Origin of the sequence: Paenarthrobacter sp. NEAU-H11 (assembly GCF_050573415.1) — a bacterium.
Taxonomy (GTDB): Bacteria; Actinomycetota; Actinomycetes; order Actinomycetales; family Micrococcaceae; genus Arthrobacter.
The window spans coordinates 1-228,049 of sequence record NZ_JBNZGA010000006.1; the positions used below are offsets into that span (position 1 = coordinate 1).

The following is a 228,049-nucleotide window of genomic DNA, read 5'->3' on the forward strand; positions in this document are numbered from 1 at the left end:
CGGCGGACCGGACTTTTCACGCGTGCTGGCTCGTTCCTCGCCTCTGACGCACGCTTCCGAAAAGCCCGGCTCCGCCGGCGCTCGTGCCCACGTCGCCTTGGTGACGCTCCACCCACCTATTACACGTCTCGTTAGGAATCCCACCATGGCCGTTGGCGTCTTTGATCTGTTTTCGATTGGGATCGGACCTTCGAGTTCTCATACTGTGGGGCCGATGCGGGCTGCTGCTGTTTTTGCTGAGGAGCTCAAGGGCTCGGGGGTGCTGGCGGGGGTGGCGTCGTTGCGGGTGGATTTGTATGGGTCGTTGGCGGCGACGGGCCACGGGCATGGGACGATGACGGCCATTTTGCTGGGTTTGGAGGGGTTCCATCCGGAGCTGATTTTGCCGGAGGAGGTGGAGGAGCGGCTGGCGGCGATCGCGGAGACGGGGTTGCTGCAGCTGGCCGGTGCGGTGGCGTTGCCGTACGGGGTGAAGGATATGGTGCTGCGGCCGTTGACTGTCCTGCCGCGGCACACGAACGGGATGACGTTCACGGTCTCCGACGCGTCGGGCGAGGTTCTGCATGCGGCGACGTTCTTTTCGGTGGGCGGCGGGTTCATTGTCCGTGAGGGTGAGGAGGACGCGGCCCAGCTGGAGCTGGAGGAGTCCAAGAAGGAGCTGCCGTTGCCGTTCCGGACCGCGGCGGAGTTGCTGGAGCATTGCCGGGAAACGGGGCTGGGCATCAGTGATGTGATGCGGGTGAACGAGGAGGACAGCCGCACCCCGGGGGAGATCCGGGCGGGCCTGCTGCACATCTATTCGGTGATGGAGGGGTGTGTGGCCGCGTCGCTGAAGCGTGAGGGGGTGCTGCCGGGCGGGTTGAAGGTCCGCCGCCGGGCCCCGGACTGGTATGACCGGCTGCGGAAGGAAAGCGCCCGGCCGGCCGGGTCCGAGGACGAAGGCGACGGGGCCGAGTTCCATGATCCGAAGTATTGGCAGGAGTGGGTTAATTTGATCGCCCTGGCGGTCAATGAGGAGAACGCCTCGGGCGGGCGGGTGGTCACGGCGCCGACGAACGGGGCGGCGGGGATCATCCCGGCGGTGCTGTATTACGCGCTGCATTTCGCGCCGGGGATGGAGAACGCGTCCCGGGCGGACCGGGAGGATGTGGTGGTGAAGTTCCTGCTCGCCGCGGGCGCGGTGGGGGTCCTGTACAAGGAGCAGGCGTCGATTTCGGGGGCTGAGGTGGGCTGCCAGGGCGAGGTGGGCTCGGCGTCGTCGATGGCCGCCGCAGGGCTGGCGGAGGTGATGGGCGGGACTCCGGCGCAGGTGGAGAACGCCGCGGAGATCGCGATGGAGCACAACCTGGGCCTGACCTGTGATCCGATCGGGGGCCTGGTGCAGGTGCCCTGCATTGAACGGAACGCGATCGCGGCGGCGAAGGCGATCAACGCGGCGAAGATGGCGCTCTGGGGCGACGGCTCGCACCGGGTTTCGCTGGACGAGGTCATCGTGACCATGCGCGAGACCGGCAAGGACATGAGCTCCAAATACAAGGAAACGGCCATGGGCGGCCTCGCCGTCAACGTCGTCGAATGCTGACAGCGTTGAACCTTCAGTTGTGGGCCGCAGCCCACCAGTTCAAGGTGGACGCAAAGACCAGCCAGGCAATGTAGGGGAGCAGCAGCAGTCCCGCGGTCCGGCTGATGGGGCCGAAGTAGAGGACAGTCACCGTGACCGCGGCGATCAGGGCCACGATAATGGCCAGCGCCAGCCACAGGGCAGCCGTACCCATAGCGGGATAGAGACCGAAGAACACCGGAGTCCAGGCAAGGTTCAGGCCCAACTGGACCGCGTAGGCCGTTAACGCCGGCCTGGTCTTGGGAGCCCTCTTCCGCCACACCAGCCAGGCAGCCGCCGCCATGGCTGTGTAGAGCAGGGTCCATACCGGGCCGAACAGCCAGTTGGGCGGGGACCAGGGCGCCTTGTCAGCCGTGGCGTACCATCCGTTCACGTTGTCAATGGTGGAGAATCCGCCGAGCCCAGCCACCAGGAAGGATGCCGCCAGGAATCCGGCCAGCACCGCTGCCTGGACCCGCGCGCTGTACGGCTGGTCGCTTGCATCCGGCGGGGATGACGACTCTTCACGGTTCGGCTGCATGCCTCCACCCTTGCCAACCGGTCCACCCGAGTCAAGGGCACGGGCCACGGCAGGCACGGGCCGGCTGCTGAAAAGCCGGGACGGCATCAGGCTTTAGACTTGAGGCTGCATGTCCGCACGCAGACACGAGTACCGAACCGCGCACGAAACCGATTGGACACGGCCCCCTTGCGAGAATTCACCGCACGATTCGCCACCGCCGAGGAAATTGAAAACTGGGACAAGCACGTCACGGCCAATCCCAACGGCGGCAACATGCTGCAGTCCGCCGCATATGCCTCAGTCAAGAACGCCAGCGGCTGGAAAGTCCGGTTCCTAGTGCTGGAGAACGCGGCAACCGCCAGCTACAACCTGTTACTCGAAAAGAGTTTCCCGCTGCTCGGCCGGCTTTGGTACCTCATCAAGGGCCCGGACCTGGCAGCAGCTGATGACCTGAAAGCAGCGCTGGAAGCCTGTGCGGCTTTCGTCCGTAGCCGGAAGCTCAACGTCTTCACCATCAAGATCGAGCCGGACGTCGTCGACTCCGACGAGGCCCAGGCCCACCTGCAAGACGCAGGCCTGGTCAAGGCACCCAACATCCAGTCCAACGACTCCACGGCCCTGCTGGACATCTCCGGACCGGAAGAGGCAGTGTTCAAGGCCATCTCCTCCCGCGCCCGCAACGCCATCCGCCGCGCTGAGCGGGAAGGCTGCGAAGTGGTCCGCGAAGAACACGGCCCGGAAACCTACCGGGCCCTTTATGACCTCATGGCCGACACCGTCAAGGCCAAGGGCTCCATGCCCCTGCGCAGCTACGAGTACTACGCAGCCTTCTGGGACGAATTCTGCAACCGGGGCCAGGGCAGTTTCTTCTTCACCTACGAGGACGGAAAGCCCAGCGTGGGAGCCTTCGTCATCAATTACGGGGCCAAAGCCACCTATAAGGACGGCGGCTCGACCCAAAACCGCAAGCAATACGGTGATTCCCACCTGGTGCAGTGGGCCGCCATCCGCCGCATGCAGGAGCTGGGCTGCACGGAATACGACTTCTGCGGGACCCCGCCGGCTTCCCGGATCAAGGACAAGACCCACAACCTGTACGGCATGGGCATGTTCAAGACCAGCTTCACCAAGACGGTCACCGACTTCGTGGGATGCCACGACTACGTTCTCTCGCCCTTGAGACACCGGCTCTGGGTCAACGGAGCAGAGAAGGTCTTCCGCCGGATCGAAACCGCCCGCACCGGCCAGCAGTTCTACTGACCGCGAGCAGGAGCGTCCCCGCCGGCTGCCCTGCCCATCCCGACCGACCTCGCCCGCCGCCCGCCATTTGCCAAGCCTCTTATCCGTGAAGAAGGTAACTCCTTGAATGCAGTCCCCGCCGCCGATCTCGAGTTCGCCGTGCTCAGCGATGCCGAATTCGAGCAGTTCGCGCTGAAGCACCCGCAGAACAGCTTTCTCCAGTCCGTTGACTTTGCCCGGTTCCAGCGCGCCAGAGGACAGCAGGTGGAGCTTTTCGGGGTCCGGCAGCACGGCGAACTGGTTGCAGCAGGGAAACTGAACTACACCACCACCCGGCTGGGGTACACAGTCTGCGAATGCGCCAAGGGACCCCTGATGGACTACACGGACCCTGACCTGGTGCGTGCCGTCGTCGGACTCCTCCGCAAACGCGCGGCGGAGCGCAAGGCCGCCGAACTGCGGATCTCCCCGAACCTCAGGTACATTGCGCGTGACGCCGATGGTGCCGAGCATCCCGAGATCGAGGACAACAGGCCGCTGGTGGCACAGCTCGGCGGGCTAGGCTTCCGGCACCAGGGCCTGGACATGAACTTCGTGAACGTGAACTGGATGTTCATCAAGAACCTGGAAGGCATCCAGGACGCGGAAGAACTGATCATGGGCACCAGCTACCGGACCCGGAAGGCCATTCGGAAGGCCGAAAAGAACGGCGTCTTCCTGGAACAGGCCACCCTGGACACCCTGGACGAGTTCTACGGCGCCCTGAGCCGGGCCGGTGACGAAAAGGGCTTTATTTACCGGGAACGCGCCTACTACGAGCAGCTGCTCAGCACCACGTCGCCTGAGTTCACCAAGCTCATGATGGCCAAGATCGACATCCCCGCCTACCGGAAGTCCATCACGGAGCGGCTTGCCGCGGAATCAGCCACCGCTGATGAACTGCGCGAGGAGGTGGCGGAGACAGGCAGCAAAAAGAAGAACAACCGCCTCAAAGTGGTCCAGGACCTGGTGGACAGCTACGAGCGAAGCCTGAAGGACATCGAACGCTTTCCCGACTCGGTGGGCGTGGCCACGGTGGCCGCCATCCACTTCGTCTGCTACGGCGACGAGGTGGTCTGCGTCATCGGCGGCACGGTGCAGGACTACATCTACTTCAACGGCGCTACCTCGCTGTACTGGGGAATGATGCTCCACGCCCTCGAAAAGGGGTACCCGAGGTACAACTTCTACGGGACGTTCGGCATCTCCGGCCAGGACGAGGAAGGCCACGGGGGCTACGCCTTCAAGAAGGGCTTCGGCGGGGAAGTGGTGCAGCTCCTGGGCGACTTCGTGCTGCCCGTCCGGCCCGCCGTGTTCCACGCCAACAAGCTGGCCCGGATGGCAGCAGGCGCCGCACGCGTCGTGCTGGGCAAGCTGCCGCTGAAGCGCTCCGCCTGACGCCGCCTGCACACCACCACAACGGGAGGAGGGACAATGACTGAGCGACCCGAGCGCCCCGGCGCCGGATCCCCGAAGGCCAGGCCGAACACGGACGGCCTGCCCAAGACCGAGCCGCTGACTCCCTCCCAGCTGCGGCAAAACGCTGCGGCCAGGAGAATGCTGCGTCGCCTGGTCCAGGGTGAAAACCCGCCCACGGCTCCCCTGAGCATCGTGGACAGGCTCACCGGCAGCCCCTACGCGAATCCCACGATCCAGGTGGGAGGGGTGGACACCTCCGCCCGCAAGACCCTGGACTTCGCCCTGCACCTGGCAGAAACCATGTTCCGCTATGGTGCGGGTGCCCTGGAAGTGGAGACCAGCATCATTGCCGTCACCGCCGCCCTGGGGCTGAAGAACATCGAGGTGGACATCACCAACCAGTCCGTTGGCATCAACTACGCCCCTAAGGACCAGACACCCATCGCACTGCTGCGTGTGGTCCGCTCCTGGACCAACAACTACGCCGGCCTGGCCAAGGTCCACCAGCTGGTGACCGACATCGTCGCCGGGGGAGTGGGCCGGGACGAGGCAATCCGACGCCTGGACGAGGCCATCACCAGCCCCAAGCCGTTCCCGCGCTGGATGGTGACGGCGGCGTTCGGCGTTTTCGCAGCGGCATTCGTTGCCGTGCTGGGCGGCGGACCGGTGTCCTCTGCCATAGCGTTCGCAGCCAACATCGGAGTGAGCCTGCTGGCCCGCCAGCTCGGCCGGTGGCGGGTTCCCGACTTCTTCATAACGGCCAGCTGCTCTTTTGTGGTGACGCAATTGGCGCTGGTCCTCTGGCAGTTCGGCCTGACAACATCGCCGGCCATCGTGGTGGTGGGAGGCATCCTCCTGCTCCTGCCCACGGGACGCCTCGTGTCCTCAGTGCAGGACGCCATCAACGGCTTCCCTGTTACGGCCGCGGGACGGTTCCTGTCCACGCTGCTCACCTTTGGAGCCATCGTGGCAGGCATCGCCGTCGCCTTCGTGGTCGGGGAACTGACCGGCATGCAGCGCATTGACGTGACGCAGACCTTTCCGCCGGCCTACGACCTGTGGGTGCTGGTCATCCTTGTTGCCGTGGCGGTGATGGCCATCGGGGTCACGGAACAAACCAGCTGGCGGCTCCTGCTCCCCACCGCGGCGGTGGGGGTGGCCGGCTACTTCGTGCTGCTGGGCGGCGGACTGCTGGGCATCGGGGACCGGTTCTCTCCCGCCCTGGCCGCAGTGGCCATCGGCCTGCTGGCCCGCGTCGTTGCCCTGAGGATGGGTGCCCCCCAGCTGGTGGTTGCCGTGCCCGCAGCGCTGATCCTGCTTCCGGGCCTCACCATCTTCCGGTCCATGTACGTGCTCACCATCGAGGAAGCCGAGATCCTGCTGGGCGCCGGCGGGATGCTCAACGCCGGAGCCATTGTCCTGGGAACGGCCGGCGGGATCGTCCTTGGCGACACGCTGGCGCGGCCGCTGACCCGCAGCCTTGCCAGCAACGAGCGGCGCCGCGCCCGCCGCCGCTGACCGGCTGCAGGATCTGCCTGGCTGGATCTTCCTGTTCAGATCTGCCCTACGGGCAATTTCTTCTCCGCCTGGAAATCGTCCTCAACACGGCCTTTCGCCCAGTAACCGGACAGGGACACCTGCTTGCGTTCAAGGCCGCGCTGTACAAAGAGCACATCACGCAGCGCCTTCATGTAGCCGCGCTCGCCGTGGGCAAAAACGTCCACCCGGCCAGCGGGCCAGTCCGCCCCTGCCACCGCCTGCACCAGCAGGCCGCTTTCGCCCGCAGGGACGCCTCGACGGAACAGCCAGTGGAGCTTCACTCCTGCGGGGGCGGCAATCTGCTGCATGTCGGCGTCGGAATCGACCTCAAGGAAGGCGAGGCCGGCGGCTTCAGCCGGCAACGACTCTATGCACGCCGCAATGGCGGGCAACGCCGCCTCGTCCCCGGCGAACAGGTACCAGTCAGCGTCCGGGGCAGGGTTGTACGCCCCTCCCGGACCGGTGAAGGTCAGAATGTCGCCCGGCCGGGCCTTCGCCGCCCACGGTCCTGCCAGCCCTTCGTCGCCGTGGACCACAAAATCGATGGCGAGCTCCCTGGCCAGGGGATCCACCCAGCGGAGCGTGTACGTGCGCGTGAAAGGCCATTGTTCCCGCGGCATGCTCTCGCGGATGCTCCACAGATCCAGCGGGGAGGGGTAGGCGACGCCCGGTTGCGGGAAGACAATTTTTACGTACCGGTCAACGAAGCCGTTGTTGACGAAGTCCGCAAAACCGTCCCCGCCGGCAACAATCCGCACCATGTGGGGCGAGAGCTGTTCCCGGCGCAGAACTGCGAGGTTGACCTGCGGGCGGCTCTTCTTGGTGGCGCTGGTGGCGGCGGGAACAATGCTCATAAGGCAAGCCTAAGCTAGGCTACCGGCGGAAGCTCCCAGGTTACGCCCGGGGCACCCTGCTCCCGCAGCAGCTCGTTGACGCGGCTGAACGGCCGCGAACCGAAGAAGCCGCGAGACGCGGACAGGGGGCTGGGATGCGCGCTGGACACGGCCGGAACCCCCGGCAACAGCGGACGCACGCTCTCCGCGTCCTTTCCCCACAGCACGGCAACCAGCGGCAGGCGTGACCCGTCCGGAGCCCGCCGCCCGGCCACGGCCTGGACGGCCGCCGTCGTAATCTCCTCCCAACCTTTCCTGCGGTGCGACCCTGCGGCTCCGGCCCTTACAGTCATCACGCGGTTCAGCAGCAGCACACCCTGCCCGGTCCAGGCGGAAAGGTCGCCGTGGACCCTCGCGGGAATTCCCAGATCCGCCTCCAGCTCCCGGTAGATGTTCGCCAGGCTCCGCGGGATGGGCCGGACGTGCGGATCAACGGAGAAGGCCAGGCCGACGGCATGCCCCGGCGTGGGGTACGGATCCTGCCCCACCATCAGGACTTTCACCGACGCGAGGGGCTGGCGGAAGGCCCGCAGGACGTTCGACGGCGCCGGCAGCACCGTGTGCCCGGCCGCCTCTTCGTCGGCAAGGAAAGTGAGCACGCCGCGGAGTCCGCTTTCCACGCCCGCCAAGGCGTCTGCCCAGTCAGGCGCCATCAGCTCCTTCAGCGGCAGCTGCGCCAGTTCGGCGAAACCCTGCCCGCGCGCCGGATCCTGCGCCAGTTCGAAAAGGGCATCTGATTCAAACACCGTCCCATTCTCGCAGGGCGGCCTCCGGCCCCGGTTCGGCAGGCCGCCCGGCACAAATGACAACAGTGTTATTCGTCCGTAGCATGGGGGTCAGACATTTTTCGTAACCAGCAAGGGAGAGTGCGCCGTGGCGGAACCAGCTCGGGAGCACCTGCCGGAGCAGGAACAGCGGAACGCCCTCCTGCCGGATTTCACGCTGCGGGATTCCCCCCTGAGCGAGCGTGACCAGCAGATGCTCGCCCTCGAACGGCAGTGGTGGAAGTACGCCGGTGCCAAGGAACAGGCCATCAGGGAACTCTTCGATCTCTCCGCGACACACTACTACCAGCTCCTTAACGCCCTGATCGATACCGAGGATGCGCTGGCGCATGACCCCATGCTGGTCAAGAGATTGCGTAGACTACGTACGTCGCGTCACCGTGCACGCACTGCACGGCGCCTGGGGTCCGACGCATAAGACGCTCACGCTGGTTCCTCAGCAGCAACACACAAGGATGTCTCTTTCCCATGACCAAATATGCCCGCGATGAATTCGACAAGGTCCCGGAGACCGCGTCGCGACAAGGTGTCCATCGCACAGCCTCTGCTCCGTCACGGGTCCGGCTGTGGCCCGTCCTGGCGGTGGGATGCGTTGCCCTGGCCATCGGGCTGGTTTCCTTCCTGATCCTGCCCAAGCTGGGGTTTGCCGGTCCGGCAAGCCAGGCCTCGTCGAGCCTCGAAGCAATGCCGCTGGCCGGAACGGGGTCGACGCCCTCCGCCGCGCCGGACGCGTCCGTCACTCCCTCCGCTGAGCCCTCCGCCGCGCCTGAAACCGCCGGATCCGAAACGGTCCCCGCTGCCGGGACAGGGTCCAGTAGCCGCCCCACGGCGCAGGCTGCGTCCGTAGACAAAACCCAGCCTGTGGCGGTCTACAACGCCGCCGGGACCGCCGGGCTGGCAAGCCGTGTAGGCGGAACCGTGCAGGCGGACGGCTGGCCCCTGGGACAGGTAGGGAACTGGGCGGGAGCGCCGCAGCAGGGCTCCATCATTTTCTACTCCGGCCCAGTCCAACGGGCCAACGCGGAAGCCCTCGCGGAACTCCTGGGCGTCCCCACCGTGGTGAGCAGCACCGACTTCCAGGTTCCCCTGGTGGTTGTGCTGGGCCCGGGGTACCGGTAAGCCGGGTTCTTCCATCAGCCGCGCTGCCTTGGGCCACACCCGGTCCGGGGCCCGGCGTTACGCCTGAATAACGTTTGCCGACGGCACCGCCGGGGGCCTGCGGCACCGACCCGCATTGGCTAGAGTAAATCCCGGGCTACGGCCCGGCGCCGGGGCACCCCCGCAGCATCCCGGACCTTACGGAAAGAGTGGTCACCATGGCACGAGGAACCGTCAAGTGGTTCAACGCGGAAAAGGGCTACGGCTTCATCACCGTTGACGGCTCCAGCGACGACGTCTTTGTCCACTGGTCTGCTATCGAAGGCGAAGGTTACCGGGCACTGGACGAGGGACAGCGCGTGGAACTTGAAGTCGGCGAAGGCGAGAAGGGCCCACAGGCGGAAAGCGTCCGGCCGGCGGAGTGAAGCATCTGATTGTCCCCGCCGGGACCCTCCGTCCTGCGTTTGCCGCGGCCCTCTGCTGCACGCTGGCCCTGACCGCCTGTTCCGGGGTAACCGGAAACGCACGCGTGGAAACAACGGAAGCCTCCGGTGACGGGACGCTGCGGGTAGGCCTCATCCTGGACAATGCGGGGGAGGGCAGCTTCCTGAACGCGCCCCAGGCGGCCGCCGCCAAGCTCGCAGTCAAAGAGATCAACGCTGCCGGTGGGCACAAAGGCCGGCCCGTGGAGCTGCTGCCCTTTGAAGCCGGCCAGGATGCAGCGTCGCAGGCCCAGGCCTTGGTCCAGGCCAAGGCGGACGTGGTGATCGGCCCCACCGACTCCAGCCACGCCAAGGCCGTCGTGGACATCCTCTCCCGGGCCAGGACGCCGCTGATCTCGCCGGCCAACACCGCGGCCGGGCTCAGCACCATCCCCAGCGGCGGATACTACTTCCGGACGGCGGCCGCCGACGTCGCGCAGGGACCCGTGCTGGCCAAGCTCGCCAAGGACGCGGGCGCCGCCACCATCTCCCTGATGTTCCAGGAAGGCGCCTACGGCAGCGACGTCTCCGCCGCCGTCGCCGATTCCGCAGAACAGGCCGGACTGGAAGTGGTTGCCACAGCCGGGTTCAAGCCGGGTGAAGCGGGAAGCGCCGCTGCCGCCGCCCGCGGGGCGGAACCCGACGCCGTCATCCTGGTGGCCCGCGACGGCGCGCAGGGCGCCCTGGCTGAACTCAACAACGCCGCCCTGGCCGGCTCGAAGATCATCCTCAGCGACGGCGCGTTCGGCCGGTATGCGTCCAAGCTGGGAACCAAAGCCCTGGAGGGTGCCCGCGCCGTCGTTCCCGGCGAGCTGCCATCCGCCGCCTTCCAGGAAAGGCTCCTGGGCATCGATCCCGGCCTGAAGGACGTGTCCTTCGCCGCGGAAACGTACGACGCCGTGACCCTCGCAGCCCTCGCGGCAGCCAAAGCAGAGGACGACTCGGGCCGCTCAATTGCAGCGAACCTCATCGCCGTGTCAGGCGGGACTGCCGCCGGCAAGGATGGCGGGACTGCAACGGTGCCCGGCACGCCCTGCCCCAGCTACAAGGAGTGCCTGGCGGCGAAGGCCTCCGGTACCGGCATTAATTACGACGGCGAATCCGGCCCGGTTGCCTTCGACGCCAACGGTGACATCACCTCGGCGACGTTTACGGTGTTTACCTACGGGACAGACAACAGTCCAACGCCCACCGGCCGTGAAACTGCAGGCCGCGCCGGCTGATCGCTCTCGGCGTAGAGATGCCTGCCAAGGCGCTTTCCGCGCGTCATTCGCTTGCACTCTCCCGTGGGGAGTGCTAATTATTGAGTTAGCACTCTGACGTACCGACTGCTAAAGCAAAGCTGGTTCCGGCCGGCGGAGCGCGGCACCGGGCGAGGAGCGAAGAAACACCTCACTGGAGTGAGGCCCGCACCCGGGGGCATACAGAGGCCGCCGGCAAAGGGTCGTCCGTCGCGGGCACTGCAGCGAAGGTTCATTCTTAACGACTGTCCCGAAAGGACTACTGCCGTTATGGCCAAGATCATTGCATTTGATGAAGAGGCACGCCGCGGCCTTGAGCGGGGCCTGAACATCCTCGCCGACGCCGTTAAGGTCACCCTCGGCCCGCGTGGACGCAACGTCGTCCTCGAAAAGAAGTGGGGCGCCCCCACGATCACCAACGATGGTGTTTCCATCGCCAAGGAGATCGAGCTGGACGATCCCTACGAGAAGATCGGCGCCGAGCTGGTCAAGGAAGTTGCCAAGAAGACTGACGACGTCGCCGGCGACGGAACCACCACCGCCACCGTTCTGGCCCAGGCCCTGGTCAAGGAAGGCCTGCGCAACGTTGCCGCCGGTGCCGACCCGCTGTCCCTCAAGCGCGGCATCGAAAAGGCTGTCGAAGCCGTCACCCGCGAGCTCCTGGCTTCCGCCAAGGAAATCGAAACCAAGGAAGAGATTGCCGCTACGGCATCCATCTCCGCAGGGGACGAGGAAATCGGTGCGCTGATCGCCGAAGCCCTGGACAAGGTGGGCAAGGAAGGCGTCATCACGGTCGAGGAATCCAACACCTTCGGCCTGGAACTCGAGCTCACCGAAGGCATGCGCTTCGACAAGGGCTACATCTCCGCCTACTTCGTCACCGACGCGGAGCGCCAGGAAACGGTCCTCGAAGACCCGTACATCCTGATCGTCAACTCCAAGATCTCCAACGTCAAGGAACTGGTTGCTGTCCTCGAAAAGGTCATGCAGTCCAACAAGCCGCTGCTGATCATCGCCGAGGACATCGAGGGCGAGGCCCTGGCCACCCTGATCGTCAACAAGATCCGCGGCACCTTCAAGTCCGTTGCCGTCAAGGCTCCGGGCTTCGGTGACCGCCGCAAGGCACAGCTCGCCGACATTGCCGTCCTCACCGGCGGCCAGGTCATCTCCGAGGAAGTCGGACTCAAGCTGGAAAACGCCGGCCTGGAACTCCTGGGCAAGGCACGCAAGGTTGTGGTCACCAAGGACGAGACCACCATCGTTGAAGGTGCCGGCGACGCCGACCAGATCGCCGGCCGCGTGTCCCAGATCCGCGCCGAGATCGAGAACTCCGATTCGGACTACGACCGCGAGAAGCTGCAGGAACGCCTGGCCAAGCTGGCCGGCGGCGTTGCAGTGATCAAGGCCGGTGCCGCAACCGAGGTTGAGCTCAAGGAGCGCAAGCACCGCATCGAAGACGCAGTGCGCAACGCCAAGGCCGCTGTTGAAGAAGGCATCGTTGCCGGTGGCGGCGTGGCCCTCATCCAGGCCGGTGCCAAGGCATTCGCCAACCTGCAGCTGTCCGGCGACGAGGCCACCGGTGCCAACATTGTCCGCGTTGCCATCGATGCTCCGCTGAAGCAGATCGCCTTCAACGCCGGCCTGGAGCCGGGCGTTGTGGTTGACAAGGTTCGCGGCCTGCCCGCAGGACACGGCCTGAACGCCGCAACCGGTGAGTACGTCGACCTGCTGGCTGCCGGCGTGAACGACCCCGTCAAGGTAACCCGCTCTGCCCTGCAGAACGCGGCTTCCATTGCCGGCCTGTTCCTCACTACCGAAGCTGTTGTTGCCGACAAGCCGGAGAAGAACCCGGCCCCCATGGGCGGCGGCGACGACATGGGCGGCATGGGCGGCTTCTAAGCCCTCCTGCCGGGCTTTGTCCCGCTGGAAACGAATGCGGCCCCCTCTCTTGAGGGGGCCGCATTTGTGTTCCTGGAGAGTGCCTGGCTTTTACTTCCGGGCGCTGGACAGCATTCCCTCGACTTCCCTCTTGAAGGCCTCTGCCGCTGCCTGGGGAGTCAGGCGGTCGTAGAGAACCTCATCGGTGTACCGCTTGATGACGTTCTGTACGCTGCCCGCGCCCACCGGAGGAACGGGCGGCGCGTCCTTCATATCCGGAGCAATGTCCTTCAGGAAGCCCACCACGGTGGTGTCTGCCGGTTTCAGGGACGGTGTGATGCCCTTTACGATCTCCGTGTTGGTGGGCACGCCGCGGTCCGTCATCAGGATTGCGCCGGCTTCCGGGCTGTTCGCCAGGTAGTTGATGAAGGTTGAGGCGGCTTCGGTGTGCTTTGACCGTGAGGAAGCGGACCAGAACATGGTGGGCTTGTAGTACATGCCGTTCTCAGCGGCAACACCGTCGAGGCTAGGCGCACGGAGCATCTTGATGCTGCTGCCGGTAGTGGACCCGAGCGATCCGAGCTGGTTGGTCCACCACCATGCCATCCCCACCCTGTTGGTGCCGAAGAGGCTTTCTTCCAGGCCCGCGCCGGAGTCCTCGGTAGCCACCGTGGCCGGCGGGCTTGCCTTGGAGTCGCGCTGTTCCTTGAGCCGCTCCCAGAAGGAAGCGGCCGTTGCAGTGTCGAAATCGAGCTTGCCGTCCTCGGAGTAGAGATTCTCCCCATGCTGGCGAAGCCAGATGATCAGGTCTGCCTCGTTGCTGCCATATGCTGCGCCGTAGTTCTTGCCGTCTCCGGCGGCGCTGATCTTCGTTGCAGTCTCAATGAAGTCGTCCCACGTCCATGAGGTGTCATCCGGAAGCGGAACGTTTGCTGCCTCGAAAACCTTCGTGTTGGCCATGATGACGTAGGCGTTCCGGCCGGTGCTCAGGCCGTATTGGGCGCCGTCGTACTGGCCCGAGGCCAGGGCTTCCCTGTCGAGTTTGGAGGTATCAATGCCGCTTTGCTTGGACAGATCCAGGAGCGCCCCGCGGCCGCCGTATTCGGCAATGTACTTCTGGTCCATCTGGATCACGTCCGGCGCGTCGTTGGCCGCGGTCTTGGTGGCCAGCTTGTCCCAGTAGCTGCCCCATTCGCCCGGCTCGGACTCAATCCTGATGTTCGGGTGTTCCGCTTCAAAGGCATCGATGACCTTTTCGGTCTGGGCGTTGAGGTATTCGTTCCCCCACCAGGCGAAGCGCAGGGTTACTTGCTCATTGCCCTCGGAGCCGGAAGAGGAACCGCAGCCTGTGGCAAGGAGGGAAAGGGCGACGGCTGCTGCGCCGAGCTGGAACCTTCTCCGGCGGAGGGTTGGAATCGTCATTGATATGCCTTCCTAATGGCGGGGCGCTTCTCTTGGGTGGACGCTGGCGTCGGGTTGTCGGCAGTGCCGGCCGCTGAGAAAACGCTTTCTCATGTCAGTAGTGCGATTCTGCCTGCCTGCCATTGCCCGCGTCAAGCATTTTCGGTAAACGCTTTCCGTCAGGTCAAGGCCTGATCCGCCTGGCGGCCCGGGTAGGGCGCGTGTGCGGCGGAGGTACGGTACGGCATCGTACGGTGGCAAAGGCCCGGTTTGTCCTGCCGGTCTGGGAGGATGGACCGGTGACAATTACTGCAGCGGCCGACGGTTCGGCCTTGGGAAACCCCGGTCCGGCCGGCTGGGCCTGGTACGTGAACGACGATTGCTGGCGCGCCGGAGGATGGCCCCACGGGACGAACAACCAAGGCGAGCTGATGGCGGTCCTGGATCTGTTGCGGGCCACGGCCCACCTTCCCCAGGAGGACCTGCACATCCTCTGCGACAGCCAGTACGTCATCAATTCGATCACCAAGTGGATGCCGGGATGGAAACGCAAAGGCTGGCGCAAGGCCGACGGCAAGCCGGTCCTCAACGTGGATTTGCTCAAGGAGCTGGACCGGGAGCTCGCCGGCCGGAAGTACACCTTCGAATGGGTCAAGGGGCATGCCGGGCATGACTTGAACGAAGCCGCGGACGAGCGCGCCAGGGCGGCCGCGACCGCCTACCAGCAGGGGGTGGCTGCCCGGTCCGGGCCCGGTTTCCCTGGCGCCCACCACGCCCACCATCCGCCGGCGGCCAAGGATACGCCGGAGGCCGCCCCCCGTGCACCCCGGGAAGCCGCGACCTTGCCAGGAGCCTACGAGGAGCCGGACCTGTTCAGCCAGCTGGACAACGGCGCTTTCGGCGGACCGGACGCCGCTGCCCAGCCAGGTGCCGCCGTGCCGGAGGCCTTGGTGGAGGAACTGGAGCGCGAGCTGCTGGGCCCCCTGGTGCGGGGGGACATCGGCCGGACGGCTGTCCTGCTGCACCCCGATTTCATGGAGATCGGAAGCTCGGGCAGGGTGTGGACCCGGGACGCCATGATGATGGCGCTCGAGGAGGACCCGGGCGAGCGGACAGACATTGAGATACTTGGCGCGGACCGTATTGGCGCTGACGCGGTCCTGCTGACGTACCGCAGCTACGCGCGCTCCGGCACCACGCTCAGAAGCTCACTGTGGGTGCTGGACGGCGGCCGCTGGCGGCTGCGGTTCCACCAAGGTACTCCCGAGGCTTAGCCGGCTCCTGGGTATCTACCCGGTCAGCTGAACCGCTGCGTGTTGCCCTGTTCCGCCTGTGCGTAGGTGGCAGCCGCGGAGGCAAGCGCCGTGTTGATGGACGCCAACGAGGCCTCCACGCGTCCCTGCGTGATGGTCCACTCCGTGATGAGCGCCTGGAAATTCGTGGCGGCGGTGCCCCGCCATGACCCCTGGAGCTCGTCCAGCCCGCGTTTCATTGCCTGGACGTCTGCGCTGATCCTGTCCACTGTCGCCTGGACACTGGCGGACTTCAGCTGAAGGAGTTCGGTGTCGACGGAAATGATGCTCATGGCCGTGCCTTTCGCTGTGGGGGCAGCTTTCGCCTGCGGGGCCCGGCTGGTCCGGACCGCTGATAACGAGCGTAGGGAGCAGGCCCCTGGAGCCGCTACGGTCCGGCGCTATATGTGGACAACCCCGCTGTCGCTGCCTGTTCCGCCTCGGCAGCTGCCCCAGTATTCAGCGCGTCATCACGGTGCGGAAGGCTGACCACCAAGGTCGCGCCGCCGCCATCGGTATTTTCCACCCGGACGGAACCGCCGTGGGACCCTACAATTGCGGCCACAATGGCCAGGCCGAGTCCGCTTCCGCCCGTTTCCCTGGTCCGTGAGGTGTCCGCCCGGTAGAAGCGCTCAAAGACCTTGGAGGCGTCCTCTTCGGAGATGCCGGGTCCATGGTCGCGCACTTCAATGACCGAGCGCAGCTGTCCGTCCTCCTTGGCGCGCACCCCCACCGCCAGTTCGATCGGGCTGCCCTCCGGCGTGTAACGCAGGGCATTGCCCACGAGGTTCCCCACCACCTGTCGGAGTTTGGCTTCGTCCCCCAGCACCGGGGCAGCCGCGGCAGGTCCGCCGTCGAGCCCGGTCAGCGAAATCGCCCGCGAGCGGTCGCTGGCCTGCGTGTCCACCACGGCGTCATGGGCGAGCAGCTGAAGGTCCACGGGCTTCTGCTGCAGCGGCCGCTGCTCGTCGAGGCGGGCCAGCAGGAGAAGGTCTTCCACCATTGAGCCCATGCGCTTGGCTTCGCTTTCAATCCTTCCCATGGCTGTGGCCACGTCTTCCTCGGTGGTCAGTGCGCCGTGCCGGTACAGCTCAGAGAAGCCACGGATGGTGACAAGCGGGGTCCGCAGTTCGTGGGAGGCGTCAGCGGCGAACCGCCGCATCCTCGCCTCCGAGGCCGTGCGTGCCGCGAAGGCCGTCTCAATGTGGGCCAGCATGGCATTAAGCGACCTGCTGAGGCGTCCCAATTCAGTGCCGGGATTTTCGACGTCGACACGGCGGGAAAGGTCACCGGCGGCAATGGCGGCCGCCGTTTTTTCCACCCGGGCCAGCGGGCGGAAGGAGCGGGACACGGTCCAGCTCGCGATGAGGGAGGCGAGCAGCAGGGTCAGCAGCCCTACGCCGGTCACCACCAGGGAGGCATGTTTGAGGACATCGTCCACGCTCTGCAGGGGCAGCCCGATGACCACCACAGCGGTGGTCTGGTTGTTCTGCACCGGCACGGCCACCACCCGCCAGTTCTGCCCGTCCGTACCGCGCACCTGATAGGGAACGGCGCCGCGTTCCTGCGCCTGCTGCACCGTGACGGAGCTGATGTCCGGACGGCTCTCAGGGTCGCCGCCGAACGGATACGGCTCCTCGCCTGGCGCGAAGAGAATAAGTGAGTAGTCAGTGGGAACCATCGGGTTGGGCGCCTGAAGCGGGGTGAAGGACCGCTGCTGCCGGGCCAGGTCTACCGCCGCGGTGAGTTTGTCATCCACCTGTGCCTGCAGGTAGCTGTGGAGCAGGGCCAGCGTTCCCGCTCCGGTCACCGTCAGGGCAACTATCAGCAGCGCCATGATCATGGCCACCAGTTGCGTCCTCAGCGAGGCCGACTTCCATCGCTGCAGCAAGGTCAGCGCTTTTCAGCCGTCCGAAGCACGTAGCCCACACCGCGCTTGGTCTGGATCAGGGCGGGAGCGTCGGGATCGATGTCCACCTTCCGGCGCAGGTAGGAGATGTACGACTCCACGATGGAGGCATCACCGTTGAAGTTGTATTCCCATACGTGGTCCAGGATCTGGGACTTGGAGAGCACCCGGTTGGGGTTGAGCATGAGGTACCGGAGCAGCTTGAACTCGGTGGGGGAGAGCTCGATCACCGTGCCGCCGCGGCGCACTTCGTGCGCGTCGTCGTCGAGCTCCAGGTCGTCGACGCGGATGACGGCGTCGTCATCCAGCAGCGGCTGCGTCCGGCGCAGGACGGCGCGGATCCGGGCCACCACCTCGTCAAGGCTGAACGGCTTGGTGACGTAGTCATCCCCGCCGACGGTGAGGCCTGTGACCTTGTCCTCGGTATCGTCCTTCGCGGTCAGGAACAGTACCGGGAAGTGCTTGCCCGAGGCCCGGAGGCGGCGGGTGACGGTGAAGCCGTCCATGTCCGGAAGCATGACATCCAGCACGGCCAGGTCTGGGGCATGGGTTTCGGCAGCCGCCAGGGCGTCCCGGCCGTTCGCGGCCGAGACAACCTCGAAGCCGGCAAACCTTAGCGAGGTGGACAGCAGCTCGCGGATGTTGGGTTCATCGTCAACAACAAGGAGCTTTGCCTCGGGACCGTTCTTGTTCATGCTCCCATTCTGCTCCCAGAGTCTGTGAGTTTTCTGGATGCATGGTGAATGTTGCATGGGCGTCCGCGGCGCGCAGCAAAGGGTCCCCGGCCGACACTGCCCGGGGACCCTTACTTTCTCTACTTGCCGTGCTTGTGGCTAGGGCACGCTGTTATCGATGGTGAACTGTTCAACGCCACAGGCGGAAGAGGCCGGGTTGTTGTACGCGTCACCGCTGTAGCTCGATGCCCAACGCCAGGTTCCTTCGGTGGTGGCATGGAACGTGGTGTTTGTGGTGGCTGCAGCGCCGTTGGTGAGTGTCACTGTTTGCGTATACGCCGGGGTACCAGCGCAGGTTGCGTCGGTCGGAGCGTAAAGGTTGAACGTGACGGTCCCCGTCGGTGTGCCCAGTCCGCCGGACAGGGTGAGGTTGTCGTTCGGGATCAGGTCCTGGGCAGTCGCAACAGATGGCTGTCCCTTCGTGAACGTGTTCGTGTAGGTGCACGTCACGTTTTGACCGTTGCCCAGTGCAATTGATACCTCTTGGCCTGTAATTGTCACCCCTGTCGTCGTGTCACAGGTCAGGGAAACGAAGCTCCAGGGTGCGGTCTGAGCACTTTCGGTCACGGTGTAAGTACCCGCGCCCAGTTTGTCGAAGTTCTTCGATTCAGCGTTCTTCAATGAGAACCCAGTCAGGTTGGACGAGGTTGTGTAATCGAAGGACTCCGTCCCTGGTACGGGCTCGTTCTGAGTGACCTTATTGATGGTGATGCTTCCGCAGTTTGTGATATTGACAGGAACAGGGGCGATGAAGTCCTTTAGTTCCGCCGTGAACGAAGAGGAGGAACGGCTCTTGACGAAGGCACTGCCGAAGGCTTCGCATACGCCCGGCTCGAAGACGCCTGCGTCGGTCAGGTTAATGGAGGCCTCACCGAAAAGACCGGTGGACGGGTCGACTGCGCCCTCTGCCACCGTGCTGCCGAGCGTCACATGCTTGCCCCAACATGGCAGGGTGTTGGCCGAGTAGCACTGGCCCGCGGTGTTGCCATTAGCGGCCGTGAGCCAGAAATTAAGGCCCAGCGTGGGTGTTCCGCTTCCGCTGAAATCGTAATTGATCAGCAGATCGCCGGCAGTGCGTTGCAGGGTCAGAGGCCCAACGGATGACGTAGTGAAGCCTGGCCCCGGGGAGGGTGCCGCCTGGTTGACTTGGTTGATCTCGAAGTCCAGGTTGGCGTTGCCAATGTTTACCAGGCGTTCCCATCCCAGGTACAGGAAGATGTCGCCGCCTGTTACTTGTTCCGAAGCCTCATAGAACTTGGTGAGGTCGTTCTTATTGGGCGGGATGGAACCGTTCACGATGGTCACGGCGGGGGCGTCTTCCTTGGTGCCCTGTCCGAACGAATTGTCCGTCCTCCCCGAAGGCTTGTCGATGCCGGTGTGGAGGCCGGCAACGTTGTCCCAGTCAGTGCCGGTTCCCGTATGCACCGTGTTTCCGTCATTTCCTTCGAATGTGGTGCCGGTCAGCGTGGCCTGAGCCGACGTGACTCCGGTAAGGATCAAAGCCAGACAAGCCATGCCTGCGCCCCAGCGGGCGCGCGTTATATTCTCCATTGAATTACTCACTTCTGGGAGTGGCGGATGGTGTGACGGTCGGCGCGGACCTGTGGTCCGGCACCGGGAGGTCCCCCAGCATCCCTCTCCAAGAATCTGATCGGATGGCGCCCGCGCGTCGGGTGCCCGCCGGCTACTCCGGTGGTCGCGTCTTTGCGGCACGGAGCGGGCAGGCAGCACGGAGCCAAGTGTTATAGCTTGGGGGTGCGCGGGTGGATCGGCTGGGGCGACTGCGCATGCACGCGTCCTCATACACGGGGAAAGCCATGAGGCTTCGCCCATCCTGATCTGAGTTCAGGACCTTTTACCAATGTGTAACCCAGCGCTCTGAGCGTAGCCCGGGGATAACGGGATGACAACGTCCGGAAGAGATATTGACCAAATATTGCCCGAGGGTTCATCAAAGCTGACATGCGGCTCCACGCTGCGATCCCGTCCATGGAGGCGGGCACCTACCTGTGCGAGCCGTTGCGGACCGCGAGGTTCTCGGTCTAGCCGGTGAACACGTCCGTGGCGGTCAGGGTCCTGGGCGAACTCCCCCGCGGGCACGCCTTCCATTACCGCTACGCCCTCGCCGCCGCGAAAACTCGGGCATATTGGAAGCAGAAACCACGGGCATCGGAAGCATCAGCCACGCGAGCCGGTGCGGCACGGACAACACGTTTGCGGGCATCCCGTTACATACCCGGTAGGTGGCGATTAGGTGCCAGTGGGTTTCTGTTCCACATCCTTGGCATCCATGATCCGGTAGGCATAGCCCTGTTCCGCCAGGAACCGCTGGCGCTTCGCCGCGAATTCCTGGTCCAGGGTGTCCCGGGCAACGAGCGAATAGAAACGCGCCGCCCTGCCGTCCTTCTTGGGCCGCAGGAGCCGGCCCAGGCGCTGCGCCTCCTCCTGCCGCGAGCCGAACGAACCCGATACCTGGATGGCCACCGATGCTTCCGGAAGGTCGATGGAGAAGTTGGCCACCTTGGAAACCACGAGCGTCTGGATGTCCCCGGCACGGAAGTCGTCAAAAAGCTTCTGGCGTACCTTCACGGAGGTGTCGCCCTTGATCACCGGCGCCTGCAGGCGCTCGCCGAGGTCATCGAGCTGGTCGATGTACTGGCCGATGACCAGCAGCTGTTCCCCGGCATGCCGGGCCACCAGCTGTTCCACTACGTGCGTCTTGGACTCGGAGGTGGCGCAAAGCCGGTACTTGTCCGCATCATCGGCCATGGCATAGGCAACCCGTTCGTCCTTGGGCAGGTCGACCCGGACCTCCACGCAGTCTGCCGGCGCGATGTAGCCCTGGGACTCAATGTCCTTCCAGGGGGCGTCGTACCGCTTGGGCCCGATAAGGCTGAACACCTCGCCCTCGCGGCCGTCCTCGCGCACCAGGGTTGCGGTAAGGCCCAGCCGGCGCCGTGCCTGGAGGTCGGCGGTCATCCGGAAAATCGGTGCCGGCAGCAGGTGCACCTCGTCGTAAATGATCAGTCCCCAGTCGTGGCCGTCCACAAGCTCCAGGTGCGGGTACAGGCCGCCGCGTTTGGTGGTCAGCACCTGGTACGTGGCGATGGTCACCGGCCGGACTTCCTTGACCGCTCCTGAGTATTCGCCGATCTCGTCCGCGGTGAGGGACGTGCGCTTGAGCAGCTCGTCCTTCCATTGCCTGGCGGCTACCGTGTTCGTGACCAGGATCAGGGTTGTGGTGGAGCCGGTAGCCATTGCCGCGGCGCCCACCAGGGTCTTCCCGGCTCCGCAGGGAAGCACCACCACGCCGCTTCCCCCCGACCAGAAGTTGTCGCTCGCCATCTGCTGGTACGGCCGCAGCTTCCAGCCATCCTCGTTGAGCGCGATCAGGTGCGGGGTACCGTCCACATACCCGGCCAGGTCCTCCGCCGGCCAGCCGATCTTCAGCAGGAGCTGCTTGAGCTGCCCCCGCTGGGAGGCGTGCACCACAACGGTCTCACCGTCGATCCGGGGCCCCAGCAGGGGCTGGATCTTCTTGGCCCGGATCACTTCCTCCAGGACGGGGTAGTCGTCCGTCCGCATGACCAGGCCGTGCTGCGGGTCCTTCTCCAGGCGCAACCGCCCGTACCTGGACATGGTTTCTTCAACGTCGATCAGCAGCGAATGCGGAACCGGGAAGCGCGAGTACTTCAGCAGCGTGTCCAGCACCTTTTCCGCATCCAGCCCGGCGGCGCGGGCGTTCCAGAGCCCCAGCGGTGTCAGCCGGTAGCTGTGCATGTGCTCCGGTGCCCGTTCCAGCTCGGCGAAGGGCGCGATGGCATGACGGGCTTCAGTTGCCAGTTCATGGTCCACCTCAAGCAGGATGGTCTTGTCACTCTGGACGATCAGGGGTCCGTCGTTCACTCGGGGAAGTCCTTCACTGGCGCAGTTCCTCTGCAGCCTCAATGTCGATGATGCGGTGGATGGACAGCACGCGTTCTGTTTCCTTTGCAGGATCAAACACCCGGACGCGTCCGCCGCTTACTGATAGCGGAACAACTACTTCCAGGCTGGCATTCCCCAGCCCGTCCACCACGTTCATGCTGATCCGCTGCTTGAGCCTGATGGCCCGCTGCAGGGCCTCAAGCCCCAGCTGGGTTCCGGCCTCGCCGTCCCGGTGTCCGGACCCGCCGCGGTGTCCGACGGCGGCACCCACCTGGCGCAGGACCGCGAGTTGTGCGTCCACCTCCTCAGCCCCCGGCGCCGTCCGCGGGGCGGTATAGACAGGGCGCAGGTGGTCCTGCGGGGTCGGGGCTGCCCGGAGCCGGACCACCGGTTCGTCCGCGCCGTCCACGGAGGGGGAGAGCCCCAGGGTGCGAAGAACCTGGGCGGTTTCCCGCGGTGGCGCCGAGGAAACCAGGACGGTGGGAGCAATCTTCACCAGGTTCAGGCCGGACGCCTTCGGCCCGGAGAGAAGCTCCAGGAGCGCGGCTTCGTCTTCGCTCTGGATAAAGCTGGCAGCCGCCCCCACCCGCAATCTTCCGTGCCGTGAGGCCGTGTCCTCCACAAGGTATTCGAGTGGCTGGGGCACGGCGGTGGCAGAGTGCTCACGGAGGAACTCCAGGATGCCGGCGGCGTCCTGTCCGCTGTCCAGGGCCCGCTTGATGGAGCCGGCGGAAAAGCGGTAGGTGGTGGCCGGACCTTGGCCTTCCGCGTCAGCCATCAGCAGCAGCTTCCCGGTTAGTTCGGGGGCCAGGTACCCCGGGGCGACGGCAGTGAGGTCGGCCTGCAGTAAAACGTGGGTGACAGCTGCCGGCAGGTGCTCGCCCAGGATGGCAAGTGCGGCTTCAGGGTTGTCTTCCGCCAGCGCGCTTCCAAGCTGGCTCAGGGCTCCGGATCCCACCAGTCCAAGGAGCTCGGCTTCGGCGAGCACGCCGCGGATCATCGAGCTGAAGCGCCTGGCCATCCTGGGCTGTGCCCACTCTGCGCGCTGGAGAACGGCCGCGGCATCAAGTACTGGTGCGGTCCCGTCCGGGGCGCCTGCCTCGGCAGTCAGCTCCTCCAGGATCTCCAGGATGCGTTTGCGGACCACAGGGGCATCAGGCCGCTGCGCTTCGGCTGACAGCGCGATGACGGTGCTGCCGGAGGCGGAACGGTGTGCCGCCGGCACGCTGCGCGTTCCATTGACGGGCTGGCCCACCAGGGACGGCACGCGCTGGCTGGACAGCCAGGCGTTCACCAGCCAGAGCCACTGTTCCTGCCGCGGCAGGACGAGCCATTCCAGCTGCGGAGGCTGGATCCAGGACGAGGAATCGACATCCAGGCGGATGAGTCCGGCCAGTGCGGTCAGCTCCAGCAGGATTCCCGCGTGCTGCAGGTCGATCCGCAGAAGTTCGGCAAGGCGCCTCATCTCGCGCACTCCCACACCGCCGCTGCGCAGCGTGACCAGCGGTTGCTCCCCTACGGCGTGGAGCAAATCGCTTACCAGGCGCAGCGTCTCCGAGATGGCGCTGAGTGCTGCGTTCCGGCGCAGCGCCGCTGAGGTCCGGCCGAGTTGGGGGACCGGGGGCGACAACGTGAAATCGTCGATCACCGCACCGCCGCGCAGCGAGATCCCCACGCTGTGCGGCAGCTCGACGTGCGCCGCGTCCAGCGGCACCAGCAGGCCCCGCGCCAGGAGCCAGTCCACGGGCCCGACGTCGGATCCTTCCGTGGCGATTGAGGCCTTCCGTTGGGCCTGGGGGACGGCACCCATGGCCCAGTTCCGGAACCTGGCGAGCAGCGCCGTCGTCCGCTCCGGGGCAGTGGACAGTATGCTCTGGAGAGCCTCGGGGGAGGAGGTCCAGTGCTGCAGCGCCAGCGCCGCCTCCATGGGGGTGGTGGCATCGTGGATGGCAACACCGCTGCGGTGCAGTTCGGACACCAGTTGCACGGCCCGCTGCGCGAAGGCCGGCTGAAGGCGGACCAGCTCGGTGTAGCTCCTGCCCAGCCCGGCGGGATAGATGCCCACCACGTCCTTCAGCGAACCCACCGGGAGGTAGTAGTGGTGTTTCGCCGCGGATGCCGGGGTGCCGTGCGGCGGCTCGGCGCGGTGCACCAGCGCAAGTTCCTGCAGCGAATGCAGGATCCGCTCCACCGAGGCTGCCGAAGACCCGGAAATCATCTTCCGGAGCCCCGCGGCGGACGCGCTGTGGCCGGTGTCCGTATTGGTGCACAGGTGGAGGGTTTCGAGGACCTGCATCTGCGGGCGGTTGAGGCGTTCAAGTGCCCGCTGCACGCTGAGCCGGGCACTTGCCCGCGCGGCAAGGGCAGGGAAGTCCGGAACGGGGGGCGAAATGAGGTCCGGCCGCGCATCGAACAGCGCACGCAGTGAATCGTCGCTGCGTGCCTCCAGCTCCTTGCTCAATGCGCGAATGAGGGACATCAGTCCAACGTTACCGCCGGTCCGGGTTTGCTGCCCGGCGGCGCCCGGCAACGCTGTCCAGAACCAGGAACAGCATCAGGAGGAACGCAAGCGGCAGGCCGTAAAGCGCCGTATAGGTGACCCAGGCCGGAGCCACTGAGCCGGCAAAGGCAAGGGCCATCACGGTGCCCACTGCCACCAGGGAAAGCACGGCCACAGCCGCGGCGATGATCATCAGGGCACGCCGGTAGCGCGAGGGTGTCATGGACGTAACGCTACCCCTCCTGCCGCACCGGGAGTGAATGGTGCTGAAGGAGGCAGCCGGAAGGTTGCACTGGGCCGTTGAAAGCGTCAATAGGGCGGTGGGCAGGATAACCTTGAGGGATAGACCAACACGGTCCGCAGCCGCCATACCTTGAACCCGCATTGCAGTGCGGATGCGGTGACGGCTGGCCGTGTCAGAAGACGTCAGAACGAAGAAGGTTGATTACGTGCCTACCGGCAAGGTCAAGTGGTATGACAAGGACAAGGGCTTCGGGTTCCTCGCAGGCGAAGACGGCCAGGAGGTATTCCTGCCCAAATCGTCGCTGCCCGAAGGCGTAACAGAGCTCAAGGCAGGCACCCGGGTTGAATTCGGGGTAGCCGACGGACGCAAGGGCGCCCAGGCCCTGGGACTGCGCGTCCTGGACAAGACGCCCTCGATCGCCAAAGCCAAACGGCCCAACGCCAAGGAACTCGCCCCGCTGGTCCAGGACTTGGTGACCGTGCTGGACAATCTCTCCGGAACCCTCTCCGCAGGCAAGTATCCGGAAGGCAACAAGGGCAAGGCCATCGCCGCTGCCCTGCGTAAGGTTGCCGACGAGCTGGACGTTTAGGCGCCGATGAACCCGGAAGCTGAACAGCCGGTGGCCGCCGCCCAGGACCAGGACGGTCCGACGGCGGGGGCTGCTGCCGCTGCCAACCCTGCGGCTGCGGGGGCCAAGGCCATGTCCAAGCGCCGCGCGGGAGTTCCGGTGTGGCGGACAGGCAAGCCTGATGCCTTCCTGGCTGCAGCCGTGGACACCGCCCGCACCGCCATCGAGGGCATCACGGCACCGGCTACGATCGGCCAACACCTTGCGGCCAAGAGCGAAGGCGACCGCCTGGTGACCCATCTGTTTGAATCGAAGCTGGCCGGTTACCTGGGCTGGCAGTGGTACGCGGTGCTCACCCGTAACTCCCGCTCCAAGGTCGTCACCGTCAACGAACTCGGCCTGCTGCCGTCGGAGGATTCGATCCTTGCCCCGGAATGGGTGCCGTGGGCGGAACGTGTCAGACCCGAGGACGAGCAGGAGCCGGATCAGGTGCCGGCCCAGGAGCCGGAACAGGGCCCGGAATCCGGGGAGGAAAAGCCCGGGGACGGTGGACAGCCCGGCGACGAAGCAAGGACTTCCTGACCACACACGAACGGCGCCGTCCGGGATGATCCCGGGCGGCGCCGTCGTACGTTAAGGCTGCCGGCCTACTTGCGCAGTTCGCCCACCACGTAGTCGATGCTCGCCAGCAGGGCAGAGACGTCGGACGGCTCGATGGCCACAAACGTGGCGATGCGCAGCTGGTTGCGGCCCAGCTTCCGGTACGGCTCGGTGTCCACGATGCCGTTGGCCCGCAGGACCTTGGCCACCACGGTCGCGTCCACTGAATCGTCGAAGTCAATCGTGGCGATTACGTTGGAGCGCTCGTCCGGGTTGGCGACGAACGGCGTGGCGAATTCGGAGGACTCCGCCCAGCTGTAGATGCGTCCGGCAGAATCTGCAGTCCGCGCCGAAGCGAAGTCAAGCCCGCCGTTCGCGTTCAGCCACTGCACCTGGGCGTCCAGGGTCACCAGGGTGGACAGCGACGGCGTGTTGTAGGTCTGGTTCAGGCGGGAGTTGTCAATGGCCGTCTGGAGGTCCAGGAAGTCCGGGATCCAGCGGCTGGTGGACTTGATCCGGGCCGCGCGCTCCAGTGCAGCCGGCGAGAACAGGCCAAGCCACAGCCCGCCGTCGGAGGCAAAGTTTTTCTGCGGGGCGAAGTAGTAGACGTCGCTCTCCGCCACGTCGACGTCCAGGCCGCCGGCTGCCGACGTCGCGTCAATAAGGACCAGTGAGCCCTCATCCGCGCCTGCCACGCGCTTCACGGGGGCGGACACGCCAGTGGACGTCTCGTTCTGCGGCCAGGCATAGGCATCAACGCCCGCCTCAGCCTGCGCAGCAGGGCGGGTTCCCGGCTCGGATTTGACGATGGAGGAGGCATCCAGGAAAGGAGCCTTGTTGGTGGCTGCCGCGAATTTCGAGCCGAATTCACCGAATGAGAGGTGCTGCGCTTTCTTCTCCACCAGGCCGAAGCTGGCGACGTCCCAGAACGCCGTGGAACCGCCCACGCCCAGCACCACCTCATAGCCTTCCGGGGCACGGAAGAACTGGCTCAGGCCTTCGCGTACGGACCCCACCAGGTTCTTGACCGGTGCCTGCCGGTGGGACGTTCCCAGGATGGTCTTCGATGCGGCGGACAAGGCATCGATCTGCTCCTGCCGGACTTTGGAGGGACCGGCGCCGAACCGCCCGTCCTTGGGCAGGAGGTCGGCGGGAATAGTGATGCTGGTTTCGCTCACAGGTGCTCCAATTTCGGCGTGGACGGGGTGTTGGTCCGGACGGATGTGGGTGCCAGGCAGTCGCGGCGACTGTGACTCGGGCCCTCCCTCATTCTGCCTGAACAGCTGTTTCAGCGGGAACCGGGGCCGTCATAGTCCAGACATTGAGACAGGGCCCCTGCCCGCGCCGTCAACTATTCGGACAAACTCAAAATAGGCTAAGCTTTCCAACGGACCACGCTGCATGTGAAGGCGGTACGGTGGGACAACGCAAGGTACTGCGCTCGAGGAGCTGAGCTGGATGACGGATCTGATCGACACTACGGAGATGTACCTTCGGACCATCTTGGAGCTTGAGGAAGAAAACATCGTTGCCCTCCGGGCCCGGATCGCGGAGCGGCTGCGCCACTCCGGGCCCACTGTGTCGCAGACCATCGGCAGGATGGAACGGGACGGCCTGGTGGTTGTCTCCGGAGATCGGCACCTTGAACTCACGGAGGTGGGCCGGAAGCGCGCCACCGAAGTCATGCGGAAGCACAGGTTGGCGGAGCGGCTCCTGGCCGATGTCATCGGGCTGGACTGGGCCTACGTCCATGACGAAGCCTGCCGCTGGGAGCACGTCATGAGCGAACGGGTGGAACGGCGCATTTACGAAATGCTGAACCATCCCACTGAGTCCCCGTATGGCAATCCCATCCCGGGATTGGCGGCCCTCGGGGGCGAGGCGCAGGCCGCTGCGGACGCGGCGGTCAGCCTGCTTGAGGCCATGAAGACCTACGGCCCGACGTCTGAGGTGACAGTCAGCCGCCTGGCAGAGCCGATCCAGGTGGAACCCGAGTTGTTGGTCCAGCTTGATGAAGGCGGAATCCGGCCCGGTGCCTCGGTCTCGCTGGAGCGGGTGGGGGAGTACATTTCGGTCCGCGTCCCGGGCATCGAAGGGGCCCTGGAGCTGCCGCCGGAAGTCGCGGCGCACGTCTTCGTGGCCGTACGCTAGGGACCGCTGGAGGCCTCCCGGCTACCCCAACGGGTGCCGGTTACGCAAAGATAACGGAATTGTTACTTTGGGACTTTTGCCCCTATAGTTAAACCCAAGCGTTGATACTAAAGCGTTACCTGATCTGGAGCCGAGCTCTGCCAGCGGATCAGGTGCACGAGTCATTACTGGCAGAGGCGGGGGAACCACAAACGGCAGCCGGGGGACTGCCTTGGGGTGAAGTCCGTCAGCAGCAAGCCTCTTCCAGTGAAGGATCCTCCGTGGATACCTCTGTGCCGAAGCTTGCTTACGGCGGACCGGGTCTTTGAACTCTCTGACCCGAATCCGACAGCTAACTTCGCAGGCTTTCCAGAGAGGAACCCTTCTTGTCCATGCAGACCCCCAGGGGACGCCGCCGCGCAGCGGTGCCCGCTTCGACGCCGCGGGTTGTTGAAGTCATCACCACGGAACGCCCCCGCGATCCCCACCGTGATGCGCGCCGCCGTCGTGGTCCCTTCCGCCAAGTCACCGAGTTCGCTGCTGCGAGCGGAATCGGCCAGAAGGCCGGAATCGCACTCGCAGCCACAGGCCTGGTGCTGACCGTGACGGTGCCGGCCACCAGCCCCGTGATGGCCACCGACGCTCCCGGTGTTACTCCGATGGCAGCCTCAGCCGTCACGCCGCAGCCGCAGATCTCAGCCGAGGCCGGTGCCCAGATCGATTTCAGCCGTTCCGCCGTGGTCACCCAGGCGGATCCGGACGGCAAGCTCAAGCAGCTTCTCAGTGCCCAGTCCGCCGGCTCGGTGTCACGTGCTGCCTCGGCAGGAAGCCTCGGCGCTCCACTGGCCACGCTGACCACAGCGTCCCCCTTCGGCTACCGCGTCAGCCCGATCACCGGTGGCTCAGGCGACTTCCACCGCGGCCAGGACTATGTGGCCCAGTGCGGTACGTCGGTCTTCGCTGCCGCCACCGGTACCGTGACCTTCGTGGGCTGGCACCAGTTCGGCGGCGGAAACCGCGTTGTGGTGGACCACGGCAACGGCCTGGAAACCACGTACAACCACCTCTCCTCCTTCAGCGTGAGGGAGGGGCAGACCGTCTCGCGCGGGGACGTAATTGCCCTTAGCGGGACCACGGGCGCCTCCACGGGCTGCCACCTCCACTTCGAGGTGCAGGTCAACGGCGAAGTGGTCGATCCGACTGGCTGGCTGTAGTCAAGTGACGGTGAACTATCAGATGATCGTGACTTGCCGTGACCTGAATGTGACATTCACTCAAAACTGCTGTACCGTCTAACTCGCGTCAACTTTTCCGAAGTTGACGCTCTTGTGCGGATTGCCTAACTCTGCCACCGCTCAAGGTCCGTTCGCATTTCATCGTCTGGCAGGGGCGGGGGAACCAATTTTGGTCTTGGCTTTGGCTAAGACCTTGGGGTTAAGTCGCAAAACTTCCTTGGAAGCAGCGCGGCCGGGTGACTCCCATCCGAATCCGACAGCTCACCTCGCAGGCATTGGGAGAGGCTACCTTCGTGTCTTCACGCAATAATTCTGCGCGCCACCGTGCGCAAACGGTTCGTACCAACCCCTTGGACACTATGTCCAAGGCTGTTAGTGCCAATGCCGGGACAGTAGGTCGCCAGGCTGCCGTTATCGCCGCAGCTTCCGGTCTTATCCTCAGCATGGGCCTGCCCGCCAACGCAGCGGACACCACCGCTGGTGTTTCCGCTTCCACCGAGTCCGGCTCCGCGCAGGCTGCCCTGGCAGTCACCGCAGCCCCCACGGCCACCGTGTCGTTCGAGCGGCCCGTGGTCAAGACCACTGCCGCCCCGAAGCCGGAGCGGGTGCGCCCACAGTCCACCGCCACGGAAACGGGCGCAGCGTCGAGTTCGGAGTCTGCAGCGGACAAGCTGGCCAAGACTGTCTCTTCCGCTTCCACCTCAGGCATTGCTGCCATCGCCTACACGGGCATTGGCAGCCCCTACGTCTGGGGCGGCACCAGCCCGGTCACCGGATGGGACTGCTCCGGCTTCACCCAGTGGGTTTACGCCCAGGCCGGCATCAGCATCCCCCGCGTCAACGCCTGGACTGCCATGACCCCCACCTCCACCCCGCAGCCCGGCGACCTGGTCATGCAGAACGGCGGAGCGCACGTCGGCATCTACGTCGGCAACGGCATGATGGTCAGCGCGCTCAACCCCTCCCAGGGCACGCTGCTCCACGCCGTAGCCGCCACCGGCACCTCTTCGTTCTTCACCATCAGCAAATAGTTCTTGGACCCTCGGGTCCAAGAACTATTTCTTTGCTCCACCACGCTTTCCGCTAACACCACATCCCCGTTCGGGGCGTGCCGGCGTACCCCCAAGATGCCGGCGCGTCCACATCCCTTGGTGCCCACAACGGCCTGAGGAAAACGAAAGAGAGAACTGATGACTACTCGTGCTACCGCACGGCATCGCGCCGAGGTCACCAAAACCAGCTCAATCGCCATCATCGCCAAGGCTGTCGGCGAGAACGCCGGCGGCGTAGGCCGCCAGGCCGCTGTCATCGCCGCCGCTTCCGGCCTGGTACTGACCAGCGGCATCGCGGCGAACGCTGCCGACTCCAACGTCCAGCGCGACTCCGCTCCGGCTTCCACCCTGGAAGTTGAATCCGCCGTCGAAGCCCCCATCTCCGCGGCCTCCACGATCAACATCACCTTCGAAAAGCCCGCCGTCACCACCACGCCGGCCCCGGTTATCGAAGAACCCGCACCTGTCGAGGTCCAGGAGGCCGAGCCGGCCCCCGTCGCCCAGCCTGCTGCTCCCAAGGTCACCGCCAAGGTTTCCACGGCCTCGGCCCCTGCCGCCGCTCCCACTGCTTCCGCCAGCGGCAAGGGTGCAGCCATCCTGTCGGCTGCATACGCCCAGCTGGGTGTTATGCAGGACTGCACCATGCTGGTCACGAACTCCCTGGCAGCAGTGGGGATCAACTTCCACGACTGGCCTGCAGGCTACCTCTCCCTGGGTCGCACCGTCAGCGCTGCCGAGGCGCAGCCCGGCGACCTGATCTACTACGCTGACGGCGGTGCCGGCATGGCACACATCGCTGTCTACGCAGGCAACGGCCAGGCCGTCCACGGTGGCTACAACGGAAACCAGACGGTGGTCTTCAGCGCCAACGTCGGCTCCGGCCCCGTGTTCATCCGAGTGAACTGACCCGCCAGTTCCGGCGGTCCAGCCAGGACTCAAAAGAACCCTTGCCCTCACGGCAAGGGTTCTTTCCTTTTAACTGCGGGTTAACTGCCGGCTGCTCCAGCCGTTCAGTATGCGCCGCCTGACTGGATCGACACGACCGTTCAGGGAAAGGGCGATTAGCCGATCGCGCGCTTCTATGTTTACTCTTGTGGTGTCGATCCATAGCCCGGACATGCCGAGGGCAGCCGGCCCTCGTGCCCCTGGACGGGTGCGGCCGTGAAGAGGTACGTGCATGCGCACTCTCGTTCTGAATGCTGGGTATGAGCCCCTGGCGGTGATCACTTTCCGCCGGGCGCTGGTGCTTGTGCTCACGGGCAAGGCCAGCGTGGTTGCCGAAGGCGATGATCCCGTGGTGGGACCGCAGGAAATCCTGGGCCGTCCCTCGGTGATTCTCCTGAACCGTTACATCCGGCCGAGGTACAACCAGGCCACTGCTGTCAGCCGCCGCGGAGTGCTCAGGCGCGACGGCCACAGATGCGCGTACTGCGGTAAAGCGGCCCACACCATCGACCACGTCCACCCCAAGTCCCGGGGCGGCGAGGACTCCTGGGAGAACCTGGTGGCGGCCTGCCTGCGCTGCAACAACGTCAAGGGCGACCATACGCCGGCGGAAATGGGCTGGAAACTGCGTTTCGTCCCGGAGCCACCGCATGGAACCATCTGGCAGATCAAGGAACTTGAGAAGCCCACTCCAGCCTGGGATCCGTTCCTTCTGCCGGAGCGGGCCGCCTGACCGGAACCTTCGGCACGCCCGCAGCGCCGCCGATGGCTAGGCTGGGGGCATGGAACAGAAGCGGCTGGACTTCAATGCAGTGATCCTGGCCGGCGGCCGGTCTTCCCGGTTGGGCGGGGTGCCGAAACAGGGCTTGGTTTTCCATCATGACACCCTCCTCCAGCGCGCCCTGGCCGCTGCAGCGGATGCTGCGCGGACGGCGGTGGTGGGCCCGGACGCCGGACATTCTGTCCCCGGGGTGCTTTTCTGCCGGGAAGAGCCGGAGTTCGCGGGGCCGGCAGCTGCCATCTCCGCCGGACTTGACGCCTTGGCCCGGGACGGACACGAGGCGGAGTTCACTTTGGTGCTGGCGTGTGACATGCCGCTGGTCCGGGACGCAGTGGAGGCACTGGTGGCGGCCATGGTTTCGACGAACGCAGACGGCGCCATGGCACGCGCGGAAGACGGCCGGCTCCAGCCTCTGGCCGGTTTTTACCGCACGGCTGCGTTAAAAACCTCGGCGGCACAGCTCTCGTCCCGTGGCGCCCTTATTAACGGCTCCGTGCGCTCCCTCCTTGCTAGTCTGGAGGTGCAGCCTGTCACCGTCCCTGCAGGTTCCACGGCAGACGTGGACACCTGGGATGATGCCGCCGCACTAGGGATTGCCGCCGGCAACCAGGACAAAGGCCAGGACCGGCGCAGCCGCAGTTAAATAGGGAGGCACGTTCGTGAAAAGCCAGGATGAAACGCTGGAGGAGTGGTGCAGGTCCCTCCTCCAGGCCTATGAACTGGAGGACGTCCAGGTGGACGTCAACGCCATCCTTGCCTTGGCCGGTGTGGCCGCCCACTCGGTGGTCCGTCCGGCCGCGCCCCTGACGACGTTTATTGCCGGGTATGCCGCCGGCCTGGCGTCCGGCTCGGGCCGGGCACCCAATGCTGCTTCCATGGAGTCCGCCCTGGCCGTGGCCCGTTCCCTGGCTGCCGACTACGATGCTGAAGCCGCCGGGGCTCCCGGCGAATGACGAAGGAGTCCCAGCAAGCAGCGGATGCTCCCGGGGGCGGGCAGCCGAGGCACCTCGACCATACGTGGGAAGAAGCCCGGCGGGCAGCTTTCGACGCCGGCACTCCAATCCCCGCCGGCCCTGTTCCCCTGGAGCTGGCCCTCGGACGCAGGCTGGACCAGGACATTGTGGCCCTGCAGGTGATGCCCCACTATGCGTCATCGGCGATGGACGGCTGGGCCGTTAATGGCACGGGGCCGTGGATCCTGGTGGATGCAGGTTTGCCGCTGGCTCCGCACCAGGCCAGTCCCATTGCCACGGGGGGACTCATACCGCCCGGGGCGAAGGCGGTGCTGCGCAGCGAAAGCGCCCGCCTGGACAAAGACGAAGACGGGCTGCCCGTCCTGGTGACCGGCGGCACTGCCCGCCCTGGCGAGCCCCGTGCAGGCCAGCATGTCAGGAAAGCAGGGGAGGAGGCCTCGGAAGGGGACATCCTGGTCAAGGCCGGCGTGGTGCTGAACCCTGCGCACCTGGCCCTCGCAGCCCTGGCCGGTTATGACGAACTTGTGGTCCAGGGAAAGCCCCTGGTCCGGCTGCTGCTGACCGGTTCTGAAGTGGTTGGGAGCGGCCTGCCGGTTCCGGGGCAGGTGCGTGACACCTTCGGCCCGCAGCTACCGGCCGTGGTGGGCATGCTGGGCGGGCTGCCGGGCGGACAGCAACGGATCGGCGATTCGTACGCTGAATGGCTGGCGGCACTGGAGGACGTGGTCCCCGGGGTGCCGGGCGCGCCGGACCTGCCGGCCGACGTCGTCATCACCACAGGCGGAACCGGAAAGTCCGGCACCGACCACCTTCGCCGGGCCGTGCGGGAGCTGGGCGGGCGGCTGATCATTGACGGCGTGGCCATGCGTCCCGGACACCCAGCCGTCCTGGCCGAACTTCCGGACGGGCGGTTCGTGCTTGGACTGCCGGGTAACCCCCTTGCAGCCATGATGGCACTTTCCACGGTGGGGGCCCCGCTGCTGGCGGCGCTGGGACACCGCACGCTGCCGGCCGTGCAGGAGGTTCCCTGCGGAACCACCCTCGACCCCGAACCCGGGCGCACACGCCTGGTCCCGTTCCGCCTGCTTTACGGCATGGCCTCTCCGGCCCAGCACACCGGCCCGGGCATGATGCGCGGGCTGGCTTCAGCGGACGGCGTTCTGGTTGTGCCTCCCCACGGGGTGCAGCTGGGAGAGCTGGTGCCCGCCTTTGCCCTTCCGTGGGGGCCGCCCATCCCGGCGCCGCCCGAGCCCGCCGCCAAGACGAAGGCGCGCACTGCCGGACGGACGGGCAAGCCGGCCGCCAAACCGGCGCCGGCCGGCCCCGTAGACTGGAGCGCACTCCTTGGCTGAGGCCTGCCAACGTGCTGCAGCCACGCTGGCATCGCCCCAAGGCAGTTGCGATGATGGACATATGGACAGGAACGGTGGGATATGGGACGCGTGACCCAGCGCCGCAAGGTGCACAAGTATGTGCTGGACGGTTCCCCGAACGCCCTCGAGTTTCCGGTCCGGTACCGGGAGGACGTCCTGGCGGTGGAAGAGCCGCTGGAAATCCGGCTGGGAAGCCTGTCCTACTCGGTAACCATGCGCACGCCGGGGGATGACTTCGACCTCGTGGCCGGGTTCCTCGTGTCAGAGGGCGTCATTTGGGAGTCCGGCCAGCTCGTTTCGCTGCGCTTTTGCGCCGGGGAAGACGAAAACGGGGTGCAGACCTTCAACGTGGTGGAGGCCCAGTTGCGGCCCGACGTGGAGCTTCCTTCCATCGGCCGGCACGTCTACACCTCCAGTTCATGCGGCATCTGCGGGACCGACTCCATAGAATCCGTCCGGAAATCCTCACACTTCAACCCCGCCGGGGATCCGCTGAGCGTCTCCGCGGAGGTGCTTGCCTCGCTTCCGGGCATCCTCCGGGAGTCCCAGCGCCTCTTCGATGACACCGGCGGCGTCCATGCTGCCGGGCTCTTCAATATAGGGGACGACGGCGGCCCCCAGCTTCTGTGCCTTCGGGAGGATGTGGGGCGGCACAATGCGGTGGACAAGGTTGTGGGGTGGGCCCTGCGGGAAGGTTTGCTGCCGCTGCGCGGCACCGTGCTCCAAGTCTCCGGCCGGGCATCCTTCGAGCTGGTCCAAAAGGCTGCGCTCGCCGGAATCCCCGTCCTCGCTGCGGTCAGTGCGCCGTCCAGCCTTGCCGTCGAACTCGCCGAGGCCAGCGGAGTGACCCTCGCCGGCTTCAGCAGGGGAACCAGCCTTAACATCTATGCCGGTGACGGAAGGATACGGCGGCCGGTGGCCGCGGCGCCGCCGTCGTAAGCTTGGGCCGCCGTCGTAAGCTTGACTTGCGCGCAGGTCAGCGTCCGGGATGCGTTTTCCGAAAGGGTTGGTTAACGGGCTACCAGCGGGTAGATTTATCCATCGAATGGACAGCATGGTCCAGTCCCAACCGCTGAAGAGGGCCCACATTGCATGACGACCGCCGGATAACGGAAGTCCGCCTCCAAAGGTTCGTGCGTGAACGGATTAGCCCGGCGGTCTACGGCCGGAGCCTTCCCCTTACCCTGAGCAGCTGGGATGCGCCCGATGAGCCAGTCCCCGCGCTGGAGGCAATGCGGCAGGACTTCCAGCCCCAGGAACACGGGGCTCCCTGGGGGAAGCCCTGGGGGACCAAATGGCTCCGGCTCCAGGGCGAAGTCCCCGAATCGTGGGGCACCGGGCCGGACACCACTGTTGAAGTGCTCGTGGACCTCGGGTTCACCACCGAAATTCCCGGCTTCCAGTGCGAAGGCCTGGCCTGGCGTCCGGACGGAACCACCATCAAGGCTGTCTCGCCCAGGAACCAGTACATACCGCTGAAGCTGCTGGGTGGCGGCATGGCGGTGGACTTCTACGTGGAAGCCGCCGCGAACCCGGACGTCGCGCAGGGCTGGACCTTCGCCCCCATGCCGTACGGTGACAAATCCACGGCCGGGACGGCGCCGCAGTACCGGCTGGGGAACATCGCCATTGCGGAACTGAACCAGGCGGTCTGGGAACTCCAGCAGGATATCCGGACCCTTTCCGGCCTGATGGCGGAACTGCCGCTGGAACTGCCGCGGCGGCATGAGATCCTCCGCGCCCTTGAACGCATGATGGACGTCATGGACCCGGACGATGTTCCCGGCACCGCCGCAGCGGGACGTGAAGCACTTGCCGAAGTACTGGCCCGGCCGGCCTATGCCTCAGCCCACCAGCTGGTGGCCACCGGCCACGCGCACATCGACTCCGCCTGGCTCTGGCCGGTGCGAGAGACGGTCCGCAAGTGTGCACGGACCTTCTCCAACGTGGTGTCCCTGATGGATGAAAACCCGGACTTTGTGTTCTCCTGCTCCTCCGCGCAGCAGCTGGCCTGGATCAAGGAGCTCTACCCTGAACTGTTCAGCCGTATCCGCGAGAAGGTCCGCTCTGGCCAGTTTGTCCCCGTGGGCGGAATGTGGGTCGAGTCGGACACCAATATGCCCGGCGGTGAGGCCATGGCACGCCAGTTCGTGGAGGGCAAGGGCTTCTTCATGGCGGAATTCGGCGTTGAGTGCCACGAAGCCTGGCTGCCTGATTCATTTGGCTACTCTGCTGCGCTGCCGCAGATCGTCAAGTCTGCCGGCAGCCGCTGGTTCCTGACCCAAAAGATCTCCTGGAACCAAACCAACAAGTTTCCCCACCACACCTTCAACTGGGAGGGCATTGACGGCACCAGGCTCTTCACCCACTTCCCGCCGGTAGACACCTACAACTCGGAGCTGACCGGCCGCGAACTTGCACACGCGGAACGCAACTACCGGGACCATGGGCGCGGCACCGTGTCCCTGGTGCCGTTCGGCTACGGCGACGGCGGTGGCGGACCAACGCGGGAAATGCTGGCGGCAGCGTCGCGCGCCGCCAACCTGGAAGGCTCGCCCAAGGTCCGGATCGGCTCGGCCGAGAGCTTTTTCACGCAGGCGGAGGAAGACTACCCCGTCCTGCCTGTCTGGGTTGGCGAGATGTACCTCGAACTGCACCGCGGAACCTACACCAGCCAGGCCAGGACAAAGAAGGGCAACAGGCGCAGTGAGCACCTGCTGCGGGAGGCCGAACTGTGGTGCACCACGGCCGCGGTCCGTGCCAGCGGCGGATACGCCTACCCGGCCGCTGAGCTCAAGCGGCTGTGGCAGCTGGTGCTGCTGCAGCAGTTCCATGACATCCTTCCGGGCAGCGCCATTGCCTGGGTGCACCAGGATGCCGAGCGCAACTACCAGGCAATCGGTGAAGCCCTTGAAGCAATCATCAGCCAGGCTGCCGCCGCCACGCTGGGCAACGGCGAGCGGACCTTCCTGCTGAACGCAGCGCCGCATGCCAGGGCCGGCGTTCCCGCCCTGGCTGCGGGCGAACCTGCCGCGCCGGCCGGACAGGTCCATGCCAAGGCCCATGACGGCGGCTACATCATGGACAACGGCGTCATCCGCGCGGTGCTGGACGGTAGCGGGCTTCTCACGTCATTGGTGGATCATGCCACCGGCCGCGAAGCCATTGCGCCGGGCCAGCGCGGCAACCTCCTCGAACTGCACCGGGACACGCCCAACGAATGGGACGCCTGGGACATCGACGGGTTCTACCGGCGCAACGTCACGCCGCTGACCCAGGCGGCATCCGTGCGGTTGAGCCGGGAAGGGGCAGAGGCTGTCGTCACGGTGGAGCGGCTTGCCGGCGCGTCCCCCGTTACGCAGCACATCAGCCTTGCGGCCGGCAGCCCGTCCCTTTCCATCACCACATCCGTGGCCTGGCAGGAACGCGAAAAGCTGCTCAAGCTCGGGTTCGCCCTGGATGTCCGGGCGGAGAGGTCTGCGGCGGAGACGCAGTTCGGCCACGTCTTCCGGCCCACGCACACCAATACGTCCTGGGAAACGGCAAAGTTCGAAATCTGCGCACACCGGTGGATCCACGTGGCCGAGCCGGGGTACGGCGTGGCCATTTCCAACTCCTCCACCTACGGGCACGATGTCACGCGGAGCATCAGGGAGTCCGACGGCGGCACCACCACTACCGTGCGGCTCTCACTGCTGCGCGCCCCGAAGTTCCCGGATCCCGACGCCGACCGCGGGCTTCATGAACTCACCGTCACCATCCGTCCGGGAGCCGGTATTGCCGATGCCGTGGAGGAAGGCTACCGGACCAACCTCGTGCCCCGGCTGGTCCGCGGCGCTTCGCCGGTGGAACCGCTCTTCTCCGTGACGAATCCTGCGCTGGTCATTGAAGCGGTCAAGCTGGCCGAGGACGGGTCCGGCGACGTGGTTGTCCGCCTGTACGAGTCACTGGGCGAGCGCTCTGCGGGGAAGCTCACGGCGAACTTTCCGGTGCGGCGCGTCACTGCCGTCGACTTGCTGGAGCGCCCGGTCCCCGCACCCGGAGTGGAAACGTGCCGGGACGGAGCGGATCTGGTTCTGCGGCCGTTCCAGCTGGTGACCCTCAGGCTTGCCAGGGAGACTCGCCCGGCCCCTAAATGAGCATGAGGGGCGGGGGGGCTTGGCGCCCCGAAAACAGCGTTAAATAGGCTGAGTGGGGGCGGTCCCCAACGTCCCGCCACCACTCATCCCCCCAATGCGTGCGAAGGCCCCCGGAACGCAAGCGTTCAAGAAATATCCCCGTTCGCAAACGCCATGCGCTCCACCTTCACACATTCATGATTGTTTCACATTCTAATGTTTTTGTGAAAGCCCGCTTTGTTACTTTTCGGTATATGTCCTTTTGGTGGACAAAGGCCTGCCGCTGCGCACCCGCGCCGCCCAGATCAGCGCCAGCCCAACCACGTAACACAGCACGGCGGTGTAGTTGACCACGAACATGATGGCGCCCCATCCCGGAGGCACCAGGGGAAACAGCAGGCTGAGGCCAATCGCCACGCCGCCCAGGGCAAGAAGGGCGGCTGCCACCCGCACCAGCGCCGGCAGCCGGCTCCGGACTGCCCGCACCATGGCGGGCAGCAGGACGAGGCCTACATATGCGGGGTAGGCGCGGCCGGCGGCACCGTAGTACTGGGCCAGGATGGCGTTGTGCTGGTTTCTGACCGACGGTGCCGACAGTCCCGCCGATGAACCGGTGGTGTCCATCATGAAGAACACCGCTGTCATCACCAGCGAAACGACCGCCAGCACCATCATGCCGGCCTTTCCCGTGATGAGCCGGTACGCGCCTTCAGCACCGAAGCCGCGCGTGACGCGTATCCCGATGAAATAGATGGCGGCAAAGATGATGAAGCGCAGCAGCAGGTTGGCAAGGTTGATGCCGCCCAACGCCTGGTCGATGGCTACGTACGGCGCCTCGATGCTCAAGAGGATGGCTGCGGTCATCAGGGCGAAGATATAGAAGAGCGACCTGTTCTCGCCGCGCAGGGCGCTGGGGAGGCGGGCAGCCGCAACAAGGCCGCAGATGGCAAGAGTGGACCACTGAAGAATTTCGATCATCCCAGGTTCTCCCAGATCTTTTCGGTCTGCGCCTGGTCTTGCTCCTGGCGCCGCAGTACCTTGCCCAGTGCCTGCAGCCTGTCGCCGGCCAAGGCGGTGAGGTCGCCGTCGGACAGGCTGTCCAAGGCCCGCTGCCGGGCGCCGGCCGGCCAACCGGCCTCTTCCTCCGTGATGAGGCCGGTAGCCACCAGCCCGCCTGTGGGTCCGACGCCCGCGGCGAGGGACGTGGCTATGGCCAGTTCAGGGGACAGCCGGTTCGCGGTCAGCTGGGCAGAGTAGTTCTGGGGCGCAACCCCCGTGGCAGCCGATACGCGGTGCCGCAGTTCGCCGTCGTCGATTGCATCAACCCAGTTCTTGACCGAAGTGGAATGCGGCGCCGCAGAGAGCGGCAGGGGTTCCTTCCCGGGGGCGGCTGCTTCCATCGCCGGCCGCGCCAGCAGTGCCTGCAGGAGGTCGGCCGTGGAAATCTGGCTCACCAGCTCACACCGGGTGGGCGGAGGCAGGGGACCGGCCAGGTCCCGGTAGGCCTCGAAGGTGGCGAGGGCCGCAACAGGATTGACGCCGTAGGCGCGGCTGATGCTCACGACAGTGCCCACGGCGACTTTCCCGCGGACCAGCTGCTGGGCGAGCGTGGTCCGCTTGATCCCGGAGATCCTGCAGACATCTGCCGTGCTGGCGTCCGGCGCAATGCCTTGCAGCCAGCGCTGGAACGCCTTGGCGGGGATGGTCATGGAGGGCTCTCTGCAGAACGGGTGTTTCGTTGATTTTAGCCTGCCCCTTGAGTCCCGGTTTTACCCGCGCAGCCGTTTCGACTATGCTTGATGGTCGAGCCCGTTGGTCCGTACACCCCCCAAGTCCGGACCAGCGGGTTCTTTCATGTCCTGCGGCCCGCGCACCTTCCTCCCGGGCAATCGGCATGGCCCTGCCGGCCGGTTTTAGGCAGAAAAGACGCTGCGCAACAGCGGCGAAAGGATGGATCAATGACTGCAACCCTTGTAGCCAAGGACGTTTCCGGCGGTCATGACCACCGGCAGCTTTTCTCCGGGCTTTCCCTGACCGTCGCGCCCGGGGACGTAGTGGGCGTGGTGGGTGCCAACGGAGCCGGGAAGTCGACGCTGCTCCGGCTTCTGGCGGGCGTGGACGAGCCTCAGGACGGCTCGGTCAGTCTTGCCCCTGCCGACGCTTTCGTGGGGTGGCTTCCCCAGGAGCATGAACGGGTGCCGGGTGAAACCGTTGCGGGGTACATTGCGCGGCGCACGGGTTGTGCACAGGCCACGGCCGACATGGAAGCCACGGCGGAGGCGCTCGGAGCAGGTGCCCCGGGAGCCGATGATGCCTATGCACTGGCTTTCGACCGGTGGATGGCTTCGGGTGCGGCCGACCTGGACGACCGGCTTCCAGCGGTATTGGCGGACCTTGGGCTGGAGACCGGCCCGGATGCGGCCATGACGGCCCTTTCCGGCGGGCAGGCCGCGCGGGTTGCGCTGGCTGCGCTGCTCCTGAGCCGGTTTGACGTGGTGCTGCTGGATGAACCCACCAATGACCTTGACCTGGAGGGCCTCGACAAGCTCGAGGACTTCGTCAAAGGCCTGCGTGGCGGTGCTGTGCTGGTGAGCCACGACCGCGAGTTCCTGGCCCGCTGTGTCACCACGGTGGTGGAACTGGACCTGGCGCAGAATGCCGTGGCCGTTTACGACGGCGGCTATGACGCCTTCCTCGAGGAACGCGCCGTTGCCCGGCGGCACGCCCGCGAAAAGTACGAGGAGTTTGCGGCCACCAAGGCCGACCTGGTGTCCCGGGCCCGGACCCAGCGCGAATGGAGCTCCCAGGGCGTCCGGAATGCCATGAAAAAGAGCCCGGACAATGACAAGATCCGGCGCGCCGCCAGCACCGAGTCTTCAGAGAAGCAGGCCCAGAAAGTGCGGCAGATGGAGTCCCGCATTGCAAGGCTGGATGTGGTGGAAGAACCGCGGAAAGAATGGCAGCTCCAGTTCTCCATCGGCAAGGCACCCCGCTCCAGTTCCGTGGTTGCGACGCTCCGCGATGCCGTGGTCCGGCAGGGCGGCTTCACCCTGGGACCCGTCAACCTCCAGCTCAACGCGGGGGAGCGGATTGGCATTACCGGACCCAACGGTGCCGGGAAGTCCACCCTGCTGCGGCTGCTGCTGGGCGGCATCGAGCCCGATTCCGGCAGTGCCGCCATGGGGGCCTCCGTTGCCATTGGCGAGATTGACCAGGCCCGCGGGCTGCTGGCCGGCAACCTGACCCTGGCTGACGCCGTCGAGGCAGTCCTGGTGGATCTGACCGCGGCCGAGGTCCGCACCCTGCTTGCCAAGTTCGGCCTAAGGGCGGACCACACGTCCCGGACCGTCGACTCCCTGTCGCCGGGCGAGCGGACCCGGGCCGCGCTCGCGCTGCTGCAGGCCCGCGGCGTGAACCTCCTGGTCCTGGACGAGCCCACCAACCACCTTGACCTTCCCGCCATCGAGCAGCTGGAGGAGGCCCTGGAAAGCTACGATGGTGCGCTGCTTTTGGTGACCCACGACCGGCGGCTCCTGGAAAACGTGCGGCTGGATGTACGTTGGAATGTGGATAACGGCGTCATTACGGAAATGCCGGGCGCCAGCGCCCCGAAAGGCACCAGAAAATGAGTATGGACCGGGTGGCCTGGAGCTCCCTCTACAACATCGCCCGCGCTACGAACGGCTCCAAGCCGTTCTCCAAGGAGCTCCTCAAGCGCGTGTTCGGCTTCGCCCGGCCGCATCGCGGAAAGCTCACCGCCTTTGTGCTGCTGTCCATCGTGATGGCGGTCCTTGCGGTGGCCACACCCGTGCTCGCAGGCCAGGTGGTCGACGCGATCATCGCGAAGGCGGACGCCGGAACGGTGATATGGCTGGCGGTGCTGATCGCGGTCGCAGCCGTGGCAGAAGCCGGGCTTGGACTGGTGACGCGCTGGCTGTCCTCTTCGATCGGTGAGGGCGTGATCCTGGACCTGCGCACCAAGGTTTTCGACCACGTGCAGAAGATGCCGATAGCGTTCTTCACGCGCACCCGCACCGGCGCGCTGGTCAGCCGGCTCAACAACGATGTGATCGGCGCGCAGTCGGCTTTCGCCGGCACGCTCTCCGGCGTGGTCAGCAACGTGGTGGCGCTGGCCTTGACGCTGGTGGTGATGCTGAACAAGTCCTGGCTGGTGACTGTGCTGGCCATGATCCTGCTTCCGATCTTCCTGATCCCGGCCCGCCGGATGGGTTCCAGGCTGGCGGAGCTGCGCCGCGAGGCCGCCGAACACAACGCCACCATGGGCACGCAGATGACGGAGCGTTTCTCCGCCCCCGGCGCCACGCTGGTAAAGCTCTTCGGCCGCCCGGACGAAGAATCCCGCGAATTCGCCCTCCGGGCCGGCCGGGTGCGGGACATCGGCGTCCGCACGGCAATGCTCCAGTTCACCTTTGTCACGGCACTGACCCTGGTCTCCGCACTGGCTCTCGCCCTGGTCTACGGCCTGGGCGGATGGCTGGCGCTCGGAGGCCAACTCGCCGCAGGCGACGTTGTTGTGCTGGCTTTGCTGCTTACCCGGCTCTACGCCCCGCTGACCGCACTCTCCAATGCCCGGGTGGAAATCATGAGCGCCCTGGTCAGCTTTGAGCGCGTGTTCGAGATCCTGGACCTCAAGCCGCTCATCCGGGAAAAGCCGGATGCGGTGGAATCGCCGCGCGGCCCGCTCTCGGTGGAGTTCGACAACGTCCGCTTCTCCTACCCCTCTGCGGACAAGGTCTCCCTGGCTTCACTCGAAGACGTCTCCATCCTTGACACCCGCGGCGGGGAGGAAGTCCTGCACGGTATCAGTTTCCGGGTGGAGCCCGGGCAGACCGTGGCGCTGGTGGGCTCCTCCGGCGCCGGCAAGTCGACCATCGCGCAGCTGCTGGCCCGGCTCTACGATGTGGATTCCGGCGCCGTCCGTTTCGGCGGCGTGGAGCGGGGCGCCGGGGTGGATGTCCGCGACCTGACCTTCGACTCCATGCGGCAGACCTTGGGCATGGTCACGCAGGACGGCCACCTCTTCCACGAATCCATCGCCTCCAACCTTCGGCTTGCCAGGCCGGATGCCACGGAAGCGGACATGTGGGAGGCCATCCGGCAGGCCAGACTGGAAACCATGATCCGTTCCCTGCCGGACGGGCTGGACACCGTGGTGGGGGAGCGCGGCTACCGGCTTTCGGGCGGTGAACGGCAGCGCCTCACCATTGCGCGGCTGCTTATCGCCCAGCCGCGGGTGGTCATCCTCGATGAAGCAACGGCTGCCCTTGACTCCACCAACGAAGCGGCCGTACAGGCGGCCCTGGGGGCCGCGCTCGAGGGGCGCACCGCCGTCGTGATTGCGCACCGACTGTCCACGGTCCGGGCCGCGGACGCCATCCTGGTAGTGGAGGACGGCCGGATCGTGGAACGCGGGACCCACACCGAACTGCTTGCTGCCGAAGGGCGGTACGCCGAGCTTTACCGGACGCAGTTCAACGAGGCCACGGCAGTAGCCCAGGAAGCAGTTCCGGAGTTCTAGGCTCCCAAGGGAGCGCTGCCCGGCCTGGCGGCGAGCTCGGGCAGGATGTGGTCCGTCAGGAGCGGTGCCAGGTCTTCGACGGGTTCCGTGCCGCTGCCCAGGGCAGCCAGGTCCAGCCAGCGGATTTCTTCGATCTCCGCCGAGGGGCGGGCCGCCCACGTGCCCGGCGCAGTGAAGACGGTGGCTTCAATATCAGTGGCGGCCTCGTTCGCGGCATCGGCAATCCAGACGCCCATCAGCTGCAGATCACGCGGGTCGAGGACGATGCCAACTTCTTCAGCCAGCTCCCGGGCTGCCGCCTGGACAGCTGTTTCGCCGGCCTCCGGCTTCCCGCCCGGGTGCATGAACATTGCCGTGCCGCGCTTCCTCACCGTGAGGAGCCGGCCGGCGTCGTCGAACACGCAGACGGCGGAGACCACAATGCGGTCCTTCATGCGGCAACGCCCGGGATCCGGACCAGATGCGAGGCCAGCAGCAGGTCCTTCTTTGGGCCCTTCACGTCCCACGTGTAGCTGAAGCTGTTGGCGTCCCCGTAGGTGTAGGCGACGCGGTAGGTGTCGGGATCGCACCAGTGCTGGTCCAGGTTGGCCTCCGGCGTGAAACTCATGGTGTGGAAGGGGCGGCCGTCCGGGAAAAAGACGTCCAGTGCGTCCGGGCGGGCTGTACTTTTCAGCAGGTACTCGCGGGAGGCGGGGCCTGTAAAGGATGGCCAGCGCATGGTGCCTTCCTCGCGAAGGGCCAGGCCGTCGTCGTCCGTGGGAGCAAAATGCACGACGCCGGAAAAGGTGCCGCGCGTGCCCTCCGCGCGGTCCAGCAGGTCCCGCTGGACGGCCCACCGTCCCGCCTCTGCGGCGCGGGCGGGCCCGTTGGTGCCAAGGAGGTAGGCGCGAAGCTGGAACTCCGGGGAAGGATCGTTCAAGTGCCCTCGATTGGAATCGAACCAACGACACCGGCTTTAGGAGAGCCGTGCTCTATCCACTGAGCTACGAGGGCTTGCGTCCGTAGGATCGGCGGGCCAGTCCGGCCGGACACGGATACAAGCATACAAGGTGCGGGGCCGTACTACGCTCAAGGCATGAGTTCAGCGCCGTCCGCCGCCCCAGCCTTCGCCTTCATTCCGGACACCACCTCCACACGGCAGTACATCGGCGCGTGGTCCGTCCTGAGCGTGCTGCAATATTTCGCGGCAGAGGCGGCAGTGATCGGAGCGTGGGCAGGACCCGCCGCCTACGACCTCCGGACCGGCTATATCAGCGACCTCGGGGCACTGAACTGCGGAATTTATGACGGCCGCCAGGTGTGTTCCCCGCTGAACTGGCTGATGAACGCCTCGTTCGTGGTCCAGGGCCTGGGGATGCTGCTGGGTGCTGTTTTGCTGACCTCCGGGCTGCTGTGCGTGGCGGCCCGGGCGGATCTATGGGCACTGCCGCGGCGGCGGCCCTGGATGGCGGCTGTCTGGGTGCGGATCCTGACCGGGGCGGCCGGGGCCGGGACTGTAATCGTGGGACTGGTGCCGGAGGATGCGGGCTCCAGCTGGCACCTCGTGGGCGCTGTGGTGTACTTCCTCACCGGGGCGGCCGCCCTGTTGGTGCTGGGCGTCCTTTGGCTGCGGAAGACCGCTTTCGCCTGGTTCATCCTGGCCTGCGGCGCTGTTTCCTCCGCTGCTTTGGTAACCGGCGGGCTGACGCGCATGGACGTGCCGGAGCCGGGCACGCTGGAGCGGCTGATGGGCTACCCGGTCACGGTGGGCATGGCCACCGCAGGCTTGGTGATTGCGCACCGCGTGCACCGGCACCGCAAGGAGGTCCGGGCCCGGGCTGCGGTCAGCTAGCTGCCTTCGGCTTCCGGGTACCGAGGACGACTGCGGCAGCGCCCGCGAGCAGGTTCAGGACCAGCAGGACCCAGCCGGCAACGGTGAGGCCGGATGCAAGGGCAACCTGGCCGGCGTCGGGTGTTTCTGCTCCCAGCATGCCGTCGATAGCCACGTTTGCCCAGAGCCGCACCACGACGAAGAGCAGCGGGAGAGCCCAAAGCGCCCAGCGCAGCGCCTTCCGGGCAACGTTCGTGCCGATCAGCAGCAGCCACGTGAACCCGAAGATCAGCGGAAACAGGGTGCCCGCCGTCTTGTGCACGTAGTTGAGCTGACCGCGGGCGTCCGCGTCCATGGCGGCCTGCAGCGTGCCGACGTAGGAGGGGTCGAAACCGCCAATGAGGGAGTCCGGCATGGCCAGGCCGCCGGAGAGTTGCCGGAGCTGGTCCAGGGTCAGCAGGTGCAGGTACCAGAAAAGGAACAGGCTGGCCACGACGCCCGCGATGAGGATGAGGTTGCTGTTGCTTTGGGCTTTTTGCGGGGTACGGGCCGTGGTGGGGTTCACCACGGGCGGGAGGTGGTGCTGGGGTACCGCCGCCCTGGAACCGTGCTTCTTGATCCGCTGGGCAGGTGTCTTGGCCATGGCACCATTATCGCGCCCCATAAACTGAAGCCATGACCATTGGCCGGCACAGCGCTGTTGAACTTGACCCTTCACTTGACGACTATCAGCTTGCGGCCGCCTTGGTGCGCGAGGCCGGCCAATTGGCGCTCCTGATGCGGATGGCAGGCCTGCAGTCGCAGCAGAAGACGTCCATCTCGGATGTCGTGACAGCGGCCGACCATGCAGCGGAAGCCTATGTCCTTGAGCAGCTGCAGCGCTGCCGGCCCCAGGACGGCATCCTGGGTGAGGAAGGCGCGTCGGTGCAGGGCAGCAGCGGCCGCACCTGGGTGATTGATCCCGTGGACGGCACCTACAACTTCCTGCACGGCTCCACATACTGGTGCTCGGCCATCGCCCTGAAAGACCAGTCCGACGTGGTGCTGGGCGCCATCTTCCAGCCGGAGGAGGACAAGCTCTGGCTGGGTGGACGGTCGCACCCCGCCACCCTGAACGGCGAACAGCTGACGGTTTTCCACGACAACAGGGGAGAGCGGAACGCGACCGCCGTTGCCGAGCTGGGGGCGGCCACCTATATCCATCCCAGCTGGCTGATGGACCCCCTCTGCGCCATGCCCTGGCATGCGGCGGCAACATCGGCCGCTGCCCTGCGGATGCTCGGCTCCGGCTCCTGCGACCTTGGCAGGGTAGCGGATGGGCAGATCGGCTGCTGGTTCCAGCACAGCTGCCCGGAATGGGACTGGCTGCCCGGCAAGGCGATCGTGCGGGCCGCCGGAGGTGCTGTGGACACCGTGCGCGTGAACGGGCTGGAATGGTTCATGGCAGGAGGCGCGACGGCGGTACGCGAGTTGCGTGCGGCCCTCGCGTCAGGTTCGGTGGCCTAGGGGCATGCCACAGCCCAGGCACGGCACGACCCCTCAGCGCTATGTGGATAAAGCCCCGTAATCCACAGCCTGGAACTGGCTGTCGGCCCCACCGCCTAGACTTGTAGGCACCATGGATATGTTGTTTGACCCGTACTCTGACGGACCGTTCAAGGCCGCTTCCGCAGCGGCTTCCCGCACCAAGTCGCGCCCTGACGGCGCTACGGCGGCTGGTCCTGGCGGTTCTGCGCCCTGGGAGAACCGGCCAGGTGCGGGCCTTGCGGGCAGCAACCACGAGCCTGATGCTCAGCACGGGGAGGGGCATCGCCACGGCAATCGCAGGCCGGACGCAGCCCAGCTCCTGGAGGGGTTGAACCCGCAGCAGGAAGAAGCGGTCAAACACGTCGGGCCCGCCCTGCTGATCGTGGCCGGCGCCGGTTCGGGTAAGACCCGTGTGCTTAGCAACAGGATCGCCTACCTGATCGCCACCGGACGTGCCCACCACGGCGAAATCCTGGCCATCACCTTCACGAACAAGGCCGCGGCGGAAATGCGGGAACGCATCGAAAAGCTCGTGGGCGGACGTGCCAAGATCATGTGGATTTCCACGTTCCATTCATCCTGCGTTCGCATCCTTCGGCAGGAGGCGGCAAATGTTGGCCTGAAGTCGAACTTCTCCATCTACGACTCCGCGGACTCGCTCCGGCTCGTCACTCAAGTATCCAAAGCCCTGGACCTGGATCCCAAGAAGTTCGCGCCCAAGGCCATCCAGCACAAGATTTCCGCCTTGAAGAACGAACTCATCGATGCTGACTCGTACGCCTCTGCCGCGAACTACAACGATCCTTTCGAGCAGGCCGTAGCCGATGTCTTCAAGGGCTATACCCAGCGGCTGCGCCAGGCGAATGCCATGGACTTTGACGACCTCATCGCGGAGACCGTCTACATGTTCCGGGCTTTCCCCGCGCTTGCTGAGTCCTACCGGCGCCGGTTCAGGCATGTGCTTGTGGACGAATACCAGGACACCAACCATGCCCAGTACGCGCTGGTCCGGGAAATCGTGGGGGAAGGTCCGGGTGCGTCAGCGCTGACGGTCGTGGGTGATTCCGATCAGTCCATCTACGCATTCCGCGGCGCCGACATCCGCAACATCGTCGAGTTCGAAAAGGACTATCCCGAAGCCCGGACCATCAAGCTGGAGCAGAATTACCGTTCCACCCAGAACATTCTCAGCGCAGCGAACTCCGTCATCTCAAGGAACCCGAACCGTCCCGAGAAGCGGCTGTGGACGGCGGAGGGGGACGGCCACAAAATCATCGGTTATGTGGGCGAGAACGAGCACGACGAAGCCCAGTTCATTGCCAAGGAGATTGACCGGCTCCAGGACGAAGACAACCTCCGTCCCGGCGATGTCGCCATTTTCTACCGCACCAATGCCCAGTCCCGCTCCATCGAAGACGTCCTGGTCCGCGTGGGCCTGCCCTACAAGGTGGTGGGCGGCACGCGCTTCTACGAGCGCAAGGAGATCAAGGACGCCCTCGCCTACCTGCGCGTCCTGGTCAACCCGGACGACGACGTCAACCTCCGCCGGGTGCTTAACGAACCGAAAAGGGGCATCGGTGACCGGGCCGAAGGCGCCGTAGCGGCACTGGCCCAGCGCGAGCGGACCTCCTTTATGGACGCTGCACGCCGTGCTGACCAGGCTCCGGGAATGGCAACCCGGTCCGTGAACGCCGTCCTCGGTTTTGTGAAGCTGCTGGATGACCTCGCCGAGGTGGCTGCCGGTTCAGGCGCCGCAGCGGCATTGGAGGCAGTCCTGGAGCAGACCGGCTACCTTGCCGCGCTGCGCTCCAGCACTGACCCGCAGGACGAGTCGCGGGTGGAAAACCTGGCGGAACTCGTCGCCGTCGTCCGTGAGTATGAGCAGGAGAACCCGGAAGGGTCGCTGGGCGCCTTCCTGGAACAGGTCTCGCTGGTGGCAGACGCAGACCAGATCCCTGACGCGCCGGGAGCAGACATTGATGCCGCCGTGGCGGAAGCCAAACGGCTGGGCGTAGTCACGCTGATGACACTGCACACCGCGAAGGGCCTCGAGTTCCCGGTGGTGTTCCTGACCGGCATGGAACATGGACTGTTTCCCCATCAGCGCTCAGCCACGGACCCCAAGGAACTGGCCGAGGAACGCCGGCTTGCCTATGTGGGCCTAACCCGCGCGCGGAAACGGCTCTATGTCACCCGCTCCGAGGTCCGCAGCATGTGGGGGCAGAGCCAGTACAACCCGGCCAGCCAGTTCCTCGAGGAGATTCCCGCCGAACTCCTGGAGTGGAAGCGCGAAGGGACCAGCAGGCAGGGCGGCTGGGGGAGCAGCGGTTCCATCGGCTCCAACCGCTACAGCGGGTCCTTCTGGGGCGCGGGAACCGCGCGCGGTGCGTCGGCTGATGCCTCGGCCGGCTTCAATGCGGATGTTCCCGCCGCCATCGCGCGGAACCGCGTTCAGCCGCAAAAGGAAATTGTGGCGGTCAGCGTTGGGGACAAGGTCAACCACACCAGCTTCGGCAACGGAACAGTCCTGGCGCTTGAGGGAGCGGGGGACAAGACAGTGGCCAAGGTGAAGTTCGACGTCGGCGAGAAGCGGCTGCTGCTGCGCTACGCCCCGCTGACAAAGCTCGATGCCTGACAGTCGCATAAGCCGCTCACCCCTTCACGGGCAAGGAACCATACCCCTTGCCGGTGCCGGGGCCCAGGGCTAAGGTTCAGGGACCGTCCCGCAGCAGCCGCAGGACCAGTCGGAGCAGGTCCAATGAAAATCCTTTTCGCCAGCCAGGCAATAGACGGGCATTTCAATCCCATGACGGGTGTTGCCGTATGCCTCAAAGAACGCGGCCATGAAGTCGCGTGGTACACCGGTCCTGTCTTCAGCCAAAAACTCCGGGAACTGGACGTTCCGCTCATGCCTTTCAAGCGGGCCATTGAGCACCGGGCGGACAACCTGTTCGAGCTGTACCCCGAACGCGCCAAGCTCAAAGGCCCGCGGGCTATCGGGTTCGACGGGGAAAAGATCTTCGCCAGTAACGTCAGCAACTTCTTCGAGGACATCCGCGAACTGGAACAGGACTTCTCCTTTGACGTGGCCGTGGTTGACAGCTCCATGTTTGTCCACCGCCTCGTCTCGCACCTGATGGGTAAACCGCTGGTGAACTTCGTTGCCATTCCCAACATGGAAAGCGACCCGCAGGTACCCCCGCTCTTCTTCGGTTTCAAGCCCCCTCGCAACGCGGTGGAGAGATCCGTCCAGGCCGCCGCGGGCGTCCTGTCCGATAAGGTGATTCTCCGGCCCGCCGGCCTCAGCTACCGCCGCCAGCTTGCGGCTTACGGCCAGAACGTCCCGAAGCGCGGTCGGCTGACGGACGAGCCCTACAACACTTCAAAGGCAGTGATCCAGACCGGGCCGGAAGCGCTGGACTTCCCGCGGCGGAACAGGAATCCCGCGGTGCATTATGTGGGGGCACTCCTGCCCTACAGGCTGCCGGGAACTGCAGCGCAGGCATCCGGTGATGAGGCGCAGGTGGCGGAACCGTGGCCGCAGTACCCGCGCACGTTGCTGGTGACCCAGGGAACGGTGGACAACGTGGACCAGGACAAGCTCATTGTTCCGGCGCTGGAGGCGGTAAAGGACATGGACGCTTTGGTGATCGTTGCCACCGGTGGGCGTGGAACAGAAGCCCTCAAGTCCCGCTACCCGCAGCCCAACATTGTTGTCCGCGATTTCGTGGATTTCGCGAATGTCCTGGATTTCACGGACGTCTTCATTACCAACGGCGGCTTTGGCGGAGTGCAGCTCAGCCTGTCCAAGGGAGTGCCCATGGTGGTGTCCGGAATCAACGAGGGCAAGAGCGACGTCAACGCCCGGGTGGAGTATGCGGGCGTTGGTATCAGCCTGAAAACCGAACGGCCCAGACCATCCCGGATCGCCAAAGCAGTGCGCGAAATTCTCTCGGATCCTGCCTGGCGGGCCCGGGCAGGGAACATGCGTGACCAGTTTGCCGCCGGGGATCCCGCCGCTGTTGCTGCCGGCGTCGTAGAAAAGGCGGCCGGCCTGCGGGCAGAATGAAGGCCGCGGTGAAGCATAATGGAGCCCATGCGACGGACTGTTTGGGGGATGCTCGCCGCCCTTTTCCTGCTGGGTGCCACAGGGTGCGCGGTGACGGTGGAAGACCGCGGGTATGTAGCACCGCCGCCGCTGCCACCAATGCAACAGCTGGAGCAGGCAGCGCTGGTTGACCCGGAGGACTACTCCGGCGGAGCTGATGGCGTTGTTTCGTTCATCACGGAAGACCGAACTGTGGCATGCTCCCTCACGGCTGCCCGCGGGCCGCACATCAACCTCCCTTATGAGCAGAACAGCTTCAGCGACAGCGAAAACAACAAGCTGGCCATTGTGCCGGTGGCCCACTGCGAACTGGCCAGGTACCCCAAGCCGCAAACGGAAGACGTGGCAGACGACTGTGCGGCAACGAACCTCGGCTACCTGGGCGGCGTTGCGCTGCTGACGCCTGACGCCGCAACGTATGGCGAGTGCCGTTCCGGCGTCACACAAATGGAGGCAGCGTACGGCCCCCGGGGCAGCAAGGCAGGACCGCTGGCGCAGCTGACTGTCCTGGCGGACGGGAAAATCCTCGAACGCAATGGGCTGCGCTGCTCTGCCTATAACGGCGGCGTAGCGTGCGGAAACGTGTCCGCAGGGGTCGGTTTTTTCGTGTCGCCGGATCATTACGAACTGATCGCAGGACCGGCCGCAAGCCCCCCGGCGGCGACGGCAGGGGCCTCAAAAACCCCGTAATTCCGCGGTTTTTCTACGCTTCATAGAATAGTGTCCTTACTCACATAAGGGGTAGTCTGGGACGGGCCGGTCCTCCCAAAGGACTAGAGTTCCCAGTGGAGCATCACGCCGCGTGGCTCGTTTCCGACAGGCCGCCGGTGCGTGCAATTCCGCAGCCCGGTCATCGTCTTGCGATGGTGTCCGACTGTACAGAAACTACTTCGACGTAGAAGGACACTAAACCGTGGACCTGTTTGAATACCAGGCGCGCGATATGTTCGAGGCGCACGGTGTACCCGTGCTTGCTGGCATCGTGGCGTACACCCCAGAAGAAGCAAAGGCAGCTGCCGAGAAGATCGGCGGCGTTACTGTCGTTAAAGCACAGGTCAAGGCTGGCGGCCGCGGCAAGGCCGGCGGCGTCAAGGTGGCAAAGTCCGCGGATGAGGCACTTGAACACGCCACCAACATCCTGGGCATGGACATCAAGGGCCACACCGTCAAAAAGGTGATGATTGCCCAGGGTGCGGACATTGCCGAGGAGTACTACTTCTCCGTCCTGCTGGACCGGGCCAACCGCAACTACCTGGCCATGTGCTCGGTTGAGGGCGGCATGGAAATCGAACAGCTCGCCGTCGAACGCCCCGAGGCGCTCGCCAAGATCGCCATCGACCCCGCCGTGGGCATCGACCAGGCAAAGGCCGACGAAATCGTCGCAGCCGCAGGCTTCGCTGAGGAACTCCGCGGCAAGGTCGCCGCAGTGATCCTCAAGCTCTGGGACGTCTTCAAGAAGGAAGACGCCACCCTGGTGGAGGTCAACCCGCTGGTCAAGACCGGCGCCGGCGAAATCGTCGCCCTCGACGGCAAGGTCTCGCTCGACGAGAACGCCGAGTTCCGCCACGCAAAGCACGCCCTCCTCGAGGACAAAGACGCTGCTGACCCGCTTGAGGCCAAGGCAAAGGCGCAGGACCTCAACTACGTCAAGCTCGACGGCGAAGTGGGCATTATCGGCAACGGTGCAGGCCTGGTGATGTCCACCCTGGACGTCGTCGCCTACGCCGGGGAGAACCACGGCAACGTGAAGCCCGCCAACTTCCTGGACATCGGTGGCGGAGCATCCGCAGAGGTCATGGCCGCCGGCCTGGACGTCATCCTCGGCGATGAGCAGGTCAAGTCCGTCTTCGTGAACGTCTTCGGCGGCATCACCGCCTGTGACGCGGTAGCCAAGGGCATCGTCGGTGCACTGGCCGAGCTGGGCCACTCCGCGAACAAGCCGCTGGTAGTCCGCCTTGACGGCAACAACGTTGAGGAAGGCCGCCGCATCCTGGTCGAGGCGAACCACCCGCTGGTTACCCTGGCCGCAACCATGGACGAGGGCGCCGACAAGGCAGCCGAGCTCGCCAACGCAGCTAAGTAAAGGGACGCACCATGTCTATCTATCTGAACAAGGACTCCAAGGTCATCGTCCAGGGCATCACCGGCGGCGAAGGCACCAAGCACACCGCCCTGATGCTCAAGGCCGGCACCAACATCGTGGGCGGCGTCAACGCCCGCAAGGCCGGCACCACCGTCCTGCACGGCGACAAGGAAATCACCGTCTTCGGCACCGTCAAGGAAGCCATGGCGGAAACCGGCGCTGACGTCTCCATCGTCTTCGTGCCGCCGGCGTTCACCAAGAGCGCCGTGGTCGAAGCCATCGAGGCCGGCATCGGCCTGGTCGTTGTGATCACCGAAGGCGTGCCGGTCCAGGACTCCGCCGAGTTCTGGGCGCTGGCCCAGTCCAAGGTGGACGCCGACGGCAACCAGGTCACCCGCATCATCGGACCGAACTGCCCCGGCATCATCACCCCCGGCGAGGCGCTGGTCGGCATTACCCCGGCCAACATCACGGGCAAGGGTCCCATCGGCCTGGTTTCCAAGTCCGGAACCCTGACCTACCAGATGATGTACGAACTGCGGGACCTGGGCTTCTCCACCGCCATCGGCATCGGCGGCGACCCCATCATCGGCACCACGCACATTGACGCCCTGGCCGCGTTCGAGGCTGACCCCGAGACCAAGGCGATCGTGATGATCGGCGAAATCGGCGGCGACGCCGAAGAGCGTGCAGCCGACTTCATCAAGGCCAACGTCACCAAGCCGGTCGTCGGCTACGTTGCCGGCTTCACCGCTCCCGAAGGCAAGACCATGGGTCACGCCGGGGCCATCGTTTCCGGTTCCGCCGGAACCGCCCAGGCCAAGAAGGAAGCCCTGGAAGCCGCTGGCGTGAAGGTCGGCAAGACGCCGTCCGAAACCGCCAAGCTGCTGCGCGAAGTCTACGCAGCGCTCTAACTCCCAGTAACAAACAACGCGGGGTCACTCCCGGCCCGATCCATCCCCTGGATTGGGCGCGGAGTGACCCCGCGTTGCTGTTTAACGGACGACTTAACGTACGACGACGGGAGGTCGCCTTTCCCAGCGAAAGGTGACCTCCCGTCGTCGTACTTTTGCCTGTCAGACCTTGGCGCCGCTGAGGAGTTCGTCCAGCCGCTCGTAGCCCTCGCTCATGCCGCCTTCCATTCCGGACTGGGCCATCCCGTCCCGCGCCTCCTGGCTTGGGTAGACGGAGTGGCCCCGCAGGCGGCACCGTCCATTGCCGAGGTCCTCGAAGGTCATGAATTCCAGGCTCACCACGTCCGGGTAGCCGCCGAACTCAAAGGTCTGGATGGCGAATTCGTTCTCGCGGACCGTGTGGAAGATGCCCCTGAACTCGTAGGGCACCCCTTCGGGCCCGGTGTGCAGGTAGCTGTAGCTGCCGCCGGTCCGGAAATCGTAGTGGTCAATTTCCATCTTGTAGCCCCGCGGGCCCAGCCACTGGACGATCAGGTCCGGTTCCTTGTGGGCCCGGAAGACGTCCGCGACGGGGAAATCAAACTCGCGCTCGTAGTCGATGAAGGGGACGCCCTCAGGAACGCTGAGTTTCAGGGAATTACTCATGATGACTCCTTGGAGATGGATCGCTGCTGGCCGCAGCATTTGATCTAAGTACGGCGTCGAGGCTCCGGAACTGCCCTTCGCGGACCAGCCTGTACTGGTCGATCCAGGCTGTCAGCGCCTCAAGCCGCGCAGGGTTCAGGTGGACGGGCCGGCGCTGCGCATCCCTGGTCCGGGTGACCAGTCCCGCCTGCTCGAGTACCTGGATATGTTTTGAGACCGCCTGCTTGGAGATCTCAAACGGTTCCGCCAGTTCGTTCACGGTGGCCTGGCCCCGGCTGAGCCGGGCGATGATGCTCCGCCGCACGGGATCGGCCAAGGCCATGAAGGCCGAGTCCAAGGCTGCGCTTTCGGAGTTCATCAGGTCCCTTCCTTATTCAACCTTTTCCTTTATCAACCTTTAGGTTGTTTAAGTCTATGCCTGTTCCGGCGGCTGTTCAAGATCCCCAGAGGCGCTCTTGCCGCAGCCTGAAGAACTTTGTTAGTATGTCAGTACAAACTTTCAAAGGAGAGACAGTGCCACTCGTTCGTATCGATGTAAATCTGGGCCGCAGCCGGGAGGACCTGCAGCAGTTGAGCCGGGGAATCCACGACGCCATCCTTGCTGAATACGGCATCCCGGAGCGCGACTACTTCCACATCCTCACCGAGCATCCCGCCGGGCAGATCTTTGCCCAGGATGCCGGACTCGGTTTTGAGCGGACAAGTGGTGTGGTGATGATCCAGATCTTTACCCAGGGCGGACGGTCGCAGGAGGCAAAGCAGCGCCTCTTTGCCGCCGTGGCGGACAAGCTCGCTGGGGTGGGGATCGCCGGTGAGGACGTGTTCATTGGCTATGTGGAGAACACCGCCGGCGACTGGTCCTTCGGCTTTGGCCGCGCCCAGTACGTTACCGGCGAGCTGGCTGTACCCCGGAAGTAGGGCGTCGTCTTCTGCTCGCGGGACCCTTCCGGCTCCCCCTGGGGAGTCTAAAACTGCCGCTATGGCAACTTGTAAACATGTCAGTACAAACCTTTGACAGGACATTAATTCTAGGGCAAAGTAGTGGGTGTGACCCCGCTCATGGAGGGGCCAGCCAGGCACCGGAGCTCTAGCTGTTTGAGGTAAGAGTTCAAACTAGAAAGGTCCGCAAATACCGTGACCCACGAACTGCTCACGATCGGGCGCATCAGCGTTGATATCTACCCGAACGACATTGGGGTGGACCTGGAGGACGTGACGTCTTTCGGCAAGTACCTCGGCGGATCGCCGTCGAACGTTGCGGTAGCGGCCGCCCGGCATGGCCGCCGGACCGGGGTGATTACCCGTACCGGTGACGACGCTTTCGGCAAGTACCTCCACAGGGAACTGAAGAAGTTCAACGTTGACGACACCTTCGTCACCCCGGTCAGGGAATGGCCCACCGCGGTGACGTTCTGTGCGATCAAGCCGGCTACGGACGAGTTCCCGCTCTACTTTTACGGGCGTTTCCCTACCGCCCCGGATCTGCAGATCAAGGCCGAAGAGCTTGACCTGGACGCTATCCGCGACGCGCGGATCTTCTGGTCCACCGTGACCGGCCTGTGCCAGGAGCCCAGCCGAAGCGCGCACATTGCCGCTCATGAGGCCCGCCCGCGCGCCGGCCTCAAGGAAGGCCAGTTCACCATCCTGGACCTGGACTATCGGCCCATGTTCTGGGCCTCCGAAGAGGAAGCCCGGGAACAGGTCGGCCGGATCCTGCCGCACGTGACCGTGGCCATTGGTAACGACAAGGAATGCGCCGTGGCGGTAGGGGAGGGAACCCCCGATGAGCAGGCGGACCGGCTGCTGGCCGCCGGAGTCGAGATCGCCGTCGTGAAGCTTGGCGCCGAGGGTGTGATGGCCAAGACCCGCACGGAGCGTGTTGTTTCTGCGCCGGTACCGGTGGAAACCGTCAACGGCCTGGGTGCCGGCGATTCCTTCGGCGGCGCCTTCTGCCACGGCCTGCTCTCGGGCTGGCCGCTTGCCCGGGTCCTGGATTATGCCAACGCCGCAGGCGCGATCGTCGCGTCCCGGCTTTCCTGCGCGGACGCGATGCCGACGCCGGAGGAGGTCACCTCGCTGCTTGCCGAACGCGGCCGCCTGGTTCCTGGTCAGTTTGCCACCGAAGGAGCAGCGCTGTGACCCTCACGCCCCTCGCCTCGAACAATGCCCTGGACGACGACCCCCGCCGTTATGCCCACTTGAGCACCATCCGGCTTGAAGACCCGGACGCCATAGCCCGGGCCGCGAAGGCGCGGCGCCGCCACCCCGGCCTGAAATACGGCAAGCAGAACTTCATTGTGGCTGCGGACCACCCCGCGCGCGGTGCCCTTGCCGTCGGTTCGGATCCCGTGGCCATGGCAGACCGCCGGCAGTTGCTGGACCGGCTGCAGATTGCGCTGGCCAACCCGGCCGTGGACGGTGTGCTTGCCTCGCCGGACATCATGGACGACCTGCTCCTGCTGGGTGCGCTGGACGGAAAACTCGTTTTTGGCTCGATGAACCGCGGCGGGCTCGCGGGCCTGGTCAACGAATTCGATGACCGTTTCACCGGGCACACGGCTGCTGCCTTGGAAGCGCTTGGTGCCGATGGCGGCAAGATGCTGACGCGCATCTGCCTGGGGGACCCGGATACGGTCGTCACCCTCGAGGCAACGGCCAGGGCCATCGATTCGCTTGCCGAGCGTAAGCTGATCGCCATGGTGGAGCCGTTCCTGTCGGTCCGGGAAAACGGCCGCGTCCGGAACGACCTCTCAACGGACGCCGTGATCAAGTCCATCGCCATCGCCGAGGGTCTGGGCTCCACCAGTGCCTACACGTGGATGAAGCTTCCCGTTGTTGCAAACATGGAACGGGTCATGGCAGCTACCACCATGCCCACCGTCCTGCTGGGCGGGGACCCGGACAGCAGCCAGGACGAGGTCTTCGCAAGCTGGCAGGCAGCCCTCGCGCTGCCCGGGGTGCAGGGCCTCACAGTGGGACGGACCCTCCTGTACCCGGCCGACGGCGATGTTGCCGGCGCCGTTGCCACCGCCGCCTCGCTGCTGAACCACACAACCCCAAACCGAACCGAAGAAGTATCGGAGTAGCCTCCCCATGGGAACAACATCAGGAACTGCAACGCGCAGAATGACGGTCGCCCAGGCCGTGGTGGAATACCTTTCCAAGCAGTACACGGTGGACTCCGTTGGCGGCGTTGAGTACCGCGAGCGGCTGATTCCGGGGACCTTTGGCATCTTCGGGCACGGGAACGTGGCCGGTGTGGGCCAGGCGCTGAAGCAGTACCAGCAGCTGGACCCGGCCATCATGCCGTACTACCAGGGCCGGAACGAGCAGGCCCAGGTGCACCAGGCCGTGGGGTATGCCCGGCACACCCGCCGCCGACAGACTTTCGCGGTCAGCACCTCGATCGGTCCGGGTTCCTCGAACCTGCTGACCGGTGCCGCTTTGGCGACCACGAACCGGCTGCCGGTGCTGCTGCTGCCGTCCGACACGTTCGCCACCCGTGCCGCGGATCCGGTGCTGCAGCAGCTGGAGCAGCCTTACGCGTACGACCTGACCGTGAACGATGCGTTCCGGCCGCTGTCCAAGTTCTTTGACCGGGTGACCCGGCCGGAGCAGCTGTTCTCCGCGTTCCACCACGGCCTGCGCGTCCTGACGGACCCGGCAGAGACCGGCGCGGTGACCATTTCGCTGCCGCAGGATGTCCAGGCCGAGGCGTTTGACGTGCCTGCGGAGTTCCTGGCCGAGCGGGAGTGGCGGATCCGCCGCCCGGACGCGGACGACGACGACATCGCCCGCGCCGCGGCGGCGATCCGTGCCGCGAAGCGCCCGCTGATCATCGCCGGCGGCGGCGTCCTGTACGCCTACGCCAACGACGAACTCGCGAAGCTCGTGGAGCTGACGGGCATCCCGGTGGGCAACACGCAGGCGGGCGTCGGCGTCCTGCCCTGGGACCACACGTTCTCCCTGGGGGCGATTGGTTCCACGGGGACGACGGCGGCGAACGCCATCGCTGCCGAGGCGGACCTGATCATCGGCATCGGCACCCGGTACGAGGACTTCACCACCGCGTCCCGCACGGCCTTCCAGAACCCGGACGTACGGTTCATCAACATCAACGTCGCCCCGATCGACGCGTACAAGCACGGCACCACGCTGCCGATCGTGGCCGACGCCCGCAAGGCACTGGTGAAGCTCAACGCAGCTTTGGGCGGGTACCGGGTGGGTGCGGACCTGGAGCAGCAGATCGAGGCCGAGAAGAAGCGCTGGGACGCCACCGTGGACGCGGCGTTCGACACCCGCTTCACCCCGCTGCCGGCGCAGAACGAGATCATCGGCGCCACCTCCCGGGCCATGGACGCGCAGGATGTGGTTATCTGTGCGGCCGGTTCCCTGCCCGGTGACCTGCACAAGATGTGGCGGGTCCGGGACCCGTTCGGCTACCACGTGGAATACGCGTACTCCTGCATGGGCTACGAAATCCCGGGCGGCCTCGGCGTCAAGCGCGCGGCGCTGGCGGAAGCCGCCAAAGGCGGAACCCGGCGCGACGTCGTCGTCATGGTGGGGGACGGCTCCTACCTGATGATGCACACCGAACTGGTCACCGCCGTCGCCGAACGCATCAAACTGATCGTGGTCCTGATCCAGAACCACGGCTACGCCTCCATCGGCTCGCTCTCCGAGATGCTCGGCTCACAGCGTTTCGGCACCCAGTACCGGGCCCTGGACGAAGAACAGCACAGCTTCGACGAAGGCGAAACCCTGCCCGTGGACCTGGCCCTGAACGCCGAGTCCCTGGGCGTGAAGGTCATCCGGATCGAACCGGGGGAGAAGGTCATCGCCGAACTCGAACAGGCCATCCGCGACGCCAAGGCCGCCCCGGAACGCGGCGGCCCCATCCTGATCCACGTCGAATCCGACCCGCTGCTGGACGCCCCGTCCTCCGAGTCCTGGTGGGACGTTCCCGTCTCCCAGGTATCAGAACTGGACTCGACGAAGGCGGCCTACCAGACCTACACCGACCACAAAGCCCGCCAGCGCAAACTGCTCGGCTGACACTCCACCCCCGCACAGCCACAGACCAAGGAAGTCCACACATGTCAACGACGACCACCACTGTCATCAACCACTTCATCAACGGCGCCGAGACCGCCGGCGAGGGCGACCGCACCACCAACGTCTACAACCCGGCCACCGGCCAGGTCAGCGCAGAGCTGCGGCTGGCGAACCGGGCGGACCTAAACGCCACCGTTGCGGCCGCCCGCAAGGCCGCCGATACCTGGGGCGACATCTCCCTGGCCAAGCGCACCGCCGTGCTGTTCAAGTTCCGCGAGCTCGTCGCCTCACACATCGATGAGCTCGCCCAGCTGATCACGGCCGAGCACGGCAAGGTCCTCTCCGACGCCAAGGGCGAGATCGGCCGCGGCCTGGAAGTCATCGAATACGCGTGCGGCATCCCCACCCTGCTCAAGGGCGACTACTCGGACCAGGTCTCCACCGGCATCGACGTCTTCAACTTCCGCGAACCCCTTGGCGTGGTCGCCGGCATCACCCCGTTCAACTTCCCGGTGATGGTCCCGCTGTGGATGGCCCCGATGGCGATCGCCACCGGCAACGCGTTCATCCTCAAGCCCTCCGAACGCGACCCCTCCGCCTCCATGCTCCTGGCCAAGCTCTGGAAGCAGGCCGGCCTGCCCGACGGCGTGTTCCAGGTCCTGCACGGCGACAAGGAAACCGTGGACGGGCTCCTGACCCACCCGGACGTGGACGGCATCTCCTTCGTCGGCTCCACCCCGATCGCCCAGTACGTCCACGAGACTGCCACCAAGCACGGCAAGCGCGTCCAGGCCCTGGGCGGGGCGAAGAACCACGCCATCGTCATGCCCGACGCCGACCTGGACAACGCCGCGGACCACCTGGCCGCCGCCGCGTTCGGCTCCGCCGGCGAACGCTGCATGGCCATCTCGGTCGCCGTCGCCGTCGCGGACGCAGCCGACCTGATCGTCAAGAAGGTCGAAGAACGCGCCCTGGCCGTGAAGGTCAACAACGGCACCGAGCCCGACGCCGAAATGGGCCCGGTGATCACCCCCGCCTCCAAGGAACGCATCGTCCGGATCGTCACCGAAGCCGAACAGGCCGGCGCCGCCATGGTCGTTGACGGCCGCGACCTCGTGGTCCCCGGCCACGAGGACGGCTTCTGGGTAGGCCCCACCGTCATCGACCACGTCAGGACCGAAATGACCGCCTACACCGAGGAAATCTTCGGACCGGTCCTCGTCGTGGTCCGCGTTGACAGCCTCGAGGACGGCATCAACCTCATCAACGCCAACCCGTACGGCAACGGCACCGCCATCTTCACCTCCTCCGGCGCCGCGGCCCGCAAGTTCCAGCGCTCGGTGACCGTCGGCATGATCGGCATCAACGTGCCCCTGCCCGTTCCCGTGGCTTACCACTCCTTCGGCGGCTGGAAGGCATCCCTCTTCGGCGACAAGCACATCTACGGCCCCGAAGGCGTCTCCTTCTACACCCGCGGCAAAGTGGTCACCTCACGCTGGCCCGAAACCCACCACGCCTCCGGCGCCTCCTACAACTTCCCGTCCAACTAGGCCCCACCCCGACAACCACCATCGACTGCTCCGTACCCGCCGTTTTGAGCGTCCAAAACGACACCTGCGGAGCAATCGATGAGGAGGAACGCACAATGACTGAGAACAAACTGATCATCGGCACGGCGCCGGACTCCTGGGGCGTCTGGTTCCCGGACGACCCCAAGCAGACGCCGTGGGAGCGGTTCCTCGACGAGGTTGCCGAATCCGGCTACAAGTGGATCGAACTGGGCCCTTACGGGTACCTTCCCACCGACCCCGCGCGGCTGGCCGAGGAGCTCAAGCAGCGCGACCTCAAGATCTCCGCCGGTACTGTGTTCACCGCTTTCCACCGCGGACTGGACCAGTGGGAAACCGCGTGGGAGCCCGCCCGGAAGGTTGCCGAACTGACTGCAGCCATGGGCGGCGAGCACATCGTGGTCATCCCTGCCATGTGGCGCGATGACGTTACCGGCGAGGCAGTGGAAAGCGGCACCCTGAACGACAAGGCCTGGGGCGACCTCTTCGAGGGCCACAACCGCCTGGGCAAGACGCTTCTGGAGGACTTCGGCCTGAAGCAGCAGTTCCACTCCCATGCGGATTCCCACGTGGGAGCCCAGGAGGACATCGAAACCTTGCTGGCTGCGACTGACCCGAAGTATGTGAACCTTTGCCTGGATACGGGCCATGCCGAGTACTGCGGCGCATCAAGCCTGGAGCTCATCAAGAACTACCCGGATCGGATCGGCTACCTGCACCTGAAGCAGATCAACCCGGAGATCCTCAAGAAGGTCAACGAGGAAAACATGACCTGGGCTGCCGCCAACCTGGCAGGCGTTATGACCGAGCCGCCGAACGGCCTGCCCGACCTCCGCGCCGTTATCGAAGCGGTCGAGGGCCTCAACCGCCCCATCTTCGGCATCGTGGAGCAGGACATGTACCCGGTGGCCTTCGACGTGCCCATGCCGATCGCCAAGCGCACCCGCAACTACCTGCTGTCCTGCGGTTCCCGAACCACCGTCAACTGACAACAAGACAGCCCGCATCCGTTACAGATACAGAAGGACGAAACAATGACTCAAAACCTCCGCGTCGCCGTCATCGGCGCCGGGCGCATGGGCGCCGACCACATCCAGCGGCTCAACACCCGCATCCACGGTGCCGAGGTTGCCGCCGTCGTCGACGTTGACCTGGCCCGTGCCCAGGCGGCCGTTGAAGGCATTCCGGGAGCCGTTGCCCTTGCTAACGCCGAGGAAGCGCTCAACAACGGCGACGTCAATGCAGTACTCATTGCCACCCCTGGTTTCCTGCACGAGGACATCCTGCTCAAGGCCGTTGCCAAGGACATCCCCATCCTTTGCGAGAAGCCGCTGACCCCGGATGCCGAGTCCTCCTGGAAGATCGTCCAGGCCGAGGTTGCACTGGGCCACAAGCGCATCCAGGTCGGCTTCATGCGCCGGTTCGACGCAGAATATGCAGCCCTTGGCCAGATCATCCGGAACCACGAACTGGGTGAACTGCTGATGCTGCACCACCAGCACCGCAACCCCACCACGCCGGCCGGCTTCACCAACGAGATGCTGATCAACGACTCCGTTGTGCACGAGTTCGACGCCATCAGGTACTTCACTGGCGAGGAGATCACCAGCGTCCAGGTCCGCCTGGGCAAGGCGACCAAGAACGCGCCCGCGGGCCAGCACGACCCCCAGCACGTCCTGCTCGAGACCGAGTCAGGTGTCCTGGCCGACGTCGAAATCTACGTGAATGCCAAGTTCGGCTACGAAGTGGCCACCCAGGCTTCCTTCGAAGAGGGCATCGTCAGCATCGGAGGAGACAAGGGTCCGTACACCCGCAGCGCCGGCCGCTGGGGCGGCAACGTCACCCCCGGCTTCGAGGAGCGTTTCGGTGCGGCATACGACGTCGAAATCCAGTCATGGGTGGACGCGGCACTTAAGGGCGAGATCGGCGGTCCCACGGCCTGGGACGGTTACGCCACCGCAGCCTGCTGTGAAGCAGGCGTCGAGGCGCAGAAGAACGGCGAAAAGGTGGCCGTGAAGCTTGCCCCCAAGCCGGACCTCTACAAGTAGGACAGAAAGGGGATGGAGCGATCCGTCCCCTTTCCCGTCTCCAACCCTTTACCGATCCACAACGGAGTGTTTTTTCGTGAAAATCGCACTTGACCCTACGCCCTTCCACCACTCGCACAGCCTGCTCGAGTTCCCAAAGGTGGTTGCGGACCTCGGCTACAAGTACATGCAGATGACCCCGCACGCGGACTTCATCCCCTTCTACAACCATCCCAAGGCCGATGACGAACTTGTGGGTCAGCTCAGCAAGGCCTGCCGGGACGCGGGGATTGAGATTGCGTCCGTGCTGCCGGTCCTCCGATGGTCAGGACCGGACGAGGATGCCCGCGAAGCAGCAGTCCGCTACTGGAAGCGGGTCATCCAGATCACGGTCGACCTCGGCGTCGGCACCATCAACACGGAGTTCAGCGGAAGGCCGGAGAAGGCCGAGGAGTCCGAGCGGGCCTTCTACCGTTCCATGGAGGAACTCCTGCCGATCATTGAACGCGAGGGCCTCGACCTGCTGATCGACCCGCACCCGGACGACTTCGTGGAGGAAGGCCTGGCAGCGATCCGGGTGATCAGGGGGCTGAACTCGAAGAACGTAGGCCTGGTCTACGTCGCCTCGCACAGCTTCCACATGAAGAACGCTCCACTGGACATCATGCGGGCAGCGGGGGACAAGCTGCGGCTGGTCCATGTCGCCGACACCATGAACCACCACGCCTCGCACGGGCTTCGGTACATCACCAACCCGCCGGGCAATCCCGTCCGCGTGCACCAGCACCTGAAGATCGGTGACGGCGATGTGAACTGGGATGAATTCTTCGGCGGACTCAAGGAAATCGGCTTCCTGGACCGGGATGACACGGTGATGGTCTCCAGCGTTTTTGCGGAGGACGAGAACGCTGACGAGGTTTCCCGGTACCAGCTGGAGACGATGAAGGCCTACATCGCCAAGGCGAAGTAGTGGATGTGCGGATGGAACACAGCAAAGGAATCTTAACGGAGCCCGAAGCCCCGGACACGGCTATCGGCGGGGGAGCACCTGCAAAGGCCTATCAATCCGATCCGAAAAAGTTCATGCGGAAGGTGGCGCTGTTCTCCACCTTCGGCGGCCTGCTTTTTGGCTACGACACCGGAGTCATCAACGGCGCCCTCCCATTCATGCAGCGCGACCTTGGCCTTACACCGCTGACCGAAGGACTCGTGACATCGACGCTCCTGTTCGGTGCAGCGTTTGGCGCCATCAGTGCCGGCCGTCTGTCTGACCGTTTCGGCAGACGCAGAACCATCATGGGGCTGGCGCTGATCTTCGTCGTCGCCACCATCTTCTGCACCATCTCGCCCAGCACTGAACTACTGATAGCGGCCAGGACCCTGCTGGGGCTCGCCGTGGGCGGCGCGTCGGTAATCGTGCCCGTGTACCTTGCGGAGATGTCGCCGGCGGCCCAGCGTGGCCGCATCGTCACGCAGAACGAACTGATGATCGTCACAGGCCAGTTCATCGCCTTCACGTTCAATGCCGTCCTGGGCAACGCCTTCCCGGAAGAGGCCAACATTTGGCGGTGGATGCTCGTGATCGCTACGTTGCCGGCTGTGGTGCTGTGGTTTGGGATGCTGGTCCTGCCGGAAAGCCCGCGCTGGCTGGCGTCTGCCGGCCGGTTCGGTGCTGTTCTGGAAGTATTGCGCTCCACCCGCGCTGCCGGGGACGTATCGGCGGAGTTCGACGAAGTGCGGCAGGCGGCCCGCGAGGACTACCAGGCCAGACTCGGAACGGTCAAGGACCTTACCGTTCCCTGGATCCGCAGGATCTTCGTGGTGGGTCTCGGCATGGCGATCATTAACCAGATCAGCGGCGTCAACGCAATCATGTACTACGGAACGTCCATCCTGTCTTCATCAGGATTCGGCGACCAGGGCGCACTGATCGCAAACGTTCTCAACGGCATCACCTCCGTAGTGGCCGTCGTTATAGGCATGTACCTGATGTCGCGTGTGCCTCGCAAACCCATGCTAATTGTGGGACTTTGCGGCACGGCCACATCCCTGCTGGCCATCGCGATGATCTCTCTGGCCCTGCCGGAAAGCACCCTTCGCGGCTACCTGGTATTGCTGTTCATGGTGACGTTCCTGGCCTCTATGCAGGGCTGCATCGGCACCGTGACCTGGCTGACCATGTCCGAGATCTTCCCGATGCATGTCCGCGGCGTCGCCATGGGAATCTGCGTTTTTGTCTTGTGGATGGTCAACTTCCTCATCGGCTTCTTCTTCCCGCAGATGGTTTCGTGGATCGGAGTATCGGCTACCTTCCTCATCTTCGTGGCACTGCAGATCTGCGCGATCGCGTGGGTCAAGCGGGTGGTACCGGAAACGAAGGACAAGTCGCTTGAGGAGCTCGAACACCTCTTCAAAGAGCGTTCCGGCATGAACGCCTAATCCCCCCAACGCAAGGCACACTCCGTGCCAAAAAAAGCGCCCGACGCCGGCTGGCGTCGGGCGCCTTTCCTCTTTGGAAGCGGGCCAAAGCCAGGATATCGGCGACACGCCGCCGCTTATGGCCGACATTCAGGACAACCCCGCCGGGAGAGACAGCAGAAAGACAGCAGGAGGAGCGGCGCGTGTGCGCCACCCCTCCTGCTGTGCGGGTTTGTTGTGCGATCAGGCCGTCAGTTTCAACGAAGCCGAGAGCGCTGCGTCTGCGTCCAGGAGAACCTTGGCCGCAACTTCCAGCCCTTCGATACGGCCCAGTTCGACATCTTCGTGTTCGATGTTGACGAGCATGTTCGGGTCCACTTCGTGGAGGGCGCGGAGGAACTCGGCCCAGTAGGCGGTGTCGTGCCCCTTGCCCAGCGCGACAAAGTCCCAAGCTGCAGGCCTGGGCCATTCGTTAGCCCACTCGTCGCCGCCGAGGTTCGTCCGGTGTTCTTCCGGGGAGAGCCGCCGGAACCGGTTGTCCAAAACACCGTAGAGTGCGGCGGTTTCTTTGTTGATCCGTACATCCTTCGCCGCAGCCTGGAATACCAGCGGCCCCAATTCGCGGACAACGGTTATGGGGTCCATCTGCTGCCAGAACAGGTGGGAGGCGTCCAGTTCCACACCGATGTGTGTCGCTCCGGTCAGCTCCACGAGCTTATGCACGTCGGCCGGGTTGAAAACCAGGTTCTGCGGGTGCAGCTCCAGGGCAACCTTCACACCATCCTCCCGGGCCAGTTGGTCTGTTTCCTTCCAGAATCTGGCAGCCACGCCCCACTGGTAGTCCAGAACGTCCAGGGCGGCTGAGTTCCAGGCGTTGACGATCCAGTTGGTGACGGTGGCGCCGGGCTCTCCGCCGGGCAACCCTGACATTGTGACCACCCGGTTCTGCCCAAGGCGGTGCGCGAGGCGAATGGAACGGCGGATGTCTTCGGCATGCTTCTCGCCGATCTCGCGCTTGGGATGCAGGGGGTTGCCGTTGCAGTTCAGGCCGGCGATTGACACCCCGGTACCCTCGAAGATCGCCAGGAAGTCATCGCGGGCTGCGTCACTTTCCAGGATCTGGTCCATGGCGGGCACGTGGACCGCAGGCAGGAACCCGCCGGTGTTGATTTCGATCCCGGTGAGGCCGAGGTCGGCTATGACCTTCAATGCCTCGGGAAGGGGCCGGTCATGCAGGATCGCGTTATAGACACCCAGTTTCATAGCGAAATCTTCTTTCCGTTGTTGAGGGCGGACTCGGTGACGGCGCCGAGCAGTTCCATGTTGCGGACGCCCTCGTCGAAGGTGGCACACCGGGGGAGGGACTCTGCTTCGCTGATGCCGGCAACCTCTTCGAGGAATGCCCGTGCCTGGTAGCCGAACGCATCGTTTTGACCGAAGCCCACTTCCGGGGCGTCCATGGCGAGGCCGCCGGCGATGTAGGGGTGGCCTGGGCCGAGGATGACCTGCCGGTAGCCGTTTTCGTTGCCGGAGTCGTCGTTGAGGAAGAGCTGGATCTCGGACGGCCGGCGCTGGTCGAACTTGGCGGCGCCGTTTTCGCAAAACACCTCGAACTGCAGGCTGTTGGCGTGGCCGGCGGCAACGCGGGAGACTTCGAAGCTTCCCGCGCCGACGGCAAACTCTGCGTTGAAGGCTGCGTAGTCGTCGTTCTCGACGGCTTCGAAGGTGTCGCTGACGGCCACGTGGTCATGGCCCATCACTGCGGCCAGCGGCAGCGGACGCTTGCCGATGACGGTGCTGAGCTGTCCGCCGGAGATGGATTGAATATCGCCGCAGAGGAACTCAGAGACGTAAGCCAGATGGGACCCGACGTCGGCAAGGGCACCTGAACCTGCGCCACCCTTGTACCGCCAGCTCATGGGGGCGAAGGGGCTGAAGCCATAGTCGGTCCAGTACCGGCCGCTGAAATGCAGGACGTTGCCGAGAACCCCGTTCCGGATGAGGTTGCGAATGTAGGCGATGCCCGGTGTACGGCGGAAGGTGAAGCCAATGCGGGCGATGCTGGACGCATTTCGGGCGGCGTCGGCCATTGCGCGGGCATCGTCCATCGAATCACTCAGGGGCTTTTCGCACAGCACGTGCTTGCCGGCGGCCAGCAAACCCTCAACAACCTCGCGGTGGAGGGAATTGGCGATGACCACGCTGACCACGTCGATGTCATCGGCTTCAGCGATTGCCTGCCATGAGGTGTCGTTACGCTCGTACCCGAATCGGCGGGCGGCTAGGGAGCCGAATTCAGCATTGACGTCGCCGATGGAAACCAGGCGCACCGGAGGAAGCGTCGGGCTGTACAGGGCGGATGCCGTCCGGTACGCGGCAGCGTGCGCCTTGCCTGCCATGCCTGCGCCGATGACTGCTACACCGAGGCTTTCAGCCATTGATTTCTCCTTTGAAATTCAGCCGCAGCGGAATCGCCAGCGGCATTTTGTAGCGCTACAATTTTTACGCTGACCTTGAGCGTATCCATGTCCATATGTCCTGTCAATCGTTCGCCGGGATATTCTCAACCGAGAGAAGAAAGGCATTTCCATGACGCATGATCGCCTCAAAAACCGGCGCCCCACCATCTATGACGTGGCCAAGCATGCAGGAGTCTCGCCATCGCTGGTTTCGCTGGTGCTGCAGAACCCGGTGCGCGTTAGCGAGAAGCGCCGCAATGCAGTGCAGGCGGCGATCTCGGAACTTGGCTACCGTCCCAGCCGGGCAGCCACGACGCTAGCCAGCAGCCGGACAAAGAGCATAGGACTTGTCATAGATGACTACCGGAACCTTTGGTTTGTCGATCTGCTGCGGGGTATGGAATCCGTGCTGACGGAGGGTGGCTACCAGGTGATGCTGGCCGATTCCCGCCCTGGCGCAAACCGTATCAGCGAGGCTGTGGACGGACTGCTGGCCATGCACGTTGATGGCCTGGTCATTGCTGCCGAGCCCACTTTGTCCATGCTGACCGGTGCGGGGGTGCCCACTATCGTGGCAGGCTGGCGAAACGGGGTGCCTGAAGGCATGGACCTGGTAACGAATGATGACGACGCCGGGGGCGCCATGGCCGCCGCCCACCTGTTGGACCTCGGACACACCAGGATCGGACACCTGTCCGGGTCCGGTGGTGCCGCTGCCCACCGAAGGGCCGGCTTTACTGGGCATCTCCGGGAGGCTGGTGTCGAGGTTTGCGTCGTCGGGGAGGCGGGGGGCACGTCTGAAGAGGACGGTTACGAATCGGCACGCTGGCTGCTGGAGCACCATCCGGACACGACTGCCATTTTTGCAGCAAACGACACCATGGCAGTGGGCGCCCTCGGGGCCATCAGGGTCCGCGGACTGTCGGTCCCGCATGAGATTTCCGTCATCGGATACGACAACTCACAACTGGCCAAGTCGCGGTACCTGGACATCACCTCCGTGGATAATCGCAGTGATCTTGTGGGTATTGAGGTCGCGCGCCGTCTGCTGGCCAGGCTTGAGGATCCTGCCGCCGTACCTCAGCGGACCCTGATCGATCCTGCCCTGATGGTCCGCTCGACTACAGCCACTGCGCCGTCCTCAAGCGCCCAACCATCTTCTTTGAAGTAAAAACATACTAATGTCAGGACAAAGTCTTGACATGGGTGATCCCGATCACCCATGATCTCTGTAGAGGGCCTCGAGTTCCTGCAGAGAGGCAGGGCCGCAACCCTTATCAAAGGAGATATATCGTGAAGAAGTTTTCCTGGCGGAAGGCGACCCTCGTGGCGGCCGTCGTTCCGATGCTGGCACTGAGCGCTTGCTCCAGCGGCGGAGGCAAGTCGGCAGACACTGCAAACTCCGGCTCATCGGGGCAGGTGGCAACCACCGCCCGCATCAAGGTGGCCCTGATCACCCATGCAGCAGCAGGCGACACCTTCTGGGACATCGTCCGCAAGGGGGCGGAGGAAGCATCGGCTAAAGACAACGTTGAGCTCCTCTACACCAGCGATCCTGAAGCCGGTCGCCAGGCGCAGCTCGTCCAGCAGGCAATCGACCAGAAGGTCGATGGCATCGCCGTCACCCTCGCCACCCCGGATGCCCTGAAGGACGTCCTGAAGAAGGCCACTGATGCCGGCATCCCGGTGGTGAGCCTCAATGCGGGCGAGAGCATCTCGTCACAGCTCGGCGCATTTACCCACTTCGGGTCCAACGAGAAACTCGCCGGCGAGGCCGTGGGGACCCGGTTGGCCGCCGAGGGCTTCAAGCACCCCGTATGCGTAATTCAGCAGCAGGGCCACGTCGGTCTGGAAGCACGCTGCGCAGGCGTCAAGGCCAAAGTTCCGGGAGCGGAGATACTGTACGTCGACGGCAAAGACATGACCGCAGTCCAGTCCACCGCCACCGCGAAGCTCCAGGCCGCCAAGGACGCCGACGTCATCATTGGCCTGGGCGCACCGATCACCCTGACGCTGCTCAAGTCCGTCGCTGATGCCGGCAGCTCTTCGAAGGTTGCCAGCTTCGACCTGAACGCAGATCTCGCGCAGAAGATCGTGGATGGTGCCGTGATCTTCACCGTGGACCAGCAGCCGTGGCTCCAGGGCTACATGTCGATTGATTCCCTGTGGCAGGCAAAGCGCGGCGGCTTCAAGCTCGGCGGTGGACAGCCTGTCCTGACCGGCCCGACCATTGTCGATAAGTCGAACGCTTCAGACGTCCTCAAATTCGCCCAGCAGGGCGTCCGCTAGATCCAGGACTCAGGCCGTGCGGAGGGTATCCGCCGAACGGCCTGACCAACAAGGAGTTCTTCCAATGGCAAATACAGCAACCCTGCCTCCGGCACCAGCCGCAGCAGCCGGGCCGCGCGGCGATGAGCGAGTCGGACAACGGAACCCGTTCCAGAAGCTCCTGGGCCGCCCTGAAGTTGGCGCTCTCGTAGGAGCAGTGGTCCTGTTCGTTTTCTTCGCGCTGGTTTCTTCGACCTTCACCCAGCCCAACGCCCTGGCAACCATTCTTTACGGCAGCTCCACCATCGGGATCATGGCCGTCGGTGTGTCGCTGCTGATGATAGGCGGCGAATTTGACCTTTCCACCGGCGTGGCCGTGATCTCATCAGCGCTGACCGCATCCCTTTTCAGCTGGAATTTCTCCATGAACGCGTGGGTAGGCGTTGCCTTGGCGCTCGCAGTCTCGCTGGCCATCGGGTTCATCAACGGCTGGATCCTGATCAAGACCAAGCTTCCCAGCTTCATCGTCACCCTCGCGACGTTCCTGATGCTTACCGGCCTGAACCTGGCATTGACCAGGCTTATTGGCGGCAGCGTGTCCTCGCCGTCCATTTCCAAGCTGGACGGCTTCGAATCGGCCCGTGCCGTGTTCGCCTCGTCGATCAGCATCGGTGGCGTTGAAGTCAAAATCACCGTGTTCTTCTGGATCATCCTGGTTGCCATCGCATCCTGGGTACTGCTGCGCACCAAGGTGGGCAACTGGATCTTCGCAGTCGGCGGCAACGCCGACTCCGCACGCGCCGTGGGCGTGCCCGTGACGAAGACCAAGATCGGGCTGTTCATGGCGGTCGGGTTCTGCGGTTGGATCCTCGGCATGCACAACCTGTTCGCCTTCGACGCCGTGCAGTCGGGCGAGGGCGTGGGTAACGAATTCCTCTACATCATCGCCGCCGTGATCGGCGGCTGCCTCCTCACCGGTGGCTACGGTTCAGCCGTGGGAGGTGCGATCGGTGCCTTCATCTTTGGCATGGCCAACAAAGGCATTGTCTACGCGCAGTGGAACCCGGACTGGTTCAAGTTCTTCCTCGGCCTGATGCTTCTGCTGGCTACCATCGTCAACCTCATCGTCAAGCGCCGCGCGGAACTGAAGTAAGGGGCGAAGAAAATGAACGCCAAAGCAATCGACCAGCAGACCCTGCTCAAGAACGAAAAGGATCCGCTGACGCACACCCCGGTTCATTTGCTCTCCCTGGAAGGTGTAGGCAAGCACTACGGCAACATCATTGCCCTTCGTGACGTCACCATGGCCGTGGACAACGGCCGCGTCACGTGCGTTCTGGGAGACAACGGCGCCGGTAAGTCCACGCTGATCAAGATCATCGCGGGCCTGCACCAGCACGACGAAGGCTCACTGTACGTCATGGGTGACGAACGGAAATTCAGTTCCCCCCGCGATGCCCTCGATGTCGGAATCGCGACGGTCTACCAGGACCTCGCGGTGGTTTCCCTGATGCCCATCTGGCGGAACTTCTTCCTCGGCTCGGAGCTCACCACCGGGTTCGGCCCGTTCAAGAGCCTCGATGTCCAGAAGATGAAGGACATCACCAAGAAAGAGCTCGCCGACATGGGCATCGACCTGCGCGATGTGGAGCAGCCCATCGGCCAGCTTTCGGGCGGCGAGCGCCAGTGTGTGGCCATTGCCCGGGCAGTGTACTTCGGAGCCAAGGTCCTGATCCTGGACGAGCCGACGGCGGCCCTGGGCGTCAAGCAGTCGGGCGTAGTTTTGCGCTATATCCTCCAGGCGAGGGACCGGGGCCTCGGGGTCATCTTCATCACCCACAACCCGCACCACGCCTTCCCCGTGGGCGACCGGTTCCTCCTGCTCAAGCGGGGCAAATCCATCGGCTACTACGACAAAAAGGACATCACCCTGGACGAGCTCACCGCCCAAATGGCCGGCGGCGCGGAACTTGCCGAACTTGCCCACGAGCTCGAACAGCTCGGCGGCCACGGCGACATCGTCAAGGAAGTCCAGGCCGAGGTTGCCGACGTCGCTGAAATCGCGGAATCTGCCAAGGAAAGCAGCCCGCGGCACGTGTAGCACCCCGCCGGGGGCCCGACGGCAAATGCCCGATGGGCCCCCTCGCTCTGCCATTCGTGTGCGCACTGAACATTAGACAGGAAAGAGCATGCCGATCCGGGTGGGCGTCATTGGCGCCGGCGTTATGGGCGCAGACCATATCAGGAACCTTTCCGCCACCGTCAACGGTGCGGAAGTCACCTTCGTGGCAGACCTCGACGCCGGACGCGCAGCTGCTGCTGCGCCGCCGTCGGCCCGGACCACGACGGACCCCTCGGAGCTGATCAACTCCAGCGAGGTGGACGCCGTCGTTGTCGCTTCGCACGACTCCACCCACGCCGGACTGGTGCTGGAATGCTTCGAAGCGATGACGCCCGTGCTTTGTGAAAAGCCGCTGGCCCCGACGCTCCTGGAGAGCCTTGACGTTGTGGAAGCTGAGGCGGACATCGTCGCGGCGACCGGTGCCAGGCTGCTGTCCATGGGCTTTATGAGGCGCTTCGATCCCGGCTACGCCGCCCTCCGCGAATCCACGCGGCTTCGGAGCCACGGCGAACCCCTGATTGTCCACTGCACCAGCCGCACGGTAGCCTCGGGCCCCGGCACCAGCTCGGAAACGGCCATCACCAATTCGGCCATCCACGAGTTCGATATCATCCCCTGGCTGCTGGACTCGCCCATCACCGAAGTTGCATGGCAGGCGGGGCGCAGCTCACGGCACAGTCCCGGAGAACTGCAGGACCCTGCCGTGATGCTCCTCCGGACGGCCGACGGAACCCTGGCGACCCTGGAGCTGTTCCTGAACGCGCAGTACGGCTATACCACCAGGTGCGAAGTTGTTTCCGAGGGCGGCACCGCTGCCCTGCCCGAACCCGCAGCCCTGGTGGTCCAGCGCGAGGGCCACCGCACGGCTGAGATCCCTGCTGACTGGCGCCCGCGTTTCGCCGACGCCTACCGGCTGCAGCTCCAGTCGTGGATTTCCGCCCTCGAAAGGGGCGAGCCCGCACCGCTCGCCACCGGAGAAGACGGCCTGCGGGCATCGCAGGTTGCCCAGGCCATGATCCGGTCGCTGCACAGTGACGGAGCCTTCACGAAAGTAATCTACTGATGGCCGTTCCCGTCATGCCGGCATCACGCGTCCCGGATTCGAAGGACGCACCCTCCCTGCGGTGGGGAATCATGGGGCCCGGTTGGATTGCAGAGCGGTTCACGGAGTCAGTGCAGGCGCATTCCCGCCAGGTGATTGCCGCCGTCGGCTCCCGCTCCGTGGCCCGCTCCAAAGAGTTTGCCGGGAAGTTTGGCGTGCCGGCCGCGTACGGAAGTTACGAGGAGCTCGCAGCGGCTCCCGATATCGACATTGTTTATGTCGCCACACCGCACAATTTCCACCACAGCGCAGCCCTGCTCGCGCTCGAAGCAGGCAAACACGTCCTGATCGAAAAACCCCTAGGGCTCAATGCGGACCAGGTACGGGACATCGCCGCGCGGGCCGGGTCCGCCGGCGTCTTCGCCGCCGAGGCGCTGTGGAGTTTCTTCCTGCCAAAATTCGACGTCATCCGGCAGATCCTCGAAGCCGGGACGCTGGGGACCGTGACCACTGTGCTGGCGGAATACGGCGAGTACTTCGACCGCAGCCACCGCATCTTTGATCCAGCGCTGGCCGGGGGTCCGCTGCTGGACCTCGGGACCTATCCCTTGGCGCTTATCACCGAAATCCTGGGCTCCCCGGAGCAGATGCATGTCATTGGCCAGCAGCACGAGTCCGGGGTTAACGCGCAGGTTTCGGCGATCATGCACTTCCCGGGCGGCAGCCAGGCAGTCATGAACACGCAGCTGCATAATTTCACCCCCACGGCTGCCACCATTGTCGGCTCCCAGGCAACACTGACCATGGACGGACCATTCAACATGCCCGGCGGTTTCGAGCTGCGTTTCCCCGACGGGACACGGCGGCGCTACAGCGAGCCGGCGGGCGGGCACTTCGAGGGCCTGCATTTCGAAGCCGCAGCAGTGGCCCGTTGCATCGCGGCCGGACAGGCAGAAAGCCCCCAGCGTCCACTCGCAGCCTCCATCCGGACCATGGAAGCCGCCGACCAAATCCGGCGCCAGCTCGGCATTAGCTTTCCAGGCGAATGACCCCCCGCTTAACCGTCTCTTCACACACCCGAAAGGATGAGCCCTTGGCTTACATCACCCAGAACCCCACGGCAGTCCCGGTACCGGTACGGATAGGGCTCATCGGCTCCGGCTGGATGGGCGCATTCCATGCCGACAGCGTTGCCCGCCGCGTCCCCGGCGCGGTCCTGGCGGCCATTGCCGACCCCAACATCGAGTCCGCCCGGAGCCTTGCCCTGGAACTGGGCACCACCAAGGTCACGGCCAGCGCCGACGACATCTTCGCGGATCCGGAGGTTGACGCCGTAATCATCGCCAGCCCGGCACGGTTCCACTCGGCACTTATCACCCAGGCGGCCGCCGCCGGGAAGCACGTTTTCTGCGAGAAGCCGGGCGGCCAGGGGCTGGCGGAACTCGACGCCGCCTTGACAGCCGTGGACGCTGCCGGCGTGCACTTCCAGATCGGATTCAACCGCCGTTACGCCGAAGATTTCCAGGCAGCAAAGAAGGACCTCGCCGCGGGCATCGCCGGGACCCCGCAACTCCTGCGCTCGCTGACCCGTGATCCGGGGAACGGAAGCATCCCCCATGCCGCCAGGGTCCCGGCCTGGACCATCTTCCTCGAAACCCTCATCCACGACTTCGACACCCTCAACTGGTTCAACGAAGGGGCCGAACCCGTGGAGGTTTACGCGGTGGCCGATGCGCTCGTGGAGCCCTCGCTCCGTGACCAGGGGTTCCTGGATACAGCGGTGGTGACGATCAGGTACAGCAACGGTGCGTTGGCGGTGGCCGAGGCGAACTTCAGTGCGCTGTACGGGTACGACATCCGCGGCGAAGTCTTCGGCTCCAAGGGCATGGTCCAGGCCGGCCGGGCCACGGAGACGGCCGCCCGCCGCTACACCGCAGAGGGGCTGTCCGCGGACACCCCGCGGCTCAACGTCGAACTCTTCCGCCAGGCCTACACGGACGAACTGGCGGACTTCGCCGGGGCGGTCCGTGCCCGGCGCGGCGGCGGCGTGCCATCGCCGTCGTCCGGTTTCACCCTGACGCCGGGCGCTGCCGACGCCCGCCGCGCCCTGGCAATGGCGCTGGCCTGCATCGAGTCCGTCAAAAGCGGCGCCCCTGTTGCCGTCGCCGGGAAGGCAGCCGTCTGATGCGCCTGGCAGTATGCGCCGAGATGGTCTTCCTGGACCTGCCGTTTGTGGAACGGGTGCGCAGGATCCACGAGGCGGGATTCGACGTCGAACTCTGGGACTCGCGCGGAAAGGACATCCAGGCGCTGAAGGCCACCGGGGCGGTCTTCTCCTCCATGACGGGCTACGTATCGGGCAGCCTGGTGGACCCGGACACGGCCGATGAGGTGGTGCGGACGGCTGAATCGCTGATCCCCACCGCCCTCGAACTGGGCGTCAGCCGCATGGTGGTGCACCCGGCTGAACTGGTGGAAGGCCGCGCCGCCCGCCCGGTATACCGCTCCACCGGCCGCATGTGGGCCACGGGCGCCAGAACCCTGCAGCGGCTTGGCGCCCTGGGCGAAAAACACGGTGTGACGTTCTGCCTGGAGAACCTGAATACCATCCTTGACCACCCCGGCATCCCGCTGGCGCGGGCCAAGGACACCCTGGCACTGGTGGAGGCGGCCGGGCACCCCAACGCCAAACTGATGCTGGACCTGTACCACGCGCAGCTGGGGGAGGGGAACCTCATCGAACTCGTGAGATCGGCCCTGCCGCACATCGGTGAAGTCCAGGTTGCGGATGTGCCCGGCCGCTGCGAGCCCGGAACCGGAGAAATCAACTACGCAGCCGTTGCCCGGGCCCTCGCCGATGCCGGCTACCACGGCACAGTGGGCATGGAGGCGTGGGCCAGGGACGGCAGTGCCGCAGCCCTCGACGCCTTCCGGACCGCCTTTACCGTCTATGCAGAGGAAAAACAATGAAGGATGTAACCCTTGGCCTGGTAGGCGTGGGCCGGATCGGCGTGATGCACGCCGGCAACATCGCGGGCCTCAACGGGGTGCTGAACCCCAAGGGCATCAACGTCAGGCTCCGGCTAACGGACGTGGCCGAAGAGCACGCGCGGACGGTGGCAGCCGGCCTGGGCGCCGAGTTTCTTCCGTCCGTCGAAGCCCTCCTTGCCTCCGGCATCGATGGCCTGGTGGTGGCCACAGGCACCGCCACCCATCCCGGGCTGATCAAGGCGGGCGTGGACGCGGGCATCCCGGTATTTTGCGAGAAACCGGTGGCAATGAATGTGGCGGATGCCCTGCCCGTGCTGGATTACATCCGCAGCAAGCACGGTGTGGTCCAGATCGGCCACCAGCGCCGCCTTGATGCCGGCTACCTGGAAGCCAGGCGGGCATACCAGGCCGGCGAACTGGGCTGGATCCACTCGCTGCGGGCCGTCACCTGTGACATGGCACCGCCTCCTGTGGAGTTCCTGGCCACCTCAGGCGGCCTGTTCCGCGACTGCTCCGTCCACGATTTTGACATCCTCCGCTGGCTGACGGGCCGGGAGATCGTTGAGGTGTACGCGAAGGGCTCCAACAACGGGGACCCGGCCATCGGCGCTGTGGGGGACGTGGACACAGCGCTCGCGCTCGTGACGTTCGACGACGGCACCGTGGGCACTGTCTCAGCGACGCGTTACAACGGGGCCGGCCACGACGTCCGCCTGGAAATCCAGGGTTCCAAGGGATCGCTGACGGTGGGCCTGGATGAAAAAACCGCCATGGCGTCGGCCGAGCCCGGCGTGGGGTTCCCGTCCGGTGAGCCGCACAGGACCTTCGCCGAGCGCTTTGACCAGGCCTACCGGTCCGAAATGGCCGCGTTCGTTGAGCTTGTCCTTGGCCAGCGTGACAGCCCCTGCACACCGGAGGACGCCGTGGCCGCCTCCCGGGTGGCGGACGCCGCCCAGGAATCGCTGGCCAGCGGTGTCCCGGTGAGGGTGGAACAAGCCACGGCGGGCGTGCGCTGAAACTCCGGGTGCGGGACCTTGCCGTGGGTGGCTAGGGTCCCGCACCGGGATCTGAGGAGCTCCGGACCACCAGGGCCGGTTCGAGCTTGCGCGTGACGGCAGGGCCGGCGGAACCAGCAAGCCGGTCCAGCATGACCTGCGCCGCCACCCGGCCGAGTTCCCCGGCGTGCTGGTCGACGGACGTCAGTCCAATGAGGGGCGAGGCGGCCAGCTCGATGTTGTCGCAGCCCACGATCGCCACATCGTCCGGGACCCTCAGCCCGTGCGTAGCCAGGGCCTCCATGATGCCGATGGCCGTGAGGTCGTTGTGGGCAAAGATCGCGGTGGGCAGCACGGCGCCGGAAGCCAGGAAGCGTTCCATGACGTTGCGCCCGCCGCGCTCGGTCATGTCGCTGTGCACCAGCATCGGCTCAAGGCCGAACTGCTTCATCGCGTGCAGGTAGCCTTTGCGGCGGTCGGTGTACGGCAGCGAGTCGGAGATATCCACGTGGGCGATCCGCCGGTGCCCCAGCCCGTGCAGATGCTCCACGGCGAGCGCTCCGGAGCGGAAGTCATCCGTCAGGACTGAATCGACGCCGTCGACCTTTAATTCCCTGGTGATGACGACGGCGGCCGTCCCGCGCAGGGCGGCCTCCAGTTCACCGGCCGAGCCGGTGTAGCCGGCCAGGATGACCCCGTCCACGCGGAGGTCCACGAAGTTCCTCACGGCTTCCAGTTCGGTGCCGGGATCAGCGGAGCCGACGGCGACCATCACCTGGTTGCCGCTGCCGGCGAGGCCCTCGGCAATGCCGTCGTAAATGTCTGCGAAGACCGAGTTGTGCAGGTCAAGGAAGAGGACGCCCAGGGTGTTGGTGCGGTGGCTCGCGAGACGGCTGGCAAGCCGGTTGGGGGAGTAGCCCAGGGCGGCGGCGCTTTCCAGCACCGCCGTCCGTTTGGCGGCCGAGACTTTGGGGGAATCGCGCATCACCAGGGAGACGAGGGCGCGGCTCACCCCTGCCTCACGTGCCACGTCCTCCATGGTCACGGAGCGGGCGGGGGAAGTCTGCTTCACAAGTCTCCACTATGCCATTGGCAGTCCTGCGCCCCTGCGCACACTACGTTCCGAACGGCAGCCGGGGGTCGATGTCCTGCCCGTCCCACGTCTGGCGCACCCAGCCGTGGTGGGGATCGTCGCTGATAAGCCATTCCCGCACCGGTCCCGGTCCGGCCATCACGTTCAGGTAGTACAGGTCGTAGCCGGGTGCAGCCATCGCCGGACCGTGCCAGCCGTAAGGAACCAGGACAACGTCGCCGGTGCGGACCTCGGCGGACACGTCGATGGGGCGCTCATCGGAGGCGTAGACGCGCTGGTAGCCGATGGCATCGGCGTCGGCCGGGGCAGCCGAGCCGGCGGCCACCCGCGTCTCGAAGTAGTAGATCTCCTCCAGGTGCGTCTCGCCGTCCTTTTCCTCGTCATGCTTGTGAGGCGGGTACGAGGACCAGTTTCCGGCGGGAGTAAGGACCTCGCAGACGATAAACCGGTCAGCTTCCAGCGCGGCGGGCGTGCCGAAGTTGTGGACCTGGCGGGAGCAGTTGCCCGCCCCGCGCAGTTCCACCGGCGTCTCGGCGGCAGTCACCAGGCGGGTGGGGTACGAGTCCTTGGCGGGTGCGGTGGCAACTGCCACCCGGCCGCCGTCGGCCGAGCTGATGGTGACCCCCCGCCCCGTGCCGGAGTAGAGAACGTCGCTGGGGCCGTGGAACACCGAGGCACGGCCTTCCAGCTGGTACTCGATGCCGTCCACCGTGACGGTAAAGGATCCATTAAGGGGCACCACAATGCGCTCCTCAGCGGCGGCGGGAAGGACGACGTCGGCCCCGGCGGCGAGGGTGCCCACCTTCAGTCCGGTGTGTGCCCAGCCGTCCACGGCAAGGGAGGAATCGGAGGTCCCGATCGAGACGTCCCATTTGCCGTCGGCGGCGGTGCCCAGGGGGTAGACCCAGTTGGTCATGGAGTTGGCTCCTTGCGTTAGCGCTGTACGAGTGTCATTTCAAAGCTGTAGGAATCACCCCGGTACACGTGGTGGCCGGTTTCCACGCGCCGGCCGGTGTCATCCGTGGCAGTACGCTCCATGGTGACCAGCGCGGATCCGGGCGCAGTGTCCAGGAGGGAGGCCTGGTAGTCATTGGCCACCACGGCGCCGATGCGCTGGTTGGCGAGGCGGAAGTTCACGCCGCCGCGGCGCAGGATGGCGTACAGGCCTTCCCCGGCCAGCATCGCTTCATCCATGTCGGTGATGTCATCACGGACCCAGTTCTCCATGAGCGCCAGCGGTTTGCCCCCCACCTTGCGCAGCCTGGTGAAGTGGTAGACCTTCGAACCGGCAGGGAGCTGCAGCGTGGCCAAGGTGGCGTCGTCCGCCTCCACATGGGAGAAGCTCAGGACGTCCGTGGTCGGCTTCTTGCCGTTATTGGTGAGGTCGTCGTAGAGGCTGGAGAGCTCGAGCGGACGGCGCACCTGGCTGGAAACCACCTGGGTTCCCACGCCGCGTTTGCGCACCAGCAGGCCGGACCGGACAAGTTCGTCCATGGCCTTGCGCATCGTGGGACGGGAAAGGTTCAGCTGTGCCGCCAGGTCGATCTCGTTGTCGAGCCGGCTGCCGGGTTCCAGGACCCCGCTGAAGATGGCCGCTTCTATGCCCTGCACCACCTGGTGGTAGAGCGGGACGGGGGAGGAGCGGTCGATGCTGAGACCCAGGTTGTTCGCCACGGTACTTCCCTTACGTTCCTGTTGCGGGGCGCCTTCGCCCGGGCGGGGCATGGACGGCCGCTTTGCCACTATATGTTCGCTTGATAGGACATACTTTTTCCTCCTCCGATCCTAGCAGGCGCTGTCCGAGGGTCAAGGGATTGGCCATGCAGTAGCGGGAGCGCGCCAGAAACGAATCATGTACTGACATTAGGACTTTGTGTTGACATGAATCGTTAGAGCGCTCTAACGTAGGTGGGACGCATCACATTCCTGACCGCTACCGCAGTTCCCCGAGAGAATCTGAGAGGCAACAATGCTGTTGCAGAAACAATCGCTGACCGCCCCCGGCGACCGGCGCCGCGGCTATCTCGCCCGGCTCACTGTCATCTCCACCCTGGGCGGCCTGCTCTTCGGCTACGACACCGGCGTCATCTCCGGCGCCCTGCTGTACATGAACGACTCCCTGAACATGACCGCCGTCGAGGAAGCCACGGTGGTCAGCGCCCTGCTGTTCCCCGGCGCCGCGGTGGGTGCGCTCACCGGCGGCCGCATGGCGGACAAGCTTGGCCGCAGGGGTTCCCTGCTGGTCTGCGCCCTGCTGTTCCTGTTCGGCGCCATTGGCTGTGCCATCGCCCCCAACGTGCCGTTCATGATTGCGGCGCGCATCCTGCTGGGCCTGGGGGTCGGCGCGGCGGCCGTCACCTGCCCGCTGTACCTGGCCGAAATGGCACCGGCCCACCTGCGCGGCCGCATGGTCACCATCAACGAACTCATGATCGTCACCGGACAGATGCTGGCGTTCGCCATCAACGCCCTGCTCGATGCCCTGATCCACGACACCGAAGTCTGGCGCACCATGCTGGGCATCGCGTCCCTTCCCGCCCTAGCGCTGCTCGCGGGAATGCTGATGCTGCCCGAGTCGCCCCGCTGGTACGCCATCCGCGGCCGCCTCGAGGACAGCCGCCGCGTCCTCAACCTCAGCCGAAGCCCTGAAGAAGCCGCCAGCGAGTTCCAGGAAATTGCCGAGGCTGCAAAGACGGCCAAGGACGAACGCGGCCACGCCTGGCGGGACCTGCGGGACAACCCCTGGATGCGCCGCCTTCTCTGGATCGGCATTGGCCTCGCCGTGGTGCAGCAGGCCACGGGCATCAACACCGTGAACTACTACGCCCCCACCATCCTCGAAAAGAGCGGGCTCGGCGTCAGCGCATCCCTGGTGGCCACCATCGGCGTCGGCGTAACCTCGGTGCTGATGACCATCCTTGGAATCTGGCTGCTCGGTTTTATTGGCCGGCGGAGAATGCTGATCATCGGCTTCTCCGGGGTGGTGGGCTCCCAGGCCCTGCTCGCTGTGGTTTTCCTCCTGCCCCACTCGGACCTCGCCAGCTACACCATCCTCGCCGCCATGATGCTGTTCGTAGCGTTCGTGCAGTGCTTCATCGGCACCTGCGTGTGGCTTCTCCTCTCGGAGATGTTCCCGCTGGCCATCCGCGGCTTCGCCATGGGAATCGCGGTGTTCGCGCTGTGGACGGTCAACGCCGCCATCTCCTTCCTGTTCCCGATCGTGGTCGAGGCGCTTGGTTCCACCGGAACCTTCGGCCTGTTCGTCCTGGTGAACCTCGCATCCCTGATGTTCGTCAGCAAGTTCGTCCCGGAGACAAAGGGCCATTCGCTCGAGGATCTCGAAGCGCACTTCCGCCACGGCGAACCCGTCCGGGTTCCCGCCTAGCACCTTCACTAACGCGGGGCCGGATACCGCCCGTCCGGAACTCCTGGACGGGCGGTTTCCGGCCCCGCTTTGCTTTAGGTTTAGACCGTGAACCTCTCCGGAAACCTGGGCCCCCACCCGCACAACCTCGAAGTCCAGGACCTGGAAAGCTTCGACCGGCTGGTCAGCGCAGGGGCCCTGGACATGCACGGCTGGCATGCACAGTCCCTGGACCTTCGGGGGAGGACCGCAGCGCTGGAAGGCATGCACGTGGAGGGTGCCATCTTCCTCGGCTGCACGTTCGATGACGGCACGGAGGACCTTCTCCGGCAACGGGGTGCGCTGATCTTTCCACGGCTTGAGGCGGTACCGTTCAACCCCTACCGGGCCACCCTCTATACGCCCCAGGAGCTTTACTCCGGGCTGCCGCACTCCCCGTATGAGCAGCTGCCGGATGCCCGGATCTATCAATGGAGCATCCATGATGGCCACCGGCACCGGCTGGACGCCACCCTTGCTTCGGCGCTTCATGACCATGCCATCGGCGACGCCCTGGACGAGCTGGCCAGGACGGGGCCCTGGCAGGACCGCGCCATGGTTGGCGTGATGGGCGGACACGCCGCGCAGCGTGGCAGCACCGGTTTTGCCCAGGCCGCCCTGCTGGGCCGGCTGCTGGCACAGGACGGTCGCGTCGTTGCCACGGGCGGAGGGCCGGGGGCCATGGAGGCGGCGAACATGGGAGCGTACCTCAGCGAGGCGTCCGACGCCGAGGTGCAGGCGGCGCTGGACACGCTCGCCTCCGTCCCCGGGTTCCGTCCCTCGGTGTCCGCGTGGGCTCGTGCCGCCGCCGCCGTCGTCGAACGCTTTCCCGGCGGGACGCCGTCGCTCGGCATCCCCACGTGGTTCTACGGGCACGAACCGCCCAACTACTTCGCCACGCACATCGCCAAATACTTTGCCAACGCCATCAGGGAAGCCATCCTGCTGGAGCTGTGCAAGGGAGGCATCGTCTTCCTTCCCGGGGCCGCGGGCACGGTGCAGGAAATCTTCCAGGACGCCTGCGAGAACTACTACGGCGCGCGGGAAAAGGTCACGCCCATGGTGCTGGTGGGCAGGCACCACTGGGAGCACCAGTACCCCGCATGGCCCATGCTCCGCAGCCTGGCTGCCGGCCGGGTGATGGAAGACCACATCTTCCTGGTGGACTCGGTGCAGGATGCGGTGGAGGTGCTGCGAAGCCAGCTGGGGCCCGGGCAGGCCGCCTGAGGCCCGGCCGGCATGCGGGTCCGGCTGGTCAGAGGTCCTTGCGGCACTGGGCCTTGCCCAGCTCAAAGAGCCCGTTGAGGTCTCCGGCGGACAACCCCTCGGGTGTGCCGATTTCCGGGTACATCAGTTGCGTGGGGTCCTCCACATGGTCAAGTCCCATGACATGGCTGAGCTCGTGGAGGATCACGGCCCTGGCATAGAGGTGGCCGTCCGGGTTAAGGAGCTCATTGGCGATCTGCGGTGAGTCCAGGTCCAGGCCGCCGGTCACAAAGGCCTTGGGGCCGTCGTCGTAACTGAAGTGGGTGCTGCCTCCGGTGCCGATCACCTTGCCCTTCAGCTGCGGGGCCGCGTCCGGGGTTGTCCAGGCGATGAGCAGCGGTGCCCAGCGCTCGCCGTAGGCCTCCGGCTGGTAGGGCGGCCGTTGCGGGGATGGCTGTTCCCGGGTGGTTCCGTCATAGATGAACTGGATGCCGGTGGCGGCCGAGATGGTGGTGATGGCCTCCATGATGAGCTGCTGGGCGCCGGCCGGTGCCAGCTCGTCATTGACCACATAGTGCAGCGGCCTGCAGGGGGAATACCCCACGGGGCTGCCGTCCCCGTTGACTGCGAGGAAGCGGTAGGAATCGCTGCCCGGCGGTGGCGGGCTGGCGGCGGCCAGCGGGGCGTCCGACTCCTCGAATCCCGGAGGCGGCGTCTTCGTCCGGCCCTCAGCCGGGGGTGCCTGGCCGGCATGTCCCGTGGGGTGGGTGTCCTGCTGGCCGCTGGACTCCCCGGACTGTCCGCCTGGTTGGCCGGTTCCCGGGCCGATGCGGACATCCAGCAGTTCCTTGAAGCGCGGATCGCTGACTGCCAGGGCCGCACCAAAAACTGCCACTGCGGACAGTGCGGCGATGACCAGGAGCCTGGCTATCCCGCGTGCGCCTCGGCGGACCCTGGCCCGCGCATGGCGGGACCCCTCGCGGCGGTCCTCCACTAGGCTGCGCCCATTAGCATGCCATCGCTAACCCACCACGGTGCCGAAGACCAGCCCCAACAGGTAGGTGACTGCCGCGGCGCCCAGCCCAATGGCAAGCTGGCGCAGCCCGCGCGTCAGGGGTGACGTGCCGGACAGCAGCCCAACGGTGGCGCCGGTGACCAGCAGGGCCAGGCCCACCAGGGCGCCCGCAACCACCAGCGCCGGCACACCTGTCAGGCCGACCACAAACGGCAGGATGGGTACGATGGCGCCGGACGCGAAGAAGCAGAAGCTGGACAGGGCCGCGCCCCACGCGGTGCCCACCGCCTCATGCTGGTCATCGACGTCGGGCAGTTCCGGCTGCAGCGACAAGCTGGGATCGCAGTCACAGGGCAGCAGGCCGGTGCGCTCGGCCACCCGGTGTTCCGCGGCTTCCTGGGTCATGCCCCTGGCCAGGTACACCAGGAGCAGTTCGTTGTGCTCAAGGTCCAGTTTGGGAGCGGCTACCAGCGTGACCTGCGTGGGCCGGGTTGCCGCCAGCAGTTCACGCTGGGAACGGACGGAAATGAACTCACCGGCGCCCATGGACATGGCGCCGGCCAGGAGGCCGGCAATGCCGCTCAGCAGCACCACGCTGCTGGCCACGCCGGAAGCGGCCATGCCCATCACCAGGGACAGGTTGCTGACCAGGCCGTCATTGGCGCCGAACACCGCTGCCCGGAAGGTTCCGGCCAGGCGGTTGCGCCCCCGTGTGGCCAGTCCGCGGACCACTTCCTCGTGGATCTGCTCATCGGCCGCCATGGCATCCGTGGCGTTGGGGTCCTTGGCGTACGGGGAGCGGCCTTCGGCCCGCTGGGCCAGCGCCAGCACGAACACAGAGCCGAAGTGCCGGGCCAGGAAACCCAGCAGCCGGCTGCGGAGGGATGCACGCCGGGGCTTGCCCGCGCGGTCCCCGAGCAGGCCCAGCCAGTGTGCTTCATGGCGGCCTTCGGCCTCGGCCAGGGCCAGGAGGATTTCACGTTCCTCACCCTGGCGGCTCTGCGCCAGGTCCCGGTAAACAGCGGCCTCGGCGCGCTCGTCCGCGAGGTATTGCCGCCATCGTTTAATGTCCGACGGCGACGGCCGGGACTGCCGGTTCGGCCCGGATCCTTCCGGTGCGGCCGGGAGGGACGACGGCCGGGGCGCGGCGTTTCGGTTGTTCTGGGCGTGCGGAGACACGGACACTCCTGGGCTGGATGGGGCATGGTTCGGCCCCATTGCAGTGCCAGCTTACTGCGAAAATCCGCGGATTTTTGGCAGGTAATCCTCCCTCGGACATTTCGGTCCGCCTTAAATTCGGCGCCGCTTCCGCGGGTCCCGCCAGCCGGTTTCATGCGCTATTGACCCGTATGCCGGGCGGTGCTGTGATGAAAGTGTGGCGCGGCCCGCGCCCTCACTGAAAGAGCACGTCAGGCGAACAAACGGAGGTTCAATCATGGGCACCACCGGACAGCACCCGGACATGCCGCACCTTGATGCCGTGGAGGCGGATCCCGCCTACGACTACGCCGAGGATGCACCGGTAGATGAGGACGGCTGGGACACCGAGGACGATCTCCTGGACGAGGAGGAACCTGTGGTCCAGGTGCCTCCTGTCGTGATCGACGCAGAGGACCGGGTGGTCCCCCTGGAGGACCCCGACGAGGTCCGCGAAGCCGAGTAGGACTGACGACGGCGGCACCTCCTTCGCTGGAACGCGACAGGAGGTGCCGCCGTCGTCGTTTGCCTGGTGCCGGCGCCCCGGAGCGGGCCTGGCCGCCGGCCCGCCGGACCTAGCGGACGGCGGTGGGAACTTGCGCCTCTTCGCTGTCCTGCCCGGCCACCCGGCGCTGCCAGTTGCGCATGACCTGGGGGTCGGTGGGCCTGGTCAGCAGGGACACCGCAATGTAGACCACCGCTGAGGCCAGGAGGCCGTAGTAGATGGGCTCGTTGGCGTAGATGCCGTCAAGCGGCGCCTTGGCGTTGACTTCAAGGATGATCATGGTGCCCAGGGTCACCACGGACCCTACTGCCATGGAGGCCGCGGCGGCCAGGCCAGTGCCGCGCTTCCAGACCAGGCCGCCCAGGATTGCCACGAGGAGGCCGCCCACCAGGATGTCGTAGGCGATGGTCAGGGCTGCCACCACGTCCTTGGTGATGATGGCGATGACGATGGCCACGATGCCAAGGGCGAGGACCCACGTGCGGTTCGCTTTGACGTCGTGCTCCGGGTTGTCCGTGTCTTCGGTGTTGATGGTCTTGCCGAACCAGCTGGCGACGAAAGGCAGGACATCTGCGCGGGCCACGGTTGCAGCGGCAATGAGGGCGCCGGAAGCCGTTGACATCATTGCGGCCACGGCTGCCGCCAGGACAAGTCCGCCGATGCCTACCGGCAGCAGGGTCTGTGCCACCTCGGCATAGACATCGTCCTTCGCGGCGATCTCAATGTCGGAGAGTGCCACGCTTGCGGCCATGCCGATCAACGCGCCGGCAACACCATAAAGGATGCAGTAGATGCCTGCTGTGGCGCCGCCCCACCGGGCCACCGTGGGGGTCTTCGCCGTGAAGACCCGCTGCCAGATGTCCTGGCCGATCAGCAGGCCCAAAGTGTAGACGACGAAGTAAGTGATGATGGTCTGGACGCCGATGCCGTCAATCTGGAAGAAGCTTTCATCCACGCGGCTGCGGATGCCTTCAAAGCCGCCCGCAGCATTCAGGGTGAACGGCAACATCAGGAAGAAGATGCCTACGGTCTTGATGATGAACTGCACCTGGTCCGCCAGCGTGATGGACCACATGCCGCCGATTGTGGAATAGACCAGCACGATGGCGCCGCCGACGGCGATGGCCATAGCCCGGTCCCAGTCGAAGAGCACCACGAAAATGGTGGCATAGGCGCCGGTGGATGTGGCGCACAGCATCAGCGTGTAAGCGAGCATCACGATGCCCGAGGCTTCGGTGGCTCTGCTGCCGTAGCGCAGGGTGAGCATCTGGGAGACCGTGTAGATCTTCAGCTTCTGGATGGTCCCGGCGAAGAGCAGGCTCAGCAGCAGGACGCCGGCGCCGATAGCCACTACCAGCCACATGCCGGAGATGCCGAACTTGTAGCCGAGGCCTACACCGCCCACCGTTGAGGCCCCGCCCAGGACGACGGCGGCCATGGTGCCTGTATAGAGGAAGGGGCCGAGGCGGCGGCCGGCAACCAGGAAGTCGCTGTTGTTCCTGGTGCGGGACTTGCCCCACCAGCCGAAGGCCAGCATCGCGAGCAGGTACACCACCACGATGGCGATGTTGATGACACTTAGGTCCATGTTGGCTCCTTGGAGCGTGTTGGCAGCGGGGCTGCAGTCCGGGCACCGGGGAGCCGGGCAGCTGCTGCGGAGATGGGGGAGGTTCCGGGCTATTGCCCTATAGGCAACAATGGTTGTCTCAAGTTAGGCTGTGATGGTGGTAACAGTCAAGGGAGGTTTGGCGTCGCCGCGGCGCGCACGCAAGGGGCGCGTCACAGGCAGGGCTGGCCATTAGGATTGCTCCAGAGCGGAGCCGGACGGCCGGCCATGAAAGGTTCGTAGATGAAGGCACTGCCAGTTGAGCCGAGCAACGTTCCGGTAGCCATCGGTTCCAGGATCCGTGCGGCCCGGCAGTCCCAGCGGCTCACCATAGAGCAGGTGGCCGACGCTACGGGCCTGACCAAGGGATTCCTCAGCCGGGTTGAGCGGGACCTGACGTCGCCGTCCGTCGCCTCGCTCGTGACACTTTGCCAGGTGCTGTCGATTTCGATCGGCGACCTGTTCGCGGCCCCGGAAACACACCTGACCAAACGCAACGAAGGGCCAAGGATTTCCCTCGGCGGCGAAGGCATCGTGGAGCGGCTCCTCACCGCCCGCTCGGAGCGGCGCATCCAGATCATCCAGGCCTGCATTGAACCGCACGGGCGCGGTGAGTCCGAGCTCTATGCCGTGGACTGCGACGTTGACGTTCTCCATGTGATCAAGGGGAGGATCCGCCTGATCCTCACCAACGAGGAATACGACCTCGGCCCCGGAGACACGGTCACCTTCCCGGGCCGTGAGCCGCACACCTGGATCAACCCCACGGACAAGCAGGTTGAGGTGCTCTGGGTCCTGGTTCCCGCCGCCAGCCGTTAACCCCACAACTAGGTAGCGCTAAGTGTCGTTTTGAGCGTTCAAAACGACACTTAGCGCTACTCAGACGGGTGAGGCTCTGTAAACATGCGGTGCACATAGGAAAACCCGGGTGTATGATGGCAGTCACAACAGTCCCTCAACTCCTCGAAGGAGAGGCCTCCAGTGGAAGAGCTGCGCATCGAAGCCAACGGCAACCTAGGCCCCATTGATTCATCCCGCATCCCTCGCTACGCGGGTGCTGCCACCTATGCCCGGCTGCCGCGGCTGGACCAGGTGGCCAAGGCCGACGTCACCGTGGTGGGCGTGCCGTTCGATTCGGGCGTGTCCTACCGTCCGGGAGCCCGCTTCGGCGCCAATCACGTCCGGGAAGCCAGCCGCCTGCTCCGCCCGTACAACCCGGCGTGGGACGTGAGCCCCTTCGAGAACATCCAGGTTGCCGACGCCGGGGACATGGCGGTCAACCCGTTCAACATCAACGAAGCCATCGAGACCATCCAGCAGAACGCTTTGGACCTTACGGCCGGAGGCAGCAGGCTGGTGACCCTCGGCGGTGACCATACGATTGCCCTGCCGCTCCTCCGCGCGGCGGCTGAGCGGGCCGGGGGACCGGTGGCGATGCTGCACTTCGACGCGCACCTGGACACCTGGGACACCTACTTCGGCGCCGAATACACCCACGGCACACCGTTCCGCCGGGCCGTCGAGGAGGGCATCCTGGACACGGAAGCCATCAGCCACATCGGCACCCGCGGCCCGCTGTACGGCAAGAAGGATCTCGACGACGACCACCGGTTCGGGTTCGGCATCGTCACCTCCGCCGACGTCTACTACCAGGGCGTCCTGGAAACCGTGGCCAAGGTCCGGGACCGGATCGGCAACCGCCCGTTGTACATCTCGGTGGACATCGACGTCCTGGACCCGGCCCATGCTCCCGGCACCGGCACGCCCGAAGCCGGCGGCATCACCAGCAGGGAGCTGCTGGAAATCATCCGCGGCTTCCGCGGAATGAACCTGGTGGGCGCCGACGTCGTGGAGGTGGCCCCGGCCTACGACCACGCCGAGATCACCGGCGTCGCCGCCAGCCACGTTGCCTACGAGCTTGTCACGCTGATGGCAGACAACGCCGTGGAAGGCGACCGTTTCGGCTCAGCGACGGGCTACGCCGCCCAGGCGCTCGGCCAGGAGGTCCGCCGGCCGGCAGGCTTCGCACCGGCGGGCAAGGAGTAGCGGGGATGGTCGAGCACGATCCGGGCAAGGCGGCGGTGCCGGCAGCGAAGGGTCCGGTTACGGGTGCCCGCAACGGCGGGGACCTCGTCGTCGAGACACTGGAAGCCCTGGGCGCGAAAACGGTGTTTGGCATCCCCGGGCAGCATGCGCTGGGACTGTTTGATGCGATGGGCCGGGGCAACCTGCAGTTCGTTTCCTCTCGGGTGGAGAACAACAGCGCCTTCGCTGCGGACGGGTACTCGCGGGCCACCGGTGAAGTGGGCGTCCTGTTCCTCTCCACCGGCCCGGGCGCGCTGACGTCGCTGGCCGGGCTGCAGGAGGCCTATGCCACAGGGGTGCCGATGGTGGTGGTGGCGAGCCAGATTCCGCTGGAAGGCCTGGGCGCCCGGCGCAAGGGCATGCTGCACCAGCTCGATGACCAGAAGGCGTCGGCCGCGAACGTGACGAAGAGCCAGCGGCTGATCCAGCACGCGTCCGGCATCCCGTCGGCCATCCAGGACGCCTGGACCGAGGCAATTTCCTCGCCCCAGGGGCCGGTGTGGCTCGAGATTCCGCAGAACGTCCTGCTCGATCCGATCATGGTGCCGCCGGTGGAGGACGCGCTCGCCGAAGCGGCGGACAATCCGCCGCGGGTGGAGCTGGTCCGCGAAGCGGTGAAATGGCTGCAGGCCGCCGAGCGCCCGGCCATCATTGCCGGCGGCGGTACCCGCCGGGGCCGGGCTGAGAAGTCGCTGCTCTCCATTGCGGAGAAACTGCGTGCCCCCGTGATCTGCACCCCGGGCGGCAACGGCGCATTCCCCTGGAACCACGAGCTCTCGCTGCAGTCCTGGATCGAGGACCGCTACATGACCGATCTGCTCGAGGACGCCGACGTGCTGGTGGTGATCGGCTCCTCGCTGGGCGAGGTCACGTCCAACTACTTCACTTTCGAGCCGCGCGGCAGGATCATCCAGATCGACGCCGAACCCCGGGTCCTGGAGTCCAACCGGCCCGGGCTGGGCATCCGCGCGGACGCGGGGCAGGCACTGGCTGCCCTGGACGAGGCGCTGGAGGTGGAGCCTGCGCATTCCAGGCCCAACTGGCACGGCACCTCTCCGGAGGACCTGGTCAAGGAATCCCTGGCGAAAGTCCGGGCGCGCCTGGAATCCCAGGACCTTGCCAAGGAGCTGAAGTTCATGGCCGACATCCGGGAAGCGGTCCCGGCGGACATGCAGACCTTCTGGGACATGACCATCGCCGCCTACTGGGGCTGGAGCTGCTGGGACGCCCGGGAGGGCCAGTTCCACTCCGCCCAAGGCGCCGGCGGCCTGGGCTACGGCTTCCCGGCGGCGATCGGCGCCGCCGTGGGGCTGGAAACAGTCGGCAAGCCGGGCCGGGTGCTCGCCGTCTCCGGCGACGGCTCGTCCATGTACTCCATCGCGGAACTGGCCACGGCGAAGCAGCACAACGTGCCGGTCACCTGGCTGATCGTGGACGACGGCGGCTACGGCATCCTGCGCGAATACATGGTGGGCGCCTTCGGCAAGGCAACCGCCACCGAGCTGGCCCGCCCGGACTTCGTCAAACTCGCCGAAGCCTTCGGCGTGCCGGCCACAAAAGTGGCGCCGGAGGACGTGGGGGAGGCGCTCAAGGCGGGCTTCGCCGGTGACGGGCCCAACGTCGTCGTGGTGGAAACGCTCCTGAAGATGTTCGCCCCAACCCATCTCCCCGCATAGGGCCCACTCAACCGAATACGCAGGAAAAGGGTCCCGGCCTCCGCAAGGAGCCGGGGCCCTTCGTTTTCCCACTATCCGCCCTTTAGTTTCCTGAAGCAACCAAATGGGTATATAGTTGCTTCAGGCAAACAAGTAAGGAGTGTCTGTAGCAATGGCAGTTGCACCGGATACGGCGGCCGATCTCGTCTACCAGATCTTCGATCTCCAGCGCGCGGTGCGTTGCATCGCCACTGCCGCAGTCCGCGGGCAGGAGACCGGAGTCGCACTCCAGGGCGTCCTCCGGTTCGTGGGGGAGGGGGAGTCGCGCGCCACGAGCCTGGCCGAGCGGCTGGGAGTCAGCGCGCCGGTCCTCAGCCGCCACATCGCGGACCTGGAGGAGCACGGCCTGGTGGTCCGCAGGCAGGACCCCGACGACGGACGGGCACAGTTGGTTGCCCTCACGCCCCTGGGAGCGGACAGGCTCCGGAGCATCGAGGAGCAGCGGACGGCAGCCCTGCAGGACTACCTGCGGGACTGGAGCGAGGAGGACGCCGGCAACACGGCGAAAACCCTGCACAAACTCACCGAATCACTCAAGAAATCAGCCCGGGCAACGGCGGCCGGCACCATCACCACCCCCTAGGAGCAAAACCTATGGCAACCACAGCCGCCCGGGTCACCATGTTGAGTGCACCCGCCGCACCGCCCGAAATGTCCCACCGCCAGATCATGGAAGCGCTCACCGGCCTCCTGGCCGCCTTCTTCACGGCGATTCTCAGCAGCACGATCGTGGCCAACGCCCTGCCGACCATCATGTCCGACCTGCACGGAACCCAGACCGACTTCGCCTGGGTGATCACCGCAGCGCTGCTGGCCAACGCCGCCACCACGCCCATCTGGGGCAAGCTGGCTGACCTCTTCAACAAGAAGCTCCTGGTCCAGCTCAGCATCATCATCTTCGTTGCAGGTTCCGTCATGGCAGGCCTCTCCGAAACCATCCCGCTGCTGCTGGGTGCGCGGGTCATCCAGGGCGTAGCCATGGGCGGCCTGACGGCATTGGCCCAGGCCATCATCGGCACCATGATCCCGCCGCGGAACCGCGGGAAATACTCCGGTTACATGGGCGCGGTCATGGCAGTGGGCACCGCCGGGGGACCGTTGCTGGGCGGTTTCATCGTGGACAGCCCGCTGGGCTGGCGCTGGACCTTCTTCGTGTGCGTGCCGCTCGCCGTCGTCGCCCTGATCCTCCTGCAGGTCACCCTCAAGATCAGCCATGTCCGCCGGCCCGCCAAGATCGACTGGCTCGGTTCCGTCCTGCTCACCTCCGGGGTAAGCCTGCTGCTGATCTGGGTCTCCTTCGCCGGCAACCCCGCGTACTACGACTGGATCTCCTGGGAGTCCGCCCTCATGGTCGGCGGCGGAATCATCCTGCTGGCGCTGCTGGTCCTGGTGGAATCCAAGGTGGAGCAGCCGATCATCCCGCTCAAGATCATCTCCGAACGCACCACGGCCCTTGCCATCCTCGCCTCCGTAGCCGTGGGTATCGCGATGTTCGGCTCCTCAACCTTCCTGGGGCAGTACTTCCAAGTGGCCCGCGGCGCCACCCCCACGGAGGCCGGACTCCTTACCTTGCCCATGATCGCGGGCAACCTGGCGGGTTCAGTGGCTTCCGGACTCCTGATCAGCCGCACCGGAAAGTGGAAGGGCTACCTGATCGCGGGATCCGTCTTCCTGATCGGCGGGCTGGGACTGGCAGGCACCATGGACCACACCACGGAGCTCTGGCACGCCGGAATCTTCACCGCGGTGCTGGGCCTTGGCCTGGGCATGCTGATGCAAAACCTCGTGCTGGCAGTGCAGAACACGGTCCGCGCTGCGGACATTGGAACGGCCAGCGCCTCCGTGGCGTTCTTCCGGTCCGTGGGCGGTGCCATTGGCGTCTCCGTCCTGGGCGCCATCCTGGCCAACAGGGTCAGCGAACTGGCCACCCGGGGACTGGCGGCGGCCGGCATCCCCGTCCAGGGCGGCGCAGCGGGCTCCAGCATGGACCTGGCGCACATGCCGGAACCCGTCCGTGACATCATGCGGGCCGCCTACGGTGACGCCATTGCGGAAGTGTTCCTGATTTCAGCCGCCGTGGCCGTCGTCGCCCTGGTGTCCGTGCTGTTCATCAAGGAAAAGCCGCTGCGGCGGACCGTGGACATCCAGCCGGCGCCGGAGCCGGCGCGGGAGCAGGAAAGCACGACGGCGGAGCCCGCCCCGGCGGGCAGGTAATGCAGGCAGTACTCCCCACGGATGATCTTTTGCGGGGCCTGTTTCACCGCGGGGAGGAGTTTCGTAGAGTGGGAAAGCCAAGGATGTCAGCCCCGGCTGCTACTACTTAAGCCTCGTGCTTTTCCGAACCCATTCTTCGAACCCATTCTAAGGACCCGTGGGCATGCTCCTGACCCTGATACGACGGTTTTCCAGGCCGTACATGCCGTACATTGTGGCCGTCATTGTGTTTCAGCTGGCGTCCACCATGGCGGCGCTGTACCTGCCCAGCCTGAACGCCCAGATCATTGACGAAGGGGTTTCCCGCGGGGACACGGACTTCATCTGGCGCACCGGCGCCGTGATGCTGCTGGTTGCCTTCGTCCAGGTGGGCACCGCCATCGCCGGTGTCTACTTCGGGTCCAAAATCGCCATGGCCATGGGCCGCGACCTCCGGCGCGGCGTGTTCCGCAAGGTCACCAGTTTCTCGGCCAGGGACGTCAACGCCTTTGGTGCCCCCACGCTCATCACCCGCGGGACCAACGATGTCCAGCAGGTCCAGATGCTCGTCCTGATGGGACTGAACTTCATGGTGGCCACCCCCATCATGTGCGTGGGCGGCATCATCATGGCGCTGCGCGAGGACCTCAACCTGTCCTGGCTCGTGTGGGTTTCGGTGCCCCTCCTGACCGTGGTGGTGGGCTACCTGGTGGTCCGGCTCATTCCGCTGTTCCGGTCCATGCAGAAGAAAATCGACCGCATCAACGCCGTGCTGCGGGAACAGATCATTGGCATCCGGGTTGTCCGGGCCTTTGTGCGCGAACCCTATGAAACCGGGCGCTTCGGCGAGGCCAATAAGGAACTGACGGACGTCTCGCTGAAGATCGGTTCCCTGTTTGTCCTGATGTTCCCCGCCATCAGCATGATCCTGCACCTGTCCACCGCCGCCGTGCTGTGGTTCGGCGGGCAGCGGGTGGACTCCGGCGAGATGCAGGTGGGCGCCCTCACCGCCTTCCTGCAGTACCTGCTCCAGATCCTGATGGCCGTCATGATGGGCACCTTCATGGCGATGATGATTCCGCGCGCCTCCGTATGCGCGGACCGCATCGGTGAAGTGCTCGACGTCGAACCCTCCATCCACGATCCGGAACGTCCGGAGGCGCCCGCCATGCTGAGCGGCGTCGTCGAGTACCGGAACGTCACCTTCGCCTACCCGGGCGCTGAATCGCCCGTGCTGAGCAACATCAGCTTCACGGCGCGTCCCGGGCAGACCCTCGCCATTATCGGTTCCACCGGGGCCGGCAAAACCTCGCTCCTGTCCCTCCTGCCGCGGCTCTACGACCCTGTGGAAGGGGAGGTGCTGCTGGACGGTGTTCCCGTGGACAGAATGGACCGGGCGGAGATCACCAAGCGCGTTGCCCTGGTGCCCCAGCGGCCCTACCTCTTCTCCGGCACCATCGGGCACAACCTGCGGTTCGGAAAGACCGACGCCACGGACCAGGAACTGTGGGAGGCCCTGGGCGTGGCGCAGGGCGATGAGTTTGTCCGCGCCAAGAAGAACGGGCTCGGCTCGCGCATCGCCCAGGGCGGCACCAACGTCTCCGGCGGCCAGCGCCAGCGCCTGTGCATCGCCAGGGCACTCGTCACCAAACCCAGGGTGTACCTCTTCGACGATTCCTTTTCCGCCCTGGATGTTGCCACGGACGCCCGGCTCCGTGCCGCCCTCAAACGCACCACCTCGGATGCCACGGTGATCATCGTGGCCCAGCGGATTTCCACCATTACCGAGGCCGACCAGATCCTGGTGCTGGACAACGGGCGGATCGTTGACCGTGGAACACATGAGGAACTCCTGGAAACCTCGCCCACCTACCAGGAAATCGTTGAATCCCAGCTGAGCGTGGAGGAAATGGCATGAGCGCCCCCAAGAAGGACTCCACGGACAGCCGGGGAACAGCGCCAGCCCAGGACGAGCTCGACGCCGGGCAGGCGGCCGCGCCCGTCGAGGACGACGACTTCGTTGAGGAGGAGTACACTCCTTCCGAATCGGACGGGGACATGTTCGGCGGGATCCCCGCCAAGAAGGCCGAGCACTTCTGGCCGTCCGCCAAGCGGTTGATGGGGCTGCTGAGGCCGGAAGCCCTGGGGATCTACGTGGTGGTGGGCATGGTGGTAATCGCCGTGGTCCTCAACGTCATCGCCCCCAAGATCCTGGGCCAGGCCATGGACGTGATCTTCGCCGGCGTGGTAGGCAAGCAGCTTCCGCCTGGCGTCAGCAAGGAACAGTTTGTGGACGGGCTGCGCCGGCAGGGCCAGGACAACTTCGCGGACATGGTGTCCCGGATGGAACTGGTGCCCGGCGCCGGCATCGACTTCGACAAGCTCACCCTGCTCATCGCGGTGGTCCTGCTGATGTACTTCGTGGCCAACATCTTCCTTTGGCTGCAGGGCTATGTGCTCAACCGCATCGTGATGAAGGTAATCCGGCGGCTCCGCGATGATACGGAGAAGAAGCTGAACCGGCTGCCGCTGAACTACTTCGATACCCGCCAGCGCGGCGACGTGCTCTCCCGGGTGACGAACGACGTCGACAACATCCAGCAGGCGCTCCAGCAGGCCTTCGCCCAGCTGGTCAACTCGCTGCTGACGGTGGCGGGCATCGTGATCATGATGTTCATCGTGTCCTGGCAGTTGGCCGTGATCGCCCTGGTTGCGCTGCCGCTTTCCGGCGTCGCGGCAGGGATGATCGGGGTGCGCAGCCAGAAGCTCTTCGCAGCCCAGTGGAAGAACACAGGAGCCCTCAACGGGCAGATCGAGGAATCATTCTCCGGCCACGACCTGGTGCGGGTCTTCGGCCGGGACGCGGACATGCTGGAACGGTTCGAGGAACGCAACGAGGCCCTGTACAAGGCCAGCTTCGGGGCGCAGTTCGTGTCCGGCATCATCTTCCCCGTGATGCAGTTCGTTTCCTACCTCAGTTATGTGGGCATCGCCGTCGTGGGCGGCCTCCGGGTTGCTTCGGGGTCCATGTCCCTGGGCGATGCCACCGCGTTCATCCAGTACTCGCGGGAGTTCACGCAGCCGCTGGGCCAGATGGCCGGGATGGCCAACATGCTGCAGTCCGGGGTGGCGTCCGCTGAGCGGGCCTTCGAGTTCCTGGATGCCGACGAGCAGGACACGGAAACCGCCACCGAGCACCTGCCCGCCAGGACCGACGGCCACGTGGACTTCAAGAATGTCACCTTCAGCTACACGGAGGACAAGGCGCTCATCGAGAACCTGTCCTTCACCGCCGAACCGGGGAACACCGTGGCCATCGTGGGGCCCACCGGGGCGGGCAAAACAACCCTGGTGAACCTGGTGATGCGGTTCTACGAGCTCAATGCCGGGTCCATCATGCTGGACGGCGTGGACATCACCCACCTCAGCCGCTCCGAGCTCCGGTCCAAGGTGGGCATGGTGCTGCAGGATGCCTGGCTGTTCGGCGGCTCCATCTACGACAACATCCGCTACGGAAACCTTGAGGCCACCGAGGAGCAGGTGATGGCGGCCGCCAAGGCAACCTTCGTGGACCGCTTCGTGCGGGCCCTGCCCGAGGGCTACAACACCGTGATCGACGAGGAAGGCAACAATGTCAGCGCCGGCGAGAAGCAGCTGATCACCATTGCCCGCGCCTTCGTCGCGAACCCCTCACTGCTGATCCTCGACGAAGCCACGAGCTCCGTTGACACCCGCACCGAGCTGCTGGTGCAAAAGGCGATGGCGGCCCTGCGCACGGACCGCACCAGCTTCGTCATTGCGCACCGGCTCTCCACGATCCGCGATGCCGATACCATCCTGGTCATGGAAAACGGCAAGATCGTGGAACAGGGCAACCACAAGGCCCTCCTCGCCGCGCAGGGCGCGTACTACCGCCTGTACAGGTCCCAGTTCGCCGGAGCGGACGCGGAGGAAGTCCCCGTGGACGATTCGACGGCGGTGCACAGTTGAGCACGCAGGAGGCGCCCGCGCAGCAGGACACCCCGGCGCAGCCAGAATCCGCGGGCGGCCGCCGGATCGAGGTGCTGGTGCCCATGCGCTGGGGTGACATGGACGCGTACGGGCACATCAACAACGTCCAGATCGTCCGGATGCTGGAGGAAGCCCGGATCGCGGCCTTCGGCCCGCCCCGGGGCGCGGGGCTGCCCGGCATCGAACCCCACGTCTCATTGTTCAACGATGTCCCGGACGGAACCATGGCCCTGGTGGTGGACCACAAGATCCGGTACGTCAGGACCCTTGAATACCGCAATGTTCCGGCCGTGGTCCTGGTGTGGATCGGGGCCGTCAAGGGGGCCAGCTTCGATATCCATTACCTGGTCCGGGATCCGGTCACCAGGGAGGACTGCGTGAAGGCGAGCAGCCACCTGGCGTTCGTGGACGAGGCCACCGGCCGGGTCCAGCGGCTCACCCCGGAACAGAAGGCACGGCTGGCTCCGTTCACGGCCTGAGCCGGACTGCGGGCGCGCAGGGTACCGCCACCCATTGCGCAGCGGTGGCCCGCACCGGAAACTGAAACCCCAACCAAGGAGCAGAGAACATGGCACAGAAAAAGACCTGGAAGGAAATGCCTCCGTCAGCCAAGGCCGGCACCATTTTGGTGGGCATCGCTCAGGTGTCACTTCTGGTGGCAGCGCAGCGGGACATCTCCAAGCGCCCTGCTGCGCTGATCAACGGTCCCAAGGCGGCGTGGCGGGCGGCGTCCTTCATCAACTTCATCGGTCCCATGGGCTACTTCATTCTCGGCCGGAAGAAGCCCGTCAAGGCCATGTAGGGAGCCAAGCGGGGACGGCCGTTCACAGTCCGTTGAGCGCCCGTCCAGCTTGACCCTGTAAATTTGAATCCATGACCCCCGCCTCCACTGCTGCCATGACCCGCGCCCTCGGCATATCAAAGGAGATTGAGGACGCAGCCTGGTTCGTTTTGGGCCCGGGGCTGCTGGGGAAACCGTCCGCCCTTGATGGCCGCACACTGACCTGGACGGCCGATGCGGCCGCTGAGCTTCTGGAACGGCTGGAACGCGGGACGCCGGACCCCAAGGCCCCCATGATGACCAACCTCCGGCAGAACCTGGAGGGGGCCTCGCGGGAAGCGAAGCAACTGGCCGTCGAACTGTTGTTCCTGCAGTCCCTCCCGCTGGCCCATGAGGTGAAGTCACTGAAGGTCAAGCGCGCCCGCGTGGCCGAGGCCGCCTCCTGGCTGGAGCCCCCGCTGGAGCTTCCGGAGGAGCTTTACGAGGGCATGACGGACCATGGTGTCATCAGGGATCGGACGGCGGAGTTCAACTGGACCATCTGGGACCACCTGAAATGGCTGTGCCGGTTTGTGCAGCACGTGGACCAGCAGCCCACGGCGTCCATCGCGGCAGCCCTGCAGGACCCGCTCGAGTTCCACCGGCTGGCGGCCGCCACACCGGGCGATCAGCCCGCCATCCGCCGCAGCATCGAGTTCCTCACCTGTCCCAGCTACTTCGAGCCCGTGGTAGCGGACGTGGAGCGGCAGGAGATCCGGGACGCCTTCGCCTCGCTGGTGGGCGGCGCGAAGGGGGACGCCGAAGAGGACGTCACCGCTGACATCCACCGCATTCGCCTTCACCTTGACGAGCAGGCCGGCCAGCGCATCGACTGGTACTCCCGCCAGCTCGTCAGCCAGTGGCGCAAGGTGGGCGACCCCGGCCGGCGGGCCTGGCTGCTGCGCACGCACAGCGACAACACCGAGCTCCTCACAGCCTGGCAGGGCGAGGAGAAGGCGACCCTCGACGTCGAACATCTCCGCCTGCTGGACCCCGGCGTTACCGCAGGGCTGGTCCAGCACGCCGTGGACGAGGACTACAAGCACCTCGGCTACGTGGAGCGGGAGGACACCAAGACTGCTGTCTTTGCCTTCCTGACGGTCATGAAGCCGGGGGACCTGGTGCTGTACCAGCACGCCGGCACCGTGAGCCTGGGGGTGGTGCTCGGGGAGCCCGAACACAACGACGACAACCGGCGCCTCCGCCGCAAGGTCCGCTGGTTCGACGAGGGACACACCACCACCAGCCTGCCGCGGCACGTCCAGCGGCAGCTGGCCACCGCCGGAATCGTCGTGGACGTTACCAAGGTGGTGCAGGCGCTGCAGGCGCTCCTGCCGGCCGAAGCGGAAACAGAGCCCGACGGCGATGCTGAAGCGGCCGCCGTCGTGCCTCCCGTCCAGGAGGGCTTCCGCCCGCTGACCCGCGAGTTCGCCGACTCGCTGCACATGGAGCTCGAGCCGCTCCAGGAGATCGCCGAGCTGCTGGAGGAGAACCGCCAGCTGGTCCTGTATGGGCCGCCGGGGACCGGCAAGACCTACCTGGCCAAGCACCTCGCCGCCGAACTGGCGGATGACACCACGGACGAGCGGGTCAAACTGGTCCAGTTCCACCCCTCCTACGCGTATGAGGACTTCTTCGAGGGATACCGCCCGGACAAGACCGACGAAGGCCAGGTCTCCTTCAAGCTGGTGGCAGGGCCGCTGCGCCGGCTCGCGGAGGAAGCGGCGAAGCCCGGCAACGAAAACAAGCCGTACTTCCTGATCATCGACGAGATGAACCGCGCCAACCTGGCCAAGGTGTTCGGCGAACTGTACTTCCTGCTGGAATACCGGGACGACCGGATCTACCTGCAGTACAGCCCCAACGAGCCGTTCACGCTGCCGGACAACCTCTACATCATCGGCACCATGAACACGGCGGACCGTTCCATCGCCATGATGGACGCCGCCATCCGCCGCCGGTTCTCCTTCATCGAGCTGCACCCGCAGACCGAGCCTGTGAAGGGCTCCCTGCTGCGGTTCCTCCAGGCCCGGCAGCTCGACCTCACGCCGGCGCTGCTGCTGGATGCCCTGAACAGTGCGATTGACGAGTGGGACCGGGACCTGATGATTGGCCCGTCCTACTTCATGAAGCCGGCCGCCCAGACCCCCGCCGGGCTCCGCCGGATCTGGAAGTACGAGCTTATGCCGCTGCTGGAGGAGCACTACCACGGCCAGCTGACCCGGGCGCAGCTGGAGGAGCGCTTCGGGCTGGACCAGCTGCTGGGACGCCTTGCGGCCCGCTGACCCCGGCACGTCTGTCCGGCACCTGGTGCTGGATGAACTGTCCCGCGGCATCGTGGAGCGGCTGGACCCGGCCAGCGCGTCCTTCCTGAATTCCAGCGGCCTGGCCAAGGCATCACCCATGGGCCTTGGGCTGTACCGGATCGAGCCGGTGGGCAAGGTGGGTTCGGTGCGCACGGCCACGGTACAGCTCGACGTGCGTCCCAAGGACCGGCTGGGGCTCAGCCGGCTCCTGTTCCTGCTCAGCTACGCCGGCGAGCAGGGCTTCCGCCCCGATTCGGTCTCAGCCGTGGAGGACCGGGAGCTGTGGAGCGCGCTGGCGGAGTCGCTGGCGCAACTGGCCGAACGTGCCCTGGGACGCGGCGTCCTGCAGGGCTATCTCACCGTGGATGAATCGCTCCGGACGGTCAAGGGACGGATCAGGATTTCGGACCAGATTTCCCGGCGGCCCGGCATGCTGGTGCCCCTGGAGGTGTCCTACGACGAGTTCACCGAGGACATTGCCGAGAACCGGATCCTGCGCGCCGCGCTGGAACGGATGGGCCAGGTGCCGCGCGTCCGCCCCGAGGTGCTGAGCCGGCTGCGCCAGCTCAAGGGAAAGCTCGACGCCGTTACGCGCCTCCCGGCAGGAGCACCGCTGCCCCGGTGGAAAGCCACCAGGATGAACGTCCGCTACCACGCGGTCCTGCGCCTGGCGGAGCTGATCCTGCGCAACGCCTCCGCGGAAGCCGGGGAGGGCAAGCAGCAGACGGCCTCGTTCGTGGTGGACATGGCCCAGGTGTTTGAGGATTTTGTGGGCACGGCGCTGCGGGAAGCGATGTCCGCCTACCCGGGCGAGCTCCGGCTCCGCTTCAATGCGCTCCTGAGCGAGGCGGTGCATGACGCTGACCGGCTGTCGGTGCGCCCGGACGCCGTCCACCTGCTCGGCGGCCGGCCGGTGGTGGTGTACAACGCCAAGTACACCGCGGCTTCGGATACCGGTGCTTCCCTGACGGCGGACCACTACCAGATGCTGGCCCACTGCACCGCGCTGGCGGTGCCCACCGCATGGCTGGTGTACGCCGGGGCGGGGGAAATGAAGCTCCGCCGCATCCTCAATACGGACATCGACATCGTGGAATTCCCGCTGGACCTGTCCAGGCCGCCGTCGGAAATCCTCGGGTCCGTCCGGGAACTCGCGCGCCAGTCCTGGGGCGAGGTGGTCCGGGTTTCAACAGGTGCCGAACACGTTACACCGGAACCCGGAACGTAAAGGTGGTCCCCTCGCCGAGGGTGCTGTCCACACCGATGGTTCCGCCATGGGCCTCGATGATCGCCTTGCTGATCGGGAGGCCGAGGCCGACGCCGGGGATGGCCGTCCGGCGGACCGTGCTGGAGCGGAAGAACTTGGCGAAAACCTCGGAGGCGTCCTCGGGGCTCATGCCCATGCCGGTGTCGGTGATCCGGCAGGCCAGATGCCCGTCCTCCTGCTCCAGGGAGACCAGCACGCTGCCGCCGTCCGGGGAGTACTTGATGGCGTTGGACACCAGGTTGTCCAGGACCTGGGAGATCCGGGCGCCGTCCACATGGGCGTCAAGGCGCTCGGGGGTCTGCGCCTGCAGCACCACTCCCGCCGCTGCCGCCCGGGGCGTGGCCGAGGAGACGCTGGACCGCACCAGCTCGGCGACATTCACGGCCTCCGGCGTGACGATCAGCTGCCCGTTGCGGCTGGACAGCAGGTCCGAGACCAGGGTCAGGAGCCGCTCGGAGTTCCGGCGGATGACCTCGAGCATCTCCCGCTGCGCCTTCGCCGGTTCGTCAGCCAGCAGGAGTTCCACGTAGCCCAGGATGGAGGTCAGCGGCGTCCGGAACTCGTGGGAGACGCTGGCGACGAACTCGTCCTTCGCCGTCAGGGCGTTCACCAGGTCCGTCACGTCGCTGAACGCGATCACCGAGCCGGCGAAAGCGCCGTCGTCGTCCTTCATGGCCCGTGCGGTGGTCACGACGGCGCGCTGGTCGCTGCCCGAACCCAGCCACACCAGGTAATCCGTAAAGGTCTCGCCCAGGACGGCGCGGCGCACCGGACGTTCCTCCACGGGAACCAGCGTTTTCCGGTCAGCCCCGAACACCAGCAACTGGGACTCGTTCGGGTCGGCTATGTCCTTGGGCCGGGCCAGTTCGTGGTTTGCCCGCTGCTTCCTGTTCATCAGGACATCGTGCCCGTCCGCATCCACCGCGAGGACGCCCAGGTGGACAGTTTCCAGGACGGCATTCAGCAATGCCTCCTGGCGCTGGCTGGTCCGAAGGTTGGCCTGCAGCTGGGCGTCCTTTTCCTCAAGTTCCTCCTGCTGCCGCATCATGCTGAGGGTCAGGACGCTCACGGACGCGCCGATTCCGAGCGCTATCACAGGAAGCAGCAAAGACCGGGCCAGGTCCTGGGGCGTAAAGTCCCCCTTCAGCAGCAGCGGAACCCAGATGATGGCCAGCGGCCCCAGGAAGGACAGCCACAGCGCGGCCCGGGGATGGTATCCGGACGCGCACAGCCAAATCACCGGGAAAACGGCCAGCAGGCTGATGCCCGCCAGGCTCTCCTGCCCGCCCTGCCGGCCCACCCCGATGGAGACAAAGTCCAGCAGCGGAATGGCCAGGAAGCTCGTGTAGGGCAGCCGCTCCCAGGGAACCACGTAGCAAAGGCCCATGATGGCCAGCTGGGAGATCACGAAGGCGGCAAAGAGCGGATTGTCCATGGTGCCCGGGAAGAAGGCCCACACCAGGAACACCGTCAACAATGTGGTGATGAACAGCGGCATCTGGCTCAGCCCCACCCGCTGGGTCAGGCTGTACTCGTGAAAGGGCCGCCGGAAGAACCTCAACTTACCCGAAGCCCACGCCACCGGGGCGGTCATGGCGTGCACACGTAGGGGAGCGGGGTGAGTGGAGCCATACCAGCAGGATATCGGCAGCCAGCTATACTTCTGACGTTGGCTGCTGAGGGGGCGCTATGAGTGATGCACGAGTGGGACTGGTCATCGAGGATGACCACGACATCCGGGAATTGGTACGCACGGTGCTGTCACAGGCCGGTTTCGAGGTGAGCGTTGCCAGCAGCGGGGCAGAAGGCGTCCTGATCGCCAAGAACCTCAGCCCGGACGTCATCACCCTGGACCTTGGGTTGCCTGACATCGACGGCTTCGAGGTTTCCCGGCAGATCCGGGAATTCTCCGATGCCTACATCGTGATGCTCACGGCCCGCACCGAGGAACTGGACACCCTGATCGGACTGGAGTCCGGGGCCGACGATTACCTCACCAAACCGTTCCGGCCGAGGGAGCTGCGTGCACGCATCGCAGCGATGATGCGCCGTCCCCGTTCCGTCCCGGACCCTGCCGACGCGCTGGCCGGGGACAACCCGGCCGATGCGGGAGCCCATCCCGAGCGCGGCAACTTCAGCCACAACGGGCTGGAGCTCAGCTACTCGTCCCGGACCGTGGTTGTTGACGGCAAGGAAATGAACCTGACCCGCACGGAATTCGAACTCCTGCACGCGCTCCTGGAAGCGGGGCGGACCGTGCGGACCAAATCGGACCTGGTGCGGCGGCTGCGGGACGAGGATTACGACGTCGGCAGTTACATCAGCGAGGCTGACGAACGGTCCGTCGAGGTGCACATGGGGAACCTGCGGAAGAAGCTGGGCGACTCGCCCCAGAAACCGCGGTGGCTGCAAACCGTCCGGGGAGTTGGCTACCGGCTCGCGCCGGAAGCGCACTGAGCCTGAAGGCGGTGCGTCGTCTGCCGGCTGCAATGGTTGATCGGCCTCAGGAAGGTGACGGCCAGCCGGGGCAGGAGGACGGCCACGTCAGCCTTGCTGGCCTCGGTACGGATTTCGCCCTCCAGTTCCATGGCCAGGCAGGCCAGCCGCTCCGCACCCACCATCTGGCTGGCGGTCTTCAGGCTTAGGACCGCGTCCACTGAACCTTCCAAGTCGCCGGTGGTCAGGGCAAGGCGGAGCCGCCCAATGCGTTGCGGCAGGAACTCGATAAAGTTCCCCACAAAGACCCTGCAGTATCCCTCATCCTCTTCGAGTTCTTCGCGGAGCCGGTCGAGAACGGACTGGTCCACCAAGGGCCGGGGGGCATCATCGGCGGCGCTCATGGCGGTCCTTTCGGCGGGTGCGGTCCATTCCTGGAGGTGGCGTCTAAGTGGGGCTCGGATGTCACATCAGGTTAGGTCTGTTGCCTTGGCGGGGCAGGTTTTCCCGAAGAGAATTGTGCGTTTCTTGATGGGACTGCAGTTGTTCCGAAGCGGCCTGGAACACGGACCTGATGTCCTACCTTTCCTGCCCGGCCGGACCGGCTTCAGGGCTGCCCTGCTGGCGCGTCGGAGCTAAGCGCGGAGGGCGCTGGCAACGGTGCCTGGTGAGGGGTCAGTGGCGGGTTTCCAGGAACTGCACCAGCTCCGCCTCGAGGGCCGAACTGTCTTTGAGCTCGCACTCCCACACCGTCAGGACGTCCCAGCCGGCCTCCTCGAGCAGGCGGCGCTGGCTGGCATCCCGGTCGCGGGTCCTGGTGCGTTTGGCGGCCCAGAATTCCGCGTTGGCCTTCGGGGCATGCTGACCGGCCCGGCATTCGTGGAAGTGCCAGAAGCAGCCGTTGATGAAGATGACTTTGCGGCGGCCGGCGAAGACCAGGTCCGGGTTTCCGGGCAGGCGGGTGCTCCCGGACCTGCCGTGCAGCCGGTACCGGTAGCCCTTGGCATGGAGGAGCCTGCGCACCAGCAGCTCGGGCTTGGTGTTCTTGCCCCGGATCCGGGACATGTTCCAGCTGCGTTGCTCAGGGGTGAGCTTGTCCGCCATGCTCAGAATCCAGGAGCTCCTAGATTTCCCGTTCGGGCTGTTCGCCGAACTGGAAGTGGCGGCCGCTGACGGACGTGGGTTCAATTTCCACGTAGAAGTCCTTCAGCGTGGGAACCCAGGTTTTCAGGCCCAGTTCCTCCACCGCCGCCAGTTCCGCGGAGTTGCTCAGCACGCGTGCCTTTCCGCGCAGCACCACGGACCATGCCTCCTCGGAGAGGATGCCGTCCGTTTCGAAGAGGACAGAGGAGTTAATGGTGAGCTGGGCAAGTTTGTTGCCCGGCGCCGTCCTCAGGTAAAGCTTCCGGGCGGAGGTGACGTAGTTGACCGGGAAGATGTCCGGTTCACCGGCAACCGATACCACGAGCCGTCCGTGCTTGGTTCCCTCCAACAGCCGCCAGGACTGCTCGTCGTCGAGTTCCAGCACGGGTTGTCCATCTGCATGTTCAAACATCATGCAGCCATTCTTCTACGTTATGTAGAAATATTCCAGAGGTTTGATGAATTTACTCCTTGTGATGAGGTGGCCGTTCCATGCCGGGAGCAGGTTGCCCGCCAGGCAAGGGGCGAGACCTGAACTTTCAGGCGGCGCCCGCACTCCGGGCAGTAGCGTGGCGGTTCCAGCTGCAGCCGCGCGGCACACACCTGGTGGAGGGCGCGGCCCGGGCGGGCGTCCGACGGCGGGGTGCCGCCGCCGTCGGACGTTGCCTTCCTGCGGAGCCCGCCGCAGAGGGCGCAGAAATTCGCGTCGGCAGGATCGTTCCGGGTGCTCATAGGGTCTTCTGGAGTTCCTTGATGGGCATGTTGAGGTCCACCAGGAGGTTGAGGTCGGCGGCTGCCGGGCGGCCCAGGGTGGTCAGGTAGTTGCCGACGATGACCGCGTTGATACCGCCCAGGAGTCCCTCGCGGGTGCCCAGGTCGCCGAGGGTCAGCTCGCGGCCGCCGGCGTACCGCAGGACCGTGCGGGGCATGGCCAGGCGGAAAGCGGCGATGGCCCGGAGGGCGTCCTTGCCGTCCATGATCTGCTGGTTTTCCAAAGGGGTTCCGGGCCTGGGATTAAGGAAGTTCAGGGGGACCTCATGCGGCTCCAACGCGGCCAGCTGGGCCGCCAGCTCGGCCCGCTGCTCAAGTGTTTCGCCCATGCCGATCAGCGCTCCGCAGCACAGTTCCATTCCGGCGTCCTTGACCATGGCGCACGTCTCCAGCCGCTCCTCGTAGCTGTGGGTGGTGACCACCTGGGGGAAGTAGCTGCGTGCTGTTTCGAGGTTGTGGTTGTAGCGGTGCACGCCCCAGCCGGCGAGCTGGTCCACCTGGCGCTGGGTGAGCATGCCGAGGGAGCAGGCGATGTTGATGTCCACTTCCTCGTTGATGCGGTCGATGGCGAACTTGATCTGGTTCATGAGCTTGATGTCCGGCCCCCGGACAGCTGCCACGATGCAGAACTCGGTGGCCCCGGTGGCCGCGGTTTCCTTGGCGGCCTTGACCAGCTCCGGGATGTCCAGCCAGACGCCGCGGACCGGGCTGTCGAAGAGTCCTGACTGGCTGCAGAAGTGGCAGTCCTCCGGGCAGCCGCCGGTCTTGATCGAGATGATGCCTTCCACCTCCACCGCCTCTCCGCAGTGCCGGAGGCGGACCTGGTGGGCAAGCTCCAGTGCGGCCGGGACTGCGTGGTCGGGAAGCCGGAGAACCTCCACCAGCTGCGCTTCCGAGAGGCCGGTTCCGCCGTCCAGGACCTGCCGCCGGGCGGTCTCGAGAATGGGGTATTCCACGTGGATTGGGTGGGTCATCATTGCAGTCCTTTGTTTTGGGTGGGGCCTCCTAGACGACGGTAATTCGGTGGCTGCTCCCCGTTTTTGTGGCAGGGCAACAATGCGGGGCGGCCGAGGTTGTTAACAGGCACGGTCAAATGCTTAACGCTGCCGAAACAATCCGGTGACCGGCCTGTCGATCTTGCTGGATAGCGTCGCATCAGGCCCTTTAGCAACGAAAGCGAAGCACATCATGAGCAACGACAAAGAAACAACGCAACTGCTGGAACCGCCGGCACCGCCCGGAGCCGCCGTCGTCGGAAGCGCGCCCGCAGCCAGACCGGCGGGCAACGCGGCGGCGCTGAACGCCACCAAGGAAAGCCTCGAGGACTACACGCTCCGGTTCGCGCCGCGCTCCTACCGGAAGTGGAGTGCCGGCGTGGTGGCCACCAGTGCTTTGGGCGGCATTGCCTACCTGGCGGACTTCTCCATCGGCGCGAACATCGGCATCGCGTACGGCACCGTCAACGCCATTTTCGGCATCCTGGTGGCCGCCGTGATCATCTTCGCCACCGGCTTCCCCTTGGCCTATTACGCGGCACGCTACAACATCGACCTGGACCTCATTACCCGCGGTTCGGGCTTCGGCTATTACGGCTCTGTGGTCACCAACGTCATCTTCGCGACGTTCACCTTCATCTTCTTTGCCCTCGAAGGCTCCATCATGGCCCAGGGCCTGGAGGTGGGACTGGGGATTCCCCAGTGGCTGGGGTACGCGGCATCCACCGTGATCATCATTCCGTTGGTGATCTACGGGATGAACACCCTGGCCAAGCTGCAGGTGTGGACCACCCCGCTGTGGCTGCTCCTCATGGTGGTGCCGGTGGGGTACCTGCTGGTCTCGCACCCGGAGAGCATCGACACCTTCTTCGCCTACACAGGGGAATCGGGCGACGGCGGCCCGAACCTTGCGTCCGTCATGCTGGCTGCCGGCGTGTGCCTGTCCCTGATGGCGCAGATTGCCGAGCAGATCGACTACCTGCGCTTCATGCCGCCGCGCACTGAAGCAAACAAGGGGGCGTGGTGGCGCGCCGTTATCCTGGCGGGGCCGGGCTGGGTGATTTTCGGGGCGGTCAAGCAGATTGTTGGCCTGTTCATTGCCATCTACCTCATCGCCACGCTGGATCCCGCAGCCTCTGCGACTGCCAACGAGCCGGTGCACCAGTTCCTGGGCGTCTACCGGGAGATGATGCCGGCCTGGCTGGCCATGACGCTCGCCGTGGTGCTGGTGGTCATCTCCCAGATCAAGATCAACGTCACCAACGCCTATTCGGGCTCCCTGGCGTGGACCAACTCGTTCACGCGAATCACCAAGACGTACCCCGGCCGCATGGTGTTCGTGGTGGTCAACCTGGCCATTGCCCTGGTCCTGATGGAAGCCAACATGTTCGACTTCCTCAACACCATCCTCGGCTTCTACGCCAACTGCGCCATGGCCTGGGTGGTCACGGTGGCGTCCGACATCGCCATCAACAAGTACCTGCTGAAGATTTCCCCCAAGGTCCCCGAATTCCGGCGGGGCATGCTGTACGCCGTGAATCCGGTGGGCTTTGTGTCGATGCTCGCCTCCGCCGGAATTTCGATTGCGGTGTTCTTTGGTGCCTTTGGCGCCGCGATCCAGCCGTTTTCGCCGATCTTTGCGGTAGGCCTTGCCCTGGTCCTTCCGCCGGTGCTGGCGCTGGCCACCCGCGGACGGTACTACCTGCGCCGCGCCGACGACGGCATCGACCTGCCGATGTTCGACGCCGACGGGAACCCGAGCGATGCCAGGCTCCTGTGCCACGTGACCGGCATCGAGTTCGAGCGCCCTGACATGGTCCGTTCCGCGAAAGACGCTGCCGACGGCGGCCCGCAGTATGTTTCTTCGCTCGCGTTGTCCACGGACAAGACAGGGGAGCTGGTGCTGCCGCCACAGAAGTAGCTATTCGCTGCAATAGGGAAAGCCGGTACCTATGTGCCGGCTTTCTTTATGACTTTTCCCCGGGCCGTTGGTGGTGGTAAAACTCGTGGCGGGGCAGCTGTGGATAAGTTTGATCGCTGAATTGTGACCTGGGCTACCCTTAAGTCATTGTCCGGAGCAAGCCGTCTTGAAACTACTGGGGGATTAGCGGCCCATGACATCACAGAACGTCCCTACGTCCTGGCGAGCCCGGTCCAGTGCCGCCGCGTTCATCGTTGCAGCGGGGCTGACACTCGCCGGCTGCGCGGGTGGCGCCCCTGCAGACCCCGGTGCGTTGTCCTCCGCGCCGGCGGGCTCGCCGACGTCCAGCCCTTCGGCCACCCCGGCCCCGACCCCCACCGCCGTGTACAAGCCGGCTGATGCATCCGGGCCGGCCCAAAACGTCCCCGTCCCCGTGCTGCCCGAGGTGGCAAAGACGGAGACGAAGGAGGGCGCTGAGGCGTTTGCGAAGTATTGGTTCAGTGTGCTGAGTTACTCCTATGAAACCGGAGAAATTACTGCATTTGAAAGCGTAGAGCCACAGTCCTGCGCAGCCTGCCAAAAAGTAAAAGAAGTCATTGTGAATTGGCACTCAGAGGGGCGATGGCTGGTAGGGGGCAGGCTCACGACCCCAGTTGCAGACACCACTTTCGTAAAGGACCAAGGGGGGAAGTACAAGGTCGCTGTTCAAGTTCACCAGGAGCCCTTGTCCTATATGCGAGCTGATGGGACCACCGCGCGGACAGATCCACAGGCGCCTGATCAGGGGAATCTGCTCTTATTAGCCTATGAGAACGGCGCCTGGTCAGTGACCGAGCTCGGAAGCATAGTTGGCTAGCCGTGTCTGGTTATCGACTGCTCCGCACTATTCTTGCAGCAGCAGTCTTCCTTCTCCTTCTTTCTCATCCGGCTCTTGCGGAGGAAGCCAGCGATCCGGAGTTCGGTGGGGAATGGAATGCCGGCCTGCAATTTAATGGCTACAAATGGGACTCGGACGCAAAGGATTTTATTCGAGCAGATCCAAATGTCCCGAATACCGACCCCAACGAGTACAAGTACGAACTCCAATGCCACCTCGGTGGGGGAGACTTCGACACGCCCTGCCTCGCGAGGCAGCTTGAGTGCAAGAACGGTCCCGGGGGTAAGGAAGGCATTCCCGTCACCTGGCTCTCCCGGCCCCGAGGTGTACCCGGCGCTGTTTGGGCTCATCACTCCGGCCCTACGTGCCTATTCGACGCCAGACCCGAGGACTTGCTGCCCAGGATCGCTGCCGACATCCAACGGCAGTTCCAAAGCCTTCCGGTCAACGCCGGGACCGTGGTGGCCCAACCGAGTCCCCACACGCTGAGGGGTGCCGAAACCAACTTCTACGCGGAGGCAGCTGAACAGCAATTCGACGTCACCATGTTCGGGCAGGAGGTGCACATTGTCGCCACCCCGGTCCAGTACACCTGGAACTACGGGGACGGCACCGTGTTCGGTCCCCAGCCGTCAATGGGCGGACCATTGCCGCAGGACCGCTGGGGCGAGAAGACCCGGACGAGCCACGCCTACGGAGCCACGGGGGACTTCCAGGTAGTGCTGACCACCACCTTCCAGGGAACGTACTCGGTCAACGCCGGGCCGCCCCTGCCGATTCCCGGCCAGGGCCAGTTCAACGCTCCTGCCCAGACCATCAGCGTGTGGCGCTCGCTCACCCGAAACTACGCCGACGACTGCAACGCCAATCCCCAGGGCCAGGGCTGCCCGGGCGCGCCGCGGTAGGGGGTCAGCAAGGCAAGCGTTGCCCGCGAACCTGCTGTGATTCCCATCGCAACCGGAATAGCCGCAGGTGGTTCCCGGTTGGCAAGGACAGTACGTCTTCAGCCTTCGAAAGGAACTGCGCATGCTGTTTTCCCCTCTCACCCTCGGCGAACTTGAACTCCCCAACCGGCTGGTCATGGCGCCCCTGACGCGGCTCCGCGCAGGTGAGGAAGGCGTCCCCGGCCCGCTCGTCGTCGAGCATTACCGCCAGCGCGCGTCCCTTGGCCTCATCGTCAGCGAAGGAACGTTCCCCACGCCCGCCGGCCGATCCTACGCCGGCCAGCCGGGCATCGTCACCGAAGAACAGGTTGCCGGCTGGAAGAAGGTCACCGACGCCGTTCACGCCGAAGGAGGCCGCATGTTCGCGCAGATCATGCACGGCGGCCGCGTCTCGCACCCGGACATTACCGGCGGACTCGCGCTGGTGGCTCCCAGTGCCGTCGCCATCGAAGGCGAAGTCCGCACGCCCCTTGGCAAGCAGCCCTACCCGGTGCCGCATGCGCTCACCACGGATGAGCTGCCCATGGTGATCCAGGAGTTCGTGAACGCGTCGCTCAACGCCATCGAGGCCGGCTTCGACGGCATCGAACTGCACTCGGCCAACGGCTACCTGCTGCACGAATTCCTGGCGCCCAACTCCAATGTTCGCGACGACAGCTACGGCGGCTCGCCCGAGAACCGTGCCCGGTTCGTCATCGAAACCGTGAACGCCGTGGTGACCGCCGTTGGCGCCAACCGCGTGGGCATCCGCATCTCCCCCGAGCACAACGTGCAGGGCATCGCTGAAACTGATGCCGCCGACGTTCGTGCCACGTATGAGGTGCTCGTGGACAGCATCGCACCGCTCAACCTTGCCTACCTGAGCATCCTGCACCACGAGCCGTCCGGGGAACTGGTCCAGGATCTCCGTGCCCGCTTCGGCGGGACCTTCCTGGTGAACACCGGATTCGGCGTGATCACCACCCGGGATGAGGCCGCGTCCCTGGTGGCAGACGGTCTCGCCGACGCCGTGGTGGTGGGCCGCCCCGCCATCGCCAACCCGGACCTTGCCCGCCGCTGGAAGGAAAGCCTCCCGCTGAACGAGCCGGACCCGTCCACGTTCTACGCCGACGGTGCTCAGGGATACACGGACTACCCCGCCTACCAGAACTAGAACAAGGCTTAACGACGACGGCGGCACCCGGCTTTGGGTGCCGCCGTTGCTGGCTGCGCGGTGTGCTGTCCCGGCAGCTGGCGCCGAAGGCCATCCGACGGCCTCCGGATCACACTGTTAATTTGGCCCGCCGGGCCCTCAGGGATGCCGACGGTGATCAGATGCTACTCCATCGAATGGACTTTTGCTAGGCCTGATTTTTCGGCAAGCGCATGCCGCTAAAGCACGGCCTCCCGGCCGGTTCCTTCCCTCATCACCAGCCGGCCGTCCTCGATCGAAACCAGCACGCTTTTAGGCTTGCCGGTGACCTTTGTGATCGCCTTAAGCCCCCGGTTGGTCACCTCAACGCCCACCTGCGCGCCCTTCGCCGGCAGCTCCACGGACACCTCGTTGGCAATGCCCAGAATCGGGTTGGTGGACACACCGAGGTCCCGCCGAGCTTGTTTGCCGTTGACCGTCACGGTGATGTTGGCCTCCTCGAACCCCTCCTGAAAGACGATAAGCAGTTCCCGCATGGTGGCCTCTTCCTCGAGCATTGGGCGCTTGTGACGGCACCTCCACTACAGCACTTTGCGGGCGGTAGCGGAATACCTTTGCGGGCCGTGCCGGTAAGGCTGCTGCTGAATCGGCAGTGGAGCCGGGCAAGCCCGTAAGGCAAGATGTTCTGGTGACTCAACTGCCGCAGGCCCCGTCCGCTCCCTCCCCGTCCACGAAACCGGACGATGCCATCTACTCGCAGATAGCCGCAGAGCTGGGTGTCAAGGCCTGGCAGGTGAAGGCGGCTGTTGAACTGCTCGACGGCGGATCCACAGTGCCGTTCATCGCCCGCTACCGCAAGGAGGCCACGGGGACGCTCGACGATACCCAGCTCCGCGAGCTCGACGAACGGCTCCGCTACCTCCGCGAACTTGCCGACCGCCGTCGTTCGGTGCTCGACGCGATCGAAGCGCAGGGCCAGCTGACTCCCGAGCTGGCGAAGGCCATCCTCGCCGCGGACACGAAGTCCAGGCTTGAAGACATTTACCTGCCGTTCAAGTCCAAGCGGCGGACGAAGGCACAAATTGCGCGGGAAGCCGGCCTGGAGCCCCTGGCGGATGCCCTGCTCAAGCGGCCGGACCTGGACCCGGAACGCGAGGCCGCCAAGTACCTCAACTCCGGGCACGCCATCGCCGACGCGGCTGCGGCCCTCGCCGGGGCACGCGCGATCCTTGTTGAGAGGGTGGCCCAGGACCCTGACCTCGCGGCCACCCTGCGCGAGCGGCTGTGGACGCAGGGCCGCATGGTGTCCCGCGTGAAGAAGGGGAAGGAAGTCGAGGGCCAGAAGTTCGCCGACTACTTCGAGTTCGCCCAGGCGCCCGCCGGGATGCCTTCCCACCGCGTCCTTGCATTGCTCCGCGGCGAGAAGGACGGCGTCCTTGAGCTGGACCTTGCCGAGGCGGATCCAGCGGACGACGACGGCCTGGCCGCCGCGCGCTCGCGGTACGAGGCCGCGGTGGCCAGGTGCCTCGGGGTCACCGACCGTGGCCGTCCCGCCGACGCGTGGCTGGTCCAGGCTGCGCAGGTGGCGTGGCGGTCCCGGGTGCTGTCCCGGCTGACCGCGGATCTCCGCGGCAAAATGTTCGCTGCCGCCGAGGACGAGGCCGTCCGGGTCTTCGCTGCCAACCTGCGCGACGTGCTGCTGGCCGCCCCGGCGGGGAACCGGGCCACGCTCGGGCTGGACCCGGGACTGCGCACCGGCGTCAAAGTGGCTGTGGTGGACGGCACCGGCAAGGTGGTGGCCACCGACACCGTCTACCCGCATGCGCCCGCCCGGAAGTGGGACGAAGCATTGGCAACCCTGGTGCGGCTGGCGCGGCAGCACGCCGTCGAACTTATCGCCATTGGCAACGGCACGGCGTCGCGGGAGACGGACAAACTCGCGGCGGAGCTGATCAAGCGGCTGCCGGAAGTGGACCGGAAGCCGCAGAAGCTGGTGGTGTCCGAAGCGGGTGCGTCTGTCTATTCGGCCTCGGCCCTGGCCGCTGCTGAGCTGCCGGGGATGGACGTGTCCCTTCGCGGAGCGGTCTCCATTGCCCGCCGTCTCCAGGACCCGCTCGCCGAGCTGGTGAAAATCGACCCGAAGTCCATCGGTGTGGGCCAGTACCAGCATGACGTGACGGCCTCGAAACTGGACCGCAGCCTGGACGCCGTGGTGGAGGACTGCGTGAACGCCGTCGGCGTGGACGTCAACACCGCCTCGCCCGCGCTGCTCAGCCGCGTGGCCGGCGTCGGGCCCTTGCTGAGCGAAAACATTGTGGCCTACCGGAACGAGCACGGCCCCTTCGCCAAGCGCACGGACCTGAAAAAGGTGCCGCGGCTCGGTGCCAAGGCGTTCGAGCAGTGCGCCGGCTTCCTCCGGATCACCGGGGGAGCGGAGCCGCTGGACGCATCCAGTGTGCATCCGGAGTCCTACGCAGTGGCGCGTAAGATCCGGGCTGCCGCCGGTTCCGCGCCGGCCTCCTCCCTGGACCCGCGCGACTTCGTGGACGATACGTTCGGCCTGCCCACGGTGCAGGACATTCTGTCCGAGCTGGACAAGCCCGGCCGGGACCCGCGTCCCGCGTTTGCGGCCGCGACATTCTCCGAGGGAATCGAGAAGATCTCAGACCTCAAGCCCGGAATGGTGCTGGAAGGAACGGTGACCAATGTTGCTGCGTTCGGCGCGTTCGTGGATGTGGGCGTCCACCAGGATGGCCTGGTCCACGTCTCGGCGATGGCCAACCGCTTTGTTTCCGATCCGCGGGAAGTGGTTAAGTCCGGCCAGGTGGTGCGGGTGAAGGTGCTGGAGGCGGATCCTGACCGGAAGCGGATTTCGCTGACCCTGAGGCTCGACGACGAACCCTCCGTTGGAGGGGCGGGCTCGGGGCGCGCCGGCAACAGTTCACGAACCCAGGGACGCGGCAGGGAGAAGGGCGGAAATCCCGCACGGAATGTGCCATCGCCGGCCCGCTCGTCCGCGGCCCCGGCGCCTGTTAGGAAGGATGCCCCTGTCAACACGGCCATGGCTGAGGCGCTGCGGAAGGCCGGCCTGGACAAGTAGCCGCTTCCTTGACGGTCAGGCGAGGGCAGTGGTCGGTTGACGTGGGAAGACACGTCCGGAGCGGCTCGGCCTCGGCCGACTTTCGGCGGCAGGGGGTTTCTGCAAAGGTTGTTTCATGACTTATTTCCTGGAGTACACGATTCCCGCCGCGCCCGACGAAGCCGAGTTTGAGTTTCCCTATGATGAGATCAACCCCGGGACCACTATTCCGTTGTCGGAGACCGATGCGGAGGTGGTGCACGCCCCGGAACTCCCGGCCAGGACCGGCATCGTCGCTGCCACCGTTCCCGAAGCGAAGCTTGAGGCTGAGCAGCTGATCCTGCACAGCCGGGCTTCTGAAGGTTCCCTCTACTTTGACCCGTCCAATTCCCTGCAGGCCGGAGTTGGAACGCTCGTTGCCACGTTCAGCGAAGGCCGGGGCTGGCAGGACGCCTAAGTGCCCGTAGGCTGGCCGGGGCTCCCCACCAGCCTTGGCCGTCCGAACTGGGTCCGCACGCCAGGCGAAAACAGGACAGATTCAGGCGGCCCGCTCACCCTGATACCCGCTGAAGCAATCAGTTCATCCTTCACATGGTGCAGCGTGGCAGAGCACAGCGGCCATGGCTCGTGGGTGTTGGGAATGTAGATGCTCCGTCCCCCGAATACGCCGTGCATGCCAAACCTTGCCGTCAGAAAGACCGATAACGGGTCGTCGACGGCGGCCCCGGGCTGGGGTACGACGGCGAAACTGCTCCGTGCCCCTTGCCCGAAGCGCCTGACAGAAAAGCCGGGGGCGTCATTGCCCGGCGAGTCCGGCTCCGCCTGCGAATACCGGATCCGCGACCACACGTAGGGAATTCCCGCTGCCCGGGCCGCCAAAACCACTGGCAGCCGGTCCGCGTCCAAGCTCAGGAAGACCACGCCCCGAGTTCCGTCGGGTTCCCGCGAGTAGAGGCGCACATTGACTTCATTGAAGCTGCCCAGATACGGGATCCGTGGGCCGCGTCCAAATCCGGCGTTCTTCATGCGGAAACCGATAAGCCCCACCCACGAACTGCCGTCGAAGACGTCCGGCTGCACTCCAGGGGGCATGAATCGGGCAGCTACGTTTTCCGGGAGGCGCCAGTGAAGGAAGATGGCGTCGGCCCACCGCTGGTCCATGATGCGGGGCAGTGGAAGCTCAGGCGGGGTGGGCCAGAGGCCGGCGGCGGTTGGATGGGTGTCCACGTGCGAAGCCTACCGGAGGCGGCCGGCCGTTCACGCTGGCGCTTATTCGGCGGCGGCGCCCGCAGGATCGCGGGCCTCCCGGGACTCCTTCTGCCACGGCCAGCGCCCGGTGATTTCCAGCTCCAGCGAGAAACTGAGGAACGTCCGGATCAGAACGATGACGGCGAGAACGCCGACACTTTCGAAGGTTGGGGTGACGGCGACCGTGCGGATGATGTCGGCGGCCACCAGCAGTTCAAGGCCCAGGAGGATGGACCTGCCCAGCAGCTGCCGGTAAGAGCGGTACAGAGTCAGCTTTTCGGCGCCGGCGGGCAGTCTGCGGGGCTGGTGGCCGCGAAGCGCGAGGGGGATGGAGATGAGCGCCCCGACCACCATCACGGCCACCCCCGCAAAATCGACAAATTCGCCGACCGTTTCAATGATGTGCCGAAAATCCACGGTGTACGCCTTCCTATGTGCCCGAGGCCCAAGCTGCCAGCCTAAGCGCTGGCGCCGGTGTGCGGCCGCAATCTATGGGTGGCGTACCCCGTTGCCGGCGATGATGTCCCGGTAGCCCTCCCGGAAAGAGGGGAACGCGAATTCGAACCCTGTGCTGCGCAGCAGGTCGTTGCGGCAGCGCTTGTTGCCGCCTCGTGCGGGCCCGGCATCACCCACGGGCGGCTCCGCAAGCCCCAGCTCCGCGGCGAGGAAGCGCAGCACCGTCCCCAGATCGGCGGGGTCGTTGTCCACGCCGACGTAGACTGGGGCCGGTTCTGGAGGCACGGTGGCCAGGTGCACGGTGGCGGCAGCGGCGTCGTCGCGATGGATGCGGTTGGTGTACCTGGCATCTTCCGGAACCACGGCGGTGCCGCCCCGGACTTGGTCGATCAGGCGGGTGCGGCCAGGTCCGTAAATGCCGCCCAGCCGGAGGGACGTCGCCGTGGTAGCCGTTCCGCTGAATGCTGCCTGCAGCAGCTGCTCCGCTTCCAGCAGGACGCGGCCGGAAAACCCGCCGGGGCGGGGAGGCGTATTTTCATCCACCCAGCCGCCCCCGGCGTCGCCGTAAACCGCGGTGGAGGAAACGAAGAGCACCCGCTGCGGCCTCACGCCGTCGCGTTCCAGGGCATCAAGCACATGGGTGAGACCGTCCACATAGGCGGCCCGGTAGGCCTCTTCTGTTGGCGAGTCGGCAGCTACCGCTATGACGACGGCGGTGGTGTCCGCCGGGACGCGCGGCAGGCCGGGTGCGCTCAGGTCCGCCGCAACACCTTCGATGGCGGCCGGCAGTTTGGCGGGGGAACGGCGCCAGCCCACAACGCGGTGGCCAAGGGCGTGGAACCGCAGCCCGGCTTCGGTCCCCAGGTCACCGCAGCCGGCTAAAAGGATGGTCATTCTTTACGGCGCCTCAACCGGGAAGAACACGCGCGGGTCCTGGAGAAGGGCCGGGTAGGCAAAGGCGGTGCGGTCAATGATTTCAGTAACGGTGAAATTCCTGCCGAACCGGCCGTCCTCCAGCGTGATGGGCCGGCCCACCACCTGTCCCACCGCGAACTTCGCGCCGTGCTCGAACGGAACGGCCACCGGGGTTTTGCCCGGCAACGTCGAGAACGCTTCCTCCTGTGCGAGGCGCTTGCGGGTTGGCTTCTTGACCAGCTGCCTGGGCGGCGCCTTCCGGGGCTGCCGGGAAGGACGGCGGGATCCGTCGTCCAGGAAGACAGGGGAGTAGTCATCGTCGCCAAGAACCGCCGCCGCTGCGGCCGCGGAGCTCCGGCTCACCGGCGGAAGCGCCACCGTGTTCAGCGTCTGGGGGTCGACGTCGTGGTGCGGTGAACGGAGGATCCACAGAATGTCGCCCTCGGGCTCCTGCGGCAGGAACTCATGCTTGGGCTCCGGCCAGATGTAGTCCATCTCGGGGATGGCATCGGTGAACACTGAGCTGTAGAACTTCGGTTCCTTGCGCACCAGCTTGGAGCGGTGGCTGAGGTGGAAGTCAGCATCCCCAAGCCACGGCGGCATCGGAATCTTCGCCGCATAGTCCGGGTGGGCGGCCTGCGGTGCGAACTCGGTGATGTTCGCCCGGGTGTTGTCGGGGTGGCCGCGCTTGGTCCACTCATCCACCATTGCCAGGCCGTACATGGTGAGGGCCGGCACGTAGCCCATCCACATCCGGATGGCCGGGTGGGTCTGCCAGCCGTATCCCGGAAGCACCAGGGATCGAAGCGTCTGCAGCGCCTCGACGCGCTGCTTGCCCAGCCTGGCGGTGTCCAGGGCGGCGGCGCTCTGCCGGAAATCGGGGTACGGAAGGAAGGTTTGCATCTCTTCAGTCTGACGGCACCTGGCGGATGTGCCAATTGCAGTGCCACGGGCCACATGGGGAGGTCCTGGATGTTCACATCGTGGACGCATGCATACGCCGGGGGTCTCCAGGCACTAAGATCACCGCAACCACCCCAGCGTTTTGGAAGCTCACTCATGACATCAACAGTTGAAAAAACCACCGGAACCACTCCAGCCTTCGTGCCCCGCTACGGTCAGATGCTAAGTCCGGAAGCAAAGGGCATCCTGGTCCTCGACGAGTTCACCATCGATCCTGCCGCAGCGCGCAAAGAGCAGCACCGCTTCCGCGACGGTATGGCTGCGGTCGCCCGGACCATGCGCCGGATTGCCGCCCTCCGCGTGGTGATCGCGATTGTAGCCATCGGGAACCTGCCGCTGTTCCTGCTCTCCAGCGGCTGGTGGATCTACGCCGTGTCGCTCACCCTCGTGGTGGCCGTACACGCGGCTGTTTCGTGGCTGAACCGCCACGAGCCGCGGCTCAAGCAGCGCTCCGCCCTGGAGCTGCACATGCACCGCGAACGCAGCGCCAACTACCGCAAGGTGCGCGACGCCGTGAAATACATGATCGACACCCCTGCGCGCATGAACGAGCACCTCTACCTGGAACTGCTCGCCGCAAAGCGCGTCGCCCTCAACCTGGCCCACGGCACCGTCGCCCTGCTGGACACCAGCGACGACTCCGCCTGGAAGGTACGGATCGTGCGGGAGCTGCCGGCCGCCAGCTGACCTGCCAGGCGGTGCCTGTAAGAATTAAAGAACGACGCCGGCACGTCCCTTATGGGGGCGTGCCGGCGTCGTTTTTTGGTCAACGGAATTTGTCTATCGCCGACCTGTCTGGGGTGCCCCTGGGGGCTGGCGCCTCGCCGTGACTGGCCCCGCGGCGACAAGCCGCAGAGCCCATGCAGCCACTACGCGGGGAGCTGGAGGACCTGCCCCTCGAATACGAGGTTGGGATCAGAAATGGTGTCCGTGTTGGCGTCGGCAAGGTGCTGCCAGCCGCCCTCGACGCCAAGCTTCTGGGCCACGATGCTGAGGGTGTCGCCGGCCTGCAGTGTGTAGGTCTCGCCGCTGAGGGCCACTGTTGTGGCATGCTTTGCCACCGGCGCCTGGGCCACGGGCGCGCTTTGGACCGGAGCGGTTTGCGCGGCCTGGACCGGAGCGCTCTGGACAGGCGTTGCCTGGACTGCCCCGGTGGCGCCGCCGCTCAGGCCCAGCTGTGCGGCGCAGGACGGCCAGGCGCCCCAGCCCTGCGAGGCCTGGACCTGCTCGGCTACGGCGATCTGCTGCTCGCGGCTCGCGTCCGCGGCTGAACCGGTGCCTCCGTAGGCAGCCCAGGTGGTGGGGCTGAACTGCAGGCCGCCGGAGTAGCCGTTTCCGGTGTTGGTGGCCCAGTTGCCGCCGCTCTCACACTGCGCCAAGGCGTCCCAGGTGGAGGTGCTGGTGGTGGCGTTGGCCGCCGTCGCCGAGAGCGCCAGGCCTGCCGCGGAGATGGCGGCTACAGTGGCCCCGCGGCGTGCGGCAGTACGGAATTTGGTGTTTTTCATGATGGTGATGCTCCTGAAGGCCACCTGCGCTGGTTCCGTCCCCGGAGATCATCGCGCCACTGCCCGCCCCTGACGAATAGAGGTCACTTTCGGTGTCTGCCTGCTGGGCAGTTGTGGTGGAGGCAGCACCGGGCATTCCTTGGCCCGCCAGCAGCGGGCATGCTTTTCACGCTAGGACATCACCGGGGCGTTATCAAATCGAGATTTTCCTGGGTGTTGGCTGGTGGTTGCCTGACCGAGCGCGGCGGCCAGGTAGGAAGCGGTGCGGCTGCGGGTGGAACGCGCGACGGCGGCAGGCGTCCCGGCCGCCATGATCTGCCCGCCCTTGTCCCCTCCTGACGGTCCAAGGTCGATCACCCAATCTGCCCCCGCCACCACTGCCATGTCGTGCTCGACCACCACCACCGAGTTTCCGGCATCCACCAGGCCGTGGAGCTGGGTCATCAGCAGCTGCACGTCGGCAGGATGCAGTCCGGTGGTCGGTTCATCGAGGAGGTAGAGGCTGTGGCCGCGCTGTGCCCGTTGCAGTTCGGTAGCGAGCTTGATGCGCTGCGCCTCGCCGCCGGAGAGCTCGGTGGCCGGCTGCCCCAGCCGCAAATAGCCGAGGCCCACGTCCCTCAGGCTTTTGAGGCTCCTCGCGGCAGCAGGGATGCCGGCCAGGAAATCGGAGGCGGCGTCCACCGTCATGGCCAGAACCTCGGCGACGTTCAGGCCGCGGTACAGCACCTCAAGCGTTTCGGGGTTGTAGCGGGACCCCGCGCACTCCGGGCACGGGCCGTAACTGCCGGGCAGGAAGAGCAGTTCGACGGCGACGAACCCCTCGCCCTGGCAGGTTTCGCAGCGCCCGCCAGCCACGTTGAAGGAGAACCTCCCGGCGCCGAAGCCGCGGGCCTTGGCCTGCTCCGTGGCGGCGAATTCCTTGCGGACGGCGTCGAAAAGCCCGGTGTAGGTGGCCAGGTTGGAACGCGGGGTCCGGCCGATGGGCTTCTGGTCCACAGTCACCAGGCGGTCAATGCGGTGGCCGCCCAGGACGCTTCCCAGCTCCAGGGGCTCCGCGGCCCCGCCCTGCTCCACCGGGGTCCTGAGCCCGGAGCCGACAGCCTCGCCCAGGACTTTGCCCACAAGAGTGGACTTGCCGGAGCCGGACACCCCGGTGACTGCCGTCAGCACGCCCAGCGGGAACTCGGCATCCAGCCCGCGCAGGTTGTGCCGGGTGATGTTCTTCAGCTCCAGCCATTCCTCCGGCTCCCTGGCCCCGCCCGAACTGGAACCGCCGTGCGGGACGGAGCCGCCGTCGTCGAACAGGAAAGGCCTGGTCACTGACGCCTCGATTGCGGCGAGGCCGTCAACCGGTCCGCTGTACAGCACCTCGCCGCCGCCTTCGCCGGCTCGCGGGCCCACGTCCACCAGCCAGTCGGCCCTGCGGACCACGTCCATGTTGTGTTCCACCACGAATACCGAGTTGCCGGACGATTTCAGCTGCTCCAGCACTTCCAGCAGCGGCTCCGCGTCGGCCGGATGAAGCCCGGCGGAGGGCTCATCCAGCACGTAGATCACACCGAACAGGCCCGACCGCAGCTGTGTGGCGATCCTGAGCCGCTGCATCTCGCCCGGCGACAGGGTGGGGGTGGCCCGGCCGAGCGCCAGGTAGCCGAGCCCGAGGTCCAGCAGGACCGTGATCCGCTGCAGCAGGTCCCGGGTGATGGCCACCGCTACCTCGTTCGACTCTCCGGAAAGCTGCCTGCGGGAGGCCGTGCCGGCGTCGTCCAGTCCAGCGGTGGGACGGACAACCTCGGCCAGCTCCACCATGGGGAGCCCGTTCAGTTCCGCGATGGTCCTGCCCGCAAACGTGACGGCCAGGGCCTCCGGCACCAGCCCCGTCCCGGAACAGCGGGGGCACGGCCCGGACTCCATGTAGGCCAGCACGCGGTCACGCATGGAGGCGCTTTGCGAATCGGCCAGCGTATGGAGGACATAGCTTCTGGCGCTCCAGAACCGCCCCTTGTAGGGCTTGGCCACGCGGTCCCTCTGCGGAGTCACCTCCACCACGGGCTGTTCCTCGGTGAAGAGGATCCAGTCACGGTGTTTTTTGGGCAGCTTGCGCCACGGCACGTCGACGTCGTAGCCCAGGTGGGTGAGGATGTCCCGCAGGTTCTTCCCCTGCCAGGCGCCCGGCCAGGCGGCGATGGCGCCGTCGCGGATGCTCAGGGACGGATCCGGGACCAGCGAGGACTCTGTCACGGTGTGCGCGACGCCCAGGCCGTGGCATTCCCGGCAGGCGCCGGCAGCGGTGTTGGGGGAGAAGGCATCCGAGTCCAGCTGCGTGCTGCCGGCGGGGTACGTGCCCGCCCGCGAGAACAGCATGCGCAGGGAGTTGGAGAGCGTGGTGACGGTTCCCACGGTGGACCGGCTGCTGGGAGCGCCGCGGCGCTGTTGAAGGGCGACGGCGGGCGGAAGCCCGCTGATCATCTCCACCTTGGGGTTGTGCCCCTGCTGGATCAGGCGGCGGGCGTACGGGGCGACGGACTCGAAGTAGCGCCGCTGGGCCTCGGCGTAGATGGTGCCGAACGCCAGCGAGGACTTGCCGGAGCCTGAGACGCCGGTGAACGCCACGATCGCGTCGCGTGGGACGTCCACGTCAACGTTCCGGAGATTGTTTTCCCGGGCTCCCCGGACCCGGACAAAACCGTCAGCGGAAGGGGAGGGAGCCGGGTACTGCAGGTCATCAGCGTGCTTAGCGTTCTGCATTGGTTCGACTCTAGTGGTGATTCCGGCGCTGGGCATTATCCTGACCCGATGGATAACTTTGCCGGCGGCACTGCCGTGCCCGAAACAGAACTGGACGCAGCAGAGCTTGAAGTCCCCGCCAGGATCCTTCCGGTGGCCGAGCTGCACCTTCACATCGAGGGAACCCTCCAGCCCGAGCTGATCTTCGCGCTCGCAGAGAGAAACGGCATCGCCCTGCCGTACGCAAGCCTGGACGAACTCCGGGAAAGGTACGAGTTCACGGACCTGCAGTCCTTCCTGGACCTGTACTACGCGAACATGGCGGTGCTGCAGACCGAACAGGACTTCGCCGACATGACCCGGGCCTACCTGGAGCGGGCTGCTGCTGCCGGAGTCCGGCACGCCGAAATCATGATGGACCCGCAGGCCCACCTCTCGCGCGGGATTTCCCTGCAGACCTGCGTCAACGGTGTGGCTTCCGTACTGGCAACGTCGCAGGAGGACTTCGGGATTTCCACCCTGCTGATCGCTGCGTTCCTGCGCGATCTGTCCGAGCACTCGGCACTGGAAGTGCTGGACAGCCTGCTGGCCATGAACGCACCCATTGCCGCCGTCGGCCTGGATTCCGCCGAGGTGGGCAATCCGCCGTCGAAATTCGAGCGGCTCTATGACAAGGCACGCGAGGCAGGCCTGCGGCTGACGGCGCACGCCGGCGAGGAGGGACCGCCGTCGTACATCATCGAAGCCCTGGACATCCTGGGCGTGGAACGCATTGACCACGGCATCCGCTGCATGGAGGATCCGGACCTGGTGGAGCGCCTGGTGGATGCGCGGATTCCGCTCACCGTCTGCCCGCTGTCCAACGTCCGGCTCCGGGCCGTGGATACCCTTGCCGAGCACCCGCTGCCCGCAATGCTCGCGGCCGGGCTGAACGTGTCCGTCAACTCGGACGATCCCGCGTACTTTGGCGGCTATGTGGACGACAACTTCGCCCAGCTGGGGGCGGTGTTTGAGCTGTCCGACTTCGACAAGGCCCGGCTGGCAGCGAACTCGATCCATTCGTCCTTCGCCTCCGAGGAACGGAAGGCGGAACTGCTGGAGGAACTGAACAGCGGCGAAGTGGCGGGCGCCTAACGTGTCCCAGGCAACAGCCGCTGGTGAATCCGGCTAATATAGGTGCCGCAGGCGTGTCTGGGAAGTGCAATGTCGCACCCATGTCAGCGCTCAAGGGTTGTGCAGTCAGCCCGTTTCCCGAGACCTCAGCCTCATTTGTTGGGATGTCCGCTTAATAGTCGGTCACGACACGCATTGTTAACCATTTCAAGTCGCGCGATTTAACCGGCAATTGGCAAGATGCCTATGACCGATCGCTTTTATAAAGGGGAACCATGGCCAAGTCCACCGCAGAAAACACCTTCCTTCGCCTCAAGACCGTGCTGGATGTCCTGACCGAAGGCGTGTGGTCAGGCGATGCACTGAACGCGGGGCAAGTCCTCGCGGAGGCTACGGCACGCGTGCCGTTCAACGAGCACGAGGCCGAACTGCTCAGCGGCGGGATTCCCCGCGGCCACAAGACGCTCACCTCGGCCACCGCAAAGCTGGTCAAGGCCGGCTGGCTGGTCAAGGGCCGCTCCGGCTGGACCATCACTGACGAAGGCATGCGCGCAACGGTTGCCTTCCCGGACGCCGTGTCCTTTGCCACCGCGCTCGACGCCGGCACTCCAGTGCCTGCCGATGTCCAGGTTCCCACTGCTCCCGAGGGCTTCGTGCGCAGGACCACCGCGGTCCCCGAAACGGCAGCCCCGGCAGCCGTGGCCGCCGACGCCAAGAAGGCTCCCGCCAAGAAGACCCCGGCAAAGAAGGCCGCCGCCGCCGTGGGCAAGGCAGCCAAGGTGCTCGAGGACGCCGTCGAGCCCGTGGTCAAGGCCGTGCGCACCCGCAAGGCGCCGGCCAAGGCAACTGAAACCGCTGCACCCGTGGCAGCGGAGCCGTTCGAGGACGCGGATGTTGAGACGCACCCGCAGCCCGAAGCGGTGGCTGTAGCCGGCGACTTCAACACCATCCTGGGTGCTCCGGAGAACTGGGCACCGCAGTACGACGAAGCCCAGATGGAGTTCGACTTCCTGGACCAGCTCTGGAAGAAGAGCACCGAACTGCCCGCCGGCTTCTACACCTTCAAGATCGCCCTCAACCGGTCCTGGGATGAGAACTACGGCGCGTTCGGCGTGTTCGACGGCCCCAACCACGAGCTGCACCACGCCGGCGGTCCGGTCACCATCCGCTACAACCACAGCACGCGCGACATCACCATCAACTAACTCCCGTGCCGCCCTCCCAACTAGGTAGCGCCAAGTGTCGTTTTGGACGCTCAAAACGACACTTACTGCTACCTAGTTGGGAGGGGACGGCACTGACGGAGGGGAGGCACCATGGCACGGCACGCAGGTCCGTCATCCGGGGTGCCCGATCCTTCTGAGGGAGCCGCCTCATCCGACGCAGCCGCGTCATTCCACGGAGCCGCGTCATCCGAGGCGGGTTCGGTGCGGCTGACGGCCCGGGTTTTTGGGGTGGTCCAGGGGGTGGGCTTCCGCTACCGGACCATGGGCAAAGCGGAAGAGCTTGGCCTCACCGGCGAGGTGAAGAACCTTGCCGACGGCTCGGTCGGCCTGGTTGCCGAGGGACCCCAGTGGAAAATCAACGAGCTCCGGACCTGGCTGAATTCCGAACGCACCCCGGGGCGTGTGGAGCGCGTGGAGGACTCCATCTCCGCGGCTGAGGGTAACTTCCGCAGCTTCCGGGCGCGCTGAGCCCTACAGCTCCGTGCTCAAGTCCGTGCTCAATCGGCTCAATCCCGCGGGCTGAGGCCGATGAAGGCGCCCAGCTCTTCCAGCGCTGCGGGCTTGTGCGGCATGTAGCTGGTGAGCTCGGGGGAGCGGATGATCACGGCCCGCCATTGCCCGCGTGACACGGCCACATTGATCCGGTTCCTGTTAAGCAGGAACTCAGCTCCCCGCGGCGCCTCGGCCACGGCGGAGCAGGCCATGGATACGAGTACAACGGGCGCTTCCTGGCCCTGGAACTTGTCCACGGTCCCCACCCGGACATCCGGCAGCCCGGCTTCCTCCAGGGCTTTCCGGACCAGGTGGACCTGGGCGTTGTAGGCGGCCACCACCAGCAGGTCCTGCTGGTCGAGGGGCCGTGCCTCGCCCTGCGCCCCCGGCGTCCATTTCAGCCCAAGGTGCCGCCGTGCCTGGCGGACCACCTCCGCCGCCTCTTCCCTGGACGCTGTGGTGTTGCCGGTATGCTCCACGAACACGGTTTCGACGCCGGGTGGCAGCTCCTCGAGTTTCCGCTGCGATGCTGCCGGGGCGGACTGCAGCTTCCCTTCGTAGCTGAGCCCGGAAACTGCGCGGCACAGTTCCGGGTGCATCCGCCAGCTGTCGGCCAGGAAGTAGCCAAGGCTGGCAGGCAGGGTGGCGTGTCCCGCGGCCAGCCAGCCCAGGGCGGACTCGTCCACGGGCTCCGGGTGCGCGCCCTGGGTGACCTGTGGCAGCTGCTGCGGATCGCCGAGCAGGAGCAGCCGCTTGGCGGCCCGGGAAACGGCAAGGGTGTTGGCGAGCGAGAACTGCCCGGCTTCATCGACCACCAGCAGATCCAGGGAACCGGCGGGGACTTCCTTGCCGGTCATGGTCCACGCCGTTCCGCCCACCAGGCAGCCGCCGGAGGACGCAAGCAGTCGGGCGACGTCGCCGTCCCTGCCGGACTTCCAGGGAACATCGTGCGGGGACGCCAGCTTCTTGGCTACCGCCGCCGGGTCAACGCCGCCGGCGGCAATGGCGCAGCAGAGCAGGTTCTCCACCACGTTGTGCGACTGGCCCACCACGCCGATCTTCCAGCCTTCTTTCACCAGCCGGCCGATGACGTGGGCCCCGACGTACGTCTTTCCCGTGCCCGGCGGCCCCTGCACGGCAAGGTAGGAACGGTCAAGGTCCCGGAGGGACGCCGTGATGGCCGCAGCGTAGTCCGCGCTGCCATCGGTGTTGTGGGGTACGTCCACGGGCCCGGCCAGGGTGCTGAACCGCGGGGGCTGCTTGCGCAGGATGTCCAGCCCGGGTTGCGCCGGGAGCGAAGGAACGGACGCTCCGACGGTGGCGGCGATCTCCGCGATCGCAGCTTCGATGCTCGCGGTGGCCACCGGCTGGTCCTCGGTGAGGGCCACGGGCAGGTGCGGGTAGGCGGCAACCTTCCCCGACTCGCGCTCGGCGATGGTGATGATGGTGTGCTCCGGGTCGTCAGGCGCCGGAGCAAGCTCGCTGATCCTCGTCCCGAAGGCGTAGGCGCGTGCGCCGGGAGCAGCGTCCGGGGCGGCCATGCCCTCCGGGGGCGGTGCGTCGTAGAGCCGGCACCAGGTGGAGTCTGCGCGGAAATCGGACCCCTCGGTCATGGTGCCGCGGAGCCGGAGTACCCGTGTCCGCATACGCTCCCGGGGCTTGGCCAGCGCCCAGTCGGAGGTGACCTCGGCCGAGGACACCACGAACACGTTCCGTTGGTCCGCCCAGTTCTCAAGCGGTGCTTCCACGCGGTCGAAGTGCTGCCACCAGAACTGTTTGCGCTCGCGGCGGTGGTAGCCGGTGGCGGCGGCCACCATCGCGATGGCGCGTTCGTCGTCGGTCCAGGGGCGGTTGTCCGGAAGATCTGCCAAGTACTCGCGCAGCCTGGCCTCCGCCGGACTTTCCTCGGGGACAGGCCGCTGTTCCGGCGCTGGCCCTCGTTCGGCTGCGCCCTGCCCTTCGGCTGCGCCCTGCCCTTCGGCTGCGCCCTGGCGTTCCGGGGATGCTGCGGCCGCAGCGGCCTGCGCCCCCACCTCGCGCAGCCAGTCCCGGAGCCGGAGCGTGGACAGGCAGTCGTAACGGTTGTAGTCCGAGATGGACGCCAGGACCTTGTCCGCTTCCGCCATGTTCCCGGCATCGCGGGCCGCGCAATAGGCGGCGTAGGCCACCACCGAGGCACCCGCGTCCTTCACGTCCCCCGAGCGCAGGTTGTTGCCCATATAGAGCGGCTCCAGTTTCTTGATGGAATACGAGGGCTCGGAAATGCGCAGCGAATGCCGGACAGTGGCGTAAAGATCCACCAACAGCCCTTCCCGGAGCCAGCTGTCCACTGTCTCCTCCCCGGCCTGGTGCGCCAGCGAGAGGTTGCGGAGTGCCGTCTTTTCGTACGGTGCGTAGTGGTAGACGTGCATGTCCGGATACCGTGCCCGGCGTTCCTCCACGTAGCCAAGGAAATCCAGGAAGGCGCGGCGCTCCCCGGACCTGGAGTGCGCCCAGAACGGGCGGAACACCGGGTCGCCGTGATGGCCTGGAGCCGGTGCCTCGACCACTCCGAACAGGTACTCGATGCCCCAGGCTCCGGTGGCGGGATCCTGCCAGAGGGGGTCACCCTCGAAGTCGAAGAAGATGTCCCCGGGGCTGGGAGGCGGCAGTGACCCGATGGTGTTCCCGGGCAGGACAGTGAACGCGACTGTGTGCGGCTGGCCGTCCTTGGTGAACGTCCGGGAGCCCGCGACGGCGTCCAGCCCCAGCTGCATTCGGGCCTGCGACCGGAGCCGCGCCACGGAATTCCGGGCGTCCCCGGCAGGCATCGCCGCAAGTTCGTCGATAGTGGTGATGCCGGCGGCGTGCAGTTTCTTTCGCTGCACCACCGACATCCCTGCCACCATCAGGAGGTCCCGGTGCAGTTCCACCTGCTCGGCGCAGTAATCGCACCGGCCGCAGTGGACGATTCCCGGCTGCTGCCACCTCACCGTGGCGCCAGCCTCCCTGTGGTGCGCAACCAGTTCGCGGAAACGGTGCCGCCGTTCGCGGAAAACAGGCAGCAGGTCCGGAAGCGAATGGCTGCTGCGGAGCCAGTCCTCACCTATGCGCGTGCCCAGCACCAGCGTGACCACCGGTGAGGGCTCAATGCCCATCCCCAGCAGCTGGTCCCCGTACGCCGCCAACTGCAGCAGCGCGCCCACCTTGGCGTGCCGGGCGAGTTTGGTGTCCCAGACCTCATAGCGCCCGGGGTTTCCGGTGCCCGCGGCTTCGTTGACCAGGAAGTCCGCGTAGCCCAGGAACTCGCCGTCAAAGAACGTGGCCTGGAAGACCACGTCCGCCCCGGACCGCAGGGCGAGCTCTGTTTCGGCATGCTTGGCCTGCAGCTCCCCGCGGCCGTTCCGGCCACGATCAAGGGAGTACACGCCCGCACCCCGGCCGGCATCCCATTCGCCGTACTTGGCAAGCAGGCTGGCCAGGACGGTTTGCTCGTGCCGGTCGCCCAGTTCGCCGGCGCGGACCTGCATTTCGTCTGCGGGAAAGACCGCCTTGGGGGAGCGGCCCAGTTTCTCGTCCAGGACCCGGAGCGTGCGGTACTCACACTCGCTGGCGGCCACAAGGTCGCTGGCGGAAAACACCAGGTCCGGCGGCGCGCCGGCCGCAGCAGCTTCAAGCAGGAACACGGAGCCTCCCCATCGACAGCCGGGCCGTCATCGGCGGGCCGGAGGAGGATTCCCCTGGCCCTGAATCAAACCTAGCAACAGGCACCGACAAACAGCCGGGCCCCGGAACTAGGTAGCGCCAAGTGTCGTTTTTGTGCCCCCAAAACACAAAATGGGCGTACCACGTGGGGGGGGGGGGAGCCCTCCGCGGCCGCCCGCACCTGGGCTTTGTCATGCTCGGCATGGGCGGAGCGCAGCAGGTCCATGAACTCGGTTTCGTTCCGGATGAGGCGCTTGTACTTCTCCGGGAGCTTGCGGATCTGGTCCTCTTCGCGGCACATTGCGGCGAAGATCTTGTCCCGCTCGTTCATGTCCGTCTCGTAGTTCAGGTCCAGGTATTCAACGGCATGCCGCCTGGCACCGGAAACGGCGTTCTTGGCCTTGCCCTTGGGGCTGAAAATGGATGCCAGGACGGTGACCACCAGGACGCCCAGGATCACGCTCAGGGACACGCCCGTGCTGACCTCCACCACGTTCACGTGCTCGCCGTCGTTGATGAACGGCAGGGTGTTCTCGTGCAGGGCGTGCAGGATGAGCTTCACGCCGATGAACCCCAGGATGACGGCCAGGCCGTAGGAAAGGAAGATCAGGCGGTCCAGCAGCCCGTCGATCAGGAAGAACAGTTGCCGCAGGCCCATCAGGGAGAACGCCGTGGCCGTGAACACGATGAATACGTTCTGCGTCAGGCCGAAAATTGCCGGGATGGAGTCCAGCGCAAACAGGATGTCCGTGCCGCCGATCGCCACCATCACCAGGAGCATCGGGGTGAGGACGCGCTTGCCGTCCTGCACGGTGAAGAGCTTGTCGCCGTCGTAGTGTTCCGACGCCGGCAGGAGCTTCTTGGCCAGCCGGACCACCAAGCCGTCGGAGTCGTCGTCGTGGCTGTCCGGCTTGAGCAGGTTGCCGGCGGTGATGAGCAGGATCAGCCCGAAGATGTAGAACACCCAGGCGAAGCTGTTGATCAGTGCCGCGCCGAGGAAAATGAATGCCGTGCGGGCGATCAGGGAAAAGACGATGCCGAACAGCAGCACCTTCTGCTGGTCCGCGCGGGGCACCCGGAAGCTGGCCATGATGATGAGGAACACGAAGAGGTTGTCCACGGACAGCGCCTTCTCCGTGATGTACCCGGCAAAGTACTCGGTGCCCATGGTGGGTCCGCCGAACAGCAGGACGCCGAGCCCGAAAAGCAGCGCGATGCCCACGTAGAGGGCTGACCAGACGGCCGATTCCTTGAGCGAGGGAGTGTGTGCCTTGCGGACGTGGAAGAAGAAGTCGAAGGCCAGCAGGCCTACGATCCCAATGACGGTCAGGGTCCAGACATAAGAAGGTACTTCCACGCGGCGGGCCTTTCGTTGGGGTCTCTTCCCAGCCTACCTACCTACGCGGGCTTCAGGAGTTCGTGTTCCATCACGGCGGTCCGCGAGAGGGTTTTGTAGCCCTCCTGTTCAAACAGGACCGTCATCACGTCATCCTCGTGCCGCATCACCAGCCCCGGACCCCACTCCTTATGGACCACGGCGGACTGGAGCGGGAACCGCTCCTCCGCCTGATCGCCCGAAGCACTGCCGCCGTCGTCCGCTGAATGAAGGGCCGGCTTCTTCGCGGCAGCATCGGCGCACGCGTCGCAGTTGCCGCACGGCTCCGGCAGGTCCTCGCCAAAGTAGGCCAGCAGGAACTGCCGCCGGCAGCGGTCCGTCTCGGCGTAGCCGCGCATCATGGTGAGCCGGGACTGGTCCACGCGCTGCCGGGCTTCGGCGAGTTCGACGACGCCGCCCACCAGGGCGGGCAGCTTCGCCGTGGAGGCGAGCCGGACGCCGCGCCTGCCGGACGTGACAGCGCCGGTTTCCTCCAGCTGGTTCACCAGCGAGGTGATGCGGCGGGCCGGCAAACCCGTGAGTTCGGCGAGGGAAGACCTGGGGGCAGGCGCGCCCGCTGACTTGAGGACCTTCAGCATGGCCAGGAGCGCCCCGGGATCGGCGGAGTGGGTTGCGAAGAACTTCCGCAGGCCCAGATCCTCTGAGCGGTAGTGGAGCACGGCCGCAGCGGGCTCACCGTCACGCCCGGCCCGGCCTATCTCCTGGTAGTAGGAATCCAGCGACTCGGGAATGTCCGCGTGGACCACGAAGCGCACATTGGGTTTGTCGATTCCCATGCCGAACGCTGTGGTGGCCACCACGACGTCCAGCTGGTCGTCCAGGAACTGTTCGTGGATGCGCTCGCGGTCCGCGGCGGAGCGGCCGGCGTGGTACGCCTCCGCGCGCAGCCCCTCCTTCCCCAGCTTGGCTGCGTACTTTTCGGTGTCTTTGCGGGTGGCGGCGTAGAGGAGGCCCTGCCCGTCCCGTGCCATCGCCGCCACCTGTTGCATCACGGCCTGGCGCTTGCCCTTGTCCTCATGGTGCCGGACGACGTCCAGGCTGATGTTGGGCCGGTCGAAGCCGTGCACCAGGACCAGCGGGTCCTTCATGCGCAGCCGCTCCACGATCTCGTCCCGGACCGGGGGCGAGGCGGTGGCGGTGAGGGCCGCAACGGGGGGATTGCCCAGCCGTTCACGGACGCTGCCCAGGCTGAGGTAGTCGGGGCGGAAATCGTGGCCCCAGGAGGAGACGCAGTGGGCCTCGTCCACGACGAACAGCGTGATGTCCAGGGCGGCGATGCGGTCCACCGTCTTTTGCTTGGCCAGCTGCTCCGGGGCGAGGAACAGGAACGCGGCCTTGCCGGTTTCCACCGCGTGCCACGCGGCCTCCACCTCCGAATCGCTGCGGGACGAATTGACGGCGACGGCGGCGCCCGCCCCCAGGTCCGCGGCCAGTCCGTCGAGCTGGTCCTCCTGCAGTGCGATGAGCGGGGAGACCACGACGGCGGGCCGCCGGGTCTTGTTGTGGAGGAACAGGGCAGCGACCTGGTAGATCGCAGATTTTCCGTAGCCGGTGGGCATCACCGCAAGGACGTCACGGCCGCCGGCCAGCGCGGCCATGCCGGCCAGCTGGCCGTCCCGGAGGTGCGGCAGTGAAAAGGAGGACGCCGCGAGGGCGGACAGGGCAAGTTCGTCGGACATGAAAGGCGCTCCGCAGAGTGGTTCCCGCGGCCGCTTGCTTCAGCCGAGGTGACCAGCCTATCGCGGCCGGGAAGCGCCGTCGTCCGTCCTTCGCGGAGGGTGGTCCCGGACAAGAGGCCGTTTTCCTTGACTTCCCGGTTCCCCTGAACAAGTGTGGAAAGAGCCCGGACCCCCGAACATCCGGAGGGTGGCAGGTACCGGCTTAATGCGAGGAGAACCAGCAGTGACGCGCAAAAACCCCGAAGTCGATGAGGCTGACGAGTCTGAGATTGAAGTCAGCGGCCACCCGAAAACGTGGGCTGCCGGCGTGCCCGGCGTCTACCATTCCATGCAGCCGGCGCTCAAGCACATGGGCCTGGACCGGTCGCGGAAGACCCTGCTGGCGCTGAACCAGAAGGACGGGTTCGACTGCATGAGCTGCGCCTGGCCGGACCCGGGCCACCGCAAAACGTTCGAATTCTGCGAAAACGGCGCCAAGGCAGTGACCTGGGAGGCCACCCCGGTGGTCATCGGGTCCGAATTCTGGGCGGAGCATCCGGTCAGCGAGCTGCGGGAGCGGTCCGAGTACTGGCTGGGCATGCAGGGGCGCCTGACGGAGCCTGTCTACAAGCCTGCAGGCGAAGACCACTACCGGCCCGTGGGCTGGGACGAAGCGTTCGGGATCATTGCGGACAAGCTGAATTCGCTGCCCAGCCCCGACCAGGCAGCCTTCTACACCAGCGGCCGGACCTCGAACGAGGCAGCCTTCCTGTACCAGCTGTTCATCCGCGGATACGGCACCAACAACCTGCCGGACTGCTCCAACATGTGCCATGAGTCCTCGGGCTGGGCCATGGGCCAGACCATCGGCATCGGCAAAGCCACGGTTTCCTATGACGACTTCGCCAAGGCTGAGCTGATCATCATCATGGGCCAGAACCCGGGCACCAACCACCCCCGGATGCTCACCGCCCTCGAAGAAGCGAAGGAGGCCGGTGCCCGGATCGTGGCGGTCAACCCGCTGCCCGAGGCCGGGCTGATGCGCTACAAGAACCCGCAGACGGTGAAGGGGATCATCGGCCGCGGCACCGACCTGGCGGACCAGTTCCTGCAGGTGCGGATCGGCGGCGACATGGCGCTGCTGCAGGCCGTTTCCAAACGCGTCCTCGATGCCGAGGCCGCTCATCCGGGGACGGTGCTTGACCACCAGTTCCTCGAGGAGCACTGCGACGGCCTCGAGGAACTCCGGGCGCACCTTGCTGAACTGGACGAGGCCGCCGTCCTTGAGGCCACGGGCCTGCGGACTGAGGAAATCGACGAGCTCGCGGCCCGGTACCTGGCCGCGGAGAAGGTGATCATCACCTGGGCGATGGGCATCACGCAGCAGAAGAAGGGCGTGGCCACCATCAAGGAAATCATCAACCTGCTGCTGCTGCGCGGCAACATCGGCAAGCCCGGCGCCGGCGCCTCCCCGATCCGGGGGCACAGCAACGTCCAGGGCGACCGGACCATGGGGATCTGGGAACAGATGCCGCCGGCATTCCTGGACGCCCTGGGCAAGGAATTCAGCTTCGAACCGCCGCGGTCGCATGGCGCGGATGCGGTGGAGACCATCCGGCAGATGCGCGACGGCGGGATCAAGGTCTTCATCGCCATGGGCGGCAACTTCGTGGGCGCCATGTCCGACACCCGGGCTGCCGAGGCGGCGATGGAAGGCACCGAACTGTCCGTCCACGTTTCCACCAAGCTCAACCGCTCCCACGCGGTCACGGGCGCCGAGGCCTTGATCCTGCCCACGCTCGGGCGGACCGAGATTGACCGGCAGGAGTCCGGCCCGCAGTTCGTGTCCGTGGAGGACACCGTCTGCGCCGTCCACGCCTCCCACGGCACGGTTGAACCCGTGGCGCCCGGCCTGCTCTCGGAGGTGGCCATCGTCTGCCGGATGGCGCAGCGGGTGCTGGGGGACCGGATCGCGGCGGACTGGGCGGGCTTCCAAAAGAACTACGACCTGATCCGCGAGCACATCTCCCACGTGGTGGTGGGCTGCGAGGACTACAACCGGAAGGTCAGGCAGGACGGCGGCTTCGTCCTGCCGAACGGTCCCCGCGACTCCCGAACGTTCAACACCCCCACCGGCAAGGCCATGCTGACCGTCAACGAGCTCGAGCATGTGGAGCGGCCGGCGGGCACCCTGATCCTGCAGAGCATGCGCTCGCACGACCAGTTCAACACCACCATCTACGGCCACAACGACCGCTACCGCGGCATCAAGAAGGGCCGCGAAGTGGTGTTCGTGAACCCGGCGGACCTTGCCGAACTGGGGCTTGAAGACGGGCAGCACGTGGACGTGCGCGGCGTGTACGGGGACAACGCAGAGCGGGTCCTCCGCAACTACCGGCTGGTGTCCTACCCGTCCGCCCGCGGGTGTGCTGCCGCCTACTATCCGGAAGCCAACGTGCTGGTGCCGCTGGAGAGCGTCGCGGAGGGCAGCCAGACGCCCGTCTCCAAAGCCGTGATCGTCCGTCTTGAGCCCGTTGCCGCCTTCCGTGAGGAGCCAACGGCCGCGGGATAAGCCGCGGTACAAAGCGGCGCGACTACTGCGCGGTGTCCGCCCAGCCTTTGCGGGCGGGCCCGCCGTCGTGCCCGTCCTCGCACAGCTGGAAGGCGGTGTCCGCGGCTTTGGCCACCGCGGCAGCCGCGTTCCCGCGGTTGCCTGCGCTGCCGGTTCCGGCCTGCAGCCCAGCCGCGTAGCCCACCATGAAGGTGGTCACCGGGGCTGCGGCGTGGGTGACAGACCCGGCCGATTTCCGGGCCAGGTCCAGGAGCAGTTCGTGGTCCACTTTCAGGTCCAGGATCTGCAGCGCCTGGGCCAGCCGGTTGCTCCATTGGTCCAGGATCTGCATTTCGTCCTCGTTGGCTGGCATGTCCGCTCCTTGGTTTTTCGGTCGCTTGCGATCGTTGGGTCGTCCTCCGTGCCGAGACTACAAGGCTTCGCCGCGGAAGTCATTGGTTCCAGCCGGCGCAACCCCCAATTCATCAACGGGTAGACAGCCGGGCTTACTACCTCTAGATATGACGGCCCACCCGTGCTTAGACTGGGCGCACCCCACCTCGAGGATGCTCTCCGGCAACTGATTCACGAGCTGCCAGCAGATGCTGGACTGTGCCTGTCCGGCGGGGTGCGCATCACCACTCATGAATCACGGCCGCCCCACCGGGCCATCCGTGGGATAACAGGAGAAAAAGATGACAGGGAACAAAGCCGTTGCCTACAAGGGGCCGGGAAAAGTCGAACTGATTGATATCGACTACCCAACGTTCGAACTCAAGGACGGGCCGGGCGTCAACCCGGCAAACGTCGGGCGCGCCGTCAACCATGGCGTGATCCTCAAAACCGTGGCCACCAATATCTGTGGTTCGGACCAGCACATGGTGCGCGGCCGCACCACGGCACCGCCGGACCTGGTGCTGGGGCATGAGATCACGGGCGAAGTGGTGGAGGTGGGCCGTGACGTCGAATTCATCAAGGTCGGGGACCTCTGCTCGGTGCCATTCAACATTGCCTGCGGCCGGTGCCGGAACTGTAAGGAGCGCAAGACGGGCATTTGCCTGAACGTGAACCCGGACCGCCCGGGCAGCGCCTACGGATACGTGGACATGGGCGGCTGGGTGGGCGGCCAGGCCAACTACGTGCTGGTGCCGTACGCCGACTGGAACCTGCTGAAGTTCCCGGACAAGGACCGGGCCATGGAGAAAATCATGGACCTCGCCATGCTTTCGGATATCTTCCCCACGGGATTCCACGGTGCCGTGAGCGCCGGTGTGGGGGTTGGTTCCACGGTGTACATTGCGGGGGCCGGTCCCGTGGGCCTGGCAGCGGCCACCAGCGCGCACCTGCTGGGCGCCGCCGTCGTGATCGTTGGCGACCTGAACGAGGACAGGCTGGCGCGGGCGCGCAGCTTCGGCTGCGAAACGGTGGACCTCACCAAGGGAGGCCCGGCGGAGCAGATCGAGCAGATCCTCGGGGTGCCCGAAGTGGACTGCGGCGTGGACGCGGTGGGCTTCGAGGCGAGGGGCCACGGACACGGTAAGGACGCCGAGGAGGCTCCGGCCACAGTGTTGAACTCGCTGATGGACATCACGGCTGCCGGCGGTGCGCTGGGCATTCCGGGGTTGTACGTGACGGGCGATCCGGGCGGCATCGACGAGGCAGCCAAGAAGGGTTCCCTCAGCCTGAGCCTGGGTACCGGGTGGGCCAAGTCGCTGAGCTTCACCACGGGCCAGTGCCCGGTGATGAAGTACAACCGGCAGCTGATGATGGCCATCCTGAACGACAAGGTGAACATCGCCAAGAACGTGAACGCCAAGGCGATCACGCTTGAGGAGGCGCCGCAGGGCTACGCGGAGTTCGACGCCGGTGCAGCAACCAAGTACGTCCTCAACCCGAACGGCTACCTGAGTTAACCCCGGACTGGCGGACGGTGGGTCCGGGCAAGGGAAGGGTGCGGGAACAAGTGTCCCTCGGCTGTGGTTAGCTGAAGGACACACCGCACAGAAGGAGATTCCCCTTGAGCGACATCACCGTCCGCCACAACCCCGGCCGCGGGCGCTTCGAAATCCTCGACGCCGGCAACGTGATCGGCAAGGCCGCATACAAGGATTACGACGGCGGCGCCGCGCCGCAGCGGATTTTCTATCACACGGTGATCAACGAGGAGTACGGCGGCCAGGGACTGGCGGGCCAGCTCGCCACCGCCGCGCTGGGTGCCACGGTCAGCGCCGGAATGGGCATCGTCCCGGTGTGCCCCTACATCAAGAAATTCCTCGCCAAGCATCCTGACTACGCGGATCACACAGTGCGTGTTGCTCCCGCGCACCTGGAGTTCCTGGACGCCGCATTGGCTGCCCGCACCCGCTGACGGACATCGCACCTGCGCGGACGCGGGTGCCATGTCCACAAAGGGGTGCGGGACATGGCGCGCCTGCGGCTTATCAGGCCGCTCCCAACCTTCAATGGTCTAATCAACATCGCATCGCGTGCGCTGGGGCCGCGTGATGCAGACCGGGTTGTTGAAGGAGACAGGAGCCCCTATGTCGGTGGACCAGAAGAAGTTTTCGTCCGTTCCGGACTCCCGTCCGAGCCGCCGCGGGGCGGGAAGGCGAAGGCTTGCGGTGCTGTTTTGTGCCGTGGCGCTCGTGATTGCCGCCACCTTTGTCCTGGCCGTCCAGCGTTCGGTGCCGCTTGACGGGTTGGAGGGATCGGTCCCGGCGGCCGCGCCCGCGGAGCCTGTTGCCGCCGCCCCGGATTCCCTGCAGGACCGCATCGACTCACTCCTGACGGAAAAGGCCGGCTACCGGATCGGGGTGGCCCTGGCGGACGTTTCCGGTGGTGCAGCCCTGACCTTCGGGGACCAGGAGGCCTTCAACGCGGCGAGCACGGCGAAGATCATCACGGCAGCGGCCTACTACCGCTTGGTGGAAAAGGGCGAGGCGCGCCTCGACGACCCCCTGGGGGACTACGACGCGGCGTTCCAGCTTGAAGCGATGGTGAACCAAAGCAACAACGATTCCTGGCTGCTCCTGATGAATGCCGTGGGCTACCCGGAGCTGATCGCCTACGCCGCCTCGATCGGGGTTACTTACGATCCCGAGGAAAACCTCCTGACTCCTGCCGCGATGGCCAGTGTCCTCAAACAGCTTTACGCCGGGGACCTGCTGAACGCGGAAAATACGGCGGAACTGCTCGGCTATATGCAGGACACGAACAACGAGGACCTGATCCCCGCCGGCTCCCAGGCCGGAATCGAGGTGTTCCACAAGTACGGGGAGTTCGACCGGCACCTGCACGATGCCGCGGTCCTGGATTACCGCGGCTCATCCTTTGCGCTGGTGATCTACACCGAGAATGCGGAAGGAGGGGAAGCTGCCGGACAGGCCGACACCATCCGCGAACTGACCGGACTGGTTGAGGAAGCTTTGTTCCCCCCGGTGCAGGCCGGGAACCAGGGCGGATAGTCCATCAACTCGCGCCGCCGGCACCATGTGCGCCAGACTGTTTCCGTGAGCAACAAACCCCGGACTGCCCTGGCCGTCGCCGGCCTCAGCCTGGGCACGGCACTGAACCCCCTCAACTCCTCCATGATCGCCGTTGCCCTGGTGGTGCTCCGCGCGGACTTCGGGCTCGACGTCGCCGCCGTCACCTGGGTGGTCACGTCCTTCTACCTCGCGTCCGCGGCAGGCCAGCCCGTGATGGGCAGGCTGGCGGACCGGTTCGGCCCGCGGCGCATGTTCATGCTCGGCATGGCCTTGGTCGCGGTGACGTGTGCGCTGGCGCCGTTTGCCCCGAACTTCGCCCTGCTCTGCGTGGCCCGTGCGGTGATGGCGCTCGGTACGGCCACCGCGTTCCCCAGCGCTGTGGTGATGGTGGGGGCCATTGCGCACCGGGCCAATGTGGAGCCGGCGCGTCCTCTTGGCCGGCTTCAGATGGTGAACACCTCGGCCGCTGCGGTGGGCCCAGTCGTTGGTGGACTGCTGGTCAGCCTCGTTGGCTGGGAAGCCCTGTTCCTGCTCAACGTCCCGCTGGCGCTGGCTGCACTGTTGATCGTCCGCCAGGCAGCACCCAGCGACAAGGCCCGGGAGCGCGGCAGCGTCGCGCAGCTGCTGCGCGACTCGGACATCCCCGGGATCCTGGGATTCGTGGCCGCGCTGCTGCTGGTGATGATGGCGGCACTGAACGTCTTTCCTGCCTACCGCTGGTGGATGCTGGCCGCCGGAACGGTCATCGCCGCACTGTTCGCCTGGCGCGAGCTGCGCTTCGACCGCCCCTTCCTTGACCTGAGGCTGCTGGGACGCAACAAACCCCTGATGCTCATCTACCTGGCCTTCGCGGTGTTCAGCAGCGTGTACTACTTTGTCTTTTTCGGGCTTCCCCAGCTCCTGCAGGAAGCCGGCGGCTACGATCCCGGCGTTGTGGGCCTCCTGATGCTGCCGCTGGCGGGCCTGTCCGTCCTGGCCACGCCCTGGGCGGTCCGGGCGATGGGAAGGTTCGGCGTGCGGCGGGTGCTGATTGCCGGCGTCGTCATCCTCACCGTGGCGGCCGCGCTGATGTGGCTGCTGACCGGCACGCTGGTGATTCCGCTGGTGGTGGTGCTGACTGCCCTGATGGGCGTCCCGTACGGAACGGTGGGCATCGCCACCAACCAGGGCATGTTCGTTTCCATCGGGCCGCAGGAGCGCGGCGTTGCGGCGGGCATCTACCAGACCTGCCGGTATGTGGGCGCCATCACCGCCACGGTGATGATCGGCGTCTTCGCGGGCGGCGGCGTGGATCAGGAAAGCTGGGCCCGGATGGTCCTCGCGATGCTGGTCCTGTGCGCGGTGACGTTCGGCGTGAGCCTGCTGTGGCGGCAGCGCCCCGCACCCCGCACCTAGTTGGGGCGGCCGTCCTAGGTGTACATGAGCGAGCCCGGCGTGGTCAGCTTCTCGCCGGTCTCCAGCCAGGTCTTCAGGCCGGAGAGGATCATCGGCCAGCCGCCGTAGAGCTGCTCGTTGGCGCCTTCGCGGAGGTCGCTGTGGGTGACGGTCAGGCGGCAGGAATCGCCCACCTGCTCGATGTCCCACGTGATCTTCGAGGTTCCCTCGGCCTTGACGTCCTCACCCCAGAGGGCACGCATGGTCTGGACCAGCCGGCGGGGCGGGTCCACCTCCAGGTTCTCGCCCTCACCCAGCGGAGCACCCGCCTTGACGTTGTTCATCGTGAAGCTGCCGCCAGGGGTCCAGTCCGTTTCGATGGTGTTCCCGAACTGGTACTTGCTGCGGATCTCGCTGTTGGTGATGGCTTCCCAGAGCCGTTCCGGCGTGGTCTTGATGTAGATTTCGAAGATTTTTTCCATGGGACTTTCCAATCTGGATTTGAGGTCGCTGAGGCCAGCGGCCCATGGTTCTGCATATTTGCTCACCCAGCGGTCGTGGAGGAGCCGGATGGGCACCGGGTTCAGGAAATGCAGCTTTTCACGCCCCCGACGGCGGGCAACCACCAGTCCGGCTTCCTCCAGGATCCTGAGGTGCTTGGCGATCCCGAACCGGCTCATGTCGAAGCGTCTTTCGAGGGCGCCGAGGGTCTGCCCGTCCTCGCGGAACAGCTCGTCAAGGAGCTCCCGCCGGGTGGGGTCTGCGAGTGCCTTAAACACGGCATCCATGGGAACAATGATATGTGACCATTTGGTCACATATCAAGGGCCTTTCCTAGTTCCGTGCGGCCAGGGTCTGGTCCCGGTCCTGGAAGACATCCTCGCCAGGGCCGGTGAAGGCACGCGAGCGCTGCACGGCCTCGATCGAACCGGTGAACAGCTGTGATTCGTGCGGATCCGCGGCCGTCCGGGCGCCGTCCCGGCTGGACGTACCCAGCCCCCGCAATGGCTGCCGGCGGCGGGCGGAGGTGCCGCCGTCGGACGCTGCCTCGGTCCAGCGCTGCTGGGGGAGCGCTTCCGGATGGCCCTGCTGCAGGAAGGCGACCATGGCCTCGCGGATGAGGCAGCGCAGGTCGAAGAGCGCGGCGCTGTCCGCGGCGCTGACCAGGATGCGCACCCGGACGAACCCGCCGGTGGCGTCGGTGATCTGCAGGATGCCCACGCGCTCGTCCCACAGGTCCGTGCCGGCGAGGACGGACCGCAGCTCGGCGCGCATGTCCTCCACGGGGGCGCGCCAGTCGAGGTCGAACTCCACGGTGCCCATCACCTCGGACTGGCGCCGGGTCCAGTTCTCGAACGGCGTGGTGGTGAAGTAGGTGGACGGGAGGATCAGGCGGCGGTCGTCCCAGATGTGGACCACCACGTAGGTGAGGGTGATTTCCTCGATCCGGCCCCACTCCTTCTGCACCACCACAACGTCGTCCACGCGGATGGCGTCCGTGAAGGCCAGCTGCATGCCGGCGAAGACGTTCACCAGGGAAGTCTGCGCTGCGAGGCCGGCGACGATCGAGATGACCCCGGCGGAGGCCAGCAGCCCGGCGCCGAGGGCCTGGATGGCCGGGAACGTGAGCATCACCGAACCGGCGGCAAGCACCACCACCAGCGCAACACCGATCCGCCGGGCCAGGATCATCTGCGTCCGGAGCCGCCGCGCGCGCGCCGGTTGTCCGCAACGTCCACGCTGTACCGGCCCAGGACCACCGCCTCGATGATCAGCAGTACGGCCACGGCCAGCCAGGCGAGGGAGCCGATGAGGGATATCAGCAGCAGGTGGTCGACGGCGCCGTGCCAGCTTTCGCCGGCTGCCGTGAGTCCCAGCGCGGTGCGGACGCCGATCAGGCACAGTGCCAGGCGCAGCGGCTGGCGGGCAACCCGGGACGTGGCCTGCAGTTCCGGACGCTTGCGGTTGAGGCGCAGGACGAGCTTGCGCAGCAGCCAGGACAGGACCAGGCCTGCGGCCACTGCCAGGGTGACGGCAATGAAGGGCATGGCGGGATTGAGTAGGTCTTGCATCCTTTAACCTCTACCAACGTCGGGCCCGGGGCCGAAATCCGCCTCCGCCCCGGCGTGGTGCAAAGGCACGACGGCGGCTGCCGGACTCCTGTGCGGATGTCCGGCAGCCGCCGTCGGGCATTGTCCGGAAATCAGCCCTGCAGCGAGTAGGCCTTGGGCAGCTTCAGGCCGCGCTCCTCCATGAGGGTGCGCAGGCGGGTGGGGTAGTCGGTGATGATGCCGTCCACACCCTGGTCCATCAGGCGTTCCATGTCCGCGGTAGTGTTCACGGTCCAGGGGATCACGGGCAGGCCCAGCCCGTGGGCTTCGGCGATCATCTCAGGAGTGACGGAGCGGAACGCGGGGGAAATGACGTCATACCCCTGGGCGGCTGCCGCCTTGGCAAGGGAGCCGTCGTAGTCGTCGATGTCGATGCCGCCCAGGTTGGGGCTGGCGCCGGGCTGGCCCACACCCATCCAGGCGTCTCCGCTGGAGAGCGCCACCAGCGTGAGCTCGGGCGCGATTTCCCGGGTGAGGTTGAGGGAAGACCAGTCAAAGGACTGCAGGGTGGTGCGGTCCGCCATGCCGGACGCCTGGATTTCGGCCACCACGGCGCGCGTGAGGGATTCCATGCCGGCGCCGCCGATCTGGCTGCCCTCCACCTTGGTCTCCACGTTCAAGCGGACCTTCTCGGCGCCCGCGTCACGCACCAGCTGGTAGACGTCCTTGAGCTCGGCGATCCGGTTGCCCTCCACCACATCCTGCTCCGGGTAGCCGGCCAGCTGCGCGTAGCCGCAGTTCAGCGTCTTGACCTGGGCCAGGGACAGTTCGGCCACGCGGTCGCCCACGTAGGGGAATTCGGGGTCGCCGGCGGTGGACGGCGCGGTGTCGATGCATTTGGTGGCCTGGATGGTGTCGTCGTGCCAGACGATCACGTTGCCGTCCTCGGTGAGGTGCGTGTCCAGCTCGAGGGTGGTCACGCCCAGCGCCAGGGAATTCGTGAACGCGGCCAGGGACTCCTCGGTCCATTCGCCGCGGCCGCCGCGGTGGGACTGCAGGTCGAAGGAGCCGTTGCGTTCGTTTACCTTCGGGGCCGTTGTTGCCTGCGCCGCTCCGGCAGCGTTCGACGACGGCGTGCCGGCGTCGGTGTCCGGGGCGGCGGCGGCGGGACCTGCCGAAGCGAACGCGGCGGCGATGAGGGCGGCGGCTGCCGCGGACGTCAGGACTTTGCGCATGTGATGGTTCCTCCTGGATGACGGGGCCGGCGTTTTCGCCGGTGACCCGTCAACGCTAGGAGGGGCAGGTTGCGGTTCGGGTGCGGGGAGTTGGAGGGGAGGTTAACGCGGGACGCCGGGCCGGCGCGCTGGGTCCACCCGCCATCGATTGCTCCGCAAATGTCGTTATGAGCGGTGAAAACGGCCGGTACGGAGCAATCGATGGGGGTTAGGGACGGGGGCGCGACGACGGTGCACTGGTTTCCGCCACGGGAACCTCCTCCGAACGGACGGGGCGGGGCTCCAGCCACACCCGCTCCCGCGGTCCGGGCGGATACGCGTGCGTCTTCCCTGCAAGGGCGATGATCCACGCCGCCACCACCGGCAGCGCCGCGGCGACGGGAACCAGCAGCGGTCCGCCCACCACCAGTGCCGCCGAGCCGTACAGGGCGCCCACCGTGATGCCCAGCTGGATGGTCAGCACAGTGAGGCCGTTCGCGGCTTCCTGGAACTCGCCCCCGGCCCGCAGGATGGCGGACTGGTTGTAAATGCCTATCGCGCCGAGTCCCGCACCCCAGACCGTCATGAGGACCAGGGCCACGGGGAAGTTGCCCACCGCGAGAGGGAGGAAGAACATGGAAAGGGCGATCACCGCCGTCGTCATGAGCAGGGAACGCCGGGGCCGGGAATCCACGGTGAGGCCCGCGACCCAGATTCCCAGCAGCCCGGAGCCGCCCAGGACGGTGAGGGAGAGGCTGATGGCGTAATCGGGGAAGCCGGCCTCGCGGATGAACGGTGCGATGTAGGTGAACAGCGCGAAGTGGGCCAGGACCAGCAGCGGCCAGGCGATGGCCACCGGCCTTACTCCGGGCTGGGCGATTGCCTTGCGCAGTGAGGGACGGACGGCGTCGGAAATACGCTGGACCCGCGGCAGCAGGAAGAACGCCAGCACCGTCAGGACCAGCCCGAACCCTGCCAGCACCAGGAACGCCGAGCGCCAGCCGAGGAACCCGCCCAGCGCCGTGCCCACGGGCGCGCCGATGGCCAGGCCCAGGCTGTTGCCGCTGAAGACAATGGCCAGGGCCTTGCCCACCTTGTCCGCCGGAACCACCCTGGTGACGAACGGGGCCATGGTGGTCCAGAGCAGGCCGTGCGCCAGGCCCCCCACCAGCCGGGCGATCATCGCGGCGGTGAAGTCCGGCGCGAGTCCCACCATCGCGTTGCTGAGCGCGAACGTCAGGACAAGCCCCACCAGCAGCGCATGGCGGGGAATCTTCCCCAGCAGCCGGGCAGCCGGGACCACCGTGACCACAATGACGGCGGCATAGGCCGCGGCCAGGTAGCCCGCAACCGGCTCGGACACGTTCAGGCCGCTGCTGATCTGCGGCAGCAGCCCGGACGGCAGGAGCTCGGTGGTGATGGCGGTGAAGGCGATGGTGGCCAAAACCACCATCGCGGCGTACGGGAAACGGGCAGGTTCCGGCGCGGGAATGGCGGAGGACATGGGGAAAGGATCCATTCAAGGGGGAGGGGTGGAACGCGGCTCGCTGGCCGGGCAGTTCCTCCCTTAAATTTACAGGATCGCGGCCCCTGCTCCATGCCGTTTCCGGCGCGTCGGAGCGTGTCCCCGGACGCAATCCGCTTTCCGCCGGAGCCGACTACCGGGTGCCGAAGTCGGTGTCCGTGCGGGACCCCGGCCGGACGGACCTGCCGCCCTGGCAGGTGCAGGGGGCCTGCACCTGCATCCGCAGGAATCAGCGGCCTGCAGGGTCCTTGTCCTGGCTGGTCCCGGTGATGCGTGCGTCCAGCAGGCCCGCCGCAACTGCCGGAGCCAGACCGGGTGCCAGCGGAAGGCGCGGGACCACCAGGCAGTGCCACAGGTGATAGATGTCCGCCTTGCCGGACCATACGGTGGAGGTGACATTGCCGTTCTCGTCGAGCTCCTGCTTCCAGGACCCGTGCTCGTAGTCGATGAACCAGTCGCGGGCGTGGTCCCAGATCCGCTCGTACCAGTCCGCATACTTCTTCTCGCCCGTGGCGATGTAGAGGGCGGCCGCGCCCCCGATTGCCTCTGCCGGCACCCACCGGATGCGGGTGGTGACAACGGGCTTGCCCTCCCAGTCCACGGTGTAAACAAATCCCGGGTGGCCGTCCGGCTCCCATGCGTCACGGATGGCTGCGTCGAACAGGCCCCGGGCGTCTTCCAGGAGCCAGGCCGGAACGTCCAGGCCGCGGGCTTCGAGTCCGGCGCGGAGGTGGAGGAGCAGGCGCGCCCACTCAACCCAGTGGCCCGGCGTTCCGCCGTAGGCGCGGAACTGGCTGGCCCGGTCATCGGTGTTGTACTCCGGCATGGGGTTCCACTCCGGGTCGAAGTGTTCGAACACCCGGTAATTGTTGTTGCGCGCGAACTTGTGGATGAGCACCTCGGCGATGTGCAGGGCCCGCTCAAGCCAGCGGTTCTCCCCGGTCACGTCAGCGACGATCAGGTAGGCCTCGACCGAATGCATGCTGGCGTTTCCGCCCCGGTATGCCTCGGTTTCGGTGAATTCCCGGTTCCACGAGTCGAAGCACATGTTGGCCTGGTGGTCCCAGAATTTCGTGTCGGCGATCCGGAGCGCCTCGTCGAGCAGTTCGCGCGCACCGGGCCGCCCTGCGGCGACGGCACTGGCAGCGGCGAGGAGCACGAACGAATGCTGGTAGCCGGACTTCGTATCGTTTACCGGTCCGTTTTCGTTGACCTCGGCGTACCAGCCGCCGAACTCATCATCGTGCAGGGCCCCGTTGAGTGCCGCGATCCCGTGGTCCACGAGTGTTGCGGCACCCGGCCGTCCCATGAGGGCGGCGACGGAAAAACTGTGGACCATCCGGGCGGTAATCCAGAGGTGGGTCGGCTTGTCGGCGAACACCTTGCCGTAGTTGTCGAGCCAGCCGAATCCTGTCGGGACCTTTGAGGCCGCGGCGAAATTGATCAGCCGGTCGGTTTCCGCCTCGAGCCAGCGTGCGTGGGCGGCACTGTTCAGCCACGTCATGTTGTTTCCTCTCTCTGTTACGGGTGCAAGCGAAGTTGTTGGGGTTACCCGACGGCGTCGAGGACGCCCCGGATGATGGTGGCGGCCGCCCCCAGGTAGGCCAGGATGATCAGGAGTATCTGCGCGGCGCGGGCGGGGACATACTTCGAAGCGATGTCGCCCAGCACCAGCCCACCCAGGCAGGCCACGCCCACGGCCACCCACATGCCCCACGGAAGCACGGGAAATGTGGCCGGCGCGGTCAGTGCCTTGGAGATCAGCGAGAACGTCCCAATGGTGAAGAAGTACGGCTGCATGGTGGCTGCGAAGGACTTGTGCTGCCACCGGGTGGCGATGGAGTACATGCTGACCGCCGGTCCACCCACGCCGGCGGCTGTGTTCATGAACCCGCTCAGGCCGCCGGCCGTGAAGAGGTAGCGCCGCCGTGCCGGAAGGGTGACGGACTTGAGGGCCAGCAGGACAGTCAGTCCGACGGCGAGGATCACCCCAATGCCGATCTCCAGCACCGCCGGTGGAACGAGGCGGATCAGGAAGGCCGCGGGGATGATCCCGAGCAGGGCCGAGGCCGTGAGCAGAACGTACCGTTTCCAGTCAATGTCCCGCACCACGCGGAAGATGATGGCCCCCGCGGTCACGGCACCGCACATGTTCACGAGCACCACGCCTTCCACCGGGCCCAGGAGCAGGACCAGGAAGGGTGCAGCCACCAGGGCGAAGCCCATTCCGGTGATGCGCTGCATCCCGGCTCCCATCACCACGGCGCCCAGCACCAGCCCGGTGGTCAGCACCTAGGGCCTCCAGGCCACGTACTGGACCTCCTCGAATTCCTCCAGGCCCAGGCTTGATCCTTCCCGGCCCAGCCCTGACTGCTTGGCGCCGCCCATGGGCGCGAAGGCCACGGACGGGAGTGGATCGTTCACGCCCACGATGCCCGCCTCGAGCTGCTCCGGAATGTCCCAGCCGCGCCTGGGGCTGCTGCTCCAGACGTAGGCGGCCAGGCCCATTTCCGTGGCGTTGGCTTTCCTGATGGCTTCCTCCTCCGAGGAGAAGGTTACGACGCCGGCTGCCGGGCCGAACACTTCCTCCGTCACCAGGGGTGCGTCGTCCGGGACGTCCGCCAGCAGGGTGGGTGCCAGGAAGGAGCCCTGGCCGGGAACATCGGTGCGTTGGGTGACGCGTCGGGCGCCGCGCTCCAGGGCATCGTCGATCAGGGCCTGGACCGCGGTGACCCGGTCGGCGTCGATCATGGGACCGAGGTCGGGAACCTGGCCGCCGTCGGGAACGCCGTGGCCGATGCTCATCGCGTCAAAGCGCGCGGCCAGCCTGGCGGCGAACTCCTCGGCGATGCTCTCCTGGACAAGGAACCGGTTGGCGGCCACGCAGGACTGCCCGGTGTTGCGGAGCCGGCCCAGGACGGCACCCTCGACGGCGGCATCCAGGTCGGCGTCCTCGAAGACTATGAAGGGCGCGTTGCCGCCCAGCTCCAGCAGCGGCCGGACCACCCGTTCCGATGCGGAGGCCATGATCTGCCGGCCCACGCCCGTGGAGCCGGTGAAGCTGACGGCCCTGACCGCGGGGTGGGACATGAGTGCAGCGGTGACCTCGCGGGAGGGGCCGTGGACCAGGTTGACCACGCCGGCGGGGAACCCGGCGTCGTGCAGGACTTCGAACAGCCCGGTGGCGGCCAGCGGTGCCTTTTCGGACACCCTGCCCACCACGGTGCAGCCGGCAGCCAGCATCGCGGCGAGCTTCCGGGCCTGGATGGAGACCGGGAAGTTCCAGGGCGTGAGGCTGAGGGCCACGCCGATGGGTTTGCGGAGGCTCAGGTGGCGGCGGCCCTGCAGTTCGGGCGGGCTCACGGTGCCGGTGGCGCGGCGCGCTTCCTCGGCGAACCAGCGGAAGTATTCCACGGAGAAGTCCACTTCGCCCTGCGCTTCAGGGAGCCGTTTGCCCGCTTCAAGCGCCAGGGTGTGGGCAAGTTCGTCGCGGCGTTCGGCCAGGAGGTCGGCGGCGTTGCGGAGCAGGTCCGCCCGGTTCCGGACGGTGGTGCGCGACCAGGAACTGAAAGCCTCCGCCGCGGCGTCGGCGGCCTTGGTGGCATCCTTGCCGGTGCCCCAGGCCACCTCGCCCACGGTGCTGCCGTTGCCGGGGTCAGTCACGTCCTTGGCGGTTCCGGCGGTGTGCCAGGTGCCGTTGATGAGGTGTTGGGCTGACTTGAGGTTCACGAATGATGCCTTTCATTGGGCTGGAAGGGGTCTGTCCAGTGCGGCGGGGCGGGTGCGGCTGGCCGCCGTCGTCGTGACGCTCATCCCTTGCTGGCGCCTGCGGTGATGCCGGCCACGAAGTAGCGCTGCAGGAAGACGTAGGCCACCACCACGGGAAGCGAGGCCATGATGACGCCGGCGAACAGCAGCGGGTAGTTGGTCTGGAACTCGCCCTGGAAGCTGAGCAGTGCCAGCGGCAGGGTGCGGTTGCCGGGGGACTGGATGAACAGCAGCGGGTACAGCAGTTCGTTCCAGTGGATCACGAACAGGAAGATGGCGGCCGCGGCGATGGACGGGGCGGACAGCGGCAGGGCGATTGAGACGTAGGTCCGCCAGGGGCCCGTGCCGTCGATCGAGGAAGCCTCATAGAGTTCCTTGGGCAGGGTCCGCATGAACCCGCCCAGGATGAAGACGGCAATGGGCAGGGTGGACACCAGGTTCGCCACCACCAGGCCGGCCAGGCTGTCCAGGAGACCCAGCCGCCCGAACAGCACGTACAGCGGCACCATGTTCGCCTGGGCGGGGATGGCCATGCCCAGGACAAGGAAGCCGAAGATGGCCCAGGACATGAAGCCGCGGAGCCGGGAGACGGCGTAGCCGGCCAGGCTGGCAAGGAACAGGGTGAGCGGAACGGAGATGGCGGTGACAATCACGCTGTTCCAGAACGAAGACCCGAGATCCTGGCCGCCGATCACTTCCGCGTAGTTGGCGGGGGAGAGGGACTGCGGCAGGCTGAACGGCCCGGCGAACAGTTCCTGGGTGGACTTGAAGCTGCCGAACCCCACCACGGTCAGCGGAACGATGATGATGACCGCGTAGATCGCGAGGATTCCGCGGCGGGTTATTGACGCGAGCATGCTGTCATTCCCCCTTCGGGGTGAGGCGGAGCAGGCGGCGCTGCAGCCAGGTGACCAGGGCGATCATCGCCATGAAGATGATCGACTGGGCAGCAGCGTAGCCGAACTCCGAGTTGGCAAAGGTGCTGTAGATGCGCGTGGAGAGGATGTCCAGGGACTGCTTGGGCGGATTGCCCGCGATGCCGAGGATCAGGTCGAAGGCCTTGAACGACTGCACCGTGGTGTAGGCCACCACAATGGATGTTGCCGGTGCCACGAACGGCCAGGTGATGGACTTGAACTGCTGCCACTTGTTGGCACCGTCCATCTCGGCCGCCTCGTAAAGTTCCCGCGGGATGGCCTGCAGGCCGGCGATGTACACCACCATCATCTGCCCGGCGTGGAACCACACCTGCGTCACGGCCACCCAGTACAGGGCCTGGGCGTCGTTGCCGAGGTAGGAGCTCTGGAGTGATTCCAGGCCCACGCCGCCCAGGACCGAGTTGGCCAGGCCGAAGTTGGGGTCGTAGATGAACTTCCAGATGAAGGCCACCGAGACCGAGGACAGGATGGTGGGGAAGAAGAACAGCGCGCGGAGCAGGACGCTTCCCCGGGAGTTCTTCGTCAGCAGCAGCGCCAGGATCAGCGAGAACAGCGTCTGCGCGATCACCACCAGCAGCACGAACTTGAGGTTGTTCGACAGCGCGTTGGTGAACAGCGAGTCCTTGGTGAAAGCCCGGATGAAGTTGTCCAGGCCCACGTAGTTGAACGCTGCCGAGAAGCCGTTCCAGTCCGTGATGGCGTACTGGAAGGCCTGCAGCGTTGGCATCACCAGGAAGAAGGCGATGACGGCCACCGCGGGAAGCGGGAACAGGTACAGTGCCGGATTCACCCGCGTGGGCGAGCGGCGGCGCTTCTTCGAGGCGTCAGTTTCGGTGTGTTTGTCCGGCGCCTTCCGTGTGGGCGCCGTCCCGGGATGGATGCTCATAGCCGTTCATCAACAATCTTCTGGGCGGCCTCCGCTGCCTGCTCCGGGCTGGTGCCGGAGATGACGGCGGTGGCGCTGGCTTCCACGGCGTTGCGGACGTCGAGGTTCTGGAACTGGAAACGCGCCGCCAGCGCCGTCTTCTTGTCCAGCCACGGGCTCAGCCGCTTAAGGTCCGGGTTGGTGTAGTCCACATTGTTCACGGACACGTGCTGGGCGGTCTTGTTGGCGTAGTAGCCGGCGTTCTCCGGCTCGGAGAGGAAATCGATCCACGCGGCCGCCGCGGCCTGGTTCTTGCTCGCAGAGTTCACGCCCAGGATGAACGTGGCGTTGTAGACGCCCTCGTACTTGCTGTTGCCGTCCGAGGTGTTGGGGAACACCAGCTCGATGGGGAACTGGGCGCCCAGGCCGCGGACGGCGGCGATGTGGTAGGAGCCGGTGGCCAGCATGGCGGCCTTCCCCTGCGAGAACAGGTTCTGGGCCGGCTCCACGGCGGTGCCCGTGGCGTTGGGCTGCAGGTAGGGGACCAGGTCCTTGTACTGGTTGAGCATCTTGATGAACCAGTCGTCAGTGACCTTCAGCTTGCCCTGCTCGATCTGGGCGCACATGTCGTCCACGGGGGCGTTGTTGGCGATCATGTTGTTGAACAGCTGGCCGCCGTTTCCAACATCGCCGCCCGGCCAGGAGATGGGAATGACGCCGGCCGCGGCCAGTTTGTCGCACATGGCCAGGAAGGAATCCCAGTCCTTCGGGGCAAGCTCGGCGCCGGCCTTGTCGAACAGGTCAACGTTGGCCATGGGCATGGGGAACACCACCTGGTAGGGCAGGCCCAGCTGGCTCTCCCCGGACTTGCCGGCGGAGAGCAGGCCTTCCTGGTAGTTGGAGACAGCCTTGCTGCCCTTCAGGTCCGTGTAGATGCCGGCGTCGGTGAAGTTCTTGAACTGGGCGCCGCGGAAGGTGGCAAAGGCGTCACCGATGGAGCCGCCGCGGAGTTTCTGCAGGGCCTGGGCGTTGTAGTCGTTGGACGTGGAAATGTCCTGGGCAACCTCTACGCCCTCGTGCATGGCAGCGAAGCGCTTGATCAGTTCGTCGAACACCGCCTTGTCCTCGCCGCGCCAGTGGGCGAAGGACACCTTGCCGGTGACGGCTCCGGTGGAGGGCGCGGCAGGGCCGGTGGCGCCGCCGGGTGCGGTGGAACCGCCGGGCCCGGCACATGCTGCCGCCGTGGCGCCGAAGCCCAGGGCTCCGAGAACAGCGATGGCCTGCCTGCGTGAAATCTGACTCACAATAATCTCCTCGTTGAGTGTTTGCTGTGCCTTGTTTACTTGACTGCGGAAAGGGTTGCCACGGTCACGACGCTTTGGCTCCCCGGGTGCTTAGGCGTTGGCCCTTTGGGCGGTGACCACGTCGTCCACCACGGCGCAGAGGCGCTGCAGCCGCCGGACGGCGTCAGTGGACAGGGATTCGACGACGTCGGGCGCGCCGATGCAGGACGCCCAGACAGCGCGTCCGGAGAGGAAGCCGCTGGCACCTTCCAGGCAGGCCCACCGGACTGCCTCCGGGAAGACGTCCTCGGGGACACCGGAGGAGAGCACCACCCAGGGGCCGTCGATGGCATTGGTCAGCTCGGCGCACGCGGCCCGGACCTCTGCCTCGGAGGCCTGGCCGTGGAACGGGACTTCGGCCTTGTACAGGTCAGCGCCCAGGCTGCCAAGCTCCTTGGCGGCGGCGAGGATGCCGGCGTTCCAGTCAAAGTCTCCGCCGGCCAGCGGCTTGCGGGAGACGGGCTCGATAATGCTGATGAGTCCGGCGGACTGGCACCGTTCCACGAATTCGCGGACCATTTCCACCCGGCCTTCGGCGGGCTCGTCCGGGCGGTAGAGGACCAGGAGCTTGAGGGCCTTCACGCCCAGGGCCTTGTACTTGTGCGGGTCCACCAGGCGGTCAATGGTTACCTCGCCCACCAGTTCGCCGTGTGCGGATTCGAAGTGGTCCGCCGAGGCGATCAGCCCGCAGCCGGGGTCCACCACGTTGTCCTCGATGGCCTGGTCGAGGGCGAACTGCCGGTCGATCAGGACGCCCGAGGCGTAGGGGGTAAGGATTTTGGCGGCCTGGAGCTTGAAGTCCTGGAGGTCCTGGTCCGTGACGGGCTGGTCCGTGTGCTCGGCGAACATGTTGCGCATGGCCTCGCGCTGGTCCACGGCGAGCATCGCGAAGGCGCCTGACGGGCGCTGGAGGGGTGAGAGGTCTGTGGGGCTCATGGGCTGCTTCTTTCAGCTGGGCGTTGGGTTAGGCGGGCAGGTTGGTGGCTAGGACAGGAATGATGGTCTGGTGGGGGATGGCGGAGCGGCCGTCCAGTCCCTGGCAGGACGCGGAGGCGGTGCGGCCGGCAAAGGCTGCGGCCTCCACCAGCGGCAGCCCGGCGGCGACGGCGGCCAGGAGGGCGCCGTGGTAGACGTCGCCGGCGCCCAGGGTGGAGACGATGTTGGCCGGGGTGGCGGGCACGTGGACCGGGTCGCCGTTGCCGTCCTTGACCCAGGCCCCCTCCGAGCCGGCGGTGGCCACGACGGCGGAGGCGCCGTCGTCGACCGCTTTTTGAAGGAGCGCCGGGGCGGAAAGCTGCTCGCCGTACTCTGCGCGGAGCCGTTCGATGGTGGGGACGTACAGTGCGACGCCCTTGGGATTGAAGGACGGGATGGGGTTGCCGGCATCCACGCTGATCCTTAGGGTGCCAAGGTCCCCGCGTGTGGCGGAGGCGACGGCGTTCCAGCCCAGGTGGTCCACGTGGACCCAGGCTGCCGACTGCAGCAGTTCATGGAAGCGGCTGCCGGCCGGAAAGCTGACCGGCGGCACCGGACGGGTGACGATGGCCCGGCTTTCGGAAGCCTTGCTGACCACGATCACGCTGGCCCCTGTTTTGACGTCCGGGTCGCGGATGACGGCGGAGGTGTCAACGCCTTCTGCCTGCAGGCCGGCGATGATGCGGTCGCCTTCCTCGTCGGTGCCGAGGACACCGGCGAAGGCTGTTGCAGCTCCGGCGCGGGCTGCTGCCACGGCTGCGGTGGCGGCCGGACCGCCGCCCGCGGTCGCGAAATCCGCGGCAACGGTGCGGCTGTCCGCAGCAGGGTAGTCCTCCACCAAAGCGATGGAGTCAAGTGTGGCGCACCCTACGAAGAGCAGGGTTCCAGTTGACGGTTGGGGCACGTTCCACCTCGTTGTAGTTCCGGCTGGTACTGAAGAAATATACACACGCTATGTTGGAATAACAACACTTTCTGTATAGTTCTGTTTGGGATGCAACGCCGCGGTCCCCCCAAAAACTCAACGTAGAGAAACGGAGCAGCTCATGTCATTGCCTTCTGCGGAACCGGTCCGGACCATCCGATACGGCCTCATCGGCGCAGGCCACATGGCCCGCGAACACGTCCGGAACCTCGCCCTGATCCCCGGAAGCCGGATCACCGCAGTGTCCGATCCCCAGCAGTCCTCCCTGGAGGAGACTGTTGCGGAGATCGGGTACGGGGTGGAGACGTTTTCCTCCCACCAGGAACTGCTGGCCTCCGGCCTGGTGGATGCACTCGTGATCGCCAGCCCCAACGACACGCACCTGGGCATCCTGAAAGACATCTTCGCCAGCGGAACCAACCTGCCCGTGCTCGTGGAGAAGCCTGTGTGCACCACCGCCGAGCAGGCCGATGAACTCGAGGCGCTGGCCGCCGGCTACCCGGCGCCCGTGTGGGTCGCGATGGAATACCGCTACATGCCGCCGGTACAGGAAGTCATCCAGGCTGCGCACACCGGCAAGCTCGGCAACATCTACATGCTCTCCATCGTGGAGCACCGCTTCCCGTTCCTGCACAAGGTGGATGCCTGGAACCGCTTCGCGGAGCGGACCGGCGGAACCCTGGTGGAGAAGTGCTGCCACTTCTTCGATTTGATGCGGCTGATCCTGCAGGATGAGCCGGTCAGGGTCTACGCCAGCGGCGGCCACGACGTGAACCACATGGACGAGGTCTACGACGGCCGCGTGTCGGACATGATCGACAATGCCTACGTGATCGTGGACTTCAAGGGCGGCCGCCGCGCCATGCTGGAGCTGTCCATGTTCGCCGAGGGGTCCAAGTTCCAGGAACGGATCTCCATCGTGGGGGATGCCGCCAAGATCGAGACGCTCATCCCGGTGGCAGCCAACCACTGGATCCCCGGTGACGAGGCGGAGGCCACCGTGGAGTTCAGCCCGCGCTCGCCGCTGGGCCCTGAAAAGCACGAGGTCCCGGTGGATGAGGCAGTACTGGCCGCGGGCGCCCACCACGGCTCCACGTACTACGAGCACCTTGGGTACCGGAAGGCGATCCTCGGCGAGGGGCCGGTGGAAGTAACGGTTGCAGACGGGCTGCAGTCGGTCCGGATGGGCCTTGCGGCCGAACGTTCAATCGCGGAAGGACGCCCCGTGGAGCTTACGAATGCCGGTGCCGGGGTACGACACTAGGTAAGTTGGTGTTGGAATTGCAACACTCCGCCGAGCCTGGTGTCCGGCGCATGGTCAGAAAGAAGGGGTTATGAGCATTGCACGTGGGGATGCGCCGCTGACGCCCCGCCAGCGCACCATCCTGGACGAGCTGGGCCGGCGGGGGTTCATTTCCACCACCGATCTGGCCGAGACCTTCGCGGTCTCGGACATGACGGTGCGCCGGGACACGCGGGTGTTGTCCAAACTGGGCCTGGTCCGGGTGGTGCACGGCGGTGTGAGCGCCATCCATGGGCAGGGCCAGAACGCGGACTTCGCTGCCCGGGTCCGTGAGGATGCCGAAGCCAAGCTTCGCGTGGCCCGCGCCTGCGTATCCATGATCGGGGAGCGGGACGCGATCATCCTGGACGCCGGCACCACCACGTACCAGATTGCGCAGGAGCTGCCCGCCGCGTTCAAGGGGACAATCATTACCCACTCGGCCCCGGCCATCCAGCGGTGCCTGCAGCTGACCTCGGCACGGACCATCTGCCTCGGCGGGGAACTGCTGCTGGACAGCCAGGCATTCAACGGCCCCATGACCGTCAGCGCTGCGGCCGGGCTGCGCGCCAGGACCGCGTTCATTGGCGTCAGCGGAATCCACGACGAGGCGTTTTACATTGAGCGTGACGTGGAACGCGCCACTAAGATCGCACTCATGAACTCTGCGGAACAGGTGGTAGTGGTGGCAACACACCAGAAGATGCTGCGGTACGCGCTGGCCCGGCTGGCGGCCTTCGACGCCGCGGATGTCCTGGTGACGGACGCGCCCCCGCCGCGGGAAATCGAATCGGCGCTGCGTGCGGCGAACGTCAAGCTCGTGGTGGCGGCATGACCGCGCCGCTGCGGATTGCCCTGCCCGACCAGAAACTGGTGGACGCACTGGAGCCGGCTGCCGGCGTCGAATTCTTCGTATGGGACTTTTCCGGCCCTGCCCCCGCCGGGCGTTTGGACATCGTGGTGCCGCCCTACATGCGCGGGCCGGAGGTGCTGGCTGCGCTGAAGTCCGTGGAGATCGGCCTGGTCCAGAGCCAGTCCATCGGTTACGACGGCGTGGCGGACGTCCTGCCCGCGGGTTGCCTTTTCGCCAACGCGGCAGGCGTCCATGAAACGTCGACGGCGGAACTTGCCCTGGGCATGATGATTGCCAGCCAGCGCGGCATGGCCGACTTTGCACGGAACCAGGCCACCGGGACCTGGGACAACAGGCAGCGGCCCAGCCTGGCTGACCGCCGGGTGCTGCTGGTGGGCTACGGGGGAGTGGGCAAGGCCATCGAGGCCCGGCTCCTGCCCTTCGAAACGCAGGTGACCCGGATGGCGAGCCGTGAACGCGAGGACGCCGGCGGAAAGATCTTCGGGATCGACTCACTGTATGAGCAGCTGCCCCTGCACGACATCGTGGTGGTCAGTGTGCCCCTCAGCGAGCAGACAAAGCAGCTGGTGGACGCAAAGTTCCTGGCAGCAATGCCTGACGGGGCGCTGCTGGTGAACGTGGCCCGCGGACCCGTGGCGGACACGGACGCGCTGCTGGCGGAGACGTCCTCGGGCCGTTTGCGTGCTGCGCTGGACGTGACGGACCCCGAGCCGCTGCCCGCTGACCATCCCCTCTGGACCTCGCCCGGCGTGCTGATTACCCCGCATGTCGGCGGGGCCAGCTCGGCGATGTTCCCGCGGATGGTCCGGCTGATCAAGCAGCAGATCGAGCTGATGCTGGAGGGCAAGGAGCCCGTCAACGTGGTGCTGGGCGGCCCGTCCCGGAGCTAGGTTCTGCGGTATACTGCAACGCGGGGTCACTCCCAGCCGAATAATTGACCGTTATTAGGCCAAAAGTGACCCCGTGTTGCCTGTTGAGGGGCGGCCGCGGGCTTGTTGGTGGGGCTATCTCCGGAATTCGATGCGGACCGAGTTGTCGTCCGGCAGGACGATGACCGTTCCGTCCCGCGGCGCCCAGCCGTCGTGCAGGAAAAAGAAACGTCCGCCGCTCAGCACCAGCAGGCGCAGCCCGTCGTACCGGTAGAGCGGAGCTTCGCCGTTGCCCACCTTCACTTCGGTGACCGCGCCGGAGCCGATGCCCAGCGGCTTGGGCGAATACACCTCCGCCCGGGGCATGAACTGGACGCCCTGCTCGTAGTCCACGGCCAGCCGCCGGCCCAGCGCCTGCGCATAGTCGGCCGTGCCCCAGAAAAGCAGCAGCGTCACGATGCTCAGGATCAGCGTGGTTTCCACCGCCCGCTGCTCGGCGCTCAGGGCCGGCACCTGGGTGTTCCGGCCCAGGCGGCGGAGGTGGACGCACCAGGTGGCCACCAGTACGCCCAGGGCCATCAGATACGGCGAGAAGAGCGCCGTCCGGGTGCGATCAACCACCGCCAGCACCAGGCTGACTCCGACCACAAGCCCACTGACCAGGGCGCCGATGCCTGCGGCCCGGAGGATGACGGCGCGTCCGCGGTCCTCCTCGATCCGGCGGCGCAGCAAGCGGTCAAGCGCCAGCCAGGCAACGCTGGCGGCAAGGATGCAGACCAGCGGCAGGAAGAGCGCGTTGATGCTGATGAGCAGGTAGTCCTGCACTGTGTACCCGAAGAGGCTGACGTTGAGGCCCATGTACGCCGCCTGTGCATCGGCGCGTGCCCAGCCGAAGTAGAACAGCAGCGCCGTGGCAACCGTAACCGGCGGGCCGATGGCGGAAATAACTCCGACGGCGCGGGACCATGCGGAACGCCCGTCTCCGTCGCCCTCCGTCACGGTGCGGCGCCCGGCGCCGGGCACGTACTCTGGTCCGCGGCGTACTCGAAGGAAGCGGATCCCTGGACCTGCCAGTCGGCGTCGGCAATACTCACTTCGGCGGTGGTGGGTTGCCCTTCAGCCAGTGGCGGTGCCAGGAAGTAGAACTCAAACGGGAAGTTGGTGTCCGTGAAGCTCTGGCGCTGGCTGACCAGTGCCGTGGCGGAGCCAACGTTGACTGAACGGACGGTGCCGGCGGGGAGGCCGGTGACGCTTCCGTCCAGGATGAGCACGTCCCCTGCGCAGACCTGGAAGGGCTGGCTGTCGCCCGCATCATCCTGCACGGCTTTGAGTTCCGGAACGCAGGCGGTCCCGGGGCGGGGGGCAAGCTCAATGACGGCATCCGGCTTTTGTGTCCGGACGGCAGCGATATTGCTGAGGATCTGCTGCGCGGCTTCAGACCAGCAGTCAGGCGGGGACGTCGACAGGGCAGGAACGCCCGCCTCCCAGGCAGCCTGGTCACCCTTCAGGCCGAAGCAAAGCGTCCGTGCTGCCTCTTCCACGGTATTGAAGGGTTCGGAGAAGCCGGGAACCGACTCACAATTCAAGTCCTTCAAGCGCACATACCAAATCGGATCCCCCCTGCCGACCGGGCCTATCGGCAGCCAGTCGAGCACCACGGTCTCGGGGGCTGGCGGCTGGGCAGCGGCGGGCGGACCGGGCGGCGGCGCGGGCGGCTGGCCGGGAGCCTGCGGAGCGGGTGCCGGTGCCGGGGGCTGGGCAGGGGCGGGTGGACCGGGTGGCTGCGCCGGACCGGGCCCCTGCGGCTGTCGTGGCACGGGCGGCGGCTGCGGGGCCGGTGCCGGATCCTGGCCTTGCGGCAGGCTTTGCCCGCTGTCAGGACCGGAGCCTGAAGCATCAGAGCTTGAATTATCAGAGCCTGTACCGCCGGATCCGTCCGGTCCCCGGCTGGCGCCGCCGCCGGCCGTTTCTTCAGCGGGCCGATCCGACGGCGATGCATCCTGCCTGCTTTCGCTGGACGAGGCGGCAGGGCTGCTGGCTGCCGGGCCACTCCTGTCCTCTGTCGACATGCAGGCGGACAGAAGCAGCGACAGGACCAGCGCCCAGACAAAGGCGATAGGGTGGCGGCGGCTGTAGGAGTGCATCTCGCACCATCACTGTCTCTGTATGCCGAACTTCCAGCCTTGGGTTGAGTGCCGGGATCTCCGGCAGGGAGGGCCCAACCTCGCAGGGTAGTTGCGTACACCGGCATTAAACGCTCCAGGCGTTACTGTGCCGTTACTGCGTGGCCCGTGTGCGATTTCTATACAGCGTGTTCTATGCAGCGTGCTGGCGCTTCCTCCGGAACACCATCCGCAGGTGGTCGCGCACGCCCAGGCTGCTCCTCCGGCTGGCCACGATCACGCCGGAGGCCGCGGCCAGCAGCACGATGACACCGCCGGCGGCCACGGACCAGCGTGCGCCGAACTCCGTGCCGATCCAGCCCATCAGGGGCGCGCCCACGGCGGTGCCGCCCTGCAGGACCGCCAGGTAGAGTGCCAGCACGCGCCCACGGAAGCGGGGCTCCACGGAGAGCTGGATGCTGGTGTTGCAGCTGTTCAGGAACGTGATGGACGCCAGCCCGATCGGGACCAGGACGGCCGCATACAGCCAGAACGACGGCGACACACTCCCCAGGAGGGTAAACGCGCCGAGCCCCAGCGCACCGCCCAGCAGGAACCGCAGCCGCGGCCCGGCCCGGCGTGCCGCAAGCAGCGCGCCGCCCAGCGTACCCACCGCCATGATCGAACCAAGAAGCCCGAATTCGCCCGGGCCGGCGCCGAACTCAGTGGTGGCCATCAGTGCGTTGATGATGGGAAAGTTCATTCCGAACGCCCCCAGGATGCCCACCAGGACCATGATCAGCACCAGGTCCGGCCGGTTGCGCACGTAGCGGACGCCTTCCGCCACCTGGTGCCTGCTCCGTGTTGCCGGGGCGGCGGGCACGAGTTCTGCGGTCCGGATCCGGAAGAGGGAAACAATGACGGCGGCGAAGCTGGCAGCGTTCAGGAGGAAGACCGGTCCCGTGCCCACCCAGGCAATGAGTACCCCGGCAATGGCAGGGCCGGTCAGCCGGGCTGTGTTGAAGGACGCGGAGTTCAGTGCAACGGCGTTGGAAATGTTGTCCCGCCCCACGAGTTCTGACACGAAGGACTGGCGTGACGGCGCATCGATGGCGCTGGCTATTCCCAGGCACAGGGCGGCCAAATAGGCGTGCCACAGCTCCGCGGTGCCGGTCACCACCAGGAGCCCGAGCACCAGCCCGGTCACGCCCATGGCCACCTGCGTCCACAGCAGGATCACCCTCTTTCGGTAGCGGTCCGCCAGCACTCCGCCGTACGGGCCGAGCAGCAGCATGGGGAGGAACTGCAGGCCGGTGGTGATGCCGACGGCGGCGCCGGAGTAGTCGGTGAGGACGGTCAGGACCAGCCAGTCCTGCGCCACCCGCTGCATCCAGGTCCCGATGTTGGACACCAGCGCGCCGCTCGCCCAGATCCGGTAGTTGCGGTTTTCCAGCGCACGGAACATGGCGCTCATCTGCCGCTCATCTCCTGCATGATGCGTGCGGCCCGGCTCAGGACCAGCCGGTCTTCCTCGCTGAGCCCGGCCACGCGTTGCGCGAGCCACGCGGTCCGCTGGTTCCGGGCCTCTTCAAGGACGGCCCGGCCGGCGTCGGTGATGTCGATGTGGACCTGGCGGCCGTCGTCGGGGTTTGCCGCCCTGGAGACGAAGCCCAGTTCGGCGAGGGCGTTGACGATCCGGGTCATGGACGGGGCCTGCACGTGCTCGCTGGTGGCCAGTTCGCGGAGGGTGCTGGGTCCGCTGCCGTTGAGTAATGCCAGCACCGTGTACTGGCCCGGCGTGATGACGTCGCCGGTTGCCTCGACGCGGAGCCGCCGCGAGGTGCGCATCACGGCGGTCCGGAGGTCAATGGCCAGGGTGTCCGGGCCGGTCTCCCCGGTCATGCTCTCGTTCTTGGCTGTGGTCACGTCCGTGAGCCTCCCCAAAATGCTTAGCAATGCTAATTAGTCCTGCTAATAAGTATGCTCCCATTTGGAAGAGGCGGCAAGCCGTCGCCGGGTATGGCGGCTTCCGCCAGGGCTGGCGTAGGCTCTGGTGGACCATGACAGAACGGCAACCCTACGAGCTGGTCCGGCGCTATCCGCACTTCGAACTGCGCCGCTATCCCGGGTACGTCGTGGCCGAAACCAAGGTGGCCGCCACCTTTGACCGTGCCGGAAACATCGCCTTCCGGCGCTTGTTCAACTACATCAGCGGGAGCAATTCAACCCGCGGGAAGCTGGCCATGACCGCCCCGGTTATCCAGGAGCCCGGATCGCCGCAGAAGCTGGCTATGACCGCCCCGGTGCTTCAGTCCGGTTCCCTGGCAGGAAGGGGTGGACCTGCCGAGTATGTGGTGGCTTTTGTGCTTCCTGCCGGCGTGACAGCTGAAACCGCGCCCGTTCCCGCCGACCCCGCCGTGACGGTGCGGGCCGTGCCCGGTTCCCTTGCCGCAGTGCTGCGCTTCTCCGGCAGCGGGTCAGCGGCCGCGTTCGAACGGCGCAACAGCGGCCTGCAGGCGGCACTGACCCTTGCCGGCCTGACGCCGGTGGGGCCGCCGCGGTTTGCCCGCTTCGATCCGCCGTTCAAGCCGTGGTTCCTGCGGCGGAATGAGGTTGTACAGGACGTTCAGGAGCCGGTGGACGCTGCGGGCTGACCGTCCCCGGCCGCCGCGTTCAGGAAGTTCGATGACGGCATAACAGGTCCACCGAGGCTTGCCCCCTGCCCTACTGGCCTGCCAATGCTTCAAGTGTGGCCCGTGAACCGGCGTTGTGGAGGCTTGTCAGCGCCCGGGTATACGCGGCGATGAATTCCTGGTTGCCGGCCAGGTCGCCAAAGACCTCCCGGTCCGAGATGAAGGCCAGCGGTTCCTGCCGCTGCCGGGCGGCTGAGGCCATCAGCTTGTCCCTGAGGCGGTCGACGACGTCAATCGGGTTGCCCTGCTCGTCGGCGCCTTCGGCATAGCGGGCCCAGCTGGCAACGATGGCGGCGGACCGGCGGATTTCCCCGCCCCGATCAAGGTTGATGCGGATGACCGGCAGCAGCCATTTGGGGATCCGGTCCGAGCTTTCCGCACAGAGGCGGGCAAGGGTGTCCCGGACGTGTTCGTTGGTGAAGCGTTCGATGAGGGTGTGTTTGTAGTGGGCGAGGTCCACGCCGGGCACCGGCTCCAGGGTGGGGGTGGCCTCCTTGTCCATGTAGTCGAGCAGGAACTTTGCGAACAGCGGGTCCTGGGCAGCTTCGTGGGCGTAGCGGTAGCCGGCCAGGTGGCCGAAGTAGCACATGCCCTGGTGGCTGGCGTTGAGGAGGCGGAGTTTCATCAGTTCGTACGGTTCAACATCCGCCACGAGCTGGACCCCGGCGTCCTCAAACGGGGGACGTCCAAGGCTGAACGTGTCCTCGAGGACCCACTGCTCAAACGGCTCGCACACCACGGGCCACGCATCCTCGACGCCGAACTCCGCCGAAACGGCGGCGCGGTCAGCGTCGGCGGTGACGGGCGTGATCCGGTCCACCATGCTGTTGGGGAAGGGAACGTTCGCGGTGATCCAGGCGCCGAGGTCCGGGTCCTTGAGCACGGCGAAGGCAGTGAACATCTTCCGCGCCACGTCGCCGTTGCCCTGGATGTTGTCGCAGGACATCACCGTGAAGGGGACCAGGCCGCGGGCACGACGGCGGGCCAGGGCTTCGGTGATGAGGCCGAAGGTCGTCCGGGGTGCTGACCCCGGCTGGAGGTCGTGGACCACGTCGGGGTTGCCGGCGTCGAACTCGCCGGTGACGTGGTGGAAGTTGTACCCGCCCTCGGTGATTGTGAGTGAAACGATCCGGACGGCGCCGGACGCCATCTTCTCGAGGACGGACTCGGGATCGTCAGGGGCGAACAGGTACTCGATGATCGAGCCGATGACCCGCCCTTCCCGGGTTCCGTCCGGGTTCTTGACCACCAGGGTGTAGAGGCAGTCCTGGCTGTCCATGACCTGTTTCATGCGGGCATCACCGGGCAGGACCCCCACGCCGCAGATGGCCCAGTCGAGGGCCTTGCCCTCGTTCATCAGCCGGTCCAGGTACATGGCCTGGTGGGCGCGGTGGAAGCCGCCCACGCCGAAGTGGACGATTCCCGCCGTCAGAGAGGCCCGGTCGTAGGCGGGGACGGCCAAGGATGCAGGCAGTCCGGTAAGGGTCCGGGTTTGAAGTGCAGTCATGGGGCTAACCTTCCGCAGGGGCGGGCAGGCCGGGCGGTGTTCCGGCCGGCTTTCCGGACAGGGAACCCAGCTCGGCTGACGTGGGCGGGTTGGCCCCCGGCCGGGAACACGTGATGGCGGCGGCCCTGTTCGCGTAGGCCGCCAGGGCATCCAGGTCTTCGGGGGAGAGGCTCCGCAGGCGCGGCCTGTTGGCGGCACCGAGCGCGTCCCGTTGCGCCAGGCCGGCGATCAGGGCGGCCATGAAGGAGTCGCCCGCCCCCACGGTGTCCGCCACGGCGACCGTTTCGCCGGGCATCTCCACGCGCCCCTGCCGGGTCAGGACCACCGGTCCGTCCGCGCCGCGCGTCAGCGCAACCAGTGCCGGTCCCAGCGCCAGCCACGCGGCAAGGGACTCGTCCAGGGTCCTGCCGGGGTAGAGCCAGCGCAGGTCCTCGTCGCTGGCTTTGACGATGTCACTGGCGGCCACAAAGTCCTCGGCTTCACGGCGTGCGGCTTCAACATTCCCGCTGATGGCCGGCCGGCAGTTGGGATCGAAACTCACCGTCGCGTGCGGGCGTGCCGCTTCGGCCAGGCCCCGGACGGCCTTGTTGCCGGGTGCCAGGACCGTGGCGATGGATCCGGTGTGGACATGCAGCGAACCCTGCACCGCGGCAAGGGCCGGGATGGAGGCCCCGTTGACGTCCCAGCTGATGTTGAACGTGTACTCGGCTGCGTCGGTAGCGTCCAGGGACGCCAGCGCGGACGACGTCGGCAGGGAACCTCCCACGATCGGTTCAACATTGTTGGTGCGCAGGTGGTCAGCGATCAGCTTCCCGTGCGCGTCGTCGCCATAGTGCGTGACCAGCCTGGTCCCCAGGCCCAGCCGCGCGCACCCTACCGCAACGTTGAGCGGGCTCCCGCCCGGGTGCACCTGCTGCGCGGAGCCCCGGCCGGGGGCTTCAATGATGTCAACGAGCGACTCGCCGATGACGGTGATCATGGTCAGCGGCCCGGGTAGACAACGGCTTTGAGCTGGCCGGGCTGCTTGCCCGCCTTGAGCGCGTTCTCGGAGTCCGCGAGTGGAAACCTGCCGGTGACCAGGATGTCCAGGTCCACCTTGCCGTCCGCGATCAGCTGGATGGCCAGCGGCCAGGTGTTGGTGTAGCGGAACACGCCGGAGAGCCAGATCTCGCGGTTCTGGATGTAGGAGACGGGGAGTTCGACGTCGTCCGCGCCCAGGCCGACCAGGATGACTCTAGCTGCAGGGGCCACGGCCTTGATCCCGGCGCGGACCGCCTGCGGTGCGCCGGACGCGTCAATGAACGCGTCGACGTCGAGCCCTTCCACGCTGTCCGTCTTTGCGTTGAGCGCGTGCGTGGCGCCGTGTTCGAGGGCGAAGGCGAGCCGGTCCTCGGCGATGTCGGAGATGTAGATCTCGGTGGCGCCGTACGCGCGGGCGGCCTGGGCGGCGATGATGCCGATTGGCCCGGCGCCGGCGATCAGGACCCGGCTGCCGGGCTTGATTTGTGCGCGTTCGCAGGCCCAGAGCCCTACGGAGAGCGGCTCGATGAGGGCGGCAGCCTCGTCGCTGACGCTGTCCGGGATGTCGTAGGCGAAGTCTGACTGGATGGTGACGTATTCGGCGAAGGCGCCGTCAACGGGCGGGGTGGCGTAGAACTCGATGTCCGGGCAGAGGTTGTAGCGGCCGGCCTTGCACTGCTTGCACGTGCGGCAGGGGCGCTGGGGCTCGACGGCGACGCGCTTGCCGATCCGGGCGGGGTCAACGGCGGATCCGACGGCGGCGATCCGGCCGGAGAGTTCGTGGCCGAGGATGAGCGGGTGGTCCACCACGTAGGGGCCGATCCGGCCGTGCTCGTAGTAGTGGACGTCGCTGCCGCAGACGCCGACGGCGGCGACCTGGACCAGGACCTGGTCGGCGTCGAGCTGCGGGAGGGGCAGGGTTTCCATGGCCATCTCGCCCTGGCGCTTGAGGAGGGACGCGCGCATGGTGGCCGGCAGGCCGGAGCCGGTGGCCGGGGACTGGGTGGTTGTTGTGGTCATCGGAGTGATCCTTCTGAGTGTTGGGCGGGCTGGTTTATCTCACGGCCTGTTATTTCACGGCGCCGAGGGAGAGTCCCTGGACGAGCTTGTCCTGGGCGGCGAACCCCGCAAAAAGCACGGGCAGGGAGATGACGACGGCGGCCGCGCACACCTTGGCGAGGAAGAGGCCCTGGCTGGAGACGAAGCCGGTGAGGAAGACCGGGGCTGTTCCGGCCATGACGCCGGTGAGGACCCGGGCGAGGAGCAGTTCGTTCCAGCTGAAGATGAAGCAGATCAGGGCGGTGGCGGCGATCCCCGGCATCGCGACCGGGGCGACGACGGCGCGGAGGGTCAGGAGCAGGCCGGCTCCGTCGATCTGGGAGGCTTCGAGCATTTCCACCGGGACTTCGGCGAGGAAGGACCGCATCATCCAGACAGCGATGGGCAGGTTCATGGAGGTGTACATCAGGACCAGGAACCAGATGTTGTCCAGCCCGCCGATGGTTTTGGCGAACAGGAACAGCGGCAGGACCGCGGCGACGATGGGCAGCATCTTGGTGGAAAGGAAGAAGAACATTACGTCCGTCCACTTCTTGATCGGCCTGATCGAGAGGGCGTACGCGGCCGGGATGGCCAGGACCAGCACCAGCACGGTGGACAGGACGGACGCGGTGGCTGAGTTGATCAGCGGCGGCCAGGGGCTGACCCCGGAGCTGGCGCCGAAGAATTCCGCGTAGGCATCAAGGGTCAGTGGTGCGCCGATGGACGGCGGGTTGGTGGCGGCATCCGTTTCGGAGTGGAAGGAGGTCAGGATCATCCAGAGGACCGGGGCCACGAACAGCAGGGCCAGCAGCCAGGCGGCGATGCCGGCGGCGGTGTTGTTGCGCGTCGGGTCCATCCGAGACTTGCCCCGGCCGGATCTTCCGAATCCGCGGCGGCCGGACCCGGTGTTCGGGTCGGTGGGCGGTGTTGAACGGGCGAGGCCCGGCTTGCGGGGTTCGGCAGGAGTGAGGGTGCTCATCGTGCTGCCTCCTTCTTGAAGAGTGAAAAGACGGTGCGGAGGGCGAAGGTGGCCACGATGATGGTGCCGATGACCACCACGACGCCTGTTGCTGAGGCCAGACCGTATTCATTGGCGAAGTAGAAGGTCTGGTAGATGGAGTACGGCAGGTTGGCCGTGCCCAGGCCGCCCGAGGTGAGCGTGAAGACGGCGTCGAAGTTCTGCACGATGTAGATGGCGCCGAGCAGGCCGCCCAGTTCCAGGTACTGGCGCAGGTGCGGCAGGGTCAGGTGGCGGAAGATTTCCCAGGGGCTGGCCCCGTCCATCTGCGCCGCTTCCACGGTGTCCATGGGCCGGGACTGCAGCCCGGCGAGCAGGATGAGCATCATGAACGGCGTCCACTGCCACACCAGCGAGAGGATGACGGCGGTCAGGGGTGCCTGCGAGAGGAGGTCCGGCTGTGGCGGGGTGCTGCTGCCGAAAAGCGACCAGACCCAGGTCAGGATGCCGTTGATCAGGCCGTACGTCGGGTTCAGCAGGGCGTGCTTCCATACGAGGGCAGCAGCTACGGGAACCACCAGGAACGGTGCGATCAGCAGGGTGCGGGCCAGCCCGCGGCCAATGAACTTCTTGTCCAGGAGCAGGGCCAGGACCAGACCGATGACCAGGCTGGCCAGGACCACCGAGACGGTGAGGACGATGGTGGTGAAGATGGCCTGGCGCAGGTCCGCGTTGGTGAGGACCTCCACGTAGTTGCTGAAACCCGCGAATCCCGTCTGGTCCGGGCGGAGGCTGTTCCAGTTCAGGAAGGAAATGATCAGGGTGGCAGCAAAGGGAAGCTGCGTGACGATAATGAGGAAGACCAGGGCCGGCAGCAGCGGCGCGCGCCGTGCCCACGCCGTGGCGCGTTCACGGGCCCTGGCGTCTTTGGAAGGTTTGGGGGCGCTGTGCCCTGAACGGGCGACGCGCGCTGTTGCGGAAGTCATCATGTTCTCCTGCGGTTCTGTGGCCCGCCCGCAGGGCGGGCCACAGAACCGATTGGTGGGTGGTTACTTCTTGTACTTGTCGCCGATTTTCTGGGCGGCTTCCTGGCCCTTGGCCAGTGCGTCCTCCACGGTGCCCTGTCCGGCTATCGCCGAGCTGACGCCCTGGGAGACTGTGGTGCCAAGGTCGGCGAACTCGGGGATGCCGACGAACTGGATGCCAACCACCGGACGTTCCTGCACACCCGGGTTCTTCGGGTCGGCGTTCTCAATGGCGGAGCGTTCGGCCTTGAAGAACGGTGCGGCCTTCTGGAACTCGGCGTTCTCGTAGGTGGAGATGCGCTTGCCGGATGGAACCTTGGCCCATCCCAGCTTCGAGGCGACCAGTTCTTCATACTTCTTCGAGCTGGCCCAGGCGATGAACTTGCCCGCGGTGTCCTGCTTCTTGGACGCAGCCTGCACACCCCAGGACCAGGTCCACAGCCAGCCCGAGGAGTCGGTCTTCTTGACCGGGGCCTGGGCGTAGCCGATCTTGCCCTTCACCGGCGAACCCTCCGCTTCAAGGGCGCCCGCTGCAGAGGTGGCGTCGTACCACATGGCCACCTTGGACTGGCTCATGTTGTTCAGGCACTCGGTGAACCCGGCCTGGGCCGCGCCGGCTTCACCGTGCTTCTTGACCAGGTCCACGTAGAACTTGGTGGCCTCGGTGAATTCCGGAGCATTGACTTTGGCGTTCCAGTCCTTGTCGAACCAGGTGCCGCCGAAGGTGTTCACCACGGTGGTCAGCGGCGCGAAAACCTGGCCCCAGCCGGGCTGGCCGCGGAGGCAGATGCCCTTCATTCCCGGCGCGGCGCCGTCGGCCTGGGCGGCGAGCTCGGCCACCTGGTCCCAGGTGGGCTTCTCCGGCATCGTCAGGCCCTTGGCCTCAAGGATGTCCTTGCGGTACATCAGGAAGGACGACTCACCGTAGAAGGGTTCGCCGTAGAGCTTGCCGTCCTTGCCCGTCAGGGACGCCGTGTAGGCGGGAAGAATGTCGTCCTGGTTGAATTCGGCGTCCTTGGCCACACTGTCCAGCGGGGCCAGCCACTTGTTGGCGGAGTAGAACGGGATCTCATAGTTGGACAGGGACGCCACATCGTACTGGCCGGCCTGGCTGGAGAACTCCTGGCTGATCTTGGCCCGGACGTCGTTCTCCGGCAGGATCGTGTAGTTGACCTTGATCCCGGTGTCCTTGGTGAAGTTGTCTGCAGTGAGCTTCTGCAGGTCCTCCATCTGGGGATTGTTCACCATCAGGACATTGATGCTGTTCTGGTCACCGGCAGCAGTGCCGCCGCCGGCACCGGAGCAGGCCGATGCGGAGAGTGCGATGCACAAGGCACCGGCAGCCAGCGTGGCAGTGCGCATTTTTGGGCGCATTGAGGACTCCTTTGTTCTTCAGGGGGTGCGCAGTCACCACATCCGACTGCTGCGTCGGGATGCCTGACCGTGGCGCGGCGTGAGATCGGGAAGCCGATGTGCCGCTGATGTTCCTCAAGATTAGGCCGGTGGCGTGGGGCACAACTAGCGCCGTGGTTGCCGATTTCTGATACTAATTTTCCGCAGCAGGTCCCGGCATTAGGCGCTACTCTGGGGAAAGGTCCCTGGATCTTGTCCAGAATTCATAACCACTATGGGCGCGGAGAAACACATGACTGCCACGGACACAGCCGACGGAGCTGCGGCCCGGCTGGCCGAGAGGCTGCTCGGAATGCGGGCCAACCGGGAGATCATCCCGCCCGATCCCAACCACTCCGTCCGGTGGGTGGAACACAGCTACCCCAGCCCGGTGGCGCGGTGGAACTACCACCCCGAGTACGAGATCCACCTCATCCGCAAGGGCACCGGAAAGTTCATCGTGGGCGACCATATCGGCACGTTCGAAGCCGGGCACGTGTCCCTTGTCGGATCGGGGCTGCCGCACGACTGGGTTAGCGACCTTGAACCCGGCGAGGTGCTGGAGAACCGGGATGCCGTGATCCAGTTCGACGGCAAATGGGTTGAGCAGACGGCTTCGCTGGTCCCGGAGATGGCTGAGGTGAAGCCACTGCTGGAGCAGTCCCGGCGGGGGATCGAATTCCTGGGGCCCTCGGCGGAGAACGCGGCAGCCGCCATAGAAGCGATGGGTGCCAGCACGGGGCTGGTGCGGTTGCGCCACCTGCTGGACCTCTTTGTGGTGCTGGCGCGGGCTCCGCAGGAAGAACGGCGATACCTCGCGGACGAATGGTTCCGGCCGCAGCTGGATGGCCAGGCCGCCGCCGTGGTGGACATTGTGCTCGAGTACGTCTTCACCAACCATGCCGGCAGCGTGAAGATGTCCGAGGCCGCCGGGCTGGTGGGCATGTCCGAGCCCACCTTCTCCAAATACTTCAAGCGCGCTACCGGCCAAAACTTCAGTGACCTGGTGCGCAAGCTCCGGCTTGCACATGCCCGCCGGCTGCTGGAGCACAGCGACAAGGCCATCTCGGAGATCTGCTACGAAGTGGGGTTCTCCAACCTTTCCAACTTCAACCGCCACTTCCTGAACGACGCAGGGGAGACGCCGAGGAACTACCGCCAGCGCGTTCAGGGCTGAGGATCTCCTGGCAGCCGGCAGCTGGGCCGGGAACTACTGGCTACCCTTGATTTTCCGCCAGCCGCCCGCGCGGTTGGTTTCGATGATTGCCCGGAACATCTCCAGCAGGGCATCCTCGTTGATTGGATCGTCCGCGTAGTAGGAAATCATCCGGCCCGTCTTGTTGCCGTGGCCGCCCGTGATGATGTTGTGCGGGTCCGGGGTGAGCCCGCCGTCGTACAGGAAAACATTGACGTGGTCTTTGGTGGCGAGGAGGGCGCAAATGTTGCCCTGAAGCACGAAGTACGGCTGGACCGTGCGCTTGATAGTCTCCTCGACGCCAGGGTCGGCAGCATGGACGAGGTCCCGCACCTTCAGGCAGACGGCCTGCTGCCAGGGCGGGAGTGCGCCGATGTACTGGTCAACACGTGGATCCTTCCGGTAGGTCATCCTTGAACTCCTGACAGGACTGTTACTGGCCGGGCAGCGCTCGTAGGGTGGGGCCATGGCTGATACATTTTCGTCCCTGATTGAAGCATTCAAGAACGTTGGCGTCTCCAAGGCCTATGGTGCGCCCGTCCAGCTGGGCGGGGAAGAGGTCATTCCCGTGGCGCTGGTGTCCTTCGGGTTCGGCGGCGGCGGGGAGGCCGGGCAGGACGGCGCCTCCGGTGGCGGGGGTGGCGGGATGGTGCTGCCGCTCGGCGTCTACCGGAACGTCGGCGGGCAGGTGGCTTTCCGGCCGAACACCGTGGTTGCCCTGATGTGCCTCGTCCCGGTCATCAGCGCTGTGGGCGCAGCCGTCCGGAAGGCGATCCTCGCGGCAAAGAAGTAGCGGGGACGCCCGGCGCCACGGGGCTGCGCAACAAGGCCCGGGTTCACTGCGCACGGACTGCTCCTGCGCACCGACGCCGGGCCTCACTGCGCCAGTCCGCGGCGCAGGGAGCTGCCATGGAGCTGGAACTGCCGTCCGCCGTCGTACATCCCTGCGGGGCTAGGATGGCCGCATGGGTGACGTAGACGATTCCCTTGCCGCGTTGGACGAGCCGGAGCGCGGCTGCCTGCAGCGTGTCATTGCGGCGGCGCGGCGCGTGGTCCCGGAGGCCGACGAGGGCCGCAGCTACGGGATGCCGGCACTGAAGGTGGACGGCAAACCGCTGATCGGCGTGGTGGCGGCAGCCAAGCACCTGTCCATCTTTCCGTTCTCGCCCGAGGTGGTGGACGCCGTCGCGCCCAAGCTGGCGGGCTTCTCGCTGTCCAAGGGTACTGTCCGGTTCACGCCGGACCATCCCGTCCCCGAGGAAGTGGTGGAGGAGATGGTCCGGCTGCGGCTGGCGGAGATCCGGAAGTAGCGCCTAGAGCTGCGCGGGGTCCAGGGGCAGGGGAGTGATCGGCTGGTCGTTCGCGGTCAGGTCGATGCCCAGGTCCTTGGCGAACACCAGGCGGGTCTCCTTGTAGATCCCCGCGTGGTTCTCATCCAGCTCGAAGACGCGCGCGCCGCGGAGCCGGTTCCGGTCGGCGCCCGGCAGCCCGTAGGCGCCGAACCCCGTCCCGGGGGCGTAGCCGAGTTCCACGCCGTAGTAGTTGCCCACGTAGGTGTTGACGTGGTCGTGGCCCACGAAGTAGCCGCGGACGTCCCCGCGTTCCAGGAAGGCGTTGAACAGCCCGGAGTTGAAGGGGCCGGGGCACTCGTCCTCGTTCCGCTCGCCCACGATGCCGTGCTTCTTCACCGCCCGCTGGTGGTCCGCGTCCGTCCGGGAGTCGATGCTGGCGAACCACATGCTGCGGTGTTCGTGCAGGGCGATGTGCCCCCACATCAGGGAGGGGATCTTCCTGCCGTACTTCTGCTCGGTGGCCATGGAGAGGTTGCGGTACCAGGCCACCTGGTCCATGCGGACCCAGTCCCAGTCCGGGTAGCCCTCGAAGTCCTGGCCGTTGATGGTGTCCGGGGCGTAGCGGCCGGTGTCGATCAGCCAGAGGCCGAAGGCTGGGTCCTTGGATTTCGAGGACTGCACCAGCAGCAGCGAGTTGGACGTGCCGGTGAGGCCATCGGTGGAGTCGCCGTTGACGTTGAATGCGTAGCTCTGCAGGAACTGCAGCATCCTGGCTTCGGTCATGCCGGTCCTCGCCACCGAGTCCTCGTCGTGGTTGCCGAACGTGACGGCCCACGGGATCTGCCGGCGTTCCATCGGCTGGACCACGTGGTTCAGGGCCTGCTTGACCTCGAGTTCGGTGTCGCAGCCGCCGTTGATCACGTCCCCGTTGATCACCACGAAGTCAGGCTTTTCGGCATCCAGCGTGCGGTCCATGAGCTCGATGGTGCGGCGGTCCGTCTGCTCGTCGTCCTGGGTGTCGTTGAACTGGATCACCTTGAACCGGCCGTCCGGGCGGAACGCGAGGGCGGGCTTTGGGGCCTTCGTTCCCGGTGCTGCGTTGGCTCCGGTTCCGGCCGCCGCGGTCATGCCGAGTGCGCCCAGGGTTCCGGCTGCCGCGAGGGCCGCCCGCCTGCTGAAGTTGGGCTGGTTGAGTTTGATGGTCATCGCTGCCTCTCTGCATTGTTGCGGCCGGGTTCCGGCCGCCGTCACCTGCGAGGGTAGGAAGCCCGGGCATCGGGGTGCCTAACGCATGGTGAACGGCACGTGCGAAGCTAGCGTCTAAGGGACACGTACCGGGAGGGACCTGTGAAAACCAACGAACTGCTGCTGGACGCCTTCGGCCGGATCCGCGAGAACGTGGAGGCCACCCTTGACGGGCTCGACGGCGGGACGCTTGCCTGGCGGCCGGCCGGCACCGGCAACTCGATTGCCTGGCTGATCTGGCACCTCAGCCGCGTGGAGGACGCGCAGGTGGCGGACGTCGCCGGCCGCGAACAGGCCTGGACCGCCCAGGACTTCGTGGGCCGCTTCAACCTTCCGCTGGACCCCCGCGACACCGGCTACGGCCATTCCACGGAGCAGGTGGATTTGGTGCAGGCTGAGCCGGAACTGCTGCTGGAGTACTACGACGCCGTCCACCGGCGGACCGTGGAGTTCCTGCAGGACCTCGGGGACCGGGACCTTGACCGCGTCGTGGATAACCGGTGGGACCCGCCCGTCACCCTTGGCGTGCGGTTGGTGAGCACCCTGGCGGACTGCCTCCAGCACGTGGGACAGGCCGCATACACCAAGGGCCTGAAACAGGTGCGGGGGCAGTAGCAATCCCCTATTTCCGTAGGCACATTTCGGTTCCATAATGGCCACATAGGCTTCGGGGACCCTCGCGCCAATGACGGCTGGCGGGGCACGCAGAGTCCCAGGTGGCCGCCCCGGAAAACAGGCGCGACGGGCGGCCCTGCGTTCCCGGACTTGGTGGTTCGGGTCCGCGCCCGGGGGAGAGCAACCGCCGCCAATACAAGAATGCACAAAGGAAATCACCATGCTCAAAGATTCGGCAATCATGGCTGTCCTTCCCGCAAAGGACATTAACAGGGCCAAGGATTTCTATCGGGACAAGCTGGGGCTGGAGCCTTCCGAGACAGTGGAGGACAACCTGGTGTACCGCTGCGGCAAGGGAACAAGCTTCCTTGTGTACCAGACGGAAAATGCGGGCACGGCCAAGAACACCCAGATGGGGTGGGAGACGGACAACCTCGAGCGCGACATGGAGGAGTTGCGGGGCCGCGGCGTTGTCTTTGAAGACTATGACTTCCCCGGACTGAAGACAGAGAACGGCGTTGCCACTGACTCATTTGGGAAGGGCGCGTGGTTCCTCGACAGCGAGGGGAACATCCTCAATATCGCCCAGCGCGCATAGCAGCAGCCACAAGCCCGCGTGAGCACGGTGCCCGCGCGGGCTGAGCCCTGCCTGTTCACCACCAGGTTGGCCGCACACGCAGCGATTGTTACGCCCCGAATCCTCCGTGCCGCAACAACCATCAAGCCTTGATCAAAGTTAACGCAGGTTCTCCCCAGTTTCGGCGTCCTCTGCGGTTCGGGGAAATAGGTTCTTTCCATAACCAGTTTTGGCTAAGCAAAAGGCCCGGCTTATTGCCGGGCCTTTATTTAATGGGGAAACATTGCCGCCACGCGCCTTCACCTTCACCGTCGCTGGGATCAGCGCCCTGCTGGTCCTTCCGGTCCTCGTCGGCTGCGCGGGCCCTCCCGGCCTGAAGGCCGCCTCGCCGGAAACCACAACTTCGCCAGCCGCCGCTGCGGCGGGCGCAACCGCCAAAGCAACGCCGTCGTCGTCGTCCGTCCAGGAAACGGGCGCACCGCTTGATCCCGAAACCACGAACCTGATGCCGCAGGCCGCGGCCGTGGCGGCTCCAAGGACGCAGCCCGCGTTCGCCACCAGGGCGATCGACCTGTTGGCCACCCTTCCCATCAAGGGCCGGGCGCCCAAAACGGGGTATGACCGGGCGCTGTTCGGGCAGGCGTGGCTGGACGTTGACCGCAACGGCTGCGACACCCGCAATGACATGCTCAAGCGGGACCTCACGGGCATCACCTACACCAACAGCGTGCCTTGCAAGGTGCAGTCGGGGACGCTGGTGGACCCGTACACGGGCGCCACCATCAGTTTCCTGCGGGGGAGCGGGACCAGCAGCAAGGTGCAGATCGACCATGTTGTTGCGCTCAGCGATGCGTGGCAGAAGGGCGCCCAGCAGCTCACCACTGAACAGCGGACGGCGTTCGCCAATGATCCGCTGAACCTCCAGTCCACGGACGGCCCCACCAACATGAAAAAGGGCGACGGCGACGCGGCCACCTGGCTGCCGCCGAACAAGGGCTTCCGCTGCGAATACGTCTCCCGGCAGATTTCAGTGAAGGCTACCTATAGCCTGTGGGTCACCAAGGCCGAGCACGACGCGATGGCCAGGATCCTGGCCGACTGCCCGGGCCAGTTGGCGCCCACAAACCAGGAGGCACCTGCCACTCCGGCGCCCGCACCTGCTGTGGCGCCGGCTCCGGTAGTGGCGCCGCCGGCCCCTATTGCTCCGGCCCCGGTTGCGCCGGCTCCCGCTGCGCCGGCACCTGCTCCGGCCCCGCCTGTGGTGCCCGCCCCTGCCGCTCCGGCGCCCGCGGCCGCTTACTACGCCAACTGTGCCGCGGCCAGGGCTGCCGGTGCAGCACCGCTCTTCGCCGGGCAGGCGGGCTACCGGGCCGGCCTGGACCGTGATTCCGACGGCGTAGCCTGCGAGGGCTGACCCGCCCGCATCCCCGATCTTTCCGCATCACCATCACCAACATTTCCTAGGGGGAAAAATGAAACAGACGCTGACATTAGTTGTGCTGACCGGATTAATGCTGACCGGTTGCGGAGGCAAGCAGGAGGCCGTGCAGCCGGCAAAAACCGCGACGGCTGTTGCGGCGGTTGCAGAGGCAGTCACTGTTCCGAGCGTTATTGGCCTGCCCCTGGATAAGGCCACCGAGCAGCTGGAAGGACTCGGGCTCAAGGTTGAGGCTGTGGACACCATCGACGGCAAGTCGATCATCCTGAAGAAGAACTGGCAGGTGACCTCCCAGGATTCCGCGGACGGTTCAAGTGCGCCCAAGGGCTCCACCGTTAACCTCGGCGTCACGTCCCTTGAAAAGCTGGCGGCGGAGAAGGCAGCAGCTGAGAAGGCTGCGGCTGAGAAAGCCGCTGCTGAAAAGGCGGCTGCAGAGAAGGCCGCGGCCGATAAGGCCGCAGCGGACCAGACCGCCGCACAATTGGCCGCCGAACAGGCCGCGGCACAGAAGGCGGCTGAAGCCGCGGCAGCTGCACAGGCTGCCCAGCAGGCTGCAAAGCCCGCACCGGCTCCGGCACCTGCTGCACCGGCGCCGTCGTCTGTCTACTACCAGAACTGCGATGCCGTTAGGGCGGCGGGCGCAGCGCCCCTCTATGCCAACCAGCCTGGCTTCCGGGCGGCCCTGGACCGCAATTCCAACGGAGTTGCCTGCGAGTAGCCGCTACCGCGCAAGTTCAATGTGCTGAATGCCGTGGATACCTTCGTTCTTGGAGGTATCCACGGCTTTCGTTTGCCATCGTGTCAGTTGACAGCGCTTTCATGGCCATGACCGTAGGCGACTCGCACCAGCCTTTCCGGTCTTGTAGTTGATGAACCTGAAAGAAAGCTGAAAATTCCCTAGACATTGGAATAATTCCAGGTTTAGGCTGAGCGCCATTGGGGGCCAAAGAAAAAATTCAGCTGGAGGCAAGGCATGCCACAACGCAGTAGATTGGTTGTTTTTGCAGCACTAAGTACCCTGGCGCTATCAACGTTCGGTCTCTCGGGCGCCACCGCCCACCCGGACGGCCAGCACGGCATGGACGAAGGGCACCTCGTCGGGACCGGGGAGTTCGGGAAGATTGACCTGGTGGATGTCGTCCCCCTGACGAAGACTCCCGACCTGATCGCAGATGTGAGTGTCTCGCCGGACGGAAACACCGCCTTCCTCGCCAACTGGGGCGAGCCTGACTGTGCGGGGCCGGAAACGGGCGGACAGACCAGCCCGGATGCCGGCGTCTACATCGTGGACATCACGGGCGTAGACCAGGGCACGGCCGGAGCGGCACCGAAACAGGTGGGGTTCATCCCATCCCACCAGGACACCCGCCCCGGCGAAGGCCTGCAGGTCGTCGAAATCAGCACCCCAAGCTTCACCGGTGAAGTCCTTGTGGTGAACAACGAGGCCTGCGGAAAGAACGCCAAAGGCGGCGTTTCGCTCTTTGACGTGACAGACCCGCTCAACCCGAAGAAGTTGTCCGAGAACTTCGGTGACCGCGCGCCGGGCAGCCGTGATTCCAATGAGATCCACAGCGCCTTTGCGTGGGATGCAGGGGACAAGGCCTATGTGGTGATGACCGACAATGAGGAGTTCACGGACGTGGACATCCTTGACATCACCAACCCGCACCGTCCGCGCCTGGTCGCGGAATACGACCTGAATGCCTTTGACGTGAATCAGCCCGACCTGGGGCTGACCGATTCTTTCCTTCATGACATGGTGGTCAAGGAAATCAACGGCCATTTCATCATGCTGCTTTCCTATTGGGACGGCGGCTACGTTCTCCTGAACGTTGATGATCCCGCCAACGCGGTATTCCTTGGGGACTCGGAATTCGCGGCAGTGGACCCCGAGCTCCTTGAATCCCTGGGGGTGTCCCTCACCCCTGAGGGCAACGCGCACCAGGCGGAGTTCACGGCGGACAACCGGTTCATCATCAGTACGGATGAGGACTTCGCCCCCTACCGCACGGACGATTTCAAGATCACCAGCGGAGCCCACCAGGGCACTTACCCCTCGGTGATTGTTTCCGGGGGCCAGGCACCTGCCGTCCTGCCGGACCTCACCCTGAATGGTCCTGTAGTGTATGGCGGCTACGCCTGCCCCGGCTCAGCAGCCGTTCCCACCCCGGAGAGCATCCCGGGATACCTGGAATCGCTGGCACCCGGGGAGGAAACCACCCTGGTGCTCCAACGAGGTCCGGTCGGTGACCCCAGTGCCCCGGAGGGAGCGTGCTTCCCGGGGGAGAAGGCCCATCAAGCAGCCCTTCCGGGCTGGGACGCCGTGCTTTTCGTCAACCACCACACGGGTGAGGCTGCCACAACTGAGCCGTTCTGCGGGTCAGGCGCCTTCGTGGACGAGATCGTTGCCGTCTGCACCACCCACGCGGCATTCCACCGGCTCTTCGAGCTGGCACCGCTGGATGCGCCGTGGACCTACCCCGAAGCCCTTCCCATCGGCACCGTCGGGGCGGACATTGAAGTGGGGTCCGTCTTTGACGGCTGGGGCTATGTCCACCTCCTGGACGCAACCACCCTGCAGGAGCTGGACACGTTCGCCATCCCCGAAGCCCACGATCCCGCTTACGCGCTCAAATACGGGGACCTCAGTGTTCACGAGGTAGCCGTGGACCCGCAGGATCCGTCCCTGGCCTACCTCTCGTACTACTCCGGCGGCCTCCGGGCCATCCAGATCCAGTGCAGCGACCCTGCCGACAACACCACCTGCGAACTGGTGGAAGTCGGCGGCTACCTGGATGAGGCAGGAAACGACTTCTGGGGAGTGGAAACGTTTGTTGGTGAGGACGGCATGACCTACGTCCTGGGCAGCGACCGGGACAGCGGCCTCTGGATCTTCACGGATCCGTAAACCCGGAACAAAACACGGAGGGGGGCGGCTGGGAGCCCCCCTCCGTCTTTTAAGCTCCGTCCTCCTTCACTGCGAGGTGAGCTCGCGCATCAGTCCGAGCTGTCCCAGGAACTCCAGCTGGTCGAAGTAGAAGTGGTGGGAGGTGATTTCCCCGTCCTTGACCGTTGTGACGTCGCAGCTCCTGATCCGGAGCGTCCTGCCCGTGGCCGGCAGGGTTTCGCCGGACGGCATGCGCAGCGGCCCGGTGTTGGTTCCCACGACGACGCCCTCATTGATCGCCACGTCCCCGGCCTCGTACTTGGCCGTGTGCTCGTACCGGACGTCCTCCATGGCCTCCCAGTAGGCGAAGAGGTGGCTGGTGATGGCATCACGTCCGCGGAGTTCCCCCTTGTCCGGGGTGTAGGCCACGGCGTCGGCGGCGTAACAGCGCGCCAGCGCCTCTTTGTCTTTTGATCCCATGGCCGCGGTGAGGCGGTCAGTGACTTCGCGTGCCTGTCCCATGTGTGGACCTCCCAATCAATGTAACTATTTGTTGGCGCCCGAAGGCTGTTGCCGATCGAACGGCTTCAGAACGGCAGCGCAACCAGGGCTATCAGGGCCGGCACGGTGGCGCCGAGGGTTCCCGGGATGCTGTCGCCCTTCTTCGGATAGTGGCCCATCATGTCCGCCAGGAACATGGCCGGAGCGGTCAGCACCATGTTCAGGCAGCAGTAGACCACCAGGGTGTAGCCCACCACCGGGTAGCCCATGTTCACAGCCACCACCCCGGCCAGGACTCCCAGGCCGATCACCAGGTTGCGGAACCCGGTGGGGATGGCCCACATCATCACGGCCGGAACGTTCCGCGGCGGGGTGCTCAGGAACTTTTGTGCCCCCGGCCGGTGCATCAGGAAGCTCTCCAGCGGGAACACCGCGATGTAGATCAGCGCGGCCAGCACCGCGAACAGCTGGGATACGGCGTTCATGAGGAAAAAGTACGACGCCGGCACCACCGGCCGCGATCCCCTCGCCGAGGCTTCAGGGGAGCTTGGGGAACCCCCACTTTGGGGGATTGCGCCGCGACCTGGCGGGCGGATACTTGACCTATGTGGGAGGAGCGTGCCGAGCGTGCCCGGCGGGAGATCGCCGCCCTGGCCGCCGGCGGGATGAGCCTGGCCGACCTTTATGAATCGGCGCTCGCCGTCGTGCAGCGGGCGGTGCCGTTCGAGCAGGGTTGCTGGGCCGGCGTGGACCCCGATTCCCTCGTGATGACCTCTGTTACCAACTGGAAGCCGTGGCCGGTTGGGGTGCGGGAGTACGAGGAGTACTCGGCCCGCTTCGCCGAAAGCGAATACACCGGCACCGAACCGAACAACTTCGCCGAGCTGCTGCGCCGCCCGCGGCCCATCGCCCGGATGTCCGATGCGCCGCACCGCGAGGTGGTCCGGAGTGTCCGGATCAACGACCTGCTCAAGCCCCAGGGCCTGGAGCACGAACTGCGGGCCGCCTTCCGGGTGGACGAGGCGTGCTGGGGAGTCGGCAGCATTTTTCGGGACGGCGGACATGATTTCACCGACCGCGAAGTCGAATTCCTCGGGGCCGTGACCGCCACGCTGGCGGCGGCTACCCGGATCGCCGTGCGAGCGGCGCACCCGTCGGGGCCGGCCGCCGTCGGGCCCGTGATTGTCCTGGCCGGGCTGCACGGCGAGCTGCGCGCGGCCACGTCCGCCGCCGCAGCCTGGCTGGCTGAGGTGGAGGACGCCGCGCCGGGCCGCTTCACGATGACGCTGCATTCAGTGGTGGCCCAGGCCCACGCCTCGAGGTCCGGGACGGCCCGGGCCAGGATGCGGGACGCCGGGAACAGCTGGGTGGTGCTGCAGGCCAGCCGCCTGATCACCGGGGACGACCCCCAGCAGATGGTGGTCACCGTGGAACCAGCCACCACGCACGACGTCGCCACCCTGCTGCTCGCGGCGTACGGCGTCACGGCGCGGGAGCGGGAGGTCTGCCTGGAGGTGCTGTCCGGAAGTCCGACGGCGGACATCGCCCGGCACCTGTTCATCTCCCCGCACACGGTGCATGACCACCTGAAGTCGCTCTACGGGAAAGTGGGCGTGGGCAGCCGCGGCGAACTGGTGGCCAGGCTGGCGGCGTGAGGCCGTGCTGAGGAGAGATGCCTGCGCGGCGAGACTCTACTGCCGGGCCGTGTCCGGAAGATGCCGGGCGGGGTCGAACCGGTCGAAGGACGACGCGCCGATCAGGAAAATGCCGCGCTGGGGGATCAGGAAATCGCCCAGGCGGGTCTGGACGCGCAGGGGTTGCGGGGCGCCGAGGTCTTCCCCGGCAAGTGCGGCAGTGCTCCGGGAGACAAACCACATCCGGCGGGGTTTGGCGCGGAAACCCTGGCGGTTGGGAACGGAGCCGGTCAGGCCGAGCCGCCCCGCCCCCAGCAACGGGCCTGAGGCGGCGCCCATGACCTTCAGGACTGATGTGTTCTCCAGAGCATGGCCCGGCATTGCGGTCAGCGCCGCCGTCATTGCGCGCGTAATGGGACTGGATTCCAGTTCCACGTCCCACGCCAGGCCCACGTCTCCGGCGATGCGCACGCTGAAGGCGGCGTCGCCGGTCCAGGCAACCTCGATGGGGCACTGGACCGCCGATTCCAGTGCAGCACCGAAGTAGCGGGCGCAGGAAACCTGGGGCGGGGCGTCGGCGTAGATGGTCCAGGAACCGGACGGCCGGCGCAGCCAGACTGACCGGTAGCCGGGCCCAACACTGGTGACGGGGAATCGGCGCATGGCCAGGACGTGGCCGGAACTGAACGGCAGCCCCATCACGCCGTAGCCGGAGAACCGTTCGTCCTCCCCGGGTCCAAGTTCGGCATGGTGTTCAACGTCGGAGGCCTGCTCCCGGATGCTCTTCATAGCCTTATGCCTCCGCCTCGAGTGGTGGCGCCAGTCTACGCCCGCAAGCGGGATCGCGGGCGGTCTTCTCCGGGGGGCTGGACGCTTGTATGCTGAGGAACGGAGAGCCGGGAAGCCTGGTCGGCCCGTAGGCAAACGCCTTCGGAACGCCCCGGCGCCGCCTTGGGCGTTCGCGTGACGGACCCGAGGAGCATACGGCTCATGGATACAGCACAACCTGTCATCGAAGCCCGCGGTCTTGCGAAGCACTTTGGCAGGACCAAAGCACTGGACGGCCTCAACCTGAGCGTGGCAGCGGGGGAGGTCCACGGGTTCCTCGGCCCCAACGGGGCTGGCAAATCCACCACGCTGAGGATACTGCTGGGGCTCATCCGTCCCACAGCAGGCTCGGTTCGCGTATTCGGGCTCGATCCCTGGGCCGATCCGGAGGCGGTGCACCGGGACGTCGCCTATGTTCCGGGCGATGTGAGCCTGTGGCCGAACCTTTCGGGCGGGGAAGTCATCGACCTGCTCACCGGACTGCGCGGCGGCGCGGACGAGAATCTGCGCCGCGAGCTCGTTGAGGAGTTTGAGTTCGACCCCCGGAAGAAGGCCCGGGCCTATTCGAGGGGCAACCGGCAGAAGGTCGCCCTGATTGCAGCGTTTGCCCGCCCGGCGCGGTTGTACTTGCTGGACGAGCCGAGCGCCGGCCTGGACCCGGTGATGGATGCCGTGTTTCGCCGCCAGATCGAACGGGTGACAGGGGACGGCGCCACGGTGCTGCTGTCCAGCCACATCCTCAGCGAGGTGGAGCAGCTGTGTGACCGGTTGACCATCATCCGGTCCGGCGTGGCCGTGGAAACGGGCACCCTGGGCGAACTCAGGCACCTGCAGCGTACGCATTTCCGCGTAACGGGACTGTCCGACGGTGTGCGGCTGGCTGCCGTGCCCGGAGCTCACGGGCTGAGCATCACTGACGGCGCAGCGGAGTTCGACGCCGATCCCTCGGATCTGGGCGCCGTGCTGGCGGCCATTGCGGAACCGGGGGTCACCGGCCTCTCCGTGGCGCCGCCGTCCCTGGAATCCCTGTTCCTGCGGCACTACAGCGACGGCGACAGCGGGGGAAACAGCGCCGGCAAGGGCCGCAGCAGCGAGGTGCGGTAATGAACGGCGTGCTGCGGCTGGTCCTGTTCCAGGCCAGGCGGGACAGGGTGGCGTTACCGGTCTGGATCCTGGGCATTTCGCTGCTCGGCGTTGCCACCTCGGCTGCCGTGGCAACGCAGTTCGGCGCTGAGTCATCGCAGGCGGCCATCCTTACTGTGGCGGCATCGAATCCCGCGTTCCTGTTCCTCCGCGGCCTGCCTGACGGGACCGGCACCGGTCCGGTGGTTTTCTTCACGGCCTACGCCTTCACCGCGGTCCTGGCCAGCCTGATGAGCACGTTCCTGGTGGTGCGCCATACCCGTTCGGACGAGGAACTCGGACGGGCTGAACTCTTGGGGTCCGTCCCAGCCCCGCGGGCAGCGTCCCTGATGGCAACGCTTCTGCTGGGCGCCGTTGCGAACCTGGTGCTGGCTGTCTTCGTTGCCGCCGGATTCATCGCTGCCGGACTGCCTGGCGAGGGCGCCGCGGGGGCCGGGGCCGCCGTCGGAACAGTCGGTGCCTGCTTTGTGGGCCTCGCCGCCGTGGCCGCCCAAGTGCTGCCCTCGGGCAGGAGCGCGAACGGTGCCGCCGCGGCCCTCGTGGGTGCGGCGTACCTGCTCCGCGGCCTGGGCGACGCACTGGGGACGCCGGCTGCGGACCTGCTCCACGTGTCAAGTGCCTGGCCGTCGCTGCTGTCGCCCATCGGCTGGGGCCAGCGCTCGCGGCCGTTCACGAGCCCGGATCCGTCCATGTTGCTGGTGCCGCTCGCTGCCGCCGTGGCCCTGGGAACTGTCGCCTTGGTGATTCGGCGACGGCGGGACGTGGGCGCCAGCCTGCTGATCCAGCGCAACGGCAGGGAGCGTGCCGGTGTGGGAGGCGCATCATTTGTCGGCCTGGCCTGGCGCCTGCAGCGGTCTACGCTGGCCGGCTGGTGCGTCGGTGCGGCCGCCCTGGGTGCCGTTGCAGGGGCCCTTGGCCCCCTGGTATCCGAGACCGTGTCCGGCATGGCTCCCATCAAGGAATTCATTGACCGGCTTGTCCCGGGCGGCCGGGCCGGGCTCATCGACGTGTTCGTCACCGCCCTGCTGGGCATCGCCGGAGTGTTCGCAGCGGCTGCAGGCATCCAGGCCGTGCTCAGGATGCGGGCTGAGGAGTCCGAGGGCAGGGCTGAACTGCTGCTGGCCACGCCGGCCTCCCGGACCCGCTGGCTCGGCGCGAACGTGCTCATCGCTGCGGCCTCCGCAACCGGCGTCACCGCCACGGCAGGCGCCGCTGCCGCCGTCGGCCTTGGCATGTCAGGTGCCGCCGGCGGTCCGGCGTGGTCGCTGGTTCCTGCGGCCCTGGCTTACGTTCCCGCGGCTCTGGTGTTCCTGGCAACCGCCGCGGCGGCCGTCGCGTTGGCGCCCCGGCTCAGCATCCTCCTGGGGTGGGGGTGGCTGGCAGCGGGGCTTGTCCTGGGAGAGTTCGGGGAGCTGTTCGGCCTGCCGCTGTGGCTGCAGGATGCCAGCCCGTTCCGGCACTCCTCTGCCATGCCGGTGGAGCCCTTCAACCAGGCCGGGGCGCTGGGCCTGGTTGCCGTTGCCGCGCTTGGGACTGGACTGGCGGCCTTCTCCCTCCGCCGCAGGGACCTTACGGCATGAGGCCGGGCCTTATGCCACCGGGACCAAGCAAAGGAACGCCTGGGTCCCGGTGGTGGCCAGGCTGGCGGCGTGAGGCGGTGCTGCCAATGAAATTACAGTGGATGCGCCGTCCCCAGGCGCGTAGAATTTAGCCGGCTCCGGTGGTTCCGGCCCGGTTCCTACTGTGCCTTTTGAGATGGATTTCATCATGCTTACGAAACTGCTCTGCAAACTGAACTTGGGACATCACTGGTTACTTGAAGAGGAACCCAAGGGGACCTTCCGCCGGCGGTGCACGCGATGCGGAAAGTACGATCACCGGACCCAAACGTGGACCGGGCACCTGGACTCCGGGGACCGACCGCCCCAGCACGACAGCCGGAAATACTACTGACAATGCTTCCGCGCACCGTCCGTGGCGGCGCCAGTCTACGCCCGGCTACCCACCGGCGGGAGTGACGCGGATGCGGGAGATGCGGAGCCGGTCCATCGCCGTCACGGTCAGCACGTGGCCGGCCACCTCCACCTTGTCGCCGACGCGGGGGAGGCGGCCCAGCCGGTCAATGACGAACCCGGCCACCGTCTCGTAGTGCCCTTCCGGCAGTTCGATGCCGGCGGCCGATTCGAACTCCTGCAGGATCAGCCCGCCGTCCACGTCCACCGCCCCGTTGGTCCTGGTGACGCGGTCCTCGGGTTCGGCCCCGGTGTCGTACTCGTCGTAGATCTCGCCCACGAGTTCCTCCACCAGGTCCTCCAGGGTGACGATGCCGTCCGTGCCGCCGTATTCGTCCACCACCAGCGCAATGTGCTGGCCCAGCCTGCGCATCCGCGACAGTGAGGGCAGAACCTTGTTGGTGCCGGGCAGCGGGAGGATCTCCCGCGCGATGTCACGCACCAGCCCGTCGTCGTACTTCCCGTCCCGGGGCATGAGGTCACGGACGTGGATGAAGCCCAGGACGTCGTCGGGCGTTCGGTCGATGACCGGATACCGTGAAAACGGGCCGTCCCGGACCATGCTGCGCACGGCCGCGATGGTGAGGTTGCCGTCGATGAAGGTCACGTCGGTGCGCGGCCGCATCACTTCCTGCAGCGAGCGGTCGCCGGCCCCGAAGACGTCGCTGAGGATGCTCCGGCTGTGTTCCTCCAGTTCCTCGCTCTCGGCCACCATGTCCCAGAGTTCTTCGGAGCTGACGCTCTCCTGCCTGGCGTGCGGATCGCCGCCGAAGAGCCGGACCACGGCGTCGGTGGAGACGGACAGGAGCCAGACGGCGGGGCGCATGATCTCGGAGAGGACCCCCAGCGGCGGGGCAAGGACCTTGGTGAAGCCGACAGCGCTTTGCATCGCCAGGCGCTTGGGCACCAGTTCGCCGAGCACCAGGGACAGGTAGGCCACCAGCAGCGTCATGCCGATGAACGCAGCAGGTTCGGCCGCGGCGCCGAACCCGATTCCCTCGAGGAGGGGCTCGACGTCGGGCGCGATGGTGGACGCGCCGTAGGCGGCCGAGAAGAAGCCGGACAGGGTCACGCCGATCTGCACGGTGGAGAGGAAGCGGTTGGGGTTGCCGGCCAGGGCAGCGATCCGGGCCCCGCGCTTCCCCGATTTTTCCATCCGGCGCACCTGGCTCTCGCGGAGGGACACCAGCGCCATTTCCGTCCCCGCGAACACCCCGCCCAGCAGCACGAAGAAAAGGACCAACAGGAAATTGAGCAGCGTATCCACGTCCATGCTCAGACACTATCGAATGGTGCCGTGCGGGTTACGCTTCCGGCCGTAGCGGCGCAGGGCGTCCTGCCAGCCGGAACCATGGGGAAAGTCCCGCCAGCTGGACTCCTCCCCGAGGGACTTTCGGCCCTTTCCCCGCCCGGGCCGGAGCGGCCATGGTTGGAGACATGCAGGAGCCCAGCCCCGCGCGCCCGGGCGCAGCAATGGATGGCCGGAGGGACCGGAACAATGACGATCCGTTCCGCCGGTACGCCACCCGTTTCGGCCGGCCAGTGAATGAAGTCCCGGACGCCCTCCGGAACTCCGGCAGCACCCCCAGGGACATAGCCCGGACGCTCAACCTGCCTGCGGCAGCGGTCGAGGGGCCCGCATCCTTCTTCGCCGATTTCGCAGCTCCCCGCGGGTCCCGGCATGTGCGGGTCTGCACTGCGGCGGCCTGTTTCGCTGCCACCGGCGGCACGCACGTTTCCGAGGTGGAAGAGGCGCTCGGGGTGCAGAGCGGCACCTGCAGCGGGGATGGATCCGTCTCGCTTCAGGCAGTGCGCTGCCTGGGCTACTGCTTCTCCGGTCCCGCAGCCCTGGATGGCGTGGTCCCGCATGCGGGGCCGGGGCTGGCAGCGCAGTTGCGTGGATCGGTGCCGCCGGAGGCCCCACCCATTCCGGTGGCCAGCGATGCCCGGGTCCCTGTGGTGACCGCGGGACTGCTCGGAGCATCGCCGCCCTGGTCCGTCTGGCCGGGCGTCGCCGCCGCAGCAGCACCCGGCGATGTCCTGGCTGAGGTCGACGCCGCGCAGCTTCGGGGCCGGGGCGGAGCCGGATTCCGCGCCGCCGCGAAATGGCGGGCAGCGCTTGAGCACCCTGCGCCGCGAGTGGTGGTGGCCAACGGGGACGAGGGCGATCCGGGTTCCTACGCCGACCGCCTCCTGATGGAACAGGATCCGCACCGGGTGCTTGAGGGCCTCGCCTTGGCGTGCTTCGCCGTCGGCGCCGCCACGGGAATCGTGTTTGTCCGTTCCGAGTACCCGCACGCTGCCGCCCGGCTGCGGGAGGCAGTGGCTGAAGCGCGCAGCGCAGGACTTCTCGGCCCGGATGCGGCGGGCAGCGGGTCCAGCCTGGAGTTCCACGTGGCTGAAGGCGCCGGGTCCTACGTCTCGGGGGAGGAGACGGCGCTGCTCAACGGGCTCGAAGGCCTGCGCGGGACCGTACGTCCGCGGCCGCCGTTTCCCACCGCGCGCGGACTCGGCGGCCGCCCCACTGTGGTCAACAACGTTGAAACCTTGAGTGCGGTCCCGTGGATCGTGCAGCACGGCGGAGCCGCCTACGCCGCGCTGGGGACTGCGGATGAGTCCGGCACCGTGCTCGCTTGCCTGTCCGAGCGTTTCCTCCGGCCCGGCGCATATGAGGTGGAGATCGGCACGCCGGTGCGGCGGATCGTGGAGGTTCTCGGGGGCGGGCTGCGCGATGGCAGGATACTGCGCGCCCTGCAGATCGGGGGACCGCTGGGAGGCTTCCTTGGCCCAGGGGACCTTGACCTGCCGCTGAGTAACGCGGCCCTGGCCACGCGCGGGGCCGCGCTGGGCCACGCGGGAATCGTCGCCTTTGATGACAGGGTCACCGGCGGGCAGGTGCTGGAGAACCTGTGGCAGTTCGCCGCGGAGGAGAGCTGCGGGCAGTGCTCGCCCTGCCGGGTGGGGGCCTGGCGCGGCCGTGCCCTCGCGGCGCTGCCGGATGGTGCTGCAGTCGAACATGAGCGCCGCGAAGTGCTGGGCACCATGGCGGCGGGCAGCCTGTGCGCCTTCGGCCGCCGCGTGCCGGCCGCGGTACGGAGCCTCGCCCGCGTCTACGGACTCGCCGGGTGGCCGGAGTGAAACTGTTCATTGATGGCACAGCCGTCGAGGTGCCGTCCGGAGCCACCCTGCTTGAGGCGGTGCGTGCGGCGGGCCTCGCCCTCCCCGCTTTGTGCCACGACGACCGGCTCAGCACGGTGGCGTCCTGCCGGACGTGCCTGGTGGACGTCAACGGCAGGGGTCTGGCCGCCGCCTGCAGCACCCCGGCCGAGGACGGCCTGCGCATCGACGTCGAGGCCTCCCGCGAAGTCCGGCGTGCTGCGCTGCAGGCCATCGTCGCCGGGTTGCCTCCCCGGGCGCTGGACATTCCGGCCGACCGCAGCGAACTGGTCCGCCAATGCGCCGAGTACGGGGTGGCTGCTCCGTCCGGAGTTGTCCTGCCGCCGGAGCGGGGCGTCGACCATTCGCACCCCTACGTCAAGCTTGACCGTGATCTCTGCATTGCCTGCGGCCGGTGCGTCCGTGCCTGTGCAGAAATCCAGGGTACGTTCGCCCTGACGCTCGTGGGCCGCGGGGCCGGCACCGTGGTGGCGCCGGGTACAGGCGGTCCCTGGGCGGAATCCGACTGCGTCTCCTGCGGGGCGTGCGTGGACACCTGCCCCACCGGAGCCCTGTCCGAACCGGGGCTGCTCAATCTGTTGCCGCTTGAGCGGCAGACCCTGACCACCTGCGGCTACTGCGGCGTGGGCTGCAGCCTGGAAGTCTCGACGCGCGGCAACACCATCATGACCGTCAAGCCCGCCGGGGACGGCTCGGTCAATCGCGGCCACGCCTGCGTCAAAGGGCGGTTTGCCCACGGCTTCCTCGGTTCCGCAGACCGGCTCACCACCCCGCTGATCCGCCGTAACGGAACGCTGACCCCGGCAACCTGGACAGAGGCAGTCGGGTTCGTGGCGGCACGCCTCGGCAGCATCCGGGACGGACAACCAGACGGGTTTGCCCTGATTTCCTCTGCCCGGGCCACCAACGAGGAGAACTACCTGGCCCAGAAATTCGCCCGGACCGTCATGGGGACCAACAACGTGGACAACTGTTCCCGGCTCTGCCATGCCCCTTCCGCGGCCGGCCTGGCCGCCACGTTCGGGCTGGGCGGCGGGACGAACCCGTTCGACGATTTGGAGCGGTGCGATGCGGTCCTCCTGGTGGGGGCGAACCCGACGGCGGCCCACCCGGTGGTAGGGTCCCGCATCTTCCAGCGCGTCATGGACGGCGCCCGCCTGGTGGTGGTGGATCCCCGGCGTACCTCGCTGGCCCGGTACGCCGACGTCCACCTCAGGCCCAGGCCGGGGACCAATGTGGCCGTGTTCAACGGCCTCGCGCACGTCCTGGTCAGGGAGGGCCTGGTGGACACCGCCTTCCTGGACCTGCACACCACCGGCTACGAGGAACTGTTTGGGCTGTTGGAAGACTACCCGCCGGAGCGGGTGGCCGCGATTTCCGGTGTCCCGGCGGACGACCTCGTGCAGGCGGCCCTTTTGTACGGGCAGGCGCTGGCGCCGGCCATCTTTTACGGCCTGGGCGTGACGGAACACCTCCACGGCACGGACGGTGTCCGGACGCTGTCCAACCTTGCCCTCCTGCGCGGCGCCGTGGGCCCGGGTGCAGGAGGCGGGGTGAACCCGCTGCGCGGCCAGAACAACGTTCAGGGCGCGTCCGACATGGGCGCCCTGCCGGACCTGCTGCCGGGTTACCAGAAGGTCCTGGACCCTGCGGCCAGGGCCCGGTGCGCCGGGACCTGGCGGGTCGATGTGCCGCCCCTGCCAGGGCTCAGGATCCGGCAGATGTTCGATGCCGCCCGGGCAGGGTCGCTGCAGGCGTTGTGGGTCATAGGCGAGGACGTTCTCACCACGGACCCTGACAGCACGGCCGTGCGGGCGGCCCTGGAGGCGTGCCCGCTGGTGATCTGCAACGACCTGTTCCTCTCCGCGACGGCCGCCGCAGCCGACGTCGTCTTCCCCGTGGCCGCCTGGCTGGAAAAGGACGGCACATTCGTCAACTTCGACAGGCGTTTCCAGCGGGTAAGGCAGGCAGTGGAGCCCCCGGCCGGCGTCCGCACCGATTTTGCGGTGCTGCATGCGGTTGCAGGCAGGATGGGCGCGGACCTTGGCTGCGCCACACCGGCTGAAGCCATGGCCGAATGCGCTGCCGTGGCGCCGCTGTTTGGCGGTATCTCGCACCCCCGCCTGGACCGCGAAGGGCCGCTGCACTGGCCGTGCGGGTCCGCCGACTCGGCGGGAACCCCCCGGTTATACCAGGAGAGGTTTGCCACCCCGGACGGGTTGGCCCACCTGGCAGCGAGGAACTACCTGCCCCCGGGCGAACAATGCGACGCCGAGTTTCCGTTCCTGCTGATCACCGGGCGCAGGGGGGAGCACTATAACTCCGGAAGTATGACCCGGCGGACCGGCAACCTGCGCCTGAGCGCAGACGAGACGGTGGACATCGAGCCCGGGGATGCTGCCGCCCTGGGACTGAACGACGGCGATCCGGTCCGGCTGGGCAGCAGGCACGGGTCGGCGGTCCTTCAGGCCAGGATCACCGACGAGGTGGAACCGGGCCAGGTGTTCGCCGGCTTCCATTTCCCCGGCGCATCGGTCAATAGCCTCACTTCCAGGGTGGAGGACGAGGTGACCGGATGTCCCGAATACAAGCTGACGGCAGTCCGCCTGTCCAGGTCCTGATGACAGTTGTGCGGACTGTCGGGGCGTCAGCAGCCTAGGACGCGCGGCCCTTCGCCAGGACCCGGCGCAGGACCGTGGCCGTCAGCCAGGTGACCAGGCTGCAGGCCGCGGCGCCCCAAAGGATGTCCGTTACGGCGACGATTGCGGTGAAGTCCTTGAGCACGGCAAACGCCGTCAGTGCCCAGGTGGCATAGGTGAAGAAGCCGAACAGCGCCGCGCCCGTGACCCGCTGCCGCATCGTTGCGTGTGCGTCGTTTGGCCGGACGCCGTAGTGCACCATCCCTGCTACAAAAATGAGGTAGAAGGCAACGGCGCCGGCAGGGTTGGGCCTGGGGGCAATCAGGTGGCCGATCTGGCTTTGGTAGAGGTTGCTCGCCACGAAGCTGATCCAGACGAGGTCCAGCACAGCGAAGATCACGGCGGTGACCGCGTAGGACAGCAGCCATCTCTTGGTTCGGGTGTTCATGCCTGGCTCCTTGACTCGGCGTAGAGGTTCTCCACGATGTGGCGGGCGTGTTCGGTGAACGCGGTGCGTTTGAGTTTCATGGTGGGCGTGACCATTCCGTTGGCCCCGCTGAGGTCTGCCAGGAGCAGCACGAACTTGCGCACCTGCTCGGAGCGGGCCAGTTTGGCGTTGGCGGCATTGACCGCCTTGCCGATGGTGCTGAGGAGGCGGGCGTCCTCGATCCGGACGGCGCCGCCGTCGTCCGGGATCCGCAGCCCGGCGAGGTCGTTGATGCCCTCGCGCTCGGCCCACGCCGTGACGGACTCGGGGTCCAGGAGCACCAGCCCGCCCAGGTACGGTTTGCCCTCGCCCACCATGACGGCGTGGGCCACCAGCGGATCACCCTCCACATAGCCTTCCCAGATGGCGGGGGTGATGGTCTTCCCGCCGGCGGTGACAATCACGTCCTTGATCCTGCCCTTGAGGGTCAGCCGTCCCAGCTCATCGAGCTCGCCGAGGTCTCCTGTGTGGAAGTACCCGTCCGTGAACGCATCCTGGTTGTCCGCCGGCCTGCGGTAGCCGGTGAACACGCCCACGCCGCGGGCCAGCACCTCGCCGCGGTCCGAGATGCGCACGGTGGTTCCCGGCATCGGGACGCCCACCGTGCCGGCGGCGATGGCGTCCGGCATATTCCCGGTCAGCGGCGCGGTGGTCTCCGTGAGGCCGTAGCCCTCGATGACGGGCAGGCCAAGGCCACGGAAGAACAGGGACAGCTCGGCGTCCAGTGCGGCGGCGCCGGACAGCAGGCAGTCCAAACGGCCACCCATCAAAGCGCGGAGCCGGGCGTAGAACGCGCGGTCGAACACTGCGTGCCGCGCACGCAGGCCGAACGGGGCACGCAAGGACGGGTCGGCGTCGTGCGCTTCAGCGAACCGGCCCCACTCCACAGCGGTCTGCTGCGCCGCAGCCCATACCCGCCCAAGGCGTTTCCGGGCCGCTGCGCCGGCAGCGGACGCCTGGATTTTCTGCAGCACCCGGGGGACCACCACCAGGAAGGTGGGCTTCAGGACCCCGAGGGCGGGCACCACGTCCTTGGGATTAGACAGGTGGGCGATGCGCATGCCGTTGGCCAGGCAGGTCAGCTGCAGGCCGCGGGCCAGCACGTGGGCCATGGGCAGGAAGATGACGGTGTTGCCGCCTTCGCGGACCACGCCCGTATATGCGGCGCCCACGTTGAGCACCTGGCCCACGAAGTTGCCGTGGGTGATCAGGGCGCCCTTGGGCGCGGCGGTGGTGCCGGAGGTGTAGACGATGGTGGCCACCGCGTTCAGGTCCGGCAGCAGGCGCCGCTCCTCAACGGTGCTGTCCGGGATGGCGGCGCCGCGCAGTTTCAGCTCGGCAAGGTCCGCGCCGGGACGTGCGTCCATGGTCCAGACGCCCAGGTTTGTCCGCCCGGCCTGTTCAAAGCCCTGTTCCAACAGGAGGGCGTGCCCGGCGGTGCCGGCGACGGCCAGGCGCACGGCGGCGTCGTCGAGGACCGCGGCCACCTGGGGCAGGGCGGAGGTTTCATAGACGGGGACCACGACGGCGGCGGCGAACCACGCTGCCATGTCCGCCACTGCCCATTCATACCGGGTGGGCGACATGATGGCGAGGGACTCGCCGGGCTGCAGGCCGGCGGCGATGAGGCCCTTGGCCAGGGCGCGCACCTCCTCGACGAACTGCCGCGTGGTCACCTGGCGCCACGGATCCGTGATGGCACCCTCCGGGGCCCGCACCTCGAAGGCAACATGGTCCGGGGACGTCCTGAACCGCTGCATCAGCAGCTCCGTGGCGTTCCGGTGGCTGGACGGTTCAACCAGCAGCGGGGTGGAGAACTCTCTCAAGCGGTGTCCTTTGTCGAAAGGGTATTCAGGTGGTTCTGCATGAGGTGCCGGGCGGTGTGGAGGAACCCGGCCACGGCGTCCTGCTGGGCGGCAGGCAGGGATTCGAGGTGCCGGTTGGTGGCATCCATGAGGGGCCGCATCAGGTTCATGATGTCCCGGGAGGCGGCGGCGGTGGCACTGACGTGGACATGGCGGCGGTCCCCTTCGCCGCGGAGGCGTTCCGCGTAGCCGCGGCTTTGCAGCCGGCTGACGATCGCGGTGGTGGTGGCGGCCGTGGCGCCCAGCTTCAGAGCGAGGTTTCCCACCGTCATGGGTCCGGACTGGGACAGCGTGGAGAGGGCGCGGTAGTCGGTGAGGTTGAGCCCCAACCTGTCCGCCACTTCGCGTTCAGTCTCGTTGGCCAGCGCCAGAACAGCCTGGAGGGCGACGGCGGCCGGATGGTACGACGGTGTGCTCATGGTTCCTCCCATCTTCGCTAGTCTATATAGTAATTAGATAACCTTGTAATCAAATCAGTTTGAAGAAGCGGAGTGCGCCGGGACCGCGTGGCTGCCGTCCCGGCTTGGGAAAGGAATGCCCTGATGAAGGATTCGGACCGTAAGGCGCTCATCATTTTTGTGGTCGCGGTGCTGGTGGGGGCGCTTGTCGCGTTCGCCGGCAGCCAGGGTGGTGCCACCGTGGGCGGGTTCCCCCTCTTTGCGCTGGGGGTGGCGGCCGCGTTCCTTATCCAGTGGCTGGCGTTTGTCCCGGCGTTCAAGGCGCAGACCGAGAAGTACTACGACCTCACCGGCGCCCTGACCTACATCTCCATCACCCTGCTCCTGGTTGTGCTGACCCCGGGTGAGGACGCGCGGGGGCTGCTGCTGGCGGCCATGGTGGTGGCGTGGGCCGTAAGGCTGGGGAGCTTCCTGTTCCGCCGCGTCAGCAAGCACGGCAAGGATGACCGGTTCGATGAGATCAAGCCATCGTTCATCCGGTTCCTGAACACCTGGACAGTGCAGGGGCTGTGGGTGGTCCTCACCGCGGCTGCTGCCTGGATTGCCATTACATCCGTCGCCCGGGTGGCGCTCGACGGGTGGGCGCTGGCGGGCTTCCTGGTGTGGGCTGGTGGCTTCGGCATCGAGGCTGTGGCGGACAACCAGAAGGGCCGGTTCAAGGCTGATCCGGCCAATAAGGGCCGCTTCATCTCCACCGGACTGTGGTCCAAGTCCCGGCACCCCAACTACTTCGGCGAGATTGTGCTCTGGACCGGCGTGCTCCTGATCGCCGTTCCGGTACTGCAGGGCTGGCAATGGCTGGCCCTGCTGTCTCCGCTCTTCGTGGCGCTGCTGCTGATCAAGGGCAGCGGCATCCCGCTGCTGGAGAAGAAGGCCGACCGGAAATGGGGCGGCGAGCCCGAGTACGAGGCCTACAAGAAAAACACCCCGGTCCTCATCCCAAAGCTGTAGGGCAAGTTGGCGGACGAGCTTCTTCAGGCGGAGCTAGGGACGCTGGCCTCTGGCACTGCCGCTCCGCGGTGGGTACGGTGTCCGCATGCAGAAGATATCGATTGATGCCCTGGCCCGCCAGCAGCTCGAGGCAGCGGTGGCGGCTCCCAGCGGGCGGGCGGCGGACACGGCGTTCGGCGGACATGAGAAAAAGCTGCGCCAGACGGTCATGGCCTTCCGTGCCGGCACGCAGCTGAGCGAGCACCAGAATCCCGGCGAGGCCACGGTCTACGTGATCAGGGGATCGGTCTGGCTGAAGTCCGGTGGTGAAGCCTGGCAGGGCAAGGCCGGGGATCTCTTGATTGTCCCGAATGGGCTGCACAGCCTTGAGGCCGAGGAGGACTCGGCGGTGCTGTTCACGGTGGTCAAAACGGACCGGTAGGGGCGGGGCGGCGGCTTCGGTGAAGCTGCTGCCGCCCGGAACCCGCCTCCCGCTGTCCCGGCGCAACCGGCGGGCACAAAGCCGGCCGCCGCTCACCGCGGATTTGCCGCCGCTCGGCGCAAGAATCATACGTTTGCTGACGATTTGCCTCATGATTGCCGGAGGCCACAGCGCCATAAGAGGGACTTTCGCCTCTGGAGGGGTATGCGCTGCGGCCGCGAACAGACATCGACGTCGTCGAACAAGCAAAGGGAACATCTATGGGCTGGCTGGACCGAGAACGAACTGTTGCCCCGCCGGGATTCAACCGCTGGCTGGTGCCCCCCGCCGCGCTCGCGGTCCACCTCTGCATCGGGCAGGCCTACGCCACGAGCGTATACAAGACCGCCCTGGTCAAGCACTTCGGCGCCAGCCTGACCGAGATCGGCGTGATCTTCTCCATCGCCATCGTGATGCTGGGGCTCTCGGCCGCGATCATGGGCACATGGGTGGACAAGAACGGCCCGCGCAAGGCGATGTTCACCTCGGCCATGTTCTGGGCCGGCGGCTTCCTGATCGGCTCGCTCGGCATCTTCACCCACCAGCTGTGGCTCGTGTACCTCGGCTACGGCTTCATCGGCGGCATCGGCCTGGGCATCGGCTACATCTCGCCCGTGTCCACCCTGATCAAGTGGTTCCCGGACCGGCCCGGCCTCGCCACCGGCATGGCCATCATGGGCTTCGGCGGCGGCGCGCTGATCGCCAGTCCCGTCTCCACGGCGCTGCTCAAGATGTACGATCCCAACTCCGGCGCCAAGGACTGGGTGGCCAGCGGCGATGCCGTGGGCAAGCTGTTCCTGACCCTCGCCGTCGTCTACCTTGCGTACATGCTCTTTGGCGCTTTCACCATCAAGGTCCCCGCCGACGGATGGAAGCCGGCAGGGTTCGACCCCGCCAAGGTCAAGGCCGCCAAGCTGGTCACCACGGAGAACGTCTCGGCGAAGAATGCCGTGAAGACACGCCAGTTCTGGCTGCTGTGGATCGCGCTGTTCTGCAACGTCACCGCGGGCATCGGCATCCTGGAGCAGGCCGCGCCCATGATCCAGGACTTCTTCCGCCAGTCCGACGGCGTGTCCCTGGTGAGTGCCGCCGTCGCCGCCGGCTTCGTGGGGCTCCTGTCCATCGGCAACATGGCGGGGCGTTTCGCCTGGTCCGCCACCTCCGACGTCACCGGCCGCAAGCGCATCTACATGGTGTACCTCGGCGTCGGCGCCGTCCTGTACACGGTGCTGGCGCTGGCCGGGTCCAGCACCACGTTCCTCTACGTGGCGCTCGCCTTCGTCATCATTTCGTTCTACGGCGGCGGCTTCGCCACCGTTCCGGCCTACCTGCGGGACCTCTTCGGGACCTTCCAGGTGGGGGCCATCCACGGCCGGCTGCTGACCGCCTGGTCCGCCGCCGGAGTGGCCGGGCCGCTGATCGTCAACGCGTTCCTGGATGCCCAGGGCAAGCCCGGCCAGTTGGACGCCGCGTCCTACCAGCCGGCGCTGCTGACCATGGTGGCGCTGCTGGTGGTCGGCTTCCTGGCCAACCTGATGGTCAAGCCGGTGGACGCACGATTCCACGAACCCCGCCCCGACCGCGGACGGGCACACGAACCTGCCATGGAGGCCTGAGATGAGCACTGCACACACCGCCGGCGCGCAGGCGCCCGCCAAAGTATCGGTCGGCAAACTCGCCATCGCCTGGGCGCTGGTGGGCGTCCCGCTGGCCTACGGGATCTACCAGACCCTGACCCGGGTGGCCGCGCTGTTCGGGTGAGGAATGGCGCCAGCCCCGCGCCGGCCGCGGCGCAGGGTTGGCGCAGGAGTCCTTAAGAATTTCCCCAGTTCCACCAAAACGCACGTTTCCGGTTCACGGCGGGCCATAGGCTCTTCCTCGGCGCAAAACACGGCCATGATGCCTGTGCGCCGGAACCTGTCGTGCACACAACCTTGGGGAACCGCATGTCCATCACCACGTCCTTGCCTGAAACCATGCCTGCGTCCGGCACCCGCACGGCGGCCGCCGTCGTACTTGCCGCCGTCCTTGCCCTGCTCACCGGGGGTGCCCCGGCAGCTGCCGACACCCTGGACAGCACCGCAACACAGGCGGCCGGGCCGTCGGCCGCCGTTGAGGCAGCGGACCTGCTGGCCACCCTCCCCGTGAAGGGCCGCGCGCCCAAGACCGGATACGAGCGGGCACTGTTTGGCCCGACGTGGGCGGACGTGGACCAGAACGGCTGCGATACCCGGAACGACATCCTGCGGCGGGACCTGAGCGAGGTCACCTACACCACCAGCGTCCCCTGCACGGTCAAGACCGGCATCCTGGCGGACCCGTACACGGGCACAACCATCAGCTTCGTCCGCGGCACCACCACCAGCAGTGCCGTGCAGATCGACCACGTGGTGGCGCTCAGCGACGCCTGGCAGAAGGGCGCGCAGCAGCTGACCACGGAGCAGCGGACGGCGTTCGCCAACGATCCGCTGAACCTGCAGGCAACGGACGGCCCCACCAACCAGCAAAAGGGCGACGGTGACGCCGCCACCTGGCTGCCCGCGAACAAGGGCTTCCGGTGCGAGTACGTCGCCCGGCAGGTTTCGGTGAAGGCACGGTACAGCCTGTGGGTGACGCAGGCCGAGCACGACGCAATCGCGGGCATCCTTGCCGGGTGCCCCGGGCAGGTGGCGCCCGCCGCCGTCGAACCCGCTGCTCCTGCCGCGGTCTATTACGCCAACTGCGCCGAGGTGGTGGCTGCCGGAGCGGCCCCTCTGTACGCCGGTTCGCCAGGCTACAGGTCCGGGCTCGACGGGGATTCCGACGGGGTGGCCTGCGAGGGGTAGCTGTTGCCCGGGCCAGTCCCGGGGCTGTCCGGCAGGGCACTGCGGACGACGGCGGCACGGTCAACTTCAGGACGGGGGTATCCACGGATAGGCTGGAGTTGACCGCACCAAGGCAACAAAGGGCACCGGAGGATGGGCACGATGGCTGACGACCGGGCACCGGCCTTTGACCGGGTCGTCCTCATTTTCAATCCGACGAGGGCCGGGATGGCCGCGCGGATCGATTCACTGCAGGAGGAGCTTGCCACGAACCTTCCGGGCCTGCAGGTGGTCCTGCTGCCCACGGAGTTCGCGGGGCACGCCCGGGACCTGGCACGGTCAGCGGCCGGAAGCGGAGAACCGCTCATCGTCTCGGTCAGCGGCGACGGCGGGTACAACGAGGTGGTCAACGGGGTGATGGACGTGCCCGCCAGCAAGGCGGTGTGCACTGTGCTCCCGGCAGGCAACGCCAACGATCACCACAGGAGCATGCAGGTCCGGCCGCTCACCGAGGCCATCCGTGAGGGCAGCGTCCGCCGCATCGACCTGTTGCGCGTGACCTTCCGGGGGATGCACCGGGAGCAGGTCCGGTACGCGCACTCCTATGTGGGGTTCGGGCTCACGCCGCTGATGGCCATCGGGATCGAAAAGGGTGGAAAAGGGAAAGTCCTGGAACTCATCTCCGTTGCCCGGACGCTTTCGGGCCTGAGACCGTTTGAGCTGGTGCGGGCCGACGGCGCCACCGCGAAGTTCGACAGCCTGATCCTGGCCAACGTCTCGCGCATGGCCAAATATGGAACGGTCAGCGAGTCGCACTCCCCGGACGATGGCCGGTTCGAGGTGGTGACGCTGCCCCATGCCGGGCTTATGAGGATGGCGCTCATGACCCTTCGGGCCGTCACGCTGGGGCTTGGGCACCAGCCCAGCGTCAGCAGTTACGCCTTCACGACGCGGGACGCCGTACCCTGCCAGATTGACGGCGAAGTGGTCTATGTCCAGGCGGGGACCCATGTCCTGGTGGAAAGCGCCAAGGGCGCCCTCTCCACCATCTGACGGATCAGGGCGGTTGCCCTAAGCGTGTGCTGGACCGCCGAACGACGGACGCCGGCCGGACCGGTAGGCAGAATCGATGACGGGGCCGAGCTCGTCGAGCACGGTCTTGTTTCCCGGCAGAACCACGTGGGCCAGGAATTCGGATTCAAGGGTGGCAATGCCTGCCGCCGCCGCCGCGAGTTTGGCGTCGATGGCCAGTGCCAGGGCATGCCAGGACTTGCGGTTGGCGCGTTCGAGGACCTTTGCGTTCGCCTCGTGAAGCGGGCCGTCCGCGATGTCCCCGCGGATAACCAGGGGGCCTTCGGACTGCAACAGCGGCAGGACAATCCGGAATTGCCGCCCGCCGCCCTTGAAGGCAATGGCACTATGGTTCCCACGTTGGGTGAAAAGAACGTCCGTTGCCCCGTAGTCTCCGAGCGCCCGCCTGATGTGTTTCCGGGAAGCCTCGCTGGTGAAGGAATCGCCCCGGGTGTAAGGACCTGTCATTCTTCAACTATGCGCCTCCCAGCCACTCTTTACTGCATGGCCGGTACCTGCGCGGAGTGAATCTGCGCCAGACTGGAAGCTGCACCCACCACGAAAGCGGATTCCCTTGATTACTCTCCAGCAGGACGCAGACGGCTTCATCCGGATGAACCGGCACTACCCCAACAGCGTCCGCATCAGGATCGCCTTCACCGACGGCAGCACCGGTGAGTTCTCAGGGCAGACCCTCAACAATGCCTACGACGCAGCCCTTGCGGAATTCCGCGCGAAGAACGGCCTCGACGCGCGGGGATTCTCGAGGACGTCCGCCGGCCGGCAGAACTCCGGCAACAAAGTCGATTTTGTTCCCGTGCATCCCGGCATGGGGGAGTAACCGCTCAGCCCCGGGGAACCCCCGGACCGGCATGGTCCTCGATCGTGACCGTCCCCGCGTCCCCGTCCACGCTGACCCGCGGGCCGCCGGCAAGCCGCTGCGTGGCAACCCCGGTGCCGAGGACGGCAGGGATGCCGTACTCGCGGGCCACGATGGAGCTGTGGCTGAGCGGGCCGCCGACGTCCGTCACCACGCCGGAGGCCATCGCGAACAGCGGCGTCCACGCGGGCGTGGTGATGCGGGCCACCAGCACCTCGCCGGGCTGCATGAGGGCGAAATCCTGCGGACCCCTCAGCACGCGGGCCGGCGCGGTGACCCGGCCGGAGCTCGCCCCGGCACCCTTGATCACATCACCGGGCTGGTGCTGGGAGCCTGCCGGCATCATGGAACCGAAGGCTTTGTCCATCCACCGGCGCTCCGGCAGCATCTGCGGCGCGGCAGCCTTCACCTGGCTCCGCCACAGCATCCTGCGCTCCTCCACGGCAGCGGCGCGCACGGGCCGCCCGGCCCCGGCAATTGCAGCGCCCCCGCGGGCTTCCGGTTCGGCAAGGCCGAACTCGACGGCGCTCCGCAGTTCCTGGAACCGCAGCCAGAACACGTCGTCCGGCGCGGCGATAACACCGGAGTCCACCAGGCGCCGGCCCAGTTCCAGCAGCATCCGCCGCAGCAGCGGCCAGGCGAGTCCGACGTCGGCCAGCGCGTCCTCACGGATGGGCGCGGTCTCCTGCGCCCACCCCAGCAGCCGGCGGAACACGGCCCGGCGGCGCGGTCCCAGCCTGCCTTCCATCTGCTTGGTCAGTTCTTCCCGGCGCTCGGTCAGCAGCTGCTGCCGCTCGTGCGGGTCGGTGCCTTGCCCGCGCAGGTAGAACTTCACGGTCTCCAGCTGGGCGGAGGGATCGTCGGCCGGCACCGGGGTGGCGAAATCCAGGTTGTAGACGGCGTGGCCAAACCGGTCCAGGTGCTCCCTGAACGTGAACCGCCATTCCTGCCACAGGACGTCGTCCACACCCTCGGGCGCGGAGCCGGTGCGCTGGCACTCGGCGAGGACCGCCGTCGGCCGTTCCAGCAGGGCCGCTGCCAGTCCGGGATCGCTGCGGGCCCAGCCGGCCAGGTCGTACAGGGACTTCTCCGCCCGGATGGGCTCGCTGTCGAAGCCCAGGAGGAAGGTCTGGGCCGGCGGATCGCCGTCGCGCCGGAGGACCTTGTCGTAGAAGGCCCGGAAGGAGATTTCGCTCATGGTGGCGAGCGGAATGATGGACTGAACGGCGGTGTAGTACACGGTTCCGGCGTCCAGGAGGGCCTGCGCCCCCGCCAGCAGTTCCTCCCCGGAGAGGTCCGCCGGCGGCGTCACGGACCAGTCCTTGATCACCCGTTCGTAGCGCGGATGCGAGTATTCGCGCCAGCCCGCAATGCCCATGTGCCCTTTGCCGCGGGCCAGCGCGCCCAGTGCCGTGAACAGCCTGCCCATCAGGCGCCACATGCCGGAGGTGCGGTAGTAGTAATAGGCGTAGCCGTTGATGGTGGGCAGGTGAATGTCGCCCTCGCGGAGGACGTCCTTGCCGGTCGCTTCCGCCATGAGGGCCCGCAGCGAGCGCGATACCGAGCCGTCAATCAGGTCGGCAAAGAGCGGGGAGAGCGGGTCGGGGAGCTGTTCCACGATGCTCGCGCGGAAGTAGAGGCCCTTCGGATACGGCAGCGGCCAGGTCTCCGGGGTTTCCGCGGCGGGTTCGGGCAGGGCCGTGATGGGGCGGGACTGCAGCAGGTAGAACCGGCCGCCGGCCCGCGCCCACTCGATGTCCTGCGGCACCCCGAAATGTTCCGCGATCCGCTGTCCGTAGCGGGCCAGTTCGGCCGCCTCCTGGTCGTCCAGGACGGGCGCACGACGGCGGGCTGCCGCCACCGGTTCCTCCCGGGTTCCGTCCTCCACGGAGACGGTCATGATTTCCTTGTCCGCCGTCTGCCGCGACACCACCGCGCCCGTCCCGGCGTCCACCACGAGGTCGTCCGTGGTGACCGTCCCGCTGACCACTGCCTCGCCCAGCCCCCACGCGGCGCTGATCACCGCCTGGTCGCGCCGCCCGTTTGCGGGGTTGGCGGTGAACATCACCCCCGCGGCCTCGGCCTCCACCATCTGCTGGACCACGACGGCGAGGCGCACCTGGTCGGCCCGCACGCCTTCGCGGGCGCGGTAGGCCATGGCGCGCGCCGTCCAGAGGGAGGCCCAGCAGTTGATGACGGCCTCCGTCAGTGCCGCCGCGCCGCGGACGTTCAGGTAGCTTTCCTGCTGCCCGGCGAAACTGGCCGATTCGAGGTCCTCGGCGGTGGCGGAGGACCGCACCGAAACTGCGGTGTCCCCGCCGCCCAGGCGCTCGTAGGCGGCGCCGAGCCTGGCCGCGATCCCGGCCGGCATGGTGCCGTTCCGGAACAGGCCGCGGATCCGCTCCGAGGCGGTTTCGTAGTCCTGCGGCGAAGCCTGCGGTGGCAGGGCGGCCAGGTCCTGGATGGCCGCGCCGAGGGTGTTCGCCGTGACGAACTCCGAGTACGCGGCGGTGGTCAGGACAAACCCCGGCGGGACCGGCAACCCGGCCTGGATGAGGCCGCCGAGCCCCACGGCCTTGCCGCCGGCCACGGCAACATCGCCGCGCCCCACGTCGCCCAGATCGCTGATGTACGTCATGGCTGCGCCTCCTTGCCGGGTGAGCCGTGGTCGTGCAACGGACATTCCTGGAGGTGCCCGGAGCCCCGGCTCGGTAAAGGCTCGACGCAGGACCCGCGGGCGTTTTGCCCCCATGCCTTCCTGATCCAGCGTGGGCCGAGCCGCCGGACATCGCTAGGGCCGAACGGCCTTGGCCCGCCGCTCCAAGGGCTCCTGACATTGGGTATTTCGGCATATTGACTGCCCGCAGCCGGAGGAATAGCGTCTGCGTTAACGGGGTCATTCACCCCGTTTCCACGGAACGAGGCGCCGGTCCGGGCCACCTCTGCACGGCGCTGGCGCCAGGTGAGGAGGATGCTGTGTCTTGGGAAATGTCTGGAACATACGCTGGAAACTGCACGTGCCAGCTGGTGTGTCCATGCCCCGTGGACGGCGTGCCCACCGGGCCCGGGGGCGAGTGCCGCAACCTGAATGTCTTCCATATCGCAACGGGGAGCCATGACGCCACGGACCTTTCCGGCGTCGACTTCGCCTTCGTGGCCTTGTTCCCCACGAATCTGACAGGGGGCGGCTGGAAGGTGGGTGCCGTCGTCGACCAGTCCGCATCCGACGACCAGGTGAGCGCCCTGGAAACCATCCTTCGCGGCCAGGCCGGGGGACCCTTCGGCGACTTTGCCGGCCTGTACGGCGAGTGGCTGGGACTGGAACGCGCCACAGTCACGTTCACGGACGGTGAGCGGCCTTCCGGTTCAGTCTCGGACAAGGCTCAGTTCACGTTCGAGCCGCTGCCCGGACCCGACGGCGGCGTGACCACAATGAAGAACGCGATGTACGGCTTTGCGCCTGAGTTCCGGATCGGAAAGGGGCCCGGGCACGTGGACCTTTTCGGTATCGACTTCGACGGCGTCTACGGCGAAACGTCCGACTTCACGTTCGCCAGTGAGATGGCGGAGGGTGCCCCCAAGGGCCGGGTCTGAACGGCCGGCCGGTGGAACGCAGGAAGCTGTTCAGGAGCGTAACCGGTCAGACGGTGGCGAAAGCCTCCCGTGTCGATCCGCGGGAGGCAGTCCTCGTGGCTGTCCTGCTGGTCCTCGCCGCTGCCAGCTGGATATTGGCGTCCACGCAGCTGACCGGGATGGACATGGGTATCTGGACGGCCCCGGGGCCGGTGGGCTTCTTCACCGTGACGTGGGTGGTGATGCTCGCAGCCATGATGTTCCCGTCCGTGGCACCGATGGTGGTGGCATACCACCGGATCCAGCGGCACCGACGGCAGGGCGGACAGTACGCTCCGGCAGGGTCCACTGCCGCCTTCGTGGCCGGGTACCTCGCATCATGGACGGCCTTTGGCCTGGTGGCGTATGGGCTCTATGCGTGGGCGGCCGCGGCGGTGCCAGGGGTTTTCGCTGCTGACCAGGGCGGGCGCTACATTGCGGCCGGAGTCATCATGGTGGCGGCGGTCTATCAGTTCACCCCGGCAAAAAACGTCAGCCTGATGAAATGCCGGTCCCCGATGGACTTTATCCTGCACCGGATGCGGCCGGGCTACGCGGGTGCCGTCCGGATGGGCGTGGAGCACGGCGCCTGGTGTGTGGCCTGCTGCTGGGCGCTGATGACGGCGCTGTTCGCGCTTGGCGCGATGAGCGTCGGATGGATGGCCCTGATCGGGGCCTTCATCGCGGGGGAGAAGATGCTGCCGTGGAAGCGGCTGGCCAACTGGTCCGTTGCGGTGGCGCTGGCTGCCATTGCACTCGGTGTGGCACTTGCTCCCTCGGCGACAACCGGGATGGGAATGTAGAAGGGAAAAGCGATGCCGAAGTATCTGTTTGAAGCAACGTACATGGGCGAGGGAATCAAGGGGCTCATGAAGGAAGGGGGCACCAAGCGGCGTGAGGCCCTGGCCGAGGCCCTCAAGTCCATAGGCGGTTCGCTGGAGAGCTTCTACTACGCGTTTGGCTACTACGACGTCCTTGGCGTTTTCGAGGCGCCGGACGACGCCAGTGCCGCAGCACTGTCACTGATAGTCAATTCCACAGGGAGCGTCAACGTCCGCCTGAAGCCGCTCCTCACCGTGGAAGACATCGACGAGGCAGCCAAGAAGACCCCGTCGTACCGGGCCCCGGGACAGTAGGGGAGGCCGGACAGTAGGGGAGGCCGGCACTTTGGCCTGCGGCCGCCGTCGTCCACATACGACGGCGGCCGACGGCTGGGTGCCGCCGGCGCAAGTTTCCGTTCGCCCGGCGTACTCCCCGTGGTCATGTTGGCGGCATAGGTTGAACGCACCGTTGTTCGTACCGCCTCATCGCTGCCAAGGAGTCCCGTGTCCACTAGACGCCCCCTCACCGCTGCCGTCATCGCTGCCGTCATCGGTAGTCTCGCCGTTGGTACCGCCGGGACTCCGGCCGCCGCCGAGCCCTCAAAGGACCAGGCGGAGGACCTGCGGGTGGCCACCTACAACCTGTCGCTGAACCGGGCAAGCGCCGGCGAACTCGAGGCCGACCTGAGCACTCCGGACGACCCGCAGGCACGCACCGTCGCCGAGGTCATCCAGCGTGCGAACCCGGACGTCATCCTGCTGAACGAGTTCGACTACGTGCCCAACATGCGGGCCGCCGATCTGTTCCGCGACAACTACCTGGCGGCAGGCCAGGGCGGGGCTGATCCCGTGGACTACCCCTACGCCTACGTGGCGCCGTCGAACACCGGGATTCCGAGCGGGTTCGACCTCAACAACAACGGCAGGGTCGGCGGCGGCGACGACGCCTTCGGCTTCGGCGCGTTCGAGGGCCAGTACGGCATGGCCATCCTGTCGAAGTACCCCATCGACACGGAAAACGTGAGGACGTTCCAGAACTTCCTATGGAAGGACATGCCGGGTGCGCTCCTGCCGGATAACCCGGCGACACCCGAACCTGCCGACTGGTATTCGCCGGAGGAACTCGAGGTGGTGCGCCTGTCGAGCAAGTCGCACTGGGATGTTCCGGTGAAGGTGGGCGGCGAAACGGTGCACGTGCTTGCCTCGCACCCCACACCGCCAACCTTTGACGGCCCCGAGGACCGGAACGGCCGCCGCAACCACGACGAGATCCGGTTCTGGGCTGACTACGTCACTCCGGGCAAATCGGCATACATCGTGGATGATGAGGGCGGAAAGCGGGGGCTCCTGCCGAACGAACCGTTCGTCATCGTCGGCGACCAGAATGCCGACCCGCTCGACGGCGACTCCGTGGACGGCGCGGTCAACCAGCTCCTTGATTCCAAGCAGATCGTGGACCCGCTGCCGGCCTCCGATGGCGCCGTGGAGGCCGCGGCCCTGCAGGGCGGAGCCAATGCCGCCCACAAGGGTGACCCCCGCTACGACACTGCCGACTTCGCCGACACCGCCCCGGGAAACTTGCGGGCTGACTACGTGCTGCCCTCACGCAGGATCCGGGTCCTCGAATCCGGCGTGTTCTGGCCCACCCAGGCCGACCCCCTGTCACGGTTGACCGGCGCCTATCCGTTCCCGGGCAGCGACCACCGCCTCGTGTGGGTGGACATGCAGGTGCGCGGCTGAGGGCTCCTAGGTTCCCCCGCCCTCCCGCTGGAACGCCCGCACGGCTTCGCTCACGGTCGGGTAGAAGTGTCCGGGCGAGAAGCGGGAGCCCACGCCGTACTGCACCAGCCTGTCCTTGACCGGGCCTTTGAGCTCGGCGAACACCAGGTCCACGCCGTGCCGTTCCAGCCATTCGTCCAGCTGCACCAGCTCGTCCAGTGCCGTGGTGTCGATTCCCGTCACCGGCTCTGCCGCCAGCACCACGCGTTCGATGCCGGGCGGCGCCTGGCCCAGCTTGGTGCGCACGAAGGATCCCAGCAGCGATCCGTTGCCAAAAAACAGCGGCGCGTCGAAGCGCAGGATCAGCATGCCGGGGACGCGTTCGCCGTCCGGATGGCGGCTCACGTCGTGGTATCCCGGCACCCCGGGCACGTCCACCAGCTCGGCGCGGTAGGGGTCCCAGGCCCGGCGCAGGAAGTCCAAAATTGCCAGGCCCACGGCCACGGCGATGCCCGGGAGGACCCCCAGGATGGTGACTCCCAGGAACGCCGCCAGCATCACCAGGGATTCACTGCGGCTCATGCCGATCAGCCGCCGCACGCCGGCGGGGTCGGCCAGTCCTGCGGCTGCCGCGATGACAATGGCTGCCAGGGTGGCGGCCGGCAGGAACTCGGTCACGCCGGGCGCCGCCAGCATGAAGCCGAGCACCAGGACGGCACCTGCCACGCCCGTGAGCTGGGATTTTGCCCCGGCCTCCACGGCCACCGGCGTGCGGGACGCGCTGGCCGAGATCGGGAAGCCGCCCAGCAGCCCGCTGGCCGCGTTCGCCGCACCCAGGGCGGCCATTTCATGGTTGCCGGAGACCCTGCGGTCCCCTGCCGCGGCCAGGGACTGGGACAGGGTTCCGGTATCAACGAAGACGATGAGGGCGATGGCGGCGGCGGCCGGCAGCAGCGCCAGGACGTCGGCCCAGCCGATTCCGCCGAGGGCCGGCGCGGGGAGCCCCTGCGGGAGGGCGCCGGTGACTTTGACACGCTCCTGGAGTCCCAGCACGGCCACGGCGAGGCAGGACACCACTACCGCGATGAGCACGCCCGGTACCTTCCAGTTCAGCCGGCGGGGAACCCAGATGAGCGCCAGTGAGGCCAGGCCGAGAAGCAGCGCCGCCATGTTGGTTTCGCCGGCCAGCACCTGCGGCGCGGCGGCGAGCAGCCTTTCCCAGGGCGTGCCGTCCTCCACGGAAATCCCCAGGAGGGTGGGAAGCTGGGACACCGCCACCAGCAGGGCAATGCCGTTGAGGTAGCCCAGCCGGATGGGCTTGGACAGCAGTCCCGTGATGATGCCCAGCCGCAGGGCCGAACCGCATAGCAAGATGAGGCCGATCAGGATGGCCAGGAGTCCAGCCAGGGCCACGGATTTCTGGTCGTTGTCCGCGGCCAGGGGAACCAGCGCCGCAACGATCATCGGGGCGAGCGCGGAATCCGGCCCCAGCACCAGCACGCGCGACGGCCCCACTGCCGCGTAGACAATCAGCGGCACCACCGTCGCGTAGAGGCCCGTCACCGGCGGCAGGCCGGCGGCCTGGGCGTACGCCATGCCCGCGGGGACCAGGATCGCGAAGAGCGCGAGGCCTGCCACCAGGTCGTGCCGCAGCCACTCGATTTTGTAGCCGCGCAGGGCTGGCGGGAGCCACCGGGATCGGGCGTTTCCGGAGCGGCTCATCTTCAGATCATGTCCCAACACGGCCCCTGCCGCCATCCATAGTTTGGCGTTGCGTGGCGGCGTACGACGGCGGCGCCTGGGTTCCAGCCGAAGGAACCTACGGGCGGGGGAGGCCGAGGTAGCGTGGCACCTTTTCCGCGAAGGCCGGGTAGGACTCCGGGAACAGCCCGGCGAGCGTGGCCTCCTCGTCCAGGACGAACCGGTGCTCCACCAGTAGCTCGGCCGGCAGCAGCGCGAGGACCCAGGCTGACCCGGCCATGGTTCCCGCGCCGAGCTGGATGAGCCACCAGCCCACGTACATCGGGTGGCGGGTGACGGCATACGGGCCGGTGACCACCAGGTCCTCCGGGTGCTCCAGGTCAAACGGGCCGGCCGAGCGCCGCCGGCGTTCGGCCAGGGCCCAGGCATTGAGGCCGGCGCCGGCGATCACCAGGCCCGTGCCTGCCGCTCTGTGGACGGAACGGGGGCCGGGAAGCGGCAGGGGACGGAGCCTGGCAAGGAGGGCATCGAGGGCCATCGCCGCCACCACGGCCGGCGGCAGCGGAAGGTTTTCGTAGACGGCCTTCACGCGTCCCGCCAGGGTGCGCACAGGACTGACGCCGGCTTTCATGGCTTCAGGGTACGCCGTGCAGGCCCCGGCGCAGCACCCTGGAGAGCAGCCAGACGGTCCGCGGAACAGGCCACAGGATGGCGAGTCCCAGCACCGGCACCAGCGAAACGCCGACGTCCGGGAACTGGCGGATGATGACCAGCAGGTCGGTGTCGAACCGGGCGGGCGCGTAGATGAGGCACAGCCAGAGGGCAAAGGCATCCAGTGTCAGAGCGGCGGCGGCCCACGCCGGGGGAGCCCATCGTCCACGGCGCGCGAACCGCCGTCGGAAAATCACCGAGAGGGACAGCCACAGGCTCAGTAGTTCCGCCAGCAGCAGGCCCGCCGAGACGGCCCAGCTGGACTGCTGCAGCCAGTCCTCGGACACCACGGCGGGGACGGGGGAGTGCCCGTGGAGGATCCGCAGGATGTTCGTGTCGATGGCCTTGAGCCGGGACGGGGCCGCGGTGTCGTTGCCGTTGATGACCAGGGCCACGCCCAGGCCGGAGTCCGGGACCATCGCCAGGTAGGTGTGGCTGTTGCCCCATTCCCCCTGGTGCTCCAGCAGCAGCGGCTCGTCTTCAGCGGCGGTGCCCCGGGCAGCGGGGTCAACGGCTTCCGCGAGCGGCCGGGTGTACCAGCCCATGCCGTAGCCCTTCGATGCGTCCACGGAGGTGCGGGGTACGAACATCGCCGCCACGCTTCCAGGCTCGAGGATGCGGGCGGTCCCGTACCGCCCGCCGTCGAGCAGTGCCGTCAGCTCGCGGCCCAGGTCCTCGGCCGAGGCGTACAGGGTGCTGGAGGGCATTCCCGCGGCGGGCGCCGGGACCTCGGTCCGGACCCAGGCGGTGCTGAACCAGCGGGCATAGCCTTCGGCCGCATTGTCGTCCCGGGCAGCGGCCGCCGTCGTATGGCTGTGCACCATGCCCAGCGGTCCGAAGACGTACTGCTGCAGGTACTCCCCGAAGGGCTGGTTGGCGACGGTCTGCACCAGGAGGCCCAGTACGTTGTAGTTGGCACTGGCGTAGTGGAAACGCTGCCCCGGGTCGCCGGCCAGCGGGGATCCGGCCATCCCACGGACTGATGCCTCGAGGGCTTCCGGCTCCTGGCTGAGGGACGCCTCGAAGGCCGTGTCCCTGGAGGACATGCCGCTGGTCTGGTGGAGCAGGTGCCGGACCGTGATGGCCGGGGACCGGGGATCGTCCAGCGTGAACCAGGGCAGGTAGGTCCGCACGGGCTCATCCAGCCGCAGCCGACCGGCCTCCACCTGCTGCATCACCGCGATGGCCGTCAGGGACTTGCTGGTGGAGGCCAGCAGCACCGGCGTCTGGGGGGTCATCGGCCGTCCGGCCGGGTCCGCCTTGCCGAAGGCGGCGGAGTGCACCTGCCTGCCGTCACGCACGACGGCGATCGCGGCACCGGGAATGCCGAGGGTTTCGAGCTGGTCAAGCAGGAAGGCGTCCACCGCGGCGTAGGCGTGTTGGGCTTGGGCGGTGTCCGTGGCGGCACCTGTTGCGATGGCGGCTGTTGTCGGGGCGGCGCCTGCGACGGCCACCAGGAGGCACAAGAGGAGGCAGCGCGGTGACCTGGACATTGTCCACATGGCTGCACCTGCTTAGGCCGGCAGTCCCTTCACGGTAGGGCCTGGCCAGGCGGAAGACAATGCTGTCCGGTCAGCGTGAGACGTGTCTACGGGTTCAGCTCGGCGGCGGCGAAGGACACGGCGAAACGGGCGCACCAGATGCTGACCGAGCCATAGTCGCTCAGCACCGTCCCGGCCGGGATGTCATAGTTCTGATCGCCCTTGTTGGCTTTGAGTGCCCCGAGGTCGAGGTACGCGCCGTCGTCGAAGACGTACCAGCCGGCGAATCCCTCCACCACCGGGGCGTTGCTGAGCCACACCCGGAGGTCCGGACCATCGGAAGTATCGAGGCCTTCGAACCGGAGGATCCGGCTCCCGTCGGAAAGCTCGAGGATCTTCACTGTTCCCGAGCTGGTGTGTTCATGGCTGATCAGCCGGCCGGCTGCCAGTTCACGCGGAAGCGCAACGGGCGCAACGGGCGCGGCGGGGGAGGGCGCTGCCGAGGGCCCCTGTGACTCGACCGCGGTCGTGGCGACTGCCGGAACATCCTCGATCACGGTTGAGCTGGTGAAGATGCGCCAGGGCTGGAACAGGTACAGCCCCACAGCAACCGCGATGACAGCCACGAGCGCCACAGCCGGTATGACAACGCGCCTTCTCATACCACGTCAACGTCCGGACGAGAGGCGCCGTTCCGGTCCCGGAAGGCCAGTCCGATGCGTCCCCCGGCCCCGTCCCGGTCAGCACAGGGTGAGGGCACCTTGAACACGTGGCCCATCATCCGGACAAGAGCTGGAGCAGCAGCCCTTCCAGCGCACTGGTGTGTGCTGGACTGGTTTCGGATGCGCTGATCTTCGACCCACAAGATTTCGTCGGGCTGGTTTCCGGGGCACTGTTTTCCAGTGGCAGGATGTCCGGCGGCCATTGTGGTGGTTCGCGGTCGGGTTGTTCGGCGTGGTACTGCTGCCCTGTGGGTGAGGTCCAGCCGGGTGGTTCGTCCTTGGCAGCCGGCGTCGGTTCCCAGCCGCTGTTGTGTTTGAGCCGGTGATGTTTTGGGCAGACCTGTGCCAGGTTGCTGATTCCGGTGGTTCCGCCGTGTTGCCAGGCCTTGAGGTGGTCGATTTCGTTGTCGAGGGCGTTGTTACTGCAGCCGGGGAAAGCGCATTTGCCGTCCCGAAGATGCAGCGCTTTCCTCATGGCTTTGGTGAGTCGATAACTGGTGCGGCCGATCTCCAGTGGTGTTCCGTCGCTCGGGTCAAGCAGGACGCGGCGGAACGACTCGGCACCCCCGGAGAGGAGCTGGCGGGCCATCGAGGCGGGGATGGGGCCGTAGCCGTCGAGCGCGGCGGGTTCGTCGGTGAGTCCGAGAAGGGCGAAGAACGGAACGGTCACAAGCACGTCGGCGCGGGGAGTGGGGACCTTCGCGGCATCCGTGTCCAGGGCGGGGTTGGGCGTGCTTTCGAAGGTGCCGGGCGCGGTGGGGTCCGGTTCTGCCGGTGCCCGGTTGCCGTGGCTGCCGGGATGGTCGCTAATGCCCAGGTCTGTTGCGGGTTCGTCGGAGCCGACGACTGTGGCCAGGCCGATCATGTCCTCCGGCGCCTCGCCCGAGACGTCACCGGTCCCGGTGGGCCCCGGGGTTATGGCGCTTCGGTAGGTGAGGAGCCGGTGGGTGAGGATGTCGGGCCGGAGTTGGGTGAGGGTGCGGGGCTCGTCGGGGCCTTGGAGGCTTCGGGCGGTTGCGGTGAGGTCGTTCCAGATCGCCAGGGCTTGGTCGGCGGGCAGGTACGCAGCGATCCAGGCCATCCCGTCACGGTCCGGCGTGAATTCCACGCGCCGATCGGCCACGCCCTTGCGGTGGCGCTTCTCGATCGACTCCGGGTGATGGCGTTCCCGCCAGCCCCGCACCTTTGCCCGTAACCGGGCCGGCACCAGTTCCGAGGCGGGGCAGCCCCGGGCCGGGTTGGGTGCGTCGGGGTCGAGGAAGTGCTCCACCAGCGCGCCTGCGGCGGCGTGGTCCAAACACTCAGTTTCGTCGGCAAAAATCCGGGCCTGCTGCCAGGAGAGGCTGCCGGCGGAAAGGGCGTCCATGAGCGGCGGCATTGCACACACCTGCCGGGACTGGGTGACGAACGCGGACGCGGCACCGGAGCTGATGGTGAGGATCCCGGCGATTTCCTCAACAGTGGAGATCTCGGTGTAGGTCCGGTCATGCAGGGGCGCGTCCGGCGGGGTCATGGCGCGCTGCAGGTCCATCGCTTCGGCGGCGGACCGCACCTTCCGCGCCGAGGCCTGGGACTCCAGCTTCTTCTCCAGCCCCATCCGCTCGAGCCGGATTTCGTACGCCCGCTGCAATACATCGACTCCGTCCCCCGCGGTACCTGAGGCTCCGGCAGAAGCGAGGGCGGCGTCCTCGGCATCAAGCGCGGCGAGCGCAGCAACGGTGGCATGGATAGCCTCCACTCCCGTCCCGGTTCCCGCTCCGTTTTCCACAGGAATATCGTCTAACGGGGGTACGACATTTTGGCCGGCCGGCACCGGACTGGGCCAAACCAGCAGGCCTGGCGGGGCCACACAGGGCCCGTCCAAGCGGAACACACGCCCGCGCTCTCACAGTGCGTGCCGCCGTCGTACTTCTCCCAAAAGCGCAACCGTTGTTGCCCTGGTGGGTGCAGCGGCAGGATGATCGAAAGTGTTGGGCTCCTGCCGGCCAGGCGGGCCGGACGAACGACGACGTATGCCCAGCTAAGCGAGCGAGGCGGCGGTGAGCGGGCCATGACAGAGCACAGAGGGCGGCAGCGGCGGCTGCAGGTTTCCGACGTCAATGTCGTCAACCCCCGCACGCTGCGGAAGGCGCTCGGCGGGACCATCGTGGGCAACACGATGGAATGGTACGACGTGGGCGTGTTCGGCTACCTCATCACCACCATGGGGCCGGTGTTCCTGCCTGAGGCGGACAGGGCCGTGCAGAACCTGTTCCTGCTGGGGACCTTCGGCGCCACGTTCATCGCCCGGCCGCTGGGCGGGATCTTTTTCGGCTGGCTGGGCGACAAGATGGGCCGCCAGAAGGTGCTGGCCATGACACTGATGCTCATGGCGGCCGCGACGTTCGCCGTCGGCCTGCTGCCCGGGTACGCGGTGCTGGGCATCTGGGCGGCGGTGCTGCTGGTGGTCCTCAAGCTGGTGCAGGGCTTTTCCACCGGCGGCGAATACTCGGGCGCCACCACGTTCGTGTGCGAGCATTCCCCGGACCGCCGCCGCGGTTTCTACGTCAGTTTCCTGGATATGGGCAGCTACCTGGGTTTCGCGGCGGGCGGGCTGGTGGTGTCCCTCCTCCAGCTGGCGCTGGGCCAGGAGCAGATGGAGGCGTGGGGCTGGCGGATCCCGTTCCTGGTGGCCGGTCCGCTGGGCGCCGTGGCCGTTTACTTCCGGATGAAGATCGAGGAGTCGGCCGCTTTCAAAGCCACGCTGGAAGCTGAAGCCGTGGCAGCCAAGCACCCCGAGACGGGGGAGGATCTCCGCCCGGTGGGCCCGATCGGGATCCTGAAGGCGCACTGGCGGCCGATCGTGCTGGCCATGATCCTGGCGGCGGCAGCCAACACGGTGGCTTACGCCCTTACGTCCTACATGCCCACGTACCTGACCAGCAACAAGGGGTACAGCGAGGTGGAGGGGACGCTGCTGACCATCCCGGTGCTGGTGGCCATGGCGTTGTGCATCCCGTTCACCGGGCTGCTCTCGGACCGGATCGGCCGCCGTCCCGTGCTGTGGATCGGGGCCTTCAGCACCGTGGTGTTGGCGGTTCCCGCGTTCCTGGCGATAGCGGCGGGCAGCCTCCCTATGACGTTGCTGGGCCTGGCCCTGATCGCCTTCCCGGTGGCGTTTTCGGTGCCGAACCTCGCGTCGGCGCTGCCCGCGCTGTTCCCCACTGAGCACCGCTATTCCGCCATGGGCATCGCCTACAACCTGGCGGTGGCCATCTTCGGCGGAACGGCCCCGTTCATCATCGCGTCCCTGATCCAGCTGACCGGCGACGACATGGCAATTGCGTACTACCTCATGGCGGTGGCCGCGGTGGCTGCCGTGGCCATCCGCTTCCTGCCCGAATCGGCCCGGCGGCACCTGCCCGGGTCCATGCCCAGCGTGGAGTCGGAGGAGGCCGCCCGGAAGCTGGTGGAGACGCAGGACAACAACCCGCTCCTGGACGTGGACTCGCTGCCGTTCGAAAGCAGCTTCGAGATTGCCCGGGCGGAGCACAAGGAGCGGCCCGGAAAGCCGACGGCGACGTGAAACGGCCAGGGCTGCGGCCTCGATGATCGCGACCGTCGCAGCCAGGGCGAACGTTGACAGTTCGTGTCTCGGTGATTCCCGGCAGCGGCACGGACGCCGCGCGGTGAGGGCGTGGTTTCTGTTACTCCACGATCACCACGGGAGCCGCCTCCCTGTCGCGTGCGGCAACGGTGCCTCGGCGGCGCCAGTAGGCGGCCAGTACAGCGCCGGAAACGTTGTGCCATACCGAGAAAATGGCGCCGGGCAGGGCCGATTCGGGAGTCAGGTACTGCCGTGCCAGGCCTGCGGCAAGGCCCGAGTTCTGCATGCCGACCTCAATAGCGGTGGTGCGCCGGGACGGAACCGGGAGCCTGAACAGGCGGGCGGCGGCGTAACCCAGGGCGTATCCCAGCCCGTTGTGCAGGATGACAGCCACAAGAACCAGGAGCCCGGCCGAGAAAATCGCCTTGGCGCTTCCGGCCACCACTGCGACCACCACGACGGTGATGGCGAGGACCGAGATCCAGGGCAGGGCGGGCAGCGATTTGTTGACCAGGCGCGGCAGGAAGAGCCGGATCACCAGTCCCAGCAGCACGGGGAACAGCACGATCTGGACGATGGACCAGGCCATGGAGCCGGCGTCGACCGGCATGTACTGTCCGGCCAGCCACAGGGCCAGCACCGGGGTGAGCAGGGGAGCTAACAGCGTGGACACTGTGGTCATTGCCACGGACAGGGCCACGTCCCCTTTGGCCAGGTAGGACACCACGTTGGAGGCAGTGCCGCCGGGGCAGCAGCCCACCAGGATGACGCCTGCCGCCAGTGCAGGGGGCAGCCCGAGTGCCGCCGCGACCAGCCAGCCAAGGAACGGCATGATGGCATACTGCGCCACCACGCCGATCACCACGGGAACGGGCCGCTTGGCGATGACGGCGAAGTCGGGCGGCGTCAGCGTCAGCCCCATGCCGAACATGATGACCCCCAGAAGGGGGTTGATCCAGGGGGCCAAGCCTGTGAAAGCCGTCGGCGCGGCGAGTGCCACGGCGCCTCCGGCCAGGATGAGAAGGGGAAAGAGTGTGACGGCCACGCGGGCGCTGCGTTCCTCGGCGGCGGATGCGGGCGCGGCGGACTCGGATAAAGAAGACATGGCTACCGGATTATCACAGTGAGTGCTGGCTCTCGGAATCGGCGGAGATTGATGACGCGCCTCCGGGTGGTCTTTTGCAAGCGCTTGCGAAGATCATGCCACATTGGCTACCGTGGAAGGCGTGTCGACAACAGTAGAGCGGGTAGCGGAACGCGCGGGAGTTTCGATTTCAACGGTTTCGCGTGCGCTGAGGGACGTCCCGGGAATCTCCGCTGCTACTCGCAAGCGCGTGCAGGAAGCTGCGGAAGCGCTCGGCTACGCCATCTCGCCCAGCGCCTCACGGCTGGCGACCGGACGCACCCGGACCGTCGCCGTCGTCGTGCCCCTGCTCAGCAAGTGGTTCTTCGCGGAGGTCATCGCGGCGGCCGGACGGGTGCTGAGCCGGGAGGGCTATGACGTGCTCCTGGTGGAGCTGTCCACGCCGGACCTGCGGGAGAAGTTCTTTGCCGGCCCCCGGCTCCACGGCCGTGCTGACGCTGCCCTTGTGATCGCCCTCCAGCTGGCCCCCGCCGAGCTCGCGGCGCTCCAGGCCCAGGGGCTGGCAGTTGCCCTTGTCGGTTCCGAGCGGGCCGGGGCGTCATCGGTCCGGGTGGAGGACAGGGCCGGCGGGCGCGCGGCGGCCAGGCACCTGCTGAACCTCGGGCACGAACGGATTGCCTTCCTGGGCATCCGGCAGGAGGAGGGCTCACCGCTCGGCGGGGTGCCGCCGGCCGAGCGGCTTCTCGGCTACCAGGAGGCGCTTGCCGAAGCCGGGCTGCCGGCTGATCCGGCGATGGTGCTCGCCGTCGAGAACACGGTGGACGCGGGAGCGGCGGCCATGGCGGAGCTGCTCACCGCGGCGGAACCGCCGACGGCGCTGGTCGCTGCGTCGGATGAGCTCGCCTTCGGAGCGCTCGCCACCCTTCGCGGGGCGGGAATGGACGTCCCGGGCGACTTTTCCGTGGTGGGATACGACAACCACGAGCTCGCCGGTGCCGTTGGACTCACCACCATGGACCACGGCGTTTCCGAACAGGGCAGCCTGGCGGCCGGGGCCGTCCTCGCCGCCCTGTCCGGCGCCCCCGCTTCCGCAGGCACCATCAAGCCCCGCCTCGTGGTCCGCCACACCACCGCACCGCCCCGGCGCCTTCGCCGGGCGGCCCTTTCCAGCCAGAACTGACCCCTACGGGAGGAAAACCATGGAATACCGCAAGCTTGGAAACTCAGGCATGTACGTAAGCGCCATCGCCTACGGCAACTGGACCACGCACGGCGAACAGATCGACCAGGACGCAGCCACCGAGTGCGTCCGCACCGCCCTTGACCTGGGCATCACCACTTTCGACACGGCGGACGCCTACGCCGGCACGCGCGCAGAGACGGCCCTGGGCGAGGCGCTCAACGGGACCCGGCGCGAAGGCCTTGAACTCTTCACCAAGGTCTATTTCCCCACGGGGGAGGGCAAGAACGATCGCGGGCTGTCCCGGAAGCACATCATGGAGTCCATCACCGGCTCGCTGCGCCGGCTCCGCACGGACTACGTGGACCTCTACCAGGCCCACCGGTACGACTACGAGACTCCGCTCGAAGAGACCATGCAGGCCTTCGCCGACATTGTCCGTGCAGGCAAGGCCCACTACATCGGCGTTTCGGAGTGGACGGTGGACGAGATCCGCCGCGGCGCAAAGCTCGCCCGGGAGCTCGGCATCCAGCTGGTCTCCAGCCAGCCGCAGTACAACATGCTGTGGCGGGTCATCGAGCCCGAAATCGTGCCCCTGAGCCAGGAACTGGGGCTGTCCCAGATTGTCTGGTCACCCATCGCCCAGGGTGTCCTCACCGGCAAGTACCTTCCAGGACAGGGCGGACCCGCGGCGTCACGCTTCACCACGGACGACGGCGGGGCCAAGACCGAGCACCGGTACATGCAGGAGGAGGTGCTGGAGCGGGTCCAGGAGCTCAAGCCGCTGGCGGAAGAGGCCGGCCTGTCCATGGCGGCGTTTGCCGTGGCCTGGGTCCTGCAGAACCAGAACGTCTCGTCCGCCATTGTGGGCGCCTCACGGCCGGAGCAGCTCCGGGACAACGTCACCGCGGCGGGAGTGCGCCTTGACCCGGAGCTCCTCAGCCGGGTGGATGCCGTCCTGGGGGACCTCGTGGAGCGGGATCCCGCGAAGGTGGAGTCCTTCCCGGAACGCGTCTGACGCTTGAGCGGGCGGCTGTTGGGGCTGCGGCTCCACCGCGCCCGGAGTCCGGCTCTTGCGGCCCCGGAAGCGGTCGTAATGCGCCGTAAAGGCGGGGCCGGCATTTCGGCTGACAGCTGCTGCCGGCCCCCTCGCGCTGCGCCGCTCCCGCCGGGTGCCAGGCCCGTAGACTCGGCGTCATGTCTCATGGGGGGATGCCGGCACGGCGCATAAGAATGTCCATGGCTGCGGCCGTTCTGGCCATGTCGCTGGCGGGGTGTGAGTACAGCGGCCCGGACGAGCCGCCGGCGCCTTCATCCCCGCCGCCCGCAACGCCGTCGGCCGCGTCCTTCAAGGACAACGTCAACGAAGTGGTCCGTTTGCTCGAGGCTTCCCCCACGGACCCGGGCATGCCGTCAGCGGCTGAACCCGCGGGGAAGCTGTCCCTTGACCTGGCGCCCGGAGACTACCTGGTCACCGGCGCCTGCGCAGGGGTTTACGGGGCCAAGCTCACTGTCATGAAGGCTGACGGCGTCCCGGAAGCGACCGGCTTCGAGTGCACCTCCACGCTGGACCGCTTTGTCAGGCACGACGGCGGGCCCCTCACCATCAGCGCGGTGCCGCCCACGGGCAGACCCGCCGCAACGGGCGTCAAGGTGCAGGCCAACCCTGATCGCAGGCTCTCGGAAGCCGAAGACCTTTCAGACTGGGCAGCACAGCAGCTGCAACCACCTATGCCCGGAGAGCTGCGGGGAACCAGCAGCGGGAACACAACCACCACGGCCAGCCTGTCGGCCCCACCGGGCCACTTTGAACTGCACCTGGTCTGTGCCGGACTGCCGGTAGCCGAGTTGTCCGTCTCCACCTGGAAGGGAGCGGAAGTCCTCGCCCCCGTGCAGGTCCCTTGCGGCGGGAGCGTGTTCAAGGTGCCGGTGGTGCTGCCCACCGAGGGAGCCGACCTCAGGATCGGACCCGGTGGCCCGGACAGCCGGTTCGCTTACCGGCTCGTCCCCACAGGCCAGCCCTGAATCGCCTCCGGACGCCGCGGATCGGGCTGGGCGTAGGGTGGGGAGTTGGACGATAGGAGCATTTCATGAAGAAAATCCTCATGGTACTGACCAGCGTTTCCGAGATCGGCGATACGGGAGAGAAGACCGGTTACAACGTGGCCGAGGCTGCGCATCCCTGGAAGGTGTTCAAGGATTCCGGGCATTTCGTCGACTTTGCGTCCATCCAGGGCGGCCAGCCCCCGCGCGACGAGGTGGACACGAAAGATCCCATCCAGGTCGCCTTCACGGAGGATGAGACCACGCGCGCCGGCCTCTACAACACTGCCCGCGTCGACGTCGTGGATCCGGAACAGTACGACGCCGTCTATCTCGTCGGCGGCCACGGCACCATGTGGGACTTCCCGGACAGCGAAGGCCTGCAGAACCTGGTGGCCAGCGTTTACAACAACGGCGGTTTGGTGGGCGCGGTCTGCCACGGACCGGCCGGCCTGCTGAACGTGGAACTGGAGAACGGGCTACGCCTCGTCGAGGGCCGCAAGGTGGCAGCCTTCACCAATGACGAGGAAGTCGCTGCAGGCAAGGACAAGGTCATTCCGTTCTTCCTGGCAGACCGGCTTGAGGAGCAGGGCGCCACCCACGTCTTCGCTGATGTCTTTGAGGAAAAGGTTGTTGTGGACGACCGGCTGGTGACCGGCCAGAACCCGGCGTCAGCGGCCGGCGTGGCCAAGGAGATGGAGAAGCTCTTCGCAGTGGTCATCCACCAGGAAAAAGCCGAGGAACAGCACGACGCCAAGGCTCTGCGCGCCGAGAAGGACGCCGTCAAGGCGGCTGCCGCGGAAGCGGAGCAGTAACACCCAGCAGGCACTGAAACTGGCGGCCACCCGGATGAAAGGGTGGCCGTCAGTTTTTCGTATGTGGGTCGCCAAACGGGGGCAGCTTAGGCTTGGCCCATGTCTACTGATGATGAGAAGGACCCTCCCGTCCCCGCTGACGTTGAGGGCAAGATCCCGAAGAAGGTTCACGACAAGCCCGGTGCGGACGATGATAAGTCACGGGCCGAGGAACCTCAGGGCTAACTAATCGCCGTGCGTCCGACTATGTGAACAACACCAGGCATCCGAGCCCACCCCCGATGTGGAGGGGACCTGGGCGTTACCCCGCCACCGCTGCCTTCGCGGCCTGCGAGGCCTGCATCCACTCGCTCAGCCACGGCGCCCGGACGCTGGACGTGATCCGGCAGTCGGCCACGAAGGTGCCCTTGGCGCCGGCGTCGATCCACTCCTGCAGCGCGGACAGGTCGGCCAACGAGCGGATGATCGCCGACTCGGCACCCAAAGCGCGGGCAACCCCGCTGAAGTCCACCTCGGGGATCAGCATGGGCTTCTCGGTCAGGCCTTGCGATCCGTACTGATGGATTTCGGCCCCGTAGGCGGCGTCGTTGTAGATCACCACAACCGCGCTTCGAGCCGTACCGATGAGGGATTCGAGGTCGGACAGGCCCATCAGGAACCCGCCGTCGCCGGAGGCCAGCACCAGGGTGCGGCCGTCCTCCAGCGCACGGGCTGCTCCAACGGCGCTCGCCAGGCCCAGCCCGATGGTCTGGTAGGCGGTGCCCACCATCACCAGGTCCTGGGGCCGCGGGATGTTCCAGTACATGGGTGCCCAGCCGACGAAGTGCCCGCCGTCCTGGACCACCGTGCGGCGCTCCGGCAGCACGCCATCAAGGGCGATGGCGAGGGCGCGCGGGTCCAGCCGGCCGTCCGATGTTTCCGCGGAGCCCGGGTGGTGCCCCGGCCCCTCGGCCAGCCGACGGCGGGCTTCCGCGCGCCAGGCACCCGTCGCAGTCCCGACGTCGAGCAGTGCCAAGAGGCGCGAAGCAGCAGCCTTCGCGTCCGCGCTGACGAACAGGTCCACCCGGGGGTGCGTGGGCTGCAGGCCGGCGTCGATCTGGATGACGGTGCTGTCCGGGCCGATCAGGTGCCCGAACCGCATGGTGAACGGGCTCAGGCTGGCCCCGGCCACCAGGACCACGTCGGCCTCGCCCATGAGGCCCGCCGCGGTGTCGGTGCCGAAACCGCCCGCGACGCCCAGGTACCCCTCGCCGTTGAGGAGGTTGAGCGCCAGGGCGGTGCCGGCGGTCAGTGCGCCGAGCCGGTCGGCGAGCTCGCGGAGTTCCGGCCCGGCACCGGCGAGGTGCGCACCCCGGCCCGCCAGGATCAGCGGCCGCCTGGCACCGGCGAGCAGGCGGGCTGCCTGCCCAAGGCCGCCGTCGACGTCGTCCGTCACCTTTGGTGCCTGCGGCGCCGGAAGTACCTCGTCCGCCGCCTCAAGTGCCGCGAGGTCGTAGGGGATGGCAAGCACGACGGCGGTGCGCCAGGTGAGTGCGTATTCCACCGCCTGCCGGGTGACGGCACCTGCGGCGTCGCGGGTGACGGTGAAGGTGGCCGCGCCGAGGCCCGCGGCGATGGCCGCCTGGTCCACGTCCCAGGGCCGGGCGCCGCTGGTGGGCGCATCCCCGGTGACCAGCACCACAGGGACCTGCGCCTGGACCGCCTCGGCCAGGGCGGTGAGCGCGTTGGTGTAGCCGGGGCCGTAGGTGGTGGTGCCCGCGGCGAGCCGTCCCGACGTCCGGTAGTACGCGTCCGCCGCGGCCACGGCGGCGCCCTCGTGCCGGACGGGGGAGAAGCGGAGGCCCTGCTTCTCCGCGGCGTCCAGGAAGTAGACGTTGCCGTTGCCCATCACGCCGAACACATCGCTGACATAGCTGCTGAGGACCTGCGCCACGCGGCCGGAGACGGTGAGAGTAGTCATGCAGGCATCGTGTGGCCTGTGTCTCATGTTTGCAATACCGATGGATTCTGCTGGGACTTTTGGCAGCAGGGCGCGCTGGCAGTGACAATCTGCCCAGTTGTGACGCAACGCTACGGGTCAGTCCGAGGGGCGTGCCTCCTGTTCCGACAGGCGGCTGATGAGGCCGTCGTAGCGGGGCGGCATGAGTTCCAGGATGGAGATGGCCGTGCTGGTGCGCTGGACCCCTTCGATCTCCAGGATCTGGTTGGTGATGCGGTAGAGGTCGCCGGTGTCGCGGGCCACCACCTTGGCCACGAGGTCCGCGTCCCCGGTGGTGGCATGAACCTCGATGACCTCCGGGATCGCCTCGAGTCCGCTCTCCACCGAGCCTGTCCGGGTCTGGCTGATCGAGAGCGACAGGAAGGCCATCAGGTCGTAGCCCAGCGCGGCGGGGTCCAGCCGGCGGCTGAAGGAGCGGAGCGCGCCGCTGCGCTCCAGCCGCGCCAGCCGGGCGTGGACCGTGTTCCGGGCGACGCCGAGCGTGCGCGAGAGTGCCAGGGCGCTGGCTTCGGGATCCTTGTCCAGGGCCAGGATGATCCTGCCGTCGAGGGAATCCAGGGTGCGAGAGTTCGCGATGGTCATATTTTCACCACACACAGTAGAAGTTGAGCAGAAGTCCCAATGGTTAGAGGTTATCTTGCAATGTGGCCCGGGTCACTCCCATGATCGGACCTCATGACCAGTAATCAGCTTGTGGCCGGTCCCGAGGCAGCGCTGCCCACCCTTCGCGGCGCCGTCGCCGGCCTTCCGTCCTACGTGCCGGGCCGGCGCGGCGCCGGCGTGGACACCGCGGCCCTCGCCAGCAATGAAAGCCACTACGACCCGCTGCCCGCAGCCGTCACCGCGGTGGCCGAAGCGGCCGGCAGGATGAACCGCTACCCGGACATGGCCGCCGTCGAACTCCGCGAACGGCTCGCCCGGCACCTCGGCGTCACCGCGGAGGAAGTGGCTGTGGGTCCCGGCAGCGTGGGCGTCCTCCAGCAGATCATCACCGGACTGTGCGACGCCGGGGATGAAGTGGTGTTCGCCTGGCGCTCCTTCGAGGCGTACCCCATCCTGGTGGAGCTGGCAGGCGCCCGGCCGGTCCGCATTCCGCTGGACGATGCCGAGGGCCACGACCTCGCAGCCATGGCCGCAGCCGTCACTGACCGCACCAGGGTCATCCTGCTGTGCACCCCCAACAACCCGACCGGGGTGCCGATCAGCCATGACCGCATCGAGGCCTTCCTGCAGACTGTGCCGTCCAGCGTCCTGGTGGTGATCGACGAGGCCTACGTTGAGTACGCTGAAGCCGGCAGCGGCCCCGATTCCCTGGCGCTCTACCGCCGGTACCCGAACATCTGCATCCTGCGCACCTTCTCCAAGGCTTACGGCCTCGCCGGCCTGCGCGTCGGCTATGCGATTACGACGGCGGCAATCGCCGACGGTTTGCGCCGCACCGCCCTGCCCTTTTCCGTGAGCGCGCTGGCGCAGAAGGCAGCCGTCGCGTCGCTGGACGCGGGGGAGGAGATGGAAGCGCGGGTTGCCGCCGTCAGGCAGGAGCGCGCACGGATGGCCGCCGAACTCACGGCCCAAGGCTGGAAACTGCAGCCGAGCCAGGGCAACTTCCTGTGGATCCGTGCCGGTGAGGACCTCCGCGCCAGGCTCGTGGACGCGTTCGACCGCGCGGGCATCCTTGTCCGGGCGTACCAGGGCGACGGCGTGCGGATCACCGTGGCCGATCCCGCCTCCAACGACCGCGTGCTCCGGATCCTCGAAGCCCACGCAGCTTGAAGTTTTATCCCCAACAGTTCCACCCACAACCAGAGGAATCCCCATGGAACAACAGACAAAGACGTCTGCGCGCGCCCTCGGCGCCGCCCTCAAACCCCGCCAGCTCACCATGATGGGGCTCGGAAGCGCCATTGGCGCGGGTCTCTTCATCGGCTCCGGCGCAGGCATCCAGGCCGCCGGCCCGGCGGTGCTGATCTCCTACCTCGTGGCCGGCACCCTCATCATCCTGGTGATGTGGGCCCTCGGCGAGATGGCCGCGGCCAACCCGGACAGCGGCGCCTTCTCCGTCTACACCGCCAAGGCCTACGGGCCGGTGGCCGGTGCCACGGTGGGATGGCTCTGGTGGCTGCAGCTCGTGGTGGTCATCGCCGCCGAAGCGCTCGGTGCGGCAGGCCTGCTCGCCACCATCTTCCCGGCGCTGCCGGTGTGGCTGATGGCCTTCGTGTTCATCGTGGTGCTCACCGCCGTGAACCTGACCAGCGTGAAGAACTTCGGCGAGTTCGAGTTCTGGTTCGCACTGCTCAAGGTGGCGGCGATCGTCGGGTTCCTCTTGGTGGGCTTTGCGCTGCTGTTCGGCTGGCTGCCGGGCGTGCAGTCGCCGGGCCTTTCCAACTTCATGGGCGACGGCTTCGCGACCAACGGGTTCGCCGGGATTGCCACGGCACTGTTCGTGGTGGCGTTCGCGTTCGGCGGCACCGAGATTGTGTCCGTGGCCGCAGCCGAGACCGCAGAGCCGGCCCGCAGCGTGAAGAAAGCCGTCCGCACCGTGCTGTGGCGCATCCTGGTGTTCTACATCGGTGCCATCTTCATCATCGCTGCGGTGGTTCCCGTGGGTTCGGCGGGGCTGAAGAGCCCGTTCGCCGCCGTCCTGGAGGCCGCCGGCATGCCCGGTGCAGCCACGGCCATTACCCTGGTGGCCGTCGCGGCACTGCTGTCCGCGCTCAACGCCAACCTCTACGGCGCCTCCCGGATGGCGTACTCCCTGGCTGAGCGGGGCGAAGCGCCGCGGCTGCTTGCTTCCGTGTCCAAGGGGCGGGTCCCGGTGGCCGCGGTGCTGGCGAGCGTCGCCTTCGGCGTTGTCACGGTGGTGCTGGAGCTGGTTTTCCCCGAGATGGTGCTGGGCGTCCTGCTCAACATCGTGGGCTCCACCTGCCTGCTCGTGTGGACGTCGGCGCTCCTGGCCCAGCTCGCGCTGCGCCTCCGCGCCGACCGCGAGGGGACGGAGCTTCCCCTGCGGATGCCCGGCTTCCCGTGGCTGACCGGGCTTGGCCTGGTCATCCTCGCGGCGATCTTCACGGTGGGCTTCATCGGCGAGGACTCCCGTCCCCAGCTCCTGAGCACGTTCGCGCTCGTCGCGCTGCTGGCGGTTGGGTGCTGGGTGAACCAGCGGAACCGTAAGGTTGCGCCTGTTGAAGCGTCGGAGGACGCCAAGCAGCCGGTGCTCGTCGACTGAATAATCCGCTTTGGCCCGGTTTGCGGGTTCAGAGCCCACGAAAGGCGCGTCCGGCTTTGGCCGGGCGCGCCTTTCTGTACCGACCGGAGATGCGGGGAATGGGTACGCGGCGGGGGGTGTCGGTCTGGCCCCCGATGAGCGACGGCGGCTACAGCACACCTGTATCCTGAGTATCTAGTTCAAGGGCCCCGGCGGCCATCGACCAAGCCCGGCGCGCAGCCGGATGAGGGGTCTGGAAGCTGGGCCACAGCCTTGGACGTCGTCGAACCGCCGCCGCAATCGTCACCCCGGCCGGCTCCCGGATTTTCAGAATGGATCCTTCATCAGCATTGACCCGCCAGCACCCGCGGTAATCCCGACGCCGGTCCCCAATCCCGTGCGCGCTGCTGCGGCGGATGAGCCTGCCGTTGTTGTGACCTGGGTTGAGGCCGGGACCAGCATGACCGCGCGCTGGCGGTCGGCGAACGGCAGGCCGGCGCCGACGCGGGTCGAAGTGGTGGACGATTCCCTTACAGCCGATGAGGCGTACCGGATGGCGTCACAGGGGATCGCGATGCTCTGGCGCGGTGACTTCCATAACGGGCGGCAGCTCCTTAACGCCCTGGACCGGCGGGTAGGCGGCGGTAAGAAAAGGACCTCCGGAACCGGTGCCGAGAGGTTCTACCGGCACCGCCAGGCCGCCTCGCACCGTGCACGCATTCTCGGTCTGCTGCTGATTCCCCTCGATCCGGGCCCGGTGGTGCCGCTGCGCCGCGCCCCGGACATCCGGGATGCCGCCGCCGAGGCATACGGTGGCATCGGCGAACCGTCCCTGGTGTCCCTGCATGAGCTGGTCGGGGCCATTGGCGCCCACGAGTGGCGACGGAACGGCGTCTACGTCGATGCCCTGCAGGGCCGCATCCACCCGCACTATGGCACGTTCTTCCCCACCCGGAGCGAGTATGTGGATCTCGTGGGCGCCGCCGCGCTGCCCACTGAGACGCTGGCGTTCGACGTCGGAACCGGCACCGGGGTGCTCGCTGCCGTCCTCGCCCGCCGCGGCGTCCGCCGCGTGGTGGCGACGGACAATGAGCCGCGCGCCGTCGCCTGCGCCGGGGAGAATTTCCGGAACCTCGGTGTCGCGGACCGTGCCGAGGCGGTCCTGACCGACATGTTCCCGCCGGGCCGGGCGCCGCTGATCGTGTGCAACCCGCCGTGGATCCCTGCCACGCCGCATTCCAGCCTGGACAGCGCGGTCTACGACCCCGGGAGCAGGATGCTGTTCCGCTTCCTGAACGGACTGCCCGACCATCTGGAGCCGGGCGGTGAGGGCTGGCTGGTCCTCTCCGACCTGGCCGAGCACCTTGGCCTGCGCTCGCGTGAGGATCTGCTGGCCGCCATCGAGGCTGCAGGGCTGAAAGTGGTGGAACGGCTCGACACCAAGCCAACGCACCCGAAGGCATCGGACCGCGACGATCCCCTGTTCGAGGCGCGCGCGGCCGAGGTCACGTCCCTGTGGCGGCTTGTTCGCCGCTAGCCCTAAAAAGATTTTTGTAAGACCGCAGAATGTCTGCGGCCGAGGTTGCGTTCCTGGGGTGGCAGAAAATGGAAACACCAAGCGAAAACTGCGACGACGAAGTGCCCGGTTTGCGGCCACGAATCGTGGCGCATTATCCACGGCATGGTCATGCCCGACACAGTGAGCAGAACCCCAAAGCCGAATTTGCCGGCTGCGTAATCGTCCCCAAATAGCGCTTCTACCCTGCCACGGGCAAAGTTGAAAGCGGCATAGCCAAATGGGCGTGCCAGAATCCCGAGTGCTGCCATCGTTGGTGATGAAGCCGCACCAACGTATCTAGCCCGCGACCGGAGCCTTCGCGGCCCGCGGGGCGTAAATTCACAAGCCAAGGGCCCGGACGCTGGACGTGATCCGGCAGTCGGCCACGAACGTTCCCCGGGCGCCGGCGTCGGTCCAGTACATGGGTGCCCAGCCGATGAAGCCCCGGCCACCAGGGCCACGTCGGCGTAGGCCATGAGCCCGGCCGCGGGTCCGTGCCGAACCGCCGCGACGCCGAGGTGTCCCTCGCCCTCGTGGAGGTTGAGCGCCAGGCGGTGCCGGGAGTCAGCGCGCCGAGGCGGTCGGCGAGCTCGTGGAGTTCCGGCCTAGCTCCGGCCAGATGCTCTCTCCGGCGAGCAGGCGGGCAACCTGCCCAAGGCCGAGGTCGACGTCGTTCGCCGCTTTTGGTGCGTCCCGCGCCGGAAGTACCTCGTCCGCCGCCTCGAGCGCTGGCCGGGTGCGCCCTTCGTCATGCACCTTTGCCGGGCATGCCGGTGCAGCTGTCACCACTGGTGCCGCGAACTCTTCTTGTGGTTGCGTTGCAGGCGCCGCTGACAAACGGGCCTCCGGCCCAGGAAGGCCGTCGCAGCCTGTGGCTACCTCGCCGCTGCTCCGGAGGTGGCCTCCTCGGCTTCATCGCGGATTTTCTTCGGCGTTTCCTCGTTGACAGGGCTGACGAACTTGTGAACCATCGAGCCGATTCCCTCGATGGTCGTCGTGAGTACGTCCCCCTCCGAAAGATAGATCTGCGGAGACCGCCCAAGCCCTACGCCCTCTGGCGTACCTGTGAAGATCACGTCGCCCGGATAGAGGGTTACGATCTTGGACAGGTAGGAGACAAGCTGCGGAACCGAGAAGACCAGGTCCGACGTCCGGGAATCCTGTACCGATTCCTCACCCTTGAGGCAGCTCACCCGCAGGTCATCCGGGTTCTCGAATTCATCCGTGGTCACAAGCCAAGGGCCTATGGGAGCGTACTTTTCGAACGACTTGCCCATGCTGAACTGCGGTGAGGTACCTTCCAGTTGCACCTGGCGATCCGAAATGTCCTGCCCTGCAGTCAGGCCAGCCACATGTTCCCACGCGTCTGCTTCGGATACATTCCTTGCCTCCGCCCCTATGACTGCGACCAGCTCAACCTCCCAGTCGACGGAGTTGCCGGATAGCTCGATCGTTCCGGACGGGCCCGTTATGGCGCTTGGGAACTTCGTGAAGACCATCGGGACAGAAGGCACTGGCAGGCCAGATTCCTTGGCATGGTTTACGTAGTTCAGACCTATAGCAAAAACTTGGCGGGGGCGAGGCACTGGTGAACCGAGGGCGTCAAAGTCGAACGGGGCCGACGACGAGAGGTCGGCAGTGCGCGCCCAGCCGACGAATGGTTCCCATTCGTCATACACAGACTGCGGATCGGGGCCGAAACGTCCACCGCTCGCAGCCGCAACATCCACGGCCCCTTCCTCGGTGACGATAGTAAGTCGGTTGGTAACGTTTGCGATGCGCACTTATGTTCCTCCTGGTTATTGGTCTTAGGCTGCGATGTTTGCTGCGGCGCGAAGTTCGTAGAGCAACTGGAACTCCCCGCCGGAGCCTATGGTCTTCGGATCGATCCCGGACCCTTCGATTCCCTTGCCGAATTCCTTGATTACGCGCTCTGCATCGACGCCTGTTTGCAGTTCGGCGAGAATTGTCCACGACGCTGGCAGTGCGCTGGCGGTTGCGAGGCCTTCCCGGGTTGAATCTTTCGCGGAGCTCACTGCGGCGTCTGGTTCCATCAGGCACGCGGTGTGTACAAGGTGTCCTGCGATCACACCCGGCAGCAGCGTATCTGCGATCAGCGTCCGCAACGGTTGTTCGTGGCGACGCTCGGGCGAAAGCTCGATCGCCAGTACGCGGCTGGAGGAACCGAAACCGCGCTGTACGCTGATGACGCAGGCTGCCCGCCGGAACTGCCGGAAGGTGGGGATAACGCGTTGGGTCAGTTCGGTCGGGTTGTTGAGCCGGCGAAGGTATTCCGGCGAATTCAGCACCGAGAGGTCAGCTGTCTCATACACGGTGAGGTAGTTTGCTTCGGCTGAATCGGGTTGGTCAGTTGCTATGAAACGGCGGGCGCGCATAAAACCCGGTGTTGAAACCCGTTCCGGCACATGTTGGTAGTTGTACCAGTCATCGAATGTGGGTACGTCGCTGCGCCCGACCGTGATCCAGTTGACCAAGGCCGCCGCGCCCGACAGTGATTGAAAATGCACGGATAGTTCCTTTCTGAGGCCCGGCTATCTTGTCCGTGGTGGACAGGGGATCAGCAGCTGGGACGTGTCTTTGGCAGTGCCAGGATCGGCGGGACGCGAAGGCGGCGGCCGGGTTGGCTCGGTCGCTGCGGCCAAGCGTGAGGCGGCGATGCAGT

At 66.4% G+C, this 228,049-nt stretch carries 204 protein-coding genes, 1 tRNA gene, 1 pseudogene and 2 riboswitches; of the genes and pseudogenes, 117 read left to right on the forward strand and 89 right to left on the reverse strand.

All coding sequences use genetic code 11. From position 1 onward, the window contains the following. Positions 1-145: 145 nt before the first annotated feature. The gene (locus ACQ3DC_RS09230; RefSeq protein ID WP_430751679.1) at positions 146-1,582 is read left to right on the forward strand and encodes an L-serine ammonia-lyase; all 1,437 of its coding nucleotides are present in this window, start codon (positions 146-148) and stop codon (positions 1,580-1,582) included. Between the two features lie 13 nt (positions 1,583-1,595). Here ACQ3DC_RS09230 and ACQ3DC_RS09235 read toward each other — a convergent pair whose 3' ends face one another. After that, the gene (locus tag ACQ3DC_RS09235) at positions 1,596-2,141 is read right to left on the reverse strand and encodes a TspO/MBR family protein (RefSeq protein WP_321215392.1); all 546 of its coding nucleotides are present in this window, start codon (positions 2,139-2,141) and stop codon (positions 1,596-1,598) included. 168 nt (positions 2,142-2,309) lie between these two features. On the opposite strand from ACQ3DC_RS09235, the gene ACQ3DC_RS09240 reads away from it, so the two are divergent. The 3 genes from ACQ3DC_RS09240 to ACQ3DC_RS09250 all read left to right on the forward strand — a co-directional run bounded on the left by ACQ3DC_RS09240 (position 2,310) and on the right by ACQ3DC_RS09250 (position 6,338). Beyond that, positions 2,310-3,383, forward strand: a complete 1,074-nt coding sequence (locus ACQ3DC_RS09240) for a lipid II:glycine glycyltransferase FemX (protein ID WP_430752055.1) — start codon at positions 2,310-2,312, stop codon at positions 3,381-3,383. Positions 3,384-3,485: 102 nt separating this feature from the next. After that, positions 3,486-4,799: a peptidoglycan bridge formation glycyltransferase FemA/FemB family protein gene (locus ACQ3DC_RS09245; protein ID WP_157239050.1), complete on the forward strand. Its 1,314-nt coding sequence runs from the start codon at positions 3,486-3,488 to the stop codon at positions 4,797-4,799. A 36-nt stretch (positions 4,800-4,835) separates the two neighbouring features. Beyond that, the gene (locus tag ACQ3DC_RS09250; RefSeq protein WP_323056468.1) at positions 4,836-6,338 is read left to right on the forward strand and encodes a threonine/serine ThrE exporter family protein; all 1,503 of its coding nucleotides are present in this window, start codon (positions 4,836-4,838) and stop codon (positions 6,336-6,338) included. A 35-nt stretch (positions 6,339-6,373) separates the two neighbouring features. Here the strand turns inward: ACQ3DC_RS09250 and ACQ3DC_RS09255 are convergent, their stop codons facing one another. Together ACQ3DC_RS09255 and ACQ3DC_RS09260 are read right to left on the reverse strand one after the other, a co-directional pair. Then, positions 6,374-7,213 carry a siderophore-interacting protein gene (locus ACQ3DC_RS09255; protein WP_321215396.1) on the reverse strand — a complete coding sequence of 280 codons (840 nt, stop codon included), beginning with the start codon at positions 7,211-7,213 and terminating at the stop codon, positions 6,374-6,376. A gap of 14 nt (positions 7,214-7,227) precedes the next feature. Then, a complete protein-coding gene (locus ACQ3DC_RS09260; RefSeq protein ID WP_430752056.1) occupies positions 7,228-7,998 on the reverse strand; it encodes a uracil-DNA glycosylase in 771 nt (256 codons plus the stop codon). Positions 7,999-8,125: 127 nt separating this feature from the next. Between ACQ3DC_RS09260 and ACQ3DC_RS09265 the strand changes: the two genes are divergently transcribed. From ACQ3DC_RS09265 to groL, 5 genes are all read left to right on the forward strand, one after another. Beyond that, positions 8,126-8,455, forward strand: a complete 330-nt coding sequence (locus tag ACQ3DC_RS09265; protein ID WP_321215398.1) for a DUF3263 domain-containing protein — start codon at positions 8,126-8,128, stop codon at positions 8,453-8,455. A 50-nt stretch (positions 8,456-8,505) separates the two neighbouring features. Beyond that, a complete protein-coding gene (locus ACQ3DC_RS09270; RefSeq protein WP_430752057.1) occupies positions 8,506-9,156 on the forward strand; it encodes a LytR C-terminal domain-containing protein in 651 nt (216 codons plus the stop codon). A gap of 197 nt (positions 9,157-9,353) precedes the next feature. Further along, on the forward strand, positions 9,354-9,560 hold the full coding sequence (locus ACQ3DC_RS09275; protein ID WP_157239046.1) for a cold-shock protein: 207 nt from the start codon (positions 9,354-9,356) through the stop codon (positions 9,558-9,560). Next, the gene (locus tag ACQ3DC_RS09280; protein ID WP_430752058.1) at positions 9,557-10,840 is read left to right on the forward strand and encodes an ABC transporter substrate-binding protein; all 1,284 of its coding nucleotides are present in this window, start codon (positions 9,557-9,559) and stop codon (positions 10,838-10,840) included. The genes ACQ3DC_RS09275 and ACQ3DC_RS09280 overlap by 4 nt, the downstream gene beginning before the upstream one ends. A gap of 288 nt (positions 10,841-11,128) precedes the next feature. Then, positions 11,129-12,757, forward strand: a complete 1,629-nt coding sequence (gene groL / locus ACQ3DC_RS09285; RefSeq protein WP_157239045.1) for a chaperonin GroEL — start codon at positions 11,129-11,131, stop codon at positions 12,755-12,757. A gap of 90 nt (positions 12,758-12,847) precedes the next feature. On the opposite strand, the gene ACQ3DC_RS09290 is transcribed toward groL, so the two are convergent. Continuing rightward, entirely contained in the window at positions 12,848-14,158 is a 1,311-nt protein-coding gene (locus ACQ3DC_RS09290; RefSeq protein ID WP_430752059.1) for an ABC transporter substrate-binding protein, read from the reverse strand. A gap of 278 nt (positions 14,159-14,436) precedes the next feature. Here ACQ3DC_RS09290 and ACQ3DC_RS09295 point away from each other — a divergent pair, with 278 nt between their 5' ends. Further along, positions 14,437-15,411 carry a ribonuclease HI family protein gene (locus ACQ3DC_RS09295; protein WP_321215401.1) on the forward strand — a complete coding sequence of 325 codons (975 nt, stop codon included), beginning with the start codon at positions 14,437-14,439 and terminating at the stop codon, positions 15,409-15,411. A 23-nt stretch (positions 15,412-15,434) separates the two neighbouring features. On the opposite strand, the gene ACQ3DC_RS09300 is transcribed toward ACQ3DC_RS09295, so the two are convergent. The 7 genes from ACQ3DC_RS09300 to ACQ3DC_RS09330 all read right to left on the reverse strand — a co-directional run bounded on the left by ACQ3DC_RS09300 (position 15,435) and on the right by ACQ3DC_RS09330 (position 24,722). Further along, complete coding sequence (locus ACQ3DC_RS09300; protein ID WP_139028136.1) at positions 15,435-15,722, reverse strand: WXG100 family type VII secretion target; 288 nt, start codon at positions 15,720-15,722, stop codon at positions 15,435-15,437. Between the two features lie 95 nt (positions 15,723-15,817). After that, entirely contained in the window at positions 15,818-17,320 is a 1,503-nt protein-coding gene (locus tag ACQ3DC_RS09305) for a sensor histidine kinase (protein WP_430752060.1), read from the reverse strand. A 2-nt stretch (positions 17,321-17,322) separates the two neighbouring features. Then, positions 17,323-18,033: a response regulator transcription factor gene (locus ACQ3DC_RS09310; protein ID WP_139028140.1), complete on the reverse strand. Its 711-nt coding sequence runs from the start codon at positions 18,031-18,033 to the stop codon at positions 17,323-17,325. 138 nt (positions 18,034-18,171) lie between these two features. Beyond that, on the reverse strand, positions 18,172-19,377 hold the full coding sequence (locus ACQ3DC_RS09315) for a hypothetical protein (RefSeq protein WP_430752061.1): 1,206 nt from the start codon (positions 19,375-19,377) through the stop codon (positions 18,172-18,174). 945 nt (positions 19,378-20,322) lie between these two features. Further along, positions 20,323-21,978 carry a DNA repair helicase XPB gene (locus ACQ3DC_RS09320; RefSeq protein WP_421092212.1) on the reverse strand — a complete coding sequence of 552 codons (1,656 nt, stop codon included), beginning with the start codon at positions 21,976-21,978 and terminating at the stop codon, positions 20,323-20,325. A gap of 13 nt (positions 21,979-21,991) precedes the next feature. Continuing rightward, positions 21,992-24,478: a helicase-associated domain-containing protein gene (locus ACQ3DC_RS09325; RefSeq protein ID WP_430752062.1), complete on the reverse strand. Its 2,487-nt coding sequence runs from the start codon at positions 24,476-24,478 to the stop codon at positions 21,992-21,994. A gap of 10 nt (positions 24,479-24,488) precedes the next feature. After that, positions 24,489-24,722 carry a hypothetical protein gene (locus tag ACQ3DC_RS09330; RefSeq protein WP_157239040.1) on the reverse strand — a complete coding sequence of 78 codons (234 nt, stop codon included), beginning with the start codon at positions 24,720-24,722 and terminating at the stop codon, positions 24,489-24,491. A 226-nt stretch (positions 24,723-24,948) separates the two neighbouring features. Between ACQ3DC_RS09330 and ACQ3DC_RS09335 the strand changes: the two genes are divergently transcribed. Together ACQ3DC_RS09335 and ACQ3DC_RS09340 are read left to right on the forward strand one after the other, a co-directional pair. After that, a complete protein-coding gene (locus ACQ3DC_RS09335) occupies positions 24,949-25,332 on the forward strand; it encodes a cold-shock protein (RefSeq protein ID WP_104996883.1) in 384 nt (127 codons plus the stop codon). 6 nt (positions 25,333-25,338) lie between these two features. Next, positions 25,339-25,893, forward strand: coding sequence for a DUF3027 domain-containing protein (locus ACQ3DC_RS09340; protein ID WP_430752063.1), 555 nt, complete (start codon positions 25,339-25,341; stop codon positions 25,891-25,893). A 65-nt stretch (positions 25,894-25,958) separates the two neighbouring features. Here ACQ3DC_RS09340 and serC read toward each other — a convergent pair whose 3' ends face one another. Beyond that, complete coding sequence (gene serC / locus ACQ3DC_RS09345; RefSeq protein WP_430752064.1) at positions 25,959-27,089, reverse strand: phosphoserine transaminase; 1,131 nt, start codon at positions 27,087-27,089, stop codon at positions 25,959-25,961. Positions 27,090-27,369: 280 nt separating this feature from the next. On the opposite strand from serC, the gene ACQ3DC_RS09350 reads away from it, so the two are divergent. From ACQ3DC_RS09350 to ACQ3DC_RS09395, 10 genes are all read left to right on the forward strand, one after another. Then, positions 27,370-28,062, forward strand: coding sequence for a metal-dependent transcriptional regulator (locus tag ACQ3DC_RS09350; RefSeq protein WP_157239036.1), 693 nt, complete (start codon positions 27,370-27,372; stop codon positions 28,060-28,062). Positions 28,063-28,205: 143 nt separating this feature from the next. Next, positions 28,206-28,423: riboswitch (cyclic di-AMP (ydaO/yuaA leader) on the forward strand. 10 nt (positions 28,424-28,433) lie between these two features. Further along, positions 28,434-29,255: a M23 family metallopeptidase gene (locus ACQ3DC_RS09355; protein ID WP_157242685.1), complete on the forward strand. Its 822-nt coding sequence runs from the start codon at positions 28,434-28,436 to the stop codon at positions 29,253-29,255. A 128-nt stretch (positions 29,256-29,383) separates the two neighbouring features. Next, positions 29,384-29,565: riboswitch (cyclic di-AMP (ydaO/yuaA leader) on the forward strand. A gap of 70 nt (positions 29,566-29,635) precedes the next feature. Next, positions 29,636-30,307, forward strand: coding sequence for a C40 family peptidase (locus tag ACQ3DC_RS09360; protein WP_157239035.1), 672 nt, complete (start codon positions 29,636-29,638; stop codon positions 30,305-30,307). Positions 30,308-30,466: 159 nt separating this feature from the next. Next, positions 30,467-31,234, forward strand: a complete 768-nt coding sequence (locus ACQ3DC_RS09365) for an NlpC/P60 family protein (RefSeq protein WP_157239034.1) — start codon at positions 30,467-30,469, stop codon at positions 31,232-31,234. 271 nt (positions 31,235-31,505) lie between these two features. After that, a complete protein-coding gene (locus ACQ3DC_RS09370) occupies positions 31,506-32,006 on the forward strand; it encodes an HNH endonuclease (protein WP_104996890.1) in 501 nt (166 codons plus the stop codon). A 49-nt stretch (positions 32,007-32,055) separates the two neighbouring features. Next, complete coding sequence (gene mobA / locus ACQ3DC_RS09375) at positions 32,056-32,697, forward strand: molybdenum cofactor guanylyltransferase (protein ID WP_321215407.1); 642 nt, start codon at positions 32,056-32,058, stop codon at positions 32,695-32,697. 16 nt (positions 32,698-32,713) lie between these two features. Further along, complete coding sequence (locus ACQ3DC_RS09380; protein ID WP_199775326.1) at positions 32,714-33,007, forward strand: DUF6457 domain-containing protein; 294 nt, start codon at positions 32,714-32,716, stop codon at positions 33,005-33,007. Then, positions 33,004-34,380, forward strand: coding sequence for a molybdopterin molybdotransferase MoeA (locus ACQ3DC_RS09385; protein WP_430752065.1), 1,377 nt, complete (start codon positions 33,004-33,006; stop codon positions 34,378-34,380). Before ACQ3DC_RS09380 ends, ACQ3DC_RS09385 begins: the two co-directional genes overlap by 4 nt. An 81-nt stretch (positions 34,381-34,461) precedes the next feature. Further along, positions 34,462-35,340, forward strand: coding sequence for a formate dehydrogenase accessory sulfurtransferase FdhD (gene fdhD / locus ACQ3DC_RS09390; RefSeq protein ID WP_430752066.1), 879 nt, complete (start codon positions 34,462-34,464; stop codon positions 35,338-35,340). 149 nt (positions 35,341-35,489) lie between these two features. Further along, the gene (locus tag ACQ3DC_RS09395; RefSeq protein ID WP_430752067.1) at positions 35,490-38,540 is read left to right on the forward strand and encodes an alpha-mannosidase; all 3,051 of its coding nucleotides are present in this window, start codon (positions 35,490-35,492) and stop codon (positions 38,538-38,540) included. 219 nt (positions 38,541-38,759) lie between these two features. On the opposite strand, the gene ACQ3DC_RS09400 is transcribed toward ACQ3DC_RS09395, so the two are convergent. Continuing rightward, on the reverse strand, positions 38,760-39,497 hold the full coding sequence (locus tag ACQ3DC_RS09400) for a hypothetical protein (RefSeq protein WP_421092208.1): 738 nt from the start codon (positions 39,495-39,497) through the stop codon (positions 38,760-38,762). Next, positions 39,494-40,228: a hypothetical protein gene (locus ACQ3DC_RS09405; RefSeq protein WP_157239029.1), complete on the reverse strand. Its 735-nt coding sequence runs from the start codon at positions 40,226-40,228 to the stop codon at positions 39,494-39,496. The genes ACQ3DC_RS09400 and ACQ3DC_RS09405 overlap by 4 nt, the downstream gene beginning before the upstream one ends. 249 nt (positions 40,229-40,477) lie before the next feature. Between ACQ3DC_RS09405 and ACQ3DC_RS09410 the strand changes: the two genes are divergently transcribed. Together ACQ3DC_RS09410 and ACQ3DC_RS09415 are read left to right on the forward strand one after the other, a co-directional pair. Beyond that, positions 40,478-42,148, forward strand: coding sequence for an ABC-F family ATP-binding cassette domain-containing protein (locus ACQ3DC_RS09410; protein WP_321215412.1), 1,671 nt, complete (start codon positions 40,478-40,480; stop codon positions 42,146-42,148). Beyond that, the gene (locus ACQ3DC_RS09415) at positions 42,145-44,058 is read left to right on the forward strand and encodes an ABC transporter ATP-binding protein (protein ID WP_157239027.1); all 1,914 of its coding nucleotides are present in this window, start codon (positions 42,145-42,147) and stop codon (positions 44,056-44,058) included. Before ACQ3DC_RS09410 ends, ACQ3DC_RS09415 begins: the two co-directional genes overlap by 4 nt. Here the strand turns inward: ACQ3DC_RS09415 and ACQ3DC_RS09420 are convergent. The 3 genes from ACQ3DC_RS09420 to ACQ3DC_RS09430 form a co-directional block, all read right to left on the reverse strand. Continuing rightward, positions 44,055-44,492: an NUDIX hydrolase gene (locus tag ACQ3DC_RS09420; protein ID WP_430752068.1), complete on the reverse strand. Its 438-nt coding sequence runs from the start codon at positions 44,490-44,492 to the stop codon at positions 44,055-44,057. The genes ACQ3DC_RS09415 and ACQ3DC_RS09420 overlap by 4 nt on opposite strands. Then, the gene (locus ACQ3DC_RS09425; protein WP_430752069.1) at positions 44,489-44,977 is read right to left on the reverse strand and encodes a DUF6314 family protein; all 489 of its coding nucleotides are present in this window, start codon (positions 44,975-44,977) and stop codon (positions 44,489-44,491) included. Before ACQ3DC_RS09425 ends, ACQ3DC_RS09420 begins: the two co-directional genes overlap by 4 nt. Position 44,978: 1 nt before the next feature. Continuing rightward, positions 44,979-45,051, reverse strand: a tRNA-Arg gene (locus tag ACQ3DC_RS09430). An 82-nt stretch (positions 45,052-45,133) separates the two neighbouring features. On the opposite strand from ACQ3DC_RS09430, the gene ACQ3DC_RS09435 reads away from it, so the two are divergent. Continuing rightward, the gene (locus ACQ3DC_RS09435; protein ID WP_157239024.1) at positions 45,134-45,889 is read left to right on the forward strand and encodes a DUF998 domain-containing protein; all 756 of its coding nucleotides are present in this window, start codon (positions 45,134-45,136) and stop codon (positions 45,887-45,889) included. Here ACQ3DC_RS09435 and ACQ3DC_RS09440 read toward each other — a convergent pair. Then, positions 45,882-46,511, reverse strand: coding sequence for a hypothetical protein (locus tag ACQ3DC_RS09440; RefSeq protein ID WP_421092207.1), 630 nt, complete (start codon positions 46,509-46,511; stop codon positions 45,882-45,884). The genes ACQ3DC_RS09435 and ACQ3DC_RS09440 overlap by 8 nt on opposite strands. Before the next feature lie 32 nt (positions 46,512-46,543). Here ACQ3DC_RS09440 and ACQ3DC_RS09445 point away from each other — a divergent pair, with 32 nt between their 5' ends. The 6 genes from ACQ3DC_RS09445 to sucD all read left to right on the forward strand — a co-directional run bounded on the left by ACQ3DC_RS09445 (position 46,544) and on the right by sucD (position 54,500). Next, the gene (locus ACQ3DC_RS09445; protein ID WP_157239022.1) at positions 46,544-47,374 is read left to right on the forward strand and encodes an inositol monophosphatase family protein; all 831 of its coding nucleotides are present in this window, start codon (positions 46,544-46,546) and stop codon (positions 47,372-47,374) included. A gap of 118 nt (positions 47,375-47,492) precedes the next feature. Then, positions 47,493-50,030: a DNA helicase PcrA gene (gene pcrA, locus ACQ3DC_RS09450; protein WP_421092227.1), complete on the forward strand. Its 2,538-nt coding sequence runs from the start codon at positions 47,493-47,495 to the stop codon at positions 50,028-50,030. 123 nt (positions 50,031-50,153) lie between these two features. After that, entirely contained in the window at positions 50,154-51,464 is a 1,311-nt protein-coding gene (locus ACQ3DC_RS09455; protein ID WP_430752070.1) for a glycosyltransferase, read from the forward strand. Between the two features lie 18 nt (positions 51,465-51,482). After that, positions 51,483-52,193 carry a hypothetical protein gene (locus ACQ3DC_RS09460; protein WP_321215418.1) on the forward strand — a complete coding sequence of 237 codons (711 nt, stop codon included), beginning with the start codon at positions 51,483-51,485 and terminating at the stop codon, positions 52,191-52,193. Positions 52,194-52,416: 223 nt separating this feature from the next. Beyond that, positions 52,417-53,586 (forward strand): ADP-forming succinate--CoA ligase subunit beta, encoded by a 1,170-nt coding sequence (sucC, locus tag ACQ3DC_RS09465; RefSeq protein ID WP_321215419.1) that lies wholly within the window; start codon positions 52,417-52,419, stop codon positions 53,584-53,586. Between the two features lie 11 nt (positions 53,587-53,597). After that, complete coding sequence (sucD, locus tag ACQ3DC_RS09470; RefSeq protein WP_157239019.1) at positions 53,598-54,500, forward strand: succinate--CoA ligase subunit alpha; 903 nt, start codon at positions 53,598-53,600, stop codon at positions 54,498-54,500. A 162-nt stretch (positions 54,501-54,662) separates the two neighbouring features. On the opposite strand, the gene ACQ3DC_RS09475 is transcribed toward sucD, so the two are convergent. Further along, positions 54,663-55,145 (reverse strand): SRPBCC family protein, encoded by a 483-nt coding sequence (locus ACQ3DC_RS09475; protein ID WP_321215420.1) that lies wholly within the window; start codon positions 55,143-55,145, stop codon positions 54,663-54,665. Further along, positions 55,138-55,503: an ArsR/SmtB family transcription factor gene (locus ACQ3DC_RS09480; protein ID WP_321215421.1), complete on the reverse strand. Its 366-nt coding sequence runs from the start codon at positions 55,501-55,503 to the stop codon at positions 55,138-55,140. The genes ACQ3DC_RS09475 and ACQ3DC_RS09480 overlap by 8 nt, the downstream gene beginning before the upstream one ends. Positions 55,504-55,658: 155 nt before the next feature. On the opposite strand from ACQ3DC_RS09480, the gene ACQ3DC_RS09485 reads away from it, so the two are divergent. The 9 genes from ACQ3DC_RS09485 to ACQ3DC_RS09525 all read left to right on the forward strand — a co-directional run bounded on the left by ACQ3DC_RS09485 (position 55,659) and on the right by ACQ3DC_RS09525 (position 66,234). Next, positions 55,659-56,063 carry a tautomerase family protein gene (locus ACQ3DC_RS09485; protein WP_321215422.1) on the forward strand — a complete coding sequence of 135 codons (405 nt, stop codon included), beginning with the start codon at positions 55,659-55,661 and terminating at the stop codon, positions 56,061-56,063. A gap of 216 nt (positions 56,064-56,279) precedes the next feature. Then, on the forward strand, positions 56,280-57,284 hold the full coding sequence (gene iolC, locus ACQ3DC_RS09490) for a 5-dehydro-2-deoxygluconokinase (RefSeq protein WP_430752071.1): 1,005 nt from the start codon (positions 56,280-56,282) through the stop codon (positions 57,282-57,284). Next, complete coding sequence (locus ACQ3DC_RS09495; protein WP_430752072.1) at positions 57,281-58,231, forward strand: Cgl0159 family (beta/alpha)8-fold protein; 951 nt, start codon at positions 57,281-57,283, stop codon at positions 58,229-58,231. The genes iolC and ACQ3DC_RS09495 overlap by 4 nt, the downstream gene beginning before the upstream one ends. 40 nt (positions 58,232-58,271) lie before the next feature. After that, complete coding sequence (iolD, locus tag ACQ3DC_RS09500; protein WP_430752073.1) at positions 58,272-60,200, forward strand: 3D-(3,5/4)-trihydroxycyclohexane-1,2-dione acylhydrolase (decyclizing); 1,929 nt, start codon at positions 58,272-58,274, stop codon at positions 60,198-60,200. A 41-nt stretch (positions 60,201-60,241) separates the two neighbouring features. Then, a complete protein-coding gene (locus tag ACQ3DC_RS09505; protein WP_157239014.1) occupies positions 60,242-61,750 on the forward strand; it encodes a CoA-acylating methylmalonate-semialdehyde dehydrogenase in 1,509 nt (502 codons plus the stop codon). Positions 61,751-61,845: 95 nt separating this feature from the next. Next, positions 61,846-62,757: a sugar phosphate isomerase/epimerase family protein gene (locus ACQ3DC_RS09510; RefSeq protein ID WP_430752074.1), complete on the forward strand. Its 912-nt coding sequence runs from the start codon at positions 61,846-61,848 to the stop codon at positions 62,755-62,757. A gap of 45 nt (positions 62,758-62,802) precedes the next feature. Beyond that, complete coding sequence (locus tag ACQ3DC_RS09515) at positions 62,803-63,816, forward strand: Gfo/Idh/MocA family protein (protein ID WP_430752075.1); 1,014 nt, start codon at positions 62,803-62,805, stop codon at positions 63,814-63,816. Between the two features lie 76 nt (positions 63,817-63,892). Beyond that, positions 63,893-64,765 carry a sugar phosphate isomerase/epimerase family protein gene (locus tag ACQ3DC_RS09520; protein WP_430752076.1) on the forward strand — a complete coding sequence of 291 codons (873 nt, stop codon included), beginning with the start codon at positions 63,893-63,895 and terminating at the stop codon, positions 64,763-64,765. An 11-nt stretch (positions 64,766-64,776) separates the two neighbouring features. Continuing rightward, positions 64,777-66,234, forward strand: a complete 1,458-nt coding sequence (locus ACQ3DC_RS09525) for a sugar porter family MFS transporter (protein WP_421092199.1) — start codon at positions 64,777-64,779, stop codon at positions 66,232-66,234. A gap of 222 nt (positions 66,235-66,456) precedes the next feature. Here the strand turns inward: ACQ3DC_RS09525 and ACQ3DC_RS09530 are convergent, their stop codons facing one another. Then, on the reverse strand, positions 66,457-67,476 hold the full coding sequence (locus ACQ3DC_RS09530; RefSeq protein ID WP_430752077.1) for a sugar phosphate isomerase/epimerase family protein: 1,020 nt from the start codon (positions 67,474-67,476) through the stop codon (positions 66,457-66,459). Then, on the reverse strand, positions 67,473-68,651 hold the full coding sequence (locus tag ACQ3DC_RS09535; protein ID WP_157239009.1) for a Gfo/Idh/MocA family protein: 1,179 nt from the start codon (positions 68,649-68,651) through the stop codon (positions 67,473-67,475). Before ACQ3DC_RS09535 ends, ACQ3DC_RS09530 begins: the two co-directional genes overlap by 4 nt. 151 nt (positions 68,652-68,802) lie before the next feature. On the opposite strand from ACQ3DC_RS09535, the gene ACQ3DC_RS09540 reads away from it, so the two are divergent. The 9 genes from ACQ3DC_RS09540 (at position 68,803) to ACQ3DC_RS09580 (ending at position 78,111) form a co-directional block, all read left to right on the forward strand. Then, positions 68,803-69,843: a LacI family DNA-binding transcriptional regulator gene (locus tag ACQ3DC_RS09540; RefSeq protein WP_430752078.1), complete on the forward strand. Its 1,041-nt coding sequence runs from the start codon at positions 68,803-68,805 to the stop codon at positions 69,841-69,843. Positions 69,844-69,965: 122 nt separating this feature from the next. Beyond that, positions 69,966-70,961 carry a substrate-binding domain-containing protein gene (locus tag ACQ3DC_RS09545; protein WP_321215430.1) on the forward strand — a complete coding sequence of 332 codons (996 nt, stop codon included), beginning with the start codon at positions 69,966-69,968 and terminating at the stop codon, positions 70,959-70,961. Positions 70,962-71,025: 64 nt separating this feature from the next. Next, positions 71,026-72,093 carry an ABC transporter permease gene (locus ACQ3DC_RS09550; RefSeq protein WP_157239007.1) on the forward strand — a complete coding sequence of 356 codons (1,068 nt, stop codon included), beginning with the start codon at positions 71,026-71,028 and terminating at the stop codon, positions 72,091-72,093. Between the two features lie 12 nt (positions 72,094-72,105). After that, positions 72,106-73,041, forward strand: a complete 936-nt coding sequence (locus ACQ3DC_RS09555; protein WP_421092196.1) for an ATP-binding cassette domain-containing protein — start codon at positions 72,106-72,108, stop codon at positions 73,039-73,041. Positions 73,042-73,129: 88 nt separating this feature from the next. Continuing rightward, entirely contained in the window at positions 73,130-74,125 is a 996-nt protein-coding gene (locus ACQ3DC_RS09560; protein ID WP_430752079.1) for a Gfo/Idh/MocA family oxidoreductase, read from the forward strand. Beyond that, positions 74,125-75,153 (forward strand): Gfo/Idh/MocA family protein, encoded by a 1,029-nt coding sequence (locus ACQ3DC_RS09565; protein ID WP_430752080.1) that lies wholly within the window; start codon positions 74,125-74,127, stop codon positions 75,151-75,153. The genes ACQ3DC_RS09560 and ACQ3DC_RS09565 overlap by 1 nt, the downstream gene beginning before the upstream one ends. 44 nt (positions 75,154-75,197) lie before the next feature. After that, positions 75,198-76,289, forward strand: coding sequence for a Gfo/Idh/MocA family oxidoreductase (locus tag ACQ3DC_RS09570; RefSeq protein ID WP_430752081.1), 1,092 nt, complete (start codon positions 75,198-75,200; stop codon positions 76,287-76,289). Further along, positions 76,289-77,074: a TIM barrel protein gene (locus ACQ3DC_RS09575; protein ID WP_321215434.1), complete on the forward strand. Its 786-nt coding sequence runs from the start codon at positions 76,289-76,291 to the stop codon at positions 77,072-77,074. The genes ACQ3DC_RS09570 and ACQ3DC_RS09575 overlap by 1 nt, the downstream gene beginning before the upstream one ends. Beyond that, entirely contained in the window at positions 77,071-78,111 is a 1,041-nt protein-coding gene (locus ACQ3DC_RS09580) for a Gfo/Idh/MocA family oxidoreductase (protein WP_430752082.1), read from the forward strand. Before ACQ3DC_RS09575 ends, ACQ3DC_RS09580 begins: the two co-directional genes overlap by 4 nt. A 31-nt stretch (positions 78,112-78,142) precedes the next feature. Here the strand turns inward: ACQ3DC_RS09580 and ACQ3DC_RS09585 are convergent, their stop codons facing one another. From ACQ3DC_RS09585 to ACQ3DC_RS09595, 3 genes are read right to left on the reverse strand one after another with little or no spacing between them, the layout of a single operon-like run. Continuing rightward, positions 78,143-79,162: a LacI family DNA-binding transcriptional regulator gene (locus ACQ3DC_RS09585; protein WP_430752083.1), complete on the reverse strand. Its 1,020-nt coding sequence runs from the start codon at positions 79,160-79,162 to the stop codon at positions 78,143-78,145. A gap of 43 nt (positions 79,163-79,205) precedes the next feature. Then, positions 79,206-80,099: a 5-deoxy-glucuronate isomerase gene (iolB, locus tag ACQ3DC_RS09590; protein ID WP_157238999.1), complete on the reverse strand. Its 894-nt coding sequence runs from the start codon at positions 80,097-80,099 to the stop codon at positions 79,206-79,208. Between the two features lie 17 nt (positions 80,100-80,116). After that, positions 80,117-80,857 (reverse strand): GntR family transcriptional regulator, encoded by a 741-nt coding sequence (locus ACQ3DC_RS09595; protein WP_321215437.1) that lies wholly within the window; start codon positions 80,855-80,857, stop codon positions 80,117-80,119. Positions 80,858-81,152: 295 nt separating this feature from the next. Here ACQ3DC_RS09595 and ACQ3DC_RS09600 point away from each other — a divergent pair, with 295 nt between their 5' ends. Both ACQ3DC_RS09600 and ACQ3DC_RS09605 read left to right on the forward strand, forming a co-directional pair. After that, on the forward strand, positions 81,153-82,568 hold the full coding sequence (locus tag ACQ3DC_RS09600) for a sugar porter family MFS transporter (RefSeq protein WP_430752084.1): 1,416 nt from the start codon (positions 81,153-81,155) through the stop codon (positions 82,566-82,568). A gap of 87 nt (positions 82,569-82,655) precedes the next feature. Continuing rightward, the gene (locus ACQ3DC_RS09605; RefSeq protein WP_430752085.1) at positions 82,656-83,813 is read left to right on the forward strand and encodes an LOG family protein; all 1,158 of its coding nucleotides are present in this window, start codon (positions 82,656-82,658) and stop codon (positions 83,811-83,813) included. Positions 83,814-83,841: 28 nt separating this feature from the next. On the opposite strand, the gene ACQ3DC_RS09610 is transcribed toward ACQ3DC_RS09605, so the two are convergent. Continuing rightward, entirely contained in the window at positions 83,842-84,786 is a 945-nt protein-coding gene (locus tag ACQ3DC_RS09610) for a matrixin family metalloprotease (protein ID WP_430752086.1), read from the reverse strand. Positions 84,787-84,813: 27 nt separating this feature from the next. Next, the gene (locus tag ACQ3DC_RS09615; protein WP_430752087.1) at positions 84,814-85,986 is read right to left on the reverse strand and encodes a VIT1/CCC1 transporter family protein; all 1,173 of its coding nucleotides are present in this window, start codon (positions 85,984-85,986) and stop codon (positions 84,814-84,816) included. A 256-nt stretch (positions 85,987-86,242) separates the two neighbouring features. Between ACQ3DC_RS09615 and ACQ3DC_RS09620 the strand changes: the two genes are divergently transcribed. Continuing rightward, positions 86,243-86,470 (forward strand): hypothetical protein, encoded by a 228-nt coding sequence (locus tag ACQ3DC_RS09620; RefSeq protein ID WP_421092186.1) that lies wholly within the window; start codon positions 86,243-86,245, stop codon positions 86,468-86,470. 109 nt (positions 86,471-86,579) lie between these two features. On the opposite strand, the gene ACQ3DC_RS09625 is transcribed toward ACQ3DC_RS09620, so the two are convergent. Beyond that, positions 86,580-88,097, reverse strand: coding sequence for a sodium:solute symporter (locus ACQ3DC_RS09625; protein ID WP_430752088.1), 1,518 nt, complete (start codon positions 88,095-88,097; stop codon positions 86,580-86,582). Between the two features lie 261 nt (positions 88,098-88,358). Here ACQ3DC_RS09625 and ACQ3DC_RS09630 point away from each other — a divergent pair, with 261 nt between their 5' ends. The 11 genes from ACQ3DC_RS09630 (at position 88,359) to ACQ3DC_RS09680 (ending at position 102,473) form a co-directional block, all read left to right on the forward strand. Then, entirely contained in the window at positions 88,359-88,934 is a 576-nt protein-coding gene (locus ACQ3DC_RS09630; protein WP_323056447.1) for a helix-turn-helix domain-containing protein, read from the forward strand. A gap of 162 nt (positions 88,935-89,096) precedes the next feature. Next, positions 89,097-90,161 carry an agmatinase gene (gene speB / locus ACQ3DC_RS09635; RefSeq protein WP_321215443.1) on the forward strand — a complete coding sequence of 355 codons (1,065 nt, stop codon included), beginning with the start codon at positions 89,097-89,099 and terminating at the stop codon, positions 90,159-90,161. 5 nt (positions 90,162-90,166) lie between these two features. After that, a complete protein-coding gene (locus ACQ3DC_RS09640; RefSeq protein WP_321215444.1) occupies positions 90,167-91,876 on the forward strand; it encodes a thiamine pyrophosphate-binding protein in 1,710 nt (569 codons plus the stop codon). A gap of 151 nt (positions 91,877-92,027) precedes the next feature. Next, positions 92,028-92,498: a MarR family winged helix-turn-helix transcriptional regulator gene (locus tag ACQ3DC_RS09645; protein WP_321215445.1), complete on the forward strand. Its 471-nt coding sequence runs from the start codon at positions 92,028-92,030 to the stop codon at positions 92,496-92,498. Between the two features lie 11 nt (positions 92,499-92,509). After that, positions 92,510-94,129, forward strand: a complete 1,620-nt coding sequence (locus ACQ3DC_RS09650) for an MFS transporter (RefSeq protein ID WP_430752089.1) — start codon at positions 92,510-92,512, stop codon at positions 94,127-94,129. Between the two features lie 163 nt (positions 94,130-94,292). Beyond that, a complete protein-coding gene (locus ACQ3DC_RS09655) occupies positions 94,293-96,026 on the forward strand; it encodes an ABC transporter ATP-binding protein (RefSeq protein ID WP_430752090.1) in 1,734 nt (577 codons plus the stop codon). Continuing rightward, positions 96,023-98,098 carry an ABC transporter ATP-binding protein gene (locus tag ACQ3DC_RS09660; RefSeq protein ID WP_430752091.1) on the forward strand — a complete coding sequence of 692 codons (2,076 nt, stop codon included), beginning with the start codon at positions 96,023-96,025 and terminating at the stop codon, positions 98,096-98,098. Before ACQ3DC_RS09655 ends, ACQ3DC_RS09660 begins: the two co-directional genes overlap by 4 nt. An 83-nt stretch (positions 98,099-98,181) precedes the next feature. Next, positions 98,182-98,598 carry an acyl-CoA thioesterase gene (locus ACQ3DC_RS09665; RefSeq protein WP_430752174.1) on the forward strand — a complete coding sequence of 139 codons (417 nt, stop codon included), beginning with the start codon at positions 98,182-98,184 and terminating at the stop codon, positions 98,596-98,598. 89 nt (positions 98,599-98,687) lie between these two features. Next, positions 98,688-98,921 (forward strand): hypothetical protein, encoded by a 234-nt coding sequence (locus ACQ3DC_RS09670; RefSeq protein WP_430752092.1) that lies wholly within the window; start codon positions 98,688-98,690, stop codon positions 98,919-98,921. 71 nt (positions 98,922-98,992) lie between these two features. Beyond that, positions 98,993-101,224 (forward strand): McrB family protein, encoded by a 2,232-nt coding sequence (locus tag ACQ3DC_RS09675; RefSeq protein WP_321215450.1) that lies wholly within the window; start codon positions 98,993-98,995, stop codon positions 101,222-101,224. Continuing rightward, positions 101,211-102,473: a 5-methylcytosine restriction system specificity protein McrC gene (locus ACQ3DC_RS09680; protein WP_430752093.1), complete on the forward strand. Its 1,263-nt coding sequence runs from the start codon at positions 101,211-101,213 to the stop codon at positions 102,471-102,473. Before ACQ3DC_RS09675 ends, ACQ3DC_RS09680 begins: the two co-directional genes overlap by 14 nt. Here the strand turns inward: ACQ3DC_RS09680 and ACQ3DC_RS09685 are convergent. Continuing rightward, positions 102,451-104,106 (reverse strand): sensor histidine kinase, encoded by a 1,656-nt coding sequence (locus ACQ3DC_RS09685; RefSeq protein ID WP_421092179.1) that lies wholly within the window; start codon positions 104,104-104,106, stop codon positions 102,451-102,453. The genes ACQ3DC_RS09680 and ACQ3DC_RS09685 overlap by 23 nt on opposite strands. A gap of 95 nt (positions 104,107-104,201) precedes the next feature. Between ACQ3DC_RS09685 and ACQ3DC_RS09690 the strand changes: the two genes are divergently transcribed. Then, positions 104,202-104,969 (forward strand): response regulator transcription factor, encoded by a 768-nt coding sequence (locus ACQ3DC_RS09690; RefSeq protein WP_157238985.1) that lies wholly within the window; start codon positions 104,202-104,204, stop codon positions 104,967-104,969. Here ACQ3DC_RS09690 and ACQ3DC_RS09695 read toward each other — a convergent pair. From ACQ3DC_RS09695 to bioB, 4 genes are all read right to left on the reverse strand, one after another. Further along, complete coding sequence (locus tag ACQ3DC_RS09695) at positions 104,942-105,352, reverse strand: Hpt domain-containing protein (protein WP_430752094.1); 411 nt, start codon at positions 105,350-105,352, stop codon at positions 104,942-104,944. The two genes, ACQ3DC_RS09690 and ACQ3DC_RS09695, sit on opposite strands and share 28 nt — an antisense overlap. Before the next feature lie 271 nt (positions 105,353-105,623). Beyond that, positions 105,624-106,052, reverse strand: a complete 429-nt coding sequence (locus tag ACQ3DC_RS09700; RefSeq protein ID WP_430752095.1) for a very short patch repair endonuclease — start codon at positions 106,050-106,052, stop codon at positions 105,624-105,626. Between the two features lie 19 nt (positions 106,053-106,071). Further along, positions 106,072-106,506, reverse strand: a complete 435-nt coding sequence (locus ACQ3DC_RS09705; protein ID WP_157238983.1) for a pyridoxamine 5'-phosphate oxidase family protein — start codon at positions 106,504-106,506, stop codon at positions 106,072-106,074. A 313-nt stretch (positions 106,507-106,819) separates the two neighbouring features. Next, positions 106,820-107,839, reverse strand: coding sequence for a biotin synthase BioB (bioB, locus tag ACQ3DC_RS09710; RefSeq protein ID WP_430752096.1), 1,020 nt, complete (start codon positions 107,837-107,839; stop codon positions 106,820-106,822). 211 nt (positions 107,840-108,050) lie between these two features. On the opposite strand from bioB, the gene ACQ3DC_RS09715 reads away from it, so the two are divergent. The 4 genes from ACQ3DC_RS09715 (at position 108,051) to ACQ3DC_RS09730 (ending at position 112,752) form a co-directional block, all read left to right on the forward strand. Beyond that, a complete protein-coding gene (locus ACQ3DC_RS09715; protein ID WP_430752097.1) occupies positions 108,051-109,778 on the forward strand; it encodes a purine-cytosine permease family protein in 1,728 nt (575 codons plus the stop codon). A gap of 193 nt (positions 109,779-109,971) precedes the next feature. Further along, complete coding sequence (locus ACQ3DC_RS09720; protein WP_430752098.1) at positions 109,972-110,634, forward strand: DUF6318 family protein; 663 nt, start codon at positions 109,972-109,974, stop codon at positions 110,632-110,634. A 413-nt stretch (positions 110,635-111,047) separates the two neighbouring features. Then, a complete protein-coding gene (locus ACQ3DC_RS09725) occupies positions 111,048-111,560 on the forward strand; it encodes a hypothetical protein (RefSeq protein ID WP_321215458.1) in 513 nt (170 codons plus the stop codon). Positions 111,561-111,681: 121 nt separating this feature from the next. Then, the gene (locus tag ACQ3DC_RS09730; protein ID WP_430752099.1) at positions 111,682-112,752 is read left to right on the forward strand and encodes an alkene reductase; all 1,071 of its coding nucleotides are present in this window, start codon (positions 111,682-111,684) and stop codon (positions 112,750-112,752) included. 218 nt (positions 112,753-112,970) lie between these two features. On the opposite strand, the gene ACQ3DC_RS09735 is transcribed toward ACQ3DC_RS09730, so the two are convergent. Then, a complete protein-coding gene (locus tag ACQ3DC_RS09735; protein ID WP_157238978.1) occupies positions 112,971-113,288 on the reverse strand; it encodes a hypothetical protein in 318 nt (105 codons plus the stop codon). Between the two features lie 131 nt (positions 113,289-113,419). On the opposite strand from ACQ3DC_RS09735, the gene ACQ3DC_RS09740 reads away from it, so the two are divergent. Continuing rightward, the gene (locus ACQ3DC_RS09740) at positions 113,420-115,831 is read left to right on the forward strand and encodes a Tex family protein (protein ID WP_430752100.1); all 2,412 of its coding nucleotides are present in this window, start codon (positions 113,420-113,422) and stop codon (positions 115,829-115,831) included. A 115-nt stretch (positions 115,832-115,946) separates the two neighbouring features. Beyond that, positions 115,947-116,267, forward strand: a complete 321-nt coding sequence (locus tag ACQ3DC_RS09745) for a hypothetical protein (protein ID WP_157238977.1) — start codon at positions 115,947-115,949, stop codon at positions 116,265-116,267. Here ACQ3DC_RS09745 and ACQ3DC_RS09750 read toward each other — a convergent pair. The 4 genes from ACQ3DC_RS09750 to ACQ3DC_RS09765 form a co-directional block, all read right to left on the reverse strand. Then, the gene (locus tag ACQ3DC_RS09750) at positions 116,264-116,971 is read right to left on the reverse strand and encodes a YqjF family protein (protein ID WP_430752175.1); all 708 of its coding nucleotides are present in this window, start codon (positions 116,969-116,971) and stop codon (positions 116,264-116,266) included. The genes ACQ3DC_RS09745 and ACQ3DC_RS09750 overlap by 4 nt on opposite strands. Before the next feature lie 108 nt (positions 116,972-117,079). Further along, positions 117,080-117,475, reverse strand: coding sequence for a DUF1622 domain-containing protein (locus ACQ3DC_RS09755; protein WP_323056443.1), 396 nt, complete (start codon positions 117,473-117,475; stop codon positions 117,080-117,082). A gap of 72 nt (positions 117,476-117,547) precedes the next feature. Further along, the gene (locus ACQ3DC_RS09760) at positions 117,548-118,408 is read right to left on the reverse strand and encodes an SDR family oxidoreductase (RefSeq protein ID WP_430752101.1); all 861 of its coding nucleotides are present in this window, start codon (positions 118,406-118,408) and stop codon (positions 117,548-117,550) included. Between the two features lie 3 nt (positions 118,409-118,411). Next, complete coding sequence (locus ACQ3DC_RS09765) at positions 118,412-119,332, reverse strand: MSMEG_6728 family protein (protein WP_430752102.1); 921 nt, start codon at positions 119,330-119,332, stop codon at positions 118,412-118,414. A 156-nt stretch (positions 119,333-119,488) separates the two neighbouring features. On the opposite strand from ACQ3DC_RS09765, the gene ACQ3DC_RS09770 reads away from it, so the two are divergent. Next, positions 119,489-120,079, forward strand: coding sequence for a hypothetical protein (locus tag ACQ3DC_RS09770; protein ID WP_157238973.1), 591 nt, complete (start codon positions 119,489-119,491; stop codon positions 120,077-120,079). A gap of 182 nt (positions 120,080-120,261) precedes the next feature. Here the strand turns inward: ACQ3DC_RS09770 and ACQ3DC_RS09775 are convergent, their stop codons facing one another. Further along, positions 120,262-120,897 carry a transglycosylase family protein gene (locus ACQ3DC_RS09775; RefSeq protein WP_157238972.1) on the reverse strand — a complete coding sequence of 212 codons (636 nt, stop codon included), beginning with the start codon at positions 120,895-120,897 and terminating at the stop codon, positions 120,262-120,264. A gap of 171 nt (positions 120,898-121,068) precedes the next feature. After that, on the reverse strand, positions 121,069-123,645 hold the full coding sequence (locus ACQ3DC_RS09780; protein ID WP_430752103.1) for an ABC transporter: 2,577 nt from the start codon (positions 123,643-123,645) through the stop codon (positions 121,069-121,071). A gap of 48 nt (positions 123,646-123,693) precedes the next feature. Here ACQ3DC_RS09780 and ACQ3DC_RS09785 point away from each other — a divergent pair, with 48 nt between their 5' ends. From ACQ3DC_RS09785 to ACQ3DC_RS09795, 3 genes are all read left to right on the forward strand, one after another. Then, on the forward strand, positions 123,694-124,758 hold the full coding sequence (locus ACQ3DC_RS09785; RefSeq protein WP_430752104.1) for an adenosine deaminase: 1,065 nt from the start codon (positions 123,694-123,696) through the stop codon (positions 124,756-124,758). Positions 124,759-125,012: 254 nt separating this feature from the next. After that, on the forward strand, positions 125,013-125,942 hold the full coding sequence (locus ACQ3DC_RS09790) for a glycosidase (protein ID WP_321215465.1): 930 nt from the start codon (positions 125,013-125,015) through the stop codon (positions 125,940-125,942). Between the two features lie 111 nt (positions 125,943-126,053). Further along, positions 126,054-126,431, forward strand: coding sequence for an acylphosphatase (locus ACQ3DC_RS09795; protein WP_430752105.1), 378 nt, complete (start codon positions 126,054-126,056; stop codon positions 126,429-126,431). 38 nt (positions 126,432-126,469) lie between these two features. Here ACQ3DC_RS09795 and ACQ3DC_RS09800 read toward each other — a convergent pair whose 3' ends face one another. The 3 genes from ACQ3DC_RS09800 to ACQ3DC_RS09810 form a co-directional block, all read right to left on the reverse strand. Further along, positions 126,470-130,120, reverse strand: coding sequence for a TM0106 family RecB-like putative nuclease (locus ACQ3DC_RS09800; protein ID WP_430752106.1), 3,651 nt, complete (start codon positions 130,118-130,120; stop codon positions 126,470-126,472). A gap of 71 nt (positions 130,121-130,191) precedes the next feature. Continuing rightward, positions 130,192-131,496: a TerC family protein gene (locus tag ACQ3DC_RS09805; RefSeq protein ID WP_430752107.1), complete on the reverse strand. Its 1,305-nt coding sequence runs from the start codon at positions 131,494-131,496 to the stop codon at positions 130,192-130,194. A 41-nt stretch (positions 131,497-131,537) separates the two neighbouring features. Further along, on the reverse strand, positions 131,538-133,214 hold the full coding sequence (locus ACQ3DC_RS09810; protein ID WP_430752108.1) for a RecQ family ATP-dependent DNA helicase: 1,677 nt from the start codon (positions 133,212-133,214) through the stop codon (positions 131,538-131,540). Between the two features lie 223 nt (positions 133,215-133,437). Between ACQ3DC_RS09810 and ACQ3DC_RS09815 the strand changes: the two genes are divergently transcribed. After that, positions 133,438-135,765: an FdhF/YdeP family oxidoreductase gene (locus tag ACQ3DC_RS09815; protein WP_421092166.1), complete on the forward strand. Its 2,328-nt coding sequence runs from the start codon at positions 133,438-133,440 to the stop codon at positions 135,763-135,765. Between the two features lie 22 nt (positions 135,766-135,787). Here ACQ3DC_RS09815 and ACQ3DC_RS09820 read toward each other — a convergent pair whose 3' ends face one another. Next, positions 135,788-136,117 carry a DUF6457 domain-containing protein gene (locus tag ACQ3DC_RS09820; RefSeq protein WP_157238966.1) on the reverse strand — a complete coding sequence of 110 codons (330 nt, stop codon included), beginning with the start codon at positions 136,115-136,117 and terminating at the stop codon, positions 135,788-135,790. Positions 136,118-136,439: 322 nt separating this feature from the next. Here ACQ3DC_RS09820 and fdhA point away from each other — a divergent pair, with 322 nt between their 5' ends. From fdhA to ACQ3DC_RS09840, 4 genes are all read left to right on the forward strand, one after another. Then, a complete protein-coding gene (gene fdhA, locus ACQ3DC_RS09825; protein ID WP_157238965.1) occupies positions 136,440-137,657 on the forward strand; it encodes a formaldehyde dehydrogenase, glutathione-independent in 1,218 nt (405 codons plus the stop codon). 104 nt (positions 137,658-137,761) lie between these two features. After that, positions 137,762-138,112 carry a GNAT family N-acetyltransferase gene (locus tag ACQ3DC_RS09830; protein ID WP_157238964.1) on the forward strand — a complete coding sequence of 117 codons (351 nt, stop codon included), beginning with the start codon at positions 137,762-137,764 and terminating at the stop codon, positions 138,110-138,112. A gap of 172 nt (positions 138,113-138,284) precedes the next feature. Next, on the forward strand, positions 138,285-139,208 hold the full coding sequence (locus tag ACQ3DC_RS09835) for a serine hydrolase (RefSeq protein WP_430752109.1): 924 nt from the start codon (positions 138,285-138,287) through the stop codon (positions 139,206-139,208). A 45-nt stretch (positions 139,209-139,253) separates the two neighbouring features. Beyond that, positions 139,254-140,624 carry an MFS transporter gene (locus ACQ3DC_RS09840; RefSeq protein ID WP_430752110.1) on the forward strand — a complete coding sequence of 457 codons (1,371 nt, stop codon included), beginning with the start codon at positions 139,254-139,256 and terminating at the stop codon, positions 140,622-140,624. A gap of 14 nt (positions 140,625-140,638) precedes the next feature. Here ACQ3DC_RS09840 and ACQ3DC_RS09845 read toward each other — a convergent pair whose 3' ends face one another. The 12 genes and pseudogenes from ACQ3DC_RS09845 to ACQ3DC_RS09900 all read right to left on the reverse strand — a co-directional run bounded on the left by ACQ3DC_RS09845 (position 140,639) and on the right by ACQ3DC_RS09900 (position 154,186). Beyond that, a complete protein-coding gene (locus ACQ3DC_RS09845) occupies positions 140,639-141,391 on the reverse strand; it encodes an ArsR/SmtB family transcription factor (RefSeq protein ID WP_323056430.1) in 753 nt (250 codons plus the stop codon). A 46-nt stretch (positions 141,392-141,437) separates the two neighbouring features. Then, positions 141,438-142,651 (reverse strand): annotated as a pseudogene (locus tag ACQ3DC_RS09850) (mechanosensitive ion channel family protein). Between the two features lie 155 nt (positions 142,652-142,806). After that, on the reverse strand, positions 142,807-143,889 hold the full coding sequence (locus tag ACQ3DC_RS09855) for a glycerophosphodiester phosphodiesterase family protein (protein WP_430752111.1): 1,083 nt from the start codon (positions 143,887-143,889) through the stop codon (positions 142,807-142,809). A gap of 208 nt (positions 143,890-144,097) precedes the next feature. Further along, positions 144,098-145,372 (reverse strand): MFS transporter, encoded by a 1,275-nt coding sequence (locus tag ACQ3DC_RS09860; RefSeq protein ID WP_430752112.1) that lies wholly within the window; start codon positions 145,370-145,372, stop codon positions 144,098-144,100. 250 nt (positions 145,373-145,622) lie between these two features. Further along, entirely contained in the window at positions 145,623-146,897 is a 1,275-nt protein-coding gene (locus ACQ3DC_RS09865) for an AGE family epimerase/isomerase (RefSeq protein ID WP_321215477.1), read from the reverse strand. A gap of 44 nt (positions 146,898-146,941) precedes the next feature. Then, positions 146,942-147,685: a sulfite exporter TauE/SafE family protein gene (locus ACQ3DC_RS09870; protein ID WP_430752113.1), complete on the reverse strand. Its 744-nt coding sequence runs from the start codon at positions 147,683-147,685 to the stop codon at positions 146,942-146,944. Continuing rightward, positions 147,686-149,122, reverse strand: a complete 1,437-nt coding sequence (locus ACQ3DC_RS09875) for an NAD-dependent succinate-semialdehyde dehydrogenase (protein WP_430752114.1) — start codon at positions 149,120-149,122, stop codon at positions 147,686-147,688. Positions 149,123-149,202: 80 nt separating this feature from the next. Further along, the gene (locus tag ACQ3DC_RS09880) at positions 149,203-150,018 is read right to left on the reverse strand and encodes a carbohydrate ABC transporter permease (protein WP_157238958.1); all 816 of its coding nucleotides are present in this window, start codon (positions 150,016-150,018) and stop codon (positions 149,203-149,205) included. A 4-nt stretch (positions 150,019-150,022) separates the two neighbouring features. After that, positions 150,023-150,985, reverse strand: coding sequence for a carbohydrate ABC transporter permease (locus ACQ3DC_RS09885; RefSeq protein ID WP_430752115.1), 963 nt, complete (start codon positions 150,983-150,985; stop codon positions 150,023-150,025). Next, a complete protein-coding gene (locus tag ACQ3DC_RS09890; protein WP_323056424.1) occupies positions 150,982-152,268 on the reverse strand; it encodes an ABC transporter substrate-binding protein in 1,287 nt (428 codons plus the stop codon). The genes ACQ3DC_RS09885 and ACQ3DC_RS09890 overlap by 4 nt, the downstream gene beginning before the upstream one ends. 90 nt (positions 152,269-152,358) lie before the next feature. Beyond that, the gene (locus tag ACQ3DC_RS09895; RefSeq protein ID WP_157238956.1) at positions 152,359-153,243 is read right to left on the reverse strand and encodes an aldolase; all 885 of its coding nucleotides are present in this window, start codon (positions 153,241-153,243) and stop codon (positions 152,359-152,361) included. A 28-nt stretch (positions 153,244-153,271) separates the two neighbouring features. Continuing rightward, a complete protein-coding gene (locus ACQ3DC_RS09900) occupies positions 153,272-154,186 on the reverse strand; it encodes a PfkB family carbohydrate kinase (RefSeq protein ID WP_430752116.1) in 915 nt (304 codons plus the stop codon). A gap of 142 nt (positions 154,187-154,328) precedes the next feature. Between ACQ3DC_RS09900 and ACQ3DC_RS09905 the strand changes: the two genes are divergently transcribed. The 3 genes from ACQ3DC_RS09905 to ACQ3DC_RS09915 all read left to right on the forward strand — a co-directional run bounded on the left by ACQ3DC_RS09905 (position 154,329) and on the right by ACQ3DC_RS09915 (position 157,253). Beyond that, complete coding sequence (locus ACQ3DC_RS09905; RefSeq protein ID WP_421092136.1) at positions 154,329-155,471, forward strand: Gfo/Idh/MocA family protein; 1,143 nt, start codon at positions 154,329-154,331, stop codon at positions 155,469-155,471. A 70-nt stretch (positions 155,472-155,541) separates the two neighbouring features. After that, positions 155,542-156,324, forward strand: a complete 783-nt coding sequence (locus ACQ3DC_RS09910; RefSeq protein ID WP_157238954.1) for a DeoR/GlpR family DNA-binding transcription regulator — start codon at positions 155,542-155,544, stop codon at positions 156,322-156,324. After that, a complete protein-coding gene (locus ACQ3DC_RS09915; protein WP_430752117.1) occupies positions 156,321-157,253 on the forward strand; it encodes a 2-hydroxyacid dehydrogenase in 933 nt (310 codons plus the stop codon). The genes ACQ3DC_RS09910 and ACQ3DC_RS09915 overlap by 4 nt, the downstream gene beginning before the upstream one ends. A 114-nt stretch (positions 157,254-157,367) precedes the next feature. Here the strand turns inward: ACQ3DC_RS09915 and ACQ3DC_RS09920 are convergent, their stop codons facing one another. From ACQ3DC_RS09920 to ACQ3DC_RS09935, 4 genes are all read right to left on the reverse strand, one after another. Continuing rightward, on the reverse strand, positions 157,368-158,231 hold the full coding sequence (locus ACQ3DC_RS09920; RefSeq protein ID WP_430752118.1) for a hypothetical protein: 864 nt from the start codon (positions 158,229-158,231) through the stop codon (positions 157,368-157,370). Next, positions 158,228-158,827: a hypothetical protein gene (locus tag ACQ3DC_RS09925; RefSeq protein ID WP_430752119.1), complete on the reverse strand. Its 600-nt coding sequence runs from the start codon at positions 158,825-158,827 to the stop codon at positions 158,228-158,230. Before ACQ3DC_RS09925 ends, ACQ3DC_RS09920 begins: the two co-directional genes overlap by 4 nt. A 721-nt stretch (positions 158,828-159,548) precedes the next feature. Continuing rightward, entirely contained in the window at positions 159,549-160,808 is a 1,260-nt protein-coding gene (locus tag ACQ3DC_RS09930) for an MFS transporter (RefSeq protein WP_430752120.1), read from the reverse strand. Further along, positions 160,805-161,236 carry a MarR family winged helix-turn-helix transcriptional regulator gene (locus ACQ3DC_RS09935; protein WP_430752176.1) on the reverse strand — a complete coding sequence of 144 codons (432 nt, stop codon included), beginning with the start codon at positions 161,234-161,236 and terminating at the stop codon, positions 160,805-160,807. The genes ACQ3DC_RS09930 and ACQ3DC_RS09935 overlap by 4 nt, the downstream gene beginning before the upstream one ends. A 158-nt stretch (positions 161,237-161,394) precedes the next feature. On the opposite strand from ACQ3DC_RS09935, the gene ACQ3DC_RS09940 reads away from it, so the two are divergent. After that, the gene (locus tag ACQ3DC_RS09940) at positions 161,395-161,988 is read left to right on the forward strand and encodes an SOUL family heme-binding protein (protein ID WP_430752121.1); all 594 of its coding nucleotides are present in this window, start codon (positions 161,395-161,397) and stop codon (positions 161,986-161,988) included. A 70-nt stretch (positions 161,989-162,058) separates the two neighbouring features. Here the strand turns inward: ACQ3DC_RS09940 and ACQ3DC_RS09945 are convergent, their stop codons facing one another. From ACQ3DC_RS09945 to ACQ3DC_RS09970, 6 genes are all read right to left on the reverse strand, one after another. Further along, complete coding sequence (locus ACQ3DC_RS09945) at positions 162,059-163,534, reverse strand: mannitol dehydrogenase family protein (RefSeq protein WP_430752122.1); 1,476 nt, start codon at positions 163,532-163,534, stop codon at positions 162,059-162,061. A 4-nt stretch (positions 163,535-163,538) separates the two neighbouring features. Beyond that, positions 163,539-164,513, reverse strand: a complete 975-nt coding sequence (locus ACQ3DC_RS09950; RefSeq protein ID WP_430752123.1) for a carbohydrate kinase family protein — start codon at positions 164,511-164,513, stop codon at positions 163,539-163,541. Positions 164,514-164,515: 2 nt separating this feature from the next. Then, on the reverse strand, positions 164,516-165,574 hold the full coding sequence (locus ACQ3DC_RS09955; protein WP_430752124.1) for an NAD(P)-dependent alcohol dehydrogenase: 1,059 nt from the start codon (positions 165,572-165,574) through the stop codon (positions 164,516-164,518). 49 nt (positions 165,575-165,623) lie between these two features. Next, positions 165,624-166,574, reverse strand: a complete 951-nt coding sequence (locus ACQ3DC_RS09960) for a carbohydrate ABC transporter permease (protein WP_323056413.1) — start codon at positions 166,572-166,574, stop codon at positions 165,624-165,626. Further along, on the reverse strand, positions 166,571-167,539 hold the full coding sequence (locus tag ACQ3DC_RS09965; RefSeq protein WP_157238946.1) for a carbohydrate ABC transporter permease: 969 nt from the start codon (positions 167,537-167,539) through the stop codon (positions 166,571-166,573). The genes ACQ3DC_RS09960 and ACQ3DC_RS09965 overlap by 4 nt, the downstream gene beginning before the upstream one ends. Before the next feature lie 63 nt (positions 167,540-167,602). Further along, positions 167,603-168,952, reverse strand: coding sequence for an ABC transporter substrate-binding protein (locus tag ACQ3DC_RS09970; RefSeq protein ID WP_430752125.1), 1,350 nt, complete (start codon positions 168,950-168,952; stop codon positions 167,603-167,605). A gap of 271 nt (positions 168,953-169,223) precedes the next feature. On the opposite strand from ACQ3DC_RS09970, the gene ACQ3DC_RS09975 reads away from it, so the two are divergent. Continuing rightward, the gene (locus ACQ3DC_RS09975) at positions 169,224-170,147 is read left to right on the forward strand and encodes an AraC family transcriptional regulator (protein WP_321215495.1); all 924 of its coding nucleotides are present in this window, start codon (positions 169,224-169,226) and stop codon (positions 170,145-170,147) included. 33 nt (positions 170,148-170,180) lie between these two features. Here the strand turns inward: ACQ3DC_RS09975 and ACQ3DC_RS09980 are convergent, their stop codons facing one another. Then, positions 170,181-170,576 carry a DUF1801 domain-containing protein gene (locus ACQ3DC_RS09980; protein ID WP_157238944.1) on the reverse strand — a complete coding sequence of 132 codons (396 nt, stop codon included), beginning with the start codon at positions 170,574-170,576 and terminating at the stop codon, positions 170,181-170,183. A 55-nt stretch (positions 170,577-170,631) separates the two neighbouring features. Between ACQ3DC_RS09980 and ACQ3DC_RS09985 the strand changes: the two genes are divergently transcribed. Together ACQ3DC_RS09985 and ACQ3DC_RS09990 are read left to right on the forward strand one after the other, a co-directional pair. Next, positions 170,632-170,958, forward strand: a complete 327-nt coding sequence (locus ACQ3DC_RS09985) for a hypothetical protein (RefSeq protein ID WP_157238943.1) — start codon at positions 170,632-170,634, stop codon at positions 170,956-170,958. A gap of 172 nt (positions 170,959-171,130) precedes the next feature. Further along, on the forward strand, positions 171,131-171,475 hold the full coding sequence (locus tag ACQ3DC_RS09990; protein ID WP_323056410.1) for an iron chaperone: 345 nt from the start codon (positions 171,131-171,133) through the stop codon (positions 171,473-171,475). Positions 171,476-171,478: 3 nt separating this feature from the next. Here the strand turns inward: ACQ3DC_RS09990 and ACQ3DC_RS09995 are convergent, their stop codons facing one another. Beyond that, entirely contained in the window at positions 171,479-172,663 is a 1,185-nt protein-coding gene (locus tag ACQ3DC_RS09995) for a metallophosphoesterase family protein (protein ID WP_321215498.1), read from the reverse strand. A 141-nt stretch (positions 172,664-172,804) separates the two neighbouring features. Between ACQ3DC_RS09995 and ACQ3DC_RS10000 the strand changes: the two genes are divergently transcribed. The 5 genes from ACQ3DC_RS10000 to ACQ3DC_RS10020 all read left to right on the forward strand — a co-directional run bounded on the left by ACQ3DC_RS10000 (position 172,805) and on the right by ACQ3DC_RS10020 (position 178,240). After that, positions 172,805-173,317, forward strand: a complete 513-nt coding sequence (locus tag ACQ3DC_RS10000; RefSeq protein WP_430752126.1) for a mycothiol transferase — start codon at positions 172,805-172,807, stop codon at positions 173,315-173,317. 220 nt (positions 173,318-173,537) lie between these two features. Beyond that, on the forward strand, positions 173,538-173,915 hold the full coding sequence (locus ACQ3DC_RS10005) for a VOC family protein (protein ID WP_157238940.1): 378 nt from the start codon (positions 173,538-173,540) through the stop codon (positions 173,913-173,915). 262 nt (positions 173,916-174,177) lie between these two features. Further along, positions 174,178-175,308: a GmrSD restriction endonuclease domain-containing protein gene (locus ACQ3DC_RS10010; RefSeq protein WP_430752127.1), complete on the forward strand. Its 1,131-nt coding sequence runs from the start codon at positions 174,178-174,180 to the stop codon at positions 175,306-175,308. A gap of 58 nt (positions 175,309-175,366) precedes the next feature. Then, a complete protein-coding gene (locus ACQ3DC_RS10015; RefSeq protein ID WP_421092121.1) occupies positions 175,367-176,050 on the forward strand; it encodes an excalibur calcium-binding domain-containing protein in 684 nt (227 codons plus the stop codon). Between the two features lie 255 nt (positions 176,051-176,305). Continuing rightward, positions 176,306-178,240: an LVIVD repeat-containing protein gene (locus ACQ3DC_RS10020; RefSeq protein ID WP_430752128.1), complete on the forward strand. Its 1,935-nt coding sequence runs from the start codon at positions 176,306-176,308 to the stop codon at positions 178,238-178,240. Between the two features lie 66 nt (positions 178,241-178,306). Here ACQ3DC_RS10020 and ACQ3DC_RS10025 read toward each other — a convergent pair whose 3' ends face one another. Then, positions 178,307-178,741, reverse strand: a complete 435-nt coding sequence (locus ACQ3DC_RS10025) for a nuclear transport factor 2 family protein (protein WP_421092119.1) — start codon at positions 178,739-178,741, stop codon at positions 178,307-178,309. Between the two features lie 65 nt (positions 178,742-178,806). Further along, entirely contained in the window at positions 178,807-179,205 is a 399-nt protein-coding gene (locus ACQ3DC_RS10030; RefSeq protein WP_157238937.1) for a DUF1304 domain-containing protein, read from the reverse strand. 120 nt (positions 179,206-179,325) lie between these two features. Here ACQ3DC_RS10030 and ACQ3DC_RS10035 point away from each other — a divergent pair, with 120 nt between their 5' ends. Continuing rightward, positions 179,326-180,375 (forward strand): helix-turn-helix transcriptional regulator, encoded by a 1,050-nt coding sequence (locus ACQ3DC_RS10035; RefSeq protein ID WP_430752129.1) that lies wholly within the window; start codon positions 179,326-179,328, stop codon positions 180,373-180,375. A gap of 36 nt (positions 180,376-180,411) precedes the next feature. Here the strand turns inward: ACQ3DC_RS10035 and ACQ3DC_RS10040 are convergent, their stop codons facing one another. Next, on the reverse strand, positions 180,412-181,143 hold the full coding sequence (locus tag ACQ3DC_RS10040) for a hypothetical protein (protein WP_430752130.1): 732 nt from the start codon (positions 181,141-181,143) through the stop codon (positions 180,412-180,414). Between the two features lie 201 nt (positions 181,144-181,344). Here ACQ3DC_RS10040 and ACQ3DC_RS10045 point away from each other — a divergent pair, with 201 nt between their 5' ends. The 3 genes from ACQ3DC_RS10045 (at position 181,345) to ACQ3DC_RS10055 (ending at position 184,278) form a co-directional block, all read left to right on the forward strand. After that, entirely contained in the window at positions 181,345-182,286 is a 942-nt protein-coding gene (locus tag ACQ3DC_RS10045) for an ATP-binding cassette domain-containing protein (RefSeq protein WP_430752131.1), read from the forward strand. Next, complete coding sequence (locus ACQ3DC_RS10050) at positions 182,286-183,905, forward strand: ABC transporter permease (protein WP_430752132.1); 1,620 nt, start codon at positions 182,286-182,288, stop codon at positions 183,903-183,905. The genes ACQ3DC_RS10045 and ACQ3DC_RS10050 overlap by 1 nt, the downstream gene beginning before the upstream one ends. Positions 183,906-184,092: 187 nt before the next feature. Further along, the gene (locus tag ACQ3DC_RS10055) at positions 184,093-184,278 is read left to right on the forward strand and encodes a DUF1660 family phage protein (protein WP_157238932.1); all 186 of its coding nucleotides are present in this window, start codon (positions 184,093-184,095) and stop codon (positions 184,276-184,278) included. Positions 184,279-184,323: 45 nt separating this feature from the next. On the opposite strand, the gene ACQ3DC_RS10060 is transcribed toward ACQ3DC_RS10055, so the two are convergent. After that, on the reverse strand, positions 184,324-185,610 hold the full coding sequence (locus tag ACQ3DC_RS10060; protein ID WP_157238931.1) for a hemolysin family protein: 1,287 nt from the start codon (positions 185,608-185,610) through the stop codon (positions 184,324-184,326). Positions 185,611-185,774: 164 nt separating this feature from the next. Here ACQ3DC_RS10060 and ACQ3DC_RS10065 point away from each other — a divergent pair, with 164 nt between their 5' ends. Both ACQ3DC_RS10065 and fdhF read left to right on the forward strand, forming a co-directional pair. Then, positions 185,775-187,475 (forward strand): NAD(P)H-dependent oxidoreductase subunit E, encoded by a 1,701-nt coding sequence (locus ACQ3DC_RS10065; protein WP_430752133.1) that lies wholly within the window; start codon positions 185,775-185,777, stop codon positions 187,473-187,475. Continuing rightward, positions 187,472-190,135, forward strand: coding sequence for a formate dehydrogenase subunit alpha (gene fdhF / locus ACQ3DC_RS10070; RefSeq protein WP_430752134.1), 2,664 nt, complete (start codon positions 187,472-187,474; stop codon positions 190,133-190,135). The genes ACQ3DC_RS10065 and fdhF overlap by 4 nt, the downstream gene beginning before the upstream one ends. Positions 190,136-190,169: 34 nt before the next feature. Here the strand turns inward: fdhF and ACQ3DC_RS10075 are convergent, their stop codons facing one another. The 3 genes from ACQ3DC_RS10075 to ACQ3DC_RS10085 are packed head-to-tail and all read right to left on the reverse strand — an operon-like array spanning position 190,170 to position 192,924. Beyond that, positions 190,170-190,601, reverse strand: coding sequence for a DUF2177 family protein (locus ACQ3DC_RS10075; protein ID WP_430752135.1), 432 nt, complete (start codon positions 190,599-190,601; stop codon positions 190,170-190,172). Beyond that, complete coding sequence (locus ACQ3DC_RS10080; RefSeq protein ID WP_430752136.1) at positions 190,598-192,466, reverse strand: AMP-dependent synthetase/ligase; 1,869 nt, start codon at positions 192,464-192,466, stop codon at positions 190,598-190,600. The genes ACQ3DC_RS10075 and ACQ3DC_RS10080 overlap by 4 nt, the downstream gene beginning before the upstream one ends. After that, complete coding sequence (locus ACQ3DC_RS10085; RefSeq protein WP_157238928.1) at positions 192,463-192,924, reverse strand: MarR family winged helix-turn-helix transcriptional regulator; 462 nt, start codon at positions 192,922-192,924, stop codon at positions 192,463-192,465. Before ACQ3DC_RS10085 ends, ACQ3DC_RS10080 begins: the two co-directional genes overlap by 4 nt. A gap of 123 nt (positions 192,925-193,047) precedes the next feature. Here ACQ3DC_RS10085 and ACQ3DC_RS10090 point away from each other — a divergent pair, with 123 nt between their 5' ends. The 6 genes from ACQ3DC_RS10090 (at position 193,048) to ACQ3DC_RS10115 (ending at position 198,231) form a co-directional block, all read left to right on the forward strand. Then, positions 193,048-193,914, forward strand: a complete 867-nt coding sequence (locus tag ACQ3DC_RS10090) for a DUF1295 domain-containing protein (protein ID WP_430752137.1) — start codon at positions 193,048-193,050, stop codon at positions 193,912-193,914. A gap of 85 nt (positions 193,915-193,999) precedes the next feature. Further along, a complete protein-coding gene (locus ACQ3DC_RS10095) occupies positions 194,000-194,335 on the forward strand; it encodes a cupin domain-containing protein (RefSeq protein WP_157238926.1) in 336 nt (111 codons plus the stop codon). 260 nt (positions 194,336-194,595) lie between these two features. Next, a complete protein-coding gene (locus ACQ3DC_RS10100; protein WP_157238925.1) occupies positions 194,596-195,990 on the forward strand; it encodes an OFA family MFS transporter in 1,395 nt (464 codons plus the stop codon). Position 195,991: 1 nt separating this feature from the next. Then, positions 195,992-196,135, forward strand: coding sequence for an MFS transporter small subunit (locus ACQ3DC_RS10105; protein ID WP_197432416.1), 144 nt, complete (start codon positions 195,992-195,994; stop codon positions 196,133-196,135). 185 nt (positions 196,136-196,320) lie between these two features. Continuing rightward, entirely contained in the window at positions 196,321-197,199 is an 879-nt protein-coding gene (locus ACQ3DC_RS10110; protein WP_323056391.1) for a GmrSD restriction endonuclease domain-containing protein, read from the forward strand. Between the two features lie 141 nt (positions 197,200-197,340). Further along, the gene (locus ACQ3DC_RS10115; protein WP_321215516.1) at positions 197,341-198,231 is read left to right on the forward strand and encodes a diacylglycerol/lipid kinase family protein; all 891 of its coding nucleotides are present in this window, start codon (positions 197,341-197,343) and stop codon (positions 198,229-198,231) included. 18 nt (positions 198,232-198,249) lie between these two features. Here ACQ3DC_RS10115 and ACQ3DC_RS10120 read toward each other — a convergent pair whose 3' ends face one another. Next, positions 198,250-198,717, reverse strand: coding sequence for a hypothetical protein (locus tag ACQ3DC_RS10120; protein ID WP_321215517.1), 468 nt, complete (start codon positions 198,715-198,717; stop codon positions 198,250-198,252). A 106-nt stretch (positions 198,718-198,823) separates the two neighbouring features. On the opposite strand from ACQ3DC_RS10120, the gene ACQ3DC_RS10125 reads away from it, so the two are divergent. Continuing rightward, on the forward strand, positions 198,824-199,090 hold the full coding sequence (locus tag ACQ3DC_RS10125; RefSeq protein WP_323056390.1) for a hypothetical protein: 267 nt from the start codon (positions 198,824-198,826) through the stop codon (positions 199,088-199,090). A 4-nt stretch (positions 199,091-199,094) separates the two neighbouring features. Here the strand turns inward: ACQ3DC_RS10125 and ACQ3DC_RS10130 are convergent, their stop codons facing one another. After that, a complete protein-coding gene (locus ACQ3DC_RS10130) occupies positions 199,095-201,767 on the reverse strand; it encodes a PEP/pyruvate-binding domain-containing protein (RefSeq protein ID WP_430752138.1) in 2,673 nt (890 codons plus the stop codon). Between the two features lie 350 nt (positions 201,768-202,117). On the opposite strand from ACQ3DC_RS10130, the gene ACQ3DC_RS10135 reads away from it, so the two are divergent. The 4 genes from ACQ3DC_RS10135 to ACQ3DC_RS10150 all read left to right on the forward strand — a co-directional run bounded on the left by ACQ3DC_RS10135 (position 202,118) and on the right by ACQ3DC_RS10150 (position 205,302). Beyond that, the gene (locus ACQ3DC_RS10135) at positions 202,118-202,723 is read left to right on the forward strand and encodes a DUF1326 domain-containing protein (RefSeq protein WP_323056388.1); all 606 of its coding nucleotides are present in this window, start codon (positions 202,118-202,120) and stop codon (positions 202,721-202,723) included. A 53-nt stretch (positions 202,724-202,776) separates the two neighbouring features. Next, positions 202,777-203,544, forward strand: a complete 768-nt coding sequence (locus tag ACQ3DC_RS10140; RefSeq protein ID WP_430752139.1) for a DUF2182 domain-containing protein — start codon at positions 202,777-202,779, stop codon at positions 203,542-203,544. Between the two features lie 12 nt (positions 203,545-203,556). Then, positions 203,557-203,877 carry a GYD domain-containing protein gene (locus tag ACQ3DC_RS10145; protein WP_157238918.1) on the forward strand — a complete coding sequence of 107 codons (321 nt, stop codon included), beginning with the start codon at positions 203,557-203,559 and terminating at the stop codon, positions 203,875-203,877. 189 nt (positions 203,878-204,066) lie between these two features. Next, on the forward strand, positions 204,067-205,302 hold the full coding sequence (locus ACQ3DC_RS10150; RefSeq protein WP_430752140.1) for an endonuclease/exonuclease/phosphatase family protein: 1,236 nt from the start codon (positions 204,067-204,069) through the stop codon (positions 205,300-205,302). Between the two features lie 6 nt (positions 205,303-205,308). Here the strand turns inward: ACQ3DC_RS10150 and ACQ3DC_RS10155 are convergent, their stop codons facing one another. From ACQ3DC_RS10155 to ACQ3DC_RS10175, 5 genes are all read right to left on the reverse strand, one after another. Further along, positions 205,309-207,003: a SulP family inorganic anion transporter gene (locus ACQ3DC_RS10155; RefSeq protein WP_430752141.1), complete on the reverse strand. Its 1,695-nt coding sequence runs from the start codon at positions 207,001-207,003 to the stop codon at positions 205,309-205,311. Positions 207,004-207,100: 97 nt separating this feature from the next. After that, a complete protein-coding gene (locus ACQ3DC_RS10160; protein WP_430752142.1) occupies positions 207,101-207,613 on the reverse strand; it encodes a methyltransferase family protein in 513 nt (170 codons plus the stop codon). A 4-nt stretch (positions 207,614-207,617) separates the two neighbouring features. After that, positions 207,618-209,186, reverse strand: coding sequence for a serine hydrolase domain-containing protein (locus tag ACQ3DC_RS10165; protein WP_370460409.1), 1,569 nt, complete (start codon positions 209,184-209,186; stop codon positions 207,618-207,620). 95 nt (positions 209,187-209,281) lie between these two features. Next, a complete protein-coding gene (locus ACQ3DC_RS10170) occupies positions 209,282-209,809 on the reverse strand; it encodes a DM13 domain-containing protein (protein ID WP_370460408.1) in 528 nt (175 codons plus the stop codon). A 142-nt stretch (positions 209,810-209,951) separates the two neighbouring features. Continuing rightward, positions 209,952-211,664, reverse strand: coding sequence for an HNH endonuclease signature motif containing protein (locus ACQ3DC_RS10175; protein WP_370460407.1), 1,713 nt, complete (start codon positions 211,662-211,664; stop codon positions 209,952-209,954). A gap of 282 nt (positions 211,665-211,946) precedes the next feature. Between ACQ3DC_RS10175 and ACQ3DC_RS10180 the strand changes: the two genes are divergently transcribed. Further along, the gene (locus ACQ3DC_RS10180) at positions 211,947-213,461 is read left to right on the forward strand and encodes an MFS transporter (RefSeq protein WP_430752143.1); all 1,515 of its coding nucleotides are present in this window, start codon (positions 211,947-211,949) and stop codon (positions 213,459-213,461) included. Positions 213,462-213,582: 121 nt separating this feature from the next. Here ACQ3DC_RS10180 and ACQ3DC_RS10185 read toward each other — a convergent pair whose 3' ends face one another. Next, positions 213,583-214,587, reverse strand: a complete 1,005-nt coding sequence (locus tag ACQ3DC_RS10185) for a bile acid:sodium symporter family protein (RefSeq protein ID WP_430752144.1) — start codon at positions 214,585-214,587, stop codon at positions 213,583-213,585. Between the two features lie 121 nt (positions 214,588-214,708). On the opposite strand from ACQ3DC_RS10185, the gene ACQ3DC_RS10190 reads away from it, so the two are divergent. The 5 genes from ACQ3DC_RS10190 to ACQ3DC_RS10210 all read left to right on the forward strand — a co-directional run bounded on the left by ACQ3DC_RS10190 (position 214,709) and on the right by ACQ3DC_RS10210 (position 218,829). Continuing rightward, complete coding sequence (locus ACQ3DC_RS10190; protein ID WP_430752145.1) at positions 214,709-215,746, forward strand: LacI family DNA-binding transcriptional regulator; 1,038 nt, start codon at positions 214,709-214,711, stop codon at positions 215,744-215,746. Between the two features lie 19 nt (positions 215,747-215,765). Further along, on the forward strand, positions 215,766-216,764 hold the full coding sequence (locus ACQ3DC_RS10195; RefSeq protein ID WP_430752146.1) for an aldo/keto reductase family protein: 999 nt from the start codon (positions 215,766-215,768) through the stop codon (positions 216,762-216,764). Between the two features lie 221 nt (positions 216,765-216,985). After that, complete coding sequence (locus ACQ3DC_RS10200) at positions 216,986-217,771, forward strand: hypothetical protein (RefSeq protein ID WP_430752147.1); 786 nt, start codon at positions 216,986-216,988, stop codon at positions 217,769-217,771. A gap of 65 nt (positions 217,772-217,836) precedes the next feature. Continuing rightward, entirely contained in the window at positions 217,837-218,604 is a 768-nt protein-coding gene (locus ACQ3DC_RS10205; RefSeq protein WP_157238909.1) for a type 1 glutamine amidotransferase domain-containing protein, read from the forward strand. Positions 218,605-218,703: 99 nt separating this feature from the next. Then, positions 218,704-218,829 (forward strand): hypothetical protein, encoded by a 126-nt coding sequence (locus ACQ3DC_RS10210; protein WP_267895222.1) that lies wholly within the window; start codon positions 218,704-218,706, stop codon positions 218,827-218,829. Between the two features lie 76 nt (positions 218,830-218,905). Here ACQ3DC_RS10210 and ACQ3DC_RS10215 read toward each other — a convergent pair whose 3' ends face one another. Both ACQ3DC_RS10215 and ACQ3DC_RS10220 read right to left on the reverse strand, forming a co-directional pair. Next, on the reverse strand, positions 218,906-220,564 hold the full coding sequence (locus ACQ3DC_RS10215; RefSeq protein WP_321215550.1) for a thiamine pyrophosphate-binding protein: 1,659 nt from the start codon (positions 220,562-220,564) through the stop codon (positions 218,906-218,908). 117 nt (positions 220,565-220,681) lie between these two features. Beyond that, a complete protein-coding gene (locus ACQ3DC_RS10220; protein ID WP_321215551.1) occupies positions 220,682-221,185 on the reverse strand; it encodes an Lrp/AsnC family transcriptional regulator in 504 nt (167 codons plus the stop codon). A 93-nt stretch (positions 221,186-221,278) separates the two neighbouring features. Between ACQ3DC_RS10220 and hisC the strand changes: the two genes are divergently transcribed. The 3 genes from hisC to ACQ3DC_RS10235 all read left to right on the forward strand — a co-directional run bounded on the left by hisC (position 221,279) and on the right by ACQ3DC_RS10235 (position 225,345). Continuing rightward, complete coding sequence (gene hisC / locus ACQ3DC_RS10225) at positions 221,279-222,376, forward strand: histidinol-phosphate transaminase (protein WP_430752148.1); 1,098 nt, start codon at positions 221,279-221,281, stop codon at positions 222,374-222,376. Positions 222,377-222,419: 43 nt separating this feature from the next. Beyond that, the gene (locus ACQ3DC_RS10230) at positions 222,420-223,829 is read left to right on the forward strand and encodes an amino acid permease (protein WP_430752149.1); all 1,410 of its coding nucleotides are present in this window, start codon (positions 222,420-222,422) and stop codon (positions 223,827-223,829) included. Between the two features lie 439 nt (positions 223,830-224,268). After that, entirely contained in the window at positions 224,269-225,345 is a 1,077-nt protein-coding gene (locus ACQ3DC_RS10235; RefSeq protein WP_430752177.1) for a methyltransferase, read from the forward strand. 2 nt (positions 225,346-225,347) lie between these two features. On the opposite strand, the gene ACQ3DC_RS10240 is transcribed toward ACQ3DC_RS10235, so the two are convergent. The 4 genes from ACQ3DC_RS10240 to ACQ3DC_RS10255 all read right to left on the reverse strand — a co-directional run bounded on the left by ACQ3DC_RS10240 (position 225,348) and on the right by ACQ3DC_RS10255 (position 227,894). Beyond that, positions 225,348-225,635 carry a hypothetical protein gene (locus ACQ3DC_RS10240; protein ID WP_430752150.1) on the reverse strand — a complete coding sequence of 96 codons (288 nt, stop codon included), beginning with the start codon at positions 225,633-225,635 and terminating at the stop codon, positions 225,348-225,350. 295 nt (positions 225,636-225,930) lie between these two features. After that, positions 225,931-226,152: a hypothetical protein gene (locus ACQ3DC_RS10245; RefSeq protein WP_430752151.1), complete on the reverse strand. Its 222-nt coding sequence runs from the start codon at positions 226,150-226,152 to the stop codon at positions 225,931-225,933. 89 nt (positions 226,153-226,241) lie between these two features. Beyond that, the gene (locus ACQ3DC_RS10250) at positions 226,242-227,150 is read right to left on the reverse strand and encodes a fumarylacetoacetate hydrolase family protein (RefSeq protein ID WP_430752152.1); all 909 of its coding nucleotides are present in this window, start codon (positions 227,148-227,150) and stop codon (positions 226,242-226,244) included. Positions 227,151-227,174: 24 nt separating this feature from the next. Beyond that, positions 227,175-227,894: a hypothetical protein gene (locus ACQ3DC_RS10255; protein WP_430752153.1), complete on the reverse strand. Its 720-nt coding sequence runs from the start codon at positions 227,892-227,894 to the stop codon at positions 227,175-227,177. Positions 227,895-228,049: the final 155 nt, after the last annotated feature.

Excerpts from the sequence above, each read along its gene's own strand:
- ACQ3DC_RS09230 (WP_430751679.1), top strand. The coding sequence starts at position 146 with ATGGCCGTTGGCGTCTTTGATCTGTTTTCGATTGGGATCGGACCTTCG.
- ACQ3DC_RS09235 (WP_321215392.1), bottom strand. The coding sequence starts at position 2,141 with ATGCAGCCGAACCGTGAAGAGTCGTCATCCCCGCCGGATGCAAGCGAC.
- ACQ3DC_RS09250 (WP_323056468.1), top strand. The coding sequence starts at position 4,836 with ATGACTGAGCGACCCGAGCGCCCCGGCGCCGGATCCCCGAAGGCCAGG.
- ACQ3DC_RS09255 (WP_321215396.1), bottom strand. The coding sequence starts at position 7,213 with ATGAGCATTGTTCCCGCCGCCACCAGCGCCACCAAGAAGAGCCGCCCG.
- ACQ3DC_RS09270 (WP_430752057.1), top strand. The coding sequence starts at position 8,506 with ATGACCAAATATGCCCGCGATGAATTCGACAAGGTCCCGGAGACCGCG.
- ACQ3DC_RS09275 (WP_157239046.1), top strand. The coding sequence starts at position 9,354 with ATGGCACGAGGAACCGTCAAGTGGTTCAACGCGGAAAAGGGCTACGGC.
- groL (WP_157239045.1), top strand. The coding sequence starts at position 11,129 with ATGGCCAAGATCATTGCATTTGATGAAGAGGCACGCCGCGGCCTTGAG.
- ACQ3DC_RS09290 (WP_430752059.1), bottom strand. The coding sequence starts at position 14,158 with ATGACGATTCCAACCCTCCGCCGGAGAAGGTTCCAGCTCGGCGCAGCA.
- ACQ3DC_RS09300 (WP_139028136.1), bottom strand. The coding sequence starts at position 15,722 with ATGAGCATCATTTCCGTCGACACCGAACTCCTTCAGCTGAAGTCCGCC.
- ACQ3DC_RS09310 (WP_139028140.1), bottom strand. The coding sequence starts at position 18,033 with ATGAACAAGAACGGTCCCGAGGCAAAGCTCCTTGTTGTTGACGATGAA.
- ACQ3DC_RS09325 (WP_430752062.1), bottom strand. The coding sequence starts at position 24,478 with ATGTCCCTCATTCGCGCATTGAGCAAGGAGCTGGAGGCACGCAGCGAC.
- ACQ3DC_RS09330 (WP_157239040.1), bottom strand. The coding sequence starts at position 24,722 with ATGACACCCTCGCGCTACCGGCGTGCCCTGATGATCATCGCCGCGGCT.
- ACQ3DC_RS09340 (WP_430752063.1), top strand. The coding sequence starts at position 25,339 with ATGAACCCGGAAGCTGAACAGCCGGTGGCCGCCGCCCAGGACCAGGAC.
- ACQ3DC_RS09350 (WP_157239036.1), top strand. The coding sequence starts at position 27,370 with ATGACGGATCTGATCGACACTACGGAGATGTACCTTCGGACCATCTTG.
- ACQ3DC_RS09355 (WP_157242685.1), top strand. The coding sequence starts at position 28,434 with ATGCAGACCCCCAGGGGACGCCGCCGCGCAGCGGTGCCCGCTTCGACG.
- ACQ3DC_RS09360 (WP_157239035.1), top strand. The coding sequence starts at position 29,636 with ATGTCCAAGGCTGTTAGTGCCAATGCCGGGACAGTAGGTCGCCAGGCT.
- ACQ3DC_RS09365 (WP_157239034.1), top strand. The coding sequence starts at position 30,467 with ATGACTACTCGTGCTACCGCACGGCATCGCGCCGAGGTCACCAAAACC.
- ACQ3DC_RS09370 (WP_104996890.1), top strand. The coding sequence starts at position 31,506 with ATGCGCACTCTCGTTCTGAATGCTGGGTATGAGCCCCTGGCGGTGATC.
- mobA (WP_321215407.1), top strand. The coding sequence starts at position 32,056 with ATGGAACAGAAGCGGCTGGACTTCAATGCAGTGATCCTGGCCGGCGGC.
- ACQ3DC_RS09385 (WP_430752065.1), top strand. The coding sequence starts at position 33,004 with ATGACGAAGGAGTCCCAGCAAGCAGCGGATGCTCCCGGGGGCGGGCAG.
- fdhD (WP_430752066.1), top strand. The coding sequence starts at position 34,462 with ATGGGACGCGTGACCCAGCGCCGCAAGGTGCACAAGTATGTGCTGGAC.
- ACQ3DC_RS09400 (WP_421092208.1), bottom strand. The coding sequence starts at position 39,497 with ATGATCGAAATTCTTCAGTGGTCCACTCTTGCCATCTGCGGCCTTGTT.
- ACQ3DC_RS09405 (WP_157239029.1), bottom strand. The coding sequence starts at position 40,228 with ATGACCATCCCCGCCAAGGCGTTCCAGCGCTGGCTGCAAGGCATTGCG.
- ACQ3DC_RS09410 (WP_321215412.1), top strand. The coding sequence starts at position 40,478 with ATGACTGCAACCCTTGTAGCCAAGGACGTTTCCGGCGGTCATGACCAC.
- ACQ3DC_RS09415 (WP_157239027.1), top strand. The coding sequence starts at position 42,145 with ATGAGTATGGACCGGGTGGCCTGGAGCTCCCTCTACAACATCGCCCGC.
- ACQ3DC_RS09420 (WP_430752068.1), bottom strand. The coding sequence starts at position 44,492 with ATGAAGGACCGCATTGTGGTCTCCGCCGTCTGCGTGTTCGACGACGCC.
- ACQ3DC_RS09435 (WP_157239024.1), top strand. The coding sequence starts at position 45,134 with ATGAGTTCAGCGCCGTCCGCCGCCCCAGCCTTCGCCTTCATTCCGGAC.
- ACQ3DC_RS09440 (WP_421092207.1), bottom strand. The coding sequence starts at position 46,511 with ATGGCCAAGACACCTGCCCAGCGGATCAAGAAGCACGGTTCCAGGGCG.
- ACQ3DC_RS09445 (WP_157239022.1), top strand. The coding sequence starts at position 46,544 with ATGACCATTGGCCGGCACAGCGCTGTTGAACTTGACCCTTCACTTGAC.
- pcrA (WP_421092227.1), top strand. The coding sequence starts at position 47,493 with ATGTTGTTTGACCCGTACTCTGACGGACCGTTCAAGGCCGCTTCCGCA.
- ACQ3DC_RS09455 (WP_430752070.1), top strand. The coding sequence starts at position 50,154 with ATGAAAATCCTTTTCGCCAGCCAGGCAATAGACGGGCATTTCAATCCC.
- ACQ3DC_RS09460 (WP_321215418.1), top strand. The coding sequence starts at position 51,483 with ATGGAGCCCATGCGACGGACTGTTTGGGGGATGCTCGCCGCCCTTTTC.
- sucD (WP_157239019.1), top strand. The coding sequence starts at position 53,598 with ATGTCTATCTATCTGAACAAGGACTCCAAGGTCATCGTCCAGGGCATC.
- ACQ3DC_RS09475 (WP_321215420.1), bottom strand. The coding sequence starts at position 55,145 with ATGAGTAATTCCCTGAAACTCAGCGTTCCTGAGGGCGTCCCCTTCATC.
- ACQ3DC_RS09480 (WP_321215421.1), bottom strand. The coding sequence starts at position 55,503 with ATGAACTCCGAAAGCGCAGCCTTGGACTCGGCCTTCATGGCCTTGGCC.
- iolD (WP_430752073.1), top strand. The coding sequence starts at position 58,272 with ATGACGGTCGCCCAGGCCGTGGTGGAATACCTTTCCAAGCAGTACACG.
- ACQ3DC_RS09505 (WP_157239014.1), top strand. The coding sequence starts at position 60,242 with ATGTCAACGACGACCACCACTGTCATCAACCACTTCATCAACGGCGCC.
- ACQ3DC_RS09510 (WP_430752074.1), top strand. The coding sequence starts at position 61,846 with ATGACTGAGAACAAACTGATCATCGGCACGGCGCCGGACTCCTGGGGC.
- ACQ3DC_RS09515 (WP_430752075.1), top strand. The coding sequence starts at position 62,803 with ATGACTCAAAACCTCCGCGTCGCCGTCATCGGCGCCGGGCGCATGGGC.
- ACQ3DC_RS09525 (WP_421092199.1), top strand. The coding sequence starts at position 64,777 with ATGGAACACAGCAAAGGAATCTTAACGGAGCCCGAAGCCCCGGACACG.
- ACQ3DC_RS09530 (WP_430752077.1), bottom strand. The coding sequence starts at position 67,476 with ATGAAACTGGGTGTCTATAACGCGATCCTGCATGACCGGCCCCTTCCC.
- ACQ3DC_RS09535 (WP_157239009.1), bottom strand. The coding sequence starts at position 68,651 with ATGGCTGAAAGCCTCGGTGTAGCAGTCATCGGCGCAGGCATGGCAGGC.
- ACQ3DC_RS09540 (WP_430752078.1), top strand. The coding sequence starts at position 68,803 with ATGACGCATGATCGCCTCAAAAACCGGCGCCCCACCATCTATGACGTG.
- ACQ3DC_RS09550 (WP_157239007.1), top strand. The coding sequence starts at position 71,026 with ATGGCAAATACAGCAACCCTGCCTCCGGCACCAGCCGCAGCAGCCGGG.
- ACQ3DC_RS09555 (WP_421092196.1), top strand. The coding sequence starts at position 72,106 with ATGAACGCCAAAGCAATCGACCAGCAGACCCTGCTCAAGAACGAAAAG.
- ACQ3DC_RS09560 (WP_430752079.1), top strand. The coding sequence starts at position 73,130 with ATGCCGATCCGGGTGGGCGTCATTGGCGCCGGCGTTATGGGCGCAGAC.
- ACQ3DC_RS09565 (WP_430752080.1), top strand. The coding sequence starts at position 74,125 with ATGGCCGTTCCCGTCATGCCGGCATCACGCGTCCCGGATTCGAAGGAC.
- ACQ3DC_RS09575 (WP_321215434.1), top strand. The coding sequence starts at position 76,289 with ATGCGCCTGGCAGTATGCGCCGAGATGGTCTTCCTGGACCTGCCGTTT.
- ACQ3DC_RS09580 (WP_430752082.1), top strand. The coding sequence starts at position 77,071 with ATGAAGGATGTAACCCTTGGCCTGGTAGGCGTGGGCCGGATCGGCGTG.
- iolB (WP_157238999.1), bottom strand. The coding sequence starts at position 80,099 with ATGACCAACTGGGTCTACCCCCTGGGCACCGCCGCCGACGGCAAATGG.
- ACQ3DC_RS09600 (WP_430752084.1), top strand. The coding sequence starts at position 81,153 with ATGCTGTTGCAGAAACAATCGCTGACCGCCCCCGGCGACCGGCGCCGC.
- ACQ3DC_RS09620 (WP_421092186.1), top strand. The coding sequence starts at position 86,243 with ATGGGCACCACCGGACAGCACCCGGACATGCCGCACCTTGATGCCGTG.
- ACQ3DC_RS09625 (WP_430752088.1), bottom strand. The coding sequence starts at position 88,097 with ATGGACCTAAGTGTCATCAACATCGCCATCGTGGTGGTGTACCTGCTC.
- ACQ3DC_RS09630 (WP_323056447.1), top strand. The coding sequence starts at position 88,359 with ATGAAGGCACTGCCAGTTGAGCCGAGCAACGTTCCGGTAGCCATCGGT.
- ACQ3DC_RS09640 (WP_321215444.1), top strand. The coding sequence starts at position 90,167 with ATGGTCGAGCACGATCCGGGCAAGGCGGCGGTGCCGGCAGCGAAGGGT.
- ACQ3DC_RS09645 (WP_321215445.1), top strand. The coding sequence starts at position 92,028 with ATGGCAGTTGCACCGGATACGGCGGCCGATCTCGTCTACCAGATCTTC.
- ACQ3DC_RS09650 (WP_430752089.1), top strand. The coding sequence starts at position 92,510 with ATGGCAACCACAGCCGCCCGGGTCACCATGTTGAGTGCACCCGCCGCA.
- ACQ3DC_RS09655 (WP_430752090.1), top strand. The coding sequence starts at position 94,293 with ATGCTCCTGACCCTGATACGACGGTTTTCCAGGCCGTACATGCCGTAC.
- ACQ3DC_RS09660 (WP_430752091.1), top strand. The coding sequence starts at position 96,023 with ATGAGCGCCCCCAAGAAGGACTCCACGGACAGCCGGGGAACAGCGCCA.
- ACQ3DC_RS09665 (WP_430752174.1), top strand. The coding sequence starts at position 98,182 with ATGCGCTGGGGTGACATGGACGCGTACGGGCACATCAACAACGTCCAG.
- ACQ3DC_RS09670 (WP_430752092.1), top strand. The coding sequence starts at position 98,688 with ATGGCACAGAAAAAGACCTGGAAGGAAATGCCTCCGTCAGCCAAGGCC.
- ACQ3DC_RS09675 (WP_321215450.1), top strand. The coding sequence starts at position 98,993 with ATGACCCCCGCCTCCACTGCTGCCATGACCCGCGCCCTCGGCATATCA.
- ACQ3DC_RS09685 (WP_421092179.1), bottom strand. The coding sequence starts at position 104,106 with ATGACCGCCCCGGTGGCGTGGGCTTCGGGTAAGTTGAGGTTCTTCCGG.
- ACQ3DC_RS09690 (WP_157238985.1), top strand. The coding sequence starts at position 104,202 with ATGAGTGATGCACGAGTGGGACTGGTCATCGAGGATGACCACGACATC.
- ACQ3DC_RS09695 (WP_430752094.1), bottom strand. The coding sequence starts at position 105,352 with ATGAGCGCCGCCGATGATGCCCCCCGGCCCTTGGTGGACCAGTCCGTT.
- ACQ3DC_RS09700 (WP_430752095.1), bottom strand. The coding sequence starts at position 106,052 with ATGGCGGACAAGCTCACCCCTGAGCAACGCAGCTGGAACATGTCCCGG.
- ACQ3DC_RS09705 (WP_157238983.1), bottom strand. The coding sequence starts at position 106,506 with ATGATGTTTGAACATGCAGATGGACAACCCGTGCTGGAACTCGACGAC.
- bioB (WP_430752096.1), bottom strand. The coding sequence starts at position 107,839 with ATGATGACCCACCCAATCCACGTGGAATACCCCATTCTCGAGACCGCC.
- ACQ3DC_RS09715 (WP_430752097.1), top strand. The coding sequence starts at position 108,051 with ATGAGCAACGACAAAGAAACAACGCAACTGCTGGAACCGCCGGCACCG.
- ACQ3DC_RS09720 (WP_430752098.1), top strand. The coding sequence starts at position 109,972 with ATGACATCACAGAACGTCCCTACGTCCTGGCGAGCCCGGTCCAGTGCC.
- ACQ3DC_RS09730 (WP_430752099.1), top strand. The coding sequence starts at position 111,682 with ATGCTGTTTTCCCCTCTCACCCTCGGCGAACTTGAACTCCCCAACCGG.
- ACQ3DC_RS09735 (WP_157238978.1), bottom strand. The coding sequence starts at position 113,288 with ATGCTCGAGGAAGAGGCCACCATGCGGGAACTGCTTATCGTCTTTCAG.
- ACQ3DC_RS09745 (WP_157238977.1), top strand. The coding sequence starts at position 115,947 with ATGACTTATTTCCTGGAGTACACGATTCCCGCCGCGCCCGACGAAGCC.
- ACQ3DC_RS09750 (WP_430752175.1), bottom strand. The coding sequence starts at position 116,971 with ATGGACCAGCGGTGGGCCGACGCCATCTTCCTTCACTGGCGCCTCCCG.
- ACQ3DC_RS09760 (WP_430752101.1), bottom strand. The coding sequence starts at position 118,408 with ATGACCATCCTTTTAGCCGGCTGCGGTGACCTGGGGACCGAAGCCGGG.
- ACQ3DC_RS09765 (WP_430752102.1), bottom strand. The coding sequence starts at position 119,332 with ATGCAAACCTTCCTTCCGTACCCCGATTTCCGGCAGAGCGCCGCCGCC.
- ACQ3DC_RS09770 (WP_157238973.1), top strand. The coding sequence starts at position 119,489 with ATGACATCAACAGTTGAAAAAACCACCGGAACCACTCCAGCCTTCGTG.
- ACQ3DC_RS09775 (WP_157238972.1), bottom strand. The coding sequence starts at position 120,897 with ATGAAAAACACCAAATTCCGTACTGCCGCACGCCGCGGGGCCACTGTA.
- ACQ3DC_RS09780 (WP_430752103.1), bottom strand. The coding sequence starts at position 123,645 with ATGCAGAACGCTAAGCACGCTGATGACCTGCAGTACCCGGCTCCCTCC.
- ACQ3DC_RS09785 (WP_430752104.1), top strand. The coding sequence starts at position 123,694 with ATGGATAACTTTGCCGGCGGCACTGCCGTGCCCGAAACAGAACTGGAC.
- ACQ3DC_RS09790 (WP_321215465.1), top strand. The coding sequence starts at position 125,013 with ATGGCCAAGTCCACCGCAGAAAACACCTTCCTTCGCCTCAAGACCGTG.
- ACQ3DC_RS09795 (WP_430752105.1), top strand. The coding sequence starts at position 126,054 with ATGGCACGGCACGCAGGTCCGTCATCCGGGGTGCCCGATCCTTCTGAG.
- ACQ3DC_RS09810 (WP_430752108.1), bottom strand. The coding sequence starts at position 133,214 with ATGTCCGACGAACTTGCCCTGTCCGCCCTCGCGGCGTCCTCCTTTTCA.
- ACQ3DC_RS09820 (WP_157238966.1), bottom strand. The coding sequence starts at position 136,117 with ATGCCAGCCAACGAGGACGAAATGCAGATCCTGGACCAATGGAGCAAC.
- fdhA (WP_157238965.1), top strand. The coding sequence starts at position 136,440 with ATGACAGGGAACAAAGCCGTTGCCTACAAGGGGCCGGGAAAAGTCGAA.
- ACQ3DC_RS09835 (WP_430752109.1), top strand. The coding sequence starts at position 138,285 with ATGTCGGTGGACCAGAAGAAGTTTTCGTCCGTTCCGGACTCCCGTCCG.
- ACQ3DC_RS09845 (WP_323056430.1), bottom strand. The coding sequence starts at position 141,391 with ATGGATGCCGTGTTTAAGGCACTCGCAGACCCCACCCGGCGGGAGCTC.
- ACQ3DC_RS09855 (WP_430752111.1), bottom strand. The coding sequence starts at position 143,889 with ATGCGCAAAGTCCTGACGTCCGCGGCAGCCGCCGCCCTCATCGCCGCC.
- ACQ3DC_RS09860 (WP_430752112.1), bottom strand. The coding sequence starts at position 145,372 with ATGTCCTCCGCCATTCCCGCGCCGGAACCTGCCCGTTTCCCGTACGCC.
- ACQ3DC_RS09865 (WP_321215477.1), bottom strand. The coding sequence starts at position 146,897 with ATGACGTGGCTGAACAGTGCCGCCCACGCACGCTGGCTCGAGGCGGAA.
- ACQ3DC_RS09880 (WP_157238958.1), bottom strand. The coding sequence starts at position 150,018 with ATGCTCGCGTCAATAACCCGCCGCGGAATCCTCGCGATCTACGCGGTC.
- ACQ3DC_RS09885 (WP_430752115.1), bottom strand. The coding sequence starts at position 150,985 with ATGAGCATCCATCCCGGGACGGCGCCCACACGGAAGGCGCCGGACAAA.
- ACQ3DC_RS09895 (WP_157238956.1), bottom strand. The coding sequence starts at position 153,243 with ATGAGCCCCACAGACCTCTCACCCCTCCAGCGCCCGTCAGGCGCCTTC.
- ACQ3DC_RS09905 (WP_421092136.1), top strand. The coding sequence starts at position 154,329 with ATGTCATTGCCTTCTGCGGAACCGGTCCGGACCATCCGATACGGCCTC.
- ACQ3DC_RS09910 (WP_157238954.1), top strand. The coding sequence starts at position 155,542 with ATGAGCATTGCACGTGGGGATGCGCCGCTGACGCCCCGCCAGCGCACC.
- ACQ3DC_RS09915 (WP_430752117.1), top strand. The coding sequence starts at position 156,321 with ATGACCGCGCCGCTGCGGATTGCCCTGCCCGACCAGAAACTGGTGGAC.
- ACQ3DC_RS09930 (WP_430752120.1), bottom strand. The coding sequence starts at position 160,808 with ATGAGCGCCATGTTCCGTGCGCTGGAAAACCGCAACTACCGGATCTGG.
- ACQ3DC_RS09935 (WP_430752176.1), bottom strand. The coding sequence starts at position 161,236 with ATGACCGGGGAGACCGGCCCGGACACCCTGGCCATTGACCTCCGGACC.
- ACQ3DC_RS09940 (WP_430752121.1), top strand. The coding sequence starts at position 161,395 with ATGACAGAACGGCAACCCTACGAGCTGGTCCGGCGCTATCCGCACTTC.
- ACQ3DC_RS09945 (WP_430752122.1), bottom strand. The coding sequence starts at position 163,534 with ATGACTGCACTTCAAACCCGGACCCTTACCGGACTGCCTGCATCCTTG.
- ACQ3DC_RS09950 (WP_430752123.1), bottom strand. The coding sequence starts at position 164,513 with ATGATCACCGTCATCGGCGAGTCGCTCGTTGACATCATTGAAGCCCCC.
- ACQ3DC_RS09955 (WP_430752124.1), bottom strand. The coding sequence starts at position 165,574 with ATGACCACAACAACCACCCAGTCCCCGGCCACCGGCTCCGGCCTGCCG.
- ACQ3DC_RS09960 (WP_323056413.1), bottom strand. The coding sequence starts at position 166,574 with ATGAGCACCCTCACTCCTGCCGAACCCCGCAAGCCGGGCCTCGCCCGT.
- ACQ3DC_RS09965 (WP_157238946.1), bottom strand. The coding sequence starts at position 167,539 with ATGACTTCCGCAACAGCGCGCGTCGCCCGTTCAGGGCACAGCGCCCCC.
- ACQ3DC_RS09970 (WP_430752125.1), bottom strand. The coding sequence starts at position 168,952 with ATGCGCCCAAAAATGCGCACTGCCACGCTGGCTGCCGGTGCCTTGTGC.
- ACQ3DC_RS09975 (WP_321215495.1), top strand. The coding sequence starts at position 169,224 with ATGACTGCCACGGACACAGCCGACGGAGCTGCGGCCCGGCTGGCCGAG.
- ACQ3DC_RS09980 (WP_157238944.1), bottom strand. The coding sequence starts at position 170,576 with ATGACCTACCGGAAGGATCCACGTGTTGACCAGTACATCGGCGCACTC.
- ACQ3DC_RS09985 (WP_157238943.1), top strand. The coding sequence starts at position 170,632 with ATGGCTGATACATTTTCGTCCCTGATTGAAGCATTCAAGAACGTTGGC.
- ACQ3DC_RS09990 (WP_323056410.1), top strand. The coding sequence starts at position 171,131 with ATGGGTGACGTAGACGATTCCCTTGCCGCGTTGGACGAGCCGGAGCGC.
- ACQ3DC_RS09995 (WP_321215498.1), bottom strand. The coding sequence starts at position 172,663 with ATGACCATCAAACTCAACCAGCCCAACTTCAGCAGGCGGGCGGCCCTC.
- ACQ3DC_RS10005 (WP_157238940.1), top strand. The coding sequence starts at position 173,538 with ATGCTCAAAGATTCGGCAATCATGGCTGTCCTTCCCGCAAAGGACATT.
- ACQ3DC_RS10015 (WP_421092121.1), top strand. The coding sequence starts at position 175,367 with ATGAAACAGACGCTGACATTAGTTGTGCTGACCGGATTAATGCTGACC.
- ACQ3DC_RS10020 (WP_430752128.1), top strand. The coding sequence starts at position 176,306 with ATGCCACAACGCAGTAGATTGGTTGTTTTTGCAGCACTAAGTACCCTG.
- ACQ3DC_RS10025 (WP_421092119.1), bottom strand. The coding sequence starts at position 178,741 with ATGGGACAGGCACGCGAAGTCACTGACCGCCTCACCGCGGCCATGGGA.
- ACQ3DC_RS10030 (WP_157238937.1), bottom strand. The coding sequence starts at position 179,205 with ATGAACGCCGTATCCCAGCTGTTCGCGGTGCTGGCCGCGCTGATCTAC.
- ACQ3DC_RS10035 (WP_430752129.1), top strand. The coding sequence starts at position 179,326 with ATGTGGGAGGAGCGTGCCGAGCGTGCCCGGCGGGAGATCGCCGCCCTG.
- ACQ3DC_RS10040 (WP_430752130.1), bottom strand. The coding sequence starts at position 181,143 with ATGAAGAGCATCCGGGAGCAGGCCTCCGACGTTGAACACCATGCCGAA.
- ACQ3DC_RS10045 (WP_430752131.1), top strand. The coding sequence starts at position 181,345 with ATGGATACAGCACAACCTGTCATCGAAGCCCGCGGTCTTGCGAAGCAC.
- ACQ3DC_RS10050 (WP_430752132.1), top strand. The coding sequence starts at position 182,286 with ATGAACGGCGTGCTGCGGCTGGTCCTGTTCCAGGCCAGGCGGGACAGG.
- ACQ3DC_RS10055 (WP_157238932.1), top strand. The coding sequence starts at position 184,093 with ATGCTTACGAAACTGCTCTGCAAACTGAACTTGGGACATCACTGGTTA.
- ACQ3DC_RS10060 (WP_157238931.1), bottom strand. The coding sequence starts at position 185,610 with ATGGACGTGGATACGCTGCTCAATTTCCTGTTGGTCCTTTTCTTCGTG.
- ACQ3DC_RS10065 (WP_430752133.1), top strand. The coding sequence starts at position 185,775 with ATGCAGGAGCCCAGCCCCGCGCGCCCGGGCGCAGCAATGGATGGCCGG.
- ACQ3DC_RS10075 (WP_430752135.1), bottom strand. The coding sequence starts at position 190,601 with ATGAACACCCGAACCAAGAGATGGCTGCTGTCCTACGCGGTCACCGCC.
- ACQ3DC_RS10085 (WP_157238928.1), bottom strand. The coding sequence starts at position 192,924 with ATGAGCACACCGTCGTACCATCCGGCCGCCGTCGCCCTCCAGGCTGTT.
- ACQ3DC_RS10090 (WP_430752137.1), top strand. The coding sequence starts at position 193,048 with ATGAAGGATTCGGACCGTAAGGCGCTCATCATTTTTGTGGTCGCGGTG.
- ACQ3DC_RS10095 (WP_157238926.1), top strand. The coding sequence starts at position 194,000 with ATGCAGAAGATATCGATTGATGCCCTGGCCCGCCAGCAGCTCGAGGCA.
- ACQ3DC_RS10100 (WP_157238925.1), top strand. The coding sequence starts at position 194,596 with ATGGGCTGGCTGGACCGAGAACGAACTGTTGCCCCGCCGGGATTCAAC.
- ACQ3DC_RS10105 (WP_197432416.1), top strand. The coding sequence starts at position 195,992 with ATGAGCACTGCACACACCGCCGGCGCGCAGGCGCCCGCCAAAGTATCG.
- ACQ3DC_RS10110 (WP_323056391.1), top strand. The coding sequence starts at position 196,321 with ATGTCCATCACCACGTCCTTGCCTGAAACCATGCCTGCGTCCGGCACC.
- ACQ3DC_RS10115 (WP_321215516.1), top strand. The coding sequence starts at position 197,341 with ATGGCTGACGACCGGGCACCGGCCTTTGACCGGGTCGTCCTCATTTTC.
- ACQ3DC_RS10120 (WP_321215517.1), bottom strand. The coding sequence starts at position 198,717 with ATGACAGGTCCTTACACCCGGGGCGATTCCTTCACCAGCGAGGCTTCC.
- ACQ3DC_RS10130 (WP_430752138.1), bottom strand. The coding sequence starts at position 201,767 with ATGACGTACATCAGCGATCTGGGCGACGTGGGGCGCGGCGATGTTGCC.
- ACQ3DC_RS10135 (WP_323056388.1), top strand. The coding sequence starts at position 202,118 with ATGTCTGGAACATACGCTGGAAACTGCACGTGCCAGCTGGTGTGTCCA.
- ACQ3DC_RS10145 (WP_157238918.1), top strand. The coding sequence starts at position 203,557 with ATGCCGAAGTATCTGTTTGAAGCAACGTACATGGGCGAGGGAATCAAG.
- ACQ3DC_RS10155 (WP_430752141.1), bottom strand. The coding sequence starts at position 207,003 with ATGAGCCGCTCCGGAAACGCCCGATCCCGGTGGCTCCCGCCAGCCCTG.
- ACQ3DC_RS10160 (WP_430752142.1), bottom strand. The coding sequence starts at position 207,613 with ATGAAAGCCGGCGTCAGTCCTGTGCGCACCCTGGCGGGACGCGTGAAG.
- ACQ3DC_RS10165 (WP_370460409.1), bottom strand. The coding sequence starts at position 209,186 with ATGTCCAGGTCACCGCGCTGCCTCCTCTTGTGCCTCCTGGTGGCCGTC.
- ACQ3DC_RS10180 (WP_430752143.1), top strand. The coding sequence starts at position 211,947 with ATGACAGAGCACAGAGGGCGGCAGCGGCGGCTGCAGGTTTCCGACGTC.
- ACQ3DC_RS10185 (WP_430752144.1), bottom strand. The coding sequence starts at position 214,587 with ATGTCTTCTTTATCCGAGTCCGCCGCGCCCGCATCCGCCGCCGAGGAA.
- ACQ3DC_RS10195 (WP_430752146.1), top strand. The coding sequence starts at position 215,766 with ATGGAATACCGCAAGCTTGGAAACTCAGGCATGTACGTAAGCGCCATC.
- ACQ3DC_RS10200 (WP_430752147.1), top strand. The coding sequence starts at position 216,986 with ATGGCTGCGGCCGTTCTGGCCATGTCGCTGGCGGGGTGTGAGTACAGC.
- ACQ3DC_RS10205 (WP_157238909.1), top strand. The coding sequence starts at position 217,837 with ATGAAGAAAATCCTCATGGTACTGACCAGCGTTTCCGAGATCGGCGAT.
- ACQ3DC_RS10210 (WP_267895222.1), top strand. The coding sequence starts at position 218,704 with ATGTCTACTGATGATGAGAAGGACCCTCCCGTCCCCGCTGACGTTGAG.
- ACQ3DC_RS10215 (WP_321215550.1), bottom strand. The coding sequence starts at position 220,564 with ATGACTACTCTCACCGTCTCCGGCCGCGTGGCGCAGGTCCTCAGCAGC.
- ACQ3DC_RS10220 (WP_321215551.1), bottom strand. The coding sequence starts at position 221,185 with ATGACCATCGCGAACTCTCGCACCCTGGATTCCCTCGACGGCAGGATC.
- hisC (WP_430752148.1), top strand. The coding sequence starts at position 221,279 with ATGACCAGTAATCAGCTTGTGGCCGGTCCCGAGGCAGCGCTGCCCACC.
- ACQ3DC_RS10230 (WP_430752149.1), top strand. The coding sequence starts at position 222,420 with ATGGAACAACAGACAAAGACGTCTGCGCGCGCCCTCGGCGCCGCCCTC.
- ACQ3DC_RS10235 (WP_430752177.1), top strand. The coding sequence starts at position 224,269 with ATGACCGCGCGCTGGCGGTCGGCGAACGGCAGGCCGGCGCCGACGCGG.
- ACQ3DC_RS10240 (WP_430752150.1), bottom strand. The coding sequence starts at position 225,635 with ATGGCAGCACTCGGGATTCTGGCACGCCCATTTGGCTATGCCGCTTTC.